Source organism: Pseudomonas sp. F007 (assembly GCF_057814275.1).
On the sequence record NZ_JBVATA010000004.1, the window covers coordinates 57,672 to 288,357 of the forward strand.

At 59.7% G+C, this 230,686-nt stretch carries 194 protein-coding genes and 7 pseudogenes (2 of these 201 only partly in view); 82 read left to right on the top strand and 119 right to left on the bottom strand.

The features are described from left to right. A protein-coding gene (gene pcaK, locus ACZYR5_RS10475; RefSeq protein ID WP_489089921.1) for a 4-hydroxybenzoate transporter PcaK crosses the window boundary here: on the top strand, positions 1-272 show its end. Its footprint begins 1,078 nt before the window's first position; 272 of the gene's 1,350 nt are visible here — the last part of the coding sequence; its start codon lies beyond the left edge, outside the window; its stop codon occupies positions 270-272. 65 nt (positions 273-337) lie between these two features. Here pcaK and pdxH read toward each other — a convergent pair whose 3' ends face one another. Then, the gene (gene pdxH / locus ACZYR5_RS10480) at positions 338-985 is read right to left on the bottom strand and encodes a pyridoxamine 5'-phosphate oxidase (protein ID WP_489089920.1); all 648 of its coding nucleotides are present in this window, start codon (positions 983-985) and stop codon (positions 338-340) included. A gap of 90 nt (positions 986-1,075) precedes the next feature. Next, positions 1,076-2,605 (bottom strand): nitric oxide reductase transcriptional regulator NorR, encoded by a 1,530-nt coding sequence (gene norR / locus ACZYR5_RS10485; protein WP_489089919.1) that lies wholly within the window; start codon positions 2,603-2,605, stop codon positions 1,076-1,078. Between the two features lie 153 nt (positions 2,606-2,758). Between norR and ytfE the strand changes: the two genes are divergently transcribed. After that, complete coding sequence (gene ytfE, locus ACZYR5_RS10490; protein ID WP_489089918.1) at positions 2,759-3,433, top strand: iron-sulfur cluster repair protein YtfE; 675 nt, start codon at positions 2,759-2,761, stop codon at positions 3,431-3,433. Between the two features lie 171 nt (positions 3,434-3,604). Here the strand turns inward: ytfE and ACZYR5_RS10495 are convergent, their stop codons facing one another. Beyond that, positions 3,605-4,042 (bottom strand): CopD family copper resistance protein, encoded by a 438-nt coding sequence (locus tag ACZYR5_RS10495; protein WP_489089917.1) that lies wholly within the window; start codon positions 4,040-4,042, stop codon positions 3,605-3,607. A gap of 28 nt (positions 4,043-4,070) precedes the next feature. Next, positions 4,071-5,261, bottom strand: coding sequence for an NnrS family protein (locus ACZYR5_RS10500; protein WP_489089916.1), 1,191 nt, complete (start codon positions 5,259-5,261; stop codon positions 4,071-4,073). A gap of 558 nt (positions 5,262-5,819) precedes the next feature. On the opposite strand from ACZYR5_RS10500, the gene ACZYR5_RS10505 reads away from it, so the two are divergent. Together ACZYR5_RS10505 and ACZYR5_RS10510 are read left to right on the top strand one after the other, a co-directional pair. Next, positions 5,820-6,503, top strand: coding sequence for a Crp/Fnr family transcriptional regulator (locus ACZYR5_RS10505; protein ID WP_489089915.1), 684 nt, complete (start codon positions 5,820-5,822; stop codon positions 6,501-6,503). After that, on the top strand, positions 6,500-6,691 hold the full coding sequence (locus tag ACZYR5_RS10510) for a protein DnrP (RefSeq protein WP_489089914.1): 192 nt from the start codon (positions 6,500-6,502) through the stop codon (positions 6,689-6,691). Before ACZYR5_RS10505 ends, ACZYR5_RS10510 begins: the two co-directional genes overlap by 4 nt. Positions 6,692-6,925: 234 nt before the next feature. Here the strand turns inward: ACZYR5_RS10510 and ACZYR5_RS10515 are convergent, their stop codons facing one another. From ACZYR5_RS10515 to ACZYR5_RS10530, 4 genes are all read right to left on the bottom strand, one after another. Beyond that, the gene (locus tag ACZYR5_RS10515) at positions 6,926-8,767 is read right to left on the bottom strand and encodes a nitric oxide reductase activation protein NorD (protein WP_489089913.1); all 1,842 of its coding nucleotides are present in this window, start codon (positions 8,765-8,767) and stop codon (positions 6,926-6,928) included. A 66-nt stretch (positions 8,768-8,833) separates the two neighbouring features. Then, positions 8,834-10,261, bottom strand: coding sequence for a cbb3-type cytochrome c oxidase subunit I (locus ACZYR5_RS10520; protein WP_489089912.1), 1,428 nt, complete (start codon positions 10,259-10,261; stop codon positions 8,834-8,836). 3 nt (positions 10,262-10,264) lie between these two features. Further along, a complete protein-coding gene (locus ACZYR5_RS10525; RefSeq protein WP_489089911.1) occupies positions 10,265-10,705 on the bottom strand; it encodes a c-type cytochrome in 441 nt (146 codons plus the stop codon). 90 nt (positions 10,706-10,795) lie between these two features. Continuing rightward, positions 10,796-11,014, bottom strand: a complete 219-nt coding sequence (locus ACZYR5_RS10530; RefSeq protein ID WP_489089975.1) for a cytochrome C oxidase subunit IV family protein — start codon at positions 11,012-11,014, stop codon at positions 10,796-10,798. Between ACZYR5_RS10530 and ACZYR5_RS10535 the strand changes: the two genes are divergently transcribed. Continuing rightward, positions 10,959-11,081 carry a hypothetical protein gene (locus tag ACZYR5_RS10535; protein WP_489089980.1) on the top strand — a complete coding sequence of 41 codons (123 nt, stop codon included), beginning with the start codon at positions 10,959-10,961 and terminating at the stop codon, positions 11,079-11,081. The genes ACZYR5_RS10530 and ACZYR5_RS10535 overlap by 56 nt on opposite strands. Here the strand turns inward: ACZYR5_RS10535 and ACZYR5_RS10540 are convergent. The 5 genes from ACZYR5_RS10540 to ACZYR5_RS10560 all read right to left on the bottom strand — a co-directional run bounded on the left by ACZYR5_RS10540 (position 11,074) and on the right by ACZYR5_RS10560 (position 15,828). Next, on the bottom strand, positions 11,074-11,661 hold the full coding sequence (locus tag ACZYR5_RS10540; protein WP_489089910.1) for a cytochrome c oxidase subunit 3: 588 nt from the start codon (positions 11,659-11,661) through the stop codon (positions 11,074-11,076). The two genes, ACZYR5_RS10535 and ACZYR5_RS10540, sit on opposite strands and share 8 nt — an antisense overlap. Next, complete coding sequence (locus ACZYR5_RS10545; RefSeq protein WP_489089909.1) at positions 11,645-12,448, bottom strand: CbbQ/NirQ/NorQ/GpvN family protein; 804 nt, start codon at positions 12,446-12,448, stop codon at positions 11,645-11,647. Before ACZYR5_RS10545 ends, ACZYR5_RS10540 begins: the two co-directional genes overlap by 17 nt. Positions 12,449-12,558: 110 nt before the next feature. Beyond that, positions 12,559-13,947, bottom strand: coding sequence for an oxygen-independent coproporphyrinogen III oxidase (gene hemN, locus ACZYR5_RS10550; RefSeq protein ID WP_489089908.1), 1,389 nt, complete (start codon positions 13,945-13,947; stop codon positions 12,559-12,561). After that, entirely contained in the window at positions 13,931-15,271 is a 1,341-nt protein-coding gene (locus ACZYR5_RS10555) for an oxygen-independent coproporphyrinogen III oxidase (protein ID WP_489089907.1), read from the bottom strand. The genes hemN and ACZYR5_RS10555 overlap by 17 nt, the downstream gene beginning before the upstream one ends. A 113-nt stretch (positions 15,272-15,384) precedes the next feature. Further along, positions 15,385-15,828 (bottom strand): CopD family copper resistance protein, encoded by a 444-nt coding sequence (locus ACZYR5_RS10560; RefSeq protein ID WP_489089906.1) that lies wholly within the window; start codon positions 15,826-15,828, stop codon positions 15,385-15,387. Between the two features lie 184 nt (positions 15,829-16,012). On the opposite strand from ACZYR5_RS10560, the gene ACZYR5_RS10565 reads away from it, so the two are divergent. Further along, positions 16,013-16,198: a hypothetical protein gene (locus tag ACZYR5_RS10565; RefSeq protein ID WP_489089905.1), complete on the top strand. Its 186-nt coding sequence runs from the start codon at positions 16,013-16,015 to the stop codon at positions 16,196-16,198. Between the two features lie 51 nt (positions 16,199-16,249). Here ACZYR5_RS10565 and ACZYR5_RS10570 read toward each other — a convergent pair whose 3' ends face one another. Beyond that, positions 16,250-16,663, bottom strand: coding sequence for a DoxX family protein (locus tag ACZYR5_RS10570; RefSeq protein ID WP_489089904.1), 414 nt, complete (start codon positions 16,661-16,663; stop codon positions 16,250-16,252). A gap of 82 nt (positions 16,664-16,745) precedes the next feature. Next, positions 16,746-17,681 carry a Ppx/GppA phosphatase family protein gene (locus tag ACZYR5_RS10575; RefSeq protein ID WP_489089903.1) on the bottom strand — a complete coding sequence of 312 codons (936 nt, stop codon included), beginning with the start codon at positions 17,679-17,681 and terminating at the stop codon, positions 16,746-16,748. Positions 17,682-17,858: 177 nt separating this feature from the next. Here ACZYR5_RS10575 and ppk2 point away from each other — a divergent pair, with 177 nt between their 5' ends. Then, the gene (ppk2, locus tag ACZYR5_RS10580) at positions 17,859-18,776 is read left to right on the top strand and encodes a polyphosphate kinase 2 (RefSeq protein WP_489089902.1); all 918 of its coding nucleotides are present in this window, start codon (positions 17,859-17,861) and stop codon (positions 18,774-18,776) included. Positions 18,777-19,557: 781 nt separating this feature from the next. On the opposite strand, the gene ACZYR5_RS10585 is transcribed toward ppk2, so the two are convergent. Next, entirely contained in the window at positions 19,558-30,255 is a 10,698-nt protein-coding gene (locus ACZYR5_RS10585) for a peroxidase family protein (RefSeq protein WP_489089901.1), read from the bottom strand. 667 nt (positions 30,256-30,922) lie between these two features. Here ACZYR5_RS10585 and ACZYR5_RS10590 point away from each other — a divergent pair. The 5 genes from ACZYR5_RS10590 (at position 30,923) to ACZYR5_RS10610 (ending at position 39,248) form a co-directional block, all read left to right on the top strand. Beyond that, positions 30,923-32,659: a type I secretion system permease/ATPase gene (locus ACZYR5_RS10590; protein ID WP_489089900.1), complete on the top strand. Its 1,737-nt coding sequence runs from the start codon at positions 30,923-30,925 to the stop codon at positions 32,657-32,659. 6 nt (positions 32,660-32,665) lie between these two features. Continuing rightward, entirely contained in the window at positions 32,666-34,006 is a 1,341-nt protein-coding gene (locus tag ACZYR5_RS10595) for an HlyD family type I secretion periplasmic adaptor subunit (protein ID WP_489089899.1), read from the top strand. A gap of 1 nt (position 34,007) precedes the next feature. Next, a complete protein-coding gene (locus tag ACZYR5_RS10600) occupies positions 34,008-35,336 on the top strand; it encodes a TolC family outer membrane protein (protein ID WP_489089898.1) in 1,329 nt (442 codons plus the stop codon). 216 nt (positions 35,337-35,552) lie between these two features. Next, positions 35,553-35,846, top strand: a complete 294-nt coding sequence (locus ACZYR5_RS10605; protein ID WP_489089897.1) for a hypothetical protein — start codon at positions 35,553-35,555, stop codon at positions 35,844-35,846. 345 nt (positions 35,847-36,191) lie between these two features. Beyond that, the gene (locus ACZYR5_RS10610) at positions 36,192-39,248 is read left to right on the top strand and encodes an Ig-like domain-containing protein (protein WP_489089974.1); all 3,057 of its coding nucleotides are present in this window, start codon (positions 36,192-36,194) and stop codon (positions 39,246-39,248) included. Between the two features lie 144 nt (positions 39,249-39,392). Here the strand turns inward: ACZYR5_RS10610 and ACZYR5_RS10615 are convergent, their stop codons facing one another. From ACZYR5_RS10615 to ACZYR5_RS10625, 3 genes are all read right to left on the bottom strand, one after another. Next, positions 39,393-40,031: a hypothetical protein gene (locus tag ACZYR5_RS10615; protein ID WP_489089896.1), complete on the bottom strand. Its 639-nt coding sequence runs from the start codon at positions 40,029-40,031 to the stop codon at positions 39,393-39,395. A 604-nt stretch (positions 40,032-40,635) separates the two neighbouring features. Continuing rightward, positions 40,636-41,415: a hypothetical protein gene (locus tag ACZYR5_RS10620; protein ID WP_489089895.1), complete on the bottom strand. Its 780-nt coding sequence runs from the start codon at positions 41,413-41,415 to the stop codon at positions 40,636-40,638. A 367-nt stretch (positions 41,416-41,782) separates the two neighbouring features. Next, positions 41,783-43,462, bottom strand: a complete 1,680-nt coding sequence (locus ACZYR5_RS10625) for an arylsulfatase (RefSeq protein ID WP_489089894.1) — start codon at positions 43,460-43,462, stop codon at positions 41,783-41,785. Positions 43,463-43,685: 223 nt separating this feature from the next. Between ACZYR5_RS10625 and ACZYR5_RS10630 the strand changes: the two genes are divergently transcribed. Continuing rightward, complete coding sequence (locus tag ACZYR5_RS10630; protein ID WP_489089893.1) at positions 43,686-44,678, top strand: helix-turn-helix domain-containing protein; 993 nt, start codon at positions 43,686-43,688, stop codon at positions 44,676-44,678. Here the strand turns inward: ACZYR5_RS10630 and ACZYR5_RS10635 are convergent, their stop codons facing one another. Beyond that, a complete protein-coding gene (locus ACZYR5_RS10635; protein WP_489089973.1) occupies positions 44,679-45,884 on the bottom strand; it encodes an OprD family porin in 1,206 nt (401 codons plus the stop codon). It abuts the gene before it with no gap. Between the two features lie 400 nt (positions 45,885-46,284). On the opposite strand from ACZYR5_RS10635, the gene ACZYR5_RS10640 reads away from it, so the two are divergent. After that, a complete protein-coding gene (locus tag ACZYR5_RS10640; protein WP_489089892.1) occupies positions 46,285-47,220 on the top strand; it encodes a SphA family protein in 936 nt (311 codons plus the stop codon). Between the two features lie 198 nt (positions 47,221-47,418). On the opposite strand, the gene ACZYR5_RS10645 is transcribed toward ACZYR5_RS10640, so the two are convergent. Next, positions 47,419-49,251 carry a sigma 54-interacting transcriptional regulator gene (locus tag ACZYR5_RS10645; protein ID WP_489089891.1) on the bottom strand — a complete coding sequence of 611 codons (1,833 nt, stop codon included), beginning with the start codon at positions 49,249-49,251 and terminating at the stop codon, positions 47,419-47,421. 333 nt (positions 49,252-49,584) lie between these two features. Here ACZYR5_RS10645 and pchA point away from each other — a divergent pair, with 333 nt between their 5' ends. The 5 genes from pchA to ACZYR5_RS10670 all read left to right on the top strand — a co-directional run bounded on the left by pchA (position 49,585) and on the right by ACZYR5_RS10670 (position 55,458). Further along, positions 49,585-51,069 (top strand): 4-hydroxybenzaldehyde dehydrogenase, encoded by a 1,485-nt coding sequence (gene pchA / locus ACZYR5_RS10650; protein WP_489089890.1) that lies wholly within the window; start codon positions 49,585-49,587, stop codon positions 51,067-51,069. A gap of 43 nt (positions 51,070-51,112) precedes the next feature. Continuing rightward, positions 51,113-51,448, top strand: a complete 336-nt coding sequence (locus ACZYR5_RS10655; RefSeq protein WP_489089889.1) for a c-type cytochrome — start codon at positions 51,113-51,115, stop codon at positions 51,446-51,448. Positions 51,449-51,458: 10 nt separating this feature from the next. Continuing rightward, a complete protein-coding gene (locus ACZYR5_RS10660; RefSeq protein WP_489089888.1) occupies positions 51,459-52,151 on the top strand; it encodes a hypothetical protein in 693 nt (230 codons plus the stop codon). 13 nt (positions 52,152-52,164) lie between these two features. Beyond that, a complete protein-coding gene (locus ACZYR5_RS10665; RefSeq protein WP_489089887.1) occupies positions 52,165-53,733 on the top strand; it encodes an FAD-binding oxidoreductase in 1,569 nt (522 codons plus the stop codon). A 159-nt stretch (positions 53,734-53,892) separates the two neighbouring features. After that, a complete protein-coding gene (locus ACZYR5_RS10670) occupies positions 53,893-55,458 on the top strand; it encodes a methyl-accepting chemotaxis protein (protein ID WP_489089886.1) in 1,566 nt (521 codons plus the stop codon). A gap of 60 nt (positions 55,459-55,518) precedes the next feature. On the opposite strand, the gene ACZYR5_RS10675 is transcribed toward ACZYR5_RS10670, so the two are convergent. The 5 genes from ACZYR5_RS10675 to ACZYR5_RS10695 form a co-directional block, all read right to left on the bottom strand. Further along, the gene (locus ACZYR5_RS10675) at positions 55,519-57,267 is read right to left on the bottom strand and encodes an acyl-CoA dehydrogenase family protein (protein ID WP_489089885.1); all 1,749 of its coding nucleotides are present in this window, start codon (positions 57,265-57,267) and stop codon (positions 55,519-55,521) included. A gap of 42 nt (positions 57,268-57,309) precedes the next feature. Beyond that, on the bottom strand, positions 57,310-58,551 hold the full coding sequence (locus ACZYR5_RS10680) for a thiolase family protein (RefSeq protein ID WP_489089884.1): 1,242 nt from the start codon (positions 58,549-58,551) through the stop codon (positions 57,310-57,312). Further along, positions 58,548-60,431 carry a feruloyl-CoA synthase gene (locus ACZYR5_RS10685; protein WP_489089883.1) on the bottom strand — a complete coding sequence of 628 codons (1,884 nt, stop codon included), beginning with the start codon at positions 60,429-60,431 and terminating at the stop codon, positions 58,548-58,550. Before ACZYR5_RS10685 ends, ACZYR5_RS10680 begins: the two co-directional genes overlap by 4 nt. 156 nt (positions 60,432-60,587) lie before the next feature. Beyond that, positions 60,588-62,036, bottom strand: a complete 1,449-nt coding sequence (locus ACZYR5_RS10690; RefSeq protein WP_489089882.1) for an aldehyde dehydrogenase — start codon at positions 62,034-62,036, stop codon at positions 60,588-60,590. Positions 62,037-62,139: 103 nt separating this feature from the next. Next, on the bottom strand, positions 62,140-62,970 hold the full coding sequence (locus ACZYR5_RS10695; protein WP_027620477.1) for a p-hydroxycinnamoyl CoA hydratase/lyase: 831 nt from the start codon (positions 62,968-62,970) through the stop codon (positions 62,140-62,142). A gap of 213 nt (positions 62,971-63,183) precedes the next feature. Here ACZYR5_RS10695 and ACZYR5_RS10700 point away from each other — a divergent pair, with 213 nt between their 5' ends. After that, entirely contained in the window at positions 63,184-63,672 is a 489-nt protein-coding gene (locus tag ACZYR5_RS10700; RefSeq protein WP_489089881.1) for a MarR family winged helix-turn-helix transcriptional regulator, read from the top strand. A gap of 310 nt (positions 63,673-63,982) precedes the next feature. Here the strand turns inward: ACZYR5_RS10700 and ACZYR5_RS10705 are convergent, their stop codons facing one another. Further along, positions 63,983-65,305, bottom strand: coding sequence for an OprD family porin (locus ACZYR5_RS10705; RefSeq protein WP_489089880.1), 1,323 nt, complete (start codon positions 65,303-65,305; stop codon positions 63,983-63,985). A 333-nt stretch (positions 65,306-65,638) separates the two neighbouring features. Between ACZYR5_RS10705 and mhpT the strand changes: the two genes are divergently transcribed. Further along, complete coding sequence (gene mhpT / locus ACZYR5_RS10710; protein ID WP_489089879.1) at positions 65,639-66,856, top strand: 3-(3-hydroxy-phenyl)propionate transporter MhpT; 1,218 nt, start codon at positions 65,639-65,641, stop codon at positions 66,854-66,856. A gap of 68 nt (positions 66,857-66,924) precedes the next feature. On the opposite strand, the gene ACZYR5_RS10715 is transcribed toward mhpT, so the two are convergent. From ACZYR5_RS10715 to ACZYR5_RS10735, 5 genes are all read right to left on the bottom strand, one after another. After that, a complete protein-coding gene (locus ACZYR5_RS10715) occupies positions 66,925-67,212 on the bottom strand; it encodes a hypothetical protein (protein WP_489089878.1) in 288 nt (95 codons plus the stop codon). A 58-nt stretch (positions 67,213-67,270) separates the two neighbouring features. Next, positions 67,271-69,439: a methyl-accepting chemotaxis protein gene (locus tag ACZYR5_RS10720; RefSeq protein WP_489089877.1), complete on the bottom strand. Its 2,169-nt coding sequence runs from the start codon at positions 69,437-69,439 to the stop codon at positions 67,271-67,273. A gap of 163 nt (positions 69,440-69,602) precedes the next feature. Further along, positions 69,603-72,674, bottom strand: a complete 3,072-nt coding sequence (locus tag ACZYR5_RS10725) for an efflux RND transporter permease subunit (RefSeq protein ID WP_489089876.1) — start codon at positions 72,672-72,674, stop codon at positions 69,603-69,605. After that, the gene (locus tag ACZYR5_RS10730; RefSeq protein WP_489089875.1) at positions 72,671-73,792 is read right to left on the bottom strand and encodes an efflux RND transporter periplasmic adaptor subunit; all 1,122 of its coding nucleotides are present in this window, start codon (positions 73,790-73,792) and stop codon (positions 72,671-72,673) included. The genes ACZYR5_RS10725 and ACZYR5_RS10730 overlap by 4 nt, the downstream gene beginning before the upstream one ends. A 178-nt stretch (positions 73,793-73,970) precedes the next feature. After that, on the bottom strand, positions 73,971-74,591 hold the full coding sequence (locus ACZYR5_RS10735) for a TetR/AcrR family transcriptional regulator (RefSeq protein ID WP_489089874.1): 621 nt from the start codon (positions 74,589-74,591) through the stop codon (positions 73,971-73,973). Positions 74,592-74,678: 87 nt separating this feature from the next. Here ACZYR5_RS10735 and ACZYR5_RS10740 point away from each other — a divergent pair, with 87 nt between their 5' ends. After that, positions 74,679-76,142, top strand: a complete 1,464-nt coding sequence (locus ACZYR5_RS10740; RefSeq protein WP_489089873.1) for an efflux transporter outer membrane subunit — start codon at positions 74,679-74,681, stop codon at positions 76,140-76,142. On the opposite strand, the gene ACZYR5_RS10745 is transcribed toward ACZYR5_RS10740, so the two are convergent. Genes ACZYR5_RS10745 through ACZYR5_RS10755 form a run of 3 tightly spaced genes read right to left on the bottom strand, consistent with a single transcriptional unit; the run spans position 76,137 to position 77,984 of the window. Next, positions 76,137-76,550 carry a MarR family winged helix-turn-helix transcriptional regulator gene (locus ACZYR5_RS10745; protein ID WP_489089872.1) on the bottom strand — a complete coding sequence of 138 codons (414 nt, stop codon included), beginning with the start codon at positions 76,548-76,550 and terminating at the stop codon, positions 76,137-76,139. The two genes, ACZYR5_RS10740 and ACZYR5_RS10745, sit on opposite strands and share 6 nt — an antisense overlap. After that, positions 76,547-77,086, bottom strand: a complete 540-nt coding sequence (locus ACZYR5_RS10750; RefSeq protein WP_489089871.1) for an SRPBCC family protein — start codon at positions 77,084-77,086, stop codon at positions 76,547-76,549. The genes ACZYR5_RS10745 and ACZYR5_RS10750 overlap by 4 nt, the downstream gene beginning before the upstream one ends. Continuing rightward, positions 77,070-77,984, bottom strand: coding sequence for a LysR substrate-binding domain-containing protein (locus ACZYR5_RS10755; protein ID WP_489089870.1), 915 nt, complete (start codon positions 77,982-77,984; stop codon positions 77,070-77,072). Before ACZYR5_RS10755 ends, ACZYR5_RS10750 begins: the two co-directional genes overlap by 17 nt. A 211-nt stretch (positions 77,985-78,195) precedes the next feature. On the opposite strand from ACZYR5_RS10755, the gene ACZYR5_RS10760 reads away from it, so the two are divergent. The 4 genes from ACZYR5_RS10760 to ACZYR5_RS10775 all read left to right on the top strand — a co-directional run bounded on the left by ACZYR5_RS10760 (position 78,196) and on the right by ACZYR5_RS10775 (position 82,223). After that, entirely contained in the window at positions 78,196-78,945 is a 750-nt protein-coding gene (locus tag ACZYR5_RS10760) for an SDR family NAD(P)-dependent oxidoreductase (protein ID WP_489089869.1), read from the top strand. 100 nt (positions 78,946-79,045) lie between these two features. Then, positions 79,046-80,344, top strand: a complete 1,299-nt coding sequence (locus ACZYR5_RS10765; RefSeq protein ID WP_489089868.1) for an MFS transporter — start codon at positions 79,046-79,048, stop codon at positions 80,342-80,344. Positions 80,345-80,361: 17 nt separating this feature from the next. After that, positions 80,362-81,210, top strand: coding sequence for a transketolase (locus ACZYR5_RS10770; protein ID WP_489089867.1), 849 nt, complete (start codon positions 80,362-80,364; stop codon positions 81,208-81,210). Further along, positions 81,207-82,223, top strand: a complete 1,017-nt coding sequence (locus ACZYR5_RS10775; protein ID WP_489089866.1) for a transketolase family protein — start codon at positions 81,207-81,209, stop codon at positions 82,221-82,223. The genes ACZYR5_RS10770 and ACZYR5_RS10775 overlap by 4 nt, the downstream gene beginning before the upstream one ends. Positions 82,224-82,451: 228 nt before the next feature. On the opposite strand, the gene ACZYR5_RS10780 is transcribed toward ACZYR5_RS10775, so the two are convergent. The 4 genes from ACZYR5_RS10780 to ACZYR5_RS10795 form a co-directional block, all read right to left on the bottom strand. After that, a complete protein-coding gene (locus tag ACZYR5_RS10780; RefSeq protein WP_489089865.1) occupies positions 82,452-82,748 on the bottom strand; it encodes a cupin domain-containing protein in 297 nt (98 codons plus the stop codon). A 193-nt stretch (positions 82,749-82,941) separates the two neighbouring features. After that, the gene (locus ACZYR5_RS10785; protein WP_489089864.1) at positions 82,942-83,979 is read right to left on the bottom strand and encodes an ABC transporter substrate-binding protein; all 1,038 of its coding nucleotides are present in this window, start codon (positions 83,977-83,979) and stop codon (positions 82,942-82,944) included. Positions 83,980-84,016: 37 nt separating this feature from the next. Further along, positions 84,017-84,817 (bottom strand): ABC transporter ATP-binding protein, encoded by an 801-nt coding sequence (locus tag ACZYR5_RS10790; RefSeq protein WP_489089863.1) that lies wholly within the window; start codon positions 84,815-84,817, stop codon positions 84,017-84,019. A gap of 1 nt (position 84,818) precedes the next feature. Then, positions 84,819-85,703 carry an ABC transporter permease gene (locus ACZYR5_RS10795; protein ID WP_489089862.1) on the bottom strand — a complete coding sequence of 295 codons (885 nt, stop codon included), beginning with the start codon at positions 85,701-85,703 and terminating at the stop codon, positions 84,819-84,821. 382 nt (positions 85,704-86,085) lie between these two features. Here ACZYR5_RS10795 and ACZYR5_RS10800 point away from each other — a divergent pair, with 382 nt between their 5' ends. Then, positions 86,086-87,174, top strand: coding sequence for an LLM class flavin-dependent oxidoreductase (locus ACZYR5_RS10800; protein ID WP_489089861.1), 1,089 nt, complete (start codon positions 86,086-86,088; stop codon positions 87,172-87,174). Positions 87,175-88,495: 1,321 nt separating this feature from the next. Here ACZYR5_RS10800 and ACZYR5_RS10805 read toward each other — a convergent pair. Both ACZYR5_RS10805 and ACZYR5_RS10810 read right to left on the bottom strand, forming a co-directional pair. Next, positions 88,496-89,290, bottom strand: coding sequence for a class II aldolase/adducin family protein (locus tag ACZYR5_RS10805; protein ID WP_489089860.1), 795 nt, complete (start codon positions 89,288-89,290; stop codon positions 88,496-88,498). A 123-nt stretch (positions 89,291-89,413) separates the two neighbouring features. Continuing rightward, the gene (locus ACZYR5_RS10810; protein ID WP_489089859.1) at positions 89,414-90,319 is read right to left on the bottom strand and encodes a LysR family transcriptional regulator; all 906 of its coding nucleotides are present in this window, start codon (positions 90,317-90,319) and stop codon (positions 89,414-89,416) included. A gap of 230 nt (positions 90,320-90,549) precedes the next feature. On the opposite strand from ACZYR5_RS10810, the gene ACZYR5_RS10815 reads away from it, so the two are divergent. The 14 genes from ACZYR5_RS10815 to ACZYR5_RS10880 all read left to right on the top strand — a co-directional run bounded on the left by ACZYR5_RS10815 (position 90,550) and on the right by ACZYR5_RS10880 (position 108,298). Further along, complete coding sequence (locus ACZYR5_RS10815) at positions 90,550-91,158, top strand: cysteine dioxygenase family protein (RefSeq protein WP_489089858.1); 609 nt, start codon at positions 90,550-90,552, stop codon at positions 91,156-91,158. After that, entirely contained in the window at positions 91,155-92,738 is a 1,584-nt protein-coding gene (locus ACZYR5_RS10820) for a rhodanese homology domain-containing protein (RefSeq protein ID WP_489089857.1), read from the top strand. Before ACZYR5_RS10815 ends, ACZYR5_RS10820 begins: the two co-directional genes overlap by 4 nt. 271 nt (positions 92,739-93,009) lie before the next feature. Next, a complete protein-coding gene (locus tag ACZYR5_RS10825; protein WP_489089856.1) occupies positions 93,010-93,972 on the top strand; it encodes an ABC transporter substrate-binding protein in 963 nt (320 codons plus the stop codon). 27 nt (positions 93,973-93,999) lie between these two features. Then, positions 94,000-95,352 (top strand): LLM class flavin-dependent oxidoreductase, encoded by a 1,353-nt coding sequence (locus tag ACZYR5_RS10830; RefSeq protein ID WP_489089855.1) that lies wholly within the window; start codon positions 94,000-94,002, stop codon positions 95,350-95,352. Then, on the top strand, positions 95,349-96,032 hold the full coding sequence (locus tag ACZYR5_RS10835; RefSeq protein ID WP_489089854.1) for a peroxiredoxin-like family protein: 684 nt from the start codon (positions 95,349-95,351) through the stop codon (positions 96,030-96,032). Before ACZYR5_RS10830 ends, ACZYR5_RS10835 begins: the two co-directional genes overlap by 4 nt. Before the next feature lie 13 nt (positions 96,033-96,045). After that, positions 96,046-97,056 carry an ABC transporter substrate-binding protein gene (locus ACZYR5_RS10840; RefSeq protein ID WP_489089853.1) on the top strand — a complete coding sequence of 337 codons (1,011 nt, stop codon included), beginning with the start codon at positions 96,046-96,048 and terminating at the stop codon, positions 97,054-97,056. 36 nt (positions 97,057-97,092) lie between these two features. Next, complete coding sequence (locus tag ACZYR5_RS10845) at positions 97,093-98,280, top strand: acyl-CoA dehydrogenase family protein (protein WP_489089852.1); 1,188 nt, start codon at positions 97,093-97,095, stop codon at positions 98,278-98,280. Continuing rightward, positions 98,277-99,236, top strand: a complete 960-nt coding sequence (locus tag ACZYR5_RS10850) for a D-isomer specific 2-hydroxyacid dehydrogenase family protein (RefSeq protein ID WP_489089851.1) — start codon at positions 98,277-98,279, stop codon at positions 99,234-99,236. Before ACZYR5_RS10845 ends, ACZYR5_RS10850 begins: the two co-directional genes overlap by 4 nt. 481 nt (positions 99,237-99,717) lie before the next feature. Further along, positions 99,718-101,850, top strand: a complete 2,133-nt coding sequence (locus ACZYR5_RS10855) for a TonB-dependent receptor (RefSeq protein ID WP_489089850.1) — start codon at positions 99,718-99,720, stop codon at positions 101,848-101,850. Positions 101,851-101,988: 138 nt separating this feature from the next. Continuing rightward, complete coding sequence (locus ACZYR5_RS10860; protein ID WP_489089849.1) at positions 101,989-103,563, top strand: flavin monoamine oxidase family protein; 1,575 nt, start codon at positions 101,989-101,991, stop codon at positions 103,561-103,563. A gap of 24 nt (positions 103,564-103,587) precedes the next feature. Beyond that, complete coding sequence (locus ACZYR5_RS10865; protein ID WP_489089848.1) at positions 103,588-104,085, top strand: RidA family protein; 498 nt, start codon at positions 103,588-103,590, stop codon at positions 104,083-104,085. A 36-nt stretch (positions 104,086-104,121) separates the two neighbouring features. Continuing rightward, the gene (locus ACZYR5_RS10870) at positions 104,122-106,617 is read left to right on the top strand and encodes a TonB-dependent receptor plug domain-containing protein (protein WP_489089847.1); all 2,496 of its coding nucleotides are present in this window, start codon (positions 104,122-104,124) and stop codon (positions 106,615-106,617) included. Between the two features lie 109 nt (positions 106,618-106,726). After that, complete coding sequence (locus ACZYR5_RS10875) at positions 106,727-107,695, top strand: aliphatic sulfonate ABC transporter substrate-binding protein (RefSeq protein WP_489089846.1); 969 nt, start codon at positions 106,727-106,729, stop codon at positions 107,693-107,695. 441 nt (positions 107,696-108,136) lie between these two features. Beyond that, a complete protein-coding gene (locus tag ACZYR5_RS10880; RefSeq protein ID WP_489089979.1) occupies positions 108,137-108,298 on the top strand; it encodes a hypothetical protein in 162 nt (53 codons plus the stop codon). Positions 108,299-108,536: 238 nt separating this feature from the next. Here ACZYR5_RS10880 and ACZYR5_RS10885 read toward each other — a convergent pair whose 3' ends face one another. The 6 genes from ACZYR5_RS10885 to ACZYR5_RS10910 all read right to left on the bottom strand — a co-directional run bounded on the left by ACZYR5_RS10885 (position 108,537) and on the right by ACZYR5_RS10910 (position 114,018). After that, a complete protein-coding gene (locus tag ACZYR5_RS10885) occupies positions 108,537-108,776 on the bottom strand; it encodes a hypothetical protein (protein ID WP_489089845.1) in 240 nt (79 codons plus the stop codon). A gap of 60 nt (positions 108,777-108,836) precedes the next feature. After that, entirely contained in the window at positions 108,837-108,998 is a 162-nt protein-coding gene (locus ACZYR5_RS10890; RefSeq protein ID WP_489089844.1) for a DUF2474 domain-containing protein, read from the bottom strand. Further along, positions 108,985-109,122, bottom strand: a complete 138-nt coding sequence (locus ACZYR5_RS10895; RefSeq protein WP_489089843.1) for a hypothetical protein — start codon at positions 109,120-109,122, stop codon at positions 108,985-108,987. The genes ACZYR5_RS10890 and ACZYR5_RS10895 overlap by 14 nt, the downstream gene beginning before the upstream one ends. Further along, positions 109,109-110,125, bottom strand: coding sequence for a cytochrome d ubiquinol oxidase subunit II (cydB, locus tag ACZYR5_RS10900; RefSeq protein ID WP_489089842.1), 1,017 nt, complete (start codon positions 110,123-110,125; stop codon positions 109,109-109,111). The genes ACZYR5_RS10895 and cydB overlap by 14 nt, the downstream gene beginning before the upstream one ends. 15 nt (positions 110,126-110,140) lie before the next feature. Continuing rightward, positions 110,141-111,562, bottom strand: coding sequence for a cytochrome ubiquinol oxidase subunit I (locus tag ACZYR5_RS10905; protein WP_048383576.1), 1,422 nt, complete (start codon positions 111,560-111,562; stop codon positions 110,141-110,143). Positions 111,563-111,693: 131 nt separating this feature from the next. After that, complete coding sequence (locus ACZYR5_RS10910; RefSeq protein WP_489089841.1) at positions 111,694-114,018, bottom strand: FdhF/YdeP family oxidoreductase; 2,325 nt, start codon at positions 114,016-114,018, stop codon at positions 111,694-111,696. A gap of 441 nt (positions 114,019-114,459) precedes the next feature. Here ACZYR5_RS10910 and moaA point away from each other — a divergent pair, with 441 nt between their 5' ends. From moaA to moaE, 5 genes are read left to right on the top strand one after another with little or no spacing between them, the layout of a single operon-like run. Next, complete coding sequence (gene moaA, locus ACZYR5_RS10915) at positions 114,460-115,458, top strand: GTP 3',8-cyclase MoaA (protein WP_048383571.1); 999 nt, start codon at positions 114,460-114,462, stop codon at positions 115,456-115,458. Positions 115,459-115,496: 38 nt separating this feature from the next. Further along, the gene (locus tag ACZYR5_RS10920; protein WP_489089840.1) at positions 115,497-116,396 is read left to right on the top strand and encodes a bestrophin family protein; all 900 of its coding nucleotides are present in this window, start codon (positions 115,497-115,499) and stop codon (positions 116,394-116,396) included. Between the two features lie 13 nt (positions 116,397-116,409). Next, complete coding sequence (gene moaC, locus ACZYR5_RS10925; protein ID WP_489089839.1) at positions 116,410-116,904, top strand: cyclic pyranopterin monophosphate synthase MoaC; 495 nt, start codon at positions 116,410-116,412, stop codon at positions 116,902-116,904. Next, positions 116,901-117,152, top strand: a complete 252-nt coding sequence (gene moaD, locus ACZYR5_RS10930) for a molybdopterin converting factor subunit 1 (protein WP_489089838.1) — start codon at positions 116,901-116,903, stop codon at positions 117,150-117,152. The genes moaC and moaD overlap by 4 nt, the downstream gene beginning before the upstream one ends. Before the next feature lie 3 nt (positions 117,153-117,155). Then, positions 117,156-117,608 carry a molybdopterin synthase catalytic subunit MoaE gene (gene moaE / locus ACZYR5_RS10935; protein ID WP_489089837.1) on the top strand — a complete coding sequence of 151 codons (453 nt, stop codon included), beginning with the start codon at positions 117,156-117,158 and terminating at the stop codon, positions 117,606-117,608. Positions 117,609-117,683: 75 nt separating this feature from the next. Here the strand turns inward: moaE and ACZYR5_RS10940 are convergent, their stop codons facing one another. Both ACZYR5_RS10940 and moaB read right to left on the bottom strand, forming a co-directional pair. Continuing rightward, positions 117,684-118,889, bottom strand: a complete 1,206-nt coding sequence (locus tag ACZYR5_RS10940) for a molybdopterin molybdotransferase MoeA (RefSeq protein WP_489089836.1) — start codon at positions 118,887-118,889, stop codon at positions 117,684-117,686. After that, entirely contained in the window at positions 118,886-119,425 is a 540-nt protein-coding gene (gene moaB, locus ACZYR5_RS10945) for a molybdenum cofactor biosynthesis protein B (RefSeq protein WP_489089835.1), read from the bottom strand. Before moaB ends, ACZYR5_RS10940 begins: the two co-directional genes overlap by 4 nt. A gap of 229 nt (positions 119,426-119,654) precedes the next feature. On the opposite strand from moaB, the pseudogene mobA reads away from it, so the two are divergent. Continuing rightward, a pseudogene (gene mobA, locus ACZYR5_RS10950) lies at positions 119,655-120,310 on the top strand (molybdenum cofactor guanylyltransferase MobA). A gap of 63 nt (positions 120,311-120,373) precedes the next feature. Beyond that, positions 120,374-121,270 (top strand): LysR family transcriptional regulator, encoded by an 897-nt coding sequence (locus tag ACZYR5_RS10955; RefSeq protein WP_489089834.1) that lies wholly within the window; start codon positions 120,374-120,376, stop codon positions 121,268-121,270. Between the two features lie 25 nt (positions 121,271-121,295). Here ACZYR5_RS10955 and ACZYR5_RS10960 read toward each other — a convergent pair whose 3' ends face one another. The 4 genes and pseudogenes from ACZYR5_RS10960 to ACZYR5_RS10975 form a co-directional block, all read right to left on the bottom strand. Beyond that, positions 121,296-122,237, bottom strand: coding sequence for a Dyp-type peroxidase (locus ACZYR5_RS10960; protein WP_489089833.1), 942 nt, complete (start codon positions 122,235-122,237; stop codon positions 121,296-121,298). 134 nt (positions 122,238-122,371) lie between these two features. Continuing rightward, the gene (locus ACZYR5_RS10965) at positions 122,372-122,953 is read right to left on the bottom strand and encodes a molybdopterin dinucleotide binding domain-containing protein (protein ID WP_489089832.1); all 582 of its coding nucleotides are present in this window, start codon (positions 122,951-122,953) and stop codon (positions 122,372-122,374) included. A gap of 27 nt (positions 122,954-122,980) precedes the next feature. Continuing rightward, positions 122,981-123,328: a DUF8051 family protein gene (locus ACZYR5_RS10970; protein ID WP_489107617.1), complete on the bottom strand. Its 348-nt coding sequence runs from the start codon at positions 123,326-123,328 to the stop codon at positions 122,981-122,983. After that, positions 123,285-123,479: pseudogene (locus tag ACZYR5_RS10975) on the bottom strand (DUF8051 family protein); the annotation flags it as partial. The gene ACZYR5_RS10970 and the pseudogene ACZYR5_RS10975, both read right to left, overlap by 44 nt. A gap of 190 nt (positions 123,480-123,669) precedes the next feature. Here ACZYR5_RS10975 and ACZYR5_RS10980 point away from each other — a divergent pair. After that, positions 123,670-124,200: an NADPH-dependent FMN reductase gene (locus tag ACZYR5_RS10980; protein ID WP_489089830.1), complete on the top strand. Its 531-nt coding sequence runs from the start codon at positions 123,670-123,672 to the stop codon at positions 124,198-124,200. Positions 124,201-124,272: 72 nt separating this feature from the next. Here the strand turns inward: ACZYR5_RS10980 and ACZYR5_RS10985 are convergent, their stop codons facing one another. Together ACZYR5_RS10985 and ACZYR5_RS10990 are read right to left on the bottom strand one after the other, a co-directional pair. Continuing rightward, entirely contained in the window at positions 124,273-125,307 is a 1,035-nt protein-coding gene (locus ACZYR5_RS10985; RefSeq protein ID WP_489089829.1) for an alpha/beta hydrolase family protein, read from the bottom strand. A gap of 130 nt (positions 125,308-125,437) precedes the next feature. After that, the gene (locus ACZYR5_RS10990) at positions 125,438-126,301 is read right to left on the bottom strand and encodes a LysR family transcriptional regulator (protein ID WP_489089828.1); all 864 of its coding nucleotides are present in this window, start codon (positions 126,299-126,301) and stop codon (positions 125,438-125,440) included. A 108-nt stretch (positions 126,302-126,409) separates the two neighbouring features. Here ACZYR5_RS10990 and ACZYR5_RS10995 point away from each other — a divergent pair, with 108 nt between their 5' ends. After that, the gene (locus ACZYR5_RS10995) at positions 126,410-126,802 is read left to right on the top strand and encodes a tautomerase family protein (protein WP_489089827.1); all 393 of its coding nucleotides are present in this window, start codon (positions 126,410-126,412) and stop codon (positions 126,800-126,802) included. 165 nt (positions 126,803-126,967) lie between these two features. Here ACZYR5_RS10995 and lpdA read toward each other — a convergent pair whose 3' ends face one another. From lpdA to ACZYR5_RS11050, 11 genes are all read right to left on the bottom strand, one after another. Then, positions 126,968-128,359, bottom strand: a complete 1,392-nt coding sequence (gene lpdA, locus ACZYR5_RS11000) for a dihydrolipoyl dehydrogenase (RefSeq protein WP_489089826.1) — start codon at positions 128,357-128,359, stop codon at positions 126,968-126,970. A gap of 10 nt (positions 128,360-128,369) precedes the next feature. After that, complete coding sequence (locus ACZYR5_RS11005; RefSeq protein ID WP_489089825.1) at positions 128,370-129,587, bottom strand: pyruvate dehydrogenase complex dihydrolipoamide acetyltransferase; 1,218 nt, start codon at positions 129,585-129,587, stop codon at positions 128,370-128,372. Then, positions 129,587-130,072: a VOC family protein gene (locus tag ACZYR5_RS11010; RefSeq protein WP_489089824.1), complete on the bottom strand. Its 486-nt coding sequence runs from the start codon at positions 130,070-130,072 to the stop codon at positions 129,587-129,589. Before ACZYR5_RS11010 ends, ACZYR5_RS11005 begins: the two co-directional genes overlap by 1 nt. Further along, positions 130,069-132,261 (bottom strand): alpha-ketoacid dehydrogenase subunit alpha/beta, encoded by a 2,193-nt coding sequence (locus ACZYR5_RS11015; RefSeq protein WP_489089823.1) that lies wholly within the window; start codon positions 132,259-132,261, stop codon positions 130,069-130,071. The genes ACZYR5_RS11010 and ACZYR5_RS11015 overlap by 4 nt, the downstream gene beginning before the upstream one ends. Before the next feature lie 62 nt (positions 132,262-132,323). Further along, positions 132,324-133,166, bottom strand: coding sequence for an SDR family NAD(P)-dependent oxidoreductase (locus tag ACZYR5_RS11020; RefSeq protein ID WP_489089822.1), 843 nt, complete (start codon positions 133,164-133,166; stop codon positions 132,324-132,326). Positions 133,167-133,291: 125 nt separating this feature from the next. Continuing rightward, positions 133,292-134,539 carry an OprD family porin gene (locus ACZYR5_RS11025; RefSeq protein ID WP_489089972.1) on the bottom strand — a complete coding sequence of 416 codons (1,248 nt, stop codon included), beginning with the start codon at positions 134,537-134,539 and terminating at the stop codon, positions 133,292-133,294. Between the two features lie 116 nt (positions 134,540-134,655). Next, on the bottom strand, positions 134,656-135,378 hold the full coding sequence (locus ACZYR5_RS11030) for an ABC transporter ATP-binding protein (protein WP_489089821.1): 723 nt from the start codon (positions 135,376-135,378) through the stop codon (positions 134,656-134,658). After that, positions 135,375-136,130, bottom strand: a complete 756-nt coding sequence (locus tag ACZYR5_RS11035; RefSeq protein WP_489089820.1) for an ABC transporter ATP-binding protein — start codon at positions 136,128-136,130, stop codon at positions 135,375-135,377. Before ACZYR5_RS11035 ends, ACZYR5_RS11030 begins: the two co-directional genes overlap by 4 nt. Next, positions 136,127-137,404, bottom strand: coding sequence for a branched-chain amino acid ABC transporter permease (locus ACZYR5_RS11040; protein WP_489089819.1), 1,278 nt, complete (start codon positions 137,402-137,404; stop codon positions 136,127-136,129). The genes ACZYR5_RS11035 and ACZYR5_RS11040 overlap by 4 nt, the downstream gene beginning before the upstream one ends. A 3-nt stretch (positions 137,405-137,407) precedes the next feature. Continuing rightward, positions 137,408-138,349: a branched-chain amino acid ABC transporter permease gene (locus ACZYR5_RS11045; RefSeq protein WP_489089818.1), complete on the bottom strand. Its 942-nt coding sequence runs from the start codon at positions 138,347-138,349 to the stop codon at positions 137,408-137,410. A 59-nt stretch (positions 138,350-138,408) separates the two neighbouring features. After that, the gene (locus tag ACZYR5_RS11050; protein ID WP_489089817.1) at positions 138,409-139,650 is read right to left on the bottom strand and encodes a branched-chain amino acid ABC transporter substrate-binding protein; all 1,242 of its coding nucleotides are present in this window, start codon (positions 139,648-139,650) and stop codon (positions 138,409-138,411) included. Between the two features lie 285 nt (positions 139,651-139,935). Here ACZYR5_RS11050 and ACZYR5_RS11055 point away from each other — a divergent pair, with 285 nt between their 5' ends. From ACZYR5_RS11055 to ACZYR5_RS11065, 3 genes are all read left to right on the top strand, one after another. Beyond that, positions 139,936-140,649: a FadR/GntR family transcriptional regulator gene (locus ACZYR5_RS11055; RefSeq protein ID WP_489089816.1), complete on the top strand. Its 714-nt coding sequence runs from the start codon at positions 139,936-139,938 to the stop codon at positions 140,647-140,649. A 284-nt stretch (positions 140,650-140,933) separates the two neighbouring features. After that, positions 140,934-141,764 (top strand): shikimate dehydrogenase family protein, encoded by an 831-nt coding sequence (locus tag ACZYR5_RS11060; protein ID WP_489089815.1) that lies wholly within the window; start codon positions 140,934-140,936, stop codon positions 141,762-141,764. A gap of 29 nt (positions 141,765-141,793) precedes the next feature. After that, positions 141,794-142,534 carry an SDR family NAD(P)-dependent oxidoreductase gene (locus tag ACZYR5_RS11065; RefSeq protein WP_489089814.1) on the top strand — a complete coding sequence of 247 codons (741 nt, stop codon included), beginning with the start codon at positions 141,794-141,796 and terminating at the stop codon, positions 142,532-142,534. Positions 142,535-142,676: 142 nt separating this feature from the next. On the opposite strand, the gene ACZYR5_RS11070 is transcribed toward ACZYR5_RS11065, so the two are convergent. The 10 genes from ACZYR5_RS11070 to ACZYR5_RS11115 all read right to left on the bottom strand — a co-directional run bounded on the left by ACZYR5_RS11070 (position 142,677) and on the right by ACZYR5_RS11115 (position 155,067). Continuing rightward, on the bottom strand, positions 142,677-143,081 hold the full coding sequence (locus ACZYR5_RS11070) for a cupin domain-containing protein (RefSeq protein ID WP_489089971.1): 405 nt from the start codon (positions 143,079-143,081) through the stop codon (positions 142,677-142,679). A gap of 859 nt (positions 143,082-143,940) precedes the next feature. Further along, a complete protein-coding gene (locus ACZYR5_RS11075) occupies positions 143,941-145,314 on the bottom strand; it encodes an aspartate aminotransferase family protein (protein ID WP_489089813.1) in 1,374 nt (457 codons plus the stop codon). Positions 145,315-145,577: 263 nt separating this feature from the next. Continuing rightward, the gene (locus ACZYR5_RS11080) at positions 145,578-146,759 is read right to left on the bottom strand and encodes a hypothetical protein (RefSeq protein WP_489089812.1); all 1,182 of its coding nucleotides are present in this window, start codon (positions 146,757-146,759) and stop codon (positions 145,578-145,580) included. A 243-nt stretch (positions 146,760-147,002) separates the two neighbouring features. Beyond that, the gene (locus ACZYR5_RS11085; RefSeq protein WP_489089811.1) at positions 147,003-148,241 is read right to left on the bottom strand and encodes a serine hydrolase domain-containing protein; all 1,239 of its coding nucleotides are present in this window, start codon (positions 148,239-148,241) and stop codon (positions 147,003-147,005) included. A gap of 5 nt (positions 148,242-148,246) precedes the next feature. Continuing rightward, entirely contained in the window at positions 148,247-149,203 is a 957-nt protein-coding gene (locus ACZYR5_RS11090) for an ABC transporter ATP-binding protein (protein ID WP_489089810.1), read from the bottom strand. Between the two features lie 24 nt (positions 149,204-149,227). After that, complete coding sequence (locus tag ACZYR5_RS11095; protein ID WP_489089809.1) at positions 149,228-150,259, bottom strand: ABC transporter ATP-binding protein; 1,032 nt, start codon at positions 150,257-150,259, stop codon at positions 149,228-149,230. Further along, positions 150,259-151,143 carry an ABC transporter permease gene (locus ACZYR5_RS11100; protein WP_489089808.1) on the bottom strand — a complete coding sequence of 295 codons (885 nt, stop codon included), beginning with the start codon at positions 151,141-151,143 and terminating at the stop codon, positions 150,259-150,261. The genes ACZYR5_RS11095 and ACZYR5_RS11100 overlap by 1 nt, the downstream gene beginning before the upstream one ends. Beyond that, a complete protein-coding gene (locus ACZYR5_RS11105) occupies positions 151,140-152,156 on the bottom strand; it encodes an ABC transporter permease (protein WP_056723400.1) in 1,017 nt (338 codons plus the stop codon). The genes ACZYR5_RS11100 and ACZYR5_RS11105 overlap by 4 nt, the downstream gene beginning before the upstream one ends. 178 nt (positions 152,157-152,334) lie before the next feature. Then, positions 152,335-153,879, bottom strand: a complete 1,545-nt coding sequence (locus tag ACZYR5_RS11110; protein ID WP_489089807.1) for an ABC transporter substrate-binding protein — start codon at positions 153,877-153,879, stop codon at positions 152,335-152,337. Positions 153,880-154,098: 219 nt separating this feature from the next. Next, positions 154,099-155,067, bottom strand: a complete 969-nt coding sequence (locus ACZYR5_RS11115; protein ID WP_489089806.1) for a helix-turn-helix domain-containing protein — start codon at positions 155,065-155,067, stop codon at positions 154,099-154,101. Between the two features lie 302 nt (positions 155,068-155,369). Between ACZYR5_RS11115 and ACZYR5_RS11120 the strand changes: the two are divergent. Then, a pseudogene (locus ACZYR5_RS11120) lies at positions 155,370-155,771 on the top strand (site-specific integrase); the annotation flags it as partial. 294 nt (positions 155,772-156,065) lie between these two features. Further along, positions 156,066-156,624: pseudogene (locus tag ACZYR5_RS11125) on the top strand (site-specific integrase); the annotation flags it as partial. A 102-nt stretch (positions 156,625-156,726) separates the two neighbouring features. On the opposite strand, the gene ACZYR5_RS11130 reads toward ACZYR5_RS11125, so the two are convergent. Then, on the bottom strand, positions 156,727-157,644 hold the full coding sequence (locus ACZYR5_RS11130) for a LysR family transcriptional regulator (protein WP_038364722.1): 918 nt from the start codon (positions 157,642-157,644) through the stop codon (positions 156,727-156,729). Positions 157,645-157,882: 238 nt separating this feature from the next. Between ACZYR5_RS11130 and ACZYR5_RS11135 the strand changes: the two genes are divergently transcribed. The 4 genes from ACZYR5_RS11135 (at position 157,883) to ACZYR5_RS11150 (ending at position 161,799) form a co-directional block, all read left to right on the top strand. After that, positions 157,883-158,722, top strand: a complete 840-nt coding sequence (locus tag ACZYR5_RS11135; protein WP_038364720.1) for a pirin family protein — start codon at positions 157,883-157,885, stop codon at positions 158,720-158,722. A gap of 72 nt (positions 158,723-158,794) precedes the next feature. Next, on the top strand, positions 158,795-159,874 hold the full coding sequence (locus ACZYR5_RS11140) for an alkene reductase (RefSeq protein ID WP_150705637.1): 1,080 nt from the start codon (positions 158,795-158,797) through the stop codon (positions 159,872-159,874). 245 nt (positions 159,875-160,119) lie between these two features. Next, positions 160,120-160,908: an SDR family oxidoreductase gene (locus ACZYR5_RS11145; RefSeq protein ID WP_038364716.1), complete on the top strand. Its 789-nt coding sequence runs from the start codon at positions 160,120-160,122 to the stop codon at positions 160,906-160,908. Positions 160,909-161,106: 198 nt separating this feature from the next. Continuing rightward, on the top strand, positions 161,107-161,799 hold the full coding sequence (locus ACZYR5_RS11150; protein WP_224789372.1) for a GntR family transcriptional regulator: 693 nt from the start codon (positions 161,107-161,109) through the stop codon (positions 161,797-161,799). A 60-nt stretch (positions 161,800-161,859) separates the two neighbouring features. On the opposite strand, the gene ACZYR5_RS11155 is transcribed toward ACZYR5_RS11150, so the two are convergent. From ACZYR5_RS11155 to ACZYR5_RS11180, 6 genes are all read right to left on the bottom strand, one after another. Continuing rightward, entirely contained in the window at positions 161,860-163,386 is a 1,527-nt protein-coding gene (locus tag ACZYR5_RS11155; protein WP_038364712.1) for a UxaA family hydrolase, read from the bottom strand. After that, a complete protein-coding gene (locus ACZYR5_RS11160; RefSeq protein ID WP_489089805.1) occupies positions 163,383-164,753 on the bottom strand; it encodes an MFS transporter in 1,371 nt (456 codons plus the stop codon). Before ACZYR5_RS11160 ends, ACZYR5_RS11155 begins: the two co-directional genes overlap by 4 nt. Before the next feature lie 111 nt (positions 164,754-164,864). Continuing rightward, the gene (gene kce / locus ACZYR5_RS11165; RefSeq protein ID WP_038364703.1) at positions 164,865-165,791 is read right to left on the bottom strand and encodes a 3,5-dioxohexanoate:acetyl-CoA acetone transferase; all 927 of its coding nucleotides are present in this window, start codon (positions 165,789-165,791) and stop codon (positions 164,865-164,867) included. Positions 165,792-165,841: 50 nt separating this feature from the next. After that, positions 165,842-166,804 carry a 3-hydroxyacyl-CoA dehydrogenase gene (locus tag ACZYR5_RS11170; protein ID WP_122695419.1) on the bottom strand — a complete coding sequence of 321 codons (963 nt, stop codon included), beginning with the start codon at positions 166,802-166,804 and terminating at the stop codon, positions 165,842-165,844. Between the two features lie 322 nt (positions 166,805-167,126). Next, positions 167,127-168,347 carry an alpha/beta fold hydrolase gene (locus ACZYR5_RS11175; RefSeq protein WP_150694411.1) on the bottom strand — a complete coding sequence of 407 codons (1,221 nt, stop codon included), beginning with the start codon at positions 168,345-168,347 and terminating at the stop codon, positions 167,127-167,129. 65 nt (positions 168,348-168,412) lie between these two features. Further along, positions 168,413-169,660, bottom strand: a complete 1,248-nt coding sequence (locus ACZYR5_RS11180; protein WP_489089804.1) for an MFS transporter — start codon at positions 169,658-169,660, stop codon at positions 168,413-168,415. Between the two features lie 511 nt (positions 169,661-170,171). On the opposite strand from ACZYR5_RS11180, the gene ACZYR5_RS11185 reads away from it, so the two are divergent. After that, entirely contained in the window at positions 170,172-170,948 is a 777-nt protein-coding gene (locus tag ACZYR5_RS11185; RefSeq protein WP_150694413.1) for a DeoR/GlpR family DNA-binding transcription regulator, read from the top strand. A gap of 61 nt (positions 170,949-171,009) precedes the next feature. On the opposite strand, the gene ACZYR5_RS11190 is transcribed toward ACZYR5_RS11185, so the two are convergent. Together ACZYR5_RS11190 and ACZYR5_RS11195 are read right to left on the bottom strand one after the other, a co-directional pair. After that, positions 171,010-171,921 carry a LysR family transcriptional regulator gene (locus tag ACZYR5_RS11190; protein ID WP_401042743.1) on the bottom strand — a complete coding sequence of 304 codons (912 nt, stop codon included), beginning with the start codon at positions 171,919-171,921 and terminating at the stop codon, positions 171,010-171,012. An 84-nt stretch (positions 171,922-172,005) separates the two neighbouring features. Continuing rightward, on the bottom strand, positions 172,006-172,542 hold the full coding sequence (locus ACZYR5_RS11195; protein ID WP_007913179.1) for a 2,4'-dihydroxyacetophenone dioxygenase family protein: 537 nt from the start codon (positions 172,540-172,542) through the stop codon (positions 172,006-172,008). A 352-nt stretch (positions 172,543-172,894) separates the two neighbouring features. On the opposite strand from ACZYR5_RS11195, the gene ACZYR5_RS11200 reads away from it, so the two are divergent. Next, positions 172,895-173,899 (top strand): LLM class oxidoreductase, encoded by a 1,005-nt coding sequence (locus tag ACZYR5_RS11200; RefSeq protein ID WP_401042744.1) that lies wholly within the window; start codon positions 172,895-172,897, stop codon positions 173,897-173,899. Continuing rightward, complete coding sequence (locus ACZYR5_RS11205; RefSeq protein ID WP_489089803.1) at positions 173,896-174,843, top strand: nuclear transport factor 2 family protein; 948 nt, start codon at positions 173,896-173,898, stop codon at positions 174,841-174,843. The genes ACZYR5_RS11200 and ACZYR5_RS11205 overlap by 4 nt, the downstream gene beginning before the upstream one ends. Positions 174,844-174,861: 18 nt before the next feature. Here the strand turns inward: ACZYR5_RS11205 and ACZYR5_RS11210 are convergent, their stop codons facing one another. From ACZYR5_RS11210 to ACZYR5_RS11230, 5 genes are all read right to left on the bottom strand, one after another. Then, positions 174,862-175,878, bottom strand: coding sequence for a LacI family DNA-binding transcriptional regulator (locus ACZYR5_RS11210; RefSeq protein ID WP_007913182.1), 1,017 nt, complete (start codon positions 175,876-175,878; stop codon positions 174,862-174,864). A 161-nt stretch (positions 175,879-176,039) separates the two neighbouring features. Beyond that, positions 176,040-177,002 (bottom strand): cyclase family protein, encoded by a 963-nt coding sequence (locus ACZYR5_RS11215; protein ID WP_027620510.1) that lies wholly within the window; start codon positions 177,000-177,002, stop codon positions 176,040-176,042. A gap of 47 nt (positions 177,003-177,049) precedes the next feature. Next, positions 177,050-178,141 carry a glycerol dehydrogenase gene (locus tag ACZYR5_RS11220; RefSeq protein ID WP_489089802.1) on the bottom strand — a complete coding sequence of 364 codons (1,092 nt, stop codon included), beginning with the start codon at positions 178,139-178,141 and terminating at the stop codon, positions 177,050-177,052. A gap of 77 nt (positions 178,142-178,218) precedes the next feature. Then, a complete protein-coding gene (locus tag ACZYR5_RS11225; RefSeq protein WP_212625036.1) occupies positions 178,219-178,989 on the bottom strand; it encodes an SDR family oxidoreductase in 771 nt (256 codons plus the stop codon). Between the two features lie 654 nt (positions 178,990-179,643). Further along, positions 179,644-180,582: a LysR family transcriptional regulator gene (locus tag ACZYR5_RS11230; RefSeq protein ID WP_122597435.1), complete on the bottom strand. Its 939-nt coding sequence runs from the start codon at positions 180,580-180,582 to the stop codon at positions 179,644-179,646. A 121-nt stretch (positions 180,583-180,703) separates the two neighbouring features. Between ACZYR5_RS11230 and ACZYR5_RS11235 the strand changes: the two genes are divergently transcribed. The 3 genes and pseudogenes from ACZYR5_RS11235 to ACZYR5_RS11245 all read left to right on the top strand — a co-directional run. Continuing rightward, positions 180,704-181,630: an alpha/beta hydrolase gene (locus ACZYR5_RS11235; RefSeq protein ID WP_212625037.1), complete on the top strand. Its 927-nt coding sequence runs from the start codon at positions 180,704-180,706 to the stop codon at positions 181,628-181,630. A gap of 595 nt (positions 181,631-182,225) precedes the next feature. Next, the gene (locus ACZYR5_RS11240) at positions 182,226-182,435 is read left to right on the top strand and encodes a hypothetical protein (protein WP_191625196.1); all 210 of its coding nucleotides are present in this window, start codon (positions 182,226-182,228) and stop codon (positions 182,433-182,435) included. Between the two features lie 823 nt (positions 182,436-183,258). Beyond that, positions 183,259-183,589, top strand: a pseudogene (locus ACZYR5_RS11245) (Arm DNA-binding domain-containing protein); the annotation flags it as partial. 2 nt (positions 183,590-183,591) lie between these two features. Here ACZYR5_RS11245 and ACZYR5_RS11250 read toward each other — a convergent pair. Both ACZYR5_RS11250 and ACZYR5_RS11255 read right to left on the bottom strand, forming a co-directional pair. Beyond that, a pseudogene (locus ACZYR5_RS11250) lies at positions 183,592-183,762 on the bottom strand (helix-turn-helix domain-containing protein); the annotation flags it as partial. A gap of 365 nt (positions 183,763-184,127) precedes the next feature. After that, a complete protein-coding gene (locus ACZYR5_RS11255; RefSeq protein WP_489089801.1) occupies positions 184,128-184,964 on the bottom strand; it encodes a helix-turn-helix domain-containing protein in 837 nt (278 codons plus the stop codon). Positions 184,965-185,071: 107 nt separating this feature from the next. Between ACZYR5_RS11255 and ACZYR5_RS11260 the strand changes: the two genes are divergently transcribed. From ACZYR5_RS11260 to ACZYR5_RS11270, 3 genes are all read left to right on the top strand, one after another. Beyond that, on the top strand, positions 185,072-186,877 hold the full coding sequence (locus tag ACZYR5_RS11260; RefSeq protein WP_489089800.1) for an acyl-CoA dehydrogenase: 1,806 nt from the start codon (positions 185,072-185,074) through the stop codon (positions 186,875-186,877). A 58-nt stretch (positions 186,878-186,935) separates the two neighbouring features. Beyond that, on the top strand, positions 186,936-187,859 hold the full coding sequence (locus ACZYR5_RS11265) for an SDR family NAD(P)-dependent oxidoreductase (RefSeq protein WP_223596786.1): 924 nt from the start codon (positions 186,936-186,938) through the stop codon (positions 187,857-187,859). 82 nt (positions 187,860-187,941) lie between these two features. Then, positions 187,942-188,715: an SDR family oxidoreductase gene (locus ACZYR5_RS11270; protein ID WP_489089799.1), complete on the top strand. Its 774-nt coding sequence runs from the start codon at positions 187,942-187,944 to the stop codon at positions 188,713-188,715. A 112-nt stretch (positions 188,716-188,827) separates the two neighbouring features. Here the strand turns inward: ACZYR5_RS11270 and ACZYR5_RS11275 are convergent, their stop codons facing one another. The 7 genes from ACZYR5_RS11275 to ACZYR5_RS11305 form a co-directional block, all read right to left on the bottom strand. Next, positions 188,828-189,451, bottom strand: a complete 624-nt coding sequence (locus ACZYR5_RS11275) for a c-type cytochrome (RefSeq protein WP_489089798.1) — start codon at positions 189,449-189,451, stop codon at positions 188,828-188,830. Beyond that, complete coding sequence (locus ACZYR5_RS11280; RefSeq protein ID WP_489089797.1) at positions 189,444-189,887, bottom strand: c-type cytochrome; 444 nt, start codon at positions 189,885-189,887, stop codon at positions 189,444-189,446. Before ACZYR5_RS11280 ends, ACZYR5_RS11275 begins: the two co-directional genes overlap by 8 nt. After that, positions 189,884-190,411, bottom strand: a complete 528-nt coding sequence (locus ACZYR5_RS11285) for a methylamine dehydrogenase light chain (protein ID WP_489089796.1) — start codon at positions 190,409-190,411, stop codon at positions 189,884-189,886. The genes ACZYR5_RS11280 and ACZYR5_RS11285 overlap by 4 nt, the downstream gene beginning before the upstream one ends. 26 nt (positions 190,412-190,437) lie before the next feature. Beyond that, complete coding sequence (mauD, locus tag ACZYR5_RS11290; RefSeq protein ID WP_223457178.1) at positions 190,438-191,034, bottom strand: methylamine dehydrogenase accessory protein MauD; 597 nt, start codon at positions 191,032-191,034, stop codon at positions 190,438-190,440. Next, positions 191,031-191,576 carry a MauE/DoxX family redox-associated membrane protein gene (locus tag ACZYR5_RS11295; protein WP_223457177.1) on the bottom strand — a complete coding sequence of 182 codons (546 nt, stop codon included), beginning with the start codon at positions 191,574-191,576 and terminating at the stop codon, positions 191,031-191,033. Before ACZYR5_RS11295 ends, mauD begins: the two co-directional genes overlap by 4 nt. After that, positions 191,570-192,784, bottom strand: coding sequence for an amine dehydrogenase large subunit (locus tag ACZYR5_RS11300; protein ID WP_489089795.1), 1,215 nt, complete (start codon positions 192,782-192,784; stop codon positions 191,570-191,572). The genes ACZYR5_RS11295 and ACZYR5_RS11300 overlap by 7 nt, the downstream gene beginning before the upstream one ends. Before the next feature lie 77 nt (positions 192,785-192,861). Beyond that, the gene (locus tag ACZYR5_RS11305; RefSeq protein WP_110660168.1) at positions 192,862-193,506 is read right to left on the bottom strand and encodes a hypothetical protein; all 645 of its coding nucleotides are present in this window, start codon (positions 193,504-193,506) and stop codon (positions 192,862-192,864) included. Positions 193,507-193,871: 365 nt separating this feature from the next. Between ACZYR5_RS11305 and ACZYR5_RS11310 the strand changes: the two genes are divergently transcribed. From ACZYR5_RS11310 to ACZYR5_RS11335, 6 genes are all read left to right on the top strand, one after another. Further along, complete coding sequence (locus tag ACZYR5_RS11310; protein WP_206606783.1) at positions 193,872-194,873, top strand: helix-turn-helix domain-containing protein; 1,002 nt, start codon at positions 193,872-193,874, stop codon at positions 194,871-194,873. Positions 194,874-195,139: 266 nt separating this feature from the next. Continuing rightward, a complete protein-coding gene (locus ACZYR5_RS11315) occupies positions 195,140-196,159 on the top strand; it encodes an NmrA family NAD(P)-binding protein (RefSeq protein ID WP_489089794.1) in 1,020 nt (339 codons plus the stop codon). A gap of 88 nt (positions 196,160-196,247) precedes the next feature. After that, on the top strand, positions 196,248-197,603 hold the full coding sequence (locus tag ACZYR5_RS11320) for a DUF1329 domain-containing protein (protein ID WP_489089793.1): 1,356 nt from the start codon (positions 196,248-196,250) through the stop codon (positions 197,601-197,603). A gap of 21 nt (positions 197,604-197,624) precedes the next feature. Further along, positions 197,625-199,487 carry a DUF1302 domain-containing protein gene (locus ACZYR5_RS11325; protein ID WP_110660165.1) on the top strand — a complete coding sequence of 621 codons (1,863 nt, stop codon included), beginning with the start codon at positions 197,625-197,627 and terminating at the stop codon, positions 199,485-199,487. Between the two features lie 67 nt (positions 199,488-199,554). Continuing rightward, positions 199,555-201,915, top strand: a complete 2,361-nt coding sequence (locus ACZYR5_RS11330) for an efflux RND transporter permease subunit (RefSeq protein WP_489089792.1) — start codon at positions 199,555-199,557, stop codon at positions 201,913-201,915. 14 nt (positions 201,916-201,929) lie between these two features. Beyond that, positions 201,930-202,907 carry a WD40/YVTN/BNR-like repeat-containing protein gene (locus tag ACZYR5_RS11335; RefSeq protein WP_489089791.1) on the top strand — a complete coding sequence of 326 codons (978 nt, stop codon included), beginning with the start codon at positions 201,930-201,932 and terminating at the stop codon, positions 202,905-202,907. 380 nt (positions 202,908-203,287) lie between these two features. Here ACZYR5_RS11335 and ACZYR5_RS11340 read toward each other — a convergent pair whose 3' ends face one another. Then, positions 203,288-204,076: an aminotransferase class III-fold pyridoxal phosphate-dependent enzyme gene (locus tag ACZYR5_RS11340; protein ID WP_489089790.1), complete on the bottom strand. Its 789-nt coding sequence runs from the start codon at positions 204,074-204,076 to the stop codon at positions 203,288-203,290. Between the two features lie 179 nt (positions 204,077-204,255). Between ACZYR5_RS11340 and ACZYR5_RS11345 the strand changes: the two are divergent. Beyond that, positions 204,256-204,756 (top strand): annotated as a pseudogene (locus ACZYR5_RS11345) (integrase arm-type DNA-binding domain-containing protein); the annotation flags it as partial. A 130-nt stretch (positions 204,757-204,886) separates the two neighbouring features. Here ACZYR5_RS11345 and ACZYR5_RS11350 read toward each other — a convergent pair. From ACZYR5_RS11350 to ACZYR5_RS11435, 18 genes are all read right to left on the bottom strand, one after another. Continuing rightward, positions 204,887-206,023, bottom strand: coding sequence for an ABC transporter substrate-binding protein (locus tag ACZYR5_RS11350; RefSeq protein WP_320402516.1), 1,137 nt, complete (start codon positions 206,021-206,023; stop codon positions 204,887-204,889). 68 nt (positions 206,024-206,091) lie between these two features. Beyond that, the gene (locus ACZYR5_RS11355; RefSeq protein ID WP_489089789.1) at positions 206,092-206,856 is read right to left on the bottom strand and encodes an ABC transporter ATP-binding protein; all 765 of its coding nucleotides are present in this window, start codon (positions 206,854-206,856) and stop codon (positions 206,092-206,094) included. Further along, complete coding sequence (locus ACZYR5_RS11360; protein WP_489089788.1) at positions 206,853-208,619, bottom strand: branched-chain amino acid ABC transporter ATP-binding protein/permease; 1,767 nt, start codon at positions 208,617-208,619, stop codon at positions 206,853-206,855. Before ACZYR5_RS11360 ends, ACZYR5_RS11355 begins: the two co-directional genes overlap by 4 nt. Further along, complete coding sequence (locus tag ACZYR5_RS11365) at positions 208,619-209,656, bottom strand: branched-chain amino acid ABC transporter permease (protein ID WP_320402513.1); 1,038 nt, start codon at positions 209,654-209,656, stop codon at positions 208,619-208,621. Before ACZYR5_RS11365 ends, ACZYR5_RS11360 begins: the two co-directional genes overlap by 1 nt. Before the next feature lie 226 nt (positions 209,657-209,882). Next, complete coding sequence (locus ACZYR5_RS11370; protein ID WP_320402512.1) at positions 209,883-211,166, bottom strand: OprD family porin; 1,284 nt, start codon at positions 211,164-211,166, stop codon at positions 209,883-209,885. Between the two features lie 142 nt (positions 211,167-211,308). Next, a complete protein-coding gene (locus tag ACZYR5_RS11375) occupies positions 211,309-212,313 on the bottom strand; it encodes a CDP-6-deoxy-delta-3,4-glucoseen reductase (RefSeq protein ID WP_320402511.1) in 1,005 nt (334 codons plus the stop codon). A 36-nt stretch (positions 212,314-212,349) separates the two neighbouring features. Further along, positions 212,350-213,378, bottom strand: a complete 1,029-nt coding sequence (dmpG, locus tag ACZYR5_RS11380; protein ID WP_489089787.1) for a 4-hydroxy-2-oxovalerate aldolase — start codon at positions 213,376-213,378, stop codon at positions 212,350-212,352. Between the two features lie 10 nt (positions 213,379-213,388). Next, positions 213,389-214,330, bottom strand: a complete 942-nt coding sequence (locus ACZYR5_RS11385) for an acetaldehyde dehydrogenase (acetylating) (protein WP_320402509.1) — start codon at positions 214,328-214,330, stop codon at positions 213,389-213,391. After that, on the bottom strand, positions 214,327-216,186 hold the full coding sequence (locus ACZYR5_RS11390; protein ID WP_489089786.1) for a feruloyl-CoA synthase: 1,860 nt from the start codon (positions 216,184-216,186) through the stop codon (positions 214,327-214,329). Before ACZYR5_RS11390 ends, ACZYR5_RS11385 begins: the two co-directional genes overlap by 4 nt. A gap of 119 nt (positions 216,187-216,305) precedes the next feature. Further along, positions 216,306-217,037 (bottom strand): 2-keto-4-pentenoate hydratase, encoded by a 732-nt coding sequence (locus tag ACZYR5_RS11395; protein ID WP_223503283.1) that lies wholly within the window; start codon positions 217,035-217,037, stop codon positions 216,306-216,308. Positions 217,038-217,120: 83 nt separating this feature from the next. Continuing rightward, a complete protein-coding gene (locus ACZYR5_RS11400) occupies positions 217,121-218,098 on the bottom strand; it encodes an NAD(P)H-dependent flavin oxidoreductase (protein ID WP_489089785.1) in 978 nt (325 codons plus the stop codon). 40 nt (positions 218,099-218,138) lie between these two features. Further along, positions 218,139-218,951 (bottom strand): 3-(cis-5,6-dihydroxycyclohexa-1,3-dien-1-yl)propanoate dehydrogenase, encoded by an 813-nt coding sequence (gene hcaB / locus ACZYR5_RS11405; protein ID WP_223503021.1) that lies wholly within the window; start codon positions 218,949-218,951, stop codon positions 218,139-218,141. Positions 218,952-218,961: 10 nt separating this feature from the next. Next, positions 218,962-219,483, bottom strand: a complete 522-nt coding sequence (locus ACZYR5_RS11410; RefSeq protein WP_489089784.1) for a 3-phenylpropionate/cinnamic acid dioxygenase subunit beta — start codon at positions 219,481-219,483, stop codon at positions 218,962-218,964. Between the two features lie 20 nt (positions 219,484-219,503). Then, entirely contained in the window at positions 219,504-220,775 is a 1,272-nt protein-coding gene (locus tag ACZYR5_RS11415) for an aromatic ring-hydroxylating oxygenase subunit alpha (protein ID WP_320402508.1), read from the bottom strand. A 131-nt stretch (positions 220,776-220,906) separates the two neighbouring features. Next, positions 220,907-221,248 (bottom strand): non-heme iron oxygenase ferredoxin subunit, encoded by a 342-nt coding sequence (locus tag ACZYR5_RS11420; RefSeq protein ID WP_223503027.1) that lies wholly within the window; start codon positions 221,246-221,248, stop codon positions 220,907-220,909. Beyond that, positions 221,245-222,099: a DODA-type extradiol aromatic ring-opening family dioxygenase gene (locus ACZYR5_RS11425; RefSeq protein ID WP_223503029.1), complete on the bottom strand. Its 855-nt coding sequence runs from the start codon at positions 222,097-222,099 to the stop codon at positions 221,245-221,247. Before ACZYR5_RS11425 ends, ACZYR5_RS11420 begins: the two co-directional genes overlap by 4 nt. A 4-nt stretch (positions 222,100-222,103) precedes the next feature. Beyond that, entirely contained in the window at positions 222,104-222,400 is a 297-nt protein-coding gene (locus ACZYR5_RS11430) for an extradiol ring-cleavage dioxygenase (RefSeq protein WP_223503030.1), read from the bottom strand. A gap of 6 nt (positions 222,401-222,406) precedes the next feature. Next, complete coding sequence (locus tag ACZYR5_RS11435) at positions 222,407-223,222, bottom strand: alpha/beta fold hydrolase (protein WP_223503032.1); 816 nt, start codon at positions 223,220-223,222, stop codon at positions 222,407-222,409. Between the two features lie 330 nt (positions 223,223-223,552). On the opposite strand from ACZYR5_RS11435, the gene ACZYR5_RS11440 reads away from it, so the two are divergent. Next, positions 223,553-224,128, top strand: a complete 576-nt coding sequence (locus ACZYR5_RS11440; RefSeq protein WP_320334187.1) for a TetR/AcrR family transcriptional regulator — start codon at positions 223,553-223,555, stop codon at positions 224,126-224,128. 264 nt (positions 224,129-224,392) lie between these two features. Here ACZYR5_RS11440 and ACZYR5_RS11445 read toward each other — a convergent pair whose 3' ends face one another. After that, complete coding sequence (locus ACZYR5_RS11445) at positions 224,393-225,169, bottom strand: DNA-binding transcriptional regulator (RefSeq protein ID WP_320334186.1); 777 nt, start codon at positions 225,167-225,169, stop codon at positions 224,393-224,395. Between the two features lie 134 nt (positions 225,170-225,303). Between ACZYR5_RS11445 and ACZYR5_RS11450 the strand changes: the two genes are divergently transcribed. The 6 genes in view from ACZYR5_RS11450 to dmpG (ACZYR5_RS11475) are tightly spaced (at most 32 nt apart) and all read left to right on the top strand, a layout consistent with a single transcriptional unit that may run on beyond the window. Beyond that, the gene (locus tag ACZYR5_RS11450) at positions 225,304-226,962 is read left to right on the top strand and encodes a bifunctional 3-(3-hydroxy-phenyl)propionate/3-hydroxycinnamic acid hydroxylase (protein ID WP_489089783.1); all 1,659 of its coding nucleotides are present in this window, start codon (positions 225,304-225,306) and stop codon (positions 226,960-226,962) included. A gap of 1 nt (position 226,963) precedes the next feature. After that, positions 226,964-227,917 carry a 3-carboxyethylcatechol 2,3-dioxygenase gene (gene mhpB, locus ACZYR5_RS11455; RefSeq protein ID WP_489089782.1) on the top strand — a complete coding sequence of 318 codons (954 nt, stop codon included), beginning with the start codon at positions 226,964-226,966 and terminating at the stop codon, positions 227,915-227,917. 17 nt (positions 227,918-227,934) lie between these two features. Then, positions 227,935-228,804, top strand: a complete 870-nt coding sequence (locus ACZYR5_RS11460; protein ID WP_223503043.1) for an alpha/beta fold hydrolase — start codon at positions 227,935-227,937, stop codon at positions 228,802-228,804. Positions 228,805-228,818: 14 nt separating this feature from the next. Continuing rightward, complete coding sequence (gene mhpD / locus ACZYR5_RS11465; protein WP_489089781.1) at positions 228,819-229,613, top strand: 2-keto-4-pentenoate hydratase; 795 nt, start codon at positions 228,819-228,821, stop codon at positions 229,611-229,613. Between the two features lie 32 nt (positions 229,614-229,645). Beyond that, complete coding sequence (locus tag ACZYR5_RS11470; protein WP_489089780.1) at positions 229,646-230,581, top strand: acetaldehyde dehydrogenase (acetylating); 936 nt, start codon at positions 229,646-229,648, stop codon at positions 230,579-230,581. Between the two features lie 10 nt (positions 230,582-230,591). Then, positions 230,592-230,686, top strand: partial view of a 4-hydroxy-2-oxovalerate aldolase gene (gene dmpG / locus ACZYR5_RS11475; RefSeq protein ID WP_320334184.1) — the beginning only. 925 nt of this gene lie beyond the right edge of the window; the window shows 95 of its 1,020 coding nt (coding positions 1-95); its start codon is at positions 230,592-230,594; the stop codon falls past the right edge of the window.

Below are 230,686 nucleotides of genomic sequence, written 5' to 3' on the forward strand. Positions count from 1 at the left end.
TGCTGTTGGCGGGCATGTGTATCAACGGTGCGCAATCGGCGATGCCGTCCCTGGCCGCGCGCTTCTACCCAACCCAAATGCGTGCCACCGGGGTCTCGTGGATGCTCGGCATCGGCCGCCTCGGCGCCATTCTGGGTGCCTGGGCCGGTGCCTCCCTGCTTGGGCTGGGCTGGAGCTTCGAGCAGGTGCTCACGACCCTGGCAGTACCGGCAGCCCTGGCCGCGAGCGCCGTGCTGATCAAGGGTCTGGTCAGCCATGCAGATGCTACCTGACTCCCACCCAGCCGTGCGGCCAGCCTGGTGAAAGGGGCCGCGCCAGGCGGACCGACGGCTACCCCTCAAGGCGCCAACCGACTCCGACACCAGCCCCCATTAAGCAGGCGATAGTCGAGCCGGTCATGCAAGCGATCCGCCCGCCCCTGCCAGAACTCCAGACGCTCCGGCTGCAAACACCAGCCACCCCAATGCTCAGGGCGCGGGATCGGTTGGTCGAGGAACCGTTGAGCCGTCTGTTCCAGCATCGACTCCAGCGAAGCACGGCTGGCGAGCATGCGGCTTTGCGGTGAGGCCCAGGCGCCGAGGCGGCTGGCCAGGGGGCGGGAGTCGAAGTAGGCGTCGGACAATGCCGGATCGAGTGGCACCACCTGGCCTTCGATGCGCACCTGGCGCTCCAAGGCGGGCCAGAAGAAGGTCATCGCGGCGTGGGGGTTGGCGGCCAGTTGCTGGCCCTTGTCGCTGTGGTAGTTGCCGAAGAAGATCGGGCCGGCATCGCTCAAGCCTTTGAGCAGCAGCACCCGGCAATGGGGGCGGCCGGCGCTGTCGACGGTGGCGAGCATCATGCTGTTGGCCTCCACCGGCGGCTGCTCGGTGTCGCGGGCCTGCTGCAGCCATTGGCCGAACATCGCCAGCGGGTCGTCCAGGGACTGTTCGTCGTGCAGGCCTTGCAGGGTGTAGTTGCGGCGCATCTCGGCGAGGGAAAGCGGCATGTCGGGGGTCTCCGAAAGGGTTTGGCCCAGTGTGCGAGGCACCGGGCCCAATCACCTTGACCGCCATCAATCCCTGTCTGGGTTGCAGGCTTATTTCATGCCCAGGCGCCTGGCCAATTTGTGCAGGTTGCTGGGATCGATCTGCAGCAGTCGCGCGGCGCTGGCCCAGTTGTCGGCGGACTGGCCCAGGGCTTGGCGAATTTTCTCGCGCTGACACTCGTCCACCGCATCACCCAGGGCCTGGAACGGCGCGTCGGCGGGCAATACTTGTGCGCGCTCGAGCGGCGCAGGCTGATGGCCCGCCGTGCTGTCGAGATCGAGCACCTGGGGTTCCAGGGTCAGGATCGCCGCACGACTGCTGCCGCGACTGAGTTGCTTGAGCGCGGCGCGGCTGATGACATGTTCCAGCTCGCGGATGTTGCCCGGCCAGGAATACCCCAGCAGCGCCCGTTCGGCTGCCGGCGACAGGCGCAAGCCGCGCAGGCCGAGGCGTGCGCGGTTGAGTTCGAGGAAGTGCCCGGCCAGCAGCAACACGTCGTTGCCGCGCTCGCGCAGGGGCGGAATCGGCACCGGGTACACCGATAGCCGGTGGTACAGGTCGGCGCGAAACAGGCCGTCGCGGATGCTGTCGGGCAGGTGGCGGTTGGTCGCGGCAATGATTCGCACATCAACGTGCAGCGGCTTGTCGGCACCCAGGCGCTGGATCTCGCCGTTCTGCAAGGTGCGCAGCAATTTGGCCTGCACACTCAGGGGCAATTCGCCGACTTCATCGAGAAACAGCGTGCCGCCATTGGCCGCATCGAAGCGTCCGGCGCGGTCGCTGCTGGCGCCGGAGAAGGCACCTTTGACGTGGCCGAACAGCTCGCTCTCGGCCAGCGATTCGGGGAGCGCCGCGCAGTTGACCTGGATCAGCGGCTTGTGACTGCGCCGCGACAAGCGATGCAGGCGCCGGGCGAACAGTTCCTTGCCGACCCCGGTTTCGCCCAGCAGCAGCACCGGCAGATCGGCGTCGGCCAGCACGTCCAGCTCGTTCAGCAAGTTGTGCAGGACCTCACTCTGGCCGAGGATCTCGCCCTCCTCCACCGGCACCCGTTGATCCTGAGGATCGCTGCGCGACATGCGCAGGCTGCGGTTTTCCTGTTCCAGCCGGGTGACCCGCACGGCGGCTTCGATCTGCAGGGTGCAGCGCTTGAGTTCCTCGCGGGCCTGGCTGTCGAAGGTGCCGGCGTGCAGCGCGTCGAGGGTGATCGCGCCCCAGATCCGGCCTTCCACATACAGGCTGACGCCCATGCAGTCGTGGACCGGCAGGGATTCGCCGACGTGATTTTCGAGCAGGCCGTCGTAAGGATCCGGCAGTCGGCTGTCAGGTTCGAACCAGGTCGGTTCGCGGGAGGCCATGATTGCCGCCAGGCGTGGATGCTGGGCGATCACGAAGCGCCGGCCGAGGGCCTCGTGGACCAGGCCGACGGTCGCCACCGGCCGCAGGCTGTCCTCATCGAGGCGCAGCAGGCCCACGGCGCCACTGTTGAAGTATTCGCGCAGGGTCTGCACCAGACGTTGCAACCGTACGGCATTGGGCAACTCGACAATCAGGTCGGCGGCCAGGCTTTCACGCAGCATGGTAGTTATCACCCTCTATGGTGGGATTCACCCTAATGCCTCAGGGTGCAGTTAACCACCGTTAAAAATTATTCCATTGATATCAATCAGTTAAATTTGGCATTCGCTATGCAATGGGCCTGGGGAACCGTTACAAACCGAGAGGAACCCCTGATGAGCCATCACCTGCTGGAACAAAGCCTCGGCCAACTGGCCTGCGACATTCCCGGCGCCACGCGGATCTTTCACACCTTCAACCTCGACTTCTGCTGCGGCGGCCACAAGAGTTTGCGTGACGCGGCCCTGAGCAAAAAACTCGACCCGCAATTGATCGCCGATGCCCTGCAGATTCTGCAAGACAGCGGCGAGACTCAGGACGACTGGCGCCAGGCACCGATGACGCAATTGATCGCCCATTTGCTCTCGCGCTACCACGCCCGCCACCGCGAGCAACTGCCGGAACTGATCCGCCTGGCGCGGCGCGTCGAGCAGGTTCACGGCGCACGCAGTACCTGCCCCAATGGCCTGGCCGAGTTGCTCTGCGAGATGCAACAGGAACTCGAAGGACACATGTGCAAGGAAGAACAGGTGCTGTTCCCGATGCTCCAACACGGCCTCGGCCCGCGCGCGGCACCGCCGATCCAGGTGCTGCGTTTCGAGCATGATCAACATGGTGAAGGCCTGGAAAAACTGCTGGCCCTGACCCACAACATCACCCCGCCGGCCGATGCCTGTAACACCTGGCGCGCGTTGTATCGCGGGCTGACAGAGTTTCGCGATGACCTGATGCAGCATATTCATCTGGAAAATAATGTGTTGTTCGTCAATGCGCTTGAGGCGCGGCATTGATCGGCTCTATCGATGAAACTGTGGGGCGTGCTGGGCCCCACTAATCCCTGTGGGAGCTAGCCTGCTGGCGATGAAGTTGATGCGGTGTTGCTGATGGCCCCATCGCCAGCAGGCTCCCACCAAGGGCACATTGACCGCCAACCTTGTGATCAACCACAAAAGCGAGCCAGCTCACCCCTGCCAATAAAACATCGCCTTGGCGAGCACCACGATCAACACCATGTGCCCGAGGATGCTGCGGCGGATCCAGGTAGCCCGAGCGGCGCTCAGGCGCCCGTGGGTCAGCCAGTAGGCGAGCAGCAGGTAGTGGCCGATGATGCTCAACGCCAACACTATTTTCAGGCCCAGCAAGGTGCCGAAACTGCTCGCCAGTGGCTGGCTCAGGGCGCCGCGGTACTGCCAGGCCAGGCCAATGCCGGCGCCATACAACAGCAGCACCACGCCATGCAGGACCTTGCGCGAACGCACGGCGATGGCCTGTTCGGCGCCTGCTTGCGAGGTGTCCGACAATTGCCGGCGGGCGTGGTGCCAGATCACTACTTCGAAGAACAGCGTGCCGATAAACGCAATCGCCGCCAGCAGATGAGTGACCAACAGATAGGGATACATCAACGACTACCTCCTTGAATTCGCGGGCTTAGCCCGGATGTCCATCGACCCGTGTGCGCAGCAGCATCGGCCCATAGCGCCAGGCGTACAGCGCAAAGGCCAACGCCCAGCACAGACCGGCCAACCACAAGGCCGGCATCGGGAACAGCAGAATCAGCCCCACCCGACTCAGGCACGCCAGGTTGAGCAGAATGAACGCCAGGCTCATCCCCGCGGGCGGCTGCAACGGCCGGCCGGTATGGCCTAGGGTGACCCGCGCAATCATCGCCAGCACCAGCCCGCCCATGGCGCCAATGGTCAGGGCATGCACCGCCAGGCTCGGGTTGATCGCCACGCCGAAGTGCCACAGCGCCATGCCCAGACAGGCCACCGCCAGCCAGGCGTAGGCCAGGTGCAGCGACCACAACAGCGGCACGCGCCACAGCGCGCGGTCCTGCCAGCGCAGCAGGCGAATCAGGTGACCGACCCCGAGCACCGCGAACAGCACGCCAACCCACAGGTTCGGGCTCAGCGCAGGCCCTGCGGCATACAGCAACGCCACCAGCGGCGAGCCAATCAACAGCAGCCAGTCCAACCATGGCCAGGGCGCAACGGCGTCGACCCGACCGAGGCCGCGCTGGGTGAAAAACGGAATCACCCGGCCACCGATCAGGCCCATCATCGCCGCCACCAACCAGATGCCGCTCAACACACCCTGACGCTGCCAGCCTTCATGGCCGGCACTCAGCCCATACAGGGACAAGCCGTCAGCCAGCGCCAGCAACAGCAGGACCACGACTATCGGGTAGTTACGCTTCTGCCGCACTTGCCACAGTCTGATGCCCATCAGTGCCGCCACCGCCAGCGGGAAAGCCAGCTCGAGCACGGCCAGCAGCGCCCAGGGCGCATTTACCAGCCAGGCCACCCGCGCCAGCAACCACACCAGTGCCAGGGCGGCCAGGGGTCGGCCGCTGAGCCCGGGGCGGCCGGTCCAGGTCTGCACCGCGGTCAGCAGGAAGCCGGCGATGATCGCCAGGCCGAAGCCGAACAGCAGCTCATGCCGATGCCAGCCCAACCAGCCACCCGCCGGCTGCCAGTCACTGATCGAACCGCTGAAAGCCGCCAGCCACAGTGGGATCGCCAGCAGCGCCAACAGGCCACCGGCGAGGAAAAACGGCCTGAAAGCCAGGCGTAACAGCGGCGGGATTGCCATCGCTTTGCTGCGTTCGAGCACTTGCATGTAGGTACTCCTCTGCATGCCCGGCACTGATGCGCAGTGCCCGGGTCCGTTCGCGCTCGATCATCGGAGAGTGGTGATCGCACGTCGTTGTTGCAGATCAACAGTGCAAGCGGCATGCCTGAGGAGTGCAAGCCGGTAGCGATGGGGTTGGAGCGGGCGTAGCGCGTATCTATTAGGGTAAAAACAACCATTCATGGTCATTACCACCCCACTGCGCGGGGTTATTTTTACCACATACATCCATAGACCTGTAGGAGCTAGCTTGCTAGCGATGGACGTCAACGATAACGCGCGCTATCTGGATGCACGTGGCGATCTCGGGTTTTTCGCGAGCAAGCTCGCTCCTACATTGCATCGCGCCGAGGCAACAGATTGCGGCTGGCCCGAGTCTTGCTGAACAGGGTAATCCCAACCCTTTTTCACTCGTCCGGAGTCGCCATGAGCAAAGTCATTCACCCCCTGGCCTGGTTCGTCGTATTGAGTTCCGTCCTCGCCGTGGCCAGTGGCCTTTCTCTGGGTCTCGTCTAAGCCGAATTTCACTTTCAAGGAAGCCTTGCCATGGTCCTCCACCGCGTCCATCACCAGATCCTGCGCAGCCACCATCTGTTCGAACCCTTGAACGACGAACAGATGGACCAACTCATGGGCAGCAGCCAGTTGCTCAGCGTCGACAAGGGCGAACCGCTGTTTCGCCAGGGTGAGCCGGCCGATTCGTTCTACTTCGTGATTGCCGGCGCGGTGAAGATTTACCGGCTGACGCCTGACGGCCAGGAGAAGGTGTTCGAGGTGCTGGGCGATCGCCAGACCTTCGCCGAAGCAATGATGCTCATGGATACCCCCAACTACGTGGCCTCGGCCGAAGCCGTGGGGCCGACCCAGCTCTACCGGTTTTCCAACAGCACCTACCTGCACCTGCTGCAAAGCAACAGCCGGCTGACCCTGGCGTTGCTGGGCAAGCTGTGCGTGCGCCTGCACCAGCGAGTCAACGAGATCGAAACCCTGTCGCTGAAAAACGCCACGCACCGGGTGGTGCGCTATCTGTTGACCCAGCTGGTGCGCGAGCAAACGGTGGACAGTCACTTCGAACTGCCGATGGCCAAGCAGTTGATTGCCGGACACCTGTCGATCCAGCCGGAAACCTTCTCGCGGATCATTCGCCGGCTGATCGACGAGCAGATCATCACCCAGGATGGCCGGCACATCAGCATCCTCGATCGCCCGCGCCTGGAACAATTCGAGTGAATGCCCTCCCCGTCTGCCTCTACTGCCAACACCCCAACCCCGCCGGCAGCCGCGACTGCCACCACTGCGGCATGCCCCTGCCGTTGCACACTGCCCATGCGGCAAAACAGCGTTTGCGCCGGTTTCAGTGGTTTTGTGTTGGGCTGAGTGTGTTTTGCGTGGTGATGTTTTTCTGGTTGCCGCGCTAACCGCCTGGGGGCCATATCAGCAACACCGCATCAACTTCATCGCTAGCAGGCTCCCACAGGGTTTTGTAAGTTCCGCAGTATTTGGGATCGACCAACCCCCCTGTAGGAGCGAGCTTGCTCGCGATGGTCGTCAACGATGACGCAGCTGTCCTGGATGCGCGCGGCGGCCTCAGGTTCTTCGCGAGCAAGCTCGCTCCTACAGGTTCAATCGGCGGCAATCGAGCGTCCCCCGGTTCAAGGCTGGATCAACTGCCGATACACCTGCGGCAAACGCAGCGGCAGTTGCTCGGGTTGCCGAATCAGGGTGTAACCGTGGGCGCCGAACATGTAGGGCAGGTACGCGCCGGCTTCGCGGTCAATGGTGATGCAGAACGGCACCAGGCCCTGGCGCCGAGCTTCGAGCACTGCCTGGCGGGTGTCTTCGACGCCATAACGTCCTTCGTAGAGATCCAGGTCATTGGGTTTGCCATCGGTCAGCAGCAGCAACAGCTTGCTGCGCCGCTTGCTATTGACCAGCAACTGGGTGGCCTGGCGGATGGCCGCGCCCATGCGCGTGTAGTAGCCGGGTTTCAGCCCTTGAATGCGCCCTCGGGTGCGGTCGTCGTAGCGCTGGCTGAAGGATTTCAGTTCTTGCATCCGCACCTGCTGGCGACGCAATGAAGAGAATCCGTACAGCGCAAAGTCATCACCCAACCCCGCCAGGGTTTCTCCGAACAGCAGCAGGCTGTCGCGGATTACTTCGATCACCCGCTGCTGATCGTTGAGGTGGGCGTCGGTGGACATCGACAGGTCCGCCAGCAACAGGCACGCCAGGTCGCGGCGGGTCTGCCGCCGCTCCATGAACAAACCGCGCTCGACGCACTGGCCCTGCTCGCGCTGGACGCGGAAATCCAGCCAGGCCTGCAAGTCCAGCTCCGCGCCCTGAGGCTGCTGGCGTAACCACTGGCGGTCGTTGCGCAGATGGGCAAACTGGCGCCGCAGTTTCTGCGCCGAGGCGTTGAGCCGTGTCGGCAGCGGCTGCGCCTCCGAGTCGCGGGGCAGCATCATTTGCAGATTGACGAAGTCCTCCTGCAGTTGCTGCTTGCGGTAGTCCCACTCCGGCAGCTTGATGCCCTGCCCCAGCGGCACATCGTCGATGTCCGCCGGCGGCAAATCAAGGTGCAGCTTGAGACCGCCGCCCTTGCGCAGACGGGTGCGGGACAGGGTCAGTTCATCGAGGTCATCGGCGACCCGCGCGGCGTCCGGGTCTTCGCCGTCGTCGGCCCAGCGATCCAGGTCGACGTGTTCGGTCCAGCTGAACAGGTTCTCCAGGCGCACCACCAACAGCCCGCCATCGCGACGGGCGTCATCGATGCGCGTGGCGCGCTTGCGACCGGCTTTTTGCTCACCGGCAGCGGTGCTCAACGATTCCTCTGAATCGTCGCCCAGTTCTGCCGCCTGCGGGCTGGCCAGACGGTTGGGCGGGTACAGCCACAGTGGCAACGGCCAGGCCAAACGTTCGCTACGGGGGAAATGCTCGACACTGCCGGGCTCGCGCAGCGCCTGGCACAGCGCCCGCTCCAGCGCCGCCTCACTTGGCTTGAGCGACGCCGGATCGGGGCGCAACAACAAGTGCGCCTCGACCAACCGCTGATAGCGCCCGCGCAAGGCCGGAAAGCGCTGCAACAGCTGCAACGTCCAGCGCTGGTTGTCACGCCCCCAGTGCTGCATCGGCCCGGCCTGCGCCGCCAGCAAGGCCAGCCAGCGATAGAGCTCCTGATTGAGGGCAACCTCGGGGAACACCGCCAGGCTCGCTGGCAAGCGCAAATGGGCCGGATCGCACCAGGCCAGCGGTACTTGCCGGCAGGTGCCGGCGATTTGCTGCAGCAGGTTGCGCCGCAGCAACAGGTCGCGCTCGCTGGCCGCTTCCAGGGCGATCCCGCCGGCCCCGCCCATGGCGCGAAACAGCAACGCCAACGAGCGTTGCTGACTGAGCAACTCGACCCGCGCCTCGGGAAAATCCACGCTGGCGCGGCGGGTGATGAAACGGTGCCAGACACTGCCGACCCATTCTTCCAACTCGACGCTGAAGGCCATTTTGGTTGCCTTATTGCAGATCCGAAAACGGCCCGCTGTACCCGCCGGGCCAATCCTTTCCAACACTCAGGACGGCACCACCGCCGCCGGTGCGCGCAATGCGGCACGTCCGCGCTGGCGGAAGCTGAGCAGGTAGCACAGCAGCCCGGCGAAGAAGCCGACACCAGACACCAACCGCGCCCAGAACAAGCCTTGCAACTGTTCCATCGTGGCCATGAACGGCAAGGCGATGCCGTCGGCCTGCCAGCGCTGCAGGTAGACCTGCACCACGCCCGCCGCCGTCAGGAACAGGGTGATCATCACCATCGACAGGGTCATCAACCAGAAGCCCCAGACTTCCAGGGTCTGCGAACGCTCGTCGGCGGCTTCACCGAGGCCGCGCAAGCGTGGCATGGCGTAGCTGATCAGGGTCATGACGATCATCGCGTAGGCGCCATAGAACGCCAGGTGACCGTGGGCCGCCGTCAGTTGCGAGCCGTGGGTGTAGAAGTTCACCGGGGCCAGGGTGTGCAGGAACCCCCAGACACCCGCGCCGAAAAACGCGGTGACCGTGGTGCCCTTGGCCCAGAGTGTCGCCGCCCGGTTCGGGTGTTGCCGGCGCCGGTTACGCACCATGCTGAAGGCGAAGACCACCATGGCCAGGAACGGCAGCGGTTCCATGGCGGAGAAGATCGAACCGACCCACAGCCAGACCTCTGGCGCGCCGATCCAGAAGAAGTGGTGACCGGTGCCGATGATCCCGGTGATCAGCGCCATGGCGATGATCACGTACAGCCATTTCTCCACCACTTCGCGGTCGACGCCGGTGATCTTGATCAGCACGAACGCCAGCATCGAACCCATGATCAGTTCCCACACGCCTTCCACCCACAGGTGCACCACCCACCACCAGTAGAACTTGTCGCGGGCCAGGTTGCCGGGGTTGTAGAAGGAGAACAGGAAGAACACCGCGAGGCCGATCAGCCCGGTCATCATTACCATGCTGACCGTGGTCTTGCGGCCCTTGAGCAGGGTCATGCCGATGTTGTAGAGAAAGCCCAGGCAGACCACCACTATGCCCATCTTGGTGATGGTCGGCTGCTCGAGAAACTCGCGGCCCATGGTCGGCAGCAGCTCGTTGTGGGTCAGCCGCGCCAGCCCCGCATAAGGCACCAGCAGGTAGCCGAGGATGGTCAGCACGCCGGCGGCAGCGAACACCCAGAACAGCACGATCGCCAGTTTCGGGCTGTGCAGCTCGCGGTCGGCCTCCTCGGGAATCAGGTAGTAGGCAGCGCCCATGAAGCCGAACAGCAGCCAGACGATCAGCAGGTTGGTGTGGACCATGCGCGCCACGTTGAACGGGATGACCGGGAACAGGAAGTCGCCGATCACGTATTGCAGGCCCATGATCAAACCGAACAGCACCTGGCCGAGAAACAGCAGCAGGGCGAACACGAAGTAGGGTTTGGCGACGGCTTGCGAAGCGAATTTCAGGTGTGGATTGACCTTGTTCATGTCTCAGCCCTCCTTGTTTGGCGGCCAGCCGTTGGTGTTGATCTTCGAGCTCCACTTGAGGAACTCGGCGATGTCATCCACCTCCTGCTCGCTCAGGTTGAACTGCGGCATGGCGCGCCGCCCCGGGACATTCAGCGGCTGCATTTTCATCCAGGCGTGGAGGAACGGCTTGAAGCCCTCCTCGCCGCCGCGACGCTGGAACACGTTGCCCAGCTCGGGCGCGAAGTAGGCGCCCTCGCCCAGCAGCGTGTGGCAGCCGATGCAATTGTTTTGCTCCCAGACCGTCTTGCCGCGAATCACCGACTCGCTGAGCTGCGCCTCGTTGCTGCGCTGGGGAAAGGTCTGTTCGGTGTGGTAGGTCAAGGCGAGGAATATCAGGAAGAAAAAGATACTTCCCCCGAAGTAGATATTCCGCGCCATGCCTTTGGTGAAGGTCTCTGACATCGTCGCTTCCTCATTGCTTGGCCCGTCCATGATAGGAAGCGCGGGGCTGGAACCTGCTTGATGGCGATCAAGAAAGGCAGATGGTTTTGCTCAGGTATTGCCAGGCAGCAGCATCAGGGTCAACGCCACCGATCCCAGCAACGCCAGCGGCCAGCCGAATAGCAAACAACGCCACAACCATGGCGCCCGACGCAGTTCCATGAAGCCGTCGCTGATCAGCCAGGCCTTGCCCAGCGCTACCAGCAGGATGGCCATGGACAGCCCTGCGCTCGCCCCGAATCGGGCCAACCACACAGTGCCGATACTCAAGACGGCCAGCGCCGCCCAACAGCACAACAACAGCCTGGAAGCCGACATGGGCCCTCACTTCAATTGAGCAGGTAGACCAACGGAAACAGCACCACCCAGACCAGATCGACCATGTGCCAATACAGCACGCCAGACTCCAGCCCGTTGCAATCACCGGCACCGTAGGCACCCCGCGCACAACGCAGCGCGAGCCAACCGAGAATCAACATGCCCAGCAGCACGTGGACGAAGTGAAAGCCGGTGAGGATCCAGTACAGGGTGAAGAAGGTGTTGTGCTCCAGGCCCAGCCCCGCCGCCAGCAAATGCCGGTACTCGCCGAGCTTGAGCAGCACATAGACACTGGCCACCAGCAGCGCCGCCCCTAACAGCCAGGCGGCACGCCGCGGTCGTGATTGCCTGGCCTGCTGCACCGCCAATGCGGCCAGGCCACCGGCGCTGAGCAGGCTCAAGGTCAGCGCCAGGCCGGTGGAGGTGTCGAGCAGCAGCCGGCTCTGCGCAAACAGTTGCGGCTTGAGGGCCTGGGTCACGGCGAACGCGAGGATCAGCAGGGCGAACACCGACAGTTCGGCGAGGATGAACAGCCACATCGCCAGATCGCCTGGCAGCTGCCGGCGGGCATGGCTGGCGGCCTCAGCCGAAGTGGACATCGACCACGTCCATCAGCGCCGCGACCGTCACCGGGTCATCGCTCAAGGGCTCGGCCAGGCAGGCCATGCAGGCCTGGCGCGGGCTCATGCCGGAGCCGATCATGCGCGCGGTGAAAATCAGCAGACGGGTCGAGGCGACTTCTTCCAGGTCATGCTGATCGAGCCGGCGCAGCGCCTGCCCGAGCTTGACCACCTGGGCCGCCAGCGCGCTGTCGACCTGGGCTTCGCGGGCGACGATGCGCACCTCTTCAACCTCGGCCGGATAGCCGAAACGCATGGCCACGAAGCGTTGGCGGGTGCTGGGTTTCATGCCCTTGAGCAGGTTCTGGTAGCCGGGGTTGTACGACACCACGAGCATGAACGTGGGCGGCGCCTTGAGCACTTCACCGGTGCGTTCGAGGAACAGTTCGCGGCGGTCGTCGGCCAATGGATGCAGGACCACCACCGTGTCCTGGCGCGCCTCGACCACTTCGTCGAGGTAGCAGATACCGCCCTCACGCACCGCCCGGGTCAGCGGCCCGTCCTGCCACCAGGTGCCCTGGGCGCCGATCAGATGGCGGCCGATCAGGTCGGCAGCGCTCAAGTCGTCGTGGCAGGCGACGGTGTACAGCGGCAGGTTCAAGCGGTGGGCCATGTGCTGGACAAACCGGGTCTTGCCACAGCCGGTGGGGCCTTTGATCAGTACCGGCATGCCGTGGCGCCAGGCTTGTTCGAACAGCGCCTGTTCGTTGTCTTGCGCTTGGTAGAAGGGTTCGGTCTTGAGGTCGCAGGTCGCGTTGGCGTTCATCGGGCACCGGGGTCAGAAGCGGGTTTGGCCACCACGCTACGGACCCTGGCGAGTCCCTGCCAGCGGAACCGCGGGCAAACTTGATCGCGGTCAAGCTTGCCTGCAAGGCCTCAAACGGTGCGCGAAAAATTGCCCTTCTGCTCGCCGCCCAGGTAGGCGTCGAAGGCCATGGCGACGCTGCGCATCATCAGGTAGCCGGCGGGCAACAACAGTAAGCGGTCCGGGTGAATCTCCAGTAATTGATCCTGTACATGCTCGCGCAACTGCACCAGCGCTTCGGCAAAATACTGGTTGAAGTCGATGCCGTAGCGCGCTTCGAATTTGCCGAAGTCGATGCGGCCATGGCACATCAGGTCGCTGATCACTTCGCGGCGCAGCTGGTCGTCCTCGCTCAGGCGATAGCCACGGTGCACCGGCAACAGGCCCTGGTCGAGCCGTGCGTAGTACTGCGAAAGCTCCTTGACGCTCTGGCTGTAGCTGTCGCCGACCTTGCCGATGGACGACACGCCGAGGCCGATCAGGTCGCAGTCGGCGTGGGTCGAATAGCCCTGGAAGTTGCGCTGCAAGGTGCCGTTGGCCCGGGCCAGCGCCAGCTCGTCGTCTGGCAGGGCGAAGTGGTCCATGCCGATGTACACGTAACCGGCCTCGGTCAGGCGGCGGATGGTCAGCTCCAGCAACTGCAGCTTGCGCTCCGGCGGTGGCATGTCGGCCGGACGGATCAGCCGTTGCGCGCGGACCATCTGCGGCAAGTGCGCGTAGCTGTAGGCAGCGATGCGGTCCGGGCGCAGGGCAATGATCTTGTCCAGGGTCACGGCGAAACTGTCCTGGGTCTGCAACGGCAGGCCGTAGATCAGGTCGACGCTGACCGACTTGAACCGGGCCGCGCGCGCCGCCGCCACCAGCGCATAAATCTGCTCCTCGCTTTGCACCCGATTGACCGCCGCCTGCACATCTGCATCGAAGTCCTGCACGCCAAAGCTCAGGCGATTGAAGCCCAGGCCGCGCAGGGCCTGGACCTGCTCCGTGTCGATGGTGCGCGGGTCGACTTCGATGGAAAACTCATGGTTGTCGCTGTCGTCCATGACGAAGGCCTGGTGCAGGCAGTCCATCAGGTCGGCCAGTTGCTCGCCGGTCAGGTAGGTCGGCGTGCCGCCGCCCAGGTGCAACTGGGTGAGGGTTCGCGAGCGGTCGAACAAGGCCGCCTGCATGGCGATTTCGCGCTTGAGGTAGCTCAGGTACTCGACCGCGCGATGGGTCTTCTGGGTGATGATCTTGTTGCAGGCGCAGTAGTAACACAGGCTCTTGCAGAACGGGATGTGGATGTACAGCGACAGCGGTTTGGGCATCGCTGCCCGGTTGCTGGCGGCAGCGGCCTGCTGATAGTCGTCTACCGCAAAGGCCTGGTGAAACTGCGGTGCGGTCGGGTAGGAGGTGTAGCGTGGCCCCGGCAGGTCGTACTTCTGCACCAGGGCGCGATTGAAATCAAATGAACGGGTCATGGTTTATCCACTCGCTGTGCGAGTCAGGTTGTGCAGCGCCCACAGGTTGTTGAAACAGGTTGCAGATGGCATCCAGTTGCGGCCGACCGGCCGGGAGAATGCTGATGAAGCGCTCGGACAATTCGATCAGGCCGTTGCGGTGCAATTGCTCCAGCATAGGCCAGGCATCGCAGAAGTATTGACGGAACACCAGGCCGTAACGCGCCTCGAGTGCCGCGATATCCAGTTCCAGGTCACAGGCCAGGCGCTCCACGACCCTGTGGCTGATCTGGCTGCCGGCCTCGCAGCGCCAGCCGCGACAGGTGGGCAACTGGTCCATGTCCAGCAGCTGTTGGTAGCGCGGCAACTGCTCGGTGTTTTGCGCATAGAGGTCCTCGATCTGGCTGATCGCGCCCAGGCCCAGGCCGATGTTGTCGCAGTAGCCGTGGCGGGTGAACCCCTCGCAATGGCGGCGCAGCCGCCCGCGTTCCTGGGCGATCGCCAGGTCGTCGTCGGGGCGCACGAACTGCCCGAGCCCCAGGTAGTGATAGCCGGCGTCGGCCAGTTGCTCGAAACAGAGGCGCCGCATCGCGGCCTTGTCCTGCTCGTTGCAGAACGCTCTTTGCACATCCGCTGCACCAGAGCGGTAGCGCTGCGGCGGCCGGGCATAATCGAACACCAGCAGGCGGTCCGGCTCCAGCTCGAGCAGGCTCGCCAGTTTCAGCGCAAAACTCTCGGGGGTTTGCCAGGCGTGACCGTAACCCAGGTCGACGTTGACCGAGCGAAAACCGAAGGTGCGCGCGGCATCGATCAGCGAATGGATCGGTGCCGGATTCTGGTGGTTGGCCAAGGTTGTTGCGCGCTCGCCACCGAGGTCGGGGACGCCAATGCTGACATGGTTGAAGCCCAGGTCACGCAGGGCGCCCATGGTCGACCAGTTGGTGTGGCGCAGGTCGACCTCGATGCTGTAGTCGCCGCAATCGTGTTCGAGGAAAGCGAAGCGCTGACGCAGGCGATTCATCAGCCGGCGCAGATCGGCCTGCGCCGGGGTGCCGCCAGCCAGCTGGAACTGTTCGACTCGGCGCCCTGCCCCGAGGTGACAGGCCACCAGGTCGATCTCGTGCAGCAGGCGCGGCAGGTACGGGTCGCCCGTCCATTGCGCCGGCAGTTGCACGTTCAACGCCAGCGGACGGCATTTTTGTCGGCTCACCCGCAGCGCCCGCAACAGATCCAGCGAGCCAATGCCCGCGTGAAACCGGGCCGTGTCGACATGGCCGCCGAGGTCGAGCACGCCGTGATCGCAACGGCTGCTGGGTTGATCAGGGAGATGAAACAGGGTGCGCATGACGGGTCTCCACGACTGGCTGCAGGTCAACAGTGTCGCGGCCTGACGCCGATCGCTCCTTGATTTGCATCAAGCGCGGTGCAAGTGCTGCTGGCCTGACTGACCACCGGCGCTCACCAGCTCAGGTAAAACATGCCCTTGGCCAACAGCACGATCGCGACCATGTGGCAGAACAGGCTGGTGTGGATGAACTGCGAGTAGCGGGCGGTCATGCGCTCGGTCCTGAACAACAGCATGGCGCCGAGAAAGTGCAGGAGCACGCTGCAGGCGAGGACGATCTTGAGCAGCAGCAAGGTGCCGAACGAGCTGGCCAGTGGCGCGCCGAGGATCGGCAGGTAACGCAGCCAGACCATCCCCAGCCCCGCCCCGAACAACACCAGCAATACCCAGGGCATCAAGGTCCGGGCGCGGCGGCCGATACCCTGTTCGACCAGCAGCATGACCTTGGCCGGCAACTGCTTGCGGATGGATTCGAGAAACAGCACCTCGAAGAACACCGTGCCGATGAACACCAGCGCGGCGAACAGATGCAGGGTCAACAACAGTGGATAGAGCATGGGATTTTCGCTCTGGTGGCGCAAAGGGTTCGCCAACTGCCCTTGCAGCGTACCCGCCAGATCCACTTATCCAGTTGATTTCGGTCAAGTTATCGGAAAAACTCGGCAAGCGGCCGAGAGCCACTTGAAATAATGGCAATATGCCTGTATTGGTGACGCTTCACCGAACTACTGGAGCTGCCCCATGCAAGCCAGATTCAAGATGGTCGATACCAACGTGCTCAACGCTCAGGGCCAGCCAACAGGGATGTGGCGTTATCGGGTGGTGGACGGTATGGATGAAACGGCGCCCAGCCAGCAGCACGTCTACGAGAATCGCGAAGAAGCGTTGAATGTGTGTACCCGATTGAATTCAGAGCAACTCAATTGAACATGAGGCGTGCCGGCTTCAATGCCGGCACGCCCAGGTTTCACCCCTCGCTCAGCGGCCATCCACCGAGAAGCGTCCGGCACCGGTGACACTCAACAGCAGCATACCGCCGACAATGCTCAGGTTCTTGAAGAATTGCGTGGTGTTGGCGGCGCGCTGGGCGTCTTCCATGGTCCAGAAGCTATGCCCGAGCAGCGCGGTGCCGAGGACGAACAAGGCCATCAGGAACGCCAGTGGCCGGGTGTAGAAACCCAGCACCAGCAGGATCGCCACGAAAAACTCCATGATCACCGCAATCGCTGCCGCCACCGGTGGCATTGGCGCGCCGAGTGACGCCATGTAGCCCACCGTCCCCTCGAAACCGGTCATTTTGCTCCAGCCGGACATGATGAACAGGATCATCAACAAAATCCGCGCGAGCAGGATGATGACGTCTCTCTGATTGTCGAACAGGGTGTAACGCATGGCGGCCATCCTTTTGATGTTTGGTCACTTTACGTTAGCAGTTTTTCCGGATTGCTCATGGGCCGGTGATTGCGGGCGTTGATCAGCGATTGCTCATCAACCCATGCAACACGCCAAAGCGCAGACCCGGCTCCGACGCGGCCATGTGCGAGACGCCGAACACCTTGAACGCGGCCAGCATCAGGGTCAGTCCGCCTGGCAGGATACTCAGGCGATGGTCCGGCAGCCCGGCAAGCCTGAGCTGACTGACATGGCCCGCCTCGAGCAGGCGCAACAACAGGCGCAGCAGGCCGACATAGGTCATGCCGCCTTTACCGCCGTCGTTCAAGCCGTTGGCCTTGAGGACCTTGGCCAGCATCCGCGCGGTGCCCGAGGAGCCTATGGCCTGGTTCCAGCCCAGTGTCCGATAGCGACCGGCAATCCGTTCGAACTCCAGGGTGGCGACACGCTCGGCTTCGAGCAAGGCTTCAGCGCTGATAGCACCGCCCTGGAAATACCGTGCTCCGAAGGTGCCGCTGCCAATGGCAATGCTCTCGGTGACCAGGGGCTGATCGCCACGGCCGAGGATCAATTCGGTGGAGCCGCCGCCGATGTCCACCACCAGCCTGCGGCACTCGGAGCCCGGCGTGCGGTGCGCCACCCCGGCATACACCAGGTACGCCTCCTCCTGCCCGGAGATGACGTCAATCGCAAACCCCAGATGACGCTCGGCGTCGGCAAGAAACAGCCGCGCATTGCTGGCTTCGCGCACGGCACTGGTAGCCACCGCGCGCACTCGCCCGGCCTCGAATCCGCGCAGCTTCTTGCCGAACCGGGCGAGCGCCTGCCAACCACGATCCAGGGCCATTTCGTCGAGGGCACCGGCCTGCAGTCCTTCTGCCAGGCGCACCGGCTCACGCAGCGTTTTGACTTCCTGGATCATCAGGCGCTGGTTGCGTTTGACCGACTGGCCAATCATCAGGCGAAACGCATTGGAGCCCAGATCGATAGCGGCGAATAGCGATGCGTCTTCTTTCACGTGGGGAACTCCTGGCAACTTCATCCGCCGAGGGCAAAAAATCGGTTTTGGCGATCCTGCACGGGGTAGATGACATCAGGATGACATTGGGAATTTTTCTGACAGACGCTTCGTCACCAGAACGTCACAGTCGCGGGGCTAGCATCGAGGCTTTCAACTGGGTCGGGAGCTTTGAACATGCTGTTAACCAACGACACCCTGATGCAACGCATTCACCGCGAGTTGCTCGATCACAGTGACGAAGAGCTGGAGCTGGAGTTGCTGGAGGACGATCACGACCTGGCTTCGCTGTTCGAAGGTCACCTCGACGATTCACCGGCCAGGGCCGAGCGCCGTCGGTATTTCAGCGAGTTGTTTCGTTTGCAGGGCGAGTTGGTGAAGTTGCAGAGCTGGGTGGTGAAGACCGGGCACAAGGTGGTGATCCTGTTCGAAGGCCGCGATGCCGCCGGTAAAGGTGGCGTGATCAAGCGCATCACCCAGCGCCTCAACCCAAGGGTCTGCCGGGTCGCCGCCCTGCCCGCGCCGAGCGACCGTGAGCGCAGCCAGTGGTACTTCCAGCGTTATGTTTCGCACCTGCCGGCCGCCGGCGAGATCGTGCTGTTTGACCGCAGCTGGTACAACCGCGCCGGTGTCGAGCAAGTGATGGGGTTCTGCAACGAGGAACAGTACGAAGAATTCTTTCGCACCGTGCCGGAATTCGAGCGGATGCTCGCGCGCTCCGGCATTCAGTTGATCAAGTACTGGTTCTCGATTTCCGATCAGGAACAGCACCTGCGCTTTCTCAGCCGGATTCACGACCCGCTCAAGCAATGGAAGCTGAGCCCGATGGACCTGGAATCGCGGCGGCGCTGGGAGGCCTATACCAAGGCCAAGGAAATCATGCTCGAGCGCACCCACATCAGCGAAGCGCCGTGGTGGGTGGTGCAGGCCGACGACAAGAAAAAGGCCCGACTCAACTGCATCAGCCACCTGCTGGCGCAGATGCCCTATGAAGAAGTTGAACAGGCCAGCATTGAATTGCCGGAGCGCCTGCGCCAGGAAGACTATTCGCGCAACCCGACCCCACCGGAAATCATCGTGCCGCAGGTTTATTGAGGCAGGATAAATCGCATCCATTTCCTGTAGGAGCTGGCTTGCCAGCGAAGAACCCAGCGCCAACGCGTTCATCCAGAATGAACCCGGTGCCTGGGCGTTTTTCGCGAGCAAGCTCGCTCCTACAGAGTCAGCGGCCGATCACAAAATCTGCGGTCACCGTGAAACCTGTAGGAGCTGGCTTGCCAGCGAAGAACTCGACGCCACCGCGCTCATCCAGAATGAACCCGGTGCCTGGGCGTTTTTCGCGAGCAGGCTCGCTCCTACAGAATCAGCGGCCGATCACAAAATTTGCGGTCACCATGAAACCTGTAGGAGCTGGCTTGCCAGCGAACGAAACAATGCGGTTCATCAGGTCCGCCGCCTTCGCCGGCAAGCCGGCTCCTACAGTGTTTGTGGTCGTTCACAAAATCTGCGGTCACCGCAAAACCTGTAGGAGCTAGCCTGCTAGCGATGAGGCCTTCAGCAACACCGCATCAACTTCATCGCCAGCAGGCTGGCCCCACAGAATCCGCGGCCGATCACCACATCTGCGGTCACCGTGAAACCTGTAGGAGCTGGCTTGCCAGCGAACGAAACAATGCGGTTCATCAGGTCCGCCGCCTTCGCCGGCAAGCCGGCTCCTACAGTGTTTGTGGTCGTTCACAAAATCTGCGGTCACCGCAAACCTGTAGGAGCTAGCCTGCTAGCGATGAGGCCTTCAGCAACACCGCATCAACTTCATCGCCAGCAACGGAACGCAGCCCGGGCGGCTCCCACAGTTAAGGCATCCCTGCCCTGTCCCTTACGTTGCCAGGATAAAGTCCGCAGCCGTCACTGTCCCTGCGTTGGCCACCCCGACCAGGCGAATCGAGTCCGTCGCTCCGATGCTGACCAGGGTGTCGGCACCGACATCGGTGACGACCACGCTGGCGGCAAAGTTCGCCGCGGTGATGTTGAGGGCGGTGATGTCGATACGGTCCTGGCCGCCTGCCGCGTTGGCGTCGAAGTTGAGAATCCGGTCAACCCCGAAGCCCGCGCCGAACAGGAAGGTATCGTTGCCGATGCCGGCATCCATCGTATCGTTGCCGGCACCGCCGGTGACGATGTCGTTGCCGGCACCCCCATCGATCGTGTCGTTGCCGATACCGCCAAGCAAAGTGTCGTTGCCGACCCCGCCCTGCATGATGTCGTTGCCATCGCCCCCCTGCAGCAGATCGTTGCCGATACCGCCATCGAGGTTGTCGTTGCCCAGCCCGCCGAGCAGGGTGTCGTTGCCGGCACCGCCGTTCAATAGGTCGATCCCGTCACCGCCGTCCAGGCTGTCATCACCAGCGCCACCATTGAGGGTATCGTTGCCGATGCCGCCCAACAGCGTGTCGTTGCCGACGTCACCGTTGAGCGTGTCGTTGCCGCCGTTGCCGGTCAGGGTGTCGTTGCCGCCGCCGCCATTGAGGGTGTCATTACCGGCTCCGGAGGTGATGACGTTGTTCAAGGCGTTGCCGGTGCCGTTGAACGCGCCGACACCGGTGTAGCTGAGGTTCTCGATATTGCCGCCGAGGGTGTAGTTGGCCAGCGAGGTCTGCACCGTATCCGTACCGCCGTTCGCCGCTTCGACCACCACGTCGCCGATGTTATCGACCACGTAGGTGTCGTTGCCGCCCAGCCCGATCAAACGGTCGGCACCGGTGCCGCCATTGAGCAGATCGTTGCCGGCACCGCCGGTGATGGTGTTGGCCAGGTTGTTGCCGGTCCCGGTGAAGTTGCCCGCACCGATGTAGGTCAGGTTTTCAACGTTGGCGCCGAGCAGGTAGGCAGTCAGGCTGGTTTGCACCAGGTCGGTCCCGCCACCCGCCGCCTCGATCACGCTGTCACCCACGTTGTCGACCACGTAGGTGTCATTGCCGGCACCACCGGTCATGACATCCACGCCGAGCCCGCCATTGAGGATGTCGTTGCCGGCATCCCCTATGAGCGTGTCGTTGTCGTCACCGCCATTGAGCACATCGTTGCCGATGCCGCCGTTGAGCACGTCGTTACCCGCCAGGCCATTGAGTATGTCGTTGCCACCCAGCCCCGACAGCACATCGTTGCCCAGGCCACCGGTGAGGGTGTTGGCCAGGGCGTTGCCCGTCAATACCAGGCCGGCCGGCACGGTGACGGCCGCGGTGGCCGCCGAGGTGACGGTTTCCAGGGTGCCGAAGGCATCGGTGTAGCGCACGATCACCCGCAACTGCAGGTTGCCCTGGTTGATGCCGGGGACGAAGGTCTGCGCGGTCGCACCATTGATGTCGGTGAAAGACGCGCCAGTGCCCTGCTGCCATTGATAGCTGAAGGTGCCCAGGCCATCGACGTCGGCGATCGCCCCGGTCAGGGCAGTCAGCACCTGGCCCTGATCCGGCGTGGTGTCGCTGATCAGCAAGGCACCGGTCGGTGCATCGTTGACGTTCTCGACCGGATCGGACGGGTCGGAGGCGATGCTTTCAGTCACGCCGAAGGCATCGACGTAACTGACCACCACCCGCACCTGATTACCGACCTGGGCCTGGCCCAGGGTGAAGGTGCTGTTGGTGGCGCCCGGGATGTTGACGAACTGCACCCCGTTGGTGGCCTGCCACTGGTAGGTGAACTGCGGATTACTGATGCCATCGGGATCGACGATGCTCGATGGGTCAGCGGTCAGCACCTGGTTCTGCACCAGCAGACCATTGACGGTCGGCCCTGCGGTCGGCGTGCTGTTGGCCGACGAGTCGACGATTTCCAGGGTGCCCTTGGCATCCTGATACACCGCCCGCACGCGGATGTTCGAGCCCGCCACATCGTCCGTCACCCGGTAGGTAGTGCCGGTTGCCCGCGAGGCCTCGCCCGCAGCGACAAAGGTGATGTCTTCATAGACCCCGGACCCGGCGATGGTTTCCACCTGCCAGTAGTAAGCCACCGGACCGTTCACCGCACCGTTGGCATTGGTCGCCGACACGTTGTCCGCGTCCAGCACCGCCTGGGCGCTGACCCGCAGCAGTTGCCCGGCCACCGGCGTATCGTCACGCAGGCCGCTGGCATCATCGAGGATCGCCAGATGCCCGGCCGGGCCGTTGTTCAGGGCCGTGCCAACACCACTGGCCTGGGCCTGATCAGCGAACTGCAGGCGCTCGATGCCGGTCAGGCGATCAACGCCATCGCGGCCGACCACCAGGTCAGTGACGATGACCGTGTTGCCCTGCACTTCGACGCTGTATTCCGCGGCGTTGCCGGAGAACAGCGCGGTGTCGTAGGCATCAGTGCCAGTGAGGATTTCGCGCACGATCACCAGCTGGCCGGGGTTGTAGGTGCCGTTCAACATGAACGGCACCATCGGCTCCATGCTGTTGAACGAGGCGATTTCCGGGCCGGTGCCGTCGTTGTTGGCGCGCACGCTGATGCGCACGTTCAGCCACTTGTCACCGTCGATGATGTCGTCACCGCCGCGCCCTTCGATCAGGTCGCTGCCGCTGCCACCGAGGATGATGTTGCCACCGTCGAACGAGGTCGCCCCCGCTGACAACAGGCCGGCCAGGCCATTGATCAGGCTGATGTTGGTCAACACGCTGCCGGTGGCCCCGGCGGTCGGCAGCGAGGTCGCATCCTCGTTGTCGCCGCGCAGGAAGTCACCGTGGGCCGAACCCGACAGGCCTTCCATGATGTCGAAGCGCACCAGCGCCGAGGCGCCTGAACCGGGGACCGGTGGTACGTCGAAGAAGCGGTCGGTGTAATCGATGCTGACGCCCTGGGCCAGGTCCTTGAAGGTTGCCCAGTCATAGCCGGAGCCGCCGATGTAGCGGTCGCCCATGCCGAGGCTGCCAACCATGATGTCGTCGCCGCCTTCACCGTTGAACTTGTCGTTCTCGTTGCCGCCGATGAACACGTCGTTGCCGATGATCGGGTCGTTGCCCAGCGGATCGAAGTTGTCGCCAGGCGCACCGTCCGAGGTGCCCTTCTCGATCCAGTCGTCGCCTTCGTTGCCCATGTCCTGTTCGTTGGCCTTGCTGCCGAGGATGAAGTCATTGCCCTGGCCGCCGATGGCTTCGGAGGCGTCTTCACCGGTGACGATGAAGTCGTTGCCGAACCCGCCAATGATCAGGTTGACCCCATTACCGCCGTGCAGCACGTCGTTGCCGTCGCCGCCCTGGATGTTATCGTCGCCGCCGGTGTCGGTGATGATGTCGTCGCCGGTGCCGCCACGCAGTTGGTCGTTGCCGTCGCCCCCCTCGATGCGATCGTTGCCGCCATCGCCCCAGACGGTGTCGTCGCCCTCACTGGCGATCAGGATATCGTTGCCGTTGCTGCCGCCGAGCACGATGTGCTCGTCACCCGAGTAACGGATGTAGTTGCTGTCCGGACCAACGGTCAGCGGGTTGTCGCGCGATACGCCATCCGGATCGGCGCTGCCCAGGCCAGCGTTGTACTGCTTGGACTGATCGACTTCGAGGTAGAACCCAGGGTCGGAGAACACCAGGCCCGGCAAGTGGGTGGCCGAGGTGTTGGCCATGATCAGCTTGGCGAACGAGTTGCTTTCCAGTTCGGCGTTCATCGACAGCCCGGAGGTGCGCTCCAGGTAGTAGAAGCGGTCGGCGTCCTGGAGTTTCTCCATCTGGTTCTCGAACACGAAGTTGAAGGTCGAGCCGAGCATGCCGCCAAACGGCGTGATCGCTTCGGCCAGGCCGCCGATCCACAGGTCGATGGCATCGACGCCGGTGATCGTCACGCCCGTCTTGCCATTGACGGTGATGTTGGCGTAGTCCCCGGTGCTGTTGAGGAAGTCCAGGCGGTCTTCCGGTGCTCCCACTCCACCGAGTACCAGTGCCATGGCGGCAGCACGTTTGCCGGCCAGGGTGGTCGCCGCGGTGATGGTGTCGTGGACGCCATAGGCCGCGATGAAGTTGATCAACGACTCTGGATGCTTGAGGTGCTGCACCAGGTCGACCCAGCTGCTGTAAGGCTTGAGTTGGGTGTCGCCGGTCTGGCTGAAGATGTCGCGGCGGATCGCGTTGAGGGACGGAATGCCCACATCGCGGCCACGGGCGATGTTGATCGCCGGCAGGTCGAGCGGCAGGCCCAGCAGGTTGTTGCGCAGCGCCTCGGTGACGAACTCGTCGATTTCGTTACCGGCCTGGCGCGTCACACCGCGCACGATGGCACTGGTTGCGTCTTCTGGCGTCACCCCGCTGGCGGCATACGCCAATGGGTTTAGGAACGCCGCGATCAGGCCCAGTTGCTGATTCGGATTGCTGCCGTCGCTGATGACGTTGTAGTTGGCGTCGAAGCGGTCGACGGTTTCGGTCAGCATCGAGTGGCCAAACCGGTACACGGTGTGGGCGAACTCGGCGACGATCGAGGGGTCGAGGTCGACGTCGTAGACCTGGGTCGGGGCGAAGAACAGGTCCACCCGTGGCTGGATGGTCCGCGCGAATTCCTCGAACACCAGGTGCTGGTACTGCATTTCCGTACCGAACTTGGCGGCCTGGAACAGCCGCTCGCCATCCCACACCAGGGCTGCAATGCCGGCGGCATCCGTCGGTACGGCGGCCACATCGACCAGCAGCCATTCGTTGAGGAAGGCCACGTCGGTCGAATCGAGCAAGGTGTCCTTGGTCTGCGCCACCAGCCGGTTGTGCTCGGCGTGGAAGATCGCATGCACCGCGGTCAGGCCGATGTTCTCGTTGACCCGGCCGTCGCCGGCGATGTAGTGGGCGTCGAGCAGTTCGTTGTCGTAGCTCTGGTTATTGCCGAGCTGATCGGTGGGCTGTGAATTGCCAACCAACTCGTCACCATCCGGCGCCAGTTGCCCGCCAATCACCACCGGTACGGCGTTATGGGCGATGTCATTGAGGAACGCATGGCCGGTGCGTACGGCGTTGACCAGGCTGATCGGTGCCTCCGGATCACCTTCCACCAGCTCGGTGACGTCATCGCTGGTGCCGGCAATGCCGTCCTCGCCGTTGTTGACGTGCATCACCACTTGCGGGAAGCCGTTCGGCCCCTTGAGGAAGTTGCCATAGGCGTCGGTCGCCAGCAGCGGACCGCTGTCGATATCGGCGTCGGTGAGGTTGATGCCAAGGATGTCACGGGCCTGGGCCTTGACCACTTTCCAGGTGGCCATGCCGCCGATTGGCGTATCGTCGCCAGTACCGAACTTGCCGTCGGCCCCCAGGTCGCGGTTGGTGATCAACTCGCCGGTGGCGATCGGGCCGCCATCGGTCATCACATAAGCGCGCAGGAACACCTGGTGCGCCGGATGGGAGCTGTAGGTCTGGTTCTGATCGACAAAAGGTGTCGTGGTGTTGGTGTGCTCGTGAATGTCATCGGCGGTGCCGACTACACCATCTGGGCCCGGCAGGTTGGTGGCGCGGGTCAGGACCATGAAGTTGGTCGGGCTGCCCGTGACGTAGAGTGGATCATCCGGCTTCAGTGGAATGAACACTGTGCCCGAGCCGCCCTTGGTGACCAGGTCCAGCCCGTGGTCGAAGAACTGCCCGAAGAAGGTCATCCAGGCATTGAACGGTGCCGACAACCCGGCGTCAGGTGCGGTGTTTTCGAACAGGTAGACGTCGCGATCGTCCGGCGTTCCGAACTTGCCGTCCAGGCCAGGGCTGGCAACGATGCGCACGCCATCCTTGAGCACGTCGTCACTTCCCGCAGCGCCGAACTCGAGCGCCCCGTTTGTACCCGGGTTGTAGGCCGCGGCATAGGCCGCCGGGTTTTTCGAGGTCTGGTCGACGATCAGGTTGCTGATGGTGCGTGGCTGCGAGTCGAGAACATCGCCACTGGAGGCATAAGTGGTGCCGGCCTCCGCCGGGTTGAACACCGGATCGCTGATCCGCGGGAACACCTGGTCGGCCGAGCCGAAATGGGTGTTGTCGTTGCCGTTGAGGTTCAACAGATTGTTGTTGGAGCCGTCGACCGCACGCAATCCGAGTGGCGCGCGGATGTTCGGGATCAGCGAGAGGATGTTCTGGCCGGAAGCCTCGGCCTCGGCAATCTTGATCTGCGCGAGGATGAAGTTGAGGTCGGAACGCACCATGTGCAGGCCTTCACCACCGGCGGTGGCGTCGGGCACGACGGGCTGTGTCACAGGTGCCACCGGTGCGCCGGGAGCAACCACGCCGGTCGGTTCGGAGAAGAGGATTTCCGTGGTGCCATGGCCATCCTGGTAGATCGCCTTGACCCGCAGCGACAACCCGGCCAGGTCTGGCGAGACCTTGAACGAGGTGCCGTCGGCACTTTGGAACGCCAGGTCACCGGCTGGCAACAGGATGATGTCCTCGAACACGCCGCTGCCGGGAGTGGCCTCGAACTGCCAGTAGTAGGACACCGACGAGTTGTTCAGGTTACCCAGCGGGTTGGTGGCGCTGACGTTGTTGCCATCGGTCACTCCGGCGACGCTGACCGTCAGCATGTCGCCGACGGTGATCGGCCCGCCGTTGTTATCGGCGATGGTCGGGCTGCCATCCGGCAGCAGATTGCCCTCGGCGAGGATTTTCTGACTGTCGGCAAACTGCAGGCGTTCGATATGCAGCAGGGTATCGGTGCCATCGCGCCCAGCGACACTGTCGACCACGGTCCACACGTCATCGGAGGTATCGGCCGTGCCGCGGGTGTTCTGCACAAAGGTGTATTCGTCCTGGACACCCGAGTAGATCGCCGTATCGTAGGCCGCCCCGCCCGTCGCCGGGCTGGACAGGATTTCCCGCACAGCCTTGAGCTGCCCCGGGTTGTAGGTGCCATTGAGCATGAACGGAATCATGTCGACCATGCTGGTGAAACTGGCGATTTCCGGACCGGTGTGCGCGGTATCACCCACGTTGTACACGGCGATCCTGACGTTGAGCCATTTGTCGCCATCGATCAGGTCATCGCCGCCACGGCCCTCGATCAGGTCGCTGCCTTCGCCACCAAGGAGGATGTTGCCAGTGGCAAACCCGGTGGTCGGCAAGCCTGCCTCAGTGAGGAACGCTCGCAGGCCCTTGATCAAATCGACATTGGTCAGCGCACTGCCGGTGGCACCGCCGTGGTTGAGGATGGTGACGGCATCGATATCATCGCCCTTGATCACGTCGGCGAATTTCGAACCGGACACACCCTCGACCTCGGCAAAGCGGTCGAGGATCGAGGCCGGCGAGGCGCCGACCGGGTTGAACACCCCGGCGTTCTGGTTTGGCGCGTTGCCATGGGGCTGCGCCAGCGCGGCCAGGCTCAGGTCGACGGTGACGCCGATCTGGTCATTTTTATAGGTGATCCAGTCGAAGCCGGACATGCCGTCCATCTTGTCCTGGGCATCGCTGCCGACAAAGATGTCGTCGCCACCCTCGCCGATCATTTCATCGAAGCCACCGCCACCGACGAAGATGTCGTTGCCCAGCACATCGTCAGTCAGCAGCGGTGCAAAGTTGTCGCCCGGCGCACCGTCCTGGGTGCCCTTCTCGATCCAGTCATCGCCTTCGTTGCCGGTGGGTGGCAGGTTGGTCTTGGCACCGAGGATGAAGTCATCACCCTGGCCGCCGAAGGTGGTGGTGATGTCTTCAGTGGTGACGATGAAGTCCTGGCCATCGCCACCGAGGATCAGGTTGCCGAGGGCGAGCATGCTGCCGGCGATGATCACGTCGTTGCCGGCGTTGCCTTCCAGGCGGTTGTCGCCGAACGAGTCGGTGATGATGTCGTCGCCCGCACCGCCGAGCACCGCGTCGTTGCCGGCGCCGCCTTCGAGCCGGTCGTTGCCGCCGTCGCCGTAGACCGTGTCGTCGCCGTCACCGGAAATGATGATGTCGTTGCCGGCTGTGCCGCCGAGCACCACGTGGTCTTCACCGGTGTAGTGCAGGTAGTTGGCATCCGCGCCCACGGTGTCGGGATTGTCGCGGATCACCAGCGGCACGATTTCCACGCCGTTGATCATGATCCCGCCAGTTGGGTCGGCATTGCCGGTCGGCCCGAGGTTGGTGAACTGGTTGGCCTGATTGACTTCGAGGGTGAAGGTCGGGGTCAGGAACACCGTGTTCGACAGGTGGGTCACGTCGCTGTTGAGCATGATCAGCTTGGCGAACGAGTTGTTCTCCAACTCTGTGCCGAAGTTCAGGCCTGCAGTGCGCGACAGGTAGTAGAAGCGGTCGCCGTTCTGCAGCGCTTCCATCTGGGTTTCGAAGACGAAGTTGAAGGTCGAGCCGAGCATGCCGCCAAACGGCATTTTCTGCTCGGCGAGGCCACCGATCCAGAAGTCGATGTCGTCGACGCCGGTGGTGGTCACGCCATTGACCATGGCATAGATACCGGTGCTGTTGAGGAATGCCAGGCGATCGGTAGGATCGGCAGTAAAGGTTCGCTCGTTGGCCGTACCGGCATTGATCAGCGCGCTGCCGCCAAACACCAGGGCCGAGGCCACCGCGCGCATTTCCACCAGGGTATCGACATCGGCCGCGAGCAACGCGGCGTGGGTGCCGAACGCGGCGATGAAGTTGACCAGCGATTCGGGATGTTTGAGGTGGTCGGCCAGGTCGACCCAACTGATGTAGGGCGTCAGTTGGCTGTCGCCGGTGGCGGCGTACATTTCCCGACGGGCTTCGTTCAAGGTCGGGATGCCGGTGTCGCGACCGCGCGCCAGGTTCAGCGCCGGCAGGTCGAGGGGCAAGCCCAGCAGGTTGTTGCGCAGGGCTTCGGTGACAAACTCGTCGATCTCGTTGCCGACCTGGCGCGTGACCCCGCGAATGATCGCCCCTGCCGCGGCATCGGCGTCCGCCCCGCTGCTGGCGAACGCCAGTGGGTTGAGGAACGCGGCGATCAGGCCCATTTGCGAGCCGGAGGTGAGCAGCGGATTGAACGCGGGGTCGAAGCGATCGACCGTCTCGGTCAGCATCGAGTGGCCGAAGCGGTACACCACGTGGGCGAACTCGGCGAGGATCGCCGGGTTGATCGAGGTGTCGTAACCGTTGGGCGCGAGAAACTCGTCGATCTGCGGCTGGATGGTCCGCGCGAATTCTTCGAACACCAGGTGCTGATACTGCATCTCGGTACCGAATTTGGCGGCCTGGAACAGCCGTTCGCCGTCCCATACCAGGGCGGCGATGTCGGCCGGTGAAGTCGGGAAGGTCACGACGTCGACCGCCAGCCACTGATTGAGGAACGCCAGGTCGCCGGCGGCCAGCAGGGTTTCCTTGGTTTGCTGGATCAGGCGGTTGTGCTCGGAGTGGAACACATGGTGCACCGCCGTCAGGCCGATGTTCTCGTTGACCCGACCGTCGCCGGCAATGTAGTGGGCGTCGAGCAGTTCGTTGTCGTAGGTGAGGTTGTTGCCCCCCGTGCCCGGCGGCTGTGCATTGCCGACATCGGTGTCAGCGTCCGCCTGCAGTACCCCGCCGACCACCACAGGCGCAGCATTGCGTGCGATGTCGTCGAGGAAACCGTGCCCGGCGCTGACCGCGTTGGCCAGGCTGATGGGCGCAGCGCGGTTGCCTTCGATCAAAATGGTTTCGTCACCGATACCGGTGCGCATCACCACCTGCGGCATGCCACTGGGGCCGCGAATGAAATTGCCATAGGCGTCAGTGGCCAGCAGCGGCACGTTGTGCACGTCGGCGTCGGTCAGGTCGATGCCGAGGATGTCCCGGGCCTGGGCCTTGACCACTTTCCAGGTGGCCATGCCACCGCTCTCGCTGCCGCTGTCATCGCCGGTGCCGAACACACCATCGCCACCCAGGTTGCGGTTGGTGAGCAGGCGCCCGGTGGCGACCGGGTCACCGTCGGCGTTGAGCGCATATTCACGCAGGAACACCTGGTGCGAGGGGTGCGAGCTGTAGGTCTGGCTTTGGTCGACGAAGGGCGAGGTGGTGTTGGGTTGGGAATCGTCGGCGGTGCCGAGGACTCCGTCCGCGCCTGCACTCTGCACGGCGCGCGGCAGGATCATGAAGTTCGGCCCGCCCGGGACAAACAAGGGATCGTCCGCCTGCAGCGGAATAAACACCACATCCGTGCTGCTCTTGGTGACCAGGTCAAGACCGTGGTCGAAGAACTGCCCGAAGAAGGTCATCCAGGCGTTGAAACTGGCGGTCAGGCCGGCGTCTGCTGAGGTGTTGGGAATGAAGTACACCGGCTTTTCATCGCCCGTGCCAAATACCCCGTCCGGTCCGGGGCTGAGCACGGGGGCGGCCCCGCCATTGGCCGCCACGGCGGCCGGGTTGTTGGCGGTCTGGTCGGAAATCAGGTTGCTGATGATCCGCGGCTGCCCGTCGGTCACATTGCCCGCCGCGGCATAGGCCGCTCGATATTGGGCATCGAGCAGGCGCAGGAACGAGTTGTCCGCCGCGCCGTATTCGCTTTGCCCGGCCACCAGGTTGTTGAAGCTGCCATCGACCGTGCGCAGGCCGAACGGCACCTGGCTGTTGGGCAGCAAATCAGCGAGGCTGCTGCCATTGGCGTGGGCCTCGGCGATGAAGATTTGCTTGAGGATGAATTCCAGGTCCGACTTGTTGAAATTGGCCATTTCGGGTTCCTCGATCAATCTGGGGACGGGCACGGGACGACCGAGGCCATCGCGCACTCAGGTGCTGGCTGACGCGATTTTTTGGGCGACATCAGACGGGGGGAAAGGCAAGGCCATTCCCCGGGCTACGCACCTGGAATTCGCGGAAAACGCGTGGCTCGCCGAGTGATCAGGCAGAGCGCATTCGGGCCCTGGGCGGGCCGTGGAAACGGGAGGTGAAGGTGAACGGGCTACACAGGCCTTTCACGCTGCGATGGATCGAAAAGATCGCCATGTCTGCTCCTCGGAAACATCAACACCGCGCCGCACGATGCCAAAGAAATGGCAGGCTCGCGGCGTACACGTCTCCCCCGTACAAGCAAGACTAAAGTCCTATACCAAACGAATGTCAATTTCGCGCCGCTCGAACTGACGACCGGCATCAGTCGTCGCAACTAACTGTTTTATATAGACATATAAAAAATTCGACTCAGCTATAGAGCAAAATGTTATTTCAGAGTATTTCGCCGCGACCTACGCTCCAGCAAGGGAAATCAACGCGGCATTTTTCCAAGAATCGCCAGCCCACCGAGCGATCCGACAGCGTGTTTTTCCACCCGCCTGCCACACGAAACCAACTGCTGACGCGCCGAAAGGGATACCGGCTTTTTGACGAGGGGAGCCGCTCATGGCCAATCAGTCGAACACCCGATCCGAGCTCGCCAGCGTGCTGATTCGCTTGCGCCGCAGTTTCTACTTGCTCGGCGGATTCAGCGGGGTGATCAACGTCATGATGTTGACGCCCGCCGTGTACATGCTGCAGGTCTACGATCGCGCCCTGGTCAGTCGCAATGTCACCACCCTGGCCATGCTGACGGTGCTGGTGATTGGCCTGTTCCTGCTGATGTCGGCACTGGAGATGATCCGTACGCGCATGCTGATCCGCGTTGGCAACTGTATGGACATGGAGCTCAACCGCCGCATCTTCACCGCCGCCTTCGAACGCAACCTGAGTCGCGCCGGCGGCAACCCGGCCCAGGCCCTGCAGGATCTGGCGCAGGTCCGTCAGTTCCTCACCGGCAACGCGCTGTTCGCCTTCTTCGATGCGCCCTGGACACCGATCTACCTGCTGGTGTCCTACCTGATCCACCCGCTGCTCGGCCTGGTGACGCTGATCGGCTCGCTGATCCTGGTGGCGCTGGCCTGGCTCACCGAAAAGGCCACGCAGAAACCGCTGGCCGAAGCCAACCAGGCCGCGCTGTCGTCCGCCACCTACGCCAACAACAACCTGCGCAACGCCGAGGTCATCGAGGCCATGGGCATGCTGCCGTCGATCAGCAAGCGCTGGTACCACAGCCATTTGCGCATCCTTGAAATGCAGACCCTGGCCTCCGACCGCGCGGCGCTGATCAGCAGCACCGGGCGTTTCGTGCGCATCACCTTGCAGTCGCTGATCCTCGGCGCCGGCGCGCTGCTGGCGATCGAAGGCAAGATCACTCCGGGGATGATGATCGCCTGCTCGATCCTCACAGGCCGCGCCCTGGGCCCGGTGGAACAGGTGATCGGCTCGTGGAAGCAACTGCTCGGCTGCCGCTCGGCCTGGGGTCGGTTGAACCAGATGCTCAGCGACTACCCATTGCGCCCACCGAGCATGTCGCTGCAACGGCCGATGGGCATGATTGCCGTGGAGAACGTCTACGCCGGCGCACCCGGCACCAACAACACCATTGTGCGCGGGGTCAGCTTCAGCCTGGTGCCCGGCGAAAGCCTGGGCATCATCGGCCCGTCGGCCTCGGGCAAATCCACCCTCGCCCGGCTGCTGGTGGGTGTGTGGCCGGCACAGGCGGGCAAGGTGCGCCTCGACGGCGCCGACATGTTCACCTGGAACAAGGCTGAACTGGGCCCCTGGCTCGGCTACCTGCCGCAGGACGTGGAACTGTTCGAAGGCACCATCGCCGACAACATCGCGCGTTTCGGTGAAGTCGACAGCGACGCGGTGATTCGTGCCGCCAAGGCCACCGGTGTACACGACATGATCCTGCGTTTCCCCCAGGGCTACGACACCCGCCTGGACACTGACGGCAGCCCGTTGTCCGGTGGCCAGAAACAGCGGATCGCCCTCGCCCGGGCACTCTACGGCGAACCCAATCTGATCGTCCTCGACGAGCCCAACGCCAACCTCGACGACGTCGGCGAGAAGGCCCTGGTCGATGCCCTGGCCGAACTCAAGGCCCGCGGCGCCACGGTGGTGATGATCTCCCACCGGCCCAACGTGCTCTGCGCGGTGGACAAGGTGCTGATGCTGCGTGACGGCGCGGTGCAGATGCTCGGCACCCGCGAAGAAGTCTTCACCGCGCTGCGCAAGGCCGCGGTGATGCCTGCCGGCGCGCCCACCCCACTGGCTTCGGTCAAGGCAAGGGAGTGATTGATCATGTCCACCAGTCAACACACCGAGATGATCCTCAACCAGCCGAAAAGCCTGGTCGACCTCGACGTCGGCAAGCCTGCCCGATGGGGCAAATGGCTGGTGCTCGCCGGCTTCGGCGGCTTCCTGCTGTGGTCATGGCTGGCGCCGCTGGACGCCGGCGTGGTGGCCACCGGCACGGTCAAGGTCACCAGCAATCGCAAGGCGGTGCAGCACCTGAGCGGCGGCACCGTCGAGGCGATCCTGGTGCGCGAAGGTGACGTGGTCAGCAAGGGCCAGGAGGTGGTGCGCCTGGACTCGGTGCGCGCGGTCGCCGAACGCGGTGCGGTCAGTGCCCAGTACATCGTCAGCAAGACCGTGGAAAATCGTCTCGAAGCAGAACGCGACGACCAGCCAGTGATTGCCTTCGATCCCGACTTGCTCGAGCGCTTCGCCGGCGACCGCCGCCTGCTGTCCGCCATGGAGTTGCAACAGCGCCTGCTGGATACCCGGCGCGCCGGCCTGGCGGGCGAAATCAGCATTCTCGAAGAAAACCTCGCGGCTTCTGCGGTGCAGCTCAAGGGCCTGCAACAGGTGTATGGCGCCCGCGCCTCGCAGATCAATTTCCTCAACCAGGAACTGCAAGGCACGCGGATTCTCGCCGCCGAAGGGTATGTGCCGCGCAACCGCCTGCTGGAACTGGAACGCAACAACGCCGAGCTGTCCGCCGGCCAGGCCGAGAACCTCAACAACATCGCCCGCACCCGCAGCCAGGCCACCGAAATCAAGCTGCGGATTCTGCAGCGCCAGCACGACTACCTGAAGGAAGTCGAGTCGATGCTCACCGATACCGCCAAGGAAAACACCACCCTCACCGATCGCTTGCGCGCACTGGACTACGAAGTGACGCACACGGTGATTCGTTCGCCCATCGACGGCATGGTCCAATCGCTGAGCATCGCCACGGTCGGCGGGATCATCCAGCCGGGCTTCAAGATCATGGAGATCGTACCGGTCAACGAACCGCTGCAGGTCGACGCGATGATTCCGGTGCAGGCCATCGACAAGATGGTCCCGGGGCTGCCGGTGGATATTTCCTTCCCGGCCTTCAACCACGCGCAGACGCCGAACATCCCCGGGCGGGTCAAGACCGTGTCCGCCGACCGCCTGCTCGACGAAGAGAGCAAGCAACCGTTCTACCTGGCCCAGGTGGAAGTCACCCCCGACGGCATGGGCCTGCTGGGCAGCAACCACATTCGCCCCGGCATGCCCGCCAGCGTCACCATCAAGACCGGTGAACGCAATCTGCTCAGCTACCTGCTCAAGCCGATGCTCGAGCGCGTCGACAGCTCATTCAAGGAGCAATGATATGGCCCCTCGCTGCCTGATCGCCTGCCTGCTGGGGTTGTCGCTGCCGGCCAGTGCCATGGACCTGAAACAAGCCTGGGACCTGCTGCAGTACCAGGGGCCGGTGTACCGCGCCGCGGTGCACGAGAAAGAGGCCGGCGCGGAGAACCGCGCGATCGGCCTGGCCGGCCTGCTGCCGCAGATCAGCGCTTCGGCCTACGACAACAAGGTCAACGGTACACAGCGCCAGAGCGGCATCGAACGCGATCTCGACTACGACTCCAAGGGCGCCAACGTGCGCCTGCGCCAGCCGCTGTTCAACAAACAGAAAATGTCCGAATACCGCCAGGGCAAGCAACGCGCCGACTACAGCGTCGCGGTGTTCGATGCGAAGAGCCAGGACGCCGCCGTACGCCTGGCCGAGAGCTATTTCGACGTGCTGCTGGCCAGCGAAACCATCGTCCTGGCCAAGGCCAAGCTGAGCGCTTTCGAAGAACAACTGGCCTCGGCCAAACGCCGCACCGAACTGGGTGCCGGGACCATCACCGACATCGACGAATCGGCGGCGCGGCGCGACCTCGCCGAAGCCGAGTTGATCGAAGCCCAGGACAACCTGATCAACGCACGGCGCAAGCTGGAGGAGTACATCGGTGAAACCCCGGAATCGCTGACCACCTTGCAACCGGGCTTCATCACCCCGCCGCTGCTGCCGGCCAATCTGCAGGATTGGCTGGTCCGGGCCCAGGCCGACAGCCCGTTGATTCATGCGCGGCGCTACAGCAGCGACCTGGCCGATGAAGAGGTCAAGCGCGCCAAATCCGGGCACTGGCCGACCCTGGACTTCGTCGCCGGCTACACCGCAGGCGACAGCCAGTCGATCTCTGAACTCAATCAACGCAACCGCTACGGCTCGATCGGCCTGGAAGTGAATTTCCCGCTGTACAGCGGCGGCGGGGTCAGTGCCCTGACGCGCCAGGCCAGCGCCAACAGTGCCAAGGCCAATGACGAACTCGACGCCACGCGCCAGGAGGTGATCTCCGGCACCACCCGCGAATACAACGGGGTGCAAAGCGGCGCCAAGCGGGTTCGCGCCTTGGAGAAGGCGGTGGAGTCCAACGAACGCTCGCTGCTGTCGACCCGCAAGGGCTTCAAGGAAGGCGGCACCACCACCAACTCCGACGTGCTGAATGCCGAGGAATTGCTGTTCGTCGCCCGCCACGACCTGTTCGAAGCCAAGTTGCGCTACCTGATGTCGCGCCTGCGCCTGGCGTCTTCGGTGGGCAGTTTGGGCGATGATGACATCGACCAGATCAACGATTACCTGGGCCCGGAATTGCTGGTGACCAATTGAGGCTTGGCTCGCCGGCTGGTTGTATCCGGTGAGGCTGCTGGACCCTTCGCTGCGATGCGGCGGCCCGACAAGCCAGCTCCTACAAGGGATCGGCGGTGGTCGCCGGTTTTGTGAACGACCACAAATCCTGTAGGAGCCAGCCTGCTGGCGATGAAGTTGATGCGGTGTGGCTGATGGCCTCTTCGCTGGCAAGCCAGCTCCTACAAGGGATCGGCGGTGGTCGCCGGTCTTGTGAACGACCACAAATCCTGTAGGAGCCAGCTTGCTGGCGAAGAAGTTTATGCGGTGTGGCTGATGGACCCTTCGCTGGCAAGCCAGCTCCTACAGGGATTTGTGTGGGCCACCGGTCTTGTGAACGACCACAAATCCTGTAGGAGCCAGCCTGCTGGCGATGAAGTTGATGCGGTGTGGCTGATGGCCTCTTCGCTGGCAAGCCAGCTCCTACAAAGCCCCCAGCTTCAGGCTGAGCGGGATTTTTCGCGCGCCTATAACTCTGTCAATTCCAACTAATTTTCAATCAAGAATCCGCTTCGGTTCGCTTTTTGCTGAGTGATCGAAAAGCGCGGAATTTAAACGTTTGACTATAAGATATGGGGAATTACACCCGTTTTTAGCGCAACAAAATCCCCATTAATGAGGATTATCCCCCACTTTGTGCTTTCAACCGTGAAACACTCGGCGAACACAATTTTCAAGCTATTGATCAATTTGAACTTTTTCCAACCCCAATAGTGGCTCATTAGTTGCTCGGTTTTCAGTACCCGCAACAGCTGGCGTCCCGAATCAGGAGACGGCGGGGCCTCACGCGAGGGGTGAACCATGAAACGCTCGACACAACCATTGCATTGCATCCAGATGCTGCGCAGGTCCAGCCTCTCTTGCGCCCTGCTCCTGACCCTGAACAGCGCCGCGGCCGCGCCGATTGACGACGTCAGCCAGCCGCCGCCGACCGACCCGTCGGCCTATACCAATCTTCCCGCCGACCCCAAGGCCGCACTGGACGCTTTGAAAACCCTGCCGCCAACCAACCAGGGCGCGATTGCCCTGCCCAACGGAGTGTTTGGAACGCGCAACACGCCGCGCGCCGAAAACGTCCTGCCGCCAAGCCAGCAGACCTCATTCAAAATCCCCACCAACGGCAAGCCCAGTCCGTTGTTCGGCGCCCAGCCCTTCACCCAGCAACTGCTGTTGTTCGAAGAATTCGGCCCGGAAAAGCTCGACCCGACCCTGCCACCGCCGCCGCTGACGTTCCCTGTGCCTTTGGCCGGCCCGGCGCCGCAACAGGACCCGGACAACATCGCCCGCAGCGGCCCATCGAAGACTGCCCTGGAGAAATTCCTCCTGCAGCCGGGGCTGTACCCGTTCCCCTCGCAGTTCTCCAATGTGCTCGACCGCAACCCGTGGAAAGCGCAGATCGAGGCCTTCCTCAATCGCCATCCGGTGGGCTCGCCGGCAGAGGGTCGGCCGCCTGGAAAAGGCTGGTCCCATCAGCGCTGGAACGAGTTCTACCCGCAGACCGCGTTCAAGACCGCGCAAGCCGGTGCACGGATCAACGGCGGTATTCGTGACCGTCGCCAGCTGCACAACTACGCGGTCGGCGAGTTCGGCCCCGGCGGGCTGTACTACCAGACCTCGGACATCCCGACCACCACCGGCACCACCAAGGGCATCGACACCCGCTTCCACCCCAACATGCCGATCCAGAACCACAAGGCGTTGTGGACCTTCGATGGCACCTTCCCGGTGAAACTGTTGATGGTGCGCTACGGTCAGCCGGTGCTGATGCGTCATTACAACGCGCTGCCGATCGATCCGTCGGCCAACATGGGCTTTGGCCTGCACACCCTCAGCACCCATGAACACAACGGCCACAACCCGGCCGAAAGCGACGGCTACACCAACGCGTTTTTCTTTCCCGGGCAGTACTACGACTATCGCTGGCCGATGCAACTGGCCGGCTACGACACCATCAACACCAAGGCCGAGGATCCGCGTGCCGCGTTCCCCTGCGCCCCGGGCGAAACCCTGTGGGTCAACGACACCAGCCCGGGCCTGAAACCCTGCGTCAACGGCAGTATCAAGATCCGTGGCGACTGGCGCGAGACCATGAGCACCCACTGGTTCCACGACCACATGCTCGATTTCACCGCGCAGAACGTCTACAAGGGCAACGCGGTGATGATGAACTACTACAGCGCTCTGGACCGTGGCAACGAAGCGCTGGAAGACGGCGTCAACCTGCGCCTGCCCAGCGGCTCGGCGCTGCCCTGGGGCAACCGCGACTACGACGTCAACCTGATGGTGGCCGACAAGGCCTGGGACAAGAACGGCCAGCTGTGGTTTAACCCGTTCAACACCGACGGCTTCCTCGGCGACCAGATCCTGGTCAACTGGCAGTACCAGCCACGCCTGAAAGTACGCGCACGCAGCTATCGCTTCCGCATTCTCAACGGCTCGGTATCGCGCTACTTCAGGATCGCCCTGGTACGGGAAATCGCTGGCAGCGGTGGCGAGTTTCCGGGGCCGGCAGGGTCCAACCTGTCCTATGCCCGCGTACCGTTCCACCTGATCGCCAACGACGGCAACATCATGGAGCACGCCGTGCCGTTCGACGGCAGCATGGACCTCGATGGCGACGGCGACCTGCAGGACCACAACGGCATCCTGCCGACCCAGGGCATCGCCGAACGCATGGACATCATCGTCAACTTTGCGAAAAACGGCATCAACGTCGGCGACAAGCTGTACTTCGTCAACCTGATGGAGCACCAGAATGGCAAGGGTCCGGAAGCCATACCGCTGAGCCTCGCCGACGTGCTGTCCGGCAAGTACAAGGCGGTACTCAAGCTGGGCAGCAAGGGCCTGGAATGGGACCAGGGCGACCCGGTGGTGGGCAAATTCCTGCAACTGGTCGTGCAGCCTTACTCCGGCCAGGACCTGAGCATGAACCCGGCTGACTACGAGCCGGCCAAACCGGGCAAGCCCGTGGGCAAGGTGATGATCCCGTTGACCCTCAACCGCGACGATCCGACGGTCCAGGCCAAGCTGCAACAGGCACGCCATCGCGAGTTCATTTTCGGCCGCTCCGACGGCACCGATGAAGCGCCCTGGACCGTCAAGACCGACGGCGGCATTGGCTACCGCATGGATTCACGACGGATCGACGCCGCGCCACAACTGGCCAACGGCCCGACCGATGCCGGCTTCAATGGCGACGGCACTCTGGAAGTGTGGAATATCCGCAACGGCGGCAACGGCTGGAACCACCCGGTACACGTGCATTTCGAGGAAGGCATCATCCTCAGCCGCGACGGCAAGGCACCGCCGGAATGGGAAAAATGGGCGCGCAAGGACGTCTATCGCATCGGCGAAGGCATCGACAGTTCGGTGGATGTGGAAATGGCGATCCACTTCCGCGAATTCGCCGGGACCTACATGGAGCACTGCCACAACACCCAGCACGAGGACAATTCGATGTTGCTGCGTTGGGATATCGAGCACCCTGGGCAGTTCCAGTTGATGCCCACTCCCCTGCCCGGCTGGGACGGCGTCACCTATGTGAACTCGGCGGCGCTGCCCACCTTCCGCACCGGCGCCAAGGAGAGCAGTCAAGGCAATAACCTGAAACCGGTGGCCAACCCGGACAACGCCGTGAGCAACAACGGCAAGGCGCTGACCATCAACGTCCTGGCCAATGACAGTGACCCTGACGGTAATGTGCCGCTGAAAGTGGTGGGTCTGGCGCAGCCGGACTCCGGCAAGGGCAAGGTCAGCACGGATGGCTTGCGAGTGGTCTACACACCACCGGCGACGATCGCCGCGCCGTTCACTGCGAGCTTTACCTACCAGGCCAGCGATACCAAGGGGGCGGTATCGGCGCAGGCCACGGTGAATGTGGCGGTGTCGCGCTGAGGGGAAGAAGAAACTGCAATGCTTGGCTTTTGTAGGAGCGAGCTTGCTCGCGAAGAACTTCAGGGCACCGCGTTCATTCAGAATGCACGCGTTATCGTTGACGCTTTTCGCGAGCAAGCTCGCTCCTACAGGGTCCTCATTCTCTTAACTGAAAGACGTTGCAGGCATAACGCTGGTGTTTTGCTGGTTGGCCCGTTGGGTCAATGCCAGCATTACGATGAAGCCGAGCACGATCAATACCGGGTAGGCCATCAACAATTCACTCAGGCTGTATTTCCAGGCCAGTGGGCGTCCGACCCCGAGCATGGCGGCGTACATCCAGGATACGGCCGACAACGAGCCGCAGAACAACGCCATCATCCGTGCACTGAACTCCAACTTGAGCAGGGAGCCGGCCTTTTGCAGCGCTGGCAGTACCTTGCTGTGCAACAACATGCCGTTATACGTCAGCAATAGAACAATAATTACCTTGGCTTGAAGTTTCGGATTCATGAAGTACTGGGTGCCTTTCTCCAGGTAATCAATACCAATAATCGCCGCCCCGGTCACCCACAAGCCGATCAATGCAAAAACGACAGACTTCTGCAGACTTTCCATGTGCGCATTGTCATGCTCGGTAAAAGTCTTTCGTTTTAACAAGTCCCTGACCATGGCTATATCGCTGGTGAGTACCAGGCCGAGTGCCACGCAACAGGCCAGCAAGTGCATATAAACAACGCCCAGCCGCGCGAACTCAATGAATTCTTTATTTTCGAGCAGGCTCATAATTGTATTTATCGCCACGGTAAAATCTCCACCTAATTCGACAGTAAACAGGGCTTTTTAATGGGGGACCCTGTGAGAACTTACTGGTACAAGACACACCAAATCATGGACTTGGCACTGTTAAGTTCATTGATTCGGTTGGCAAATCAATGGTCGTTTTATTGCTCGGCTCCTGGTTTTTGGGTAAAAAAATCCTCATTTGCATGGAATGCATATGAGGTTGGATGTCCACTTCTGGTACTACGTTTGCGAGAGCAGATCGTGAATGACGTGCTGGATTATATGACGCAAAAAACGTTCAGGTGTTCATTTTTTGAGCGAATTACTGACCAGCGGTAGTTAGGTGTATATACACTTAAAGTGCAACTTTCCTGCAATCGCCCTAGATAGACAGTTACGTCTCTGTAACAGCGATAATTGGACCCACTAGTTGGATCCATTATAACGGCGGCACATGTACCTGTACCTGTACCTGTACCTGTACCTGTAGGAGCGAGCCTGCTCGCGAAGAACCAGAGAACACCGCGTTTTTTCAGAATATTGGCGTTATCGTTGACGTCCATCGCGACGGTGCGACGATTCGACAGGCTCGCTCCTACAGGGGTCGGTGCCAGCCTACTAATCATTGCTGAACCGGCGTCGCACGACTGGCTTGTGCCTTCGCCGCATCCCGGGTGGCATTGGCTTGCGCCTTGGCCGCATCCCGCGTTGCGTCGGCCTGGTTGCGCGTGGCGTCGCGGGTGGCGTCGGCGGCGTTGCGCGCAGCATCGCGGGCCGCATCGGCATCGGCGCGGGATACGCCGGCCGCCCTGGCGGCGTTGCGATCCGCATCCGCCTGGGCACGGGCGGCGTCTCGAGTGGCATCCGCGTTCGCCCGGGTGGCATCGCGCGCGGCATCGGCATCATTGCGGGCTGCATCGCGAGCTGCATCCGCAGCGTTGTCATGGTCGTCGTTATCGGCCGCATCGTGACCACGGGCGTTGCCACGACCACTGTTGCCGGCCATGCCGCCGTGATCATCGCCCGCTGCGTCGCCGCCACGGCCACTGTGACCACCACCGTCACCGCTGTGTCCGCTGCCGCTACCACCGGAGCCGCCACCATGACCGGAGCCACCGCCGCCTGAGCCGCTGCCACCTCCGGAACCGGAACCGCCATTGCCGGAACCACCGCCACTGTGGCCGCCACCGTCACCGCCGTGGCCACTGCCGCCGGAACCACCGTTGCCGGAGCCACCGCCTCCACCGCCATGGCCACCACCGCCGTTTCCGCCACCACCACCGCTGCCGCCATCTCTGGCATACGCGCTGGAGAATCCGCTGATCTGATCCGGCACCAGCACCGTCGATGCCGAGATCACCGCACCGATGGCCAACGCCAACACACATTTTCTGAGAAGCATGATGCACCTCCGCTGGGCCTTGCGAAATTGTCGTTCTATCGAACGCAAGGTCCCTGAGTTTCCAACTACCCGTTGCGTTGCCCCATCAATGGCGGCAGCGACGCGTGGCTGCGATTTGCACGCGATCCTTCAAAATCCAGTCTTTTTCTATACGTGGGAAATTTTCCCACGCATAGCTCAGAGGGACAGAATACGCCCAAGTTCAATCAGCGGGGGAGTTTTTTTACGAGCGTGCCTGCAGGGCGCAGGCCAGAGCGATGGCACGCGAACGGCGGTCGGTAGTGCGAGGGGTATCAAGCGGGGGGTGCGTCTCGATGGACCAGGCCGATCGCGTGATCGGCCTGGGGTTTTACTGCACGGCTAGCGGTTACTTGAAGCAGTACTCATAGAGGCAGGTCTGGAATCCGTACTTGAGGTCGAACTTGCCATCCAGCACGTTGTTCTGCTTCACGTATTGGTCCCAGGCCAGCAGCATTTCCTGCAGTTTTGCCGGCTCGCCTGCGGCCAGGTCACGGCTTTCGGTGGGGTCGCGCTTGAGGTCGTAGAGCTGCCACTGGGAATTGCCATAGGGCTGGTTGACGAAAGTGATCTTCCAGTCGCCCTTGCGCAGCGCCTTGCGCCCGAACAGCTCCCAGCCAATCTGCCGTTCGGTCATGGCCTGGCCTTCCAGCAGCGGGCGCATGCTCTTGCCGCTGATGGTTTGCACCGGGCGACCCTGGAAGCTCTTGCCCAGCGCCGGGACACCGGCCAGGTCAAGCAAGGTCGGCATCAGGTCCATCACATGCACCACGTCCTGATTGAGGGTGCCTTGCAGGTGCGCCCGCTTGAGCATTTTCGCGCTGATGATTGCCGGCGCGCGAATCCCGCCCTCGTTGGTGAAGCCCTTGAACAGCGGGTACGGCGTCGAACTGACCTGGGCCCACTGCGCGCCGTAGTCGGCGTAGGAGCCTTTGTGGCCAAGGTTCTGCAGGCTGTTGTCGAAGTCGCGGGCGAGCCATTCCTTGTTGCCCGGCAGGTCGATCGGACTGTTGCCGTCGGCGCCGTTGTCGGAAATGAAGACGATAAAGGTGTTATCCAGCTTGCCGGTTTTCTCCAGGTACTGCAGCAGGCGCCCGATGTGGAAATCCATATTCGAAACCATGGCCGCGTAGATTTCCATGTTGCGCGCCTCACGCTGACGCTGCTCGGGGCTCAGCTGATTCCAGTCGGGCAGCCCCTTGGACATCGGCGTGTTGGGCACCGTATCGGCGGCGACCAGGCCCAGTTGTTTCTGACGCTGCAGGCGTGCCTGGCGGATCGGCTCATAGCCGCCGTCGTAGCGCCCCTTGTACTTGTCGAGCCAGTCATCCGGCGCATGCAGCGGCCAGTGCGGCGCGGTGTAGGACAGCACCGCCATGAACGGCTTGTTGCTGGCCTTGTCGGCTTCGATGTAGTCGATCAGCCGATCGGTGTAGAACTCGCTGGAATAGAAGCCCTTGGGCACTTCGACCTGCTTGCCGTCCTCGCGATAGATGGCCTTGGGGTCCTTGGCGATGATCGCGTGCTGGTCGTCGAAGTGACTGGCGCCGCCCTGTACCAGGATGAACGAGCGGTCGAAGCCCCGCGCCTTGGGGCTGGTTTCTTCGGTGCGACCGAGGTGCCATTTACCGGTGGTATAGGTGTTGTAGCCAGCGTCCTGGAGCACCTGGCCGACGGTGACCATGCGTTCATTCAAGTAGCCTTCATAGCCCGGCTGGCCCTGCTGGAACGGCTGCAGCAACTCGCCCATGTTACCCAGGCCCGCCACGTGACTGTCGGCACCGGAGAGCATCATCGCCCGGGTTGGCGAGCAGGTCGGCGCGGTGTGGAAATTGCTCAGGCGCACGCCCTCCTGGGCCAGTGCGTCAAGGTTGGGGGTGCTGATTTCCCCACCGAAGCTGCCGAGGTCGCTGTAACCCAGGTCGTCGGCAACAATGATCAGGAAGTTCGGCCGCTCATCGGCGGCCATCGCCACGTGGTTGCACGCGGCAACCATCAGGGCAAGTATGAGTCGGGTGATCCGGCGCATGGGGGCAGTTCCTCGGTTGTTATTATTGGCTGAGGCGCCAGTATGCAGAGCCCCCGGAACAGGCCGCTAACGTGGCTGCGCAAGTGCTTATCCGGCTGCGCGGTTATTTGCCCGACAGGCTGGGGAGCCGCGTGCTCGCGAGTCATCATGCGTTGCACAGGCACCCGCCAGAACTGCAACCCGGGCTGGCCAGGCCAGACTAAAAACAATAAAGGTCAGGGTTATGAATTTGTCGCCAGGCAACAGCCTGTCTCCTCCCGCACACAGCTTGCCGTTCGCCGCCGAACCGGTATTGCGCACGCGCAGCATCGAAGACGCCGAGGCGTTGCTCAACAACCATATTGAAGAGCGCCGAATCAGCCTCGGCGCCCGCGGCGATCTGGACATTGCCTTCACCCTGCAATCCCTGCCGCAGTTGAAACTGTTCGGCGCGCAGTGGGGACGCGAGGTGCGGGTCAACTCCAGCCCGTTGAACTGCTGGCACGGGATTCTGGCCTTGCAGGGTTCGATCAGCAGTCGCCCCGATGGCCTGCAGGCCAATCCCGGCGAGCTGCTGGTGTTCAGCCCCGGGCAACAGGTGGATGTGATCTGGCACGAAGGGGTCAGGGCGATTGTGATTGCCCTGGATGCCGGGTTGATGCTCGATCATCTGCAGCGCCAGCATCAGGCCCACGGATTGAAGTTGCCCAACGGCACACTGCTGTTCGATCGCAATCAGCAGGCGATGCACAGCCTGGGCAACCTGCTGCGCCTGGTCGACGGTGAGTCGGGCAACCCGTCGGGCCTGCTGGCCTCCCCGACCAGCCAGTCCTATGTGCAGCAGCTGTTTTGCGAGAACCTGCTGCACTTGATTCCCAGCCTGCACGTCGAGCCACAACGCCGGCTGTTGCCGGGCACCGTGAAGCGGGTGGTGGATTACATTCACGGCCATCTCGACCAGCCGCTGTGCATCGCGGAACTGGTGGCCGTCAGCGGCACCAGCCGGCGCAGCCTCGAGCAGGCGTTTCGCAACAGCCTGGGCACCAGCCCGCAGCGCTATATCCAGAACTGCCGACTGAGTGCGATCCGCCAGCAACTGCTCAGCCACCAGCCCGGCGAAGTGCAGCTGTCGGCGGTGGCCCATCGCTGGGGCTTCGCCCAACCCAGTCACTTCACCGCCGCCTACAAGCAGGCGTTCGGCGAGCTGCCCTCACAGACACTCGCCAGGCCGCTGTAGCTACCAGAACGTCCAGGTGTAGGTGGTCATCAGGCGGTTTTCATCGTAGTCGTTGCCATGCTGGAAGCGCGCGTAGATGTTGCGCCATTCCATGCCCAGGCCCTTCAGCGGACCACTCTGCACCACATACGCGAGGAACAGGTCGCGCTCGCTTTCGGCGCTGTCACTCAGCTGCGCGCCACGATCGATCCCGCTGCCGCGCAGGTAGCGGGTGGTCAGGGTCAGGCCGGGCAAATCCAGCGCGGCGAAGTCATAGTCGTAGCGCGCCTGCCAGGAGCTTTCGTTCGGTTTGATAAAGGCCACGGCCGACCAGTTCACCAGGTACGGCTGCGGCGCGAAGCCATTGAGCGTCGGGAAAGTGCTGTCACCGAGCATGCGCTGGTAGCCGACGCCGAAGCCGTGCCCGCCCTTGCGCAAGGTGGTCATTGCACCGTAGGAGCGGTTGTCGATATTGCCGTACAGGGCCTTGCCGTCCTCGGCATTGTTGAAATAGCGCAGGTCGGTCTTCCACCGGTAGCCATTGCCCAAGTCGGAATTGAGGGTCAGCCCCAGGTAGTGTTGCTGGTAGATGTCCTCCAGTTGTCCGTAGAAATAACTCGCCGACAGGTTGGGGCTGAAGGCATACGTGGCGCCGGCAAAGTTCAGTCCGTCGCTGGTATGGCGCGGGCCATTGGGCCGGGTGAAGAGGTACATTTTTTCCCGGTTGGACGATTCCCGGGTGCTGATTTCGCTGAAGCGCCCGCCCGTCAGGGTCAGCTTGTCGACTTCGTTGGAGGTCAACACTGCTCCATGGAAGGTGGTGACCAGCTGCCGCGAATCGTCGAGAAACGCCACCGGCAAGGTCGGCCGATGCTCGCCGACTTTCAGCTCGGTGCGCGACAGGCGGACTTTGCCGGTCAGCGCTGCCCGCCCGTACTCCGTGGCCTGGCGCTGATGGCTCTGGCTGTAGGGCAGGACACTGTCTGGCCCACGCCCACCGCCGCCGTCGAGGCGGAACGCATACTGCGCCGCCCCGTCGAGCCCGAACTGCAAGGTGCCGGGGGTATAGCCGGAGGTGAAACGCAGATCGAAGCCCTGGCTCCAGCTGCCATCGCGGGAGGCTCGCGGGTTGTCGCCCTTGAAGTCGCGATCGACAAAAAAGTTGCGCAGCCCCAGTTTCAACTGGCTGTCTTCGACAAAATCGGCCTGTGCGGCCAACGGCATCATCACCCCGATCAGCCCCACGGCCTTCAGGTGTTTTCCAGCAAAACCAACGGGACGCAGTACGCCTGCGGATAGATAGCTCATGCCTGCCTCTGGAGTTTTTATTGTTGTTGTAGAGCTCCAGTATCCGCAGCCCTTTCGAGGCGACGGTATCGTCTGCGCGTAACGGCTAGCGGGGCTGCGCAGCTTTGTGCCGGCGTTGCGAACTTTGTGCAGGGGGTCGAAGTTTCTTAACAAAATCCGCCGACCGTGTTTGGCCTGGTTCAAGGACGATCCACTGTAGATCGCAAGTCATTGATTTCACGAGACAAATAAAACCACTCAGGCTGGCACAATAGTTGAGTAGGGCAACCTCGCGCAGCTCATCGCTGCGCAACCTCCATAACAATAAGGTTGGCCTCTCATGCACTGCACTCTCCCTCGTTGCACCGCCCTTTCACTCGGCGCCGCGCTGTTGCTCGCCGGCAGTACGACCCAGGTCCTGGCCACCGAAGGCGGCGTTTCGTCCTGGCCGCTGGGCATTGAAATCTATGGCATGGGTATCCTGCCGCCGCCGGGCACCTACGGTCAGGTGTTCGTCGGCGACTATTTGGCCGATACCTTGCGCGATAACGCTGGCGACAAGTCGGCCAGCATCGACCTGCGGGTGACCACGGTGGTGCCGCGCTTCATCTGGGTCACCGAGCAGCAGGTGCTGGGTGGCAATCTCGGTTTGCACGCCCTGCTGCCGCTCACGGACATGCGCCTGAACATCAAGAATGGCCCGCGCGATCACAAGCGCGGGATCGGTGACGCGCACCTCGGTCCGGTGCTTGGCTTTCATCACAGTGACAAGTTCCACAGCGCCGTGGGTGTCGACTTGGTGCTGCCCACCGCCAGCGAGTACGACCGGCACGACCTGATCAACCTGGGGACAAACTATTACACCGTGCAGGCGGTGTATGCCCTGACCTACATGGACCCGAATGGCCTGAACGCCGATATGCGCCTGATGTACGACTACAACTTCGAGAACCGCGACACCCATTACCAGTCCGGGCGCGAACTGCATGCCGACTACACCCTCGGCTGGGGGCTGGGCAATGGCTGGGTCGTCGGTGTCGGCGGGCATGCCTACCAGCAGGTCAGCGACGACCAGTGCAACGCCACCCATTGCGCCGCCGCAGCCGCGGTTGATGCCGACGATGGCAACCGTGGCCGTTCGTTTTCCATCGGCCCGGCGGTGCAATACGCCAGCCAGGACGGCTGGTTGTTCAGCGCCAAATGGCAGGATGAATCGGGCGTGCGCAACCGCACGGATGGGCAGGCGTATTGGTTGAAGTTGACGTTGCCGCTTTGAGATTTGTGGGGTGCCTGGCCGACGCGTTGGCCCCCAAAATTGTGCATGACTCATAACCCCTGTTGGAGCGGGCTTGTCGGGCCGCCGCATCGCAGCGATTCGGCAGGTCCATTCAAAGAAGATGTCGAATAGGACACCGCCTTCGCCGGCAAGCCGGCTCCTACAGTCATATCCGGGTCAGCCTGAAATCAACTGATGTCAGTTGCCCTTGAGCCGATAACTGACCTGGGCGCGGCTCATGCCGAGCATTTGCGCGGCGGCGGTGATGTTGCCGCCGGTGCGTTCCATGGCCAGGCGCACCAGGTGCAGTTCGATTTCTGCCAGGGGCTGGTTGAGGGTCCGTTGGCGTCCAGAGACGAAAGCCTGCAACCCCTCCAACAGCGGATCGCCCGCTACCCGGTCGGCGACCGGCGCGGCAATGGGTGCAGCGTCTGCGCGGGGTTCGCCCGCCGACAGACGCCCCTGCGGGGTCAGGCCGATTGCCGAGTCCATCAGCGGCGCGCCGATCTCGGCCAGGTGCACGATGTCGATGACTTCGCCATCGCCAGCGCAAATCACCCCGCGCTCGATCAGGTTCTGCAATTCGCGAATATTGCCGGGAAACCGATAGGTCAGCAGCGCATTGACCAACCTTGTGCTGAATCCCGCCAATCGCCGCCCGTGGCGCTGGCTGAAGTGACGCAGGAAGTAGCTCATCAGCAACGGAATATCTTCGCGCCGCTCACGCAACGGCGGCAGGCTGATCGGGAACACGTTCAGGCGGTAGAACAGGTCTTCGCGAAACCGCCCGGCCTCGACTTCGCTGCGCAGGTCCAGGTTGGTCGCGGCGATCACCCGCACGTCGACGCGGATCGGCGCCGTGCCACCGACCCGCTCGATTTCCCCCTCCTGCAAGGCACGCAGGATCTTGCTCTGCGCGCTGAGGCTCAAGGTCGCTATTTCATCGAGGAACAGCGTGCCACCGTGGGCCCGCTCGAAACGTCCGGGACGCGCACGCTCGGCACCGGTGTAGGCGCCCCGTTCGACGCCGAACAGCTCGGCCTCCACCAGATTCTCCGGCAAGGTCGCGCAATTCAGCGCCACCAGCGGCAGCTGCTGGCGCGAGCTGGCTTGATGCAGCGAACGGGCGAACAGTTCCTTGCCGACCCCCGACTCGCCGGTCAACAACACCGTGGCCTGGGTCGGCGCCACCCGCTGCAGCAACTGCGTAGCGACCACGAACGCCGCCGAAATGCCCACCAGCGGCTGGTTGTCGCCGGGGTCCTGCAAATCGGCAACCTCGGTCTCGGTGCCCGAGGCATAGGTGCTGCGGCTGAGAAAATCACCGGGATCCAGGTAGGCCAGGTCGACATCGATGTCGTTCCATTGGTCCGCCGGCTTGCCGACGATGCGACAGGCCGGGTGCCCCATCGAGCGACACTCCTGCTCGCGAAACACCACCAGCCGGCCGAGCAGCGACGAGGCGTAGCCGCTGGCATAACCGATCTCCATCCAGCACGCCGGTTCACCCCCCAGGCCATAGGCGGCGATGTGCTCGTCGTCTTCCAGGGAGTTGTGCCAGAGAAACTCGGAATAGAAATGGCCGACGCCGGAATCGATCTCGAAACGCACCACCTCGACATTGACCATGCCTTCGAGCATGTGCAGGCGCGGCCCGGCGCTGTACAGGCTGGCGTCATCGCCGTCCGGCCACTGCGCGCTGACCTGGGCCGCGTCACGCGCGCCGGCCTGCCAGCCAATGCGGGTCAGCAGGCCACGGGCCTTGTCCAGGCCCAGCGCCTCGATCAGCTCGCGGCGGATGGCGCCGAACGCCGAGCCCTGCAGCAGCATCATGCGCTGGCCACACAACCAGACGCTGCCTTCCTGCGGCGCGAAGGCCACGGTCTGCGCCAGTTGCTCGGCCGATGGCAGGCCGCTGCTGCCGAACTGACTGGCACGGTCGACGATCAGGCGCTTCTGTCGGCCAAGCATCTGCTTGAGGAAGTCCTCATCGGCGCGGCGACCGCTGCGCTCGGGCGGGGTACGGGTCATGGGCAGGCAACCAGTCTCAGGGAGGTGACGTGGGAGTATGCCCAGCCCTGCCGCCGGGTCAATCTGCCAGCGCTCGAGTGGCGCCGCGCTTTTGCCGATCTGTCCGATAACCGCACGAATTCTGCCGCCCGCCGAGCTTTCAACGACCGGCGACTTTTCTGCATAAATTTCTGCAATCGGGGCTCGAAACCTCGGCGCCGCGCGGCGGCAAAAAACTCTAAACACACTCATAACTATTTGTTTTAAAACGACAAATACACAAACAAGACCAAATGGCACGCTAATTGCTAAGGAGCCGAGGTGCACGCTAATAACAATAGAGGTGACCTCGACATGAACTCTGCTCACTTGATTCGCCCTGCCTATCAGCAACTCGATTTGCAGCCCCTCGCCGGTAAGTGGCGAGCCGGCAGCAGCGGTCGCAGCCTGCCGGTGTACAACCCCTTCACCCAGGCACAACTGCTGCAGATCACCCTGGCCACCCGCGAAGACCTCGATGCCGCCTACCGCAAGGCTCGCGAAACCCAGGTCGATTGGGCCGCCAAAGGGCCGGCCGAACGTGCCGGTGTGCTGCTCAACGCGGTGCGGATTTTTGATCAGCGGCGCGAAGAAATCATCGACTGGATCATCCGCGAATCCGGCAGTACGCGGATCAAGGCGCAGATCGAGTGGGGCGCAGCGCGGGCCATAACCCTCGAGTCGGCGAGCCTGCCGGGGCGGGTCCATGGGCGCATTCTCGCCTCGAATATTCCGGGCAAGGAAAGCCGGGTCTACCGCGCACCGCTGGGGGTGATAGGCGTCATCAGCCCGTGGAACTTCCCGCTGCACCTGACCGCCCGCTCCCTGGCACCCGCATTGGCCTTGGGTAACGCGGTGGTGGTCAAGCCGGCCAGCGACACCCCGGTCAGCGGCGGCCTGCTGCTGGCGCGGATTTTCGAGGAAGCCGGGTTGCCCGCCGGCGTGCTCAGCGTGGTGGTCGGCGCCGGCGCGGAGATCGGCGACGCCTTTGTCGAACATCCGATCCCGGCGTTCATCTCCTTCACCGGCTCGACCCAGGTCGGGCGCAACATCGGCCGCATCGCCAGCGGCGGCGAACACCTCAAGCACGTGGCCCTGGAACTGGGTGGCAACAGCCCGTTCGTGGTCCTGGCCGATGCCGATGTCGAGCAGGCGGTCAACGCCGCGGTGGTCGGCAAGTTCCTGCACCAGGGGCAAATCTGCATGGCGATCAACCGCATCATCGTCGAGCAGCCACTGCTGGAAAGCTTCACCCAACGCTTCGTCGAGCGGGTCAAGGCCCTGCCCCATGGCGACCCGAACCGCGCCGAAACGGTGGTCGGCCCGCTGATCAACAGCAAGCAACTGGCCGGACTGCAGGAGAAGATCGCCACCGCCCAGGCTGAAGGCGCGACGCTGCTGGTTGGCGCCCCGGCCGAAGGCAACGTGCTGCCGCCCCACGTGTTCGGCAACGTCACGGCAGACATGGAGATTGCCCGCGAGGAGATCTTCGGTCCGCTGGTGGGCATCCAGTGCGCACGCGACGCCGAGCACGCCCTGGAACTGGCGAACAACAGCGAGTACGGGCTGTCCAGCGCGGTGTTCACCGCCAATCTGGAGCGCGGCGTGCAGTTCGCCCGGCGTATCCACGCCGGCATGACTCACGTCAACGACATCCCGGTCAACGACGAAGCCAACGCGCCGTTCGGCGGCGAGAAGAACTCCGGCATCGGTCGCTTCAACGGCGACTGGGCCATCGATGAGTTCACCACCGACCACTGGATCACCTTGCAACACGCGCCCAGGACGTATCCGTTCTGAGCCACCCGTTCAGCACCTGCCAATAACAACAATGGAGTACATCATGTCCTCACCCCTGCACCGCTCAGCGGTGAAGCGCAGCTGGTCTGCCTGCTGCGCCCTGCCCTTGCTCCTGCTCGCCGGCAACGCCCTGGCCGATGGCGACGGCGTCTGGAAAGGCGGCGAAAACGTCTATGCCAAGGTCTGCGGGCACTGCCACGAAAACCAGGTCGGGCCGCAACTCAAGGGCCGCCAACTGCCGCCGCAGTACATCAGTGCAATCGTGCGCAACGGCTTTCGTGCGATGCCGGCCTTTCCTGCGTCCTTCATCGACGACACCTCGCTGCAACAGGTCGGCGAATACCTCTCGAAAACGCCCGCCCCGGTGGCCAAACCTTGAGGAGCCGCCCATGAATATCGAACGTCGCAGCGTGCTCAAGGGCATGGCGCTGGGCAGCCTGGCCGGTATCGCCGCCAGCAGTTCCGGATTGAGCATGGCCCAGGGGGTGTTCGGTGCGCAGTCGCGGCCAATGCTGCCGAGCCTGGCACTGGTCAGCAGCGAAGCCGCCCAATCAGTGTTCCTCCAGGGCATCAACGCCTGCACCGTGAACACCCCACTCAGCGTGCAACGCACCGACCTCGGCCTGGACTTCATCCAGGCATTCGACCAGCGCCTGCGCAGCGGCCAGGCGCAACGCATCATCGGCCTGGTGGACGATGCCAGCGCCGCGCTGATCGTTGACCTGGCACGCAGCGCCGGCGCGCGTGTGCACTGGCTCGGCCAGCATCGCGCCACGGCCAATACTTCGCAGCACCAACTGCTCAGCGCCGAATCCGCCAGCGGTTGTGCCGCGCAACTGGGCCTGAGCCTGAATGCCTGCGGCAGCGCATTCAGCCTCAGCGAGCAGCGCCTGCATGGCCTGGAGGCACCGTTGCAGGTGTCGGCCGCGGCCCGCGAGCGCCGCAGTTCTGACCAATGGGCGGCCACCCTGGGCTACACCCTTGCCGGCCTCGGCAGCCACCACGTCGGCCAGCCCCCCGTGATCGGCCGCCAGGCATCGCCCCTGCGCGGCCATTTTGTTTCGTTCTTGATCGAGGCTTGAAGGAGCTGATTCCATGACTGCACAAAACAACAACACCCTGCTCCCCCGTGGCGTCGACAAGGCCAACTTCGAACAGGCGCTGGTCAAGTTTCGTAAACTGCTCGGTGCCGACAACGTCCTGACCCAGGACGATCAACTGATCGCCTATTCGAAGATCATGATCGCCGTCGACACCGCCGAGCACATGCCGTCGGCCGCCGTGACGGCCACCACCGTCGAGCAGGTGCAAGGCGTGGTGAAGATCTGCAACGAGCACAAGATCCCGGTCTGGACCATTTCCACCGGACGCAACTTCGGCTACGGCTCGGCCGCACCCGGCCAGCGCGGGCAGATCATTCTCGACCTGAAAAAGATGAACAAGATTCTCCACGTCGATGCCGAACTGTGCACCGCGCTGGTCGAGCCGGGCGTGACCTACCAGCAACTCTACGACTACATCCAGGAGCGCAACCTGCCGCTGATGCTGTCGTTCTCGGCGCCATCGGCCATCGCCGGGCCGCTGGGCAACACCATGGATCGCGGCGTCGGCTACACCCCTTACGGCGAGCACTTCCTGATGCAGTGCGGCATGGAAGTGGTGCTGGCCAACGGCGACCTGTACCGCACCGGCATGGGCGGCGTGAAAGGCGACAACGCCTGGCAGGTATTCAAATGGGGCTACGGGCCGACCCTGGACGGCATGTTCACCCAGGCCAACTACGGCATCTGCACCAAGATGGGCTTCTGGCTGATGCCCAAGCCGCCGGTGTTCAAGCCGTTCGAAATCAAGTTCGACAACGAGTCGGACATCGCCGAGATCGTCGAATTCATCCGCCCGTTGCGCATCGCCCAGGTGATCCCCAACTCGGTGGTGATCGCCGGGGTGCTCTGGGAAGCCTCGACCTGCAACACCCGCCGCTCCGACTACACCAGCGAGCCGGGCGCGACTTCCGAGGCGATTCTCAAGCAGATCCAGAAGGACAAGAATCTCGGCGCCTGGAACGTCTACGCCGCGCTGTACGGCACCCAGGAGCAGGTCGACGTCAACTGGCAGATCGTCAGCGGCGCCCTCAAGCAATTGGGCAAGGGCCGCCTCGTCACCCAGGAAGAAGCCGGCGACACCCAGCCATTCAAGTACCGTGCGCAGTTGATGTCCGGGGTGCCCAACCTGCAGGAGTTCGGCCTGTACAACTGGCGTGGCGGCGGCGGTTCGATGTGGTTCGCCCCGGTCAGCCAGGCCCGCGGCAGCGAGTGCGAGAAACAGCAGGCGCTGGCGAAAAAGATCCTCAACAAGCACGGCCTGGATTATGTCGGCGAGTTCATTGTCGGCTGGCGCGACATGCACCACGTCATCGACGTCTTGTATGACCGCAGCAACCCCGAGGAAACCCAGCGCGCCAACGCTTGCTTCGGCGAATTGCTGGACGTGTTCGAGGAGGCAGGCTACGCCGTGTACCGGGTGAATACCGCCTTCCAGGATCGCGTCGCGCAGAGTTACGGCCCGGTCAAACGCAAGCTCGAACACACCCTCAAGCGCGCGCTGGACCCGAACAACATCCTCGCCCCGGGCAAGTCCGGGATCGACCTCGCCAATCGGTTCTGATTGCACTTCAGGCCCCGCCAGGGTGTTGCTGGCGGGGCCGCTTCAATGCACCTCAAAACAAATGCAACTCATTGCTATATATAAGGTTTTTCCAGGCCTCATTCACTTTTTGGGTAAATCGGTCGATGGCCTGCCAAAGGGACCATGAGAGCCAACCACATGCGCAACAACCAGCCCGTTACCCAGCGTGAAATCGCCCTCGCGCCTGAGCAGAGACTTATTTCGACGACCGATGCCCGCGGCGTTATCACCTACTGCAACGATGCCTTCGTCGACATCAGTGGGTTCGACAGGGCCGACCTGATTGGCGCCCCGCAAAATATCGTGCGTCATCCCGATGTTCCTCCCGCCGTCTTTGCCCATATGTGGAGTGCGCTCAAGCAAGGCCGCCCCTGGATGGGGATCGTCAAGAACCGCGCCCGAAATGGCGATCATTACTGGGTCAACGCCTACGTCACCCCGATCTTCGACGGCAGCCAGGTGGTGGGCTTTGAGTCGGTAAGAGTCAAACCGACGGCGCAGCAGATTCGCCGTGCACAAGCGCTCTACACCCGTATCAGCCAGGGAAAACGCGCCATTGCCCGTCGCGACAGCTGGCAACCGCTGGTCCTGGAGTGCCTGCCTTGGGTGGCCACGGGCTTGGCCGGTGCCGTCAGCGGGCGGTATCTGGGCGCCCCGCTTGCCCTGGCTGTTGCGGGCACGGTGGCCGTAGCGGTCGCGCTGTTTGCCTCACGCCTGCGCCAGCAGGCAACCGAGCGTCTGTTCCAGCACGTGGAACCCTCGACGTGCGATGCACTGCTCGCGCAGCTGTACAGTGATGCGCGGGGGTCTCAAGCACGCCTGGAAACCGCATTGATCAGCCAGAACTCGCGCCTGAAAACCTGCCTCACGCGCCTGCAGGACAGCGCCGAACAGCTCAGCGAACTGGCCGGTCAATCCGATCGGCTGGCCGCTGACAGCTCAAGGGGGCTCGATCGCCAGCGCATCGAGACCGAGCAGGTCTCGGCGGCGGTCAACCAGATGGCCGCGACCACCCAGCAGGTCGCCAGCCACGTCCAGCGCACGGCCGATGCCACGCAACAGGCCAATGTGCTGACCGGTCGCGGCCGCGAGGTGGCGCGAGATACTCGGGAGGCGATCGAGCGGCTGTCGGCGGTCGTCGGGGAAACCAGCCTGACCGTCGAGCAACTGGCCCGAGACAGCGATGAAATCGGCACGGTGGTCGATGTGATCAAGGGCATCGCCGACCAGACCAACCTGCTGGCGCTCAACGCCGCCATCGAAGCGGCCCGCGCCGGCGAACAGGGCCGCGGCTTTGCAGTGGTCGCCGACGAAGTCCGTCAATTGGCGCAGAGGACCTCGCAATCCACCACCCAGATCCACAGTCTGATCACCAAGCTCCAGACCTCCTCGAGCAATGCCGTGCACACCATGCAAAACGGTCACCGCCAGGCCGAAGAAGGCGTAGCCCGCGTGCTGGAGGCAGACAATGCGCTGGTGGGCATCAGTGAGGCGGTCGCCCACATCACCGACATGACCACCCAGATTGCCGCAGCCACGGAAGAGCAAAGCGCCGTCGCCGAGGAGATCAGCCGCAACATCACCTCCATCGCCCACCTGGCCGACCAGTCGTCTGAACAGGCACAGCAGACCACCGGGCTGAGCCAGGAGCTGACGCGAACGGCATCCACGCAGTATTCATTGGTGGAGCGCTTCAACCGATAAGCGCGGATCAGGATCAGGCGCCGCCCTTGAAATGGTGGTGGGATCAATGCCCACCACAACTCACAGCACGAATGGCAACGGCGCCCGCGCCGCCCGAATGGCCGCGATGCGCTGATCGGCTTCCGGCAGCAGGTAGGCAAAGAAGAAGCGCGCGGTCTCCAGTTTGTGGGCTCGCAGTGGATCGCTGTCGGGTAACAGACGGGACACCCGTGCCGCTCTCGCCCAGGCAAACCCCAACAGCGCCACGCCACACAGGCGCAGGAAATCGCCAGTAGCTCGATAGGGGTATTCGCGCTCCGTGACGGCGAGGTCGCCTATCTCAAGTTGCACTGTTTCGAGTTTGTCGCACAGCTGCGCCAGCGCAGTGCCAAAACTGCTTTCGTCGAACGCCAGCCCGGCCTCTTCGCGCATCACCGCCAACAGTTGGCCAAAGGCCCGGCCTTCATCCCCCAGCACTTTGCGCAGCAGCAGGTCATTGGCCTGGATTTCATTGCTGCCCTCGTAAATCATCGCAATCCGGCTGTCGCGCAGGGTCTGTTCGATGGCGAATTCGCTGACGTAGCCGTAGCCACCGAACACCTGCAAGGCATTGCTGGCCAGGCGAAAACCCTGCTCGGTGAAAAACGCCTTGATCACCGGCGTCAGCAGTTCCGCCAGTTGCAAGGCGCGCTGGCGGGTGGACAGATCCTCGGCATGCTCCGACTGATCCAACAAATGCGCCGCCCAGTAACCGACCGCACGCATGCCCTCGGAATAAGCCCGCAGTTCCAGCAACACCCGGCGCATGGCCGGGTGATAGTGAATCGGATCGGCCGCTTCGGCTTCGACCCCGACCGGGCGAACGGGCGCGCGCATTTGCTTGCGCTCCAGCGCATAGGCATAGGCGTTCTGTGAGGCAGACTCGGCGTGCCCCAGGCCCTGCAGGCCGACGTGCAAGCGCGCCGAGTTCATCATCACGAACATCGCCGCCAGGCCGCGATTGGCCTCGCCGATCAACCAGCCTTGAGCACCGTCGAACACCAGCGAGCAGGTGGCGCTGCCCTTGATGCCCATCTTGTGTTCGATGCCATCGCAGCGCAGCGCGTTGCCCAGGCCATCCTCCAGACGCTTGGGCACCAGGAACAGCGACACGCCCCGGCTCCCGGCGGGTGCTCCGGGCAAGCGCGCCAGCACCAGGTGCAGGATGTCTTCGGTCAGGTCGTGTTCGCCGCCGGAAATGAACAGCTTGCTGCCGCTCAGTCGATAACTGCCGTCGTCCTGGGGTTCGGCGCGGCAGCGCAGCAGGCCGACGTCGCTGCCGGCCTGGGGTTCGGTCAGGCACATGGTCGGCAGCGCTTCGCCGCTGACAATCGACGGCAGGTAGCGTTGCTGAATCCACTCTGGGGCATGGGTCTTGAGGCACAGGTAGGCGCCATGGGCGATCCCGGTGTACATCGCCCAGGCGTGGTTGCTGGCGTAGAGCATTTCCTGCAGGGCGGCATCAAGCAGTTGCGGCAGGCCCTGGCCACCGAAGGTTTCGGCGCAGGCCAGGGCCGGCCAGCCACCGTCGACGTAGGCTTGGTAGGCCTGGGCAAAACCGTCCGGCGTGGTCACCCGGCCACTCTCGAAACGGCAGCCCTGGCGATCGCCGCTGCTGTTGAGCGGCGCCAGTACCTGCGCGCTGAAGCGTCCGGCCTCCTCCAGCACCTGGCAGGCCAATGGCAAGTCGAGGGCCGCGAAGGCCGGCATCTGCTGCCAGGCCTCTGGGGCCTGAAGCCACTGTTCAAAGACAAATTGCATGTCGCGCAACGGCGCCTGGTACTGCCACATGGCACACCTCGAATCATCAAATAGGAACAACCGCGCGAGGCTTCAGCCGCGAAAATCCGGGTTTTCGATCAGCACGGCCATGCCCTGCCCGCCACCGACACAGGCGGCAGCGATGCCGTAGCGCAGATTTCCCTCGCGCAGTTGCCGCGCCAGGGTCAACACCAGGCGCAAGCCGGTGGCGGCCAAGGGATGCCCGAGGGCAATCGAGCCACCGCGACGGTTTAGCCGCTCGCCGTCCAGTTCCAGCGCCTGAGCCACCGCCAGTACTTGGGCGCCCTGGGCCTCGTTGATTTCCAACAGGCCGATGGCGTCCAGGCTCAGTCCGCTGCGTTGCAGCAGCAACTGGATCGCCGGAACCGGGCCGATGCCCATGACCTCCGGCGCCACCCCAACCACCGCCGTCGCCAGCAAATTCGCCAGCGGCGGTCGGTCAGTCAAGGAAGCGCGACCGACCAGCGCCGCCGCTGCACCGTCGACCACCGCACAGCTGTTGCCGGCGGTCTGCACGCCCTCGGGGTGAATCGCCGTGAGCCGGGCCAGTGCCGGCAGATCGGTGGGTCGCGGGTGACTGTCCGCGGTGACTGACTCACAGCGTCGCGGCAGGGCAATGCCTCGCGGCTGATAGCCCTGCAGCTCAAACACTTCATTGCGCACCGCGACGATTTCCGCGTCGAACCAGCCGCTGCCTTGCGCCTGCAATGCCAACTGATGACTGTCGAGGGCAAAGCGGTCCACCGCCTCGCGGCTCAGCCCATGACGCTTGGCGAGGTTCTCTGCGGTGGCGATCATGTCCAGGCCCGGGGCCGGGTCGTAGAGCGCTTCCCAAAGGAAATCCTTGAACTCCACCGGCGCCCCGAGGCGAAACCCGCCGCGATGGCTGTAGGCGGCAATCGGGTTGCGCGACATCGATTCGCTGCCCACGCACAGCGCCAGTTGCGCGCCCGCGCCAATCTGCTCGGCGGCCTGGCGCAGCAGTTCGAAACCGGTGGCGCAGATGCGCTGCACCGCCAGTGCCGGCACCTGTTGCGGCACGCCGCTGTAGAGCCCGATATGCCGTGGCAGCATGTAGGCGTCGAAGCTGGCCTGGGCCATGGAGCCGGCCAGCACCGAGTCGACCGCCTGTGGCGCCAGCCCGCTACGGGCCAGTACTTCGCGACCGACCTTGATCCCCAGATCGATCGGCGAAACCTGGGCCAGCGCCCCGCCGACATCAACCCAGGGCGTGCGTACCGCGTCGAGAATCGCTACATCCCTGAATGCAGAAAACTGCCCGGCGCTACTCATGGGCGTGGCCCGGCACGCAGAATCGACGGATCTACGCCGCGATACAGCGCCTCGACCTGCTCGGCGCGCCACTGCAACACCGCCCGCTGGTTGATCGAACCTTTGTCGGTGATTTCACCGCGATCGATCGACGCCGGCTCGTCGAGCAAGGCGATCCACTCGAGACGGCTGGCATTGCCGCTGGCGTCACGATTGAGGCGCTGCAACCAGTCAGCGAACCACTGGCGCACGGGCGCGCTGGCCAACACCTGGGCGTCACTGGCATCCGCCGCGAGTCCCGCCAGACGGCGGCATTCGAACAGGCGCGGGAACACCAGGGCGCCCAGGCATTCGCGATCCGGCGCGGTGACCACCAGGTCCTGGACATAGGGCGAGCCTTCCAACACCGCGCGATTGCGCAACGGGCCAACGCTGACGAAAACCCCTGACGACAGCTTGAAGTCTTCGGCGATGCGTCCGTCGAACATCAAGCCCTGTTGCGGCGCCTGGGGGTTGGCCAGCTTGAGTGCATCGCCGGAGCAGTAATAGCCCTGCTCGTCGAACACGTCAGCGGTCTGCTGCGGCGAGCGCCAGTAGCCGGGCATGATGTGCGGCCCACGAAAGCGCCCTTCGAGTTTGCCTTCCTTGGGTACCAGCCGTACCTCGCAACCCGGCGCCGGCAAGCCGATGTAGCCGGCCATGGACAAGGGGCCGGTGGTGAAGGTGCAGGAAGGCGAGGCCTCGGTCATGCCGAGTCCGGCCATCATCCGGATGCGCTCGCCACAGTGTTGTTCGGCGACCCGGTCGAGGCGATCCCAGATGCTTTGCGACAGCCCGGCGGCGGCGAAGAAGAACAGGCTGACGCGCTTGAAAAAACTGTCGCGCAGTTCGCCGTCCTGCTCCAGCGCCGAGACCAGTTCTTCCCAACCCTTGGGCACCGTCAGGTAGGCGGTGGGCGAGATTTCCTTGAGATTGCGCAGCGTCTGGGCGAAGCCCTGGGCTGTTGGCTTGCCGTCGTCCAGGTAAAAACTGCCGCCGTTATAGAGCACGATGCCGAGGTTGTGGCTGCCGCCAAAGGTGTGGTTCCACGGCAACCAGTCCACCAGCACCGGCGGTTCTTCGCCGAACACCGGAAAGGTCTGCAACAGCATCTGCTGGTTGGCGCAGAGCATGCGTTGGGTGGTGATCACCGCCTTGGGCAGGCGAGTCGAGCCGGAGGTGAAGAGAAACTTGGCAATGGTGTCTGGCCCGGTGGCAGCAAACGCGGCTTCCGCCTCGGCGCCCCCCGGTTGTTCCAGCAGGCTGGCAAAGCTCACCTGAGAACGCCCGGCCACCTCGCCGCGCACGCTGATCAGCGGCGTATCCTGGGGCAACACGGCGTCAATGGCGCGACCATAGGCGGCCGCGTCACTGACAAACACCAGGCCCGGTTGCAGCAGTTCGCAGACGTGGCGCAGCTTGGAGTAATCCTGGGACAGCAGGGAATAGGCCGGCGACACCGGGCAGTAGGGAATACCGGCGTACATGGCGCCCAGGGCCACTTGCAAATGTTCGATGTCATTGCCCGACAGCAGCACCAGCGGCTTCTCGTCCGACAGTCCGTAGCTGAGCAGGGATTGGGCGATGGCGCGCACGCTGTCGAGCATCTGCGCGTAACTGACCCGCCGCCAGTCGCCGCCGTCCTGGCGGGCGGCGATGAAGGTCTGATCGGGACGCACTCGGGCCCAATGCAGCAAACGGTCGAGCAAGCGCGGGGGCATCTCGGCCAGCGGCTCGAGGGAGCGCATGTGCAGTTCGCCGTGGTGCTGCGTGACCTCGACCGCCGCGCCACCGATGGACACGTGGCGATAGCGCGGTGCGCTGGCTGGGGCATGGGATTGCAAACTGGATTCGGAACTCAAGTGCCTGTTCTCCGTCGAGGCACACCAGGACCGAGCCACACTCGGGTGACTCATCGCTGGCATGGCAGCCATTGGCTGCAGCCTTGTTATTGTTATTTCGGTGCTGCTGGCGGGCGACGGCCTTGCGTGGAAGACGCCGCCCGCGGTGTTGCCGGTTCAGATCGGGTAGTGCCGTGGACCATTCTGGATAGTGACCCAGCGCAACTGAGTGAAATGCTCAATCGATGCCTTGCCGCCAAAACTGCCGTAGCCGCTGGACTTGACCCCGCCAAACGGCATTTGCGCTTCGTCGTGCACGGTCGGGCCGTTGATGTGGCAGATGCCCGATTCGACCCGCTGGGCCAAAGCCAGGGCACGCCCGGTGTCACGACTGAAAATCGCCGCCGACAAACCGAACTCGGAGTCGTTGGCCAGTTGCAACAGCGCTTCATCACCCTCGCCGCGCAGCACCACCGCCACCGGGCCGAAGGACTCTTCGCGGTACAAACGCATGCTCGCGTCGACGCCGTCGATCAGGGTCGGCTGCAAGATGCTGCCCTCCAGTTGCCCGCCGATCACCAGGCGCGCGCCCTTGGCCACGGCATCATCGATCAACGCTTTGATCCGCGTGCCGGCGCTGGCGTCCACCAACGAGCCGAGCACCGACTCCGGGTCGGCAGGATCACCGGCGCGCAGGGTCTCGACCTTGGCCGCCAACTGGGCGACAAAAGCGTCGGCCACCTTGGCATCGACAATCAGTCGCTCGGTGGACATGCAGATCTGACCCTGGTTGAAGTAGGCGCCAAACGCGGCTGCCTGCACGGCGGCGTCCAGGTCGGCGTCGTCGAGCACCAGCAACGGTGCCTTGCCGCCCAACTCCAGCAACGCCGGTTTCAGGTGACGCGCCGAGAGCTCGGCGACGATCCGCCCGACATGGGTCGAACCGGTGAAATTGACCCGGCGCACGGCCGGGTTGGCGATCAGGCGCTCGACAATCTGCGGGGCATCCGCCGGCGCATTGCTGATGACGTTGACCACGCCATCACCCAGGCCCGCGTCCTGCAGCACCTGGCCGATCAGGCGATGCACCGCCGGGCTCAGCTCGGAAGCCTTGAGCACCACGGTGTTGCCACAGGCCAGCGGCATGGCGATCGCCCGGGTGGCGAGGATCACCGGGGCGTTCCACGGAGCGATGCCCAGCACCACGCCGCAAGGTTGGCGCAGGGCCATGGCAAAACTGCCGGGGACGTCCGAGGGAATCACTTCGCCGTTGATCTGCGTAGTCATCGACGCCGCTTCACGCAGCATATTGGCCGCCAGCCGTACGTTGAACCCGTACCAGTTGGCCATGGCGCCGGTCTCGCCCGCGGCCTCGATGAACTCGCTACTGCGCGCCTGCAAGTGTTCGGCGGCCTTGAGCAAACGGCTGCGCCGTTCATTGGGCGCCAGCGCGGCCCACGCGGGAAACGCCTGCTGGGCAGCGGCCACGGCGGCGTCGGCATCTTCCAGGGTGGCGGCGGCAACCCGCGACACCAACTCGCCCGTCACCGGGTTGCGGCGTTCGAAGGTTCGACCGTCGCGCGCGGGGCACGACTGGCCGCCAATCAGCAGGGGCACGTCCAGCATGGTGATTCCTCTTTATCGTCTTTATCGGAATGCTTAGCAGTGATGTAAACGCCGCTTCGGGGCGCACTCGCCTTTTCGCGCAATGCGCCCGCAGCGGCGTCCTTCAGCGTTTATACGCTTGCAGGCCAGGCTTGATGCTCTTGTCGTCGAGGAATTGCTTCATGCCCTGCTCGCGACCACCTTCGGTGTCCAGCAAACGCGACTGATCGAGCTTGGCGTACAGGTAATCCTCGTTCTGCTCCCAGGTCAGTTCGCGGCAGCGTTTGAAACCGTGCTTGGCGGCACGCAGCACCACCGGGTTTTTCTCCAGCAGGTTACGCGCCAGCTCGATGGTGACTTCGCGCAGTTGCGCCAGGGGTACGCTCTCGTTGACCAGGCCCATCTCGGCGGCTTTCTGCCCACCGAAGGTCTTGCCGGTCATGATGTAGTACAGCGACTGGCGGTGGCCCACGGTGTCGGCCATGGCCTTGCTCACCAGGTTGCCCGGCGGGATGCCCCAGTTGATTTCCGAGAGACCGAAGGTTGCTTCGTCGGCGCAGATCGCCAGGTCGCAGGCCACCAGCGGGCTGAAACCGCCGCCAAAGCACCAGCCGTTAACCATGGCGATGGTCGGTTTGGCGTACATGCGCAGCAGTTTCCATTGCCATTGCGAGGCTTCGCGACGGATTTTTTCCTGGAGGATTTCCGGACCGGCGTCCACTTCGCGGAAGTATTCCTTGAGGTCCATGCCCGCGGTCCAGGCTTCGCCCGCACCGGTCAGCACCAGCACACCGGCGGCAGGATCCTGCTCGAGGGTTTCCAGGACGTCGATCATCTCGCGGTTCAGGGTCGGGCTCATCGCATTGCGTTTTTCCGGGCGATTGAGGATGACAAACGCGATGCCGTCTTCGATTTCGACTTTGACCGTTTTCCAGCGACCTTCGTATGTGCTCATGGCGATGCTCTCTTGTTCTGGGTGTTGAAGATGACTCGAAATTAAAGCAGGAAATTAGTTATGTCAATTAACTATTAATCGATTTAATCAATTTTTCTGTTGGTGCTGGACTGGTCGGTCTTGGCGGCGAGCGATATTGGCCGTAGCAATCACCGGCCAAGGTCGGCAAACTAGATAGTCTTGTTAACCTCCACTCTTCAGGACTTCCCCGCAATGGCCAAGCCCTCCCCCCTCACCGAGTCGGTCGAGGCTGCGTCGACTCCCGCCGAGACCCAGGCGCCCATGGATTCGGCGCTGAACGACCTGATCGGCTATGCCATGCGTCGCGCGCAACTGAAACTGTTCCAGAACCTGATCAGCCGCCTCTCGGCCCACGATCTGCGTCCCGCGCAATTCTCGGCTTTGGCGATCATCAATCAGAACCCCGGCCTGATGCAGGCCGACCTGGCCCGGGCCCTGAGCATCGAGCCGCCCCAGGTGGTGCCGCTGCTGAATAAGCTGGAGAGCCGGGCGCTGGCGGTGCGCGTGCGCTGCAAGCCGGACAAGCGCTCGTACGGGATTTTCCTCAGCAAGACCGGCGAGACTCTGCTCAAGGAACTGAACCAGATCGCCGCCCAAAGCGACCTCGACGCCACCTCGGCACTGGACGACCAGGAACGGGAAGAGTTGCTGCGGCTGCTGAAGAAGATTTATCAGGATTGATAGATCTGAACGGTGGGAGCTAGCCTGCTAGCGATGAGGCCATCAGCAACACCGCATCAACTTCATCGCTGGCAAGCCAGCTCCTACAGAGGTCTCTGCAGGCTCCACGGCATCTGCGATCAACACAAAAACCACTGTGGGAGCTAGCCTGCTAGCGATGAGGCCATCAGCAACACCGCATCAACTTCATCGCTGGCAAGCCAGCTCCTACAGGGGCCTGCAGGCTCCGCAGTATCTGTGTTTTACACAAACCCACTGTGGCAGCGGGCTTGCCCGCGATGGGGCCATCAGCCCCACCGCAACCGCGCCCTCACCAGATCGGCAAGGTGTAGGTCACCAGAAACCGCGTCTGGTTTTCATCGCGGAAGGCGGCGCCAGCGGGGAAGTCATTGCGGTAGATCGCCTTGCGCGCCACCAGGCCGACGTTTTTCAGCGGACCACTCTGCACCACATACCCCAGCTCCATCTGGAACTCCCGCTCCTTGCGGTCTTCGGCGTTGAAGGCTTTCAGCTCGATGTTGTCACCGCGCAGGTAACGCAACCGGCTCCGCAGCCCGGGCACGCCGGAGGCGGCGAAGTCGTAGTCGTAGATCGCCTGCCAGGTGCGCTCCTTGGCATTGAGGAAGTCCGAGGCCATGGTCAGTTCGCTCATGCCCATCAGCTCGGTCCCGGAGATGTAAGGCGTCGCCGTGTCGCCGCTGGAATGCATGTAGCCGACGCCCAGGCGGTGGCCGCCATAGCGATAGCTGAACAGCGCCGAAAGGTTGCGGTTGTCGACGTCACCGGCCTTGGCGCTGCCATCCTCGCGACTGAAAAAACTGCGCAGGTCGCTGGTCAGGGTACCGCCGCCCAGGGGCAGGTCATGCAGCAAGGCGAAAGTGTCCTGCTGGTACAGATCCGTCGCCTCGGCGTGATAGACCCGCAGGCTCAGTTCCTTGTTGACCTGATAATCACCGCCCACGTAGGCCATGTGCGAAGTCGTGGCCGTGGCGTTGAAGCGGCGGTTGGGCGAGGCGACGGTCATCGACTCGTAGTTGGTGGAGTTGCGCTTGTTGATCCGATCGATGTAACCCGTGTTGAACGTCAGGCCGTCGATGTCCTTGGAGCTGAGGATGGTACCGCGAAAGGTTTGCGGCAGCAGGCGCGAGGGACTGGCAAAGGCGAACGGCAGGAAGATCGACACGTCCCCGCTCTTCACCGTGGTCTGGGCAAACCGCAGCTTGCCGGTCGGCGCCAGGCGTGAATATTCGTCTGCTGCACGGTTGTCACTGGCCGACACCGGCAGCAACTCGGTGCCGCTGCGATCCGGCGAGGAGTCGAGCTTGACCCCCATCAGCCCGCGCACGTCCAGGCCAAACCCCACCGGCCCTTCGGTAAAACCCGACTCCATGTTCATGATGAAACCCTGGGCCCACTCCTTCGCGGCGGACTTGGCGCCATCGTCCTTGTACTGACGGTCCATGTAGTAATTGCGCAGGGTCAGGGTGCCATGGCTGTCGTCGATAAAGCCCGCGGCGCGAAGCTGGGTGGGCAGTACGCTCAAGCCGAGAAGGGTCAGCACCAGCCCGCGACTGATGCCGGGAACACAAGAAGCTGGCGCCGTCACAACGTCGTGCGTGCGGAGATTTGGCATGTTCGATTTCCATTTTTTATTGTTGTTGGGGCCGCCGGGGAAGCGCAGTGCAGCCGGCTTCGCGGACAGAGAATGGAAACAGCCGGTAAGCCCTGTCAATGGCGAATGACCGATAATCGAACATTAATATTATTATCTATTTCACATGCCGCAGCTTATTGTTGCGTTTAGCCATTGATTTATAAGGGCAATTTAACGAGATCATGGATTTTCCGTTGCCGCTTCATTTTTTAGTTATCTTTGTTATCTTATTGATCAGCGGTCAGCCCCGGCGTACGCCATGCGTTGGGGACGGCTCGACTCCACAACAAAAACAACAATGAGGTTCCATCCATGGACAGCCCATCGCGTCGTTCGACGCTGACAATTGCTTTGTGCTTTATCGTTGCGCTGATCGAAGGTTTCGACCTGCAAGCCGCTGGCACAGCTGCCGCCGGGCTGCGTCAGAGTTTTGCCCTGGATCCGAAGATGATGGGCTGGGTGTTCAGCGTCGGGATCATCGGCCTGCTACCGGGTGCATTTTTTGGCGGCTGGATCGCCGATCGCATCGGTCGCAAGAAAATCCTCGTCAGTGCCGTGTTGCTGTTCGGCCTGTTTTCCCTGTGCACCGCCTATGTCGAGAGCTACTCCAGCCTGCTGCTGGTGCGCTTCCTCACGGGTCTGGGCCTGGGCGCTGCCCTGCCCAACCTGATCGCCCTGTGCGCCGAAGCCGTCAGTGAGCGCAACCGTGGCACCGCCATCAGCGTCATGTACTGCGGTGTGCCTTTGGGCGGTGCGCTGGCGGCGGTGGTAGCGATGTTTTCCAGCGAACACTGGCAAACCACCTTCATCATCGGCGGCCTGGCGCCCTTGCTGATCGTGCCCTTGATGGCCCTGCTGCTGCCAGAGTCGAGTGCCTTCCGTCAGCAACACTCGACCACCGACACCTCGCGCCCTTCCAGCGTCCAGGCGCTGTTTGGCGAAGGCCGTACCCGCAACACCCTGGCCTTGTGGCTGAGTTACTTCTTCACCTTGACCGTGATGTACATGCTGCTCAACTGGCTGCCGTCACTGCTCATCTCCCAGGGTTTCAGCAAACCCCAGGCGGGCATGGTGCAGATGCTGTTCAACATCGGCGGCGCACTGGGCTCACTGCTTGGCGGCCTGCTCCTGGACCGTTGCAACGGCACCAAAGTGGTCCTGGGCGTGTATGCCGGGCTGCTGGCAGCGCTGGCCGGCGTCGGCCTGGCCGTGGGCATCGTGCCGATGGCCATCGCCGGCTTTGCCGCAGGCTTGTTCGTCATGGCCGCGCAGCTGGTGCTCTATGCCCTGGCGCCACCTTCCTACCCGACCGCAGTACGCGCCACCGGCGTCGGCGCTGCGGTAGCCATCGGTCGCCTGGGTTCGGTGGCCGGGCCCTTGGCTGCGGGGCAGATTCTGGCCGCCGGTGCAGGGACGACCGGGGTGCTGTTGGCGACTTCGCCGGGATTGGTGATTGCGGCGTTGGCGATTTTGACCGTGATTGGTCGGACGGGGGCTAGGGAGGAAGGGCAACTGAAAGCCGCTAATTAAGCGGTTGAATGTGCAAACTCCCAGGCGACGGCCGGTATCGGACCGTCGCTCTGGCTGGTGATCGACCACTAGAACCGTGGAAGATCACCAATCTCCTCAAGCTCGGAAACGTGGGCTTCCAGTTCGATCACTCGCTCGCCAGAGGCGTTGATCCCGAGAAATACTCTCGATCGATTGGCAAATTGATCGCCCGCAAAAACCTCATCACCTCGAGCAATAGCGTCGCACACCTGATCAAAGCTGACGACCTGGTTATGTCCGATGGTATGCATGTGTCCATCGAGTTTTGCCCATTCGAATTCCACATAATTGCCTTGGGTATCCTTGCGAGCCGTCGAAACGATATACGTATCCATGTCGCCTGCCTCACAGCACACTTAAAAACTAAGCCTAGCCCTATTTCCTGCAAGTTTCTCAAGCCGCCACCCCCCGCCCATTACCGCTGCTACTGACCTCAAACTGCCCCACCAGCTTCTGCAGTTTGTTGGCATTGAGCCGCACGGTCTCGGCACTGCCTTGCAGCACCACCACCGTCTGGCGCATTTGCGCGGAGGACTGGTCGACCTGTTTGATGGTCTTGCCGTAATCGAGGCTGCGATTGTTGAGCTGCTGAATGATCGCAAACATGCTTTCCACCGCCTGGTGCAGCTGCACATTTTCCGAGGAGGCATCTTCGGCCAGGCGCAGGCTGTTATCGACGTCGGTGACGCCCTCTTTCATGAAGCTCACGGCGTTTTGCGTTTCGTTCTGCAAGCCTTCGACCATCTTGCGAATATCATCGGCAGCGCGAGAGGTGCGTGCGGCGAGACTGCGCACCTCATCGGCGACCACGGCAAAGCCGCGTCCATGTTCGCCGGCGCGCGCGGCCTCGATGGCGGCATTGAGGGCCAGCAGGTTGGTCTGGTTGGTGATGTCGCTGATCAGCCCGGTAATGTTGCCGATCTGCGCCATGCGGCTGTCGAGCAACTGCACGCTTGAAGACGAGCGCTCGACCACGTCGCGAATCGACTGGGTGCCCGCCTGCACGGCGAGAAACTGCTCACGGGCACGGGTCACGACTTCGTCCATGGCCTGCTTCATTTGCTCGGCGCTGGCGGAGGCTTGCTGGATTTCGCCCAATTGGTCCTCGACGATGATCATCATGTGGTGCACCGCTTCGGCCACCTCGGCGGAGGTGACACCGGCTTCCTGACTGCGGCCGAGCATCATCTGGTTGGTGCTGCCGACGTTGCTGCTGGCCTTCACCACTTGCCCGACCACCGAGTCCAGATTGTCGATGAAACTGTTGATCCAGCGCCCCATGTCGCCGGTCTCGTCGTTGGCCATCCGCGTGGTGTCGAGGCGCTGACGCAGGTTGCCTTCGCCCTCGGCGATGGTCCTGATCACCCCGGTCATCTCGCTCAAGCGTTGCGCAAGCCGCTTCGGCCCCCACAGGCTGAACAGCAGCGCGGCGCCGACCATGCTCAACACCTCGAGCGTATCGATCAGCCCCTGGGCCAGGCCGCTGTAATGCTGGACCGCGAAGTTGCAGGCGAAGAGCCCGGTCATGGTCGCCAGATAGGGTTTCATCAAGCCGTAGCTGAGTGAGCGTCGGCGATACACCTCCTCCAGATCGGCTTCGCACATCATGCCCCAGCGATCCGGCGAGCCTGGCAGCTGGAAGGTGACGCCCTTGCCCACCACCGGGATGTGCCGGTAGTCCGAGTAACCGGGATAGGTCACGAACAGATTGGCGCCCTTGCGGATGGTTTCGCGCACACCCGGGTGCAGTTCCTGGGTCGCCGGGTCGGTAAAACGCAGCTCCAGTTCGGTGTGCCGCTGGATCTGCACGGTCTTGTAGGGCGTGTGTACGCCGCTTTTCAGGTTTTCGCCGTGGGTGAAGGTGCCGTCCTCGAAACGCGAACGCGACAAGGCGGTGCCCGGGGCGATCGCCGGATCAAAACGTGATTGCGCCATGAACAAATAATTGTCGCCGGACTCGGCATAAATGTGCCCGGCTTCGCGCTGGATCAGATCGCCCAACACATCGTTCGGCACGCGCCCGCAGAGGCAGCCCAGGACTTTTCCATCGACCTTCAGCGGCTGATAAAACATCAGGGTGACCTCATCGTGAAAACGTGAAGTCGAGGGACCGATCTGCACGGTCAATGGGTCGCCGTAAGGGCCGTGCAGAAACGGCGCCTTCAACCCTTCGGCCAGGGCGCGGGATTTGCCGAGCGGATGATTGGGCCGTCCGCCCCAGGTCGAGGCAATGACGGCGCCATCGGCAGCCACGACAAACAGCTCGGAAAAGTCTTCGGCCTGAGCGAGCTTGTCCAGCAGCGACCCACTGTCGATCTGGGCAAAATCCCGAGCCAGATGTTCCGCCAGTTCCGCCAGGTGCTCCCATTGCTCGCGGGCCCAGTTGTGCAGTAACTGCACGCGGGTGTGGGCAATGGCTTCGAAGGTTTGTTCGATCACCGGGTACGCCGAGCGATTGAGTCGGCACGACCAGCCCATGGCGATTTTTCCGGTTTTGCCGAACCAGGGTAGCCAGTGCTTTTCGCTGGAAGATAACTGCATGGCCTGACTTGAAAGCGACATCTACCTCTCCAACCGCGACATGTGGATGGCAGATTGATAGCAACTATCAAGCCAAGTCGTAAGCAGCCTAAGCACTTCACCGATCCCGGGAAATACTTGGGTTGAAGGCGTTCTGTTGTCCTGGGCCATGCAGAACGCCTGCTCCAACCTGGGGCGAAGAGTCTCAGGTGCCCTGCAATGGCGCGGGTTCAGGCTTGATCCTGTACCAAAGGGCGTACATCGCCGGCAGAAACACCAGGGTCAGCACGGTGCCGGCGAACGTACCGCCAATCAGGGTGTAGGCCAGCGTCCCCCAGAACACCGAGTGGGTCAGCGGAATGAATGCCAGCATCGCTGCCAACGCGGTGAGAATCACCGGTCGCGCACGCTGCACGGTGGCTTCGACCACCGCGTTGTAGGGCGACAGACCGGCCTGCTCGTTCGAGTGAATCTGGCCGATGAGGATCAGCGTGTTGCGCATCAGAATCCCGGACAGGGCAATCAGCCCCACCAGGGCATTGATCCCGAACGGCTGCTGGAACAGCAACAGAATGGGCACCACGCCAATCAGGCCCAACGGTGCGGTGGCGAACACCATCATCATGGCCGACATCGAGCGCACCTGCAGGACGATGGTCAGCAACATCAGCGCGATCATGATCGGGAACAACGGCAGCAGGGCCTTGTTCGCCTTGCCCGACTCCTCGATCGCGCCGGCCACCTCAATGCGATAACCCGCCGGCAGCCTTTCGATGATCGGCTGCAACTGGGTGATCAAGGTGTTGGAGACATCGGGGGGCTGCAGACCTTCAGCCACGTCAGCGCGAACGGTGATGGTCGGCGTGCGGTCACGACGGCGCAGGATGGGCTCTTCCATGCGCACATCCACCGTCCCGACCTGGGACAGCGACACGCGCTGGCCTTGGGCACCGGTCAGGGTGAAGGCGGCCATTTTCGACGGATCCAGACGGGTCTCTCCCGCGGAGCGGGCCACCACTTGAACCCCACGAATGTCCTCACGGACTTCGGTGACAGGCACCCCGGTCAGCAGGAACTGCAACTGTTGCGCGACATCGTTCGAGGTCAGGCCGAACGCTTGCAGGCGATCCTGATCCAGACTGAGATGCAGTGCCGGGGTACGCTCACCGAGGTCGGTGTTGACGGTCCTCGTCAGGGGGCTGGCGGTCATGACTTCACGCACCTGCCCGGCGATATCGCGCAGCACCGCAGGATCGGCGCCCATCACCCGAAAGGCCACCGGATAGGGTGAATAAGGACCAAACACCAACTGCGTGACCCGTACCCGCGCTTCAGGTGCCAGACCATCGGCCACGGCTTGTCTGAGGCGCAGCTTGAGCGCCTCACGCTCCTGCTGATTGGCGGCCAGGATGACGATTTTTGCGAAGGACGGATCGGGCAGTTCAGGGGCCATCGCCAGGTAGAAACGCGGCGCGCCCTGGCCAATGTAAGCGGTGACGATCCTGGCTTCCGGCTGCTGGGCCAGCCATGCCTCGACCTTGGCCGCCGCCCCATCGGTCTGCTCGATTGAGGTGCCGTACGGCATCTGCACTTCGACCAGCACCTCGGGTCGGTCGGACGTCGGGAAGAACTGTTTGTTGACCACGCCCATGCCGAGGATCGCCACGACAAACAAGCCGACCACGGCGGTCGCGACCAGGCCTTTGCGGCGAATCACAGCGCCCAGCAGGCGGCGGAAACGCTGGTAGTTGGGTGTCCCGTAAATGGCCGCGTGCCCGCCTTCAGGCACCTTGATCTGCGGCAGCAGCTTGACCCCCAGGTAAGGGGTGAACGCCACGGCCACCACCCAGGAAGTGATCAGGGCAATGCCGACGATCCAGAACATGTTCGCGGTGTATTCACCGGCAGTGGACTTGGCGAAACCGTTGGGCATGAAGCCAATGGCCGTGACCAGCGTCCCCGACAACATCGGCGCCGCCGTGTGGCTCCAGGCATACGCGGAGGCCTTGATGCGGTCATAGCCCTCCTCCATCTTCACCACCATCATCTCGATGGCAATGATTGCATCGTCCACCAGCAGTCCCAGTGCCAGAATCAACGAGCCCAGGGTAATCCGGTCGAAGTCCTTGCCCGTGGCCGCCATGACAATGAACACCGCGGCCAGGGTCAGCGGGACCGCAGCGGCCACCACCACCCCGACCCGCCAGCCCATGCTGAGGAAGCACACCAGCAGCACCACGCCCAGGGCAGCAAAAAACTTCACCATGAATTCGTTGACGGAGGCGTCGATATTCACCGCCTGATCGGTGACCTTGGTCAGGCTCATGCCCAACGGCATCTGCTGGTTGATCGCGCTCGCCTCGGCCTCCAGCGATTTACCCAGATCGAGACCGTTCCAGCCATCGCGCATAACCACGCCGAGCAACAACGCCGGCTCGCCATTGTTGCGGACGAGGAACGTCGCCGGGTCCTCGTAACCGCGCTTGACCTGCGCCACATCGGACAACTTTAGGGTTCTGCCCTGCACCGTCAGCGGGGTGTTACGAATTTTCTGCAGGTCATCGAACGCGCCATCCAGGCGAATGAAAACCTGCGGCCCCTTGGCTTCAACCGAGCCCGCTGGGGTGATCATGTTCTGCGTGTTCAATGCACTGAAAATGTCCCGGGCGGAAATGCCCAGGGTCGCCAGACGCTCGTAGGACAGCTCGAGAAAAATCCGCTCAGCCTGTTCACCGATGATGTTGACCTTCTTCACCCCCGCCACATGCAGCAGGCGCTGGCGCAAGCTCTCCGCTTCACGCACCAGCAGGCGCTGCGGCTCGCCCTTGGCCTTGAGCGCGTAAAGCGCGAAGGTGACATCGGCGTATTCATCATTGACCATTGGGCCGATCACCCCGGCTGGCAACCCCCTTTGCTCATCGAGGATTTTCTTGCGCGCCTGGTAAAACTCCTCCTGGACCGCTGAAGGCGGTGTGCTGTCGAGCAGGTAAACCGTGGTGAAGGCCAGGCCCGGGCGGGTGAAGGTCTCGGTGCGGTCGTACCAGCGCAGTTCCTGCATGCGTTTTTCCAGCTTTTCCGCCACCTGGTCCTGCATCTCCTGGGCCGTCGCCCCGGGCCAGGCGGTGACCACCGTCAATTGTTTAATGGTGAATGCCGGGTCTTCCGCACGCCCCAGTTTGAAGAAGGCGAACAAGCCACCGACGGAAATCAGCAGGATCAAGAACAGGGTTATGGAACGTTCGCGTACGGCCAGTGCCGAGAGATTGAAGCCGCTCATCGACTCACCTCGACCACGGCTTTTTGCGTGGCATCGGCAGGCTCAGTCCTGACCTTGTCGCCCTCGTTCAACAGGTGTGCGCCCAAGGCGACGACACGATCCCCCACCCGCAGATCCCCCGTCACCCGCACACTGCCCTCGTCATTCAGGCTGCGCACCTGGATCGGACGCCAGACCACCTGCTGTGGCTCTCCTCCCACCACCCAGACACCCGGGCCTTTACCCGCATCGTAGAGGGCGCCCATCGGCACCTGCAGTTCCCTGGCATCCGCCCCATCGGTGTCGGCAATGGCCACGGAGATGGTGGAACCCAGGGTGGCACTGGAGAACGCACCTTCGAGCACATAACGGGCTTCGAAGGTTCGGGTCTGGCGGTCCGCGGAGTCGGCCAGTTGCCGCAGACGGGCGCTGCCTGCGCGCTGGTTCTGTCCGTAGAGTTCAACCGTCGCCACTGAGCCCAGCGCCGGACGCAGGGTCTCGGGTAACTGGATCACCGCCTCGCGCTGCCCCGAATGGGCAACGCGCACCACCACCTGCCCGGCGCCGACCACCTGCCCCGGTTCCGCCAGGGTGTCCACGACCACCCCGTCAGCATCGGCCAGCAGCGTCGAATAGCCGGTGGCGTTTTTTGCCACATCAGCCTGGGCCTGGGCCGCGTTGAGCTGAGCGTTGGCCGAGTCGGCCGCCGCTTTGATCCCTGCGTACGCCGAGGCGGAGACCGCGCCGACGGAGACCAGATCCCGGTAGCGCAGCTCGTCATCGGAGGCCTGGCGGGCCCGGGCCATCGCGGCGAGAACCGACTCCTGCTGCGCCCTGGCGGCCAACTTCAGGTCGTTGGCATCGATGCGCATGAGCGGCTGCCCACGCTTGACGCTCTGACCGGCGTCCACCAGGCGCTCGAGGACTTTGCCTGGCACCCGAAAACCCAGATCACTCTGTACGCGCGCCGCGACGATGCCGGTGAACTGCCGCGTCGCGGGCGCAGAGGGCTGGACCACGTCGATACGCACCAAGGGCACTTGCAGGCGCGGATCGGCAGGCGTGGCCTGGTTGCACGCCGTCAGGGCAAGTGGCAACAGGGCAATGAAAATGAGTGACAGGCGGTGGCGCTGGATCATGACGACCTCTCGATAGCGGATACATCATGCTTATTCAAGTGACCAAATAAGTCAACAGTCACTACCGAGACGGATGACGACCGCCTGTTTGATCAACGCCAGCCAAAGGAAGCCGTAATCGGGATTTTTTCAGGCGCGCAGACTGCTACGGATGCGCAGCGCATCCGTCAGCAGAGGTTCAAGGCATCAGGCTGCGCAGAACGAGATTGGAGATCAGAGACGGGGCTTCTTCGACAAAATCGAGGTTGTGCTGCAACAGCAGGGGATTGACGAAGGGTCGCAGCGCCAGATGGATGGCTTCGACCGTTTCGTCCAGCGGCGTCTTGCGCTCGAACTCGCCGAGCTCTCGCCCCTCACGCACGATTTGCCCAATGAAGCGCTTGATCCGAGCGTCGTAGACCTGTGAGCTGGGCCAGCTCTCGGACGCGGAAAACGCTGCGATGTCATAGAGTTTGCGGTCGTTGAAGAACAGGCTGACGCCGGTCGCGATCAGGGTTTTGACCAGGCGCCGAAAGCGCTCGGTGGCCGAGATCCCCTCGACATTGATCGCCTGCTCCACGGCCGCCACGATTTGACTCAGGCAGTTGCTGCAGATGGCTTCACCAATCGCCTGCTTGGATTCAAAGAACTTGTAGATGTAAGCCTTGGAGAAACCGATGGCCTTGGCCAGGTCGGAAACCGTGGTTTTGCCATAACCGTACTGGCTGAAATGCTCGTTGGCCGCCGCGACAATCTGGTCTCGAATGTCGTGATCGGCTGGGCCACGGGTGCTGGGCGAAGGAACTGATGGCTGATTCATGGGAGCAGCTTACTCATCCCAAAGGAGGTTGACAACTTGTGACCAAATTGTAATATCGTCACAAACCACTCCATTCGCAGGTACCCCATGCACCCTCCTCTTCGTTTAGCCGCCCTATTGAGCCTGAGCGTGGTTGCCGGCTGCACGGTGGGTCCCGACTACTCGGCACCCAGCATGGCATTGCCCGAACATTTTTCGGCGCAAACGGCACGCCGGGTGGGTGCCGCAGAAGCAGATCTCGCGGCCTGGTGGAATGCATTCAATGACCCGATGCTCAGTCAACTGGTCAATCTGGCATTGGAGCAGAACCTCGATCTGGCCCAGGCGAGCGCCAGGATCGAACAGGCTCGCGCCGGTCTGGGCGCGGCTGACGCGGCCCTGCTGCCGTCGGCCAGCGTCAACGGGCAAGCGGCCCGCGCCCGCCAGTCGCTGGAAACGCCGTTGGGCCAGGTACTGAATTCCGACCCTTCCTATAATCGCTACGGCAGTGCGTATGAGGCGAATCTGAATGCCGGCTGGGAGCTGGATGTGTTTGGCGGATTGCGCCGAGGCCAGGAAGCCGCCTTCGCCGATTACCAGGCCTCGCACGCCGGAGCGGTTGCGACACGCCTGGCGGTGGTGGCCCAGACCGCCGACCTCTACCTCAGCATTCGTGGCCTTCAGGCACGCCTGGAAATCGCCCGGCATCAAGTCGACACACGCCAGCAACTGCTCACCACCATCGAACACCTCTACGCAAAAGGCCTGGCGGCGGAACTGCAATTGAACCAGACCCAGGGTGCGCTGAATCAGGCGCAGGCGACAATTCCGGTCCTGGAGACAGGCCTCGACGCCGCCATGAATGCGCTGGATGTGATGTTGGGCAAGGCCCCGGGCACTTACCGCGCGCAACTGACCCAACCCGCACCGATCCCCAATGTGCCCGGCCTCTCGGACATGGGGGCGCCGCAAGACCTGCTGCGCCGGCGCCCGGACCTGATCGTCGCCGAGCGCCGGCTGGCGGCCTCCAACGCGCGCATCGGCGAAGCCATGTCCGAGTACTACCCCAAGCTGTCGGTGGGGGCGCTGCTCGGCAGTGCCACCTCGGTATCCAGCGCGAACCTGTTCAGCAACGGCGCCAGCCAGGCGTCGACGGTCCTGGGATTGCGTTGGAGGCTGTTCGATTTTGGCCGCATCAATGCACAGATTGACCTGGCCAAAGGCCAGGAAGCCGAGGCCCTGGCCGCTTACCGGCAATCCGTTCTGCGGGCCTGCGAAGATGTTGAAAGTGCTTTTTCGGCGCTGATCCACAGCGAGCAACAATCAGCCCAACTCGCCCTGGGCGAGTCGGCGTATGGGAAAGCCCGAGCCACCTCGTTTATCGCCTATGAAAAAGGCGTGGTCAGCCTGATCGAAGTGCTGGATGCGGATGAACATCTTCTGGCGGCTTCCGATGCCAGGGCCCAGGCGCAAACCGAGTCGGCTCGTGCGGCCGTGGCCACGTTCAAGGCATTGGGTGGTGGCTGGCAGCGGGACGGCTCGGAGGGGCGTGTCGTGTCTAAGGCTCTATGAAGTGCTTTGCAGAAAAAAACCTTTATCGAACGCTTCAACCACCGGCATGGCTATGCGCAACTGAACACGCCCTTGCTCACTCAGCGACAACAGATTCGCCCGCTGATCCTGCGGGTCGATCCGTTTCTCCAGCAGGCCGTCTTTTTCCAGGCGAGAAACGATCTGCGAGATGTGCATGCGGTCCATGCCGGTGAAGTGGGCGATGCCATTTTGAGTGATCTGCTCACCGTCGCGGGTCAACCAGCCGCACACGGCGAGGATCGCGAACTGCGGCTGGGTCAGCCCCAAGGGTTTCAACAGCGCGTTGAGCTGACGCTGCCAATCGAGGAATTGCCGCCAGAGGCGGAACCCCGGGCTGCCGCTTGGTCCTGAGTAGGCAGAACCACTCCACTTTTCGTCCGTACTCACGATCCCGTCACCTGACTTTCGCTGGCGCGCTTGAGGCCGCGCATGGTGTTGGGCAGCGAAGCCTGAATGGATCGGCCAATCAACGGTCGGAACAAGAAGCTCAGGGGACCTTTGAACTCCACCCAGTGGGTGGCAACAGTCGAACCGGACTCACTGCTCGACGCCAGGCTGTGACCGAACAACATGCGGCACAGCGGCAACCGGCTCTGCACCGAAAACGACCGGCCTGGCGTCACCTCGACGATCTCGATATTGGCCTTCGGCCCGCGCTTGGGCTTCAGCCATCCCCTCGCCCCGAGCTTGAGCCCGCCGGGCAAACGGGCGGCGGTCACCTCCGGATCCCAGTCGATCCAGCGGGCCGCGTCCTGATACAGCCGGAACACCTGCTCGGGTGTCTGTTTTATCTCAATGGAAGCTTTGATGGGCATGGCCTCGATCCTTGGGGCATCTTTTGAGCGCACATAGTAAATACATTTACTATCTTCGGCCAGTTGAAAAAGGCACCAGGATCTGTGGGCATCAATAGTTGAAATCATGTCCCAACTCCTTCTGCATCCACTCCAGAAACCGCCGCACCCGGGGAAAGTTCGAATGGGCGCGGGGGAACACCAGGTGGTGGGCGGTGATCGGTGAGCTCAATGCCGGTGCGACCTCGACCAAGGCACCGCGCTCGAGATAATCCTGGGCCAGCAAGGTGCTTTCCAGGGCAAAACCCAGGCCGTGATGGGCCGCTTCCAGTGTCATGTAGGAGCGGTCGAAGCTGAGGGTATAGGGCTTTTCCGGGCGCGACACACCGTGTTGGGCAAACAGCTGCGGCCACTTGATCAGGGTCGCTTCCGACAGGATCAATTGGCTGTCGAGCAAATCTGCGGCGGTGCGGATCGGGCGCTTTTCCAGGAGCCTGGGCGAGGCCATGACCGCGATCCTTTCGTTGCGGATGGTGCGCACTTCGTAGCTGGGCCAGTTGGGCATGCCGTGGCGGATGTCGACATCGATCTTGTCGCGGCTGAAGTGCAGCGACTCATAGGAGCAGGACAGGTTGAGCTGGATGTCCGGATGACTCTGGCGAAACTGCTCGAGGCGCGGCATCAGCCAGAGCAAGCCGAAACTGGGGGATGAGTGCAGGCGCAGGCAATCGAGGCTGACGTCACTGGTGGCGCGCTCGGTGGCCACGGCGAGGCTGTGCAGGATGCCGGAAATCTCGGTCAGGTACTGCTCACCCACGGGCGTCAGGGTCACGCCTCGGGCCGTTCGAAAGAACAACTGCCGCCCGATCAACGCCTCGAGCTTGGCCAGTTGGTGACTCACCGCCGAGGGTGTCAGGTCGAGCAATTCGGCGGCACGGGCGACGTTGCCGAAGCGCGCTGTTTGCTCAAAGGCCTGAATGGCTTTCAGGGGTGGCAGTGTGGCGGGAGCATCGTCGTCTGAGCGCATGATGAGGTTTGTTCCGCTGCAAGTAGCGTGGACTGGGCGTCGTGCCATTCAACCAGCCAACGGCACAAATGACGAGTGCTGAATTTTTTTCAGCACCCAGTGAGGTTTGCGTTATTGCTCAGGGACGGGGTGGAGCACAAGCTGGGTCATCGGTTCACTGCGGATCGACCCAATAAAAAACTCGCTAATAAAAAGAATGAGGTACTCCTCCATGCTTCTCCAAGGCAAAGTCGCAATCATTACCGGTGCTGCATCTGCCCGTGGCATTGGCCGCGCGACCGCGACCACCTTCGCGCAACAGGGCGCCCATGTGGTGATCCTCGACCTCGATGAATCCGCTGCCCGCGATGCTGCCGCCTGCCTGGGCGAGGGCCATCTGGGCCTGGCGGCCAACGTCGCTGATGAATCGCAGGTCCAGCAGGCCGTGGCGAAAATCATCGAGCATTTCGGCCGCATCGACATTCTGGTCAACAACGCCGGCATCACCCAGCCGCTGAAAACCCTGGACATTCGCCCTTCGGACTACGACAAGGTGCTGGACGTCAGCCTGCGCGGCACCCTGCTGATGTCCCAGGCGGTGATTCCGTTCATGCGTCAACAATCTTCCGGCAGCATCGTCTGCATGTCCTCGGTGTCCGCGCAACGTGGCGGCGGCATCTTTGGCGGCCCCCATTACAGTGCGGCCAAGGCCGGTGTGCTGGGCTTGGGCAAAGCCATGGCGCGCGAGCTTGGCCCCGACAACATTCGCGTCAACTCCATCGCCCCTGGCCTGATTCATACCGACATCACCGGCGGCCTGATGCAGGATGACCGCCGTCACGCGATCATCGACGGCATCCCCCTGGGCCGCCTCGGTGCCGCGCAGGACGTCGCCAACGCCGCCTTGTTCCTGGCCAGCGACCTATCCTCCTACCTGACCGGCATCACCCTGGATGTGAACGGCGGCATGCTGATTCACTGAGTACACCTGGGCGGGCCTGCCTGGCCCGTGCGGTTCTGGATCGATGATGCAGCCGGGCCTCGGGGCCTGGCGGTCAATAAAAACAAGAGATCGAACCATCATGACAACCCTGTCGCTCGAAGCGGTTTCGACCGTGCGCTCCTCCGCCTACCGTAAAACGGCCTGGCGCCTGATGCCGTTCCTGATGCTGTGCTACCTGTGCGCCTATCTGGATCGGGTCAACGTCGGCTTCGCCAAGCTGCAAATGATGAACGACCTGGCCCTCAGCGAAACGGTCTACGGCCTGGGTGCAGGCATGTTCTTCATCGGTTACTTCCTCTGCGAAGTGCCGAGCAACATCATCCTGCACAAGGTCGGCGCGCGAGTCTGGATCGCCCGCATCATGATCACCTGGGGCATCGTCTCGGCCCTGTTCGCTTTCGTCGAAACCGCCTGGCAGTTCTATGCCCTGCGCTTTCTGCTGGGCATCGCCGAAGCCGGCCTGGCGCCGGGCCTGCTGCTGTACCTGACCTACTGGTTCCCGTCCTATCGCCGCGCGCGCATGACCGTGTTGTGGTTCATCGCCATTCCGCTGTCGGGCATGGTCGGTGGCCCGCTCTCCGGCTGGATCATGAACCACTTCGCCGGCATGCATGGCTGGGCCGGCTGGCAGTGGATGTTCGTCCTCGAGGCCGTGCCGACGGTGCTGGTCGGCCTGCTGGTGCTGAGCTATCTCAAGGACGGGGTGCATCAGGCCAACTGGCTCAACGACGAAGAAAAACAGCTGATCACTCGCGAGTTGGCCGAGGACAATCAGCAGAAAGTCACCCACGCCTCGGTCGGCGAGTTCATCCGTGATCGCCGCCTGTGGTTGCTGGCCGCCATCTACTTCTGCGTGGTGATGGGTCAGTACGCAATCACCTTCTGGCTGCCGACACTGGTGCGCAACGCCGGGGTTGCCGACCCGCTGCACATCGGCTTCCTCACCAGCCTGCCCTACCTCTGCGCGATCGTGGCGATGCTGCTGGTCGGCCGCAGTGGCGACAAGCATCGCGAACGGCGCTGGCACCTGATTGTGCCGATGATCGCCGGCGCTATCGGCCTGAGCCTGGCGGCATTGATGGGGGGCAATGTGACCCTGTCGATCCTCAGTCTGTGCCTGGCGGCCTCCGGCATCCTGTCCGCGACCTCACTGTTCTGGATGCTGCCCACCACGCTGCTGGGTGGCGTTTCCGCCGCCGCCGGGATCGCGGCCGTCAACAGCTTCGCCAACCTGGCCGGCTTCTGCTCGCCCTACCTGATTGGCTGGATCACCACCCTGACCGGCTCCAGCGCCATCGGCATGTACCTGATCACCGGCGTGCTGGTGGCCGGCGCCCTGCTGGTCCTGCGCATTCCCGCCGCCCTGGTCAATCGTTGAGTTAACGGAGTTTCATCATGACTATTCATTCTTCACCTGCTTCAGCCACGACGCTGGTTGAACGCGCGCACAACATTCGTCGCCACGCACTGCGCATGGGCCAGGTCCAGGGCCAGGGCTATGTCGGCCAGGCCCTCGGTGCGGCCGACCTGTTGGCGGTCTCCTACTTTCATGCCATGAATCACCGGCCTGATGATCCTGAATGGGAACAGCGCGACCGCTTCTACCTCTCCATCGGGCACTACGCGATTGCGCTGTACGCGGCCCTGATCGAAGCCCGGATCATCCCGCTCGATGAACTGGAAACCTACGGTTCGGACGACAGCCGCCTGCCGATGTCGGGCATGGCCGCCTACACCCCGGGCATGGAAATCACCGGCGGCTCGCTGGGCCAGGGCCTGGGCATTGCGGTCGGCGCCTGCCTGGGGCTCAAGCGCAAAGGCTCGGCCTCCTTCGTCTACAACCTGCTGTCGGACGGCGAACTGAATGAAGGCTCGACCTGGGAAGCGGTGATGTCGGCGTCCCACTGGAAACTCGACAACCTGATCGCCATCGTCGACGTCAACAATCAGCAAGCCGATGGCTACTCCAGTGAAATCCTCTCGTTCGAGCCGATTGTCGATCGCTGGCAAGCCTTTGGCTGGTTCACCCAGCGCGTGGATGGCAACGACATCGATGCTCTGGTCAAGGCGTTCGACGCCGCCCGCCAGCATCCCGGCGCCCAGCCACGGGTGATCATCTGCGACACGAAAATGGGCAAAGGCGTGCCCTTCCTGGAAAACCGCGAGAAAAACCACTTCATTCGCGTGGAAGAACATGAGTGGGACCTGGCACTGAACAACCTTGAACAAGGAAATAACCAATGAGCAACGCCGCCAACACTTCGACTAGCGAACCGGTCAAGAAACGCCTGACCACCTCGGCGATGATTGCGTCCATTGCCTCCGAGGGCCAGGCCACCCGATCCGCGCCTTTCGGCCACGCCCTGGCGGCGCTGGCCGAACAACGGGCCGACATCGTCGGGCTGTCTGCCGACCTGTCCAAGTACACCGACCTGCACATCTTCGCCAAGGCCCATCCGGACCGCTTCTATCAAATGGGCATGGCCGAACAGTTGCTGATGAGCGCCGCCGCCGGCATGGCTCGCGAAGGCTTCGTGCCCTTCGCCACCACCTACGCGGTGTTCGCATCGCGCCGCGCCTATGACTTCATCTGCATGGCGATTGCCGAGGAAAACCTCAACGTCAAGATCGTCTGCGGCCTGCCCGGCCTCACCACCGGCTACGGCCCCAGCCACCAGGCCACGGACGACCTGGCGATCTTCCGCGCCATGCCCAACCTGATGATTGTCGATCCGTGCGATGCCCTGGAAATCGAGCAGGCCGTCCCCGCCATCGCCGCCCACCAGGGGCCGGTCTACATGCGCCTGCTGCGCGGCAACGTGCCGCTGGTGCTGGACGAGTACGGCTATAAATTCGAGATCGGCAAGGCCAAGACCCTGCGCACCGGCAACGATGTGCTGATCATCTCCACCGGCCTGATGACCATGCGCTCGCTGGAAGCGGCCAAGGCCCTGCAAGCCGACGGCGTGGACGTGGCCGTGCTGCACGTGCCGACCATCAAGCCGCTGGATGAGCAAACCATTCTGGCGGAGGCTCGCAAGTCCGGGCGCCTGGTCGTCACGGCAGAGAACAGCTCGATCATCGGCGGTTTGGGCGAAGCCGTTGCGGGGGTACTGCTGCGTAACGGGGTGACGCCGACGTTCCGGCAGATTGCATTGCCCGACGCGTTCCTCGACGCCGGCGCCCTGCCGACCTTGCATGACCGTTACGGGATTTCGACTCAGGCGGTGTGCGCGCAGATCAAGGCCTGGTTGTAGCCGGGCGGGTCCGGCACCTGGAAACGGGTGCCGAATCCGTGACACAGGTGCGGCCGTCGAGGGACGTTGCGACAGCCTGATCAATTTATGAACAAAACATTGCAGACCCCGTAATACGTGACGTCCGGGCAATTATCCACAGATCTACCCACGCTAATTGTGGATAGAATTTGGTGTATTCAGACGCACTTTATCCAGTAGACGACTGTGCGGGGAGATCGCAATCGCTCAGGTATCAAAGATGACCAATACCCCGTGACTTCCGCCTAGCACGGCGTGCGGCACTCCGGCTTCTGCCAAGTAGATCTGCCCCTCTCCAACACTGATGGCTTCACCGCCGACGCTCAGCATCAACCGCCCGGAAATGACCAACAAGCCTTCGGTGTAGTCGTGCACTTCTTGCGCAGAGGGCATTTCATCCATACGCAAGACTTTGATATTTGAGCCGCCCACCCGTCCCAGGACGGTCGATTTCCAGGCATGTGGTAGAGATTGCGAAATCGCAGCAAGGTCCAACAGTGACATAGAAATATCCTTATTCAGTCCCGCCTCGTTTATACCGTCAGACATCGATTGAATGCACGTCCTTGCGGGCCCAGCGGCGATAAGCCGGCGACTAGGGTCGCTAGCGGTTTCGATGGCTTGGTGAGGACTTCTGCCCGGACGAAAGCCGAAGCCGTAGTCCGAGAACCGTGGATCGGAGGCGGCCAAAACTGTTTTACTTGGCCCGCCAATTCGTCGACCCGGACTGCGTCACCGTCAACGGCGCTGCGGAAAACACTCCAGTGTCCGTGAGCGTCCCGACGTCGACACGATGGGGAAAGATGTTCTTATCCACGAACAGATCATCGACTTGCTGCAACGCCCGGACATCTCGCGGCTCGAGTGGCAACAGCGACTCATCGCCCCAACTGCGCAGGCGCTTCGAGACGTCCAGAGGAATGTCGTTGACCTTGGCGAACACCCGGGCGTACTCGTCAGGGTTCTGCCGGGCCCACTCGAACGCCTTGGCGAATCGCTGCAACACATCACTGAGCGCCTTGCGCTTGAGCGGGTCGGTAAGGGCTTCGTCCGAAGCGGTAATAAACGTCAGCCCGGTATTGATGCCCTCGCCACTGATCAACACCCGAGCGCCCTGCTGCTCGGCAAACGCCTGATAGATGCCGAAGGTTGCCCAGGCTTCGATCTTGCCGGCATTGAATGCCGCCAGCGCGTCGGTCGGCAGGACGAACCCGATGTTGACGTCTTTCTCATCGACCCCGGCATTGGCCAGCGCACGAATCAACAGGTACTGGGAAATGCTGCCTCGGGCCGAAGACACTACAACGTTTCGGCCTTTCAAATCCGCGATGTTATGAATGGCCGAATCGGCGGGCACCAGGATCGCAATCCCCCTCGATTGGCTGCGTCGCACGGCGACGATGCGCAGGGGCGCGCCGCCAGTGGCAGCGGCAAGCACTGGCGTATCACCGGCCGGCGCGAGGTCGACGGCGCCGGCACGCAAGGCTTCGAACAACGGCGCCGCACCCTGGAAGTTCGCCCACTCGACCTTGTAGTCAATGCCTTCCAAGGCATTCGCGGCCTCGACCACGGTGCGCAAGCCTTTGGCTTGATCGCCCAGCACCAGCGTCACACCGGACAAATCGGTCTGGACGGAGGATGCCGATGGGTTGTCGATCGTCTCACCGCAACCGCTGAGCAGCAGCGCGGCTCCGGAGAGCAGAACAGCTGCAGATTTCCATACGCAAAGCGACATGGCGGACCTTCCCTGATTCAAAAGACTGGAAGCGAAATCAGCCATGGGCGAAACGCCGGACCGACGTGTTGGTTGCCCGGCGCTCAGTGACGGCGGTGGTTTCCACTTCCACCCCCAGCAAACCCAACAGCCGCGCGCGGATGGCTTGAAAACCGTCCTGGCCGGTGTCTCGGGCCCGAGGCAGGTCGATGGTCAACTGGTCGGCGATCTTGCCATTGGCGAGAACGATGACCCGGTCGGCCAGCAAGATGGCTTCATCGACGTCATGGGTGACCAGCAGCACGGCCGGCGTGTGTTTACGCCACAACTCGATGATCAGCCGATGCATGCGAATCCGGGTCAAGGCATCGAGGGCGGCGAACGGTTCATCCAGCAGCAACAGCTTGGGCTCGCGCACCAAACCACGGGCCAGTGCCACGCGTTGTGCTTCACCGCCCGATAGCGTGGCCGGATAAGCTTCGAGCCGATGCGCCAATCCCACCTCGGTCAGCGCCTGCACTGCGCGCGCCTTGGCGTCCGGAATGTGCAGGCCGAGAATCACGTTCTTCCAGGCGCGCTTCCAGGGCATCAGGCGCGGTTCCTGGAACACCGCCGCCCTCGCCTTCGGCACCAGCAAGTGACCACTGTCGATGCTGTCGAGCCCGGCCAGGCTGCGCAGCAAGGTGGTCTTGCCCGAACCGCTGGCCCCCAGCAACGCGACGAATTCGCCGGGGGCGATGTCCAGATCCAGGCCATCGATGACCCGCTGCTGGCCGAACTGGCGCACCACATTGCGCAGTTGTACCGGTGCTGTCGTATGCAGTGCTTTGGACGCGTCCAGAAGATCGATGCTCGACATATCAATTCCTCACAAAAGTTGGGCGCCAGGCCAGGGCGAAACGCTCCAGGGTGCGGATCAGTCCGTCGATCAACAGACCGAGGACGCTGTAAATCAGCAGGCAGATGACGATTACGTCGGTGCGCATGAAGTCCCGCGCATCACTGGCCAGGAAGCCAATGCCAGCGGTGGTGTTGATTTGCTCGACGAACACCAGCGCCAACCAGGAAATCCCCAGGGAGTAGCGCAGGCCGACAAAGAATGAGGGCAAGGAGCCCGGCAGAATCACGTGCCAGATCAACTCGCGGCGGCTCAGGCCAAGGGTGTTGGCGGCCTCGATCAGCTTGGGGTCGATGTTGCGAATACCGGCGAAGAGATTCAGGTACACCGGGAAGGTGGTACCGGTGACGATCAGCGCAATCTTGGTGAATTCGCCAATGCCGAACCAGAGAATGAACAACGGCACCAACGCCAGCGAAGGAATGGTGCGCAGCATTTGCAGCGGTGAATCGAGTATCACCTCGCCGCGCTTGGACAGGCCGCTGATCAAGGCCGCGACCACACCAATACTGACGCCGATGCTTAAACCCACCAATGCGCGTTGCAGTGACACCAGCAAGTGCTTGCCCAGTTCGCCGGACGTGATCATCGCCCAGAGCGTGCCGCCGATCTGCGAGGGCGCGGCGATGACGCGCTGCGGGATCAGCCCCGCTTGCGACGCCAGTTCCCATAACAGCAACAGTGCGATCGGGCTGAGCAACCGCAGCAACACTTCAGGTGTCCGCCAGTTGCGCAACCAATTGGGCAGCAGCTTCGACGCGCCCTGCACCTCACCGGTGTGGCGAGCAGCCTTGGTGACGGAAAACGAGCTGTTGGCGCTCGATGTATCGAGGGTCTTTTCAGTCATCAGGCTTCCTTCCTCAAAAGAACATGGCCAGAGGGGCCGTGCATCAGCTTCGGCTTTCATGCTATTCGCATAAAAAACCTCAGTGAAATTCTTTTTAGGAATAAACTAATATGATTAAAAATCAGATATCAGGAAAGCCTGATAAATTGTTTGCATAATAAATATGCGTTTTCCTTGTCCGGCGCGGGCTGCATGGAAGTCGCCGCATAAAATGCGTAATTCTCATACAAGCTTATTGCATTCATTCCGTATTTTAATAATTAACTTAGAACCAAACGGCATTTCACAGCCACGCCCTGCTCCGCCTATTTTTGATCCCACAGACCGACCCCAATGCCAGGTGGAGGCTCGAATCACGCCTATCCAATGACAAGGAACTCCCATGACTATTGAATTCATCGGCTTCATCGGCGGTCACCACGCTTCGGAAATCCATCCTCGCAGCGGCCCTGTCCTGCAGCCCGAGTATGTGGAAACAGTGGCACGCGCCCATGACGAGGCCGGTTTTGATCGGGCCTTGATAGCCTTCCACTCCAACAGCCCGGACAGCACGCTGATCGCCTCGCACGCGGCCAGCGTGACGAAAAACCTCAAGTTCCTGATTGCCCATCGACCAGGCTTTGCCGCGCCGACTTTGGCCGCTCGACAGTTCACCACCCTCGACGTCTTCAATGGCGGGCGCACCGCCGTGCACATTATTACCGGCGGCGATGATCGCGAACTGCGTGCCGATGGCAGCTACATCGGCAAGGACGAGCGCTATGCGCGCACCGATGAATACCTCAGTGTCTTGCGCCAGGAGTGGACCAGCGAAAAGCCTTTCGACTATGACGGCAAGTATTATCAGGTCGAGGGTGCACACTCAGCCGTAAAGTCACCTCAACAGCCGCACATTCCCTTGTATTTCGGCGGTTCATCGACAGCGGCCATCGAAGTGGCGGGCAAGCATGCGGACGTGTATGCGCTGTGGGGCGAAACCTACGAACAAGTGCGCGACGTGGTGCAGCAAGTGCGCGCCGAGGCCGCCAAACATGGCCGTAGCATTCGCTTCAGTTTGTCGTTGCGCCCGATTCTGGCGGACACTGAAGACCAGGCTTGGGAACGTGCCGAGCGCATCCTGCAACAGGCAACTGCGCTGGCCGAGCAGACCGGTTTTGTGCGCCGCGAGCCACCCAACGAGGGCTCTCGCCGCCTGCTCGCCGCTGCCGCCCAGGGCGCAAGCCTGGACAAGCGACTGTGGACCGGCATCGCCGGGCTGCTGGGAGCCCAAGGCAACTCGACCTCACTGGTCGGCACGCCGGAACAAGTGGCCGAAGCCTTGCTCGACTACTACGACCTGGGCATTACCACGTTCCTTATCCGCGGCTTCGACCCGCTTGAAGACGCCATCGACTATGGCAAGCGACTCATCCCGCTGACCCGCAAGCTGGTGGCCGAGCGTGAACGGCAAGCGGCGGAAAAAGTAGCTTGAATCCATTGTAGGAGCGGACCTGCTCGCGATGACGGCAGTACATTCAACTGAGATGTTGACTGACAAACCGCTATCGCGAGCAGGCTCGCTCCTACAGGGTTATTGGGTGTTCCCAGGATTCGTGTCTGTCCGCAATTCAATGTAGGAGCGAGCTTGCTCGCGATGACGGCAGTACATTCAACAGCGATGTTGACTGACAAACCGCTATCGCGAGCAAGCTCGCTCCTACAGGGTTATTGGGTGTGCCCGGGATTCGTGTCTGGCTGCAATCCAATGTAGGAGCGAGCCTGCTCGCGATGACGGCAGTACATCCAACAGCGATGTTGACGGGCAAACCGCTATCGCGAGCAGGCTCGCTCCTACAGGGTTATTGGGTGTGCCCGGGAGTCGTGTCTGGCTGCAATCCAATGTAGGAGCGAGCTTGCTCGCGATGACGGCCGCACATTCAACAGCAATGTTGACTGACAAACCGATATCGCAAGCTCGCTCCTACAAGGTTATTGGGTGTTCCCGGGATTCGTGCCTGGCTGCAATTCAATGTAGGAGCGAGCTTGCTCGCGATGACGGCAGTACATTCAACAGCGATGTTGACTGACAAACCGCTATCGCGAGCAGGCTCGCTCCTACAGTGTTATTGGGTGTTCCCGGGATTCGTTCCTGGCTGCAATCCAATGTAGGAGCGAGCTTGCTCGCGATGACGGCAGTACATTCAATAGCGATGTTGACGGATAAACCGCTATCGCGAGCAAGCTCGCTCCTACAGGGTTGTTGGGTGTGCCCGGGAGTCGTGTCTGGCTGCAATCCAATGTAGGAGCGAGCCTGCTCGCGATGACGGCAGTACATTCAACTGAGATGTTGACGAGTGAACCGCTATCGCGAGCAAGCTCGCTCCTACAGGGTTGTTGGGTGTTCCCGGGATTCGTGTCTGGCTGCAATCCAATGTAGGAGCGAGCTTGCTCGCGATGACGGCCGCACATTCAACAGCGATGTTGACGGATAAAACGCTATCGCGAGCAAGCTCGCTCCTACAGGGTTATTGGGTGTTCCCGGGATTCGTGTCTGGCTGCAATCCAATGTAGGAGCGAGCTTGCTCGCGATGACGGCAGTACATTCAACTGAGATGTGACTGACAAACCGCTATCGCGAGCAAGCTCGCTCCTACAGGGTTGTTGGGTGTTCCCGGGATTCGTGTCTGGCTGCAATCCAATGTAGGAGCGAGCTTGCTCGCGATGACGGCAGTACATTCAACTGAGATGTTGACTGACAAACCGCCATCGCGAGCAAGCTCGCTCCTACAGGGTTATTAGGCTGTAGCAGAAACTCAGTTTTTGTAGTCGGTATCACTGCGCTCCAACTGTCGGATCAACGCATCCCAGTGCCGCGCCACGCCCGGTCCGATGCCGCTCTTGAACACCTCGGCCTGTTTCTCGACCTTGGCCACCACTTCAGCCGGCGGGAAAATCAATTCGACGTTACCCGCAGCCTGCGCCGCGATCTGAATGTTGCAGGCCCGCTCCAGGCCGTGCAGCTGTTGAAACGCATGCTCGACGCTGACGCCCGCCGTGAGCAAACCGTGATTGCGCAGGATCAACACGCTCTTATCCCCCAGATCGGCCACCAGACGCTCGCGCTCATCCAGATCCAGGGCCACGCCCTCGTATCCGTGATAGGCCACCCGCCCGGAAAAACCGATCGAATGCTGGGAAATCGGCAACAATCCGTCGCGCTGCGCGGACACCGCAATACCGTCGCGGGTGTGGGTATGCAGGACGGCTTGCAGATCGGGCCGTGCCGCGTGAATCGCGCTGTGAATCACATACCCGGCGGGGTTGATGCCGAGCCCGGTGGGGTCATCGACGATGCTGCCGTCAATGTCGACCTTGACCAGATTCGACGCGGTGATTTCGTCGAACAACAACCCGAAGGCATTGATCAGGAAATGCTCGTCCGGCCCCGGCACCCTGGCGGAAAAATGCGTGTAGATGTGGTCGGTCCACTTGAACAGGGCCGCCAGCCGGTAGGCGGCGGCCAGTTTTACACGCACTTCCCATTCTTCGGGAGTCACGCGTTGACGAACATTTTTCGAGACGCTGGACAACGGACTGACGCTACTCATGGCAACACTTCCTGGATGGCCTTAAGGTTTTCCAGCAAGCCTATGGGAAGGCAAAAAATAATAAAAAGCACATTTTAATCTAAGCTAATTATTATTTTTTTTTATTATATGCCTGGCCAATCATCACGCTGCACGCTTGATCTTCTGCAGCGATCCAGCGACCAGCTTGCCAAAGGCATCGACCGGCCCTTGCAGATTGCCAAGGAAATGCGGATAGATCAGCCACAGGTCCATCACCGGTTTGAAGTCCTTGAGTGGCATCACCGCCAACTGTTCGAAATGGCTGCTGCGTTCCAGCAACGGACGCGGCACCAACCCCAGCCCCATACCGTCGGCAACCAGGCCCAGTTGCAGTTCGGTGCCGAAGGTTTCCAGATTGACTCTCAGGGCCAACCCCTGGTCCGACAGGGTTCGTTGCAACCCGGCACGGAAACCGCAGCCATCAGGATTGAGAATCCAGCCATGCTGACAAACGTCGGCAAGCTTGCACGGACGCTTGGGCAATTGGGACTTGGCGCACACCACCACCAGTTCCATCTTGCCAATCGACTCGCCGACAATGTTGTCCGGGAAAATCTTGCCAGCCGGGAACAGCGCCGCTGCTGCGTCCAGTTCACCACGCTCGATCTTTGCGACCAATTGGCTGCCCCAGCCCGTGGCCACCTGAGCGCGCAACTCGGGATATTCGATGCGCAAATGCTTGAGTGCATCGAGCAGCACCACGTCGCCTATGGTTTGCGGAACGCCCAGGCGTAACAACCCGGTGGGCGGTGCATCGGTGGCCACCAGTTCGCGCAGCGCATCCATTTCCCGCAGGATCACCCGGCACTGTTCATACACCCGCGTACCGATCAGTGTGGGCTTGAGGGGTTTGGTGTTGCGGTCGAACAACTCCACACCCAACGCCTGCTCAAAGTTCTGCACGCGCCGCGTGATGGCCGGCTGAGTCAGTTGCAGCGACTCGGCGGCATGGCTGATGGACTGGCAACGAATCACTTCGACAAAGGCGTCGATATCATCAATTTTCATTTGGCCCGCACATAGAAAACAGTCATTAAGATGTTTGAAAAGCATAGTTCCATTGGCAAGAGAAGGATAGCCCGCCCCACGCCGGGTGATCGATCAATAGCTTCTGGCGCTATGCGATAGGGTTATAAATTCCTTTCAGCTATAACCTAATCATTAAACAATCGCATATTGATGTAAATCATTATGCTTAAATCAAAGGGTCAACTTTCACAACGAACGATGGAATCGCCATGACCCAGGCCAGACACCCGCAGAGACTCAGAGCATTCATAGGCGCCTTGGCGGAATTGATTGACAGTAACCCTCGCGAGGGCGATCTGTTGCATCGTGGCGGCAAGCTACTCAGTCAATTGGTCAGCCATGACGACTGGCTACCCGAAGACTTCGCCCGAGCAGATCCGGAGCGCTATCAGCAATACCTGTTGCATGCCGATTCACGGCAGCGGTTCAGCGTCGTCAGTTTTGTCTGGGGACCGGGGCAAAGCACACCGATCCATGACCATCGGGTATGGGGGTTGATCGGCATGTTGCGCGGCGCGGAGTATTCGCAGGGTTTCCAACGCAACGACGACGGCGCCTTGATCACCGACGGTGATCGGGTGCAGCTGCGGCCAGGCCAGGTTGAAGCGGTGTCGCCAAAAATCGGTGACATCCACCAGGTCAGCAACGCCTTTGACGATCAGGTCTCGATCAGCATCCATGTCTACGGCGCCAACATCGGCGCCGTGCGCCGCGCGGTGTATCAGGCCGACGGCAGCGAAAAGCTGTTCATCTCCGGTTATTCCAACGCCTACCTCCCCAACATCTGGGATTTGTCCAAAGAGAGCCAAGCCCTATGAGTACTGCACTCACCCGCACTTACGCCGACATACGCCAAGCCCTATTGAACCGTGAAGAACTGGCACTGGTGGATGTGCGCGAAGAAGCACCCTTTGCCGAATCGCACCCGCTGTTCGCGGCCAATATTCCTTTGTCGAAACTTGAGCTGGAGGTGTACTCGCGGATTCCACGGCGCGATACCCAGGTGACCGTCTACGACAATGGCGAAGGCTTGGCGAGCATCGCCGCGCAGCGTTTGCAAGCGTTGGGCTACCTCAATGTCAGCCTGCTCGACGGCGGGCTGGACGGTTGGCGGCGCGCCGGTGGCGAGTTGTTTATCGACGTCAATGTGCCAAGCAAAGCCTTCGGCGAACTGGTGGAAAGCCAACGCCACACGCCGTCCCTGGCGGCGGAAGAAGTCCAGGCACTGCTCGACAACGACGCCGACGTGGTGGTGCTCGATGCCCGGCGCTTCGATGAATACCAGACCATGAGCATACCCACAGGTATCAGCGTACCGGGGGCCGAGTTGGTGCTGCGCGCCCGGGAACTGGCACCGGACCCGGCCACGCGCATCATCGTCAACTGCGCCGGCCGCACCCGCAGCATCATCGGCACGCAATCGCTGATCAACTCCGGCATCGCCAACCCGGTGTCGGCCTTGCGCAACGGCACCATCGGCTGGACCCTGGCCGGTCAGAAGCTGCAGCACGGTCAGTCGCGCCAGTTCGCGCCAACCAGTGAGGAGCATCGGCAAATTGCCGCCCGCGATGCCCGTCGCGTGGCCGATAAAGCGCGGGTGGGCCGTACCACGCTGGCAGACGTGCAACGCTGGCAGCAGGAACCGAGCCGCAGCACTTACCTGTTTGACGTACGCACCCCGGAAGAATTCGAAGCTGGTCACCTGCCCGCCGCCCGTTCCACACCCGGCGGTCAACTGGTGCAGGAAACCGACCACTTCGCCAGCGTGCGCGGCGCGCGTCTGGTGCTGGTCGACGACGATGGTGTGCGGGCCAACATGTCGGCGTCCTGGCTCGCGCAACTGGGCTGGGAAGTGCATGTGCTCGATGACGTGCAGCCAGCCCACTTCAGCGAAAAAGGAGCGTGGCAGGCGCCTGTTCCCACGCCACCCCAGGTCGAGGAAATCAGCCACGAGACGCTGGCACAGTGGCTGACCGATGGCGACACCGCGGTTCTCGATTTCACCAGCAGCGCCAACTACGTCAAACGCCACATCCCCGGTGCGTGGTGGATATTGCGCGGGCAGTTGCGCGAAGCCTTGGCCAAGGTGCCGCCAGCTGAACGCTATGTGCTGACCTGCGGCAGCAGTCAGCTGGCTCGATTGGCGGTGGCTGAGGTCGAGGCGTTGACTGGCAAAACCGTGTTCCTGCTCAAGGGCGGCACGGCCAGTTGGATCGCTGCGCAACTGCCTCTGGAGGAAGGTGAAACCCGCCTGGCCTCACCGCGCATCGACCGCTATCGCCGTCCTTATGAAGGCACCGACAACCCGCGCGAAGCGATGCAAGCCTACCTGGACTGGGAGTTCGGACTGGTGGACCAACTGGCCCGCGACGGCACCCATGGCTTTTTTGTGATCTGAAGCACCCCTCGCTTCCTGTGCCTTGTGCAAGGCACAGGAAGCCCTCCTGCTCCGCACCTCCCCCTTTTTTCCTCAAGGCTCACCTACAGGGTTGCGGCCTACAAAATACACATATCGCATATTATAAACCAATATAATCATTTATTTTAATAATTAACATATAACCAAAAAGAATTTCACAGCCGGTTCTTATAGAGATAACTTCAATTACGGACCGACCCCTTCTCCAGGCGGAGGCAACACGAAGCGCAACAAACCGCCCGGAGTTCTTATGTCACCCAAATCGCTATTGTTGAGCCTCTCTTTCACCCTTGGCTTCGCTGCATCCAGTCACGCAGCCGACCTTCAGCCATTGCTGGTGGCCAATCAGAAATCCACGATCAAAGTGCTGCTGGAGGTCTCCGGCGAGCTGAAGAACGTGCCCTATGACATCCAGTTCTCCGAGTTCCCCGCCGCCGCTCCTCTGGGCGAAGCGTTGAATGCCGGAGCCGTGGACATCGGTGCCCTGGGCGATGCGCCTTACGTATTCGCCCTCGGCGCCGGGGCGCCGATCAAGGTCGTCAGCATCGTGCACGCCGAGGGCCGCTACACCACCGCCATCCTCGCGCCCAAGGATTCTCCGCTCAACACCGCCCGCGATCTCAAGGGCAAGCGAATCGTCACCACCCGCGGCTCCATCGGCCACTTCCTGGCGATCAAAGCCCTGCGCGATGCCGGCCTGAGCACCCAGGACGTGCAGTTCATCTACCTGCTGCCGAGCGAGTCGCGAATCCTGCTGGATAACGGCAGCGCGGACGCCTGGTCGACGTGGGATCCCTACACCACCATTTCCACCACCCAAAGCCAGGCCAAGGTGCTGGTCAGCGGCGAGAAACTGCTGACCAATCATTTGTATTTCGCCGCCACCCGCCAGGCCATCGCCAACAAACGCCAGCAACTGGATGACTTCGTCGCCCGGGTCGATCGCGCCTACCGCTGGACCAACGCCCACCCCGAGGAATATGCCGCCGCCCAGGCGCGCGTCACTGGCCTGCCGTTGGACGTGCACATTGCCGTGGCCAAGGCCACGCAGATGCAACCGGTGCAGATTGACGACCAGGTCATCGGCGGTCTGCAAACCACCGCCGACATCTACCAGCAAGAAGGAATTCTCGGCAAACGCATCGACGTCTCCCAAGGCTTCGACAAGAGCTTCAACGCCAAGCGCGCCCCACTCAACCAGGCCTCCCGCTAACGCTGCGACGAACAAAGGAGCAATACCATGAGCAAACAACGCCAACTGAAACTCGGTGCAATGGTCCATGGCGTCGGTCACGGATGGGGCGAATGGCGCCACCCGCAGGCCCAGCCCAACGCCAGCGTGAACTTTGGTTTCTACCAGCAGCAGGCGCATCTGGCCGAGGCCGCCAAGTTCGATTTCGTGTTCATCGCCGACAGCCTGCACATTCACGAGAAGTCCAGCCCGCACTACCTCAACCGCTTCGAACCATTGACCATTCTCTCGGCGCTGGCGGCCACCACGCACAACATCGGCCTGGTGGCGACCGTCACCGTCAGCTACACCGAGCCGTTCCAGGTCGCCCGCCAGTTCGCCTCGCTGGATCACATCAGCGGTGGCCGCGCCGGCTGGAACGTGGTGACGTCCTGGCTCAGCGGCACCGCCGATAACTTCGGCAAGACCGAACACCCGCCCCGTGCCGTGCGTTACCGCATCGCCAAAGAGCACGTGAACGTGGTCAAGGGCCTGTGGGACTCCTGGGAAGACGATGCCTTTGCCTACGACAAGCAGAGCGGCGAATTCTTTATCCCCGGCAAACTGCATGCACTGGAGCACAAGGGTGAGTTTTTCTCGGTGAAAGGCCCCCTCAACATTTCCCGTTCGCAGCAAGGTCAGCCGGTGATTTTCCAGGCCGGGACTTCTGAGGCCGGACGCAATTTTGCCGCGGAAAACTCCGATGCGATTTTTGTCAGCCCCGAGGGCTTCGATGATGCCCGCGCCTACTATCAGGACCTGAAAAAACGTGCTGCCGGTTTCGGCCGCGATCCGCAGCAGCTGTCGATCCTGCCAGGTATCCGCCCGATCGTGGGTCGCGATGCAGCCGAAGTGGAAAGCCGCTATCAGCAAGCCGTGGATCTGGTAACGATCGAAGACGCCATCGTCGCCCTCGGTCGCCCGTTCAATGACCACGATTTCAGCCAGTACCCGCTGGATGCACCGTTCCCGGAATTGGGCGACCTGGGGTCGAACAGCCAGAAAGGCGGATCGGACCGGATCAAGCAGCTTGCTCGGGACGAGGGCCTGACCTTGCGTGAAGTCGCCCTGCGGTTCTCAAGGCCGCGTCGCGATTTTGTGGGCACCCCGGAACAGGTTGCCGACGCGATCCAGAAGTGGTTCGAACAAGGGGCCGCGGATGGCTTCATCATCAACTCGTTGCTGCCCGATGGCCTGCAGTACTTCACCGAACGAGTGGTGCCGGTCCTGCAACAGCGCGGCCTGTTCCGCGACGAGTACAGCGGCAACACCCTGCGCGATAACTTCGGCCTGCAAGTGCCTGCCAATCGTCACGCGCAAACCACCCTGAAAGCACGGGAAGAAAGCGAGGCACTGGCATGAGCGAATCCCTCAATCACTTGCTGGCGGACTTGCACGCACAACGTGTGGCGACCTGGGAGCCAGCAGCCCTGCAGATCAACATTGACCAGCGTCAGCGCTTGGTGGATGAAGCCAAAACCGCCGACTTCGTCAAGGTCGGCGACGCCCTTGAGCCGTTCACATTATTGCCCGTCGAAGGCGGCAGCCTGAGCCGTGACGAGTTGCTGGCCAAGGGGCCGGCAGTGCTGATTTTCTTCCGCTTCGCCGGTTGCCCGGCCTGCAACATCGCCCTGCCCTATTACCAGCGCCAGCTCTATGCGCAGCTGCACGCGCTCGGCGTGCCGCTGGTGGCGGTCAGCCCGCAAGTGCCGGAACGCCTGATAGAGATCAAGACCCGCCACAACCTCGAACTGCAAGTGGCCAGCGACCCGGACAACCAACTGGGCCGTCGCCTGGGGATTCTCTACAGCTTCGACGAGGCCTCGCGCAAAGCCGCATTGGCCAAGGGCAACAGCATCGGTGAAACCACCGGCACCGGCACTTGGGAGCTACCGCAACCCACAGTGGTGGTTATCGCCAGGGACGGCACCGTGGCCTTCGCCGAGGTCAGTCCGGACTGGCTGGTGCGCAGCGAAGCCGCGCCGATCCTGCGCGCAGTCGAACACCTGCTCGGGCAAACACCCGTGCAAATCGCCATCTGACAAGAGCCTGACCATGACGAAAAAGATCACACAGGGACAGTTCAGTCGTCGCGGCTTTCTCACGGCCAGTTCGATCGCCGTGGGTGCCTTGGGGCTGTCCTCGCTGGGACTGCCTTCCCGTGCATTCGCCAAAGCCAACAGCCTTTCGGACCTGACCCTGGGCGTCGCCACCTATCGCGGCCAGGACTCGTACTTCACCGAAGACGCCGGCACCGCCAATACCCCTTATAAAGTTGAATACGCGGAATTCGCCGGCGGCAACCTGATTGTCGAAGCGCTGGCCTCGGGCAGTCTGGACGTGGGCGGGATGAGTGAGATCCCGCCGATCTTCTCGATCCAGAGTCACCGCCAACCGAAACTGGTCGCAGTGCTGCAAGGCGACGTCAACAATCAGGTGTTCCTGATTCCCAAGGACTCGAGCATCGAATCGGTCGGGCAATTGCGCGGCAAACGGGTCGGCTACGTGCGCTCCACCACCTCGCACTACTTCCTGATCAAGGCATTGAAAGAACAGGGCCTGACCATGAAGGACATCACCCCGATTGCACTCACGCCCCAGGACGGCTTCAGCGCTTTCCAGAGCGGGCAACTCGATGCCTGGGTGATCTACGGCGTGTTCATTCAATTGGCGAAGTTCCGCAGTGGCGCCCGCGTACTGAAAACCGCGCTGGGCTATTTGTCCGGCAACTACCTGATCGCCGCGCGCCCCGCCGCGCTGGAAGACCCGCTGCGCAAGCAGGCCATTCAAGACTACCTGCAACGCCAGGCTCGCACGCTGGAGTGGATCAACAACAACCCCGAGCCCTGGGCCGCCAAATCGGCACAGTTGTTGGGCGTCGACAAAAGCGTGTTCCTCGACATGTACAACAACCGCAGCCAAGCCTCGCGAATCATCGAAGTGAACGATCAGGCCATCGCCTCGCAGCAAGAAGTTGCGGACCTGTTTTTCGACGCGGGGGTGTTGAGCGAACGGCTCGATGTCAGCCCGTTGTGGGACCGACAGTTCAAGTTGCTGCCGCTATGAGCCGGCTCTGACCCTTTTTGATCGAGTGAAATCACCATGAGTCTTCCATCCCAACACCCGCCCATAGTGCGTTCGGTCGACGTGGCCAATTTCGAGGCGCTGCTTGAGCGCATCAGCGAACAGCTGGCCACCACGGCCCAGGTTTACGACGAAAGCGGCGCCTTTCCCCATGACAATTTCAAGCTGCTGCATCAGCACGAGCTGGTTGCGCTGACCGTGCCCAAAGCGTTGGGCGGTGGCGGCGCAAACCTGACACAGGCGCGCAAGGCCATCAGTGCAATCGCCAAGGGCGAGCCTTCGACGGCGTTGATCCTGGTGATGCAATACCTGCAGCACTCGCGCCTGCAAGACAACCGAAACTGGCCCGAAGCGTTGCGCCTGCAAGTGGCCCGGGACGCCGTCGAGCATGGCGCGCTGATCAACGCCTTGCGCGTCGAACCCGATCTCGGCACGCCCGCGCGCGGCGGTCTGCCGGCAACCGTCGCCAGACGCACTGCCGCAGGCTGGCGGATCAGCGGGCGAAAAATCTACTCCACCGGTAGCCACGGCCTGAGCTGGTTCAGCGTCTGGGCGCGCAGCAGCGATGAAGATCCACTGGTCGGTGCCTGGCTGGTGCACAAGGACACGCCGGGCATCAGCATCATCGAAGACTGGGACCATCTGGGCATGCGTGCCACGTGCAGCCATGAGGTGGTGTTCGACAACGTGCTGGTGCCGCTGGATCACGCCGTCAGCGTCAGCCGCTGGAGCGCACCGCAAGCCGAACTCGATGGCGATGGTTTTCTGTGGATGTCGGTGTTGCTGTCATCGGTCTACGACGGCGTTGCCCAGGCCGCCCGCGACTGGCTGGTGCAATGGCTGGAAACCCGCGCGCCATCCAACCTCGGTGCGGCGCTGTCGACGCTGCCGCGCTTTCAGGAAACCGTCGGTCACATCGACACCTTGCTGTTCGCCAACCGCAGCCTGCTCGATGCCGCCGCCGAGGGTCACACCCCGGCCAGCAACGCGGCGCAACTGAAATACCTGGTCACCGGCAACGCGATTCGCGCCGTCGAGTTGGCCATCGAGGCGTCCGGCAATCCGGGGCTGTCACGTCACAACCCGCTGCAAAGGCATTACCGCGACGTGCTGTGCAGTCGCGTCCATACCCCGCAAAACGACGCCATCCTGCAAGGCGTCGGCAAAGCCGTATTTGCCCAGCGCCAGATCAAGGAGCGCCCATGAGTCAGTTTGTCATCGCCAGCCAACTGGATGAAGACTTCAACGAAGTGATCCGCCAGCGCCTCAGCCAAACCCATCCCGAGTCCCGCGTCATCGGCGTGCCGCCCGGGGTGCCCAGCGACCTGCCGGCGGAAGTCAGCATCCTGCTGGCACGGCCAATCAACGTGCGTGGCTACCAGGCGCCGGACACTCCGCCACCGGGCTGGCCTTATGGGCTGCAATGGATTCAGGTGGTGTCGTCAGGCATCGACTTCTACCCGCAATGGCTGTTCAACGGGCCGCCGGTGAGCACCTCGCGGGGCAGCGCCGCGGAAAACATCGCCGAGTTCGCCCTGGCCGCGATCTTCGCCGCGGCCAAGCACCTGCCGGACATTTGGGTGCATGACTCACAATGGAGTTTCACCGCGCTGACGCCGCTCAAGGGCACCACGCTGGGGATTCTCGGCTTCGGCGCCATTGGCCGCAGCCTGGCGACCAAGGCCCGCGCCCTCGGCATCAATGTGCTGGCGCTGCGTCAGAGTCAGACACCGTTCGAGGTGGAAGGCGTCGAAGCGGCGCGGGACATCCATGAGCTGTTTGCGCGTTCCGACCATCTGGTACTGGCTGCACCGCTGACCGACGCGACCCGGCATATCGTCGACAGCGCCGTACTCGCCAGCGCCAAGCCGGGGCAGCACCTGATCAACATCGCCCGCGGTGGCCTGCTCGACCATGAAGCGTTGCTGCAAGCGCTGGACAGCGGACACATCGGCCTGGCGTCGCTGGACGTCACCGAGCCCGAACCCTTGCCGGACGGTCATCCGCTTTACACCCATCCGCGGGTGCGCTTGTCACCCCACACCTCGGCGATTTCCAGCAACAGTCGCCATGAGATCGCCGACAGTTTCCTGACCAACCTCGAACGCTTCCTCAATGGTCTGGCGCTGGAGAATCAGGCGAACCCTCAGCGCGGGTATTGACCCCGCCCCACCCACTCATCACACCCTCTGTGGGAGCTCCACAGAATCTCCGACCGACACAATACTTGTGGGAGCCAGCCTGCTGGCGATTGCGGCGGGTCAGCCAACTCAATGTTGATTGACCTACAGCTTTCGCTGGCAAGCCAGCTCCTACAGTTCAGTTATGCATGCCGGAAAAAATAACATCAGCTTTGCGCATCTTGATAACAAACTTAATGCCTACTTTTTATAATTAACTTATAACTAATCGGACTTTTACAGCCGCTATTTATATAAATATTGTTACAACCATCACCGACCCCTGACCAGGTGGAGGCCCACGGAACGCTAGATTTTTCCGGCCGACACCACCCCACGGTCAACCGCTTCACCCAAACCAGAAACCGGCCAAGTCACCGCCGCCACGGTCCTCAAACCCTGGCCCCGGCAACGCTTTGCCGAAAAAAAACCAACAACGCCAACGCCACATCCGGGGTTCACCATGCACAACACTTTCCGCTCAAACCGTCTGACGCTGGCCGTGTCGCTGGCACTGTTCGGCTTGTCGGCTCACGCCGAAGAAAACACCAGGGATGGTGCCCTCCCCGTCGTCACCGTCACCGCCGAACACCATAGCGAAGACTTGCAAAAGACCCCGCTGGCGATTTCCGCGTTCGACGAAAAGGCACTCGAAGACAAGCAGATCAAAAGCATTCGCGACCTCTCCGGGCAGGTGCCGAACCTGACCCTCAGCCGCCAGTCGATTTCCTACAGCGCGCAGACCTACGGGATTCGCGGCATCGGTGAAACCGACCCGATCCAGGAGTCGGCCGTCGCGGTCTACGCCGATGACCTGTACATCCCACGCGCCATTTCCTCGATGCTCGACTTCAATGACGTCGAGCGCGTCGAAGTGCTGCGCGGCCCACAAGGCACGCTGTATGGACGTAACAGCAGCGCCGGTGCAATCCGCGTGATCACCCGCGATCCGACCCAGGAAACCCGTGGTTTCTTCGAACTCGGTGCCGGCAACTACAACGCCCAGAACGGCCGCTTGCTGATCAGCGGCCCGCTGGTGGATAACGCGCTGTTCGGCAGCTTCTCGGCGATTCGCCTGACCCGTGACGGCACCGTCTCCAACCCGACACGCGGCACCGATGTGAACAACATCGACATCCAGTCGTACCGCGGCAAGCTGCGCTACAACCCCGACGATTCGCCCTGGGATGTGCAGCTGACCCTGGCCGGCACCTTCGACCGTGGTGATACCACCAGCTACACGCCATTCGATGCCGACGGTCACTTCGACAAATTCAAGAGCTACAGCAGCCTCAATCCGAAAAACCGTCTCGACCAGGGCAGCTCGGTGCTGCGCGCGATCTACACGATTGACGACCATCTGAGCTTCAAATCGGTGACCGCCTATTCCGCGTTCAACCAGCCGGTGGACTATGACAACTCGGGGCAGGCAGCCCTGATTCAGAACAACCTGATCACCTACAACCAGGACTACGCCACCCAGGAATTGCAGCTCAACGGCGACTACGACGATTTCAGCTTCAGCACCGGTCTGTACCTGTACCGCGAATCGTTCGACGCCGAACGCGACAACCTGACCTACTCCATCGCGCGTAACCGGGTGATCGGCCAGGGCCAGTACAGCACCACCGACACCGAGAGCTACGCGCTGTATGGCCAGGGCAGTTACAAGATCACGCCGCAGCTGTCATTGATCGCCGGCCTGCGCTTCACCCGCGAGCACAAGAACTTCGACTACACCAACTACGCCATCACCACCAACCGGCAAATCACCGGCACTAACTTCAGCGCCGATTCAAGCAAGTCGTGGCAGTCCACCAGCCCGAAACTCGGTTTCGAATACGCCTGGACCCCACACTTGAATCAGTACGCCTACGTGGCCAAGGGATTCAAGGCCGGTGGCTACGATAACCGCGCGCCGACCCAGGCCGCCGCCGAACAGGCGTTTTCACCGGAAGACGTGACCACCTGGGAAACCGGCTTCAAGGGTGACTTCTTCGACCGGCGCCTGCGCGCCAACCTCGCGCTGTTCTACAACGACTACGACGACCTGCAGACCAACGCCTACGACCCGGCGCTGGGTGTCAGCCTGCGGACCAACGTCGGCAAGGCGCACACCTATGGCGTCGAGCTGGAAACCCTGACCGCATTGACCCGCGACCTGCAACTGACCGCCAATCTCGGATACCTGGAGAGCCAGTACGACGACTTCCAGAACGCCGGTGGCGCGGGTGTCGACGCCAACGGCAAGCAACTGGTGTATTCGCCGCGCTGGAACGCCAGCGTCGGCCTCAACTACACCATCCCGGCTGGACTGCCTGGCACCTGGCTGGTCGGCACCGATGCCCAATTCCAGACCAAGTCCTACGCCAACGCGTTGAACGACGACATCCAGGAAATCCCCCAGCAGACCTTCTGGAACGCCAACACCCGCTATCTCTCCGGCGACGGCCACTGGACGACCACGCTGTCGGTGAAAAACCTGCTGGATCGCGCGTACCCGCAAGCGGTCGGCTTCGTGCCGTCCAGCGGCGCCCGCTACTACTCGATCAACGACCCGCGAACCCTGTTGTTGTCCGTGCGTTACGACCTTTAACCCTGACTACTGGCAGGAGCTGGCTTGCCAGCAAAGTCGCGGGGCAGTTCGACAATTTTGTTGAATGACCCACCGCTTTCGCTGGCAAGCCAGCTCCTACAGAGCCCTCCCAAAGCAAGTACTCCAAGGAGCATCATTATGGCTTTCACCCGCAGAGAGCTGATTTCCCGCATCGCCGCCGTCGGTGGCTATTCCGCCGCTGTCAGCGCCCTCGGTGCGTTGGGGCTGACGCCTCAGGCCGTGGCGTCGACGTTCAATCCGCTGCAGTTGGGCAGCAGTGGCAAAGGCAAGCATGTGGTGGTGGTCGGTGCCGGTATTTCCGGGCTGGTCAGCGCCTATGAACTGCGCAAGGCTGGTTTCAGCGTGACCATTCTCGAAGCCCGGGAACGGGTGGGTGGACGCAACTGGACCTTGCGTCGTGGCACGAAAGTCGATTTCGACGACGGCGTCAGCCAGACCGTCGATTTCGATGACGGGCAGTTTTTCAATGCCGGCCCCGCACGCATTCCCAGCCATCACCAGACCATACTCGGCTACTGCCGCGAACTGGGCGTCGAGCTGCAAGTGCTGGTCAACAGCAGCCGCAACGCATTGGCCCTGCCGGACCCGAAACAACCGGCGTTCCAGTTGCGCCAGGCGGTCAACGATACCCGTGGCCAACTGTCCGAACTGCTGGCGCGGACCGTCAGCCGCAAGGCGCTGGACCAGGATTTGACCGTCGACGACCGTCAGGCGCTGTTGAATTTCCTCAAGGTCTATGGCGATCTCAACGCCGATTTCAAATACAAGGGCTCGGTGCGTTCGGGCTACACACGAGTGCCCGGTGCCGGCGATCAGACCGGCATCACGCGCGCGCCGCTGGAACTGCAAACCCTGCTCAACCCGAAACTCTGGGGCGCGCTGGTGTTCGATGAAATTCCGGAGTTTTCCTCGACCATGTTCCAACCGGTCGGCGGCATGGACCGAATTCCCTATGCGTTCCATGACAAGGTCAAGGACGCCGTGCGCTTCAATGCCGAGGTCAGTGATATCCAGACCTCTGACCAGGGCAGCCGCATTACCTACCGTGATCGCAAGAGCGGTGCGACGCAAACCCTGAACGCCGATTACGCCATCGTCACGGTGCCGCTGCCGTTGCTGGCCAGGCTGCCGAGCAACTTCAGCCAGCCGTTCAAGCAAGCGATCCTCAGCGCGCAAAGCGATCAGGCGAACAAGGTGGCGTGGCAGTCACCGCGGTTCTGGGAAACCGACTTCAACATCTACGGCGGCCTGTCCTATCTCGACCATGAAGCCAAAGGCCTGTGGTACCCCAGCGATCGCCTCAACAGCGCCCAGGGCATTCTGGTCGCCGCCTACAACACCAGCGAATCGGCCCAGGCCTTCAGCAAGAAATCCCTCGCCGAACAGTTCGCCGCCTCCCGGCAAGCGGTGGAACTGCTGCACCCCGGACACAGCACCAAGCTGCAAAAACCGGTGGCCATCAACTGGGCCAAGGTGCCGTTCAGCAAAGGCCCATGGATCGTCAACGACGAAGTCGGCGAAAGCGCCTACCAGTTGCTCAATGAACCACAGGGTCGCACCTATCTGGCCAGCGATGCCCTGGCCCATGGCGGCGTCGGCATCTGGCAGAACAGCGCCGCCGACTCGGCGCGGCGCATCGTCTCGCTGATCGGCCGGCACGCCGAACGCAACCAACCGGGCGTTGCCGCCTGACTCACTCGATAAAAGGACTGAACGATGAAAACCATCACTGTGCTGACAGGACTGCTCATGACCGCCACCGCCCTCGCAAGCCATGCCGACGAGATCAAACGCATCGCCCTGCCGAACTCGAACTTTCCGATTTCGCTGGCGGTATCCGTACCCGCACAAACCGACCTTCTGTTCGTCAGCGGTCTGCTGGCCGACCTGCACGACCCGCAAGCGCCGAAGGATTCCTTTGCCGCCTATGGCGACACCGCGACCCAGACCACGTCGATCCTCAACAAGCTCAAGGGCGTATTGGAAGCCCAGGGCCTGGGGCTCGGCGATGTGGTGCAACTGCGGGTGTTCCTGGTAGGCGACCCGGCCAAGGGCGGCAAGCTGGACTTTGCCGGACTGCAAGAAGGCTATACGCCGTTCTTCGGCAGCGCCGCGCAACCGAACAAACCGGCACGTACCGCCATTCAAGTGGTGGCCCTGCCGCTGCCCGGCGGCCTGGTCGAAATCGAAGCCGTCGCCGCTCGCAAGAAGTGACACGGAACTCACCCGCCATTCAGGAGCTTCACCTTCATGTTCAACTGCCCTGCGCGCCGAACGGCGCCTTCCTATCGTCCCTTGTTAGTCCCGTTGTCCATTGCCTGCGGCCTCGCCTCGTTCAGCCTCGAGGCGGCAGAAACCAGTTCGCCGACCCTCAATACGGTAGTCGTCACCGGCAACCGTGGCGCTGAACAACGTACCGTCACCACCAGCCCGACACCGATCGACGTGGTGACCGGCGAACAACTGCGCTCGGTCGGTAAACCGAGCCTGCTGGAGGCGCTGAGTAAATTCATTCCGTCGTTCAACCTGCCCGACCGGGCGGGTTGGGATGCCAGCGGCGTGGTGCGTTCGGCCACCCTGCGTGGCCTGACTGCGTCCCACGTGCTGGTACTGGTCAACGGCAAACGCCGGCATACCAGTGCGACGCTGAACATCAACGGCATCAACAGCGGCGCGGCGCCCAGCGATCTCGACCTGATTCCGGTGGCCTCCATCGATCATATCGAAGTGCTGCGCGATGGCGCGGCGGCCCAATATGGATCGGATGCGATTTCCGGGGTGATCAACATCATCCTCAAGCAGACCACTGGCGGCAGTTCCGACACCACCCTGGGGCAGAACTACGACGGCAAGCGCGGCACCGGTACGGAAGCGCTCAACTATGGTTTTGAAGTTGGCGAGGCCGGCGTGCTCAACGTCTCGCTCGATACCCGCTACCAGGAACGTGACAACAAGGCCGGCAGCAACGGTTACAGCTCACATTACTATCCATTGGCAGACGGTTCGCCCGATCCACGTGAAGCCACCGCCAGCCATCACACCTACAAAGGCTACGGCTTGCCCCGCAGCCAATTGGCGGATGTCGCCTACAACCTCGACCTGCCGCTCAACGATGCCGTCACGCTGTATTCCTTCTCGACCCTGGCCACCCGCGAAAACAACGACGGCCAGAATTTCCGCCTGCCCAGCGGCCGCAACACCATCACCACTGGTCCCAACGGTTATCCCGACGGCTACAGCCCTTACTGGCTGATCAACGAGACCGACTTCCAGTCAGCCTTCGGCGCCAGGGGTGACGATATCGGCATCGGCGGTTGGGCCTGGGACCTGAGCAGCACCTATGGACGCAACTACGCCAAGCAACGCACCTATGACAACCAGAACCCGTCACTGGGGGAAAGCACCCCGAACAAATTTACCTCCGGCGTCTACATCGCCGATCAATGGACCAGCAACTTCGACCTGAAGAACAGCTACGAGATCGGCCTGGCCAAGCCACTGGATGTCGCCTTCGGTTTCGAGCATCGACGCGATGGCTACGAGACCCGGGCGGGCTCCGAAGCCTCTTACATTGACGGCGGTTACGTGTTCCCGGCTGGCCATCCGCGCGCCGGACAACGCCCGGACCCTGGCGCGCAGGTCACTAACGGCATCACCCCTGACGATGAACAAGAAGTCAGTCGCAACAACGTCGCCAGCTACATCGACCTGGGCTTCTACCCCGTCGAGCAGTGGTACCTCGGCGTCGCCGCGCGTTACGAACACTACAACGAAGGCGTGGGCAGCACGCGCAGCGGCAAGCTCAGTACCCGCTACGAATTCAACCCGATGTTTTCGGTGCGCGGCACCATCAGCAATGGCTTTCGCGCGCCATCGCTGGCCAACGAGGTATTCACCGCGCGCTCGACCGGGTTCGACACCATCAACGGCGTCTACCAGTCGTACAACTACGTGATTCTGCCGGTGGATTCGGCAGGCGCCCAGGCGCTCGGGGCCGAGTCCCTGAAGCCCGAGCGATCCACCAACTTCAGCCTCGGCTTTGCCCTGACCCCGAGCGAAGACCTGAGCCTGACCGTGGACGGCTACGTGATCAACCTGCGCGATCGCCTGGTACTCAGCGAACGCTTCCAGGGGCCGGGCGTCGCCGCCCTGCTCGACAGCATCGGCGTGCCGGCCACCGCCGGGGCGCAATTCTTCACCAATGGCGCCAGCACTCGCACGTCCGGGGTCGATGTGGTGGGTAATTACCGGCAGAACCTGAACAGCTTCGGCTCGGTGAGATGGACCGCGGCGCTGAACTACAACCACACGCAAATCCTCAGCGTCAACGACACCCCGGCGCAACTCACGGCCCTGAACAGCAGCTATCAACTGCTCGGTCGCCAGGCCCGTGCGCTGATCACCAAGACCTCCCCCAGTAGCAAGGCGATTTTCTCTGCCGACTGGGCGATCCACGACTTCGACGTCAACCTGCGCCTGACCCGTTATGGCACTTACACCGAGGTCAACAGCTCCGCCGATTCGAGCCTGGACCGCGAGTACTCCGCCAAGTGGATCACTGACCTCGATGTGGCGTACGCACTGACCAAACAACTGACCGTCGCTGTTGGCGCACAGAACCTGTTCGATAAATACCCCGATCACATCGGCGTGCCCAACTCTTCGTTCGGCGATAACTGGGGCAGCTATTCACCGTTCGGCTTCACCGGTGGGTATTACTACACCCGCTTGCAGTACGCGTTTTGACCGAAAAAAACGCCACTAAGCTAAGTCCTAAAAAGTATTTATAAAGTATTTTTTATAACCATATTATTGAAATCAGTTGGCTCCTTCATTTCCTGATATCGAGCGTTCCATGTCGAAACCCATCACTGAAGCAAAACTCCGTCGTCCCGTACTGGCCGGTCTGGTCGTTGCGCTGGCCTTGACGTTCGCCTTGCCGTCCCAGGCTCGGGAAACGCTGCGGATCGGCTACCAGAAGTCATCGACCCTCATCACCTTGTTGAAGACTCAAGGCACCCTGGATAAAACCCTCGCACAGCAGAACATCGACGTGAGCTGGCATGAGTTTCCAAGCGGCCTGCCTCTGCTGGAGGCGCTGAATGTCGGCAATGTCGACATCAGCGCCGACGTGGCCGACACCGTGCCGATCTTCGCCCAGGCTGCCGAGGCCAAGCTGACCTACTTTGCCCAGGAAGCGCCCTCACCCTCGGCCCAGGCAATCGTCGTGCACAAGGATTCGTCCCTGCAGCAGTTGGCGGATTTGAAAGGCAAGAAAGTGGCCGTGACCAAAGCCGCCGGCAGCCACTATTTGCTGATCGCCGCCCTGACAAAAGCCGGCCTGGCGTTTTCCGACATCCAGCCGGCCTACCTGTCTCCGGCCGATGGCCGTGCCGCCTTCGAGAACAACAAGGTCGACGCCTGGGTCACCTGGGAACCCTTCCTCACCAGCGCCCAACAGCAACTGCCGACCCGCACGCTGGCCGACGGCGCAGGCCTGGCCAGCTACAAACGCTACTACCTGACCAGCACCCGCTATGCCGAGAAACACCCGCAAGTACTCAAGGTGGTCTACGAGCAACTGGAAAAAACCGGAAACTGGGTAAAAACCAATCCCCGCGAAGCCGCTGAGGTATTGGGTCCGCTATGGGGTAACCTCGGTCTGGAAACGGTCGAGGCTGCCAATAGCCATCGCAGTTACCAGGTCCAGCCGGTCAAACGCGATGAGTTGGGTGAACAACAAAAAATAGCCGATGCTTTTTTTGCAGCCGGCTTGCTGCCCAAGGCGGTGGATGCGAAGGATGTCGGAATCTGGCGGCCGTGAGGCGTGAATGAAAACGATGTTTTGCATGTAAAAGAGCCCGGCCAAAATGCCGGGCTCTTTTGTAACTGCGACGTTTTTCAGCATTGCTTCGAGTTGAAATCGGCTGGGATAAGCGCTGCCGCGCTGACGATTCTGAAAAGGAGGCAAGTATGATGCAAAAACGCCAAGGCGACTCGAAAAGTCACTGCGGCAGAAACAACAAAGCCGCTCGAAAGCGGCTAAGTTATTGAATTATATGGTCGGGACGGAGTGATTCGAACACTCGACCCCTAGCACCCCATCTCCTTTTTCATACTTCTTGAAAGACTCCAAAATTTTACTCTGGATTGTTCCAAGCGAGTATTTACTTGAGCTCCAGCGATGTTCTGCTCTACGACAGTCCAATAACGTCCATTAAGAGCCGATGGTTTTGTAGGGGGAAAAGTAGGTGGAACCGATTTTATGAGCAAAATCACCGTCAAAGAACTCGAGTCGCTAACCGCCAACGATGATGGCGTCGCGCGCAAAGACGGCAATGCCGAGTTGCAACGACGCTTCAACAAGGACCTTTTGCCAGCACTCGGTAAGACCTCAGTGAGCAGCGTCTCCGTGTTAGGGCACTGAACTGTTCGAAAAAGTATGGCAAACATCCATAGCCAAACTGAAGCGACCGCAAGTCATAGAGCGGCTGACAACCAATGAGTTCGAAGCGGGGGTACAACTTGATTATTAACAGGCACGCCTATGAGCCTACTTCTCGCTGATAGGTGGCGCACTCACATCACCCGACACTGCCTTTAAGCAAGCCTGGCGCAGTTCAACTGCGCCAGCCCCATCACCATAATCCTGGCAATCACCTCCCTCATCTAAGCGGAGATTTCACCCAGCGCTCGGCCGCTTCTTGCGCCCCTTCAACCGCTTGCTCATAACTCTCCCAATGATCGCCCTCGACATAGGCCGGCCGGGCACCCGCTCCTGGCATGGTTAATCTGGCCCCAACAGGGATATCAAGCGGTGGGCTCCAACTGAACCCGATCATCACAGTGACACCACTTTTCGTCACGTACTTGACGGGATGATGTTTATCAATACGTTCTGACATATGCCGCTCCTCGTTCCGGCGCTACGTTCAACGCCGGACGTTGATTAGGTGAAGGCCCCGTCAATGACTGCTCATACCGGCCATGTGCATCAGTCCACGAATGCAGCTGGCCACGATGCCGAGTGTAGCTACGCTGGCAAGCCAGATAGCGATCAGCCAGAACACTCGCTTGTACCAAGGGCCTGTCTGATTTTGAGTCTGTGACACTTCAGAGCGTTCCATGGGCAAACTCCATTGTCAGGGCCGTCGCGGCGGCCAGCATGATCAGGGCTGCGCAAAACAGCAGGCTTAGCTGCGTCACCTGTTTGTAAATCGGCATTGTTTTTTCAACGTTAATGGTAGCCATCACCAACCCTCACTTTGCCGCGGAAAACGTAGTAGCTCCAGCAGGTGTACATCAGGATGATCGGCAGGATGAATAAGGTGCCTATCAGGATGAACAACTGGCTGGAAGCGGGTGAGGCGGCTTCCCACAGGCTGATGGACGGCGGGACGATGTTCGGCCAGATGCTGAATGCCAGGCCGATGTAGCCGAGGAATACCAGCACCAGGGTGAAGACGAAGGGCCAGTGGGAGTGGTGCTGGCGCAAGGTCTTCAGTAAGCCGATCAGCGCCAGTACGCCGAGCAGCATCAGGATGCCGAAGACCACGATATGGGCATGGGCGAACCAGCGCAGGGCGATTTCCGGGTGCAGCCAGGGTGTCCAGACGCAGAGCACGGCCACTACTGCCATCAGGGCGAACGCCAGGTAATGGGTGAACAGACGCATCCGCGATTCGAGCATGCCTTCGGTCTTGACCAGCAACCAGGTGCTGCCCAGCAATGCATAGGCGACGATCAAGCCCACGCCGCAGAACAACGGGAATGGCGCCAGCCAGTCGAGGGTGCCGCCGGCGAACTGGCGGTCGACCACTGGAATACCCGAGATGTATGTGCCGATCACCACGCCCTGGCTAAACGTTGCCAGGAATGATCCCCCGATAAAGGCCATGTCCCAGATGTGGCGCTTTTGCGGACTGGCCTTGAACCGGAACTCAAAGGCGACACCGCGAAAGATCAACCCCGCCAGCATGAAAATCAGCGGCAGGTACAACGCCTCCAGAATCACCGAGTAAGCCAGCGGAAAGGCGCCGTACAGCGCCGCTCCGCCGAGGATCAGCCAGGTTTCGTTGCCGTCCCAGACCGGTGCGACGGTGTTCATCATCACGTCGCGTTCCTGCTCCTGCGGGATCAGCGGAAACAGGATGCCCAACCCCAGGTCGAAGCCATCCATGATCACGTACATCATCACTCCGAAGGCGATGATCACGCCCCAGATCAACGACAGATCTATACCTTGAATACCCATGCTCATTCCCCTTGATCAGTTGGTGTGGTCGCCGGACGCCAGCGTCTCGGTGACGGCGGACAGGGGACGGCGTGGCGTACGCTCCTGGCCAGGGCCGCCCTGGGGCGGATGGTCGTGATGAGGCTGCGGGCCTTTGCGGACCAGTTTCATCATGTAGCCGATGCCTACGGCAAACACCGAGAAGTAGATCACCACAAACAACGCCAGGGAGATGCTGAGCTGCGCGACGGTGTGATTGGATACCGCATCTGCGGTACGCATCAGCCCGTAGACCACCCAGGGCTGGCGGCCAACCTCGGTGGTGATCCAGCCCGCCAGCATCGCGATCAGGCCGGTAGGGCCCATGAACAACACCAGTCGCAGGAACAGTCGATTGCGATACAGCGCGCCATTACGACGCAACGCCAAGCCCAGCAACCCGGTGAGGATCATCAACATGCCCAGCCCGGCCATGATCCGAAAGCTGAAGAAAATGATCGTCGCGTTGGGGCGGTCTTCCTTCGGAAAACTTTTCAGCGCGGGGATCTGCTTATCCAGGCTGTGGGTCAGGATCAGGCTGCCCAGGTACGGAACTTCGATCGCAAAGTGTGTCTTCTCGGCCTCCATGTCCGGGATGCCGAACAGCACCAGCGGCGAAGGTTCGTTACCGACGTTTTCCCAGTGCCCTTCCATGGCGGCAATTTTTGCCGGTTGATGCTCCAGGGTATTGAGGCCATGGGCGTCACCGACCACTGCCTGAATCGGCGCTACGATCAGCGCCATCCACATCGCCATCGACAGCATTTTGCGAACCGCCGGCGTGTCGTTTTTGCGCAGCAGATGCCAGGCCGCAGAGGAGCCGACAAAGAACGCCGTGGCGACGAACGCCGCAATGGCCATGTGCGCCAGGCGGAACGGGAACGACGGGTTGAAGACGATGGCCAGCCAGTCCAGCGGCATCACCCGGCCGTCAACGATGGAGAAGCCCTGCGGGGTCTGCATCCAGCTGTTGGAGGCCAGGATCCAGAACGTCGAGATCAACGTGCCGATGGCAACCATCACCGTGGAGAAGAAGTGCAAGCCGCGTCCGACCCGGTTCCAGCCGAACAGCATGACTCCGAGAAAGCCTGCTTCCAGGAAGAAGGCAGTCAGTACTTCATAGGTGAGCAAGGGCCCGGTAATGCTCCCGGCAAAGTCCGAGAAACGGCTCCAGTTGGTGCCGAACTCGTAAGCCATGACCAGGCCCGAGACCACGCCCATGCCGAAGTTGACGGCGAATATTTTCGACCAGAAGTGGTACAGGTCCTTGTAGACCGGGTTGTTGGTTTTCAGCCACATGCCTTCAAGCACGGCCAGGAAACTGGCCAGGCCGATGGTGATGGCCGGGAAGATGATGTGAAACGAGACCGTGAACGCGAATTGAATGCGTGCCAGGTCGAGCGCCTCAAGATTTAACATGACGATACCCTCATAGTGACTCGGTGCGCGTGCACACCAAGCCCGGCCGCCTTGAGCCTTCTGGCCCGCGACGAACAGATGTGCAGTGATCAGGAAACACCGGGGCGACGCTCAGGCCGCCCCGATCCGGCTCAAGCGCCGAGGGACTGAATCAGGTTGCTGGCCGGAGCCGGTTCAAGGCGAATAGCGATGAACTTCGACGTGGGTGTGTAGGTACGGTCGCCGTAGCTTTCCAGTGGCACCAGCGGGTTGGTTTCCGGGTAATAGGCAGCGGCCTGGCCCGGTGGAATGTCGTAAGCGATCAAGGTAAAACCGCTGACCCGACGCTCACGCCCATCGCCCCACAACGACACCATGTCAACCTTTTGCCCCGGCTCGTAACCCAGCTTGCGGATGTCCTGTTCGTTGACGAACACCACATCGCGCATGCCGTAGACCCCGCGATAACGGTCATCAAGGCCGTACAACGTGGTGTTGTACTGGTCGTGGGAGCGCATGGTCTGCAGGATCAGGTCCGGTTGGCCGTCGAGATTGCGCACGCCTTCGCTGACCAGGTGAGCGGGCAGGACACTCGAGACAAACTGGGCTTTACCGCTGGCGGTTTCCCAGATGCGCTGCGCGGCAGCGTTGCCCAAATGAAAGCCGCCCGGGTGCAGCAGTTTGTTGTTGAAGTCCTCGAAGCCCGGAATGGTGTCGGCAATCAAGTCACGGATTCGGCTGTAGTCGGCGACGGTCCACAGCCAGTCAATCGGGTGTTTACCCAGGGTGGCGTTGGCAATCCCGGCAATGATCGCCGGCTCCGAGCGCATCAGCGGTGATTTGGGTTTCAGTTGGCCGTGGGAAATGTGCACCATGCTGAAGGTGTCTTCCACGGTCACGCCTTGTGGCCCTTCCTCCTGGATGTCGATATCGGTACGGCCCAGGCATGGCAGGATCAGTGCTTCACGGCCCATCACCAAATGGCTGCGATTGAGCTTGGTGGCGATGTGCACGGTCAGGTCGCACTTGCGCAATGCATCATGGGTGCGCGGGGTGTCTGGCGTGGCTTGGGCGAAGTTGCCGCCGAGGCCGATGAAGACCTTTGAGCGCCCTTCTTCCATGGCGGCAATGGCCATCACGGTATTGTGGCCATGATGACGCGGCACCTTGAAATCAAAGCGTGCTTCCAGCGCATGGATCAACTCCGGCGGCGCCAGTTCGTTGATGCCCATGGTGCGGTCGCCCTGCACGTTACTGTGCCCGCGCACCGGCGACAGCCCTGCCCCGGGCCGCCCGATATTGCCGCGCAACAACTGCACGTTGATGATTTCCTGCACGGTCACCACCGAGTGTGCGTGCTGGGTCACACCCATCGCCCAGCACATAATCACCCGCTTGGCACGGCGGTACATCCGCGCAGCAAGTTCGATGTCCTCAAGGCTCAGGCCGGACTGCTCGACGATGTGCTCCCACGACGTGGCATCCACCTCCGCCAGGTAGCTGTCGAGGCCCGCGGTGTGTTCGGCAATGAATGCACGGTCGAATACCGCCTCGCCGTTGTTTTCCAGGGCATCACGCTCCCATTCCAGCAGGAACTTGGCGATGCCGCGAAAAGCCGCCATGTCGCCCCCCAGGGCCGGACGAAAGTACGCCGACGAGGTGGGTTCAGATCCGTTGGTGAGCATTTCCAGTGGATGCTGCGGGTGCTGGAAACGTTCCAGCCCGCGCTCTTTCAGCGGGTTGAAACAAATCACCTGGGCGCCGCGTTTCACCGCCTCGCGCAGCGGCTCAAGCATGCGCGGGTGGTTGGTTCCGGGATTCTGCCCGATGACGAAAATCGCATCGGACTCTTCCAGGTCATCAAAGGTCACCGTCCCCTTGCCGACACCGACGCTGTCGCTCATGCCCAGACCGCTCGCTTCATGGCACATGTTCGAGCAATCGGGAAAGTTGTTGGTGCCGTAGGCACGAACAAACAACTGATACAGATAGGCCGCTTCGTTACTGGCCCGGCCCGAGGTATAGAACTCGGCCTGATCCGGCGATTCCAGTTCTTTGAGGTGCTTGGCGATCAGGGCAAAGGCATCGTCCCAACTGGTTTCGACATAACGATCCAGCGAAGCGTCGTAACGCATCGGATGCGTCAAACGCCCCTGGTATTCAAGCCAGTAGTCACTTTGCGCCGCCAGCGACGACACGGTGTACTTATTGAAAAACGCCGGGTTGACCAGGCGCCCGGTGGCTTCCCAGTTGACCGCTTTGGCACCGTTCTCGCAAAACTTGACCAGGCCGCTTTCGTGCGACTCGCCCCATGCACAACCCGGGCAGTCGAAACCGCCATTCTGGTTGGTCTTGAGCATCGCGCGGATGTTCTTGAACGCGTTTTCACTGCCCAGCCAGTTTTTCGTCACCGCAATCAGCGCGCCCCAACCTGCGGCCGCCCCCTTGTACGGTTTATAACGTTCAATTTCGCTCATGGCACTTCCCTAAGACTTCACGCGTAGGCGGCGGCCTAACTTAAAGCCCTTATTGATGGTTGTTTTTCAGGCACCGACAAACGCAAACACATTTAAAACCACTAAACATGATTCGCGCCGCCCCGTTAAAACGGGTTCGTATCGGGTTACGTTTTCAGCCTATTGCGGGCATAAGTACGCTGTCCAATCACAAATAATGACCAACTCATCGAGATCCTCTATCACGAAAAATACAGATCAAATTCAATGATATAGGCGCGAAAATTTTAACCGGGCCAACAGGATAAAACCTCATAGATTTCATCGATCACCCGGTTGTTAATAGTGATTAGACGGCACCTGAAAACAACTCTAGTCTTGACTCAACTACATCCCCTTATATAAATCCCCCCCTAAAAACCAGCGCCATGGCCACGATATTTAGTTGAGCCGGAGGTTGTAATGACCGATCAAATCCTGATGGATAGTTTTTCTCGCCGGGTCGACTACCTCAGACTGTCCGTGACCGACCGCTGCGACTTTCGCTGTGTGTATTGCATGGCAGAAGACATGGAGTTCCTGCCGCGACAGCAGATCCTGACGCTGGAAGAAATTTACCAACTGGCTGAAAGCTTTGTGACGCTGGGCACTCGGAAAATCCGCCTGACTGGCGGTGAGCCGCTGGTTCGTCCTGGCGTGGTTGAGCTGTGCAAGCGCATCGCGATGCTGCCAGGGCTACGTGAGTTGTGCATGACCACCAATGGTTCACAGCTGGGCAAGCTGGCCGCACCGTTATTCGATGCCGGGCTCAAGCGCCTGAACATCAGCCTCGACAGCCTTGATCCCGTTCGCTTTCGCGAACTGACGCGCACCGGTGACCTGGCCAAGGTCATTGCCGGTATCGATGCCGCGAATGCCGCGGGCTTCCAGCGCACCAAGCTCAACTGCGTGGTGATGAAAGACCGCAACGATCACGAGATCAACGACCTTGTGGCGTTCGCCATCGACCGGGGACTGGATATTTCCTTCATCGAAGAAATGCCATTGGGTGTCATCAGCGAACACAGTCGCGCCGGGGCGTTCTACTCCAGCGCGCAAGTGCGCGAGCGTATCGCCGAACGCTACACGTTGATCGACTCTGCGGAGTCGACCCAGGGGCCTTCGCGTTACTGGCGCCTGGCCGAGGCGCCACATATTCGCCTGGGCTTTATTTCACCTCACAGCCACAACTTCTGCGGCACCTGCAACCGGGTGCGCCTGACCGTTGAAGGCCGGTTGTTACTGTGCCTGGGCAACGAGCATTCCGTCGACCTCAAGGCCGTTCTGCGCCGTTATCCGGGTGATGCGAAACGGCTGGAAAGCGCCATCATCGAGTCGATGAAGCTCAAGCCGTATCGGCACAACTTCGAGCTCAACGATGACGTGCAGGTGGTCCGTTTCATGAACATGACGGGCGGCTGACCGCCCCGGCTTTATCCCTTTGCAGAAGGCTGTTTCCCATGATTGTCAGAGCCAAACCCAACCTGATCGGTGTATTGACGTCGCTCAAGGGCTCCGTTGCCCGGCGCATCGCGCTGCGTAGCCTGCTGGTGACACTGCTGGCCTCGGTGATTGTGCTGGTGGAAACCCTTCATCCGGCGTACTTCTCCAAGGTCAACGCCACGCCGTTCACGCTGTTGGGCCTGTCACTTTCAATCTTCATGAGTTTTCGTAATAACGCCTGTTACGACCGCTGGTATGAAGGTCGCAAAGCGCTCGGGGCGATGGTGATGGATGTGCGGGCGATGATACGGGAAACCCAGGTCATCAAGGACGCCAGCCAACGCAGCCATATCCTTCGCAACCTGTGCGGATTTGCCCATGCGCTGAACGCCGGGCTTCGTCATGAAGACGAGTTAAGCGTGGCCGAGCCCTGGCTGGACAAGCTGCCGTCAGCCAACACCCCGAACATTCCGCAAAGCATCTTGAGCCACGTCACCCAGCAGTGCTCGACGCTCGCCGAATCAGGGGAGCTCAATGAATGGCGCTACCAGTTGATGTCCCGCCATTTGAGCAACCTGACCACGACCCAGACAATTTGCGAGCGCATCAAAAGCACCCCGCTGCCCTTCCCCTACACGCTCTTGTTGCACCGCACCAGTTACATGTTCTGCATCCTGCTGCCCTTCGCAATGGCCGAGCCATTGGGCTGGCTGACACCGATTTTCACGGCGATTGTGAGCTACACGTTTTTTGGCCTGGACGCGATTGGCGATGAACTGGAAGACCCGTTCGGCTACGACGAAAACGACCTGCCGACCAATGCCATCGTGCGCACGATCGAACGTGAAGTTCTCCACGCCAATGGCGCGACAGAGCTGCCTCCCGTGCTTCAACCCATCGACTTTGTACTGAACTGATCCGAGGACCTCCATGAACGACCTCCAACACACACTGACGCATCTGGATGCCGCAGGCCGGGCCAACATGGTCGATGTTACGGACAAAGCCGCCACCACCCGAGAAGCACAGGCACAGGCCTGGGTACGCATGCAGCCGTCCACGTTGAAGTTGATCCAGGACAATGGGCACCCCAAGGGCGACGTATTTGCGCTCGCCCGTATCGCCGGGATCATGGCCGCAAAGAAAACACATGAACTGATCCCGCTCTGCCACCCGCTGATGCTCAGCTCGATCCACCTCGAACTGAGCGTTGTCGAGCCCGACAGCGTGCGGATTGTCAGCACCTGCCGGCTCAACGGCCAGACCGGTGTCGAACTGGAATCCCTGACCGCCGCGAGCGTGGCCGCCTTAACGATCTATGACATGTGCAAGGCCGTGGATCGGGGGATGGTCATCGACCGGATCCAGGTGCTGAAAAAACAGGGTGGTAAATCGGGGACCTTCATAGCCGGTGACGCCGAATGATCCTTATCAACTACTTTGCGCGCTACCGGGAACAACTTGGCATCGGTGATGAAAAGCTCGCGCTGGACGGCTCGTTGCGCACCCTGGATGACGTCAGGCAACGGCTGAGGGCCAGAGGCGGGATGTGGCAGCAAGTGCTCGGAGAATCCAGCCTCATGTGCGCCCTGAATCAGGAGTTGTGTACGCCCGACGCTCCGATAGAAGACTTCGACGAGATCGCCTTCTTCCCTCAAGTGACCGGAGGTTGAGCGATGACTGTTCAGGTTCAGACCGAGCTGTTTGATCTGGGTGAGCTGACCCGCAGCCTGCACGCCGAAGACCTGGGCGTCGGCGCCGTCGCCACCTTTGTCGGCTATGTGCGCGATCTCAATCAGGGGGATCAGGTCAGTGAATTGTTCCTTGAACATTACCCGGGAATGACCGAGCGCTCACTGCAGCAGATCATCGATCAAGCCCATCAACGCTGGCCGTTGCAACGAGTGACCATCGTCCACCGCGTGGGGGCATTGAAGGTCGGTGAGCCCATCGTGTTTGTCGGCGTTGCCAGCGAACATCGCCAGGAAGCCTTCGATGCCTGCAACTTTTTGATGGACTACCTGAAGACTCGCGCACCGTTCTGGAAGCGTGAACACACGCCGTCCGAAGAGCGCTGGGTAGAGGGAAGAGAAAGTGACCAACTGGCGGTAAACCGCTGGACTGCATGACGCCCCCATCGGCAGGAGTACGCTGGCTCGCGCCTACAGGGGCGGTGGCGGTAGTCGAGAACGGTGCATGCCGCGTCAGAACAAGTCGCAGAAAGGAATGAACCGCGCCGCGTCACCGCGCTGCAGGGTGCAGCCCTCGGGAATTTCCAGCAGCCCGTCCGCCCACGAAGCCCCCAGCAGCACGCCTGAGCTCTGGTTCGGATACAGAATCGCCCGTCCCCCCTCCAGCCTGGCCCGCAGGTATTCGCGACGGCTGCCTGCTTTCGGCCAGTCAAACCCGACGTTAACCGGGAAGCTCAAGGGCGTAACGTCATCGACACCCTGGATGCGTAACAGGTAGGCCCTTGCCAGCAGGCCAAACGTCACCAGCGCCGAGGCCGGATTGCCTGGCAAGCCGATGACCGGCACGTTGCCGAAGTAGCCCACGGTCAAAGGCTTTCCCGGTTTGATCGCGAGTTTCCAGAATAACGGCTTGCCGCTATCGCGCAGCACCTGGCCAAGGCAGTCGGCGTCTCCGGCAGACACGCCACCGGTGGTCAGGATCAAGTCGGCGGCATGTTGCAACTGTTCCAGCTTGAGCCGCGTAGGCTGCGGCTGGTCGGGAAGAATACCGCCATCGATCACCTCACAACCCAATGCACTCAGCCAATGGCTGAGCAAGATGCGATTGCTGTTGTAGATACAGCCGGGTTTCAACGGCGTCCCCGGTTCAGCCAGTTCGTCCCCCGTGGACAGCAATGCCACCCGTGGACGCCGCACCACCGATACATGGGTACAGCCTTGCGCCGCCGCGATGGCCAGCGCGAAAGGCCCGAGCCGCTTGCCGGCAGCGAGCAGCACCTGCCCGGCACGGTTTTCCTGGCCTTGCGGGCGGATATTCTGACCCGCGCTCAGGGCCTGCTTGAAGCGCACCCGACCGTCCTCCAACTGCTCGACGTTCTCCTGCATCTCGACGCAGTTGGCCCCATCGGGTACCGGTGCGCCGGTGAAGATTCGAGCGCAGGTGCCCGGCAGCAATGCCTCAGGCGTCTGCCCGGCGAAAATCTGTTGCGAGACGGTCAGCGGCTGGCCCTTCCAGTCGTCGACGTTCAAGGCGTACCCGTCCATGGCACTGTTCGGCCACGGCGGCAGATCCAGGGTCGCGATCAAGTCATTGGCCAGCACCCGTTGCCGTGCGTCGCTCAGTGCTACCGACTCACTGTCTTGCAGGCGTTGCGCCTGCGCCATGGTCAACAGTGAAGCGATGGCCTCCTCCACTGACATGAGTGGTGACGGGCTCATCCCCGGGACTCGCACAAGGTCACCGACTTCAGGTGCGGCACAAAATTGCACGGCCTGTGGCGCGCATCCAACTGCTCGGCAAGGATACCCTCCCACGCCGTGCGGCAAGCCCCCGTCGAGCCCGGCAGGCAGCACACCAGCGTTCCGTTGGCCAGACCGGCCAAGGCACGGCTCTGTACCGTGGAGGTGCCGATATCGAGGATGGATATCGCACGGAACAACTCACCAAAACCGTCAATCTGCTTGTCCAGCAAGCAGCTGACCGCTTCAGGCGTGCTGTCGCGCCCGGTGAAGCCTGTGCCCCCGGTAATCAGTACCACCTGAATCTGCTCGTCGGCGATCCAGGTCGCCACCTGCGCGCGGATTTTATACAGGTCATCCTTTAGCAAGTTGCGCTCGCTCAAACGGTGACCCGCCTCCAGCAGCCGGGTGACCAGCAGTTGCCCGGAGGTATCGCTGGCATATTCACGGGTATCACTGACGGTCAGCACGGCCATATTCAGCGGTACAAACAATGCATCCGACTTCACGCTCATGTCACTCTCCTGCAGCCATTATCGAAGCGATTGGCAGAGGCTAAAGCGCCCAAACAACCACTGTCTAATCGTTACGATTGACCGGATTATCGAGCGCTTCTATTACTGATCTTTCCGGGCGCAATTGGCCGGTGATCGAGTGAATCGATCATCCCTTCAATAGCCATGATTGGACGTACAGGCGCGCGAGTGAGATCGTCTGCCTCTCTCTCTTCGCGGTGCTCCCGTCATGCTATCGAACTGCTCTGCTGAAGCTGCATCCAGCCCCTGCTCGGTCCTCCTGCTGGCGGGCGGGCGCGGGGCTCGTATGGGCGGGCGGGACAAAGGATTGCTGGTGTGGAAAGACAAGCCGCTGATTGCCCATGTACAGGCCATCGTGCGTCCGTTCACCGACGACTTGATCATTTCCTGCAACCGCAATGCAGCGCGTTATCGCGCATATGCCGATCAATTGGTCGAAGCTCCACAGAAGGACTTCCCGGGCCCCCTGGCCGGTGTTCTGGCCGGACTTGCCGTTGCACACCATCCTTGGATGCTGGTGCTTGCCTGTGATGCTCCGAATATCGATGCCGCACTGATCAAGGCCATGCTCGAGGCGCGACCGGCGCCGCGCTGATGATCCAGCAGGCCGGGCAATGGCAGCCCATGTTCAGCCTGATCCCCACGGCGTTGTTGCCGCAGTTGAAACAGGCCTGGAATGACGGCGAACGCAGCCTGCTGCGGGGGCTGCTCAAGCATGAGCTGATGGCATTGGCCTGTGCTGGCGATGACCTGCGCCTGAGCAATTTCAATACGCCTGAATGGCTGGCCGGGCATTCATTGGCGTGCACCGAAGACCTCGACGCCGCATTGGTTAAGGGAGCCCGAACAGATTCACTAAAATAATCCACGGCTTCTTGCCACTAGCGTTAATAATTACCTTTCATTTATTCCGTAGCAGGTGCCTTAGTGGATATCAAGCAGCTTAAATTCCTCATCGCGCTGGAACAGACCCGACACTTCGGCCAAGCGGCTGCGCGCTGCCACATCACCCAGCCGACCTTGTCGATGCGTTTGCGTAATCTGGAGGATGAGCTGGGCCTGGAGCTGGTGACCCGGGGCCAGCGCTTCGAAGGGTTCACAGAGGCCGGTGAACGCGTGCTCGCCTGGGCCAGGACCTTGCTCGCCGCCCATGATGGGTTGTTCGCCGAAGCTGCCGCCTGTCGCGGCCAACTGGTCGGTAGTTTGCGCCTGGGCCTGGTGCCGCTCAGCGGCTTCAATCCGATCAGCTACATTCAGGGCCTGTCCCATACCTTTCCGGAACTCAAGTTCAGCCTGACGTCCATGAGCTCGGACAAGATCATCGAAGCCTTGGGCACCAACCAGCTTGATCTGGGGGTGTGTTATCTGGACCACGTAAACCCTAATTACCTGGAGTTTTTCGAACTGGGCGAGACCCGTGTCGGCCTGCTGTACGACACACGCCACTTCCATTTCGAAGGCACGGAAATGAGCTGGGAAGACGCCGCCGAACTGCCTTTGGGCATGATCAGCAATGGCATGCACTATCGAAAATCCATTGACCTGAGCTTCCGCAGTCGCGGTCTCGACCCACAGCCCATCCTCGAAAGCGATTCGACGTACCAGTTGTTCCAGGCGATCCATGAAGGCTTTTGCTGCTCGATCATGCCGCTGGACAGCGACCTGGAGAGCCCGATCGAGAATCTGGGGTTTATCAATCTACCGGACGCCAGCGTGCTCGCGCCTCTGGGGATGGTGATGCGCAAAACCGAGCCCCGTTCGGCCATCGCCGAAAAGTGTTTTGGAGAAGCCAAAAAGTTATTCACCCCCCAGAGCATGAGCTAACCGGTGGCCGGATAGCTCATGAACGCTACCGGTCAGCCAGCGCCTCGAGAAGATCCGCAGAAGGCACGAAAAACAATCCGCCGGTCACCGCCGTGCTGAAATCCAGCAAACGGTCATAGTTACCCGCCGGCTTGCCCACGAACATGTTTTCCAGCATCTGTTCAATCGGCTCGGGCGAGCGGGCATAGCCGATAAAGTAGGTGCCGAACTCGCCTGCTCCCGGTCGCCCAAACGGCATGTTGTCGCGCAGGATCTTCACCTCTTCGCCGTCCTTGGTGATGGTGGTCAGGCTGCTGTGCGAACAACTGGGTTTGACCGCTTCACCCAGTTCGATATCGGTCAGTTTGGTACGGCCAATGACCCGTTCCTGGGCTTCAACAGGCAACGCGTTCCACTCGGTCATTTTGTGTATGTACTTCTGTACCAGCACATAGCTGCCCTGGCTGAATGCGGAGTCTTCATCACCGATGAGGGTGAAATGCTCCAGCTTGCGACCTGCCGGGTTTTCTGTGCCATCGACAAAACCGATGATGCTGCGCATGTCGAAATAGCGGAAACCCTGGACTTCATCGACCACCGTGACAGCATCGCCCAAGGCTGAAAGCAGCTGTGTTGCCAGTTCAAAGCACAGATCCATCTGATCGGCTCGAATGTGCAGCAGGATATCGCCTGGCGTGGCTACCGCTCGACGTCCATCCACACCAAACTCTCGAAACGGATGCAGCGAAGCCGGGCGTGGTGCACCAAACAACGTGTCCCAGGCGCTGGAACCAAAGCCGCACACACATGACAGATTACCGGCTGGCACACGCTTGCCAACAGAGCGTGTAAGCGCTGCGATATCGCCACACCAGGCACGAACCGTCTCGACTGCTTCGATGCCCGGGTTGAGCATTGCAACGATGAAAATCGCGCTACTGGTTACAGGGCTGCAAACGGATTGAGGCTCGAAAGTTTCATTGGTCATGGATTCACGCTTTGTGATTGGTGGCGCCATAGGGTGCCGGGGTGAGCCGTTGAGATTAGCAGAGCGGCCTGAGTCGAAATACGACATCCACTAAAAAGGGGCTTTACGCCCCTTGTTTGATCATGATCAGCCGCTCAGTTAACTTCCGAGCGCATGACCCTTACGGGGACCGATTTGTATGACGGCGTGCCGCTATCGACGTCGATATAGTCCAGCGGCACCAGTTGGTTAGCCTCCGGGTAATACGCGCCCACCGAACCCGCCGATATCTTGTACTCGATGGCCGTTATTTTCTCGTAGCGCATCTTGCGCCCCTGGGTGACCGTTTCGATATCGACCAAATCCCCGTGAGCCAGCCCCCGTGACTGAAGATCAGCCGGGTTCATGAACAACACGTCTCGCCGACCAAATACACCGCGATACCGATCATCCAGGGCATAGATCGTCGTGTTGTATTGGTCATGGCTGCGCAGCGTGATCAGCCGCAAGACGTCCTCACCGTCAACTTCCTTGTCTTCATGCAGACCGGGGAATACAAAGAACTCAGCCTTGCCCGAGGGCGTCATCCAGATACGCTCCGTCGCGGGAAGCGGCATCCGAAAGCCTCCGGGAACCCGGATGCGCTCATTGAACGCCTCGAAGCCCGGGACGGTTTTCTCGATCAGATCGCGGATTTTGTCGTAATCAGCCGCCAGTTCCAGCCAGGGCAGATGCATAGTTCATGGCCGATGTGGCGTCATGACCTATAGACCCATCGCAGACCGGGTCGCGTAGGCGACAATGATCACCGCCACGATGACAAGACCGATCAGCACTGGCCCAGGAATCGATGGTCGGCTCGACATTACCGCGTTCGATGCGTCGTACCGGGAAAGCATGATCACCGCCAGCACCAGCGCCCCGCCGAGGACGGTGCCGAGCCATTCGAGTGTGGTCAGCAGAGGCGACATAGGGCTCGGCGTTACCGGAAAAATACGGCCGAGACCGAGTAGATAGACGCAGACAAAAGCGAGACCGGCACGCTCCGACAGGCCATACCCCCCGCCCCTTGCGCGCGACGATAACGGCAAGCACCAGACTTCCCAGACCAAGCACTGTCAGGAGCACGTTGAATGCGCCAAGCACAATCGCAGGATAGGCGCTGAAATCACGGGTCTCGACAAACCCTCCCGGCGCCATAAGGCTCAAGTTGACAGCGGAGGCGATCAAGAGGGTGACAACGGCGAAACGGAAAACGGTCATGAGTGCGATCCTTCACAGTGATGTGGTCGAACTTGCCAGTTCGATGGTGCTTTTCATCGGCAGGCGTGTAAGAACATCCTCCAACTAAGCATCCATCGCCGCTTTTCTATGCAGCAATGGCGCAATGGTGAATGAGGTCCGGCGTGTGCGAAACTTCACCGACTTACGAATCACGAACGGAGTTGAAATAGTGCGTCTGCTTGCTGTTTCTGGAAGTCTGCGTCAGGCCTCCTCCAACTCAGTTCTGCTACGAGCAACTGAGCGTCTATGCCCCGAAGGGGTATTGGTCGTGCATTACGAAGGCCTAGCTGAATTGCCTCATTTCAACCCGGACCTGCTCGAGGATCCCCCCGAGTCAGTCTTGGCGTTGCGCGCAATTATCGGGCAGGCGGATGGGCTGTTGGTTTCGTGCCCCGAGTACGCTCGAGGTATTCCCGGCGCATTCAAGAACATGCTCGATTGGCTGGTGAGCAGTGAAGAGTTTCCGGGCAAGCCTGTCGCGCTGTTCAACGCATCGCCCAGAGCCAGCCACGCGCAAGCGGCATTGCGGCTGGTCCTGGAAACGATGTCGGCGAGCATCATCGAGCAAGCGTCAATCACGGTTAACCTCCTGTCCAGCCAGTCGAGCGCCGAGGGCATTGCCGCCGACCCGGTGATGGGCCCGTTGATCAGTACTGCGCTCGGCGCGTTTAAACGGCACCTCGACAATCAAAATGCTTGATGCTTCGACATGGGTTGTTGAGTAGTCGCCGCATGCCGTGATTGCCGGCTAGAACACTGGCCGCCAGTGCCTCTACTGGCGGGCTCTGGCATGAACCCACGCGTTTATCGTTTCAAGGGCGCCTGGTGCGTAGGCATGGCGACTTTCCATGAGGAACCTGATCGTGGTGAACCAGGACCACTCACTGGTGAGTTGCGTGTTGTAAGCCGCCGTCTTGAGCAGCCCATGGGTTGCATCCGGTATGACTTCAATCCGGTTGGCGGGATGGTTGCCGCCGAGCGCCTTTTGGTAGAGGGCTGCGCTGGCTTCGGGATCGACATTCAGATCGTCCGCGCCCCACAGCGCAAGCAGTGGAATGTCGAGTTTTTTCAAGGCACCGGTTGCATCTTCGTGAAGATTGCGCCGCACAAACGCCCATCGCTCTGCACTCATACCGTCCAGAAGGGCAGCCGGCGGCACCTGCGCAGAGGCGAACAAACGCTCATCGGCGGCGGCGATCCGAGCCATCGTTGCGTCGATGTCGGGCTCGGACATCCCCGCGCGTTGCAACCGCGTCCGCGTGTAATAGTCACCTTGTCGTTGCCAGGAAACCGCGCCGCCGACAAGCACCAGAAAGTCCGCATCCCCCGACGCCAGGCGGGGCAGTACCCAACCGGCTTGTGAAAACCCAAGCGCACCGACAGGGATTGCTGGCAACTTACTGCGCAGGGCAGACAACGCGCTGCGCACGTCCACGTAGCGGTCCGTCATCGACTGGCGGAGCCAATTCCCCGGCGAATCCCCAATGCCCGGTTTATCCCACGAAACAACCGCAATGCCTGCATCGAGAAGCGCGTTGATGAGTGGATCGTAACCCTGCTGCGACGTCCGATCCTGGGGGCCATCCCCGTGAACCAGAACCACTGCCGCTGTTGCTGCGTGGTCAGGCAGCCAGAGCGTGCCAGCCAGGCGCAACCCATTTGCGTCGAATGCAAACGGTTCGCTGACTCTGCGATCCAGACCATAAGTGTCTAGCCGTGCGAGAACAAGCAACGCGATAGCCACGATGAAACAAACGACGGCAATCAACTTTACGCGGTAACGTTTCATCCAGATTTCTCTACGCATAGTCACTCCTTCTTTTCCCTTCAAGAGTTCCGGCTGACAGGCCCGAATCTCAGTGCCAATCCCTGACGCAGTGCATGCATTTCGCAACGCCCCCATAGCGCCCTAGCTACGCTGCTGGCTCTTCGGACAATTAACTGAACTGGCTCGCAAGCATTTCCCTGACGGCCCCGACCAAGGGCGACTCGCCAGGCCGAGGGGGCAACAGGCTGAACTCAACATCCGGCAATCCCGGTAAATGTTGCGCCGACTGGCAGACCTGCGCGCCCATCGGTACAGCGGAGGCATTCAGACAAGCGACGCCCAAACCCGCCAATAACGCTGATTGCAGCCCCGCGACTCCGGACGCCGAATGCGCAACCACATAAGGCACCTCGTGAGCCTCCAAGGTCTCACTGGCGAGGCGCTGCAGGCTGCACCCCTGCGGCAGTACCAAAAGTGGCAACGGGGTGTTTTCCTCCCGCTCAACCTCGAACCCCGCGACCGACACCCAACGCAACGCCTCCCGTCGCACCGGCAAGCCCTCAGGCAGGCTGCGCCCGTCGAGAATTCGCATGGAAAGTCCGATATCGAAGTCGCCTGAATCTGCCCCGCTCTCGATTTGCATGCTCTTGCGTACCGACACATGCAGGCGAAGGTGCGGATAGCGCACTCGCAGTTTCTTCAACAGGTCGGCGATCGAGCTGGGCAGAAAGTAGTCGGTGATGGCCAGCCGCAACTCGCCGACAAAGGTCACGCCACGCACGCTTTCAAGGGCACGCTCACTCAAGGCGAGCATGTCGCGTGTATGGACCAGTAAGCGTTCGCCAGCCGGTGTCGGCCTGACGCCTTTTTTACCCCGTTCCAGCAACGTAACCCCGGTGAAGGCCTCGAGCTTGCGCAATTGCTCGCTTAACGCCGACTGCGACCGACACAACTTGGGCGCCGCCTGCGCGAGGCTGCCTGACTCCATCGCAACCGCGAAGGCTCGCAAAAGTTCGAGATCAAAGGGACGCATGCTCATCCTGCCGATTTTCCGAAGGATAGGATCATATCTTCCGGCTTTTCAGCGCTCAACCCACTCCTTACTCTGAGCCGGACATTAACGTCCTGCGAGAACTCCAACATGCCTGGCATCACACTCAAAATCTCTGGCCAACCTGACCTAACGCGAGTCCAGGGGATCGTTTCCCAGCTCACCACGCTAACCTGCGACGTGCTGGAGAAACGCCCGGAGCAGACACTTGTGATGGTGCATTTCGTGCCTCATGAGCAATGGTTCATCAACAGTTGCTCGCTGGCCGAGCTGGGTTACAACTCGTTCCGGCTGGAGGTCACCATCACCGATGAGACAAACACCAAAGTGCAGAAGGCGCGCTTTCAGCGTGAGGCTTTCGCGCTATTGGCCGAGGAAATCGGCAACCTACATCCACACTCCAACATCCACCTCATCGATTGCAGGGCCAGTGCGTATGGGTATGGCGGCGTGAGCCAGGAATATAAACATCACCATCCCTGATACCAAAACCAGCGACACAGGGAATGACGCGTGACCAAAGGCGAGTCTTGCGATCGTTCGATGCATTTGATCCTCGCTCTTCAAGGCATCCCGAACGCTCTCGGCGCCTGCCGAACCGACGCGCCCCAGGCTCGTACAGTTCGGCAATCGGTCGCAGATCAATGCTCAGCAATGGAGGGCGCGCTCGTACGCGGCCAACACGGCTTCATGCATGGCTTCGGACATCGTCGGGTGCGGCAGGATGCTTTCGATCAGTTCGGCCTCGGTGGTCTCCAGGCCCCGTGCGATGGTGTAGCCCTGAATCATTTCGGTGACCTCTTCGCCGACCATATGCGCGCCCAGCAACTCGCCGCTGTCCGCGTCGAACACCACTTTGACGAAGCCCTCCGTGGCGCCCATGGCAATCGCCTTGCCGTTGGCGACGAAGGGGAACTTGCCGACCTTGAGGGACTTGCCGGCATTGCGCGCCTGGGCTTCGGTGTAGCCGACGCTGGCGACTTGCGGGTGGCTGTAGGTACAGGCCGGCACGCTGCGGGGGTCCAGTGGATGGGGGTTCTGACCGACGATCTTCTCGACACAGATCACGGCTTCGTGGCTGGCCTTGTGCGCCAGCCACGGCGCCCCGGCCAGATCGCCAATCGCGTAGACACCCGGCTCGCCCGTGCGGCAGAACTCATCCACCAATACATGGGTATGCTGCACCTTGACCCCAGTGCCTTCCAGCCCCAGCTCCTCGACATTGCCGACAATGCCCGCGGCCACCAGCACCACGTCGGCCTGCAGCGTCTCGTTGCTGTTGCCTTCAAGGCGCAACTGCACGGCGCCCTGCTCCACCTTGCTACCTTGCAGCGCACAGCCGGTGTACAGGCGGATACCGTCGCGAACCAGGGCCTGCGCCACATGGGCGCTGACCTCGTGGTCTTCTACCGGGAGGATCCGCTCAGCCATTTCCACCACGCTGACCCGGGCACCCAGCGCATGATAGAAACTGGCGAACTCGATACCGATCGCACCGCCGCCAATGATCACCAGCCGCTTGGGTACGCGGTCCGGCACCAACGCCTGGCGGTAGCTCCAGAAATGCTTGCCATCCGGCTCCATGCCCGGCAGCACCCGGGCCCGGGCCCCGCTGGCGAGAATAATATGCGGTGCATTCAGGCTCAGCTCGCCTTGCTCCCCACTGACTTTCAGGCGCTGCGGCCCATCCAGCCGCGCATGCCCATTGAACACCTGGACGCGGTGCTTTTTCATCAACCCGCTGACCCCACGGTGCAACTGGGCGGCGACATCGCGGGAGCGTTTAACGATGGCCTTCAGGTCCGGCCTGGCCGGCCCGACCTCAATACCAAAACTGCCCGCGCGGCCAATCAGGCGCAACACGTCGGCACTGCGCAACAGGGCCTTTGTCGGAATGCAGCCCCAGTTCAGGCAGACCCCACCCAGTTGCGCCTTTTCCACCAACGCCGTGCGCAGCCCCAACTGGCTGGCGCGGATGGCCGCCACGTAACCGCCGGGGCCGCCACCGACGACGATCAGATCAAATTTCATTTCGCTCATGGGTACTCTCTCAAATCAGCATGCCCAGCGGGTTTTCCATCAGGCCCTTGAACACCGCCAACCATTGCGCAGCGAGTGCGCCATCCACGGCCCGATGATCCACAGACAAAGTGCAACGCAGTACCGAACCGATCTTCAGCTCACCGTTTTCAACCACCGGTTTTTGCTGCGTCGCACCCACCGCCAGTATCGCGGCGTGGGGTGGATTGATGATGGCGCTGAACTGCTCGACGCCGAACATCCCCAGGTTGCTGATGGTGAAACTGCCGCCCTGGTATTCCTCGGGGCGCAGACGTCCGTCGCGGGCGCGCCCGGCCAACTCCGCCACATCCGCGCTGATCTGCGAAAGGGCCTTGCTGTCGGCATTGCGCACCACGGGGGTGATCAGGCCGCTATCGGTGGACACCGCCACGCAGACATCCGCCTGGTGGTAGCGGCGCAACGCCGTCTCGGTCCAGGTCACATTCATCGCCGGTACTTGCTGGAGGGCGCCCGCCACCGCCTTGACGATGAAGTCGTTGATCGAAATCTTCCTCGCTGCGGTCTGGTTGACCTGCTCGCGCAGGGCCAGCAAAGGTTCCATGCGGCATTCCACATCAAGATAGAAATGCGGGACCGTGGCCTTGCTCTCCACCAGGCGTCGGGCAATGGTCTTGCGCATGCTGCTGTGGGGGATTTCATCAAAGTCGGTGGTCGACACGGGTGTCGGAGCGGCCACTGCAGCGGCAACGGGGGCCACCTCAACGTCGCGTTTGACGATGCGCCCGTTCGGCCCGCAGCCCTTGAGGCTCGCCAGGTCAAGCCCCTTGGCCGCTGCCAGACGGCGGGCCAGCGGGCTGGCGAAGATCCGCCCGCGGTGGTGCACATCAATCGCAGGCGTCACCTCGGTTCGAGGCTGGAGCACCGGTGCATCATCCACCGCCGGCTCATTGGCCAAGGCCAGCGCACCGGCCTTGGCCAACAGCGCGGCAATATCAACATCGGTTTCGCCTCTGGCAAACAGCACCCCGATCGGCGCGCCCACTTCCACTTCGCGCCCCGGTTCGACCAGGATCTTGCCCAGCACCGCATCTTCCTCGGCTGCCAGTTCGACCAAGGCCTTTTCGGTCTCGATCTCGGCAATGCAATCACCGGCGCTGATGCTGTCGCCTTCCTTGAGGGTCCAGTTCTGGATCGCTGCGTGGGTGGCGTTGGCCGACACTTCCGGCATATGTAAGAGCTTGGCCATCAGGCGCTCCTGTCGCTGAACAGGTCGGGACGGTAGGCGGCGATATCGGCGTACTCCACCAGTTCCAGCACGTTGCCCTCCGGGTCGCGGCAGAACAGCGCCTTCACGTCAGGGCGCAGTTGGATCGGGGCAGCATCGGCGCAGAAGCTCGCACCGGCATTTTTCAGGTCGTCCACCAGGCTGGCGATGTCCTCGACAATGAACGTCAGGTAACTCGCATTCTGCTGGTCGAGAATCAGCCCGGGTTCAGGCTGGATCGGCGCCCGCTCAGGTGCCAGCAACTTGATACGTTCACCGTAAGGCGTCTGCAGACGTACCACGCTGTAGCCGCCTTCGCTCAGGCCCACCAACTGCGCGGCGGCGGCCGGCATTTGCACCTGTGCGACAAAGGTAAAACCCAGTACGCCCTGATAGAAACGGCTGAGGGCCGGGAGATCGACGCAGCAAATCCCCACTTCCATTGGAACCAGCATCTTCACGCTCATTGGTGTGCCCCTTTTTCACGGATGACCTGTTGCAGGCCTTCGATCACTTCCTCGGTGCGGGCACAGGCGGCGCGCTCCAGGACTTTGGAAATACTCGGTGAGCCTTCGCCACCGGTCACGCGCTGGATCGGCTGGTCGAGCCAGTCGAAGCAACGGCGCTGCAGTTCGTCGGCCAGCCAACCGCCGTAGGAAGTCCCTCGGGCGCCCTGTTCGACAATCAGCACATTGTTGGTCTTGCGAATGCTCGCCTCGACCGTGGCCCAGTCGAAGCTGGCGCGGTCGAGGAAACGCAGGTCAATGACCTCGGCATCGATGCCGGTCTGCTCCACGGCTTCCAAGGAGTGTCCGACCATGCTCAGGTACGTGAGGATGGTCAGGTCACGGCCTTCTCGGCGCACGGCGGCGGTCCCGAATGGAATCTGATAGTCCAGGTCGTCCACCGGTACTTCGCCGCTGTGGCTGTACAGGTCGACGTGCTCGATCACCAGTACCGGGTCCTTGCAGGCCAACGCAGTGTTCATCAGGCCGATGTAGTCGAACGGCGTGGAAGCGGCAACGATGCGCCAGCCCGGGTTCGTCACATAGATGCCGGCCGGGTCCATGGAGTGCTGCGAGCCGTAGCCGGTGCCCATGGCGATCTTGGTGCGCAGCACCAGCGGCACGTCACTCTGCCCGCCGAACATGTGCCGGGCCTTGCCGATCTGGTTGAACACCTGGTCGGCGGCAACCCACATGAAGTCGGGGTACATGAACTCCACCACCGGTTTGAAGCGCCCGTCCAGCGCCATGCCGCCACCCAGCCCGCAGAAGGCGTTCTCGCTGATCGGGGTGCCGAGGATGCGCTCCGGAAAACGTTCTTTCAGGCCGCGGGTGGCGCCGTTGGTACCGCCCTTGAGACGGTGTACGTCCTCACCCATGACGACGATGCTGTCATCGGTTTCCATGCGCCGGTTCATCACATCGGCGATGGCGTCGATGAACTTGCATTGCTGCAGGCCGCCGCGATAGGTCGCCAGTTCACAGGTCCGGGCAGCGGCCAGTTCGCTGAGGTCGCCACGAATCCCGACATCGCGAAAGTCCGGCGAAGGCCACAACTGGGGACGGATCCGTCGCTTGCCCGGTTTGCCAGCCGGGTCGGCTTCAAGCAATGCGGCAGCCGCCTGGGCCATGGCCAGCTTGATGGTTTCGCGCAGATCGGCCAGGCCGGCGTCGTCGATCAGCTCGCGCTTCTTCATTTCGCGGGCCAGGCGTTCCAGCGGATCACGGGCGCGCCAGCTCTGCTCTTCTTCCTTGCTGCGGTAACCGAATGCGCTGCCGGGAAACGGACCGTTCTGATGGAAGAACCGGTACACATCGGCCTCGATGACGGTCGGTCCGTTGCCGGCGCGCATGTGCGCCAGGGCTTGCTGCATGGCCAGGTAAACCGCCAGCGGGTCCATGCCGTCGACCTTCCAGCTTGGAATATTGAAACCCAGCCCGCGTGCCGACAGGCGCGGCTCGGCAGTGGCCTCCTCAACCGTGGTGGACACCGCGTACAGGTTGTTTTCGATGAAGAAACACAGCGGCAGTTTCCAGGCCGCCGCCAGGTTCATGGTCTCCAGCACCGAACCGATGTTCACCGCGCCGTCACCGAAATAGGTGACCGCCACGGTGTCGGTCCCGGCATGCCGATGTGCCCAGGCAGCACCGGCCGCCAGCGGCACACCGCCGCCGACGATGGCGTTGGTCCCCAGGGCGCCGGCCTCGGCCCACTGCAGGTGCATCGAACCGCCCCGGCCTTTGCAGAACCCTTGGGCCAGGCCGAGAATTTCCGCCAGGGTACGTTGCAGCAGATCCTGGATGGGTGCAGTGACCGGCGCTTTCGGGTCGATACCCTCGGGCATCAGGTAGACCAACGCCTTGGCCAGGAACTGGTGATGACCACGGTGCGAGCCGTTGACTTCATCCGCCGCGCCCAATGCAACGATCGAACCTACCGCGCCCCCTTCCTGACCGATGCTCGAATGCGCCGGACCATGCACCAGGCCTTCTCCGGCCAGTTCCAGCACGGTCTCCTCGAAGGCGCGGATCAGGTGCAACTGGCTGAGCATCGCGCCCAGCAACGCAGGGTCGGCCTGCTTCCAGTCGGCATCGGTGGAACTGAGCTCGACCCACGGCGAGGCCGGCGACAAGGCAACACTTTTCGGCATTTCACTTCTCCACAAAGAACTCGAATCGACGGGCCACGGCGGGCCGCCACAACGAAGGCGAACTAGAAACCGTTGGCGGTCCAGCCGCCGTCCGACACGTAGATCTGCCCGGTGATGAACGTCGCGCTGCTGGACGCCAGGAACAGCGCCAACTCGGCCATCTCGCCCGGCTCACCGAGGCGTTGCAACGGCGTGCGCTTGCGCAGGGCCTCGACGTCCAGGCGTCCGGCCCGTTGCAGTTCTTCCACCAGCGGTGTGCGGGTATAGCCAGGGCCGATGGCGTTCATGCGGATGCCATGGTGGGCCCATTCCACTGCCAGGCACTTGGTCATGGAGACCACGGCGGCCTTGGTCGCGCAGTACGCCGTGCGATCGGCGGAGTGGGACACGCCCCACATCGACGAGGTGTTGATGATCACGCCCGCCTGCTGCTCGATCATGTGCCGGGCCGCCGCCTGGGCGCAGAAGAACACGCTATTGAAGTTGATCTCGACGGCCCGACGCCATTCGGCCGGGCTGATGTCGAGCGACGGTTTGTTGATCGATACGCCTGCGTTGTTAAGCAGCACGTCGATACGCCCGAAACAGGCCTTGGCGTGGGCAAAGGCCGCTTCAACCGCGTCTTCGTCAGCAACCGAAGCCTGGAAGCATTCGACGCGACTGTGGGGGAACGCTTCCTGCAACTCGCCCTTGGCGTCAGCCATGGCTTGAGCGTTGATGTCGATCAGCAGCAAGTGCGCGCCGTTGCGAGCAAAACCTTTGGCGAGTGCCAAGCCGATACCGCTGCCACCACCGGTGACAACCACCACCTGGTCGTGGATGCCGGCATAGGCGCTGTGCTGGAAAACAGCCGTTTCAGGCTGTGGTTGTGCGGACGCAGGTGTGGAGCTATCTGAGTAGGACATGGGGTTCTCACTTATTTTTTAGCTGGTCTTACAATTATAACAACTTGTCTGACCAGCTCAGAAAAACTAACCCGCACTGCGGGGTCTGTCAAAGGAAATTGTTACCGCAATAGTCGGCATATCGATCAGAACAGCGCCAGGCTGTAGCTGACGATGAGTCGGTTATCGTCGACTGACGGACCGAAACTGGAACGCACCATGGCGTTTCTCCAGCGCAGGCCCAGGTTCTTCAGCGCGCCGCTCTGGATCACATAGGACACGTCAAAATCGCGCTCCCATTCCTTGCCGTCGTTGCTGCCCGCCACCAGTACGTTGTCGCCACTGACGTAACGCACGAAGGTCGTCAGCCCTGGCACCCCCATGGCGGCAAAGTTGTAGTCGTATCGCAGCTGCCAGGCTTTCTCTTGGGCCGAGGCGAAATTGCGCACCTGGATATCACTGGGCAGCACGGTGGTGGTCGGGCTTAGCCAGATGGTCCCGTCTTCGCCGTACATGCGCTGCCAGGCGGCCATCAGCGTGTGCCCGCCATGTGCCGCGCTGAGGGTGCTGTAGAACGAGCGGTTGTCGATTTTGCCGGCCTTGGCCTGGCCTTGCTCCTCGGAGTCGAGCAGGCCGACAGTGGTCCCAAGCGTCCAGGCACCGACCGGTTGCTTGTGGGCGAACTGGACCAAGCGTTGGCGATAGATATCCTCCAGTTCTGCGCCCCAGAGGCCGAGCATGGTCCGCTCCTGGTTGAAGCGGTACTCGCCACCCAGGTAGTTGTAGCGGTCGGACGTGGCGAACGAGCGGCCATCAATAAACAGGTCTTCGCGGTTACTGGAGTTGCGCTGAGTGAATGAGCGCATCTGCCCGGCATTGAGGGTCAGCCCGGTGATTTCTTTCGAAGTCAGCATCGCCCCCTGAAAGGTTTGCAGCAGCAACCGCGCATCGTTGTACTGGAGGATGGGCAGGCTCGGCAGCAGCTCCCCGACCTTCAGCTCGGTCTTCGACAGTTTCAGTTTGAGCGCAGCCCCCAGGCTGGAAAAATCATCCGCCGAGCCTTTGCCGTCCGCCGGCAACAACAGGCTGCCAGCACGCCCACTGCCGCTATCGAGTTTGACCCCGAGACGGCCGATCAGATCGACGCCGACACCCACGGTGCCTTGGGTGTAGCCGGACTGTGCGTTAAGCAGAAAGCCCTGCGCCCACTCCTCGCTCTTGGCCTGGGCGGCACCGCTGTCCCGAAAGTCGCGGTTGAAGTAGAAGTTGCGCATCAGCACATTGGCCGTTGCGCCTTCGATAAAGCCCTGCTCCTGGGCCAGGACCAGGCCCGGCAAGACGCTGAGCAACAGCAGGGGTTGTACGGTGATGCAGTTAGGCAGGCTCATTTTTATTGTTTTTCCCGGTGGATTTAAAACGCAGCCCCCCCTGGCAAGCACACGTGCTGCCACACAATCGGGGGGGGGAATTGGCAGGCGAACCTGCCGGGTTGAACACGCTGGCGGTCGGTCTAGACCGCCAACCATTCCTTCATCAAGTTCGCATCGTCGGTCAGCGCCTGTGGCGTGCCCTCGAAGACAATCCGCCCGTGCCCCATCACGCATACTCGCGACGAGACCTTAAGAGCGATGGTCAGCTTCTGTTCCACCAGCAGGATCGAAACCCCACGTCGGTGGATCTCGCGAATAGCCTCGGCGACCACGGCCACAATCTTCGGCGCCAGGCCTTCGGTGGGTTCATCGATCAGCAGCACTTTGGGGCAGCCCAACAGCGAACGGCACAGGGTGAGCATCTGTTGTTCGCCCCCCGAAAGATTGCCCGCGCCAGTGTTACGGCGCTCGCGCAGCCGCGGGAAGAACTCGAACATCTGCTCGACGGTCCATGCCGTGGCGCCTTCAGTAGGCACTTGCTGGCCCATGCGCAGGTTTTCCTCGACGCTGAGGTTGGCGAATACCTCACGCTCCTCCGGGACGAATCCGATACCGGCACGGCTGATGCGATAGGGGCGCAGCCCCGTCAGTTCGCGCCCAACCAACTGCACGCTGCCGGCACTGGGTGGCACCAGGCCCATAACTGCTTTCATGGTGGTCGAGCGCCCGGCGCCATTGCGCCCGAGCAGGCTCACCACCTCGTGGTGACCGATGTGCAAATCGACCCCGTGCAATACATGGCTCTTGCCGTAATGCACATGCAGGTTGCTGATCGACAGCAGGTTTTGCGAAGTCGGGTTCATGCGCATTGCTCCTCACCCAGATAGGCTTCCTGCACCCGGCGATTTGCACGGATCTGGTCCGGTGTACCGGTGGCGATGACTTCGCCGTAGACCAGCACACTGATGCGGTCGCACAGGGAAAACACCACGTCCATGTCATGTTCGACGATCAGCAGCGAGCGCCCTTGGGTCACCTCGCGGATCAGGTTCAGGGCGTAGTCGGTTTCTTCATGGGACATGCCCGCCATCGGCTCGTCGAGCAAGATCACCCGAGGGTCACAGGCCAGGGTCATGCCGATCTCCAGGGCGCGCTGTTCGGAGTAAGAGAGTTCGGCCGCGCACACCGTTTGCTTGTCCTGTAGCCGCACCTGTTCGAGCAGTTGCTCAGTCTGTTCGCGCACCTCAGGGTAACGCTGGACGGAGCGCCAGAAGTGGTATTGCATCCGGTGCTTGCGCATCACCGCGATGCGCAGGTTTTCGAACACCGAGAGCCCGGGAAAAATGTTGGTGATCTGGAACGAGCGCGACAACCCCAGGTGATTGATGTGCTGTGGCGAGTAGCCCTGGATGGCTTCCGCGCCCAGGAGGATCTGCCCGCTGCTGGGCTGCAACTGCCCGGAGATCAGATGGAACAAGGTCGATTTGCCGGCCCCGTTGGGACCGATCACCGCATGACGTTCACCGGCACGCAATTCAAGCTGCGCACCCCGAATGATGTGAGCCTCGCCAAACGACTTATGCACATCGCGTAACTGCAGGATCGCATCGCTCATGGTTGTTCTCCTTCGACCCGAGGGCTGAGTGCGGCGGCGTTGACCACCGGTTCGTCATCCAGCAGGCGCAGCCATTGGTGGCGGGCCAGTTTCAAGACCAACAGCCCGGCCACCCCCAAGAGCAACGGCGTGGCCCAGGTCAGCAGCGCGCCCGGCAGCCATTCGCGGCCGAACAGGCTGATCGCCGGCCAGGCTTGGTCCGTCATCAACAGAGCCTGATAGTCCTGACTGAATACCCGTTGCAACGTCTCGATCGCAAACACCACCGCCAGGCTCAACAACCCCGCGCTCAGCAGCGCCGAGAACGCCGCCGGGACCATCGCCAGCCAGCCGCGCCGACGAACCTGTGCACTCCAGCACAGCACCAACCCGGCCAGGCCGCTGGGCATGAACATCATCACCAGCACGAACAACAGGCCCTGATACAGCAACCAGGATTGCGTGAGGTCAGAGGCGGCGTTGCCAAAGAATGTCATCAGGGCAGCGCCGAGCACCGGTCCGAGGAACACGTTGACGCCGCCGATGTAGGTATTGAGTACCACTTCGGCGGAAAAACGCATGTCGAACAGCACGTAGTTGGCCGACTCCAGGTTCAGTGCTTGCAAGCCACCGGCAATACCGGCAAACATCGCCGACAAGGCAAACACCAGCACTCGCAAGCGGTGAACGTTGTAGCCCAGAAACTGCAGGCGGTGGCCGTTCTCGCGCAAGGCGAACGTCAGGCGCCCCATGGGGGTCAGCGTGAAGGCGTAGAGCAAGGTAATCGACAGCACCACCCAACCCAGCGTCAGGTAATACACCTGGGTCGCGTCAGCGAAATCCAGGCCCCAGGCAGGGGCGCGCATGGACGAAATACCCGCCTCGCCGCCAAACAGCGTATTCAGGTGCGGGGCCAGGGAATGCAGCAACTCGGCCAGCGCCAGGGTGATCATGGAGAAGTAGACGCCCGCCCGTTTAGTGGCGAACCAACCGGCGCAGAGGCCGCAGATAAAGCCGCCCATGGCACCGATCAGCGGCAGCAACGGTGTCGGCAGCAGGCCTTGGCCATTGAGCGCACTCATCGCATGCAATGTAGCGAACGACCCCACGCCGAAGTACGCCGCGTGGCCGAACGAAAGCATGCCGCCCTGCCCGCACAACAGATTGAAGGCACAGGCAAACAAGGCTGCGATAAGCATCTGGATGGCCGCGTTGACCATCGCCGCAGGCAGGATGGCGGGCAGCACCAGCAGTGCCAGCAACAGCACCGCCAGGAGGATTTTCGTCAGTTTCATGGTTTACCCCTTCTCGCCCATCAATCCGGACGGCCGGATCAGCAAAATCAGCAGCATCAGCGCAAACGGAATGGTTGCCGCCACACTGGATACCTTGAGGGTCATCAACCCGCCCATCTGCTGCGCCCAGTCACCCGCCCCCACCAAACCCAGGAGTGAAGCCAGGCTGAGGTCCACACCCACCGCGAACGAAGAAATCAACCCGATCAACAGCGAAGCGATCATGGCCCCGGCCATCGAACCCAGGCCGCCAACCACCACCACGACAAACACGATGACCCCCAGCTCCAGGGCCATGTTCGGGTTGGTGGTGTAGAACGCCCCAGCCAAAGCCCCTGCCAGGCCGGCCAGTGCCGCGCCGATACCGAACACCGCCATGAACACCAGCGGGACGTTGTGCCCCAAGGCCTCGGCCATTTGTGGACGATGAATGGCCGCCCGCACGACGATGCCGACCCGAGTGCGGGTCAACAACAGGTAGATCAGGCCGAACACCAGCAGCGAGACCACGCCCATCAACAGGCGATAGAACGGATAGTCGGTGCTGAACACCTGGAAGGCGGCAAAATTGAGGAACTCCGGGACCCGGTATTCGACGGAAAAGTTTCCGTAAAACAACTTGATCAGTTCGGCAATGATGAACGTCAGGCCGAAGGTGAGCAGCAGTTCGTGAGCATGACCATGCTTGTGTACCCGACGCAGGAAGAAACGCTCGACGATCACCCCGAGCAGCCCCACCAGCACGGTCGAGAGCAATACCGCAGTCGTGAATCCGACAAACTGCTGCAGGGTGTAGGCCAGGTAGGCGCCCACCATATAGAAGGAGGCATGGGCGAAGTTGAGCACGCCCATCATGCCGAAAATCAGCGTCAGGCCGGCGGAGACCATGAACAGCAGCAGGCCATAGATCACGCCGTTAAGCAGTGAAACTGTGAGAAATTCCATAGGCGACTCCAGCGTTCGCGATGGATAGGAAGGCGTGCCGCTCGGCACGCCACGCGGCGTCACTCGGGTCGTTGCATCCGGCAGGCATCCTGGACAGGCGCTGCGGCTTCATCGGCACTGAACGACTTGATCGGCACAAAGCCCATATCGGTGCCGTCGACTTTGTAGCGCGCCTCCTTCGACACCACCGACACCACGAACGGCATCAGCAGCTGGTGATCCTCGGCACGCATGCGCACGTCACCCAATGGGTTGCGGTCGCTGGCCTTTTCCAGGGCCAGGGCGAAACTGCGGGTGTTGAGACGACCATCTTCGGCCGGCAGCTTCTTCAGCACATTACCGACCATCTGCAAGGCAAATACCGTCTGCGGCTCGATGTAGGCTGGCAGGTGCCCGGTCTTGGCTTGATACTCGCTGGCAAATTTTTCGCCCTGCTCGCCCGCCGCCTCAATGTTGAACGGGTGGGAAACGTAGTGCCCCAGCGCGACATCGCCGGCGTTGGCCAGGTTGCCCGGCTGATCGAGAAAGGCCGTGCCGAAGCGCAGCTTCAGGCCGGCGGCGCGGCTGGCTTTCATCAGCAGCAACAGGTCGTTGCCCCAGTTGCCGGTCAGGACGGTTTCTGCGCCGGAGGCCTGGATGCGAGCGATATAGGGCGAAAAATCCTGCACCTTCTGGGTGTCGTGCAGGCTTTTACCCACCAACTGATAACCGCCAGCCGCGGCGTTTTCAGTGATGGATTTTTCCATGTCCAGGCCCCAGCTGTAGTTCTGGTTCATGGAATAGACTTTGCTGCCCAGGGTACCCGCCTCTTTCATTGCCGCGACCAGGGTCTTGACCCGGATCGGCGCGTTACCGTTAAAGCGGAAGTGATAGAAGTGGCATTTGCTGCCGGTCAGTTCAAGCGCTTCACCGCCGACGTTGAGGAACACCACCTCCTTGCCCTTATTGCGCAGGTTGTACTTGCGCACGTCTTCGGTAATCTGCCCGGCAGCCACTGACGAAGCCCCCTGGACAATCATTTGCGCCCCGCTGCCAATGGCGGCCTTGAGTTTCTCGGAAGCGCCCGCGGGGGTCCCCTGGCTGTCGAACTCGAGGAGTTGGATCGGTTCGCCGTTCCAACCGCCCTCGGCATTCAGCCGTTCGATCTGAAAACGCGTGGCGGCGCGGAACATTTGCCCGGTGGCGGCCGAAGGCCCCGACAGGGTCTCGACCAACGCCACTTTCAAAGGATCAGCGCAGGCGATACCGGCGAACAGGGTCGTGCCGAGGGTGAGCAGACGCAGCGTGGTCTTGGTGTGCATGAAAACCTCGATTTTTATTGTTATCTGCAATCTGGTAGTACATCAGGAATTACATGTCTGACCAGTTGGCGAAAATTACGTCAACCCTGCCGCGAAGTCAAAGCACTCGCGCCACGATTTATGATTTTATTTTTCACAAATCCACTTGCAGGCCTTTAAAACAGAAAGCTTCGTCCTGGATTATTTTTTTCAAACACTTGTAAGACCACAGCTCAATCCTTCACTATCAACGGCTCATCACTTCGATACCCGTACCCGTGCTGCCCGCAGGCAGAGGACCGAACAATGAAAAGCGACAACGCGCACACCAACCAGCCCCTGCCCATGGAAATCGTTCACTGGCTCAGTGGCGAGATCCAATCCGGGCGGCTGGCCACCGGCGATCAACTGCCCAGCGAACGGCAACTGTGCGAACAGTTTTCGGTCAGCCGGGCAGTGGTGCGCGAAGCCTTGTCGCAGCTCAAGTTCGAGGAACTGATCACCACCCAGCAAGGCAAGGGCGCCTTCGTCGCCAAGCGCGGCGAGCGCCATGCGTTTCGCTTGAAAGAAGTCTCGCTGGGGGAAGAGGACGCATTGCTGCATATCCTCGAATTCCTGATCACCATTGAAGTGGGCGCCACACGCCTGGCAGCCTTGCGCCACACCCCCGAAGACCTGAAGAAGATTCGCCAGGCACTGGTGGGTATGGAATACGCCATGGTCAATGATCAACTGGGGGACGAAGAAGACTATGCCTTCCACCAAGCGATTGTCGCGGCCACGCACAACCCGCATTTCAAATCGCTCAACGAGTACCTCGACCACAGCGTCCGGCGCCTGATTCGCGAAGCTCGCAGCAACACCGCCGAAATCTACAACGAGCTGATCCAGGACGTGCAGGACGAGCACCAGGCCATCTTCCAGGCCATCCAGGCCCGTGATCCGGTGCTGGCCGGCGAAGCCGCCGAGCGCCATCTGCGCAATGCCGCCAAGCGGATGAACATGTACCTGCAGGCCTGATTCCCGGCAGCACTCTTGACACCGAAAAGTGAAGCCTTCTACCATCTTGTCAGACAATAACTACACATGTCAGACAGGTTCATCCTCATGAGATCTATCAGCGCACTGTTACAAGCATTGGCTACACTGATGCGCGCCTCCTGCATCCACCCCACCCTCGTTACGCCAGCCTACCCCTCTGAATTCCAGCTTCCGATCGATTCCTTTTTCGGTCCTGCTCTTTATGAGGAGGGCCTTGGTACCACCGCCCGAATCCGCTCCCGCTCTTACCTTTGAGGTTTCCCATGCACATCAGTGGCCAGACGCAACTGATCGGCATCGTTGCCGATCCGATCGCCCATGTAAAAACCCCGCAAGTGATCAACCACAGTGCTGCCAACCAGGGCCTGGACCTGGTCTGCGTGCCGCTGCACGTGCAAGGGGCGAACCTGCACAAGGTGCTGCTCGGCGCATCCGGCATCGCCAATCTGCACGGTCTGGTGGTGACCATCCCGTACAAGGAAAGCATCGTTGAATACTGCGACGAACTGACCGAGATCGCACGTCAGGTCGGCTCGGTCAATGCGGTGCGGATTGACCCCGAGAGTGGCCGCTTGATCGGTGGCAACTTCGACGGCGAAGGCATGCTCGCCGGGCTGCATCAGCAAGGTCACAGGCTGGAAGGCAAGCACGTGCTCCTGGTGGGCGCCGGTGGCGCCGGCAAGTCGATCGCCGCAGCGATTGCCCGGCAGGAACCGGCACGGCTAGCGATCTACAATCGCTCCCCAGCCCGCGCCGAAGCCCTGCTGGAACGCCTGAAAACGCAGTTCCCCGAGGTCGAGCTGAGCATCAGTAACGGCAATGCGCAGGACTTCGACGTGATCATCAACGCCACCTCCCTGGGCCTCAAGGACGACGATGCCCTGCCGCTGGACCCCAGCACTCTGCGGGCTGACGCCCTGGTCTGCGAAGCCGTGATGCGCGCCGGCGACACGCCCCTGTTGGCCGTGGCTCGGCTGCGCGGCTGCCGCGTTCACCATGGACAACACATGATCTATGGCCAGATCGTGCAGATCTGTCGTTTTCTCGGCGTTGACCTGCAACACGAACATCTGGCGCGCATTCTCGGCCCATGAACCCAGGCACTCTATCGGAGACAACGACCATGTACGATTTCAACAATCGCGTCCTGCTGCTGACGGGTGCCAACGGTGGCATCGGCCGCGAAGTGGCAAGGCTGTTCTATCAGTACGGCGCCTCGATGGTGCTCGCCGACCTGGACGGCGACGGCCTGGCGGATTTCGCCCGGGAACTGGACGCCAGTGGCGAGCGCGTCGCCACCCTGCGGATGAATGCGGCCGACCCTGCCGATTCGGCCAAGGCTGTGCAACTGGCCGTCGAACGCTTCGGCGGCATCGACTTCCTGGTGCCATCGGCCGGTTTGTACCAGTCTCAGCCGATTCGCCAAATGACCGATGAGCAATGGCGCCAAACGCTGGGCATCAACCTCGACGGCGTGTTCTACCTGTGCCGGCAGGCAATCCCGGTACTGCGTGCCAATAGCGCAATCGTCAACCTGACCTCGGTGGCCGCACATCGGGGGGCGTTCTCTAACGCGCACTATGGCGCCTCCAAGGGCGGCCTACTGAGCCTGACCCGCGCCCTGGCGCGGGAGTTAGGGCCGCAGACCCGGGTGAACGCAGTGTCCCCCGGGATCATCGAAACCCCGATGACCCAGCACCTGATCGCGAGCCGCGGTAGCGATTCGGTGGAGCAGACCCCGCTCAAACGCCTAGGTCAACCGAGCGAAATCGCCTCGGTGATCGCCTTTCTATGCAGCAACGGCTCAAGTTTCATGACCGGCGAAGTACTGCACGTGAACGGCGGGCTGTACATCGCCGGATGAGCCTTGAGCGCCTCGTTTTTTTGCCCGTTGAGCGGTCAAGCGAGAAATGAGCGCGCGCCCTTCAGGGGCGCGAGTTCATGGGGCCAGCGGCCGCACTTACGCGTTGGCAACCTGCAAAGAGCTACGCACCTTGCCTGGGCTGCTACCGGTGATGCGCCGAAATCAATGACCAAAGGAATCCCCCAACGCAAATCCCAGGTGCTGTGCCAGGGTCTCCTTGGAGTGTTCGCCTGCCAGGCCTCGGTATGCCTCCACGAGGAGCAGGCGGTTGTGCCGGCAAGGGCAGGACCATATTGCCGGGCTCCCGTTCTTCGATTTCCTCGAACAGCAATTGCAGCATGCAGGCGCGTCGTTGTTCGCCAAGCGGCCGAGTGCCCTCCTCGGCCAATCGCTCGCACAGGGCGATGATCAGCGGGCATGCATCGATCAGATTGACGCTCGGGGAGAGGCGTTTGCACAGGTCGGGATCAAGGTACAAGACGGTGAGATCTACCGGGTTATACGCCTCGCCCAAGTGCAAGGTCTGTGGCGGAATCCAGACTGCCATTCCCGGTTTGAGCAACCAGCGTTGCTCATTGCGTCGCCATGAAGCACACCGTTTTTGACTAACACAAATTGCCCGAAAGCATGCTGATGAGCATGGTGCTCCGCCTCGGGCGTCCTGGTTAACTGCCGTTCAACAACCAGTGCTATGTGATCCAGGTCGGCGAAACTCATTGCGACTCTGTTTACACTTTCTGCGGTCCGCCGCGCGCAGGCAGCTTGAAGGCAAAGAGTAAACTGAGGGCCATCTAAAGACCAAGCAACAGGAACGTGTCCTGGTAGCACTGGTCTGGCGGTAGGTACAACGCAACAGCCCCCCGTACATCGCACTTGTCACTTCAGAGCATTGCCTTGGCACGGGGAGCCTCCGGACACGAGATCAGAACACAATTGCGCCTTCCGGATGGCAACGCTACCCAGATCCAAAATATCCGCGGGAGTATTTGTTCAGACATGAAAAAGCCCAATCTTTTCAGATTGGGCTAAGTCATTGAAAAATATGGTCGGGACGGAGTGATTCGAACACTCGACCCCTAGCACCCCATCTCCTTTTTCATACTTCTTGAAAGATTCCAAAATTTTACTCTGGATTTTTCAAAGCTAGCATTTAATTGAGTTGCAGCGGTGCTCTGCTCTACGAGCGTCCAATAACGGCCATCAAGAGCTGACGTTTTTGTGGGGGGAAAAGTAGGGGGAATCAATTTCATGGCCAAAGTCACCATGATCACTCGACGCTCCCTTCTCGCCACCGTGCCAGCCTATGGCACCTTGACACTGATCGCTCCACGCGTGATAGCAGCGGGTATGAAGCTGCTGGACAGAGAACTCCGCATTCCGGCTCTGGCTGTAGTGAGCGGCGTTAACTACTGTGCAGTGTGTTTGAGGTACCAGTGTTGTGTCGCATCCAGAGAAGCCTCAAAAACCCCCAGGATTTCATTGACATCCTTCTCCGTTGAGATCAATGGCGGACAGAAAGCCAACGCATCTCCAATGACTCGGTTGATCATGCCTCGCTCCTGGGTCTGAGAGGACAGATGCCGCCCGAGCCTGCCAACTGCTTCAAAAGGTTCTTTTGTGTGCCGGTCGGCTACCAACTCAACGGCAGCAATCAACCCCACACCACGAACCTCGCCAACCAAAGGATGATCAGCAAACTGCTGAAGCCCCTTCCGAAGGATAATCCCCATTTCAGCAGCATGCTGAACCAGGCCTTCCTCTTCGATAATTTTAAGATTCTCTAGCGCGACTGCAGTAGCTACCGGGTGCCCGCTACCCGTGAAGCCATGGCCTAAGGTGCCAATAGAATGGCTCTGATCGGCAATACATTGGTAAACGGCATCGTTGATCAGTATGGCTGCAATGGGCTGATAGGAGGACGACAGCTGTTTGGATACCACCATGACGTCAGGTTTGATATCAAAGGTCTCGCAACCGAACATATTGCCGGTTCGACCGAAACCACAGATGACCTCGTCCGCGACAATCAAGACGTCATGCTTGCGGCACACCTTCTGGATCTTTTCCCAGTAGGTCTTCGGCGGAATGATCACCCCCCCCGCGCCCATCAGCGGTTCGCCATAAAACGCTGCGACCGTCTCAGGTCCTTCCTTGATGATCAGATCATCCAGTTCCCGGGCGAGGCGATCAGCGAATTGTTCTTCTGTTTCACCTGCCCGACCGTATCGGTAAAAGTGGGGGCAACTGACATGCAGGAAGCCTGGCAGCGGAACGTCAAAACCGCGTTGATTTGCCGGCAACCCAGTGAGGCTCGCACTTACGGTAGTGACGCCGTGATAGGCGTTCTGCCGACTGATGAACTTTTTCTTGGCGGGCTTCCCCAGAGCATTGTTCCGGTACCATAAAAGCTTAACTACTGTGTCGTTTGCCTCAGAGCCGGAGTTGGTGAAAAACACCTTGCTCATCGGCACCGGAGCCATCTCCACCAATTTTTCGGCGAGCTCGATGCTGGGGCGGTGTGCCTTGCTGGAAAACACATGATAGAACGGCAATGTACGAAGCTGCTTTTCGGCAGCCCCGATCAGCCGCTGGTTGCTGAAACCAAGCGCTACACTCCATAGCCCTGACATAGCCTCAATGTATCGCTTACCTTGATTGTCATAAACATGAACACCTTCTCCACGTTCGATAATGAGGGGGCCCTCCGCCTCATGAAGTCGAGCATCCGTATAAGGATGGAGGTGGTTTTTAACATCTTTTTGTGCAAGCAAATCCGTCATGATTTTGCCTCGAAGTGAGAGAGGATTCGTTAAACCCAGGGCCGTGTTGAAACCCAAATTAGATACGCAGGCAAGCGCACCAGGCTCCACAGCTACAACTAACCTGTCGCCAATAGCCATGGAGCAAAAAGTGGCATAAGCACCGTAATCGGTGTCCTGACTTACTTGACCAGTTCAGGCTCGCTCCCAAGGTTATGCGCTAAACCTGTGGGAGCAAACCCGCTCGCGAAGAGGACTTTAGGGCTGTTGCCAAAAAATCCGGATCAGAAGTAATAACCGATGTTCATGTACAACTGGTTTTCCCACTGATTACTACCACCAGCCCCCAGACTCTGAGTAAGGCTCCCGCCACCAATGACCGGATCGTTCTTTCCGTACAACCACTCCGTAGCTATCCACAGTTTGCTGAGGGAGAACGAAGTGCCGAAAATCATCCGTTGCGAGGTCTTGAAATCGTCCGCGGACTTATCGAAGGCACTGTAGTTGGCGTACACCTTCACACCGCTGATCTGATCGAACAGGTACTTGCCGCTGACGTCGTAGCTTAAATCCGCCACGTACAAGTTGCCGCGACTGGCGACGTTGTAGGTGGCGTCGTAACCGCCGAAAGACACCAGTTCATCAGTGCCGGGGTTGCGCGGTGACATCTGTTGTCGCGCGGCTTGCAGTTGCACCCCCCACGGGCCGTTTTTGCCGATGTAGTGCACCGCCATGGCATTACGCCGGCCATCGTTGTTGGTGTCGCGGTTCTCCAGGGACGAGGTCAGGCCGGAGATCCCGACTTCGGACTTCCACGGCCCCAGGTCCAGCGCCTTGGCCACCCGTAGGACCACGGTGTTGCGTTCCTGGTTGTTGCTGCCGTCGATAACATAGCTGTCCGCTTCGGAGACCACGCTCGAGTAGGTTTCACCGTTGCTGGTGCCTTTACCCTGCCACGCCGGGCGCAGGTAGTAACCGGCCTGGATATTCCAGTCGCCGCTTTGCTGGATGTATTTGGCACCGACTTGTTCGATGTCTTCCAGCCCCATGACGCTGCCCAGGGTTTGATAGAACGTGCTGCCGAAGTACGGTTGCAAACCGAACGGTAACTGGTTCAGGCCGACCTGGAGTTGCTGGTCGGGGTTGAACTTGTAGCCAATCCACGCCAATTCGGCAAACTGCACGTCACCGACATTATTGGTGTACTTGTAAGGGTAGGCTCGACCGTAGAAACGGTACCTGGCCTCGCCGATCCAAGTGTCGGAGTTGTACTTGGCGCTGAGAATCGCGGTGTCGAAGTTGAACGTCTGGATGTCGCGATCCGGGTCATAGTCCCAACGCGCCCGGACAGCACCGCCGAGATCGAGGTTGTCGGTAACCTGGACCGCCATCGCAGGGCTGGAAACGGCGCCCAATAGCGCCAGTGGGATCAATGAGCGCAAGGCCCGGGTGGTATTCAAGTTCATGGTCGCTCCTTCTGTAGGTCTTATTTTTGGCAACAGCTATCCCGGCCACGGCAAAAGCGCGGTCTGGATAATTGGGGTATGGCCCGCCAGGACGAAGGCTATTGACAGCGTCCAGGTGCGAGCCGGGTGGGTTAACTTCCGGCGGCCAGCAAAGTTTGGGGACAACTATGCCGAGTCTGTATATGTCACCTCTTAATTAAGGCTGAGAGGTGTCTGACAAACCGCGGTCATTACGCTCACGCGTCAGCTGCGTTGCAGCTCTTCAACTACTGCCGCACAAGCACGGAAGGTATTCAACGTCCACTCTGAATTAATAAAGTCCGGCCAACTGGAAAGTTTTACGATTGCTACTTCAGAAGCCGGATCCCAAAAGATACTCTGCCCAAATACTCCGCGCGCCGAGTAGGTACCTAGTTCACTGTCCAATACCCAGCACTGATTACTGTAGGCCGCGCCAGGAAAGCTCTTGACGTAAAAGCCATAGAGGACTTCAAAAGCCGGTGTGGAACCACGGCCGCATTCACGCACAAACTCCTCTGGAACAATCTGCTGGCCGTTGAAACGCCCCCCCTGCAGATACATCTGGGCAAAGCGCCCCAGATCACGCAGCGTGACGCTCATCCCGCCATCGGCCAATGCAGTTCCAACGCTATCGAGGGTGATATTCGCGTCTTGCTCTGCCCCCAGTCTTGACCAGATTTCCCGACTCAGTAAAACGGGCAGCCGCTCACCGCAAGCCCGCTCACAAACCCAGGCCAACATGTCGGTATCCACTGAGCGGTACTCAAAGTACTGGCCATGCTCACGGTCTTTACTCAGCGACTTCAACAAACCGTAAATGCTGTCAGGTGACGCTCGGTCTCCCCGTTCACGCCAGCCCGAGGCGATATCCAACTGGATGAATTCGGCATCAGGATCGGTGTAGTCCTCCCTGAATCTCACTCCCGTGCGCATATCCAGAAGATCCTGTACCCGAGCGTCGCCATAACCGCTTGCCGAAACCTCGGGTACGTAGTCGCTGACACGCGCTTGAGGATCGATTCTGCCCTGGCCGATCAACCTGCCGACCAGGCTACCGACAACGGTCTTGGAGACCGATTGCAACAGATGCAACGTGTGCGGCTGCATGCCATTGAAATACTGCTCCGAAACCACCTTGCCTTGATGAAGCACCAGAAAACCATCGGTGTAGCTGTCGGTCAGGAAGGTCGCCAGATCGGTTTGTCCGCCGTCGACCCGCTGGAAACGTACGTCGTCCAGTGAGCGTTCGTTGCGCTCGAATTCGGTGACTGGCCCAGGACTGCGATGAATAGCGGCGACTGGAAACAACTGGCTCATGTGTTGGAACGACCAACGGTTATAGGGCGGGCTGTCCCAGTTATGCAGGCCAACTTGCTTTTCCCGGGGCGGCGGATAGCCCTGCATCAGACTCAAGTCCTGATAACCAATGCCGGGAGCGGTCATGTCATTTTTGTTGTACATAGGGGTCAGCTCTCATCGTTCAGGGGGTGATGGCAAGAAAAGCGGTGGCCGTTATCCTGGGTTTCTGCTGGCACCTCTCGGCGACAACGCTCACTGGCCCGCGGGCAACGGGGCGCGAAGTGGCACCCGGCAGGCCGGTTCAAGGGGCTGGGGATCTCGCCGCTGAGGATTTGCAACTGGTCACGGCGCTCCGGGTCGATGGAGGGCACTGAATTGAGCAGCGCACGCGTGTAGGGATGACGCGGCCGGCCAAACACCTGCTCCACAGGCCCGGCCTCGACGATGCGCCCCAAGTACATCACCAGCACCTGCTGCGCCAGATACTCGACCGTCGCAAGGTCGTGGCTGATAAACAGATAGCTCAGGCCGTTGTCGGCCTGCAGCGTCTTGAGCAATTGCAACACTTGGGCCTGGACCGACACGTCAAGCGCCGCCGTAGGCTCATCGAGGATCAGCAGTTTTGACTCCAGCGCCAGGGCCCGGGCGATAGCGATACGCTGCAACTGGCCACCGGAGAATTCATGGGGATAGCGCTCCATGTGCTCCTCGCCCATCCCCACATTTCCCAGCAGCGTGAGAATGCGCGCGTGCAAGGCTTTACCGCGCAAACCAAAGGCAACCTTCAGCGGCTCGGCAACAATCGCCTTGATCGTCATTTTCGGGTTCAGCGAGGCGTAGGGATTCTGGAACACCATGCTCAAGCTCCTGCCCCTCTCCCTGGCATCAGTGGGCAGTGGTCGACCTTCGACCTGAATTTGCCCACTGTCGGCTGGCAGCAGACCGAGCAGGGTCGCGGCAACCGTACTTTTGCCACAACCGGATTCCCCCACCAGCGCGACCGTCTCACCGACCTGCACCTCCAGGCTGATATGGTCGATGGCAGTCACCAGGCCGTCGCGGCTGGCGTAGGTTTTGTGCAGCTGATTGACACTCAGCAGTGCGGGCTGGTTGTTGTTGTTCATAGCCGTTTACCTTTCAAAGAAGCCTCACACCTTGACCAATAGGTTGTGGCAAGCTGCCCAATGCTCATTGCCGATGACAACCCTCGGCGCAGCGTGGTTGCAGCGTCCGGTGGCGCGTTCACAACGTGGATTGAAGGCACAGCCAGCCGGGGGAGCCGCCATGTTCGGCACCTGCCCCGGGATGAAGCCCAGGGCTTGGGGCCCCTGCCCCAACTTGGGCACGGTGCCCATCAACTTCAGGGTGTAGGGATGTGCAGGTCGCTTGAACACCTCGTCCACCGGACCGCTCTCCACCACTTCGCCGGCATACATCACTGCCACCCGGTCACAGAGTGAAGCCACTACCCCCAGGTTGTGAGTGATAAACAGAATCGCCAGGTCCTGCTCCCGCGCCAGCTTGCGCAGCAGAGCGATGATCTGCGCCTGCACCGTGACGTCCAGCGCCGTGGTCGGCTCATCGGCGATCAGCAGTTTCGGCCGACAGGCCAGCGCCATGGCAATCACCACTCGCTGCAACTGACCGCCAGACATCTGGTGCGGATACTTGGCTAACGCCATTGGGGGGTCGGGCATGCTCACCGCTTCCAGCGAACTCAGCGCCTCGGCGCGAATTTGTGCCTTACTCAGTTGCCGGTGGCAGCCGATGACATCGAACATCTGCCGCCCGACAGTGAAGAACGGGTTGAGCGCTTTCATCGGATTCTGGAAGATCATCGCCGCGCCACCGCCACGTAACCCCGCCAGCTGCGACGCCGACGCGCCGTTGACCTGCTGTCCGGCGACCCTGACACTACCTCCCAGCCGAGCGGCCTCAGGCATCAATCCAAGGCAGGACATGGCTGTCATCGACTTGCCCGAGCCCGACTCCCCCACCAACCCGAGGATTTCGCCGCGTCTGACATTCAGGTCAATGCCGCGTACGGCCTTAACGGTCTTGAAAAGACCAGGGAAGGACACCGTCAGCCCTTCCAATTCAAGAACCAGATCATGAGCCGCATCGTCTTTTGAGGCAGGGAGAAGCTCGACACTTGAATAGTGCAAAGACTTGTCGATCATCAGCGCATCCCCTTCTTTGGATCGAGCACATCACGCAGCCCGTCACCCACCAGGTTGACGGCCAGCACCAGGACAAAAATCGCCACGCCGGGAAACAGTACCGTCCAGGGATTCTCGAGCAACTGCGAGCGCGACGCGGCAGCCATCAGCCCCCATTCGACCATGGGCGGCTTGGCCCCCAGGCCGATAAAGCTCAGCGAGGCAGCGGCGAGAATGGTGTAACCAAAGTCCATCGAGCCCTGCACGATCACAGGGGTGGTGGCATTGGGCAGTACATGGCGAAGCAAGATGCGCCAGTGACTGACGCCCATTGACCGAGCGGCATGGATGTAGGTTTCTGAACGAACCCGTACTACCGCACCGCGCATGATCCTTGCGTACCAGGGAAACCAGGAGACAGCGAGCGCTAACATGGCATTGGCCAATCCCGATCCCAGCGCAGCGGTGATAGCGATCGGCAACAACAGCGGCGGAAAAGCCAGGAACACATCCGAGAAACGCATGAGCAGCGTATCAACTCGACCACCGAAGTAACCTGAAACAAGCCCAATCGGAATCCCGATCAGCATCGCGATCAGAGTCACGCTCACTCCGATGATCAGCGAGGTGCGTGCGCCATACAGCACCCGTGAAAGAATATCGCGACCAAACTCGTCGGTGCCCATCCAGTGTGCCCAGTTGGGTGCCAGCAATTTCTGGGAAAAGACGATTTTGTTCGGTTCATAAGGTGCGAGCCAAGGCGCAAAGACTGCCGCCAGGATGATCAGCAGCAATAACAGAGCGCCGAATACAAACAACTTGTTATCGCTGGCAAACGCCAAGGCCTTGATACGCCATGATGGGGCTCGAGAGGACATGGACAGGGATACGTCTTGGATACTCATTGGACTCGCAACCTCGGATCAACAAGGTGATACAAGAGATCAACGATCAGGTTGATCGACAGATACGTCGTGGCCAGCACCAGGGTGGCTCCCATCACGGCGGGGAAATCATTCTGGGCAATCGAAAACACCACGAAGCCGCCCAGGCCGGGCCAGTCGAAAACGAACTCAACCACTACCGCACCACCGAGCAGGTAACCGAAGGTCAGGCCCACCACTGTCAGGAGCGGAATCATTGTCGCCTTCAGGGCATAGGCGTAATGGATACGCCACTTGGGCACACCGTAAGAAACGGCCGTACGGATGTACTCCTCGGATAGCACCTCGACCATCATGTTGCGGGTGATCCGGGTGACAGTGGCCAAGGTCACGATGACCAGGGTTAGCACGGGTAGCGTCAGGTGTTTGATAGCGCTCCACAGTGCTACGAAATTACCGGCCAGCAGGGTGTCGATCAGGTAAAAGCCTGTCACTCGCTCAAACGGGCTATCGAGAAGAATGGAAGCATCGATACGCCCTTGCAGGGGCAGCCAGTTGAGCTTGCCGTAGAACAGTAACTGCAAGCCCATGGCCAGGATGAAAACTGGAAACGCCGTCCCGGCGATGGACCCCGCTCGTGCCGCATTGTCGACCACTGAGTTCTGCCGCGCAGCCGAGATGACACCGATCGGCACCCCTAGCACCACCACCCAGAACATCGCCAGGAATGTCAGTTCAAAAGTCGCACCAACCCGCCTGACCACTTCCTCCACCACCGGCCGCCCGGTACGCAGACTTGTGCCAAAATCACCTCGCAGAAGATCACCAATGTAATTGAAGTATTGGATCGGCAGAGGCTTATCCAATCCCAGTTTTTCCCGTGCGACGGCAATCTGCTCCACCGTGGGGTGGTTCCCTAGCATCATTTCCACCGGGGAACCCGGAAGAGCTCGGCTCAGAACGAAGGTGATGGTCAACACTCCCAAAAGAATGAAGAACATCACTATCAATCGCTGAGCTATGTACTTCGCCATTTGGAATACCCCTTGTGGCTAATAAACTTGACCCTGACTTCTTATACCCAACATAAAAGTCCCAAAAGCGGATTAACCCTTGAGGGAATGACCAGGCAGGTCAACTACCTGCCCGGCTATCGATTTACATGGAAAATCAGGTGTTACCTGTACAACCTCATCAAGAACGACTAGGCAATCAGCGATTCAGGTTGTAGTAGAGAATCGCCTCGTAAGCAGGATTCAGGCTCTTTTCCATACCCTTGATGTCTTTGCGAGAGACACGTATCTGCTGCACGTCGGCGTACCAGATCGCAGGAGCGTCCCTGGCCAGTAGCTGCTGGGCCTGCACGTACTTTTCAGTGGACTTGGCCCGATCACCGCCTTCTAACGCCGCTGCCTCTTCAATCAACTGATCAAAGCTTGGGTTGCTGTAGTGAGACAGATTGAATAACGTGGTTTTCTCTGTATGGAACTGACTGAAAAGCCAATCGCCGGGTGTCGGATATGTCGGCCACCAGGCCATGGATTGCATATTGGGAGCGGTATTCAGCTTCTTTGCCCTATCCCAGATCACACCCCACTCACCGGGGAGTAACTCCACCTCAACGCCAACCTGGGACGCCGTCGCCTGGAATAGTTCAGCAGCGTTTGCATAGATGCCACTGATGTACTGCATCGAGACCTTCCAGTCCTGCTTGGGTACACCGGAGGCTTCCAACAATTGTCGGGCTTTATCCAGATCGTAAGAGGCCATAGGCACGCTGGCATGCCCCCAGATACTGGTGGGCAAAGGCCCCTTGGGAACGCTGCCGTAGCCATGCAAAATATCTTTGGTGACACTCTCATAGTCCCAGAGGTACTGCAGCGCCTGACGAAATGCCAGGTTGTTCGTAGGGTACTTCTGGGTATTGATCAAAAATTGAAAGTTCTTCCACGAAGGCGCGGTGCTCACCTTGATGGAGGGGTTCTCTCCCAACACCTTGAGCTGATCAAGAGGGATATCCCAAGCGACACCGGCCTCGCCATTTTTGATCATCTGAGTACGAGTGGCGGCTTCGGACACGACCTTCACGATGACCCGATCAAATTGCCCTTCTTTCCAACCTCCCCAGTAGCCATCGAATCGCTCAAGCACTACTTGCTGGCCCTGTTCGACCTGCCCAAGCTTATAAGGCCCCGTACCGATGGCGTTGGGAGCCATCATCCAGTCATGCCCTTTCTCCACCGCCGCCGGGGCAATGATGTAGGCGGCATACTGACCTGCCGCGATCAGATTGGCCGGAGTGGGACTCTTGAACTTGAGCACTACCGTATCGTCAGCGGGGGTCTCGACGGTATCCAGACCTTTCCATACAAACGCAGCGCCCTGCTTCAGCTCCTTGACGTAATCAATGGACTTTTTGACCGCTGCGGCATTAAAGGCCGAACCGTCATGAAATTTAACGCCGTGCCGCAGCTTGAAGGTCCAGGTCTTGCCGTTGTCGCTGCTTTCCCAGGACGTGGCGAGCCCGGGGGAGAACTCCTCAGTACTGCCTGGCGCGTTATATACAACGAGTGTCTCGTAGATATTGCCCAGCACCCGAACTTCCTCGGAAAAAGCCGAGGCTGGATCCCAATCTTTGAAAGAGGCTCGATCAGCGACAACCAAGGTATTGTTTGCCGCGTACACCCAACCACTGGTCAATGGCGCAGCAATGGACAAAGCCATCAACCCCGCCATCAATGTTCTTTTGAATTTCATAGGTGTTCCTCTTATTTTTATGGTGGCGCAGCGGATCACTTGTAGAACAGCTACTCATTCAACTGGAATGAATAATGTGATTGGCCGTTAACGAAACTGACTTCTGAGTGGTGTATGGCATTATCGATCTGCCGCACGGCCACCTCAATTTCGCGAGCGCGAAGAAAAAAACGCCAGGTGACGCCCAAAAGCGTCACCTGGCGTCTATTTTGAAAAAGACTAAAACAGCGGAGGGACGAGGTTGAACTCACCTTCTGGTGGATGCACCAACAGCCGAGCCCTCACCTCTACGGGAATCTCGGGGGCATCAATTGGAAAACAGCTGCAACTGTTAAGAGCGTTACGCAGGTCGATCGACTCTCCGAGGTGCTCAAATACAATATGGGCACCAAAAGGACGGCGGAAATTGTCACCCGAAACGCCGATTACCAAGCCATTGAGAAACCGGAAACGGCCGCGGTAGGAGGGATAAATCGCTGACCAGATATAGCCCCGGGACGAGAGGTACTCGCGCTCGACGATGTAAATCAGATCCGACGAGGCAAAGCAGAACCCGCGATATTTATTAACGCCAAAGCTCGCCAACTGGTCATCGCCCAACCTCATCCGCTCGTAGGTTTTACTGAGCATTTTTTCCCCCGAGCGGGTCAAGCGGGTAATCGACTTGATCACCTCACCCGGCGCGGCAGGCGACATCAAATAGACAAAGTAGTACCCCTGGTACTTGGATAACGCCTGCGCGGAGCTCGGAAAAAAATCGGCTGGCACCGCACTGTCCGACTCACGCGCCGTACGTTGTCTATTGAGCAGAGCACGGAAGGATTCATGCTCGGAAAATATTTCCTCCTCATCCACCCCAAAAAAAGTGCAGATCTTGCGCAGGGTAAAGGAGGAGGGAGTCGCTTGCGCCCCCAAGTATTTGTTGAACTGCTGGCGGTTGATATCAAGGGAGCGGCACACCTTAGCCACCGACTTATAATATCCGCAGAGAAGGCGCAAGTTTTGACTGAAATCTTGCATCGACTGGGATGAACTGGAACTGACCATAAAGAGTATTCCTAACGCCAGAATTGACAACATGCTGAACTGATCGTCGCTTGGGGTTACGGCTTCAAAAGCTCCGTGCAAGACAATGCCTGAAAGTGGCGCAGAAGCTCGGTATTGCCAACCCGTGATCGACGCGAGCATCGAGCCCGACCATAGCGTCTCAACAAATACACAAACTTATCCAGCGATTCCTGACGCCTCGGTAGAATTAGCATCGGCTGCATATTTGTAATTCGCACCTTCCCAAGATGTCACCGCTGTGGATTTCATTAGTACCACCGGTGCGGACGCGGCGGAGTTGGCATGTTGCGCTAGGCGCCTGCATTGATGCGGCAGCCGCGCATCATTGGCTACGCATGCGCCGCTATCGAGCACACGCCAGGAAGCGGCCGCGAAGCCTGGAGGAGCGATGAGTCAGCCTGCATCACGTAACGTCCGACCGGGTACGGTTCAAAGTCACTGAAGAGCTCCAGGCTGTAATCAGCCGGTGCCGGGATGACATCGTCTCTCCGTACCTGGTACACCGCCGGCCTGACCGCAAGAAGCAGAAGCAGGCGCAGACGAAGGACCACTGGACGCAGGTTGAAGAGCGGTATTTGACAAGGGCCTTCAAAGAGGCTAGGGAAGCGGCTGGTTGTTACAAAGGATGGAAGGAGGAGGAAATGCCGGGCTTCCACGAAGTGCGAGCATTGTCGCTGCCCCTGTATCAGAAAGCCGGAAAAGACGGGCAGAAGATCGCGGGCCACGCGAGCGAGACCATGACCAAAAACTACCAGCGGGACCACGCGGAAGTGGTCTGGACCGAAGCGATTCCAGACCTGAATATCAGCGAAATCACCGGGTAGTTTTGCGCCAGTTTTGCGCGGGTTTTGCGCAGGCACAAAAAAGCCGATCTAGCTGATCGGCTTAAGTGTCTGATTTTACTCAGGAATAATGGTCGGGACGGAGTGATTCGAACACTCGACCCCTAGCACCCCATCTCCTTTTTCATACTTCTTGAAAGACTCCAGAATTTTATTGTGGATTTTTCAAGGCGAGTATTTACGTGAGCTCCAGCGGTGTTCTGCTCTACGAGAGTCCAGTAACGTCCATCAAGAGCCGACGTTTTTGTGGGGGTAAAAGTAGGGGGAGTCCGTTTCATGGCCAAAATCACCATCAAAGAACTTGAAGCACTAACTGCCAACGATGCCGGCCGAATCCTCCGGGAAGATGGCGATCTAGCCAGTCGAATTGCAGTGCACAAGGACGGCGCGTCGGTCAGCTTTTTCTATCGCAATCGGTGGGGCGGGCAAAACAAAGAGTACGCCTGCGGGTCTTGGCCGCGCAAATTACTGACGGACATCCGCAAGGTACGCAACCAAGACCGAGCGCTCACCGATGAGCAGATCAATCCCAACGAGCATAAGAAAACCGCCAAGGCATAGACATACGCCGCTGCTAACGTAGAGGCCGAACAAGTAAAAACGACGAAGGTGCAAACGCTGACCGTCCAGGACCTGATCAAGGCCTGGCTGTTGGATGGCGTCGCGCGTAAAGATGGCAACTCAGTTGGGCCAGAAAGCGCCAACTTGGCGGGCCTTGTTGGTCGAGGGCAATCCGACGGAACTGGTCGACATCACCCCACTGACCCCTGTCGACTACGAAGCCGAAAGAAACCGCTTCCTTTCACCGGCGGAGCTGTTGGAACTGCACAAAAAAAGGTGTTGAGGACGGGCGCAGGCACTTCCTGACTTTTCACTGCATCCCTGCCCCCCTTCTTTCGAAGACAACTGCTTGAACGATACTTGGGCAATGTGTTGATCAGGAACGAGCCGTCACGGGGAATTCTTGACCCTCTAGCTTCTCCATAACCAACTCAATGAATGCAGACACAGCTAGCGGCAAATGTTGCCGACTGGGGTAAAGCACGTGCAGGCCGTATCCGGTTCTATGGTACTGCGGAAGCACAGACACAAGGCGCCCTGTCTGAAGATCAGACTTTGTCATGGCGGGCGGCAGCAAGGCAATTCCTAGCCCGGCCAACGTCGCCTTGCGCAAAGCTTGGGCGGTGTTTCCATTGAAACGGCTAGTGACCCGCACTTCTTCCGCTGCACCATTTGGCCCATGGAGAGTCCAGGTAGTGACGCCACTAGGATGACCAAAAGTTACACAATCATGATTGACCAAATCTCCAAGCGAATCAGGTACGCCTCTTTTTCTGAGGTAATTCGGGCTGGCCACCAGACCTTCGTTACCAGCTCCAAGGAGTTGGCGACCCACATATCCTGAGTCTTGTAACGCTCCGCCTCGAAACGCAATGTCGATACGATCAGCGATCAAATCGGCGCGTGCATCACTCAGCACAAAGTCGACGTGTACCCGTGGATGCGCCTCGAGAAAATCGGCTACCCACTCCATAGGAAAGAAGTCGAAAAAATCAGCCATTGCCGCAATGCGGACGGTGCCACTCGGCTCTTGGTTTCCTGTCATCAGCTGCTCACCAGCGTCAATCAGTCCATCCACGGCTCCACAGCATCGCTCGTGAAAAGCCTCGCCAGACTGGGTGAGTGTGAGCTTGCGCGTGGAGCGCTGCAGCAGCCTTGTACCGAGTTGAGCCTCAAGCTGTTGAACCCGCCGGCTTAAGGTGTTTGAGGGCATTCCAAGCTGCCGTGCTGCCTCAGCGAAACTACCGCTGCGCACCACTTTTACAAACAATGCGACGTCATTCAGATCGATCATCTTGCTGCCACCCACTCCAAAAATGGATCAGTTCAATCCAATTATGCCATCTAATAAAGCAATCAATAGACGCATATCCTTCAGTCATTGCTGCAGCTGACCTTCACTTGCCGGAATCTCCTGCGGGCTGACCGTCAAGGCTTTTCGGCATCACTGAGTTCATCCACATCCAGTCCAGGCAGCCGGAACTCCGCTCGACGACATCGTCTGTCGGCAAGGGAGAACAAAGAGAAAACATATGACCGCCACCGTAGTAGTTCGACCACGCGCCATTGTCCATCGTACTGAAGGAACCACACATGGCCCCATAACGAGGCTTATGAGTCCAGGTGATCTAGGAGAGCTGTTGAAACCGTTTATTTTCCTGGACATTTTCAGTCTGAACGCCAGTGGTAGTAAGTCGAGTTTTGGCATGCATCCGCACTCAGGAATCGCAACGGTTACCTTCATGACAAAAGGGGATGTCTCTTATGAGGACACCACTGGGGCGACCGGTCTACTGCTCGCGGGTGGTGTTGAATGGATGCAGGCCGGCAATGGGGTGTGGCACGACGCTACGCTAGCAAGCGAGTCCGCAATACAGGGATTCCAGCTCTGGGTGGCATTGCCGCCGCCGCTTGAAAACGCTCCCGCGATGAGTACCTACCTTGATCCGTCGCAAGTTCCACAAGTGGGCCCAGCACGGGTACTACTGGGACGTTACGGGGCAGCCAAAAGCCTGATCGAAGTACCGAGTGAAATGAACTATCTCGCCGTGAGCTTAAAAGACGGTGAGCACTGGCGTTACACCCCACCGTCCGGTCACAACATTGCCTGGCTCGCGGTTAGTTCAGGAAGTCTGGATGCAGGAGGGTTGGTCAATGTCGGCGAATTAGCTGTGTTCGAAGAGTCAGAGCACCACATCAACTTCATCGCGAAAGGCGATTGCTCTTTCGTGATGGGCTCGGCGGTAAAGCATCCGTACGACCTGGTAACAGGTAACTACTCGGTTCACACGAGCAAGGCAGCTCTGGCGCAGGGCGAAACGGAAATACAGCGGATTGGCACACGGCTGCGGCAGCAAGGACGGCTCAACTAGCGCCGCTCAACCCGGCGTGAAAATCATCTCGACGATAACTATCCAACACCCCAAATCATACTGAGGCACGTCATGACAGTGAGCAATCTCAACCTTCTTTTGTCCCCCACCCGAATCGCCAACCTCCCCCTGAAAAATCACATGGTGATGGCGCCGCTGACGCGAAGCCGGGCTGGCCAAGGCGATGTTCCAACTTCCACAGTAGTCGAGTATTACCGTCAACGTGCAAGCGCCGGCCTGATCATTACTGAGGGTTCCCAGGTCTCGGCTCAAGGCAAAGGCTACATGAGAACACCGGGCATTTTCACCAACGAGCAAATCGCCGGCTGGAAACACGTGACCGACGCCGTGCATGCAGAAGGCGGACGGATATTTCTCCAGCTCTGGCACGTTGGGCGCCTGTCACACTCCCTGGTACAGATCGATAATCAGCTGCCGGTAGCCCCCTCAGCGATCAAGGCTGATGGCGAGATCTACACGCCTGAAGGATTGAAGCCTTACGAGTCGCCACGGGCTCTGAGTCTGCATGAAATTCCTGGCGTGATCGCGGATTTTCGCCAAGGTGCTGAAAACGCGAAGCGTGCAGGTTTTGACGGTGTGGAAATACATGGCGCGAACGGTTACTTGATCGATCAGTTCCTGCGCGATGGCACCAACACCCGAACCGATTCATACGGCGGCTCTGCAGAAAATCGCGCTCGGTTTCTTAAGGAGGTTGTGGAGTCGGTCATCGAAGTATTCGGGGCTAGCCGCGTGGGCGTTCGCCTGTCGCCGATTTTTAATTACTTCTCCATGAGCGACAGCGATCCCCAAGCGACTTTCAACTATGCAGCGAAAATGCTCAGTCGCTACGGGCTAGCCTACATTCACGTAGTAGAAGTCGGTGCGGGTTCATTCGACTTCAGAGAACTGAAGCGTCGTTTCGCAGGCACCTACATCGCCAATGGGGGCTATGACGCGGAACGCGCAGAAACGTCCCTCAGAGAAGGAAATGCTGATCTGGTGTCCTTTGGCACTGCGTTCCTGGCCAACCCGGATCTGGTAGAGCGATTCGAACAGGGTGTCGCATTGAATGACGCAGACCCGACCACCTTCTATCAGGGTGAGGAGCGAGGTTATACGGATTACCCGACCATGGCCCAGATCCGATAACGATGTAGTGCTGAGGTAAGCGCAGTCGCCGCCGGCTGCCACTCGCAGAGTAATCGGGCCGTAGATTGCAATGCTGAACCGGGGTAGGAGTCTGCGCCCTCCCCGGTAATTCACCTGCAAACCTGCGGCAAGCCTGTCTTGACAAATAAACTGTGATCACATATCACTTAATGAGGTTTTCTTGTCTACGCACGCCGTAGCCACGAAAGAACTCATGAACAAAAATAAGACAGGACGCATTAGCTATGAACGTGATGAAGCGGCTGACACCCTATACCGGATTGAGAGTTTTGATTTCCGGTGGGGCAGCAGGCATTGGCGAATCGATCGCGGCTGCATATCTCGAAATTGGGGCAAGAGTCCATGTATGCGATGTAAGTGAGCAGGCGATCGCACAATTTCGTGAGCGCTATCCAGAGGCTTTGGCCACATTGGCTGACGTCTCCGACTCTGCTCAAATTAAGCGAGTCTTCGAGATACAACAGGATTGGGTGGATGGGCTCGATGTACTTATCAACAATGCAGGCATAGCAGGGCCGACCGGTGGAATCGACAAAATTAGCGATGCAGAATGGGAACAGACAATAGACATCAATCTCAATGCGCAGTATCGCTTCGCTCATCATGCTGTCCCCCTCCTAACGAAGTCAGAACACGCACACATCATTCATATTTCATCGGTCGCGGGTCGCTTAGGCTATGCTTGGCGGACTCCATACGCCGCGACCAAGTGGGCCATCGTTGGTCTTATGAAGTCATTGGCAGCCGAGTTGGGCGAAAAAGACATTCGAGTCAACGCACTGCTGCCAGGCATCGTCGAGGGCCCGCGCCAGGATCGCGTCATCAGTGATCGCGCCAAACAGTTAGGCATTTCAGAGCCGGAGATGCGCCAACAAACATTGAAGAAAATATCATTGCGCCGGATGACTCCACCCGAAGACGTGGCAGCAATGGCCCTATTTCTATGCTCTCCTGCTGCTAACAATGTGACAGGACAAGCGATCAGCATCGACGGCAATGTCGAGTATCTTTGATTAGTCAGACCTACACGTCTCGCCACCGACCTTGGTAGCGAGACGCTTATTGTGCGTGTTCTAGAGAGCTCGTTTCTCCCGGATTCCGTCACTTTCTTTACCGGCACATCCGTGATCACAGTTGTCTCATTTTCCTATGCTGGCTGATCGAACCTGCCTATAATTCTCACCATGAACCTATCCACACTCGTAACGCCCATGATCCGCCAGACTCTCAGTGCGGACGTTTATGCCCAGCTGCGTGATCTGCTGATAAGTGGACGCGTTATGCCTGGGGAAAAGCTCTCGCTCAGATCTATAGCGGACGCTCTTGGTGTTAGCGTCATGCCAGTGCGAGAGGCTGTTCACAGGTTGGTCGCTGAGCAAGCGCTTGAAATGGCGGCTAATCGATATATTCGCGTTCCTGTACTGACAGTCAGCCAGTTCCGGGAAATCACCAGTATCCGGTTGAATCTGGAGGGGCAAGCTGCAGCTCGTGCTGCGGAGCTTGTTGATTCGCAGGCGCTGGCTGAGATTGAAAAGATACACGAGGCATTTTGCGCAGAGTTCGCAAAAGGCGCTCCCGATGAGTCACGGCTGATTACGCTGAACAAAGAATTGCATTTCGCAATTTATAATCAGGCGGACATGCCTATCCTGCTCCAGATAGTTGAGTCCCTGTGGCTGAGAATAGGGCCTATCATCAACTATGACCTACGATCTGGCACTGAGCGTGTGGTTCAGCGAGTGCAAGCCAGTCATCACGCAGCGATGGTTGATGCTTTAAAGAAGGGTGACTCCGTTGCCGCCTGTGAATCACTGCAAGATGACATCAAAAGTGCTGCCGAGTTTATCCTGAATACAGGGGCGCTGATCGTTGCCGATGCGCACAAGCCTGTCGAAGCTGATTAACCTCATCAACAAGGTTTAAAAAAGGCGCCCTGATATCAGGACGCCTTTTTTGTTCGCTCATTACATCTGAGCGCCGATCATCCAAGGAACTGTTTCTTCATTGCCGACGCCCAACGCCTCGCTTTTAGATTTTTCCCCAGAAGCCACTCGTATGAGCATGTCGAAAATCTCTTTACCCTTCGATTCAAGGGTGGCATCGCCATCCATGACATCCCCGCAGTTGATGTCCATATCATCCTTCATGCGAGTGTACATTTTGGTATTCGTCGCAAGCTTGATCGAAGGAGCAGGTTTGGCGCCAAAGCACGAGCCGCGTCCGGTGGTGAACGCAACGAGGTTTGCGCCGCTGGCGATTTGGCCAGTGGCTCCCATCGGGTCGTAGCCAGGTGCATCCATAAACACCAAGCCTCGGGCCGTGATTGGCTCGGCGTAACGGTACACCCCCATGAGTGCGGAGGAGCCGCTTTTGGCAACTGCGCCTAAAGACTTTTCAAGAATGGTCGTCAGGCCGCCAGCCTTGTTGCCAGGTGTGGGGTTGTTATCGATGCTGCCTTTTTCGCGGTCTGCGTAGCTTTCCCACCATTTGATAAGGTCGACGATACCTTGGCCAACCTCACGGGTTGCCGCGCGACGAGTCAGCAGGTGTTCAGCGCCGTAGATCTCCGGCGTTTCGCTAAGGATGGCCGTTCCACCTTGCGCTACGAGCATATCGACAGCCACACCGAGGGCGGGGTTGGCCGTGATGCCCGAGTATCCGTCTGAACCGCCGCACTGGAGCGCCACGGTCAGGTGCCGCGCCGAGACCGGCTCGCGTCTGCACTCGTTGGCAACCGGCAGCATCGATTCCACGGCGGCAATGGCGGCATCCGCTGCGTTGCGGGTTCCGCCAACGTCTTGGATGACCACGGGAGCGATAAGCTTGCCGGTCTCGATGCCCTGGGCCATGAATAGCGCGCCCATCTGATTGGCTTCACAGCCAAGGCCGATGACCACCACGCCAGCGAAGTTGGCGTGTTTGATGAACCCGCCTAGCGTGCGCCGCAGTTGGTTCACCCCCTCGCCATTGTGCTCTATGCAGCAACCGAAGCTGTGGGTGATCGGCACCACACCGTCCACGTTTGGGTAAGCATCCAGCACACCGTTTCGCGAGAAGTGTTCAACCACCATTTTGGTAACAGTGGAGGAGCAGTTCACAGTGCTCACTACACCAATGTAGTTTCGAGTTGCTACTCGCCCGTCAGCGCGGACGAAACCTTGGAATGTCACAGGAGAGGCTGCAGGCGACGCGACTTTGGCATCCTCGCCGAACGCGTAGTCTCGCTCGAACGCCGCCATCTCCAGATTGTGCGTATGCACGTAATCGCCTGGCTCGATGGATTTAGTAGCAAAGCCAATGATCTGGCCATAACGCAGAACAGGATCACCTGGGTTTACGTGTGCAAGGGCGATTTTGTGCGCTGCGGGCACATCGGCGAGCACCACGATATTACCGAACTCCGTGACCACGGTTCCTTGAGGTATCGAAGCGCGTGCGATTGCAACATTATCGTCGGGATGTAGTTTAAGTGCCAGGGATGTACTCTTCATTTTGTCCTCGCATTATCAGTAATACACGGCGCAGCCTGGGGCAATACAATGTTGTCCCGCGTTTTTGTAGTAATCGTTTCTTGTGCCTGACGTAGTTTCAAACTCAGGAATGCCGCGAGCGTTAAAAGAGCCGCTACAATAATGAGTCCATTCTTCGTACTCCCAGTAGTTTGTTCAACGAATCCCAGAAGTGAAGGGCCGAAGAAACCACCAGTAATACCAAAGGTATTCACTAACGCCAGACCCGCCGCCATACCTGCTCCCGCCAGTCTTGAACTGGCAAAGAGGAATATCACAGGCTGAACAACGAAAAACATCGATGCCGTAAGAGTGAATCCTATTAGAGCTATCAGTGGAGTGGTAAAGGCCGCGATGGTCAATCCAGCCGACATCAGGAGCAGCCCACCGAACATTATTTTGCGTGAAACCTTCGGAGTAGTTGCATACTTTGGAAGAAACGCTGCCCCGAGTGCTGCTGCGATCCATGGGATTGAGTTTAACAATCCTATTTGTAACGATGACAAGCCTCCATACGTGCCAATGATGCCCGGCAAGAAGAAAATTACCGAATACACACTAACTTGGTGGAGGAAGTACACCGCGATCGCAAGCCAAATCTGAGGAATTTTAAGAACGCCCTTAAAAGAATTACCTACATTGCCGGAGGCGATTTCTTCATCATGTTCTTTCTTCAGAACTTGCTCTACTTCAGTGACTTGTTCCTTTGATAGCCAACTTGCCGTAGATGGGCCGTCCGGAAGCTTTCGCCAAATCACGACGGAGAATAGAACAGCTGGAATTCCCTCCAAGAAGAACAGCCACTGCCAGCCGTGCCAACCCCAGATTCCATCCATCTCTAACAGCAGCCCGCCAACCGGCCCGCTGATGATGTTCGCGAGACAGACCCCGATTAGAAAATAGCCACTGGCTCGTGCCCTTTGCTCACGACCAAACCAATAGGTTAAATAGAGCATTACACCTGGGAACAATCCGGCTTCAGCTGCGCCCAGTAGCGCGCGGGCAATGTAAAACGTAGTCTCATCGGTAATGAAGGCCATACCGGCAGACAACAACCCCCAGGTGATCATGATCCTGGTGATCCAGAGTCGAGCACCTACCCGGTGCATGATCAGGTTACTGGGTACCTCCATGAGTGCATAGGTAAGGAAGAAGAGCCCTGCACCAAAACCGTAGGCGGCAGCGGAAATACCCAAGTCTACTGCCATGTGTGTTTTGGCAAGTGAAATGTTAGTTCTGTCTAGAAAGCTTATAACGTAAGCAAAGATTAACATCGGCATTAGTTTGCGAAACATTAAAGCGTTCAGCGACTGTCCCTTTTGTGTTTTTGTATGGGTCGTAGCTAACATGGTTCATTTTCTCCTCATGAGGATAAGTTGCTAAGGCGCGGGTGTTGTGCCGCGACCTTTAATTATCAAAATATCCTCTAGATAGACTTTACGGGGGGTGAGTGCCCGCGCTTAGAAATTGACGTTATCGCCACCTTTGAGCTTCAGGATTCCCCTGGCGTCAGCAGGTGTCGCCACTTCAAGTGAAAGCCCTTCGAGAATTTTGCGCATGCGCAATACTTGATCGGCGTTGCTTTTTGCCAATTGGCCCGGCCCGTCCCAAAGCGAGTCTTCAAGACCTACACGCACATGTCCTCCAAGCGTGGCTGATTGAGCACCAATGCTCATCTGCTGCTTTCCTGCAGGAAGAACCGACCACTGATAGTCATCTCCGAAGAGACGATCAGCTGTGCGCCGCATATGCAGGACGTCCTCGGGGTGCCCGCCGATACCACCCAAAATGCCGAAAACCGATTGGATCAAAAACGGGGGTTTGATGAGGCCACGATCAATGAAATGTGCTGCGGTGTAGAGATGCCCAATGTCATAGCATTCGATTTCAAAACGGGTACCGTTCTCACTGCATGACTCGAGGATGTGGGCTATGTCGGTAAATGTGTTTTTGAAAATGCGGTCATGGCTGCCGGCGAGATATGGTTCCTCCCAAGCGTGTTTGAACTCCTTAAACCGATTGAGCATTGGGTAAAGACCCATGTTCATCGTGCCCATGTTCAGCGAGGCCACTTCCGGTTTGAACTGATGTGCTGGACGAAGTCGATCTTCAAGCGACATTGTCGGTGCACCACCTGTAGTCAGGTTGATCACCACATCGCTAGCCTCTTTGATAGCCGGCAGAAACTGCTTAAACAGTTCCGGATCCTGAGAGGGGCTGCCATCAATTGGGTTACGAGCATGTAGGTGAACAATTGAGGCGCCAGCCTCAGCGGCACCAATCGCCGCTTCGGCAATTTGACCTGGTGTTACCGGCAGGTAACGAGACATGGAAGGTGTATGAATTGCGCCGGTGACCGCGCAAGTGATGATGACTTTACGAGCCATAGTGACCTCCTGGTTACTTTTATTTTGGTGTTCAGGATGAAGTGATGCCGTCAGGAATTTGGTGCTTGACGCTTGTGCGCAGCGAGAGCCATAAGGCGGCGGTCACGCCAAGCGGATCGCAATGCAATGCCTTCAAGTTCAAGTTTTTGGCGGCGCTCGTCATGTACTTTGGCGACTGCTGATTCCGACCAGTCAAAAGCATTTTCGGAATTGATCGTTTCGCGATTTTGCTGACCGTAGCGTTTGGCATAGTCAGATACGCCGGCAGGGGCGTTGAGATCGATGGTTTCGAAGGGGCCCATAAATGACCAGCGGAGGGCGAGTCCATCTTTGAGTACCCGATCAATATCCTCAGAGCTAGCAAAGCCTTCCTCATGCAATTTGAAGCATTCGTTGAGGACTGCGGCTTGGACTCGGTTCAACAAGAAGCCGTGGATCTCTCGGGATAGAACGACAGGGCTCTGCCCTGCTGCGGTGTAGATCTCATGCGCTCGAATCATCACTTCAGATTCTGTCCACGGCGCAGGGCAAAGCTCCACAAGAGGAACTAAGTAAGGTGGGTTGGTAGGGTGTGCAACTACGCAGCGCCCCCGACCTGGTAGATCTTTAGTGAACTCGGAGGCCGGTAACCATGAAGTTGAACTGGCAAGAATCGCGTCCTTGGGTGCCAACACATCCATTCGACTGAAAATGTCGATTTTCGCCTCCACCGTTTCCCGAACGTTTTCCTGTACGAGCACCACATCACGTAGCGCATCAGCCAAATCGGGAACACACGTAATACGTGCAAGTACGGTGAGGGGCGCGTCATTGAGGAGATCAAATTCTGCGAGCTCGTTAAGTCTCGCTTCGATGTAGGCATGGCTGTTCTGCATTGTCTGCAGATCCATGTCGTGTAGGCGTACCGGATGTCCTGCTCGAGCAAAAACAATCGCCCAAGCTCTCCCAATCAGGCCTGCGCCAACGATTGCAATGGGGCCACGCTCGGTCGCAGATGGAGTTGTACTTCGCATGATGTTCTCCAAATTTTGTATTTATGTTTAGGAGTAATCGTTTGAGCGGTTGGTGAACAATGCTGACGCTCAGATGTTCGCTCTGAGACAGATGCTATCCACTGTGATCACAGATCACAAGAAAATAATTCTGATTGTCTGACGATCGGCTATAGAAGGGATTCGAGGGTCGAGATAGCTCCCGCAACGGCCTGAGCCTCAGTGGGTCGGCGCGCATTAGGTTTTTGTGCGGGAATAGAAAAGGCTTTTTTCGGGATTGAACCTTCGCGTTAAATAAACGCAGAAAAGCCCGCCTGACGAGCGGGCTCCTCAATCAGATCTTTCAGCCTGCGTGGCCGTGACCCGCTTCACGAAGGAAAGCGCGTACCGTGTCACAGAACTCCAATGGGTTCTCAGTCATTGGATAGTGGCCAGTACCTGCGAGCACGGCGATCTTACTGCCGGGAATGCGAGATGCTGTCTCCTCAACCTTCTCTTGGTACACCAACCAATCCGCGTCACCGCGCAGAAGTAAAACAGGCGCTTTGATCTTTCCAACTTGTTGCCGCTGATCAAAGTTCGCATAGCCTGTGAGGTCACCTTTCATCACCTGCGGCGTGGTGCGCGAGATCTGCCACACCACCTCCCTCGCACGATCTGGTGGAGTGCGATTGCCCGTCATCGAACGAGACCAGGCACCGATGATCTCTGGCCCATTCATGAGCAACATATCGAGGAAGAACTCGGAAACCGTCGGGGTAAAATCTGCCCCTTCAGCTGAAATGATCGCGCTGTACGCATCGGGCCGACGTGCCCCCAATTCCAAGACCAGATTGCCACCCATCGAGCATCCCATGATGGCGGGTTTCTCAAGTCCCAAAGCCTCCATAAGGTGCTCATTGAACTCCGCATGGCGAGTGAGGCTGTGGAATGGGCCTGATTCGGGTAGCTCTGATTTGCTATGCCCGGGGGCGTCAATTGCAATGACGCGGAACTCATCTGAGAGGCCGTCCAGTACGTGCCTGTACATCAGAGAATCTTGTGATGCTGCGTGGAAGCAAACGAGTGGACGCCCCTCCCCTGATTCTTCGTAATAAACGCGAATTCCATCAACGGTAATGTACCGTCCTACCGTCTCTTTCCCCGACGGCTTAGGCCCGGGAGAGTACGAGACTGGTGGGTTATTATTAGCTTTCCCTACACGCTTCATTGCGTCGAACGCGCGGGCCATCACATCTACGTACTGCCATGCAGCGACCACGTTGCCCTCAAGCTCAAGTTTTCCCAATCCAGGGGACAACGCTTCAAACCAGTCGATCTTTCCGTCAAGAACGCGCTGCCACTCATCATCAGCACCAGACACGATGATGTCAGCGCCCAACGGGCTTCCTTCCGGGTAAACCGCAACGACTTTACCGGCGAGAACCGCAAGCGTTGAGAAACCTGTGCTGTGCTTGAATTGAATGCGCCCATCAAAATAGCGAGCAGCGGCAGTCCAATCAGCATCACCGTTTAACTCGTCGGCGAATTGGCTCAACCATTTGGCATCATTAATAAGGGTCATGACTTTCTCCTAGCTTTAGCTATCCCCAAGGGGATTTTCTTGTAAGTGCAGGTACGATCGGTTCGTTACAAACCCATGTTGCAAGAGGACTTCGATACCAGCGCCTTGTCGTACTTAAGGAACCAGCCGGTAGTTTCTCGGGTGAAGAAAATGGTGATGATGGCCGCCAGTACCATGAGACCGGAGATAAAGTAGAGCGCGTAGTTGTAGCCCGCAGCCTGCTCAAAGCCACCACCTGCGCCGATGAACATCCCGATCACGAATGGCCCAAAGCCACCGGCGTAAATACCGACGTTGACGATTGAGCCCGCCAGGCCAGTCGTGCCTTGCTTCGCAGAGTCAAACGCAATGGCATACAGCAACGTGTAGGGCGCGTTCATCGCGAACCCAGCAAACAACTGAATCGCGATAAGCCAAGTCAGGCTGACGGATGAGTATTTGAAGAGGTACATGCCCACCGCAAGCCACGCGAAAACAAGGACTAGGCAAAGTTTTCGGCCTGCACGGTCTGAAATCCATCCCCAAACGATCTGGCCGATACCACCGGTGATCGTGAAGAGCACCGAGTAAGCAGCTGCCTCTGCGAAGTTGTAATGGGCAACAAAGGCCAGGTACTGAGGTAGCCAGAAGCTGATGCCGAAGTAGCCAACGATTGCAAACATCGAGATTAGAGCGATAGCGGAGATGTTCGGATTTTTCATTGCCGACTTGAACGCGCCTTTGGGCACCTCCACCACACCTTGTACCGCTTCCATTGATGGAGGGGTCTCACCCACGGCTTGAGCGTGTTCAACAAAAGACTCGTAACGCTTCTTCGTACTGAACCACCAGTAGACCGAAAAGATGATGATCATCGGTACAGGGAAAAGCAGGAATGCCAAGCGCCAATTTTCCGGGCCGTAAGCGTGGAGTAGAGCACTGATCGCTAAGCCGCCGATCAATGTGCCCCAAGGGTATCCGGTGTGATGAAGTCCTAGGGCGAAACCACGGCGTTCCTTCGACCACCACTCAGACAAGGAGGTGACTTCGATGGCTTCGCCAGCACCGCCAAATGCGTGAGACATCACTTGCAGCGCGACAAGCACTCCAAGCGAGCCAGTCAAGAAATTGAGGCCGGTCAGAAAGGTGAATAGCGTGTAAGCAATCACGATTGGCAGGTGGCGGTATTTTCGCATCCATCCCTGACCGCCTTTATCAGCCCAAATCATGCAAGGCACGGCTATCAAAGATGTAGCGATCGTGATGAAAGCGGCAAGCAGTCCAGTCAGCTCAGCGCTTGTCTTGAACTCGCTGGTGATGGAGGGCAATACCATAAAGAACATCTAGCGGGAGTTGGCATCCATGGCATATACGAGCCACAAAAGAGCCATCGCGCCCCACGAGGCTGCACCTGCTCCTTTCGGCACACGATTGACCGCAGGTAATGCTTCGATTTTGTCTTGAGCAAATCCCATGGGGATATCTCCGGGTGTTTATTTTTATTCTCCGGCTGAGGATCGGTGTTTTGCACACATACGCCTCAACATCCGAGATGATTCAGCACTTGTCGTACTGCTCACCATGGACAGAGGTTATGGCTCAAATTCAGGGCTGAATATAGCTGGCAAAGCACACCTGCTGTGACCGCCAGGAACAGGTCAGTGGCACAGACCTAAGGGATTACCAGTTGCAGCACCATCGCCCTTGAGCATGCAGGCGACGAAGTAAATGCATTAGGGAAAAGACACCTACGTCCGACATAGCTCCGTTTGACGGCACAACCAAAAACCACCATATTAATGCTCGGTTTAGCTCGATCATGATCGTTTTAGCAGGATTTTAAGCATGACCTCGACACTTGAAACGTTTCCTGGAGAACGCCAGCAACTTATTCAAGACCGCCTGGGAAGGTATGGGCGTGTGATTGCAACCGATCTGGCGAGTGAGTTCGGTGTATCCGAGCACTCTATACGACGCGATCTAAGTGCCTTAGCGGCTGCTGGGCTTTGTAAGCGCGTCTACGGCGGGGCAATCCTGATGCGTGAATCGGAGGATCCTATGGATATCCGGGTACTTCAGGACTCGTCGCGCAAGAATAGACTTGGTAAGACCGCCGCCTCATTTTTGACCTCAGGACAACATGTGTTCATTGATGCGGGCTCAACAAATATGGCGATCGCCAGTGCGATTGATCCACAGTTGCAACTGACCGTTACCACCAACTCGCCATTAATTGCAGTGCAATTGATGAGACTGCCAGGCGCCGAGGTCATTCTGTTGGGGGGCCGTCTGAATCCGATGACGGGAGGCGTGACGGGGTTAAGATCAGTCCAGCAATTACAGCATTTTAACTTTGACTGTTGCTTTATCGGAGCCTGCGCTATCGACCCTGACAATGGCGTGACGGCATTCGAATTGGAGGACGCCGACTTCAAACGCGCGGTCATCGCGGCGAGCGGCCAGCTGGTTATCGCTGCGACCAATGAGAAGCTCTCTAGCGTCGCGCATTATCAAGTGGCGGAGTGTGGTGAGGTCGCAGCCCTAGTGGTTGAACATGATGCTCCACGAGAAAGGCTGGAGCCTTTCTTTACACAGATTTCCAATGTCGTCATGGCACGCTGAAATTGCCAGCTACCAGCACAATGAAGCGTCGGTGCCGAACTGACTGTAAAAGCTTAAAGGCTCAAGGCCTTACTACCTTCCATGGATGCTTAATCCATTTTTCCTGAAAAAACTCGATGAAAACTCGGATGCGAGGACTCAGATGCTTACGGTCTGAATAAAGGAGGTAAATAGGCTCCAAGATCTCTGCTTTATACTCGTCAAGCAGAAGCACCAGAGAACCATCTTGAATGTCTTTTCCAATGTGGAAATCTGCAAGGCGGACTATACCCGCGCCTGATTTGGCCATGTCCCTCAGCAGTTCGCCTTGGGTAAACGATCCTCGGGGCTTCACAGGGGTCGTCACACCCAGACCGTCCTGGATAAAGGCCCATTTGTTCCAAGGGCTGGCAAAACTGAAATTAAAGCATCGATGATTCATCAGGTCTTTTGGCTGCTGCGGTGTTCCATACTTTTCCAAGTAGTCAGGTGAGGCACACAGCAACCATTCACACTCGCCGATTTTCTTCGCGATTCTGGAAGAGCTCGGAAGAATCCCGCTATGGATGGCTATGTCCAATCCCTGCTCGAACTGGTCAACGAACTGAGCGCCTAACTGAATCTCGACATCAAGACCGGGATATGTGTCGAGGAATTCCGGCAACCAAGGCACGATCTGATGCTTCGCAAAAGAGGTCATCGTGTGGATGCGAAGCGTGCCACTGACCCTTGAAGGAAGCCCTTCTGCCAGAGAGTCAGCTTCACTCATCGCCTCAACCACAGCTTTCGCACTGCGCAGATAAGCAGCCCCCTCCTCCGTCAGAGTGAGGACTCGGGAACCCCTCTGGAACAGTCGAACCCGAAGCCGATCCTCTAGCCGCGCTATCAATTTACTGATGGCCGACGGAGTCATCTCATGCGCCCTGGCGGCAGCAGAAAAACTTCCGCACTCTGTTGACCAGATGAAGGCTAGCATTTGGGAGTATTGATCCATTTCGGTACGCTCCTTACGCGACTGAATCTACCTGTTTATCTACACAAAAAAACGCGCCGTAGCGCGTTCTTTTTTGAACCAAAATCAGCGAATGAACTGCTCGATATAATCGTCCGGCAAGCCCAAATTTTTGTAATGGCTGCGGGCAGCTTCCAGCTTGGTGAAAACGTCTTCATAGCCAACCGCGACACCCTGTGGGTCGACGTAAGTGTAGCCACCCTGAACGTGGAACCAAGTAATCATTTCTTCGACATCTTCAGGGACGAACAGAGTGTGAGTCTCCCCTGGCGGCTCGAATGCAAAGGAGCCTTCATCAGCAACCCAATCGTGTTCGAGGTAGTACCAACGCCCCTTCAACACGATCGCATGCACTGCACCTGAGTGGCGGTGACGAGACAAAACCCCGCTCTGCCGCACTCGGAGCAAGTTGATGTAGTACCCACCGCTAACGCTCAGCAGCAGTGGTTTGAAAGATACTGACTTGGTGACAGGCACCCAGAGATTATCGTCTTCGAGCCAAGTGGTCATAACGCCTGGATGCACCATGTCTGGAGACATGAAAGGCACCTGCGGCAAAGCATAAGGAATGGCAAGTTCATCAGGTTTAACGGGCGTATTCATTATAATTTCTCTCAACGTGTGACTGGCGAGCGAGCCAGGATTTCAATCGCTGAGTGAGAGTAGGTGATGCTCTCGCACAGGAGAATACTCAGAAATTCACACCATCTGTGACCACTCGTCACAGCGCGTAAGACTCATCCCGTTGAAGGCCGCGTCTCATCTAAGACGCCTACTGCGGACGAGTTCAAGCGATTGACCCAGCAGATTTTTCATTGAGTGAATAGCGGCCACCAGTGGATCGCGCCCCATCAGAGGGGACACATTTTCCCCAATACCTTCACTACCATGCAGACCTGTTCATCTGAAAGCCGCTTACACAGTAGTAATCGGCTTTAAATAATGAGGTTTAGCAATGACTTCTATCAGCCCTTCCCTTGAGCTCAGTCCCGAACTTGCAGCTCACCCGGCTTATTCGCGAGTGTTCCAGCCCGAAGGCCTCACCTTCGGATACATCATGCCCTTGGAGGGCTATCCGAATTCACCGTTTCCCACGCTGCAGGATCATCAACGCCTTGCTCGCATCGCGGACGAGGCTGGATTCGCAAGTCTGTGGATGAGAGATGTGCCCTTCTATGACCCGAGCTTTGGTGATACTGGTCAAATGATCGACCCGTTTGTATATCTGGGATATCTGGCTGCTGTTACCAAAAACATTGCCTTGGGCACAACGGGCATCGTTCTTCCGTTACGTGAACCACTGATCGTCGCTAAGCAGTCCGTTTCGGTCGACCAGCTAACCGGCGGTCGTTTCTTGCTAGGACTATCCAGCGGAGATCGCCCGATTGAATATCCCGCATTCGGGATTGATTTCGAAGCGAGAGAAGAACGATACCGGGAAGGCTTCGAGCTGATTAAGACAGTCACTGAAAACAGCTTCCCAAGCGTCTCAACCAAACTTTTCGGCCAGCTGGAAGGCTTGCTAGACATGGTACCCAAGCCAGTTGGCCCTCGACTCCCCATGATTGTCGTGGGCCGGGCCCGTCAGACGCTTGAGTGGATAGCCAATAATGCCGATGCATGGATTTGGCATCTGAGCGACTTCAATCGTTTGCCCGGCCTCATCCGCGAGTTCCGTTCTGCCAGCCAGACCGGCAATGCAAAACCATACGGCTACGCGACATTTTTCGATCTGGCGAAGGATCCGAACACACCGCTGGAACGCGGCTACAACGGAATAAGGATCGGGCGTAATGCTCTCGTGGAGCTCTGGAAACGGCAACAGGATGAAGGTGTTTCACACGTCGCACTGAATATCAAACCTCTGCAGCGACCAGCCGCTGATGTCCTGGAGGAGATGGCTGAGTATGTCCTGCCACACTTTCCCATAGGCCAACCTGCCTCGCAGGTGACCCAGTGACCGGCTCAAGTGATCGCACCGACATTAAGGGCGTTATAGCCACCTTTCTGGAAGCCTGGGAGAGCGGTAATTGGGAGTCTGCTGGGGATATATTCACTGACAATTGCCAGTTGGTGACAAGCCACATGTCCGCTCATGAGGGTGGACGCAAGATTGTCAGAGCTTTCCAGCAAGACCGTGCCAAGGCTGATGGCTTTTCAGTGAAGGCAACCAATCACTATGTGGGAGGTGGAGAAACCGACGCCACTTTCAGTTTCTACGCCTATGGCCATATCAGCAAAGCCACAAAGTCGGCCAAGCTCGGATTTGGAATGACTGTCACGGGCTCTCTGAAAAAGACAGCAGGCACCTGGCACCTCGACAGCGTGCTTATTGCCTTGAATTGGGTAACCGGGGACTACTCGCTTGCAACTCACTGGCAGCTTCCACCAGGTGACGACGGATGGAGGATTGGCGATCCCGCTCCGACCATCGTGAGCGAACTGAACGCGCCATGGCTTGCGTTCCCAAGCTCAACGCCTTCGGTACCCAGCGAGGAGTGTATTGCTGAAACCTACGCTCGTTACTCATGGGCGCTGGATCAGGCTGACATGCAGCTACTTGCCCATTGCTTTGCCAACGACGCCGCTGGTGATTTCCAACCGATGGGCCTTATCGAAGGGCGCCACGCGATCATCGGCTCCTTCAAAGAGTTTCGCAGGCCCTGGCCGTGGATGCAGCATTTCGCGGACGTGCTGGAGATCAAGTCCGACGAGGAAAAGGGTGTAGCGGAAATGATTGTCGGCAGAGTCATTCCTGGAAACTCACACACGCAAGATGGCACGCCTCTCTATGGCGCGCATTACCGGATGCGGCTTCGTCGCAAACATGAGGGCTTCTGGCAGCTGACCTGGAGCGAGTACCGCCCAGGCTGGTTCAATGCCAATGCAGCACCAAGAGTTTAGTCCCTTCTTGGAAACGCTCTAGGGCCGTGGCGCCGTACTATCTCGGACGACGAGTTCGATTTGTATGCGCTCGCGGCGTGCAAGTGGGCGCCCCTCGATCAGCGCAACGATGTTGTTGGCGCTGCTGATACCAATTTTCGAAGTCGGCACCCTGACGGTCGTCAGGGCTGGCACGTAGGCAGCCGCGAACTCGATATCATCGAACCCGCTGACTGATAGTTCTTTGGGGACGTCGATCCCATTGGAGCGCGCTTCCGCCAACGCTCCGATACAGGTGAGGTCAGTGCTGCAGACAATGGCTGTAGGCTTGGGGTTAAGCTCCATAGCAATCCGCAGCCCGGCGCGCCCTCCCTCAATCGTGAATGGCTGCTCAATTATCCGTTCACTTGAAAGCTCTATCCCTGACTCGAGTAGCTGAGCGGTGATTCCTTTCAGACGGTATTTTGCCCGTTCGTTGTTAGAAACAACTCCACTGATCATGGCGATACTTTGATGACCAAGGCTAAGCAAGTGCTTGGCTATCAATCGACCACCCTCCTCATTGCTGAACCCCACGCAGTGATGGTCGTGAGCACCATCTAGCGACCACATGAGAATGAATGGGCATTGGGCGGCAGTTAGTGCTTCATAAATTTCAGGACTATGTTCAGTACCCACTAACAGTAGGCCTTCGACGCCCCGCTCAATCATGTTCCTTACGTTTACCAGTTCTTGCGCCTGGTCGTATTCATGGGAAGAAATGATTAGGTGATACCCAAGCTCCGTTAGCCTTAACTGGAGGGCCTGGACAGCTTCAGCGAACGCAGGGTTGTTAAAAGTAGGAAAAACGGCTCCGATGCTGTGCGTGCGCCTAGATGCCAAAGCACGCGCGGCCCCGTCTCGCACGTACCCGAGCTCTTGAACAGCTGCTTGTACTTTGGCCAGCGTTGCAGGTTTCACTAAGTGCGGGACAGCCAATGCTCTTGAAGCACTCCCCATCGAGACGCCCGCCAATTCAGCCACATCCTTGAGCTTCGGTTTCTCGATTTTTTTCATTGGAGATTCAGCATCCTCGATCGTAGCGCGGAGACAGGACGATCAGAAGAACGCCCTCGATTTGCGCAGAGGATGATAAGCCAACAGCCCGCCGTTCGGGAGCCGTTAATTGGAGGGAAAAACCTGAGAGCGGCGTTTCTGCTGCCCCCAGGCAAAAACACTTATTTAATGACGATCGGATTCACAGGAGCTCCGGTTCCGCCAACGACCTTTAGAGGGGCTGCGGTATAGAGAAACGTCCACTGACCGTCCTCAGCGCAGTCCTCAGCGAGAGGATCAAGCTGAGCGATCTCAGTGAGAGTGATGCCCAAGTTCCTCATGAGTGCATTGTGCAACGGCAACGCAACCCCTGACACGGGATCGACGGTGACTTCGTTAGCAATGGTGTCGGTAACGATGTTCGGAATTTCCATCTCCTGAAACCACTTCACCAGCTCAGGGCTGTAGGTCAGGCCTGGCTCGATAAAGTCTTTGTAGAACTCTTCCGGGTCGCGTTTATAAAACGAGCCGATCCATCCAGTGCGGATGATGAGAATGTCGCGCTTGTTGATAGAGACGCCTTGAGCCCGGGCCGCAGCCATTAAATCCTCATGGTTGAACGTTTCACCTGCATCCAGCACGTCTTTACCACGGTGGCGCGCTATGTCGATCAGAATGCCTCGGCCAACGATGCCTTTTTCACCCAATGGAGCAACGCTCGCCTTGGCCAGGGAACCGATAGTGGTATCGGCGCTGTAGCCATTCCAAATCTGATCGTCGTACCAGACATGCCCAAGGGCGTCGTACTGAGTTGACCCTTGAAGATGAAAAAACATCACGTCGTCGGCGAACTCGTAAGAGCCCGGAAAATGTGGGCCTTTGCCACAGTTGTAGTGACCACGATCCATGATATTCATGCGTTTTGACTGGGAGCGACCAGGCCAGACCGGGTCACCAGCAGGATCTGCCATGCGTACCTGCAAAGTAAATGTCTTGCCTTGCTTGACCTCTTTGACCCCTTGGAGAACTTCGATACCTGTAAGGTAGTTGAGTGAGCCTACCTCATCATCCGGGCCCCACTTACCCCAGTTCTTAGGGGAGTCTTTGAGCAAGTCATGAATATGCGGAACGGTCTTGTCTGTCATTTTCTGAGCCTCTTTTATTCTTGGATTAGCTGTGCTGCATTTAGCGGTTAGTTGAAACGTTCAAATCGTTGTCCCAGCTCGTCGGCACGAGCGAGTCCTCGGATGAGTCGTTCAGCCGTAAGGGCTGGCGCCATATTTTTCGCGTACACCGCACCCAGGGTTGCCTGGACGACAATGTCCAATTCCTCAGAGGTAAACGCAGAGGTCTGGCCAAGGCCGTCAAGGGTGGCGGGAAGATTCACATCATTCAGAAGCTGAGCGACCTCTAGGATCTCTGAGTCTGGGCGCTCTTCGACGGACATCTGCACCAGCGTCCCGAATGCGACAAGCTCACCATGCAGCATGGAAGTAATCGCAGGAATTGACGTAAGACCTCGCACAAGCGCATGGGCTAACGACAAGCCGCCACTCTCGAACCCAACGCCACTGATAAGGACGGTTCCTTCAACAACCCGCTCGACATCATCATTAACCTCGTGCCGGCCTACTGCTTGGTAAGCGCTGTACCCGTAGGTCATAAGCGTCTTAAACACTGCCTCTGTTAGCAGCAATGCAGTGTTCAACGCTGGAGTACCAAATGAGTTATTGCCTCCGGCAGACTGACATTGTTGCGCCTCAAACTTTTTACTGATGGCGTCGCCGATGCCTGCGGCGAAAAACCTTGCAGGCGCACGGACAATCACTTCGGTGTCCACGACTACTGCAGAGGGGTTCATGTTCAGGTACTCGACACCAACGACCTTGTGCGCTTCGTCGTAAAGCACAATCAAACGGCTGGTTGGGGCGTCGCTGGAAGCAATGGTCGGGCATACGACAATGGGGACGTTAAGCTGAGCTGCCATCCCTTTAGCCGTGTCAATTGTCTTACCCCCGCCCAAAGCGATGATGGTGTCTGGCCTGTAATCTGCTGATCGCTCACAGAGAGACGCAATTGCAGCTTTAGTGCATTCACCAGGAAAAACGATACTGTTCGCCTCGAAGCCATGCTCTGACAATGCGTTCCCTACCTCAGGCCACAGATGCTTCGAGACGAACTCGTCGCACAAGACCAAAGGGCGCGATTGCCCCATATCGGAAAGGATTCTGCCAAGCTGTTTTAGCGCGCCAGGCCCTTGCTCGTATCGGCCAGGAAAACCCATTGTTCGAACCATGCCACCACCCGCTGCTTAAAAAAACCGTGAGATAAATCGTTACGTTGAATACGAGCCCGGATGGATCAGCGCATCAACCAGCCACCCGCCACATCCAAAACTTGGCCCGTGATGAAGTCGCTGTCGTTTGAAGTCAAAAAGCATGCTGCTTTAGCTACCTCAAGTGGCGTTCCAAGACGGCCCAACGGAGTCTCATCAACGACTGCCTGGTTCGCCTGCGCAGAAACGGTTTTAAGAAGCGGCGTTTCGATTCGTCCCGGAGCCAGTGCGTTTGCAGTAATGCCATAGGGCCCGAGCTCGCCTGCCAGGTGACGGGTAAAACCGATAATCGCGGCTTTAGTAGCGCTGTAATGCGCCGCGACAATAGGCAAATAGGCGCTACCGGCGACGGAAGACATGTTCACGATTCTTCCAAAGCCGCGCTCAACCATTCCCGGCGCGATTGCCCTAACCAGGTTGAACGAGCCAGTGAGGTTGATGCCGACGACCCTTTCCCATTCCAGAGGATCCATTTCCCAAATCGGTGCGGGTGCGCCCTGATGTTTGGGTGACACGCCTGCATTGTTGATCAAGGTGTCGATCGGGCCGAGCTGCTCACTAAGCTCAAGACAGGCTCGACTGCATTGAGCGAAATCTGATACGTCAGCTTTAGCCCAAGCCACCAAATGTCCGGCAGCACTGAGTTGCCGGGAAAGCTCGGAAACTGACTGTTCGTCGAAATCTACCAAGGCAACCCGCGCGCCCTCCTCGCAGTACAGCCGTGCAATTGAGGCACCGATGCCCCCTCCTGCCCCGGTAATGAGAACTGTGCGTCCTGAATGTCGAAGATTCGTCATGCCAAATTCCCCGCGCTGAAAAAACAGAAACAAGAGGCGGTGATGCTCAAACGCGTCCGATGCCGCACTGGCTGACCGAAAATTTTGGACTCATTTAGGCGGGTGGTTTTAGGAGATTTGCGTGGCGAAGCCAGTGCCCCCGTGCCGGAGCGGTCTGTGACTTTAGGTAAGAGAGTGGCGAGGGCAGCCTGCGTCGTTGACCGAGCGAAGGCTAATGATGCAGTGATCATTATGATCTCCAGACTTGCCTAGGAAAACGGCAAATATGAATCGTTTCATTCTCACAGCCTGCGGACCTAAGCCAACAAAATCTGTGGTTTTTTCACGACTCTATTTTTGTATTTATTCTCGAAAGAGATATTTATGAAGCGCTTCATTTTTATTCGGATATTTGACCGCTGTCAAGCGGTCTGCATGGTCACTTCCCCAGCAAGGAGCGCCAGTAGTTCCGACGAAACGCAGTCATGAGCATCTGCGCCAATCATATTGAGGATGTGGAAAACACCGGCGCACTAAGCCTATGAGGCACCAGCTCCTTTGGCAGATGCACGGAATACGGGCGCAGTGCCCACGCCTGGAAGTCGGTGCTCAAGTGAAATGAATACGCGATGCATATGTTGGGTATCGACTAGTCGTGCGGGCTTCACTCACGGGTCAGGCAGAATGAATGCCTTCCGCAGAATGCTGATCCCATGGTGGGCATGGTGACCAAGCCTCCACGAGCTTATCGATGAAGAGTCGAATTTTTGGAGAGAGGTGCCGCTTGCTAGGGTAGATCACCCGAATAGGCTCTGCGGCCTCTGCATACCCAGCGAGCAATTGAACAAGCTTGCCGCTCCTCAAATCGTCGTTCACCACGTAGGAAGGAAGAGTCGCGATGCCCAGGCCAGCTACAGCTGACTGGTGTAATGACTCAGCACTGTCCATCTGTAGCCTTCCACCATGAGTAACGGACACAGAGCTACCATTCACGCGAAAATTCCAAGGAAGCAATCTCCCACCGCTCACGAAATGCAGGCACTGGTGCTCGGATAAATCCTCCGGCGTTTTAGGCTCGGCATGCTCAGCCAAATATTTGGGGGAAGCGCAGGTAATCATTTGTTGGTAGGCCACAGTGCGCGTTAACAACCGAGAATCTTCCTTCGGTGGCCCGATGCGCATGGCCAAATCAAATCCCTCATCGATCAGATCGACCAGCCTGTCAGAAAAGGTGATATCCACACTCAGGGAGGGCCAATCCTTAAGGCAGCACTCAATGTGCTGAAGGACATGAAGTCTGCCCAGCGCAACCGGCAGACTCATCCGCAGTCGCCCACTGGGTGTCGAACGACGAAACGCAAGGGCATCCTCCACGTCGTCCAGATCCTGAAGAACGCCCACACAGCGCTCATACAGAACCTGGCCGTCATCCGTCATGCTTAAACTGCGCGTAGTGCGATTCAGTAAACGTACCTGTAAACGAGCCTCGAGCCTGACTATCGACTTCCCCACTGCAGAGCGCGTAAGGCCAAGCTGTTTTGCCGCCGCAGTGAAGCTTCCAGCGTTTACCGAGCTCACAAACGCGGCAATATCATTCAGGTTATGGAGTTCCATAGGGCCTCGGTGGTCTCAACGTTCGGGCGGCTTAGCACCTGTTATGGGGAACCCTATTCCCCAATACTAAGCATAGTATCTCAATTAGCTAATCCACTCCCAACGATCAATTGAGGTCATTATGAACACTAAAGTCCAAGCAGCCGTCCAAACCTGGGCCAATAGCCTTAGCGATCTGGTACCCGTTCTTAAGGGAATCGATACCACCACAAAAATGAGCGACATCCGCGACTCTTACGCAAAAATGCTCGCGCAAAATCCAGCGCCAGCTGGCGTTAAATTCGAAGCAGTCGACATGGGTGGCGTACCAGGCACACTGGTTACTCCGGACGAGATCAAAACCGACGCGGTCGTGATGTACATCCACGGCGGCGCCTACATTGTAGGACGTCCAGACGGCTACCACGGTATCGGCGGCAACTACGCGAAAATGCTCGGTGCTCGTGTGTACATGCCGGACTACCGCCTCGCTCCTGAGCACAAGTTCCCAGCATCAATTGACGACACATTGCGCGCTTACGAATGGTTGCTTGAGCAGAAAATCCCGGCTAACAAAATTGCGTTCTCTGGCGAGTCGGCTGGCGGCGCAATGGTCGTCAGCGTCATGGTCGCGGCTAAATCGAAAGGGCTTCCATTGCCTGCGGTTGGCTCCTCCATCTCACCATGGGCGAACCTTGAACACACCGGTGCTTCCATGAGCAACCGTGAAGGTCTGGATCCTCTGAACTCCAAGCCTGTCTTGGACATCCTCGCCAGAGCATTCCTAGGCGACACATTGGCCAATCATCCTCTGGCCTCACCTGTGTTCGCGGACGTCACCGGTCTTCCACCAATCTTGGTGCAGATCGGCGAGAACGAGCTGATGTTGAGTGATGCAATGCGCCTTGCAACTCACCTGGCTGATAACCGGGTTCGCGTGAACCTGGAAGTATGGCCTGCGATGTTCCACGCCTGGCACTTCTACGCCACCATGCTGCCAGAAGGTCAGCAGGCTATGGAAAGTTCCGTTCGCTTCATCGAGGCTGGCTTGGCCAACGCTAACCGCTAAAACGCAGAACAACCGCGATGGCTTTTCCTGCTGTCGCGGTTTTACTAATGCTGTTCCACAAAAGCTTCATCAGGCTAATAAAAAACCTGAGCAAGCGCCCTGCCCAACTCTTGTCACTTACCCCCCCTTCTTGGCAGGTCATGTCCACTGAACTCAGAACATGGTTTTTCCGGTGACACGAGACCGCAGCACGATCAATCCCCGAGTCTACCCCGTCGTGCGCCACCTTAGAGCATCATCCGCATCACGGCGCGACCAGGCACCATGGAATGAATCGCAAGCAGTTTCTCGAGCAACCGGACATGCTCGGCCTCATCGAGTGGCTAATCGAAAACCTTCCCACTCTTCCAGTACATCTGAAGGTCGCGCGCAGTAGGCTCGTGCGCAACGCGATCGACTGCAAGGTTCAACCTATCGAAGCGGCGAATACCAGTGGGGCGGGAATTGGGAGACGGTCAAGGCGGAGCTGCGCCGGCTGCGCATTCGCTTGCGTTTGGCGGTTCGCGCCCGCGATGAGTTCGCCACGCATGGAGCCTGCGAAGCGATCCTAGCGTGGGGAAAAGTCGATGGCGCCGTCGGATTCCTCAAGAATCAAATGCACGACAAGAACTTGATGAATTACCTAAAGCAGTGCCAGGCGCTTCTCGCGCTGGACCGCAAGCAGCAGCTCAACCACCTCACCAAGCAGAACATCCTAAGATTCGACTCGGGCATGACTAAGATCCATGCCCTGCTCGACACCACTGGCTCTCCAATCTATGACGGCCGGGTCGGTGCCGCCATCGCGCTGCTCTACTGCCTGTAACGCCAAGGCACCGGCACCACTGCGCCGCAGGTAGTGGACTTCGCCTGGGGGCCAGGGATCGGCGACCAGATTCGAAACCCAAAACACTTAATGCTTGGCTACAACGGTACACCGCAACTCTCCACCACCAGTCACCACCTTTGGGCACGGCGCCAGCTCCAATTAGGTTGGATCATCCGCGCGGTACTAGAAGGGTCCGAACTATTCGCCAAGCAGCCTCAGCTGGTAGACCGCTGCCACGCCTTTGAAGCTGGATTATTCATGATGGGCTATGACCTACGCAGTCTAGTCCCCGACGGCTATACGATCCCAGTGCCGCCCAAGCCTAACTACCGGGTACGCAGGATGACCCGAGCGACCTGAGATAAACAAGCTGATGGTTGACCCGTATGTAGTTCTCAATAAGCAGGAAAATAGTCTTAAACACTCAAAAACGTCAGGACCGAAGAGAAAGACCAAACAACATTGGTAAAGAGACCACGCGTGAGCGCCAAAGCCTGCGTCCGCCCACGCGGAAGCCGTGAGGATTCCACCCAGAGCCGGTGGTTTTGTGGGGGTAAAAACGACCAAACATAAAAAAGGGTCGCGAGATAAAATCTCGCAACCCCTTGAATTATATGGTCGGGACGGAGTGATTCGAACACTCGCCCCCTAGCACCCCATCTCCTTTTTCATACTTCTTGAAAGCTTCCAAAATTTTACTCTGGATTTTTTAAAGCGAGTATTTACTTGAACTCCAGCGGTGTTCTGCTCTACGAGAGTCCAGTAACGTCCATCAAGAGCCGACGTTTTTGTGGGGGTAAAAGTAGGGGGAGTCCATTTCATGGCCAAAATCACCATCAAGGAACTCAAGTCGCTGACCGCCAACGATGCCGGCCGCATCCTCCGGGAGGACGGCAATCTGGCCGGTCGAATCTCTGTGCGCAAGGACGGCGTGTCGGTCAGCTTTTTCTATCGTTTTCGCTGGGGCGACCAGAACAAAGAGTACGCCTGCGGCGTCCTGGCCACGCAAATCCCTGACGGACATCCGCAAGGCCCGCAACCAGGCTCGAGCGCTCATTGATGAGCAGATCAATCCCAACGAGCAAACGAAAACAGCCAAGGCACAGGCATACGCCACTACTAAGGTAGAGGCCGGACAAGTAAAGACGTCAATGGATACGTCCTGGTGTTCATTGTGCATCAACCGCCTTGCTTCATTCAGTCGCAGCCATTTTTGGTACTGCAGAGGGCTCATTCCGGCGAGTTGACGGAAGTGGTGGTGAAAGGTCGGAGTGCTCATCTGCACACAGGCCGCAAGTTCATCGACGCGAAGCGCCGAAGCATGTCTTGCGGTTTCGGTGGAAGTTACGCTCTGAAATTGGACGTAGCCATGCATTGAGCGGTGAAAACACCTTTTTTGCGCGCTGCCACATCAAATCTGAGCCCTGAACCTTCTGCGCAAAACACGAATTTCAATCTCAGACGCGCACTTTTTTGCAGTGGAAACCGAAGCCAACTTTTTCCACAGAATCGACCAAGAGCAGTCATCCAGCGATGGCAATGTTGATTAGTGGGGGCTATGGAGTTTGTGGCACCAACCTCGACATAGCCCATCGGCTACATGGTTCAAAAACCGTAGCCGTTCTCTAGTATCAGGACGCTGAATTGATTGTGCCAATGGCGTTAACCATGCGGTTGAGCGGCTGCCACTCAGTAGAACAGCAGGGGATGTTCTAGGGGGGTAAGCAGCAGCTTTTCAAGGCTCAGTGCGGCATCTTCGGGATAGAGGGTGTTGATGCTGAGCCTAGGTTCGGTCATGTAGGCCGCCGGGCCAAGTGCGCCAACCATCTGGCTGACACTATAGAAGCCCCTGACCATTCCCTGATGCTGAATTTTGACTTTGAAGCTGGCTCTGGGCTCGAGTCTGGAGGCGCGTATTTTCCAGTCAGTTGGAACGTTGGGGTAGTCAAGAATGCGCTTCAGGGTCTGATTTTCCTGATCGCTGCCGTTGAGCATGACATGCTGCTTGAACGCCATGATCACCAACGACAATGCGTCTTGCCATTCCTCGCTCAGCGCGCCATCGCTGCCGTCGTTGAACAGAAAGTCATACAAGTTGACAGTTTGCCTGAGCCGCTCGGTATCGACTTTGTCCTGATAGAAGCCTACCCAGGCCTTGTTGACCATCAGGATATTGCCCGCGCCATCAGTCAGGGTGGATGGATACGGATCCAGTGTCTGCAATGTTCTGAGCATTGCAGACCTTAACCACTTGAGATCCGGGCTGTGAAAGTCCTGCGCTATTTCATTGGTCGCGTAGCCCGCAGCAATGCGCAGATGGCTGCGATCCCTGCGGCCAAGCTTTAGCGCGTCCGCGATTTGGTCGGTCAGCACCTCACTTGGCTTGCTTATCCCGTTTTCCAGGCGACTGACATGTCGAGTCGAGGTGCCGACCATTTCGGCCAGTTGCTCCTGGCTCAGCCCGAAGACTCCGCGCCAGAACCTGAGAAAGTCAGCAAAGCGCTGTAAGTGTTGTGTCTCGGCCATGTCCATTGTTGCGAGAAATCTCTTCTATCAGACATCCCATGTCGTGGTGACTGGGGCCGGCCTCGGCAAAATGGGCGGGTCTCGTCCATTCTTCGCGGAGTAATACCATGGCGGCCTCCATACTAAACGTCAGAGATCTGCATTTCTATCTGTTCGAGTTGTTCCATGCGCAAGCCCTGACCGCCCGCCCGCGTTATGCCGAGCACAGCAGGGAAACTTATCTGGCGGCAATCGAAACCGGGCGCAAGATCGCGGAACGCTATTTCCTGCCAATCCGGCAGAAGGTGGATGTGCAACAGCCTACGTTCGACGGCAAGCAGGTGCACATGCTTCCCGAGATCAAACCTGCAATCGATGCAGTTATCGAATCTGGGCTCGCTTGCCCGGAAGCCGATTATGAATGGGGTGGCATGCAATTGCCGGCCATTGTTGCAAGTGTGGCCACTTCTTTCCTGTCAGCTGCTGGCAGCACCACACTGGGTTACACCAGTCTGACCAATGCCAACTGCAATCTTATCGAGGCCCACGGCACGCCCGAACAGATCGAGAAGTGGGTCGTGCCGATGCGTCAGGGCCGGTTCGCCGGAACCATGGCCATGACCGAGCCGTCGGCGGGCTCGGGGTTGGCAGACCTGACGACCAGCGCGACCAGGACTGAAGAGGGTCGTTACCTGATTACTGGCAACAAGATCTTCATTTCTGGCGGTGATCACAACCTTAGCGAAAATATTGTTCACCTCGTCCTGGCAAGGATCAAAGGCGCGCCCAAGGGCATTAAGGGCGTATCCCTGTTCATTGTTCCCAAGTATCTGGTCGATGAAACAGGTGCGGTCGGCAGCCGCAATGATGTGAGCCTGGCTGGCTTGTTCCACAAGATGGGTGGGCGCGGGCAAACCTCCTGTGCGATCAACTTCGGTGAACAGGGCGGCTCGATCGGCTACCTGGTAGGTGAGGAGAATCAGGGTATTCGCTACATGTTCCACATGATGAATGAGGCACGCATCATGGTCGGAACCAGCGCCGCACTCACAGCTTTGAGCGGTTATCAGTACTCCCTCGACTACGCGAAGGAGCGGCGACAGGGGCGTTTACCTTCGTCCAGGGATCCGCTCTCTGCGCCCGTGCGGATCATTGAGCATGCGGATGTGCGACGCATGCTGTTGGCACAGAAGGCCTATGCCGAAGGTGCCTACAGCCTGTGTCTGTTCGGTGCACAACTGGCTGACGACGTGCGCACTGCTCCTGACGAGGCCGAGCGCAGAAGCGCAAAGGTACTGCTGGATTTCCTGACGCCGATCATCAAGTCCTGGCCATCCGAATATGGTCCGCGCGCCAATAGCCTTGCGATTCAGGTGTTGGGTGGACATGGCTATACCAATGAGCATCCGGTCGAGATGTTCTACCGCGATAACCGCCTCAACTCGATCCATGAGGGCACCTATGGCGTGCAGTCGCTTGACCTGCTCGCACGCAAGGTGCCCGCCGACAATATGGCCGGATACACGAACTGTATCAGCAGGATGCGTGACGACATTGAGACGGCCACCCAGCACCCGGCATTGCAGGAGCCTGCGGCTGCGCTTCTGGTCGCCATTCAAGTGCTTGAGGAAACCACCGGTGCTGTTCTTGGCGGCATGCAGAAACTGCACATCGACTTGGCGCTGGCCAATTCGGTCAAGTACCTGGAGCTGTTTGGCAACGTGGTTGTGGCCTGGATGTGGCTCAAGCAAGGCATAGCCGCGAGCGCTGGCCTGGCCAGGGATCCGCATGAGGATGACCGAAACTTCTACCTGGGCAAGTTGCAAGCCCTCAAATACTTCTACGCCTACGAACTGCCAGAGATACAGGTCTGGAAACAGATTCTGTGCGACTTCGAAGATGCCTTCTACATGGCCCGAGAAGAGTGGTTTTGATGGCTGCGGCGTACCTGGTTTGTCCGTTGAATAACCGTATCAATCGCAGAGGTTTCATATGAGTCAGCAAAGTATCGATTTCACTGGGCGTGTCGCCATCGTCACCGGAGCCGGAAACGGACTCGGACGCTCCCATGCGCTGGCATTGGCCAGGCGCGGTGCCAAGGTGGTGGTGAATGATCTGGGAGGCGCCCGTGACGGCGCGGGTAACTCGTTGCAGGCTGCAGACGAGGTGGTTGCGCAAATCCAGGCCATGGGCGGCGAAGCCATTGCCAACGGCGCCAATGTTGCCAACTTTTCTGAAGTCGAGGCGATGGTCGCGCAGGTCATGGAGCGTTGGGGGCGGGTCGATATTCTGCTCAACAACGCCGGAATACTTCGCGATAAAAGCTTCTCCAGGATGGACCTGGCCGACTTCAGGCTGGTGATGGACGTGCACCTGATGGGCTCGGTCAACTGCACCAAGGCCGTCTGGGAAATCATGCGGGCGCAGAACTATGGGCGAATTGTCATGACCACCTCCTCTTCCGGTCTCTACGGCAATTTCGGTCAGTCGAATTACGGTGCGGCCAAGATGGCGGTTGTAGGGCTCATGAATACCTTGGCGCTGGAGGGACAGAAACACGATATCCGGGTCAATGCGCTGGCCCCCACTGCCGCCACCCGCATGACCGAAGATCTATTGGACAAGACGGTACTTGAACTCTTGACCCCTGAGTCGGTTACCGCAGGCGCGCTAATGCTGTGCCACGAGGGTGCACCGCAGCGCACGATCCTCTGTGCCGGTGCAGGTGGCTATGCCACTACGCGGATTTTCGAGACCAATGGCGTGTTCCTCCCACCTGCCTTGCAGACCCCTGAGAGTGTGCTGGCGACCTGGGACGTTATCTGTGACACCACAGATCAATGCGCCCTGGAGGCGGGCTTCAAGCAGACAGAAAAGTTCCTGTCCAAGGCTGCCGCCAGCTTCGGCAATCAATGAGATCGCACGCCTGAGCGGCGCATCCAATTCAATTTCTGCGCTTGTCTGGTTGACGGACGAGCGCGTTTTTCTCGGAGGCAGTATGCAGGATTTATTCAGTTTGCAAGGTCGGGTGGCGCTGGTCACCGGTGGGGCGCGAGGGATTGGCGCGATGATCGCGCGGGCGTACCTCCAATGCGGGGTCAAGGTGTACATTTCATCGCGAAATCAGGATGAGCTGGCGAATTTTACCAACGCTGTTGCAAGCCTTGGCGAGTGCGTTGCGATCCGTGCTGACCTCTCCAGCCTGGAGGGCATCGAGTTTTTGGTCGATGAGATTGGCAAGCGTGAGTCCGGCCTGGACATCCTGGTTAACAATGCCGGCGCTACCTGGGGCGCGGAGTTTTCCGTGTATCCAGAGGCGGGTTGGGACAAGGTTGTGGATCTGAATCTGAAGTCACCGTTCTTTTTGACGCAGCGTCTACTTGGCCTGCTCAAGACTGCTGCCAAAGCAGATAGTCCGTCACGGGTGATCAATATTGCCTCGGTCAACGGCCTGGTAAATCCCGGCGTCGATAACTATGCGTACTCCGCCAGCAAGGCTGGCCTGATCCACCTGACCCGGCATCTCGCGGTTGATCTGGCTCCCGCTCATATCAATGTCAACGCAATCGCGCCCGGCTTTTTTCACACGAAAATGACGGCTTACGCGGTTGAGCAAGATATAGGCTCAATCATGGCCACGGTCCCGAGGGGGCGTCTTGGCAATCAGGACGATATGGCTGGCGCTGCCATCTTCCTGGCATCCAGGGCCTCTTCCTGGATCACCGGACATACGCTGGCTCTGGACGGTGGTCTGGTCGCAGCCGCCGGTTGATCAAATAGATTTCAGCGATACTCATGAGACTCTGTGACAAGCCGCAATAGAAAGCCCCCTCCGCTGGCAGCGGAGGGCTCACGGATAACAGCGTCAGCTTTGGCGGGTTGACTTACTTTGGATCAACGCCCAGTGTTCCTATGAAGTCGACCACGGCTTGCCGTTCTTTGTTATTGATCTGGGTAGCAATGGCTTGCATCCACTTGCCCTGGATATCGGAATACTCATCTGCCCCCCGCCAACCCTGAGCGTAATTGTTCAGCTGCTGATCGATATACCAGCCGTCAAGGATTCGCAAATCAGGTGCCTGCAGGTGTGCATAACCTTGGGCAAATTGGCCGTGGCAAGCCGCACAGGTATCCTGATAGCGTGCTGCGCCAACTTTGGCAGTGGCACTGTCAGACTGTGGCGCCTTGGCCAGTTGCAGACCGGCGTAGTACGCGGCCAGACTGGCAAGCTGCTCTTCACTGAGGCTCAGGGTAATCGCACGCATGCTCTGCCCCGCCTGATCCTGTTGAGCGTAACCGCGCCGGCCGGCTTTGAAATTCAGCAGCTGACGAGCCAGATATTGTACGTTCTGCCCCGCCAGGCGCGGTGCGCCCAACGCCTGATTACCCTGGCCTTCTGCGCCGTGGCACACCGCACAGGTTGCACTCAGTGCTGCAGTGGGCGCCTCCGTCGCCTGGGTGGCGAGCGGAGCCAGAAACAGTAAGGCCAGGCTGGTCATCTTATTCATCTGCGAATGCTCCACTGTGCTGCTGTTGCTCACGCTGAACGATCTGTTCAAGCAGATGCGCTTGAATGACTGATGGGCTGGCCAGGGGATACTGACGCAAGGTGCCTACTTCAGCAGCGGTATAGGGTTGAAAATCCGCCGGTATCTGTGCCGCACTGAAGCTGCCGAGCATCCAGTTCAGCAAGCGTGCCAGATCAGAATCGGGCAGCGCCGTCTGGGCGGTCCCCGGCACCTGCACCAGATACTCGCGACCGCCCGGCACACTGAGAAAGCTGCCCATCCGATTACGCAAATCTGGCACCTGTCGTGCGGGAAAGCCGCTGCCATCTGGTAAATGGCAACCCTGACAATTGAGCATGTAATCGACCTGAGCCGGCTCCGTCGCCCAAATGCAGCTGCTGGACAGGAGAAGCCCCAGAGCAACTGCGCGAATCATTGTTCCTTCACTCCTATCACGACCGACAGCGAGCAGTGATAAGGCACATTCGCCTGGCTGCCGGTACACCAATTGAGATCGTTCGAGCTCTGCGGCCGATAGATCGGCGTGTCGCCCTGATCTCGCTGGCAGATGCAGCGCCCACAATTACTTTTGCCACAACAGTCGTTGTAGGAAATGACGTAGTCCTTGCCGTCCGCGGGGTTTCGGCAGGTGCCGATCCAGGTGATGTCCGACTTCACGGTGCCAGGCGGACAACTGCTAGCCGTGCCACCGCAACATCCACAGAGAAAACCGTCGATCGCACAATGTCTCCAGTAGTCGCAGCTATTGGGATTGCCTTCTTCAGCAATGCCCGTGGAGGCAAAGGCACTGTTGCGATAAACCGGCAGCAGCGTAAAGGCGCCCGCACCGATCAACAGGGTGCCCAGGCCGCCGAGAAAACCTCGACGCGACGTGCTGCGAGCGGTCTGTCGGGTGAGTTTTTCGGTCACTTGATCAAGCCAATTGTTTTCCATCGTCATTGCCCTCGATGCGTGTGCCTGGCAACTCAGCCATGTGCCGCATGAAATTGTTGAACCGTGGCGTAGCCGAGGCTTTTCGCCTCGAACAGGCTGTCCAGATGTTCGCGGGTATTGATCAGGCCGTGTGCGGTCACCTTGCCCGAGGCATCAATCAACACCCCATAGGGCAGCTTGGCGATCTGGTAAGCCATGCCAACCTCGGGAGAGAGCAAATACGGAAACTCATTCAGCCCTTCACGCCGAATGAAGGACAACTGTTCGGCTTCGTCACCATCACTGGCCAGGATCACGCGTAGCCAGGCTCGCTCCTTTGCCTGGGCCGACTTGAGCACCGGCAGCAAGGTCTTGCACACCGGGCACGTCGGCGAAAGGAAGAACAGCAGTGTGGAGAGTCCGCCAGCATCGAAGCCAGCCAGACTCAATGCACCGCCGGTCAGGCTCGGCAGATTGAAGACTGGCGCCTCATCCCCGACCTTGATCACCTTGCCCAGCGACAGCGCCCCTACCGGGCGGATGCGTTCGTGCAGCAGACCAATTTGCCGGGTCAGGGCCAGCACCGTCACCAACAAACCGATGATGGCCAACCAGGAAAGACTAATGGCAACAACCAGTGCTTCAATCATAGAGAGAGTTCTCTGGCAGAGTTTTGGTTAGCAATCAGGGTATTGGCCAGAAGGTAGAAGGCGCTGCCGGTAAGCACCACGCAGCCAATCACCAGCCAATCGTAGAAAACCAGGATGCGGCCGCTCGGCGGCAGCAGCAGATTCAGGGTGAGGAGCATGAGAATCAGGTTGCGCCATACCAATGGCCAACTGACTGCCTGGCGGCGGGCGCCTGCCTGGCAACCGCAGTCGGCAATGCGCCGGCCCTGCAACAGGCTCAGCGCCATTGCAAGCGCATAGGTCAGCAACAACGCCGCCGCGAGCCACACAACGAAGGGCTGCCGGAAAGCCAACAACCCGCCGGCGGTGACTATCTCAAGCCAAGGCAACAGCAAGGCGACAGGACGAACCAACCCTTGCGCAAGCACGTCATAGCTCTGCAACACCGCCGTGAACCCAAGCGTGTCGCGTAATTTGTGCCAGCCTGCAACCCCCAGCAGCAGGGCCATGCCGGCACTTATGGCGGTCAACCAGACCGGTTCGCCGAGCAGGCCGATCACCATGGCAGCACCATGTTCAGATATCCATAAGGCAGCCCGGTGATGGTGCGCAGGTGCGCACCGCTCTCGACATCGTAAAGATTGATGTCCTGCTGCAGACGACGCAGCACACCATCCTGGCCCTCGGTTAAATAAATCCAGGCACTGGCCAGCCAGGGCATCTGCAGCACCCAGTCCACGCTGTAAAGTCGTGGCTGGACGCCGGGACTGACGCCGATAGAGATGCTCTGCTCAGCCAGTTTGATGGTCAGGATTTTTTTGCCCTGGTTCGCATCGAAGACCCAGACTTCGGTGCCCGGCTCCTGGAAGGTGTCTGGCCCGCCTTGGTGCATCAACACGAACAATCGGCCGCTCGCTGCATGTACGGCGGTGTGCTGAATGCCGCTCATGCGCCAGTCGTCCTTTCGCTCATCCCCGCTAAGCAACGACCACTGCCGGGACACGCGCAACTGATCCGGGCCCATCTGAATGGCATACACCTGGCTTTCGCGAGAAACGAAATACCAGGTGTCACCTATCCGCGAAGCCGAAGTCGACAGCAGGTCCTTGAGCGGATCGAATAACGGTTTGCTGCGCTGCTGGATCAGTACCTGACCTTGTTCTCCCAGGCGCAGGTGAAGAAATCCGCCGTCGCCGCAGATGGCATAGAAGTCACGCTTGCCGGCCGGATAGATCGAGGCGCAGCCGGGTGTCTCCACCTCGCTGACAAAACGATTGGCATCCAGATCGACGATACTGATGGACTGCGCCGGGGTGAAATTGAGCACCAGGAGAAAACGCTCGTCGTCCGACAACACACTCAAACCCGTATTGCCCAAGGCGTTGATGCGCTTGGACGGAATCGGGATCTCCCGTTTGGGCGCGAGGGTCAACGGGTCATAGACCGTCACCATATCGCTGCGGGCTCCACGGGTGCCGCGACTGAAATAGGTTTCGACGGAAAACAACTCATTACGCGACTGCGCAGGCAACAGGCTGTTGAACCAGAAGCCGGTATCGAGCTGGCCCAGCATCTTGCCGCTGTCATCGAACAAAAAGGCCCGACCATCGATCTGCGTCGGCGCTCGATTGCCCCATACCCAGAACCAATGCTGACCGTCATGGGCTGCCAGGGTTTCGACCCTGGCCTGCTCCACCGCAATATCAGCCAGTGCCAAGGGCAGTTGCAGTGAAGTGCCCAGCATGAAATAGCACGCTAAACGTTTGAACATATCGACATTACCTACCTACCCAGAAGCTATTGAAGTTGGCTGCGATCGGGGTTTTCTCGCTGTGTATGACGGTGGGCCTATGCCATTCCCTTCTTGCGCGCCAGGGCGCGATACACATAGAAAATCTCTGTAAAAATCAACGACCAGGCCAGGGTTTCAATCACCCACTTATTGAAAAACACCGCAGTGTCTTCATTGGGCAGAACCATGAAGTCCTGGATAGCGGCGACAAACAGATTCAGGACGATAAGCACGATCATCAACCAGCCGTGCAAGATCAGCTTGTATTTGAATGCTTGCTGCACGATACAACCGCAGAAGATTAAAAAGAGTACGGCTGCCAACATTGAAGCGACCGGCAATGCCGCCCGCATGAAGTCCAGCGTTTCAAAGCCGTAACTGAGAACAAGCGCGACGACAAAAACCAGAATCTCCTTACCTTTGGACAATTCAAAGTTATGCGTCACTTTCATTAATCCGATGGCACCAATAACGGTGACACCAAATAATTTTGAAAACGTATCCAGGTAATGCCAGACATAGGCGGAAAATTCAAAGACACCGGCCTTATCTAAAATCACGTTGGTTGCAGACACGGCCAGAAAGAACCACTCGTAGCCCAACATATCGTTTTTCAACTTTAGAAAGCGGTATCCGTAATAAAACCCGACCCACACAAGGGACGAAACAGCCGCGTAAATCATCATATCTCTGCTAGACATTGCCGCTGTCCTTTTTGTTTTGACCGGGAGGATTTGATTACCCACCGGCACTGCAGCCTATGGGCTGGCTTAAACAGCGCCAGCGCAGGTCATCGGCCTCCTCGGCAAACGGGAATAACCTGATGGCCGTAGTGTCAGATCAACGCCCAGCCAGGTGTTACCCAATATCCGCATAGAGTAAATTGCGTTTATTGGCTAACGCTGGCACTGCCAATCGCTTAGGCTGCGCGAGACCGATCGTCAGTGCACTTTCAGCACGATGGGCGATTACAGGAGTAGTGGTGATACGCGCCGCATGGGATAAAGGCGCCTAGTGCTCGGCGGAGTAACCGCCAGGAATCGTATGTTGTCCAAGGAGATTGCCAGTGAACACCAGCGGCGGCCTTTGCTCCCCTACTCCATTGATCGCGACTGATCCCGTCGTCGTCAGCGTTGCAGAACTGCATGACGTTGATGACTATGGCGCGACCCTGCCTGGCTGGTCCAGCGAGGTCCAGCAGTTGAGCAACGGATTCTTTGCCGGACGCTGCAGCCTGGTGAGCTTTGCCGGCATGCAACTGTTTCGCGAAATCACCTCCCAGCGCATGTGCGTTAAATTCGCCACCAAAGCCAATTCGCGCTCTATTGCCCTGCCGCTGGCGTTATCCCAACCTGCCCTGTTCAGCGGCACCGAAGTCAATCACCGGGAAATCGTCTGCTTTGCCGAGGATGAAACCTTCACCTACTACACAGCACACTCAAGCGACTTGCTGACCCTAAGCTTCGACACTGATGTCTTTACTGCCTATGCCGATCAAATCAAAGATGCCGATGTCGCTCGCAGCCTTGATAAAACCGCCTTTCTAAAGGTCATGCCAGATCAGGCTGCGCAGCTGCAAACATTTCTGCAAACCGTACTGACCGTTCTGCTCAACAACCCAGGCGCCTTGCAGCACCAGCATGCACAGGACTCACTGACCGAATCCATTTACACACAAGTGCTCAAGTTGCTTGGCAACGGCGACAAACTGTGCGCATTCGCCATGCCCAAACATCGCTATGCCCTGGTTGCACGGGCGCGTGAATACCTGTTTCACGACCCCCAGGGTGAGAGCTTCACCATTGCCAGGCTTTGTCACTATCTGGGAGTTGGCTCACGCACCCTTGAATATGCATTCCAGGACGTCCTGGGCATGACCGCAGTGGCCTACCTACGCGCGTTGCGACTCAACTATGTGCGGCAGGACATCAAGTCTGGCGGGCCACAGACTTCCGTGCTGGATATTGCTGCGCGCTGGGGATTTTGGCATCCGTCGCATTTCAGCGCAGATTACAAGCGCCTGTTCGGCGATCTGCCATCCGAGACGCGCCGACGTTATGCCAGTTAACGTGATGTTGCTCCTGACTAACCAGCCCGCTATTCCAATGCACTAACCTTTCGCCCAGTAATGCCCCTTTCGAATACATAGCTATTTATCAAATGAAGATGAGCGCTGGAGCACTCACTGGCCGGCGCTAATTCTGCACGCGCGCAACACGTGTCGCCGAAGCATCGGTTAAGTGCGCCCGGCAATAATTCAAACATCGTAAACACTGCGATTTTTGGCTAACGCCTGCGCCACAACCACACAAATAATCGAACCAACGCGTTGCAATGCGCATTGAGATTTTATGCACCACTACAACTTGCGCGGGCGTCAGTGGTCATTCCATCGTTACCGGCAAGGCTGAATATTTAATAAATCATCAGGACTTATTGACTGTGAACAAAACAAGCAGAGTGCTCATTCTGGGTGCCACGGGAAATATTGGTGGACTGACCGCTCAAGCACTGGCGGTAAAATACCCAGCTATAAACTTACGTCTGACCAGCAGCCGCGACGCCGGGTGCGACTTACTGCGTGCCCTGCATCCACAGGCTGAAGTACTTAAGGCCGACTGGTACGACCCCGGTAGTCTGCCCACCGCTTTTACCGACGTAGACAAGGTATTTATTGTCTCGCCGGATTTTTACACCGACGAAAATATTGTCACCCCCAACCTGATTAACGCCATTCAGGAAGCCGGCTGTGTTGCCCAGGTACTGCGTTTGATCTCCCTCCCGCCAGGGCTGACGGCTGATCAATTGGAGCCGGACATTCTGGCCACCCGCTGTGGGGCCAACCTCTCGGTTGTCGCGAAGCCACTATTTGATGCCAGTGGCTTACCCATGACCTACCTCAATGTTGCCAGTTGGCTGATGTTCAATGTGCCCTGGTTCCTGGCTGCCGAGGTGAAACAACACCGGCGCCTGGCCATGCCGCAGGCCACCCATGCATCACGCCTGTGGTTGTCTGAGTGCGACGTTGCCGCAGCAGCCGCCAGGATCCTGGCAAGCGATGCCGCACTCCATGTGGGTCACGAGTATCTGCTTACCGGCACTGAGCGCATCGACTTTACCCAACTCGCCGAGCTACTGGGCGAAGTGATCGGTGAGCCGGTCACGATGGTGGACGATGACCAGCCCCTGCGCACCGCCACCGGAGAGGCCTTTGATTTGCTCATGACCTACTTCCGGCATGAAACCCGCGATTACCTCGACATTCCTGTCACCGACAGCTTTGCGCAGTTGACCGGTCGACCTCCCATGGCCTTGCGCGACTATCTGATAGCCAATCGAACCCTGTTTATCTGATTCACTGGCGCCGCTGGAAAGCTGTGCGAACTCCGCCCAGCCCTGCGCTCCGACCTCTAACAATAATAGGAGACACCTCGTGAATAGCATGTTCAAACGGACTTTGCTGTTTAGCGCCCTGCTTGCATGCTGGGGCCTGAGCACGGCACAGGCGGCCACTTCAGCTGAACTGGAGCAACTCGGCAAAAAACTCACCCCCTTCGGTGCGGAGCGGGCTGGCACCGTGGATGGCAGCATCCCGGCCTGGGAGGGAGGCCTGGCCCGTGCCCCGGCTGGCTGGGAGCCCGGCCATGGTGACCCCTATGGGGCTGACAAGGTGCTTTTCAGCGTCAATGCACAGAATCTCGCTCAACATCAGGCAAAGTTGCCCGCCGGACAGATTGAACTGATCAAGGCCTATCCCGGCTACCGCGTGGACGTTTATCCGACACATCGCAGCTGCACCTTCCCGGACGCCGTGGCGCAGCGCACCAAACAATTCGCCGCACAGAGCAAGGTTGGCGCTGACGGTTGGCAGTTGGAAGCCGCGGCCGGCGAGGCGATTCCGTTTCCGCTACCAGTCAGCGGTGTGGAGGCGATGTGGAACTACAAATTGCGCTACATCGCCAAGGGTCGGCAATTCGATGCCGCGTTTCTGATGCGGGACAAAGGGGGGACGCTGACGCAAGTCGAGCAGAAATCCTACGAGTTCTACCCCTATAACGACCCGGCCGTAAAAGCCCCGGCAGATACCGGCAATATCGAAGCCAAGCTGATGTATGACCTGCTTTCACCCTCGTCCCGGGCAGGCGAGATGTACCTGGTGCATGCGCAGTTGGATAAGCCGCAGGATGCCTGGATCTACTTCCCTGGCCAACGCCGCGTGCGGCGTGCCCCCTCCTTTGCCTACGACAACCCGATTGCTGGCTCCGACAACCTCTACTACGTTGACCAGATCAATATGTACACCGGTGCGCTCGATCGTTACGACTACAAGCTGGCCGGCAAAAAGGAAATGATTGTTGCGTACAACTCTTACAAGTTGGTCGATAAGTCGAACAACTATGAGCAGTTGATCGGTCAGGACTACCTCAATCGTGATGTGCAGCGTTACGAGCAGCACCGGGTCTGGGTGGTGGAGGCAACGGTGAAAGCTGACAAGCGTCACTCCCTGGCCAAGCGGGTGTTCTACTTCGACGAGGACAGCTGGGCATTGCTGCATGTCGATATGTTCGACGCCAAGGGCAATCTTTGGCGTGCCCAGGAAGGCAGCGTCTGGGCCAATCCACAGATCCAGGCATGCACCTCCATCGAGTACGTCAGCTATGACCTGATCGCCCGTCGCTACATCGCCGACGGCTTTACCCAGGAAGGCAAGGTGCTCGACCTGACCGCAGGCCTCGAAGGCCGGGTCAACGACAAGATGTTCAACTCCGACGAACTGCGTCGCCGCGGCGAACGTTAAGTCCGACCTGAGGAAAAGCTCATGCATAACAAAAATAAAGGCGCGGCCCTTGCCGCGCCGGGCTTCCCGCGTGTCAAAAACAACCTGCCCCTGGTGATGATGGCGGCCTGCGGCCTGGTCTGGAGCGCGCCGGGCCACGCGTTTCGATTCGGCTCGGACGCGGGGATATCCGGCAGCCTGGATTCGAGTCTGTCCTATGGCTTCGCTCAGCGCCTGGAGCCGCAGGACTGCCATATCCTCGGCGGCGACAGCGGTGGCTGTAACAACGGCACCCAGACTCAGACCGGGCGCTTCTACAATCTGAGCAAAGGTAATGGCTACGCCAACGCCGATATCAGCTATAGCAATGCTGACGATGGCAACCTCAACTACAACAAGCACGATGTCTTCTCCCAGGTGATCAAGGGCAACCATGAGCTGAGCTTGAAACTCGGTGAGGGTTGGAGCGCACTCGGCCGGGTCGCCTGGGCGAAAGACTTCAAGATGGATGACACCCGAAACACCGACCTGGACAACGACGCCAGGCGCGAAGCCACCGAGCGCTTGGAGTTGCTCGACCTCTGGGTGGCGAAGAGCTTCGACCTGGGTGAGATGCCAGCCAAGGTCAAGGTCGGCAACCAGGTGATCAGCTGGGGCGAGGAAATCTTCGTGACCGGTGGCATCAACCAGATCAACGCCATCAACCTTGCGAACTACCACACCCCCGGCACCCAATTGAAGGAGGTGTTCATCCCGGCACCTATGGCTTCGTTCAACCTCGGGCTGAGCGAGACCCTCAGCGTTGAGGCCTACTACCAGTTCAAGTGGAACGCCTATGGCATCGACCCGGTGGGCACCTACTACTCGGGGAGCGATGTGGTGGGTGAAGGCAATCTGCCGATCTACCTCTCGACCAGCTTCGTCAACAATGTCTTCAGCCCCTTGCTCGGCCTGACTTGCGCCGACCTGACGCCCACGGGACGCTGCGGCGCGCCAGGCATCAGCGGCCTGAGCGACGAACAGATGTTCGCCACGGGGCTGGCGATTCCCTACGCCGGCAGGCGTGAAGCGAAAAACAGTGGGCAGTACGGCATCGCCCTACGCTGGACGGCGGAGGAGATCGAGACCGAGTTCGGCGTGTTCTACCAGCGTTACCATGACAAGTTGCCCTTCGTCGGCTACACGGCCACCCGCTCCCCCGATACCCTGCTGGTCGATAACTACTTCATCAACTATGGCGAAGACAAGAATCTGTTCGGCCTGTCGATGAACACCATGGTGGGACCGGTGGCTGTCGGCGCGGAGCTGTCCTACCGGCCCAACGACAGCGTGAGCATTGATCCCCTGGTGCCCTTTGGCGCCGCCTTCACCGGCCAGTTCAATGAATTCAGCGTGTACGACAACGGCGTCAGCAAGGGCTATGTCGAAGAGAAGAAATGGCAGGCGCATGTAAATGCCGTCTACAGCTTCTCCGCCAGCGACCCGCTGGGCTTCATTCCCAGGAGCCTGGGCGCCTCCGATGGCTTCCTGCTAGCCGAGGCGGTCGTCACACACTATCCGGATCTGGACACCTCGGGCGAGACGCCATACCTGCTCCCGGACTATTCACTGCCGGACAAAACCTCCTGGGGATACGTCGCCGAGATGGGCATCAACTACCCGAATGCGTTCGGTAGCGGTATCACCCTCACGCCGCAGCTGGACTTTTACCACGACGTCAACGGCACCACGCCGAACGCATCGCCGTTCGTCGAGGGCCGCAAGTCGCTGACCAGCGCCTTGCTGTTCAACTACCGCGACCGTTGGAAGGGTGGCCTGCAGTGGGTGCAGTACTGGGGCGGCGGCGACAACAACCTGATGACTGACCGCGATTTCATCAGCGGCAACATCTCCTACTCGTTCTGACCGCCGGCGTAAGGCGGGCCAGTCCCGCCCTGCTCCGTTCGCTTGGTAATTTCAGGAAGGCATAACCATGCTGACTTCCCTGGTGCTCGGCCTCGAGCGCTTCTTCTTCCGTAATCGTCTTGCCACCCTCGGCGTGCTGGCCTTGATTACCCTGGTGATGGGCGGCTTCGCCGCGCAGCTACGCATGTCTGCCGGCTTCGACAAGCAGCTGCCGCAGCAGCACGAGTTCATCAAGACCTTCAACCAGTACCGCGACGTGCTGTTCGGCGCCAATCGCATCATCGTGGTGCTGCACGCCAAGGACGGCGATATCTGGAACAAGGAGGCGCTGACCAAGCTCAACGACCTGACCCAGACCCTGTTCTTCATGCCCGGCATCGACCGCCGCACGGTGACCTCGCTGTGGACCCCGAACACCCGCGCGGTACAGATTACCGAAGAGGGTATGAAGGCCGAGGATGTGGTGGGGGGCGACGTCACCGTGGCCACTCTGAACGACCAGGCCATCGCCGGCATTCGTGAGCGCACCCTGGTCGGCGGCTTCGTCGGCAGCCTGGTGGCCAACGACTACTCCGGGGCCATGGTGCTGGCCGAGCTGGCCGATCCTGACCCGCAGACCGGCCAACGCCTGAACTACCTGGAGTTCAGCCAGCGCCTGGAGGACGAAGTGCGGGCCAAGTACGGCGACGACCAATACGAGGTGCAAATCATCGGTTTCGCCAAGCAGATGGGCGACATCGGCGCTGGCGCCACGTCGGTGATGGGTTTCTTCGCCCTGGCGTTCCTGCTCACCGTGCTGGCGGTCTATTGGTACACCCGCTCCTGGGCGTTGACCTTCCTGCCGCTGTGCTGTTCGCTGGTGTCGGTGGTCTGGCAATTCGGCACCATCACGCTGCTCGGCTTCGGCCTCGACCCGCTGGCGATCCTGGTGCCTTTCCTGGTGTTCGCCATCGGCGTATCCCATGGCGTGCAGCAGATCAACTTCATCTCCAAGGAGGTCTGCGCCGGCGTCGATGGCATGACCGCCGCGCGCCGCAGCTTCTCCGGCTTGCTGATTCCCGGCACGTTGGCGCTGATCACCGCGTTCGTCGGCTTCGCTACGCTGGTGCTGGTGCCAATCCCAATGATTCGCGAACTGGCGATCACCGCCTCGGTTGGGGTGGCCTACAAGATAGTCACCAACCTGATCATGCTGCCGGTGCTGGCCAGCTATTTCCGCTTCGATCAGGCCTATGTGACACGCGTCGATCGACTTCGCCGCGGGCGTGACGGCGCCATGCTCAAGCTCGGGCGCATCGCCGAGACGCGTAATGCGGCAATCGGGGCGGTGCTGTGTCTGGTGCTGCTGGTCGCCGCCGTGTGGCAGAGCCAGGGTCGGCATGTCGGCCATGTCCTGCCGGGCGCGCCGGAGCTGCATATCGACTCGCGCTATAACAAAGACGTGGAAAGCGTGGTCAGCCATTTCGGTCTCGGCCTGGATCTCTTCACAGTCGCGGTGGAAACGCCGAAGAACAGCTGCTACCAGCACGAGGTGATGGCCTACATCGACCGGCTGACCTGGTACCTGGCCAATGTGCCGGGTGTTCTCTCGGCGCAGTCGTTGCCTGTACTGACCAAGCTCTCGGCCTCCGGAGTCAACGAGGGCAATCCGAAATGGGTGGCGCTACCGGCGGATGAGCTGTCACTCGGTGAAGCGGTGCGCCAGGTACCCGAGGGGCTGCGGCTGTACAACGCAGATTGCAGCTTGCTGCCGGTCAACCTGTACCTGGCCGACCACAAGGCCAGCACCCTGAAAACCGTGGTGGAGGCCGTTCAGCAATACCGCGCCGAGCACCCAATGGCGGGGGTGAACGTGCGCCTCGCCAGTGGCAATGCCGGGGTGCAGGCGGCCACCAACGAGATCGTCGAAAGCTCCGAGCTACCGATGATGCTCTACGTCTACCTGACCATCGTGCTGCTGGTCTTTGTGGTTTACCGCGACTGGCGAGCGATGGTCGCCTGCTGCCTGCCGCTGACCTTGGCCACCTTTCTCGGTTACTGCTTCATGAAGGCGCTGGATATTGGCCTGACTGTCGCCACTTTGCCGGTGATGGTGCTCGCGGTCGGCATCGGCGTGGATTACGCCTTCTACATCTATAACCGTCTGCAGTTGCACCTGGCTGAGGGGCTGGACATCGCCAACGCCTTCAAGCTGGCGCTGCGCGAGGTCGGCGTGGCGACCATCTTCACGGCCATCACCCTGTCCATCGGTGTGGCCACCTGGTCGTTCTCGGCGCTGAAGTTCCAGGCTGACATGGGGCTACTGCTGACTTTCATGTTCATGGTCAACATGCTGATGGCGATCACCCTGTTACCGGCCATCGCAGTGATGCTGGATGTGCTGATTCCGCGTCGGGGGCCGGTTTGCGCGCCTCTGGTTGCGCACTGATTGGAGGACACGAAATGCCCAAGAGAGACTTCACTCCCGTGCGTTTGCTGCTGGTTTGCGCATTGCTGGCAGGCGCCAACATGGTCCTCTACAGCCGTGCTGCTGAACGGGCTCCCGCCATGCGCCAAACCCAAACCCAAGCACAACACGCCCCGCTGGTGGCGGTGAGCCAGGCCGGTGGGCGCCTGGTCGCGGTGGGCGATTATGGCGTCGTGGCGCTCTCCGACGGGGGACAGGACTGGCGGCAAGCAAGCGCGGTTCCTGTCGATACGCTGCTGACCGCGGTTAGTTTCGCCGACGCGAAAAATGGTTGGGCGGTCGGTCATGGCGGCGTGCTGTTGCACACCAGCGATGCGGGCGAGAACTGGACTCTGCAGCAGCACCTGGAAGACAAACCCGTACTGCTTTCCGTCTGGTTCGAGAACACCCGCCACGGCATAGTCACCGGTGCCTATGGCTACGCCAGCGAGACCCAGGATGGTGGTCAGAGCTGGCAACGCCTGAGCCTGGGTGCGAACGATGATGACTATCACCTCAATCACATCTTCTGCGCACCGGATGGCAGCCTGTTCATCGCCGCGGAGGGCGGCAACGCGTACCGCTCGCGCGACAACGGTGTGACATGGGAGACGTTGCATACCGGCGTCAGTGGCTCGTTATGGAGCGGCATCACATTGCGCGACGGCCGCGTGCTACTGGCTGGCATGAGCGGGCGGGTGCTGCTCAGCGAAGACCGCGGCGATTCCTGGCGCGAGTTGGACAGCGGCAGCCAGGAGGCGATCACCGCCGTGATCCAGTTGGCCGATGGCCGCGTGGTGGTGGTTGGTAATGGTGGGCTGGTGAGCGTCGCGGATGCTGACCTAAAGCATTTCAGTACCGCGATTCGTGAAGACCGCTTGAACCTTTCTGCGCTGCTGGCTGTGGATGACGATCAATTGACATTGTTCAGTCCACAGGGTGTGTTGCATCAGCGGCTGTCATCGCGGCAATGAGTGGCTCAGGCCGACCCAGTGCCTGTACAGAACGCGGCCATTTGCCTTGCGGTGATCCTCCTTTTTCATACATCTTGAAAGCCTCCAAAATTTTACTCTGGATTTTTCCAAGCTAGTATTTACTTGAGTTCCAGCGATGTTCTGCTCTACGAGAGTCCAGTAACGTCCACCAAGAGCTGACGTTTTTTTTTGGGGGGGGAACAGTAGGGGGAATCCATTTCATGGCCAAAATCACCATGATCACTCGACGCTCCCTTCTCGCCACCGTGCCAGTCTATTGCACCTTGACACTAATCGCTCCACGCCTGATAGCAGCGGGTATGAAGCTGCTGGACAGAGGACTCCGGCATTCCGGCTCTGCCTGTAGTGAGTGGCGTTAACTACTGTGCAGTGTATTCGAGGTACCAGTGCTGTGTCGCATCCAAAGAAGCCGCAAAAACTCCAAGGATTTCATTGATATCCTTCTCCGTTGAGATCAACGGAGGACAGAATGCCAATGCATCTCCCATGACTCGGTTGATCATTCCACGTTCCTGGGTCTGAGAGGACAGATACCGCCCGAGTCTGCCAACAGCCTGAAAAGGCTCTTTTGTGTGCCGGTCGGCTACCAACTCAACGGCAGCAATCAACCCCACACCACGAACCTCACCAACCATTGGATGATCAGCAAACTGCTGAAGCCCCTTGCGAAGGATAATCCCCATTTCAGCAGCATGCTGAACCAGGCCCTCCTCTTCGATAATTGTAAGATTCTCCAGGGCGACTGCAGTAGCTAGCGGGTGCCCGCTACCAGTGAAGCCATACCCTAAGGTGCCAATCGAATGGCTCTGGTCGGCAATGTCTTGGTAAACAGCGTCGTTAATCAATATGGCTGCAATGGGCTGATAGGAGGACGACAGCTGTTTGGATAGCCATTCTTTCTGAAGGGCAGCAATCGGCCAATAGCGCCGGTAACGCGTGACAGAAATGAACCCAAAAACCGTCCTCAACTCACTTATCAAGCCGGGACTAAAGCCCACGGGGAAAATTCCGACCTTGGTATCAGCTGAAGATTCCACCCAGAGCCAGTCGTTTTGTAGGGGTAAAAACGACCAAAAATAAAAAGGGGTCGCGAGATAAAATCTCGCAACCCCTTGAATTATATGGTCGGGACGGAGTGATTCGAACACTCGACCCCTAGCACCCCATCTCCTTTTTCATACTTCTTGAAAGATTCCAAAATTTTACTCTGGATTTTTCTAAGCTAGTATTTACTTGAGCTCCAGCGGTGTTCTGCTCTACAAGAGTCCAGTAACGTCCATCAAGAGCCGACGTTTTTGTGGGGGGAAAAGTAGGGGGAGTCTGTTTTATGGCCAAAACTACCATCAAAGAACTCGAGTCGCTGACCGCCAACGATGCCGGCCGCATCCTCCGGGAAGATGGCAATCTCGCAGGTCGAATTTCCCTGCGTAAGGACGGCGTGTCGGTCAGCTTTTTCTATTGCTATCGGTGGGGCGACCAGAATAAAGAATACGCCTGCGGGTCCTGGCCACGCAAATCCCTGACGGACATCCGCAAGGCCCGCAACCAGGCACGGGCACTCATTGATGAGCAGATCAATCCCAACGAGCACAAGAAAACCGCCAAGGCACAGGCATACGCCGCGGCTAACGTAGAGGCCGAACAAGTAAAAACGACGAAGATGCAAACACTGACGGTCCAAGATTTGGCGAAGGCCTGGCTGTTGGATGGCGTGGCGCGTAAAGATGGCAATGCTGAATTGCAACGACGCTTTAACAAGGACCTATTCCCGGCACTGGGCAGGACAGCAGTGAACAGTGTGTCCGAACACGATGTTCGAGCGCTGATCGGAGGCAACTGCGTGAGACGCTTGCCAAACATGGCGCTACAAACTGGCGCCCAGACACAATGCCCGATGGAGTGCATCAGGCATTGTGGTGGAACAGGTGCATACCTGTTTTAGGACTAGATAAATGTCTTTATTGAGGACCGTCCAGTAGAACCCATTGCTGGTTTTGCACGCTGACAAGCGCACGGGCGCGTTCATCGTGCCCGAAGTGGTCAGTTGGGCTTAAGTTGTAAACTCCATGGGTGCCGGCAACGTTGTCGGTTTTTTCAAGCTGATCACGCAAGCTTTGACGGAACTCGGGGCTTCCGGGCTGGGCGGCTTGCAGTGCACCCGGAACCGCGGCTTCCAGCAGGCGCATGGCGTCATACAAGTAGGCGCCAAAAGGAGAAAGGCTATTGGGACCAAACTGTGCTTCATAGCTTTGGGCGTATTGGCTCGCGATAGCCTTGGAGGGATGATTGGCCGGTAACTTGTCCCACACCACTACCGGACCGACGGGCAGGATGGCCCCATCGAGGGTTTTGCCCCCGATCCGCAGGAAGGCGCTATTGGCAGCGCCATGAGTGTGGTAAATCGCGCCCTTGTAGCCGAGCCTGCGCAGTTCGGTATGGGGCAGCGCAGCAGGAGCGCCGGCAGCACCGATCAGCACTGCGTCAGGTCGTATGCCGATCACTTTCAACGCCTGGCCACTGACAGAGGAGTCAGTACGGTTGAAACGCTCATCGCGCACCAGTGTGATACCGGCTGCGGGAGCCAGTTCGCCGAGGGCCTTGAACCAGTCCTCACCCCAGACGTCGTTGAAGCCGATGTAGCCCAGTGTTTTTACGCCGTTGTGCTGCATGTGCTCGATGAGCGCCTTGGCCATGAGGGTATTGGTTTGAGCGATCGTGAAGATCCAGCGATTTTCGTTGTTTGGCGGGACGTAAGGAGCAAGGGCGATCTGCGCTGTGCTGCTTTCCTTGGCGACTTGGGCGACCGCCGAGGAGGTTGGCACCGTGGTGGAACCGATCAGCAGGTCAACCGCATTTTCGCTCACCAGTTTGCGAGCGTTTTTGGTGGCCGCGGTACTGTCGCTACCGTCGTCAAGGACGATGTAATTAACGGTTTGACCGGCGATCTGTTTGGGCAGTAGTTGCACGGTGTTACGTTCTGGAATGCCCAGAGAGGCACCGGGCCCGGTTGTCGAAAGGATGATGCCGATCGAGAGGTCGGCATGAGCGGCTGTTGTCATCGATGCAGCTAAAAACAAGGCGATGTGGCGTTTCATGGAAGCTCCAGGTAGTTTTGTTGTTGTTCTATGTGCGGGGGACTTTGATCAGCAGGTTTTTGCTTTTATCAAGCATCGACCACCTCGGTTTTTGGGGGGCCGAATGTAGTGGGTTTACGGCCGAGGTAGGTCTCAACGACTTTTGGATTCTGCGCCAGGTCTTCAGCTCGACCTTCCAGAACCAATTCGCCTAGTTCCATGACATACCCGTAGTCCGAAATCTTGAGCGCAGCTCTTGCGTTTTGCTCCACCAAGAGAATCGAAACGCCGCTGCGCCGCAGGTTCTCGATAATCGAGAACGTCTCGTTGATCACCCTCGGAGCAAGACCCAGGCTGGGTTCGTCGAGCATCAGCAATCGGGGTTTGCCCATCAATGCGCGCCCAATGGCAAGCATCTGACGCTCACCGCCGGAGAGCGTGCAGGCGGCCTGGTGCCGACGTTCATGCAGTCGCGCAAACAAACCGAACACTTCATCGAGGCTTTGGTCGTGATCCCGCAGACCGCGACGATGCCGACTGAATGCGCCCAGTCGCAGGTTGTCTTCCACGCTCATCGGGCCGAACAATTCACGGCTTTCCGGCACCAGCGCCATGCCCAGGCCAACGCGTTGCGCAACGCCCTTATGGGCCAACAGGGGTTGGCCCAAGTAGCGCACTTCGCCGCTAGCGGGCAGCAAGCCCATGAGGGCTGCCATCAAGGTGGTTTTACCCGCTCCATTCGGGCCGATCAGGCTGACGATCTGGCCTTCCTCGACATGCAGGTCGAGCTTGCGCACGGCTTCGACCTTGCCATGACTGACCGACAGATTACGAACTTGCAGTAGATGGCTCATTCCACCCCTCCGAGATAAGCGGCCAGCACTGCCGGGTTGTCCTGTATTTCATCGGGGGGCCCGGCAGCAAGGCGCTGGCCGAACTCCATCACTACGACGTGGTCAGCCAGACGCATGACGAAGTCCATGTCGTGCTCCACCAACAGCACGCCCAGCCCTTCGCGGCGCAGTTGTTCGAGCAGACCGGCCAACGCTTGTTTTTCGCCATAGCGGAGACCCGCCGCGGGTTCGTCGAGGAGCAACAGCAAGGGATCGCTGCACAGGGCACGAGCAATCTCGACAATGCGCTGCTGTCCCAGAGCGAGGCTGCCAGCAGGGGCATGAATGAATTGCTCCAATCCGACGCGTTCGATTTGTCGCGCAGCTTCAGCCAGGATCCGTTTTTCCTCCTCGCGTTCTGTGTGCAGCAGTGAACGCAGCAGCCCTGCGTTTGCCCGGCTATGGGCGCCCAGCGCGACATTTTCCAGAACACTCATTTCCGGTAGCAGGCGCACGTGTTGGAAGGTACGGCTCACACCTAGCCTGGCGATTTTGCGTGGTGGGAGGCCGTCAATGCGTTGACCCAGAAACAGGATCTCTCCGGCAGTGGGAGGCAGTACCCCGGACAACAGATTGAACAATGTGGACTTGCCTGCGCCGTTCGGGCCGATCAGCGCTGTGATTTCGCCTGATTTGACCGATAGGCTCATATCCTTATTTGCGACAAGCCCGCCGAAACGCTTCACCAGGCCTTCAGCTATCAGCAGCGGGGAGCCAGCCGTGGGCGGCTGGCGCCGGGGCAATGCGGGTGCATCGGCGACGGGCAGGATGGACGGGCGAAGTGTCGGCAGGCTATTGCGCAAAAGTGGCATCAGACCGCCTCGGGCATACTGCAGTACAACAATCACCAACAGGCCGAAAAAAATCATTTCGAAGTTGTCGGCGTGCCCGAACAACAGCGGCAAAACGTCCTGCAGCGCCTGCTTGATCAAAGTCAGAAGCGCTGCGCCAACCAGCGCGCCCCATAGGCTTGCAGTGCCGCCCAGGACAATCATGAACAGGTATTCGATACCCATGTTCACCGAAAACGGTGTCGGGTTGACCACTCGTTGCATGTGCGCGTAGAGCCAGCCGGATAGCGACGCGAGCAGCGCTGCCAGCACGAATGCGATCAATTTGCTGCGTGCCGTGTCCACACCCATGGCCTCGGCCATGCCGCCCGCTTCCTTGAGGCTCCGGATGGCGCGCCCCTGACGACTGTGAAGGAGGTTGTCGAGCAGCCAGATGCTGGCGATCAGCAAGACTCCGATCAGAAGGCTGAAATCCGCTGCGCTGTCGATCCGCCAGCCAAATAAAGCGATGGTTGGCAGATCTTGAATGCCACCAAAACCTCCCAGCCCGGGCAAATTGCCAAACAGGTAATAGATTGCCAATCCCCAAGCCAGGGTGCCGATGGGCAAGTAGTGACCCGCCAGGCGCAGGGTCAACAGGCCGAGTACCAAGGCGACGACAAAGGTCGTACTCAAACCGACCAGAAGCCCTAGCCAGGGTGATAACCCCAGCGTAGTACTGAGCACAGCGGTGGCATAAGCCCCGATGCCGACGAATGCTGCCTGGCCGAACGACGTCAGGCCGCAGACCCCCGTCAACAACACCAGGCCCAATGCAACCAGACTGTACAAGCCGATGTAGTTAAACAGGCTGACATAAAAAGCCGGCAATACCTGAGGCGCGATACAGGCAACCAACAGCAGAAGAAACAGCGGTATGAGACGACGGGCCATTAGTGTTGCTCCTCAATGTTGGGGTGTTTCAGCGAGAGCCAGAGCAACACGGGTATGACCAGCGTAAAAACGATGACCTCCTTGTAAGCCGATGCCCCGAAGGTCGCGAAACTCTCCAGCAGGCCTACCAGGAAGGCACCTGCGGCGGCCAATGGATAGCTGATCAGACCGCCAATGATTGCGGCAACGAAGCCCTTGAGGCTGATGAGAAAACCGGAGTCGTAATACAACGTTGTCAGTGGGCCGATGAGGATTCCGGAAATTGCCCCAATGAAGGCTGCCAGCGCAAAAGCGCTTTGGCCGGCGAGTTGAGTGGGAATGCCCACCAGTTGCGCGCCAGTGCGATTGAATGCAGTGGCTCGCAGGGCTTTGCCATACAAACTGTGGCCAAAGAAAACGTAAAGCAGGCCGATCAACAGCAACGCACAACCAACCACCAGCAAACTTTGCAGGCTGATCGAGAGTTCACCGAGCATCAGACCGGCATCACTGTAGGCCTCAGTTCGTACCCCTTCAGCACCGAACATCCACAGGGCGGCCCCGATCAGCACGATGTGCACAGCGACCGAAATGATCAGCAGCACTAATACCGAACTTTGGGCAACGCGCTGATAGACCAGCCGGTATAGCAATGGTCCCAACGGTGTAACGATCGCCAGTGCAACAATGATTTTTATCAGTCCTGGAAGGCTTTGCAGGTCAAAAGTGCTGAGTATTACAAGCAATGCAAGTGGCAGTGCCAGGTAGCTGAGCGCGATTCGTGGCAATTGCCATGGTTGCCGCTGTTTCAATGCGATTGCACTGTCGAGCAGGCATGCCGCGATTGAGCAACCGATCAACAACCACAACGTGCCGGGCAAAAGTCCGGACTGGAGCGTGGCTAGTGTCAGGGCGCTGAAGGTCACGAACTCGCCCTGGAAAACCAGGATCGTGCGAGTAACCGAAAACACCAGAACCAGTGCCAGAGCCACCAATGCATAAATAGCGCCTGTGGTCAGCCCGTCCTGGGTAAGAAATGCCAGAATTGAAAAGTCCATGAGTGACCCTCAGTGGAATGCGAGCAGGACGGATGTGGCTTCGGAGTGCGGAGCGCTGTAGGTGCAATAACCGGAAGGACGGTTAGGGAGAGGCGCCGCGGCCATTCGTTTTCGATGTGTCGGAACGTCGCATCCACGCTGCTGCATGATCAGTAATCCAATGTTGTTGTTCTTGTTGGGGTGGGCGGGCGCGGCCAGGCGCCCGTTCGGCCAGGCGCTGCCTGGACTACCAGAGCGCCAAGGTGTAATCGATGTTCACCCGCGTCTCGTTGTCATCGCGGAAGGAAGCCGCCGGGGCGAAATCATTGCGATACCAGGCATGACGCAGACGTAAGCTGACCCCTTTGAATGTGCCCGACTGCACGACGTAGGACAGTTCGACATCTTTTTCGCTTTCACTCAGGCCATCGCCACCCAAAGCCGTCGGCAGTTGGATATTGCTGCCTTCCAGGTAGCGCACCATGCCTTTGAGGCCCGGCACTGCGACGCCCGCAAAATCGTAGTCGTAGCGCACTTGCCAACTGCGCTCCTTGGGGTTGAGGAACTCGGAACTGAGCGACCCTTCGGACACTACCAGGGGTTCGGTCCCGGTCAGATAAGGCATGGCGGTAGCGCCGTTGAGCTGCATATAACCGGCCCCCAGGCTGTGGGCGCCTACCGAATAAGTGAACATCATCCCCAGGTTGCGATTGTCGACGTGCCCAGCCTTGGCCGCTCCGTCTTCCCCTGTGATGAAATAGCGCACATCCGTCTTCAGCTTCCCGGGACCGATAGGCTGTATCTGCTCGAAGCCGAAGTAGTCCTTGCGATACATTTCGTCCAGCACCGCGTGGTAGTACTTCAACGTCAGGCTATCGGACCATTTGTAATCACCGCCCAAAAAGACGAACCGGTCCGATTCGGCGGCAGGGTTGAAACGACCGTTGGGCGATGCGACGGTCATTTTTTGGTAACTGGTGGAATCGCGCAGATTAATGCGGTCCAACCAGCCTGCATTCAAGGTCAGGTTGTCCAGATCCTGCGAGCGCAAATAGGCACCACGAAAGGTTTGCGGCAACAAACGCGTGGGGCTGGCGAAGGCGATTGGCAGGAACGTACTGATGGTCCCGGCTTGCAGTTCCGTCTTCGAGATTTTCATTTTGCCAGTCAGGCCAAGCTCCGAGTAATCGTCGCGAGGTTCTCGGCTGGGCACGTCGTATGGCAGCAAACCTGTGCCCGTACGATCCGGCGATGAATCGAGCTTGACGCCCAATAGCCCCACGGCATCTATTCCGAAACCCACAGGTCCCTGGGTGAACCCCGAACTGTATTTGAGAATGAAGCCTTGGGCCCACTCGCGGGCTGCCGATTGCGCGGACGTGCCTTTGTAGTCGCGGTCGAAGTAGTAATTGCGCATCGTCAGACTGGCTTTACTGTCTTCAACGAAACCGGCTGCCCTTACATGCCCAGCAAGAACGGAGAGAACAAAACAAACAGCGATACTCGAGGGAACGCGAACTTGAGCTTTCATGGTTTTCTCTGTTTTTATTAGTATTGAACGGGTCCTTACTGCTGGCGTGTACCTGCCCCCGAACCTGTTGAGCGACCACGCAGGCGTGCCCAATAAAGTTCGGGTGTAGCTCGTTCTAATCCGTTAGTTAACGTTGTTGCGGTTATACGAATGCATCAGCGTAGAAATTGGTTTCCAGCAACTCTCGCTGCGCTATAAAGTCTCGACGGGCGCAATCCACGACGATCGGTGCTCCACAGGCATACACTTCAAAACGCTTCAACGAAGCAAAGTCGGACAGGACCTGCTGGTGTACAAATCCGCAAGCGCCTTGCCACTGACAGGCATCATTCGGTTCCGAGAGCACCGGGATGTAGTTCAACCAGGGTAATTCGGCCTCCCACTCGAGCAACTGCTCATGATGGTAGAGATCCTTGCGCTGCCGGCCACCCCAATAGAGATAAACTGGACGTGTGTTATTACCCTGTTCACGCAGTTGCTCCAGCAACGCCTTGATCGGCGCAAAACCGGTGCCACTGGCGAGAAAGATCATCGGTTGATCATTCTCACGCAGATAGAAAGAACCATAAGGGCCTTCCAGACGAAGCAGTTCGCGCGGTTTCAATGTATTGAATACATGGCCACTGAAACTGCCACCTGGCATATGACGGATATGCCACTCTAGTTGATTGTCCACTGTCGAACGAGTAGCCATCGAATAACTTCGACGACTACCGTCCTTGAGCAAAACTTGCGCATATTGGCCAGGGTAATAGTTGAAAGTTACCGTGGGCGGCAACATCAGTCGCACGACCATTACATCGTCGGCGACCTTTTCGATGCTGGCCACGCGGGCGGCCGTCTGCTGAATGGAAATACCGCGCAGCTCAGTCACTTCCGGGGCATCGATGGTCAGGTCCGAGGTCGCTTTGGCGCAGCAGAACAATGCCAATCCGGCGGCGCGCTCCTCTTCGCTCAGAACCTCCAGCGGACTGTTGGCATGATCGACACTGCCGCTCACCACCCTGCCCTTGCAGCTGCCACACGTTCCTTCACGGCAACTGTGCTTGAGCATCAGCCCGTCAGCCAAAGCACCGTCCAGGATGGTCTTGCTCGCATCCAGATCGAATTGTTGCCCCGATGGTTGAATATCTACGTGATAGGTCATGGCATTTCTCTTGCTCATTCACTCAGAGATGAAAGATCAACGGCTCTGTGCCGCCAGCAGATCCAGCGCAACATCAATAATCATGTCTTCTTGACCGCCCACCATCCGCCGCTTGCCCAGCTCGACGAGGATGTCGAGGGTCTTCAGGCCGTACTTGGCGGCGGCGATTTCAGCGTGACGCAGGAAGCTGGAGTAGACGCCGGCATAACCCAGCGCGAGCGTCTCGCGATCAACGCGTACCGGACGATCCTGCAGCGGACGAACGATGTCATCGGCGGCATCCATCAGGGTGTACAGATCGGTGCCATGGTTCCAACCCAGGCGCTCGGCCGCGGCGATGAACACTTCCAGCGGCGCATTACCGGCGCCAGCTCCCATGCCCGCAAGGCTGGCGTCGATGCGGTCGCAGCCTTCTTCGACGGCGGTGATCGAGTTGGCCACGCCGAGGCTCAGGTTGTGGTGCGCATGCATGCCGGTTTCGGTTTCAGGCTTGAGCTGCGCCTTAAAGGCGCGGAAGCGGTCACGGATGTCCTGCATGTTCATCGCGCCACCGGAGTCGGCCATGTACACGCAAGTCGCGCCGTAGCTCTCCATCAATTTGGCCTGGGCGGCCAACTGCTCGGCCGGGATCATGTGGCTCATCATCAGGAAACCAACGGTGTCCATGCCCAGCTCACGGGCGTATTCGATGTGCTGTTTCGACACATCCGCTTCGGTGCAGTGAGTGGCGATGCGCACCACTCGTGCTCCGGCGTTGTACGCCGCTTTCAGGTCATGCATCGTGCCGATACCCGGCAACAACAGGGTGGTGATTTTCGCGTGGCTGATGACGTCGGCGGCCGCTTCGATCCACTCCAGGTCGGTGTGCGCGGCGAAGCCATAGTTGAAGCTCGAACCTTGCAGGCCGTCACCGTGGGCGACCTCGATCGAGTCGACCTTGGCCTTGTCCAGCGCGCGGGCAATGTCCTGCACGTTCTGCAGAGAATACTGATGGCGAACGGCATGGCTGCCGTCGCGTAGGGTCACGTCGGAGATGTAGAGTTTTTTGCCGGGATTAAAAGTCATGTCGGTCTCCTCAGGCGTTCAGCATCGACTGCGCCATGCGCTCGGCGGTGGCCAAGGCAGCGGAGGTCATGATGTCGAGATTACCGGCGTAGGCCGGCAGGTAATGGGCGGCACCTTCGACTTCGAGGAACACCGAAGTCTTCAGTCCGGAGAATATGCCGAGGCCCGGAATATTCAGCGGCGCATCTTCTGGAATCACGTCGAACTGGACTTTTTGCTTCAGGCGATAGCCCGGCACATAAGCCTGCACGGCGGCCGCCATCTCGACGATGGAGGCCTCGACCAGCGCCTGGTCAGCCGCTTCGGACAGCACAAACACCGTGTCGCGCATCATCAGTGGTGGCTCGGCCGGGTTCATCACGATGATCGCCTTGCCCTTCGCGGCGCCGCCGATCACTTCGATGGCCTTGGAGGTGGTTTCGGTGAATTCGTCGATGTTGGCACGGGTGCCGGGACCGGCGGATTTACTGGCAATCGAAGCGACGATTTCGGCGTAATGCACCTTGGCCACGCGGGACACGGCCGCGACCATAGGAATCGTCGCCTGGCCGCCGCAGGTGACCATGTTGACGTTGAGCTGATTCAGGTTCTGTTCCAGATTCACCACCGGCACGCAGTACGGGCCGATGGCAGCCGGGGTCAGGTCGATCAGGCGAATGTCGGGTTTGATCGAGCGCAGGAACGCATCGTTCTTGACGTGGGCACCGGCCGAGGTGGCATCGAAAACGAAGTCGATGTCCTTGAACACGTCCATACGGGTCAAGCCTTCAACGCCTTCGTGGGTGGTGGCCACCCCCATGCGCTGAGCGCGGGCCAAGCCGTCGGAGGCCGGGTCGATGCCAACCATGGCGGCGATTTCCAGGTGCTCGGCGTTACGCAGGACCTTGATCATCAGGTCGGTGCCGATGTTGCCGGAGCCGATGATGGCGACTTTCAGTTTTCTGGAACTCATTTTCTTTCTCCATAAGCTTCGTCGAGAAGGATCACGGCCGGGTCCAGCGTTTCGGCATACAGACGCTTGACCGCATCAGCACGCAGACCAAGTGCTGCACGTTGATTGATGTAACCTTTGTCAGTAATTTCCCCATCATCGAGGCTCGGCGGTGAGTCGAGGATGACCAGGCGCACCGCGTGCTGCGAGGACGCAGGAAACTGTTGGGCCAGTGCTTGCAAGCCCGTACTCAGGGCTTGGCGAACAGCAGGTTGCATAGCCAGTTGCTCAACGGTCATTCGCTTGCCAGCGGCATCGGCCAAGGCGCGCAACGACGGCGTTGGATAGATCAAAGCGCCAATAAAGTCTTGATCGTGACCGCAAATCACACAGTCAGAAGCGTAAGGCGCCAAGGCACTCACCAGCCGTGGGCGCAGCGTGCCGACGGAGACCCACGTGCCGGTGGTCAATTTGAAGTCTTCGGTGACCCGCCCATCAAATACGATGCCCCTCTGCGGGCACTCGGGATCGAGTAGTCGACCAGCATCACCAATCTGATAGAAGCCATCTTCATCGAACGCCTGACGGCTGCCTTGTGGGTCATTGAGGTACTGCTGAAACACCGAGGGTCCGCGTACGCGCATCTCCAGCTTGTCGCCGCTGGGCACGAACTTGATTTCGACGCCTGGTACCGGGAGGCCGATGTTGCCTGGTTTGTCCAAGCGGTAATGAACACTGGTGAGCACTGGAGAGGTTTCGGTCGCGCCCCATTCGCTGGTAAAGAACAGGGGATTGTCACGCACCGTTCCCGCACGGGCCATCAACCGATCCCAGGTGTTCTGTGGCAAAGCCGCAGCGGCATAGAACAACATGTCAAGGCGGCCGAAAAGTGCTTGCGCCAACTCCTCGTCGCGTTCCAGATAAGGTAATAGCGCTTCATACCCACGAGGGACGTTGAAGAACACAGTCGGCTGAACGGATTTGATATTTTCCACCGTCCGCTCGATACGCCCGGGAACTGGCAAACCATCATCGATATAAAGCGTGCCGCCATTGCGCAGCACCATGTTGAAGTTATGGTTAGCGGCGAAGGTATGACTCCATGGCAGCCAATCCACCACGACCATTTCACTGCCTTCGAGGAATCGCCAGCATTGGGCGATTGCTTGCTGGTTGGCGCACAACATGCGATGGGTATTGATGACCACCTTGGGTGTGCCAGTGGAGCCGGAGGTCAGCATGTAACGGGCCGGGACATCGCCATCGAGGCGCAGAAAGGCCTCCATGACTTGCGCACTTTCGACCCGGTAAAGCAAGGGTAGCGGTAGCGCACCAGGAATGGCCTGGGCGTTGCGTGCAACCACCACGGGACAGTCCGGTTGAATCAGTTCGATTGTGCGGCGATAAGTGTCGCCATCATTGACAAAGATCAATGCGGGTTGCAGCTGCGCTACGATAGACTTCAGCTTGCTGCAGCCGCTCTGTGTATTGCGCGAATAAGCGACCGACACGGTGGCCACCGCAATCCCGACATGCATGGCCGCCAGCGTAATCAAGGCCTGGTCGATGTCATTTTCCGATAACACCAGTACCGGACGACCGGGCGTCGTATCGAGCTCTAGCAAACCCTGGGCCAGGGCGCCGACGCGTTGGCGAACCTCGCTGTAGTTGAGAGTGAACCAGACGCCGTTGCGGCGCTCGGCCAGATAAGGACGTTGCGGGGCTTCACTCGCCCAACGCTCCAACCACTGGCCGATGCAACGGGCATAGGGTTGCAGAGGTTCCGGGGATCGCAATATAAAACTGCCCGCCTCACCTGGCTCGACAGTCACTCGAGCAGGTGCCAGCTTGGCAGGATCGTCGAAAAAGTCGTACACGGCACGCCCTCACGAGATCAACAGACATGTCTGTTGTTCATCATTATTATTTTTGTTGTTACAGGTGCAGGTTCAAAAAACCGGCGCCCTTTCCAATGACACGGGTCATTGACCAGCACTCATACGAATCGGCAGTTCACTTCACCCAGACGGGTCAGTTTCAAGCGCAGGCTGTCACCGGGTGTCACCGGCACCATGGGGCCCAGAGCACCGGACAAGAGCACGTCGCCGGCCCTCAATGGACGACCAAATTCGGCCATGGTCCGCGCCAGCCACAGGCAGGCGTCCAGCGGGTTGCCGAGGCAGGCAGCGCCCACACCGATCGAGGCCTGAGCACCATTTTTCTCCAACAGCATGCCTTCCAGCGCGAGGTCCAGATTGGCCAGGCGCACGGGAGTCTTGCCAAGCACGTAGAGCCCCGATGAAGCATTGTCAGCGACCGTATCGACCAGCGTGATTTTCCAGTTCTCGATCGCCGAATCGACAATTTCCAGCGCCGGAACCAGGTACTCCACCGCGCTCATCAGCTCGCCCAGCGTGGTGTCAGGGTTGGGCAAGTCACGCCCCAACACGAAAGCGATCTCCCCCTCGGCCTTGGGCTGGATCAGGCGGGAACTGTCAATGGCATCGCCATCGCCGTACTCCATGTCGGCAAACAACATGCCGAAGTCTGGCTGATCGACGCCCAGCTGCGCTTGCACCGCCAGAGAGGTCAAGCCGATTTTACGCCCGCTGAGACGGCGCCCCGCGGCTAGCGCAGCCTGGGTATTGAGCTCCTGTACGGCATAAGCATCAGCCAGGGTGGAAATTTCAAAGCGTTCGGAAATGCGGCCGCATGGGGTTCGCATCATGCGCGCTTGTGCCAGAAGCGAAGCGGCGGCCTGGATGGAATCTTGCTTCACGGAATAACTCCTCAACAGGTGATGGTGGGCGCTCAATGTGCGCGTTGCAGGCTGGCCCGATAACCCAAATGCAGCTCTTCAATTAAATCGGCGACGCTGTAGCGGCGCTTGATCTGCCCTACGCCCTGCCCCGCTGACCAAACGTGTTTCCAAGCCTTGTTGGCGGAGGCAATGTCACCGGAAAAATCGATGGCGGTGCGATTGTCGGCGGCAGGGTCGATACCGGCCTTTTCCAGCGAGGGTTTCATCCAGGTGGCCAATACGCCACTGACCGCTGTGGTTGTAGCCACGTCATCCATGGAACAGTCCACCAGCATGTCGCGGTAGGCGTTTTCGACCAGGCTCTCGTGCGCCGCAACCAAACGGGTGCCCACCAGGGCGAAATCGCAGCCCAGGACTTTCGCCGCATGGATGTCGCGCCCGTTCGAAACTGCACCGGCCAAACCGAGCGGCCCGTCCCAAAACTCACGGACTTCCGCTACGAAGGCAAAAGGGTTGTAGCTCCCCGTATGGCCGCCGGCACCGTTACAGACCAATACCAGACCATCGACACCCGCATCGACAGCCTTGCGTGCCAAGGCTGGGGTGATGACGTCGGCGATCACTACGCCGCCGTAACCATGAACAGTTTCCAGCACGCGCTTAGGGCTACCCAAGGCCGTGGAAACGATCGGCGGCTGGTAGCGTTTGACCAGCTCCAACTCAGACTCGAATCGATCGTAGGTGCTGTGCACGATCATGTTCAGCATCCAGGGTGCCCAGACCTGGCCTAGTGTTTTAGCCGCCTCACGCTCGACAACAATCTGCGCCAGCCACTTGTCCAGTTGCTCGACGGTACGTGCATTGGGCGCTGGCATGCTGCCGACTACACCAGCCTGACAACAAGCATTGAGCAGCTGCGGCCCGGAAACCAGGAACATCGGGGCAGCCAGAACCGGCAGGGGTAAACCGGCAAACAGATCCAGCAACTTCTGCTGGGGGGCACTCAAGGAACGGCTGTTGACGCTCATGGTCATTTCTCTTGTTATGGGTGCACGTGCAGGTCTGGCTTCAGACCTTTCTGTGGCTGGCTGCGCCTGGGCTGCGGACTTCCCAGCCACCGTCGCTATGGATGATGTTGGCGGTGGTCAACCCGGCGTTTTCACGCGAGGCCAACAGCACGTAGTGGCCCGTGTGATCCTCCGGTTCAGCGATACGCTGAAGCGGCACGGCCTGCGCGGCACCTTGCTCGAAACCCGGAATCTGGTTGAGCGGAACACTTCGCGTATTGAGCCCGTCCAGGCTCTTCATAGGCGTATTGGTCGCTCCGGGGGCCACGCCGTTCACGCGGATATCCGGCGCCAACTCGTAGGCCAACTGACGGATCATCCCGACCAATGCATGCTTGGCGGAGACATAGAGAATGCCGCCACCGCCGGCATAGAATGCGCTATTGGACAGGGTGAAGATCATGCTTCCGCGACTGGCGCGCAAAGCATCGGTGCTGCATCGCGCGCCAAGCATGTAGCCTTGGACATTGATGGCGAACAGACGCTGAAATGCACTTTCAAAATCTTCCGGAGCGATGCGGTCCAGACGCGTGAAGTAATCAAAGACCGCCGCGTTACCGACAAATGTATCGAGCTTGCCGAACACGTCCAGCGTGGCGGCCACTGCACGCTGATTATCCTGGTAACTGGAAACATCGCCCTGCACCGTGATGATGGCGTCGCCCAGTTCATCACGCAGCGCACTCAACTGTTCGCCGTCACGAGCCATCACGCAAACACGCGCGCCTTCGTTCACATAGCGCCGAACGATGGCGCTACCGATACCGCCAGTTCCGCCAGTGACCAGTGCTGCTTGTCCTTCGAGCCAACCCATGTGCGTATCCTCAGAGGAAAGTGTTGATGTTCTTGCACAACAACATCGCGTTAGGAATGAGGATCTTTCGCTTGAGCAGCTTCAACCCGTCGGCCTCACGGCGCAGCACGTCCTCACGACGACCGACCAGTTGGTGAGATTCGTCCAGGCCGCGGCTGCGGATGTTCATGAAGCAGGAGAACGCAATGAGCTCGCCTTCCTGCTCACCGGCAAACACCTCGATGTTGCTGATCAGGTGAACGTTGCGCGTAGGCGGGTTCTCGGCCCAGGCAGAGGGCTGTTTAAACCGCGCCACACGGCGCTGAAGATCGCGCATGCCGTCATCGAAGAACGCCATGTGTTCCAGCCTGTAGGGGCCAGATTTGTCTTCGCGCCGACGGTTTTCGATACCGGGCATCCAGTAATGGATGGTCTCGCTCAGCGACTGCAGCCACTCATCCCAGCATTCGTTGTCGAGCAGGCGAGCCTCACGCAACAAGAAGGCCTCGACGGCGCGCGTGTCTTCAAATGCAGCGGGTTGTTCGATTGGCAAAGCATTCATTTTCGATCCCCTCAACGCATCTTGCCGTTACGATCCGGTACATCCGCCCAGGTGGGCGATTGCAACAGGTCTTTCCAGCGCTGATAGAACGCACGGGAGTTGCATTCGTTGAGTTGCCCCTTGAACACATTACCGGGCAGTTCACTGTTTTCGATGCGTGTATTCATGCCAAGGCCGACGTACAAATCCTGATATCGCGTGACCATGCCGCGGCTGGTCTTGGTGCAGTACTCCCAGTTCTCGCCATCGTCCATTTCGAATACGCCGGTCGGAGAGAAGGTCATCATCGCGCCACGGCGCCATTTATCCTTGATGTCCTGCGGTGCATTTTTGTTGACGATGACCCAGGTAAACAGCTCGATCTTGTGTGGCCCACGCGGTTGCCAAATGCGCACCGTGTTCTGCCCCGGCAAGAAGGAAAAATTGGGGAACACGGTGAACGATGAGATCGAACCGATCAGCTTGGAGCGGAACTCGCCCAGGCGCTCTGCCACTTGCGGGCGCAACACGTGCAAGTACTTGTTGATGTCTTTCTCGCCAAGTGTCGCGGCATTACCAACAACATCAGTGGCGAACTCATAGCCGTGGCCATTCCAGTTCACCGAGTAGGACTCGGGAAGATCGCCAACATTGGCCACCGGCCCACCCAGCATGGCCTTGGCGGCGGAGTCGTGCGTCCAGCCACCATGGAGGATGTCACCGACGAAGTTTTCCGCCGCGACTTTCCAGTTGCATTCGATGGTGGAGCGGATGCAACCACCCAGGAACTCACTGCCGCCCTCGTCCATGTCGAGCATGACATCCAGGTACCAGGTCATCGGACCCAGGTACTCTTCAAGTGTCGGTGCATCGGCGGCAAAAGTGGCAAACACCAGGCCCTTGTAAGTCGCAACACGCGCTTCGCGCAGTCCGTGCTTGGACTTGTCGAAATTGCTTTCCTCGTAGCACTTGGACTCGTGCATACCCAGCAAGCGACCGCCATCGGCGCCAAACGACCAACCGTGGTAATTGCAGATAAAACCCCGTGCATTACCTGCTTCGGCGAAACAGATCTTGTTGCCGCGGTGCGGGCAGGCATTGAGGAACACCTTGAGCGATGCGTCCTTCTGACGTACCACCAGCACCTCGTCCTCGCCCATGCTGGTGGCCAGATAATCACCTGACTTGGGCAATTGCGATTCATGGGCTACGAACAACCAGCAACGCGCGAAAATCTTCTCGAGTTCTTGCTCGTAAATGGCCTGATCCCAGAACACCTTGCCAGACAAACGGCCTTCTTCCATGTCGCAAACGCGATCAAGGTTCGGCAGGCTGGGTGTGGACTCAATGGTTCTGAGTGGTATGTGTTTACAGTTATCCATTGCTCTAGACTCACAAGGAATACGGGTAGAAAGACGCGCCTTCATGTCGGACGTCAGGCGTCGGCCAAGGCTGCATCGCTGGCATGTTCGATGTCGGCGTAGACCTCTTTGTCGGTGACGATGATCCGGTACGTGCGAAGATGCTTTTCACAGGGAAAAGTCACTGCCTCGCCAGTCCGGATATCAAACTGCCCCCAATGCACCGGACAGGTGATCAGGTGGTCTTCCAGATCGCCTTCTGCCAGAGAAGCCGTGGCGTGTGTGCACATGTCCGAAGTGGCATAGAACGTGCCGCCCAGGTTGTACACGCAGATATCTTCGGCAGCGCCATGGCTGACTTTTTTCAACTCGCCCGACGACAGCTCATCGCGCTGGCACAGCAATACACGGCTCATGACTTTTCCTCTCCAGCAAACAGTTGCAAGAAACCCAACCCGGTAACCCAGGCCGGCACCGCCTCATAGGCGACTACTTCACCTGTCGGATTGGCGACGGCTGCCATGGCACAGGCGAAATTGCGAATCTCCATGGCGCCATTGCCGGCACGGCGCAAAATCTCTTCATCCGAATAGGCGCACAACGCTTGCAGATCGCCATTGACGCCATGGGTGAGGATCTCCTGGTCGAAGTCCTCGGCAACCCGGCCCATTTCCGCCGTTCCTACCCAGTGGCTGATGCCGCCGCTGCCGATGATGACCACCCGCTCGTCGGCATCGAACGACTCCACCGCCGCACGGATCTGGCGACCGAGGTCGGCCGCTCGTTGAAGCGAGATGTAAGGATCGACACCACAAGACAGATACACAGGGATACTCGGCAGTTCGCAACCGAGAATGCTTTGTGCCGGCTTGACCACCAGTTGATGGGGTATCGAGAAGGAATGATCGACGGTGAAGCTGCGTGCCACCGTCCAGTCGATACCCATCGTCTCGCCATGCTCGTCGATGTGACCGGCCAGCTTCTCCTGATTGAGCACTGTTCCCCGCTCCAACCCTGGCAGACGATCGATGGGGCCATCGACATCGCCGATACCAATCACGTAGCGTGGCAGGCACTGGGTACCGAACAGGATGTAGTGATCGCAGCCGACGATAATCACCGAGGTTGGCGCCAGCTGCGCCAGACGCTGGGCGCACTGTTCGAAAGCACCCCAAACCGCATTCCGCTGAGACTGCGGCGGCGCATTAGGGGCGACAAACATGACCGGGTCGTGCGGCATCCAGAAGCCGCCTACTATCTTGCCCATCGGTTCACCCCTTGAGCGCGGCGGAAAAGCCTGCGCATTGTTCGTCGGTAGCGCCCAGGCGCTGCTTGTACAGCAACATACTGCGTTCCGGCGCCAGCTCCTGCCAGAAACCCATGGTCAGCATCGGATTGACCCCTAACGCTTGCAGCGCCGCGACGTCGAAACTCACGACCATTTCAACTTCTTCACTGCTCAATGCGAAACGATCGAGAAAGCCTTTGGGGTCTTCGCGAAAACGCTCTTTAGCGGCGCGATCAACCGAGAGTTGCCACAGCGCTCGCTCCAGTAGATTTCGGCTCATGTCGGATCACTCGCTCAGGAAGTCGCGAACCAGCGCCACGAAGCGCCGCGGTTGTTCGCTCTGAACCCAGTGACCGCAACGGCCGAACAGATGCAGATCCGCATTCGGTACGCTGTTGGCGATGAGCAGCCCGCACGCCGGCGGCACCACACGATCTTCACGACCATGCACGACCAGTGTCGGCGCGACGATCTTGGCCAGCGCTGCTGCAGGGAAACCCTTGACCAGTGTTTCGCCTTCGGCGGCCGGCCTAGGGATGAGCTTGCGCAAAGCTTCCTGCGAACCAGCACGGGCACTAGCTTCGTACCGGCCCTTGACCAACTCGGGAGTGATCAATGTCTTGTCGTAGGGAAACAGCTCCATCAGTTGCTGCATGCTCTCCAGCGATGGCTCGTATTCCCAGGCACCACGCAGGCCTGGGGTCTGGACGAACTCACCGGCAGGTGTGCCGAGCAACACCAACTTGTCGACCCGCTCAGGGGCGAACACCGCCAGGCCAATGGCGACCGCACCACCAAAGGAATTGCCGACGAAAGAGGCCTTGGCAATATCCAGCGCATCCATGATGCCGACCAGGTGGTTGACCCACAATTTGATGTCGTACTTGGCCTCTTCCTGGAACTCGGTGAAACCGAAACCGGCAATGTCCGGCACGATGACCCGCCATTTGTCAGAGAAGGCCGACATGCTCCGGGACCAGTTGGTCCAGCCCGAAACGCCAGGACCGGAGCCATGGAGCAGAAACAGAGCATCGCCCTGACCTGCTTCGTGATAGTTGGTCTTGTGTCCTGCTGCCAGCAGGGTTTTTCCAATACCGTCCATAAGGCCTCCGGTTGTTTTTATTTATTAAGATACAGATGTGTATCTGTATGCTAGAGAGGAAACCCGGACACGTCAACACGCAAAATACAGACATGTATGTCAGTACTGGGCGCAGAATCAGGTGCTAGAGCGGAAAAATGGTTTTCCTGATAGGATACATTTCTGTATCTTTATGATGGACGGTCAGCCGGATACAAAAAAGATCTGTTCAATACACCTGTGAATTGCGGCTGCCTGGGCAGCCGCCAGGCGTTAGAATGTGTTTCCTTGCCCGAGGCGCCTTACCCGCCCCCGGCACTCATCCAGTTGGTTGGACAAGGCCCTAGCACAATGTCAACACGCACCAGTCTCACTCGAGAAGATTGGATTCATGCCGCACAGCATGTCCTGGTTACCAGCGGCGTAGACGCCGTTCGGGTCGACACTTTAGCCAAGGAGTTGAAGATCACCCGTGGCAGCTTCTATTACCACTTCAAAAGCCGTGGTGAATTACTCGAAGGCATTCTGGGCAACTGGCGGTCCCGTGCGACCGAGGATGTAATTCTTCAACTGCGTACCGCGCATACTTCACCGCTGCAGCAATTGCAACGCCTGTTGGAGCTGCCATCCCACGGCCAGACGGCTCGCGACGCCGCCGCCATTGAATTGGGGATTCGCGCCTGGGCACGCCGGGACGACAAAGCCCGACAAGCCATCGACGAAGTCGACCGCTATCGCCTGAACTATATCGAGGGCCTGTTGATACAAGCGGGCGTGACGCAGAGCGAAGCCTGCGATCGCGCTTATCTGATCTATGCCTATCAAATTAGCTTGTCATTGCTGTACTGCGACGACACTGTGCAGGATCGCAAGGATCGCAGCGCTCGCATGGCAAACATTCTGATTCCTGAATTACTACCTGCGTGACATGGACAGCGGTGGCCCCCCACACATTCAGGCACTCATAGGCGCTCCCCCCTAAAACCCAGGGAAGAATGAACCCTGCAAATACCTCTCGCGCGCCGGGCAGAAACGACGTTGCGGCCGGACCAGCAAGTCAGCACCGGCAAACATGTGATGAGGAATTATCGACAGGCAGGCAAGGCCCCGGATAGGCGCTGGTGGCGAACGGGCTTTTCAGCAAAACCGCAAAACAGAACCCTGTGAGTTGACTGTCAGACGCAGGCGACATCAACCCAATTGAACCTGGATCTGTTTCACTACGCCCTGCATCGCGGGCAGATAACGGCGCGCAGCTTCCTCAATGGGCATCGCCTTGGCGATGTAGACCAGATTCAGGCAGCCCATCACCCGTTCCTCGTGCATGACCGGGATCGCAATGGCGGCGATCTTGCGCTCCTGGCCCCAGTGTGAATTGTTTTCGCCATACCCCTTGGCCAAGGTGTGTTCCACCAGTCGCTCGACAAAACGACGGTCGGCGGCCAGCGGTGATTGTTCATCTTCGCGGCCGATCATCAATTCGATCAGCTCTTCCCGCTCGGCGGGTGGGCAGAACGCAAAGTATGCACGTCCGGTCGCGGTCATCAGCAACGGCAGGCGCCGGCCAACCATGGATCGGTGAAACGACAGGCGGCTGAAGCGATGGGTGGTCTCGCGAATGACCATGGCATCGCCGTCCAGCGTGCACAGGTCGGTGGGCCAGATGACTTCCTGCAACAACTCGCCGAGCAAGGGGGCGGCGATGGAGGAAATCCATTGCTCATCGCGAAAACCTTCACTGAGTTCGCGAACTTTCAACGTCAATCGATAGCTGTCATCCGACTCGCTACGCCGTACATAACCTTCAGCCTGCAAGGTCTCCAACAGCCTGCGCACGGTGGTGCGGTGCAGCCCGCTCTGCTCCGCCAGTTGCGCGGTGCTGGCGCCGCCGTCGAAGCGGTTCAAGCCGTTGATCAGTGCCAGACCTCGCATCAGACCACGCACGGCTTTGTATTCGGTCTCGCTCATGGCTGGATCCTTTGTTGTTGTAAATCAATCATGTGCACTCAGTGCACACTAACAAGGGTTGTCGTTGTCGACCAGCCTTGTGATTTCCATACTGCGCCCAACAAGAAATCCAAAAGCGCTGTACGGAGATGACCATGAGTTCTGCACCCACTCCTTCCACATTGGACCTGACCACCGACGTCGCCATCGTTGGTGCCGGACCTGTCGGCTTGATGATCGCCAATTACCTGGGCCAATGTGGTGTGAACGTCACCTTGGTGGAAAAGCTCGACAGCCTGATCGACTACCCCCGCGCCATCGGTCTGGACGACGAAAGCCTGCGTACTTTCCAGGCCGTCGGTCTGGCCGACAACGTGCTCCCGCACACCACTCCCTGGCACGCCATGCGTTTCCTGACCCCAAGGGGTCGCTGCTTTGCCGATATACAGCCCAAGACCGATGAGTTCGGCTGGTCGCGCCGCAACGCCTTCATCCAGCCCTTGGCCGACCGCGTACTGTTCGAAGGCCTGCAGCGTTTTGACAACGTCAAGGTGCTGTTCGGCCGTGAGCTCGAAGGCTTCGAACACAGTGACAGCGGCGTAGTGCTGAACCTCAAGGATCACAACGGTCGCGGCGAGCGCCTTCAGGCCCGTTATCTGATTGGTTGCGACGGTGGCAACAGTCTGGTGCGACGCAGTCTGAACATCAGTTTCGAGGGTAAGACCGCGCCTAATCAGTGGATCGTTGTCGACATCGCCAACGACCCGCTGAGCACGCCCCATGTTTACCTGTGCTGCGACCCGGTGCGCCCTTACGTTTCAGCCGCCCTGCCCCACGCTGTTCGCCGTTTCGAATTCATGGTCATGCCTGGCGAGACTGAAGCCGAACTGAGCAAACCCGAGAACATGCGCAAGCTGCTGGCCAAGGTGCTGCCAAATCCGGATCGCATCGAATTGATCCGCAGCCGCGTCTATACCCACAACGCTCGCCTGGCCGGGCGGTTCCGTGAGGGCCGGGTGCTGCTGGCCGGCGATGCCGCGCACATCATGCCGGTATGGCAGGGACAGGGTTACAACAGCGGCATGCGCGACGCCTCCAACTTGGCCTGGAAACTGTCACTGGTGATCAAAGGCCTGGCCGCCGACAGCCTGCTCGACAGCTATGAACAGGAACGCCGTGACCACGCCAAGGCGATGATCGACCTTTCGGTGCTGGCCGGCCACGTGCTGGCACCGCCAAAACGCTGGCAAGGCACCTTGCGTGATGGTGTGTCGTGGCTGCTCAACTATGTGCCGCCCGTCAAACGCTACTTCGTGGAAATGCGCTTCAAGCCGATGCCGCAATACACCGAGGGCGCCTTGATCGTACCCGGCGAAAAAGGCTCACCCGTGGGCAAGATGTTCATTCAGCCCCGGGTACTGACCGAAGCTGGCGAAACCGTGTTGCTGGATGAGGTGATCGGCGAGAACTTCGCGATTATCGCCTGGGGCTGCGACCCGACCTGGGGCCTGACGCCTGCACAGATCGATCAATGGCAAGCACTGGGCACGCGTTTTATCCAGGTACTACCGGACGTCCAACTCAAAGCCGCCAGTGACGTCAGCCAAGGGGTGATCCGCATCGGTGACAGCACCGGCCGCCTCAAGGAATGGTTCGCCCGCGGCTCGGCCTCGATTGCCCTGGTGCGTCCGGATCGCTTCCTTGCCGGCCTGGCCATACCGCAAACCGTCGGCCAGGCCTGTGATGAATTGGCCCTGGCAATCAAGGCCCTGCTGCAACCCGAAGTGGCGATCCCCGCCAGCAAGGTGGCCTGACATGAGCGCTTATCTGCATTGCCTATCCCATACGCCGTTGGTGGGCTACGTCGATCCGACGCCCGACGTGCTGGCCGAGGTCGATGGCATGATGGCTGATGCCCGTGAGCGCATCGCCCGCTTCGAGCCGGAGCTGATCGTGCTCTTCGGCCCCGACCACTACAACGGCTTTTTCTACGACGTGATGCCGGCCTTCTGCATCGGCATGGCCGCCCACGCCATCGGTGATTTCGACACCGCCGCCGGCCCCTTGGATGTGCCCAAAGCGCTGGCCGAATCCTGTGCCCAGGCGGTCCTGGATGCCGGTGTCGACGCTGCCGTTTCCTATCGCATGCAGGTCGACCACGCGTTCGCCCAACCGCTGGAGCTGTTGCTGGGCGGTTTAAGGGAATGCCCGGTGATTCCGGTGTTCATCAATTCGGTCGCCGTGCCGTTGCCCGGCTTCAAGCGTGCTCGCCTGCTCGGTGAAGCGATCGGCCAGTGGGCGCAGTCGCTGAACAAGCGCGTGCTGTTCCTGGCTTCCGGGGGACTGTCCCATCAACCTCCGGTGCCGGAACTGGCCAAGGTCGATGCGCGTATGGCCGATCGACTGATGGGCAGCGGTCGCCAATTGCCGGCTGATGAGCGACAGGCGCGCCAGGAGCGCGTGATCCAGGCCGCCCGGGATTTCGTTGAAGACCAACGCAGTCTGCATCCGCTTAATCCCACGTGGGATCAGCAGTTTCTCGACACCCTGGAACAGGGTCGCCTGAGCGACCTCGATGCCCTGGGCAATGACGAACTGTCGTCACTGGCCGGCAAGTCCACTCACGAAGTGAAAACCTGGGTCGCCGCCTTCGCGGCCCTTTGCGCCTTTGGCCCTTATCAGACCGAAGGGCGCTACTACCGTCCGATTCCCGAATGGATCGCAGGCTTCGCCGCCCTTGGCGCCCAGCCGCTGAACAACAACCACTGAATCCGAGGAACACTGCCATGACTGCCACTGCGCCAGCTTTCACCGAAGCCTCTACCAGCCGTTTTGTCGACATCAGCGAAGGCGAGTTGAAGCTGCGACTGCATTACAACGACGTGGGTCAGGGAGCCGAAACCGTGGTCATGCTCCACGGTTCCGGACCCGGTGCCAGCGGTTGGGCCAATTTCCATCGCAACATCGAACCGTTGGTTACCGCCGGTTACCGCGTGATCCTGATGGATTGCCCGGGCTGGAGCAAAAGTGACCCGATTGTTTGCGACAGCTCGCGCTCAGACCTCAACGCCCGTGCCCTCAAGGGGCTGGTTGATGCACTGGATCTGGACCGTGTGCACATCATCGGCAACTCCATGGGCGGCCACAGCACCGTAGCCTTCGCCCTCGCCTACCCTGAGCGCATCGGCAAACTGATACTGATGGGCGGCGGCACCGGCGGCCCAAGCGCCTTAGTGCCGCAACCTACCGAAGGCATCAAGCTGATCGGCGCGCTGTACCGCGAACCGACCATTGAAAACCTGAAGAAGATGATGAACGTCTTCGTCTTCGACGCCAGCAGTCTGACCGAAGAGTTATTCCAGACCCGCCTGGACAACATCCTGGCGCGCCGCGATCACCTGGAAAATTTCGTCAAGAGCAGCACCCTCAATCCCAAGCAATTCCCGGACTTCAGCCACCGCCTGCACGAAATCACCGCCCAGACGCTGCTCGTCTGGGGCCGCGAAGATCGCTTCGTGCCCATGGACACCGGCCTGCGCCTGCTGGCCGGCCTGCCCCAGGCACAACTGCACGTGTTCAATCGCTGCGGCCACTGGGCCCAGTGGGAACACGCCGAGACCTTCAACCGCATGGTCCTGGACTTCCTGACCCACTGATCACCGAGGCTGACATGAACCCTATTCAAGACACCCTGGAACAGCTCGCCGCCGACCTGCGTCAGGCCGAAGCCCGCCACGAAGCCATTGCGCCCCTGCGCGAGCAGATCGGCGAAGACAACGCCGAGGCCGCTTACACCATCCAGCGGCTCAACGTCACCCACGGCGTGGCCAACGGCCGTCGTGTAGTCGGGCGCAAGATCGGCCTGACCAACCCCAAGGTTCAACAGCAACTGGGCGTCGACCAGCCGGACTTCGGCACCCTGTTCGCCGACATGTGCTACGGCGACAACGAAAGCGTGAAAGTAGGTCGCGTGCTGCAGCCGAAGATCGAGGCGGAAATAGCCTTGATCCTCGAACACGATCTGCCCCGCGCCGACACCACGTTTGCCGACGTGATGGCGGCCACCGGCTGGGTTGTCCCGGCACTGGAAATCGTTGGCAGCCGGGTCCAGGACTGGAACATCCGCTTCGTCGATACCGTGGCTGACAACGCCTCCAGTGGCTGCTTTGTATTGGGTGGCCCGGCTCGACGTATCGATGGGCTCGACCTGCGCCAGGCCAGCATGCGCATGACACGCAATGGTGAAGAAGTGTCCAGCGGCAGTGGCGCCGAATGCCTCGGTCATCCACTCAATGCGGCCGTCTGGCTGGCTTGCACCATGGCTCGCCTGGGCGATCCGCTGCGTGCGGGCGACATCATTCTCACCGGGGCACTAGGGCCGATGGTGCCGGTCGCCGCCGGTGATCGTTTCGAGGCCGAGATCGAAGGCATTGGTCGGGTTGGTATTGGGTTCACCGCCGAGTGATCGGTGACTTGCGTGCAAATGAGGCAACAACAATGAACAAACTCAAAGTCGCCATCATCGGCTCCGGCAACATCGGCACCGACCTGATGATCAAGGTCCTGCGTAACGCCGAGCACCTGGAAATCGCCGCCATGGTTGGCATCGACCCGGCCTCCGACGGCCTGGCCCGCGCTCTGCGCATGGGCGTGGCCACCACCCACGAAGGCGTTGAAGGCTTGACCCGTATGGACGTGTTCAAGGACATCGACTTCGTTTTCGATGCCACCTCGGCCGGTGCCCACGTTAAGAACGATGCGTTCCTGCGCTCGATCAAACCCGACATTCGCCTGATCGACCTGACCCCGGCTGCCATCGGCCCGTACTGCGTGCCGGTGGTGAATCTGGAACAGAACCTGAATCAGCTCAACGTCAACATGGTCACCTGCGGCGGCCAGGCGACCATTCCGATGGTCGCGGCGGTGTCCCGCGTGGCCAAGGTGCATTACGCCGAAATCGTCGCTTCGATTGCCAGTAAATCCGCCGGTCCCGGCACCCGTGCCAACATCGACGAATTCACCGAAACCACCTCCAAGGCCATCGAAGTGATCGGCGGCGCCGCGAAGGGCAAGGCGATCATCGTGATGAACCCGGCCGAGCCACCACTGATGATGCGCGACACGGTATTTGTGTTATCCGAAGCGGCGGATCAGGCGCTGGTCGAGGCCTCCATCGTCGAGATGGCGGCGGCCGTGCAGGCTTATGTGCCGGGTTATCGCCTGAAGCAAAAAGTGCAATTCGATGTCATCCCCGAGGACGCGCCGCTGCACATCCCCGGCCTGGGCACATTCTCCGGGCTGAAGACATCGGTGTTCCTCGAAGTCGAAGGCGCCGCCCATTACCTGCCAGCGTATGCCGGCAACCTTGACATCATGACCTCCGCTGCCTTGGCCACCGCCGAGCGCATGGCGCAGTCGATGCTGAACGCCTGAGGAGACCGACATGACTATTAATCCCGGCAAAAAACTCTACATCTCTGACGTGACCCTGCGCGACGGCAGCCACGCGGTGCGTCACCAGTATTCGCTGCAGAATGT

Excerpts from the sequence above, each read along its gene's own strand:
- pdxH (WP_489089920.1), bottom strand. The coding sequence starts at position 985 with ATGCCGCTTTCCCTCGCCGAGATGCGCCGCAACTACACCCTGCAAGGC.
- norR (WP_489089919.1), bottom strand. The coding sequence starts at position 2,605 with ATGCTGCGTGAAAGCCTGGCCGCCGACCTGATTGTCGAGTTGCCCAAT.
- ytfE (WP_489089918.1), top strand. The coding sequence starts at position 2,759 with ATGAGCCATCACCTGCTGGAACAAAGCCTCGGCCAACTGGCCTGCGAC.
- ACZYR5_RS10495 (WP_489089917.1), bottom strand. The coding sequence starts at position 4,042 with ATGTATCCCTATCTGTTGGTCACTCATCTGCTGGCGGCGATTGCGTTT.
- ACZYR5_RS10500 (WP_489089916.1), bottom strand. The coding sequence starts at position 5,261 with ATGCAAGTGCTCGAACGCAGCAAAGCGATGGCAATCCCGCCGCTGTTA.
- ACZYR5_RS10505 (WP_489089915.1), top strand. The coding sequence starts at position 5,820 with ATGGTCCTCCACCGCGTCCATCACCAGATCCTGCGCAGCCACCATCTG.
- ACZYR5_RS10515 (WP_489089913.1), bottom strand. The coding sequence starts at position 8,767 with ATGGCCTTCAGCGTCGAGTTGGAAGAATGGGTCGGCAGTGTCTGGCAC.
- ACZYR5_RS10520 (WP_489089912.1), bottom strand. The coding sequence starts at position 10,261 with ATGAACAAGGTCAATCCACACCTGAAATTCGCTTCGCAAGCCGTCGCC.
- ACZYR5_RS10525 (WP_489089911.1), bottom strand. The coding sequence starts at position 10,705 with ATGTCAGAGACCTTCACCAAAGGCATGGCGCGGAATATCTACTTCGGG.
- ACZYR5_RS10535 (WP_489089980.1), top strand. The coding sequence starts at position 10,959 with ATGGACAGCCCTGCGCTCGCCCCGAATCGGGCCAACCACACAGTGCCG.
- ACZYR5_RS10540 (WP_489089910.1), bottom strand. The coding sequence starts at position 11,661 with ATGTCCACTTCGGCTGAGGCCGCCAGCCATGCCCGCCGGCAGCTGCCA.
- ACZYR5_RS10545 (WP_489089909.1), bottom strand. The coding sequence starts at position 12,448 with ATGAACGCCAACGCGACCTGCGACCTCAAGACCGAACCCTTCTACCAA.
- hemN (WP_489089908.1), bottom strand. The coding sequence starts at position 13,947 with ATGACCCGTTCATTTGATTTCAATCGCGCCCTGGTGCAGAAGTACGAC.
- ACZYR5_RS10555 (WP_489089907.1), bottom strand. The coding sequence starts at position 15,271 with ATGCGCACCCTGTTTCATCTCCCTGATCAACCCAGCAGCCGTTGCGAT.
- ACZYR5_RS10560 (WP_489089906.1), bottom strand. The coding sequence starts at position 15,828 with ATGCTCTATCCACTGTTGTTGACCCTGCATCTGTTCGCCGCGCTGGTG.
- ACZYR5_RS10565 (WP_489089905.1), top strand. The coding sequence starts at position 16,013 with ATGCAAGCCAGATTCAAGATGGTCGATACCAACGTGCTCAACGCTCAG.
- ACZYR5_RS10570 (WP_489089904.1), bottom strand. The coding sequence starts at position 16,663 with ATGCGTTACACCCTGTTCGACAATCAGAGAGACGTCATCATCCTGCTC.
- ppk2 (WP_489089902.1), top strand. The coding sequence starts at position 17,859 with ATGCTGTTAACCAACGACACCCTGATGCAACGCATTCACCGCGAGTTG.
- ACZYR5_RS10585 (WP_489089901.1), bottom strand. The coding sequence starts at position 30,255 with ATGGCCAATTTCAACAAGTCGGACCTGGAATTCATCCTCAAGCAAATC.
- ACZYR5_RS10590 (WP_489089900.1), top strand. The coding sequence starts at position 30,923 with ATGGCCAATCAGTCGAACACCCGATCCGAGCTCGCCAGCGTGCTGATT.
- ACZYR5_RS10595 (WP_489089899.1), top strand. The coding sequence starts at position 32,666 with ATGTCCACCAGTCAACACACCGAGATGATCCTCAACCAGCCGAAAAGC.
- ACZYR5_RS10600 (WP_489089898.1), top strand. The coding sequence starts at position 34,008 with ATGGCCCCTCGCTGCCTGATCGCCTGCCTGCTGGGGTTGTCGCTGCCG.
- ACZYR5_RS10610 (WP_489089974.1), top strand. The coding sequence starts at position 36,192 with ATGCTGCGCAGGTCCAGCCTCTCTTGCGCCCTGCTCCTGACCCTGAAC.
- ACZYR5_RS10620 (WP_489089895.1), bottom strand. The coding sequence starts at position 41,415 with ATGCTTCTCAGAAAATGTGTGTTGGCGTTGGCCATCGGTGCGGTGATC.
- ACZYR5_RS10625 (WP_489089894.1), bottom strand. The coding sequence starts at position 43,462 with ATGCGCCGGATCACCCGACTCATACTTGCCCTGATGGTTGCCGCGTGC.
- ACZYR5_RS10630 (WP_489089893.1), top strand. The coding sequence starts at position 43,686 with ATGAATTTGTCGCCAGGCAACAGCCTGTCTCCTCCCGCACACAGCTTG.
- ACZYR5_RS10635 (WP_489089973.1), bottom strand. The coding sequence starts at position 45,884 with ATGATGCCGTTGGCCGCACAGGCCGATTTTGTCGAAGACAGCCAGTTG.
- ACZYR5_RS10640 (WP_489089892.1), top strand. The coding sequence starts at position 46,285 with ATGCACTGCACTCTCCCTCGTTGCACCGCCCTTTCACTCGGCGCCGCG.
- ACZYR5_RS10645 (WP_489089891.1), bottom strand. The coding sequence starts at position 49,251 with ATGACCCGTACCCCGCCCGAGCGCAGCGGTCGCCGCGCCGATGAGGAC.
- pchA (WP_489089890.1), top strand. The coding sequence starts at position 49,585 with ATGAACTCTGCTCACTTGATTCGCCCTGCCTATCAGCAACTCGATTTG.
- ACZYR5_RS10655 (WP_489089889.1), top strand. The coding sequence starts at position 51,113 with ATGTCCTCACCCCTGCACCGCTCAGCGGTGAAGCGCAGCTGGTCTGCC.
- ACZYR5_RS10660 (WP_489089888.1), top strand. The coding sequence starts at position 51,459 with ATGAATATCGAACGTCGCAGCGTGCTCAAGGGCATGGCGCTGGGCAGC.
- ACZYR5_RS10665 (WP_489089887.1), top strand. The coding sequence starts at position 52,165 with ATGACTGCACAAAACAACAACACCCTGCTCCCCCGTGGCGTCGACAAG.
- ACZYR5_RS10670 (WP_489089886.1), top strand. The coding sequence starts at position 53,893 with ATGCGCAACAACCAGCCCGTTACCCAGCGTGAAATCGCCCTCGCGCCT.
- ACZYR5_RS10675 (WP_489089885.1), bottom strand. The coding sequence starts at position 57,267 with ATGTGGCAGTACCAGGCGCCGTTGCGCGACATGCAATTTGTCTTTGAA.
- ACZYR5_RS10680 (WP_489089884.1), bottom strand. The coding sequence starts at position 58,551 with ATGAGTAGCGCCGGGCAGTTTTCTGCATTCAGGGATGTAGCGATTCTC.
- ACZYR5_RS10690 (WP_489089882.1), bottom strand. The coding sequence starts at position 62,036 with ATGCTGGACGTGCCCCTGCTGATTGGCGGCCAGTCGTGCCCCGCGCGC.
- ACZYR5_RS10695 (WP_027620477.1), bottom strand. The coding sequence starts at position 62,970 with ATGAGCACATACGAAGGTCGCTGGAAAACGGTCAAAGTCGAAATCGAA.
- ACZYR5_RS10700 (WP_489089881.1), top strand. The coding sequence starts at position 63,184 with ATGGCCAAGCCCTCCCCCCTCACCGAGTCGGTCGAGGCTGCGTCGACT.
- ACZYR5_RS10705 (WP_489089880.1), bottom strand. The coding sequence starts at position 65,305 with ATGCCAAATCTCCGCACGCACGACGTTGTGACGGCGCCAGCTTCTTGT.
- mhpT (WP_489089879.1), top strand. The coding sequence starts at position 65,639 with ATGGACAGCCCATCGCGTCGTTCGACGCTGACAATTGCTTTGTGCTTT.
- ACZYR5_RS10715 (WP_489089878.1), bottom strand. The coding sequence starts at position 67,212 with ATGGATACGTATATCGTTTCGACGGCTCGCAAGGATACCCAAGGCAAT.
- ACZYR5_RS10720 (WP_489089877.1), bottom strand. The coding sequence starts at position 69,439 with ATGTCGCTTTCAAGTCAGGCCATGCAGTTATCTTCCAGCGAAAAGCAC.
- ACZYR5_RS10725 (WP_489089876.1), bottom strand. The coding sequence starts at position 72,674 with ATGAGCGGCTTCAATCTCTCGGCACTGGCCGTACGCGAACGTTCCATA.
- ACZYR5_RS10730 (WP_489089875.1), bottom strand. The coding sequence starts at position 73,792 with ATGATCCAGCGCCACCGCCTGTCACTCATTTTCATTGCCCTGTTGCCA.
- ACZYR5_RS10735 (WP_489089874.1), bottom strand. The coding sequence starts at position 74,591 with ATGAATCAGCCATCAGTTCCTTCGCCCAGCACCCGTGGCCCAGCCGAT.
- ACZYR5_RS10740 (WP_489089873.1), top strand. The coding sequence starts at position 74,679 with ATGCACCCTCCTCTTCGTTTAGCCGCCCTATTGAGCCTGAGCGTGGTT.
- ACZYR5_RS10750 (WP_489089871.1), bottom strand. The coding sequence starts at position 77,086 with ATGATTTCAACTATTGATGCCCACAGATCCTGGTGCCTTTTTCAACTG.
- ACZYR5_RS10755 (WP_489089870.1), bottom strand. The coding sequence starts at position 77,984 with ATGCGCTCAGACGACGATGCTCCCGCCACACTGCCACCCCTGAAAGCC.
- ACZYR5_RS10760 (WP_489089869.1), top strand. The coding sequence starts at position 78,196 with ATGCTTCTCCAAGGCAAAGTCGCAATCATTACCGGTGCTGCATCTGCC.
- ACZYR5_RS10765 (WP_489089868.1), top strand. The coding sequence starts at position 79,046 with ATGACAACCCTGTCGCTCGAAGCGGTTTCGACCGTGCGCTCCTCCGCC.
- ACZYR5_RS10770 (WP_489089867.1), top strand. The coding sequence starts at position 80,362 with ATGACTATTCATTCTTCACCTGCTTCAGCCACGACGCTGGTTGAACGC.
- ACZYR5_RS10775 (WP_489089866.1), top strand. The coding sequence starts at position 81,207 with ATGAGCAACGCCGCCAACACTTCGACTAGCGAACCGGTCAAGAAACGC.
- ACZYR5_RS10780 (WP_489089865.1), bottom strand. The coding sequence starts at position 82,748 with ATGTCACTGTTGGACCTTGCTGCGATTTCGCAATCTCTACCACATGCC.
- ACZYR5_RS10785 (WP_489089864.1), bottom strand. The coding sequence starts at position 83,979 with ATGTCGCTTTGCGTATGGAAATCTGCAGCTGTTCTGCTCTCCGGAGCC.
- ACZYR5_RS10790 (WP_489089863.1), bottom strand. The coding sequence starts at position 84,817 with ATGTCGAGCATCGATCTTCTGGACGCGTCCAAAGCACTGCATACGACA.
- ACZYR5_RS10795 (WP_489089862.1), bottom strand. The coding sequence starts at position 85,703 with ATGACTGAAAAGACCCTCGATACATCGAGCGCCAACAGCTCGTTTTCC.
- ACZYR5_RS10800 (WP_489089861.1), top strand. The coding sequence starts at position 86,086 with ATGACTATTGAATTCATCGGCTTCATCGGCGGTCACCACGCTTCGGAA.
- ACZYR5_RS10805 (WP_489089860.1), bottom strand. The coding sequence starts at position 89,290 with ATGAGTAGCGTCAGTCCGTTGTCCAGCGTCTCGAAAAATGTTCGTCAA.
- ACZYR5_RS10810 (WP_489089859.1), bottom strand. The coding sequence starts at position 90,319 with ATGAAAATTGATGATATCGACGCCTTTGTCGAAGTGATTCGTTGCCAG.
- ACZYR5_RS10815 (WP_489089858.1), top strand. The coding sequence starts at position 90,550 with ATGACCCAGGCCAGACACCCGCAGAGACTCAGAGCATTCATAGGCGCC.
- ACZYR5_RS10820 (WP_489089857.1), top strand. The coding sequence starts at position 91,155 with ATGAGTACTGCACTCACCCGCACTTACGCCGACATACGCCAAGCCCTA.
- ACZYR5_RS10825 (WP_489089856.1), top strand. The coding sequence starts at position 93,010 with ATGTCACCCAAATCGCTATTGTTGAGCCTCTCTTTCACCCTTGGCTTC.
- ACZYR5_RS10830 (WP_489089855.1), top strand. The coding sequence starts at position 94,000 with ATGAGCAAACAACGCCAACTGAAACTCGGTGCAATGGTCCATGGCGTC.
- ACZYR5_RS10835 (WP_489089854.1), top strand. The coding sequence starts at position 95,349 with ATGAGCGAATCCCTCAATCACTTGCTGGCGGACTTGCACGCACAACGT.
- ACZYR5_RS10840 (WP_489089853.1), top strand. The coding sequence starts at position 96,046 with ATGACGAAAAAGATCACACAGGGACAGTTCAGTCGTCGCGGCTTTCTC.
- ACZYR5_RS10845 (WP_489089852.1), top strand. The coding sequence starts at position 97,093 with ATGAGTCTTCCATCCCAACACCCGCCCATAGTGCGTTCGGTCGACGTG.
- ACZYR5_RS10850 (WP_489089851.1), top strand. The coding sequence starts at position 98,277 with ATGAGTCAGTTTGTCATCGCCAGCCAACTGGATGAAGACTTCAACGAA.
- ACZYR5_RS10855 (WP_489089850.1), top strand. The coding sequence starts at position 99,718 with ATGCACAACACTTTCCGCTCAAACCGTCTGACGCTGGCCGTGTCGCTG.
- ACZYR5_RS10860 (WP_489089849.1), top strand. The coding sequence starts at position 101,989 with ATGGCTTTCACCCGCAGAGAGCTGATTTCCCGCATCGCCGCCGTCGGT.
- ACZYR5_RS10865 (WP_489089848.1), top strand. The coding sequence starts at position 103,588 with ATGAAAACCATCACTGTGCTGACAGGACTGCTCATGACCGCCACCGCC.
- ACZYR5_RS10870 (WP_489089847.1), top strand. The coding sequence starts at position 104,122 with ATGTTCAACTGCCCTGCGCGCCGAACGGCGCCTTCCTATCGTCCCTTG.
- ACZYR5_RS10875 (WP_489089846.1), top strand. The coding sequence starts at position 106,727 with ATGTCGAAACCCATCACTGAAGCAAAACTCCGTCGTCCCGTACTGGCC.
- ACZYR5_RS10880 (WP_489089979.1), top strand. The coding sequence starts at position 108,137 with ATGAGCAAAATCACCGTCAAAGAACTCGAGTCGCTAACCGCCAACGAT.
- ACZYR5_RS10885 (WP_489089845.1), bottom strand. The coding sequence starts at position 108,776 with ATGTCAGAACGTATTGATAAACATCATCCCGTCAAGTACGTGACGAAA.
- ACZYR5_RS10890 (WP_489089844.1), bottom strand. The coding sequence starts at position 108,998 with ATGGAACGCTCTGAAGTGTCACAGACTCAAAATCAGACAGGCCCTTGG.
- ACZYR5_RS10895 (WP_489089843.1), bottom strand. The coding sequence starts at position 109,122 with ATGGCTACCATTAACGTTGAAAAAACAATGCCGATTTACAAACAGGTG.
- cydB (WP_489089842.1), bottom strand. The coding sequence starts at position 110,125 with ATGGGTATTCAAGGTATAGATCTGTCGTTGATCTGGGGCGTGATCATC.
- ACZYR5_RS10905 (WP_048383576.1), bottom strand. The coding sequence starts at position 111,562 with ATGTTAAATCTTGAGGCGCTCGACCTGGCACGCATTCAATTCGCGTTC.
- ACZYR5_RS10910 (WP_489089841.1), bottom strand. The coding sequence starts at position 114,018 with ATGAGCGAAATTGAACGTTATAAACCGTACAAGGGGGCGGCCGCAGGT.
- moaA (WP_048383571.1), top strand. The coding sequence starts at position 114,460 with ATGACCGATCAAATCCTGATGGATAGTTTTTCTCGCCGGGTCGACTAC.
- ACZYR5_RS10920 (WP_489089840.1), top strand. The coding sequence starts at position 115,497 with ATGATTGTCAGAGCCAAACCCAACCTGATCGGTGTATTGACGTCGCTC.
- moaC (WP_489089839.1), top strand. The coding sequence starts at position 116,410 with ATGAACGACCTCCAACACACACTGACGCATCTGGATGCCGCAGGCCGG.
- moaD (WP_489089838.1), top strand. The coding sequence starts at position 116,901 with ATGATCCTTATCAACTACTTTGCGCGCTACCGGGAACAACTTGGCATC.
- moaE (WP_489089837.1), top strand. The coding sequence starts at position 117,156 with ATGACTGTTCAGGTTCAGACCGAGCTGTTTGATCTGGGTGAGCTGACC.
- ACZYR5_RS10940 (WP_489089836.1), bottom strand. The coding sequence starts at position 118,889 with ATGAGCCCGTCACCACTCATGTCAGTGGAGGAGGCCATCGCTTCACTG.
- moaB (WP_489089835.1), bottom strand. The coding sequence starts at position 119,425 with ATGAGCGTGAAGTCGGATGCATTGTTTGTACCGCTGAATATGGCCGTG.
- ACZYR5_RS10960 (WP_489089833.1), bottom strand. The coding sequence starts at position 122,237 with ATGACCAATGAAACTTTCGAGCCTCAATCCGTTTGCAGCCCTGTAACC.
- ACZYR5_RS10965 (WP_489089832.1), bottom strand. The coding sequence starts at position 122,953 with ATGCATCTGCCCTGGCTGGAACTGGCGGCTGATTACGACAAAATCCGC.
- ACZYR5_RS10985 (WP_489089829.1), bottom strand. The coding sequence starts at position 125,307 with ATGCGTAGAGAAATCTGGATGAAACGTTACCGCGTAAAGTTGATTGCC.
- ACZYR5_RS10990 (WP_489089828.1), bottom strand. The coding sequence starts at position 126,301 with ATGCGTCCCTTTGATCTCGAACTTTTGCGAGCCTTCGCGGTTGCGATG.
- ACZYR5_RS10995 (WP_489089827.1), top strand. The coding sequence starts at position 126,410 with ATGCCTGGCATCACACTCAAAATCTCTGGCCAACCTGACCTAACGCGA.
- lpdA (WP_489089826.1), bottom strand. The coding sequence starts at position 128,359 with ATGAGCGAAATGAAATTTGATCTGATCGTCGTCGGTGGCGGCCCCGGC.
- ACZYR5_RS11005 (WP_489089825.1), bottom strand. The coding sequence starts at position 129,587 with ATGGCCAAGCTCTTACATATGCCGGAAGTGTCGGCCAACGCCACCCAC.
- ACZYR5_RS11010 (WP_489089824.1), bottom strand. The coding sequence starts at position 130,072 with ATGAGCGTGAAGATGCTGGTTCCAATGGAAGTGGGGATTTGCTGCGTC.
- ACZYR5_RS11015 (WP_489089823.1), bottom strand. The coding sequence starts at position 132,261 with ATGCCGAAAAGTGTTGCCTTGTCGCCGGCCTCGCCGTGGGTCGAGCTC.
- ACZYR5_RS11020 (WP_489089822.1), bottom strand. The coding sequence starts at position 133,166 with ATGTCCTACTCAGATAGCTCCACACCTGCGTCCGCACAACCACAGCCT.
- ACZYR5_RS11030 (WP_489089821.1), bottom strand. The coding sequence starts at position 135,378 with ATGAACCCGACTTCGCAAAACCTGCTGTCGATCAGCAACCTGCATGTG.
- ACZYR5_RS11035 (WP_489089820.1), bottom strand. The coding sequence starts at position 136,130 with ATGAGCGATGCGATCCTGCAGTTACGCGATGTGCATAAGTCGTTTGGC.
- ACZYR5_RS11040 (WP_489089819.1), bottom strand. The coding sequence starts at position 137,404 with ATGAAACTGACGAAAATCCTCCTGGCGGTGCTGTTGCTGGCACTGCTG.
- ACZYR5_RS11045 (WP_489089818.1), bottom strand. The coding sequence starts at position 138,349 with ATGGAATTTCTCACAGTTTCACTGCTTAACGGCGTGATCTATGGCCTG.
- ACZYR5_RS11050 (WP_489089817.1), bottom strand. The coding sequence starts at position 139,650 with ATGCACACCAAGACCACGCTGCGTCTGCTCACCCTCGGCACGACCCTG.
- ACZYR5_RS11055 (WP_489089816.1), top strand. The coding sequence starts at position 139,936 with ATGAAAAGCGACAACGCGCACACCAACCAGCCCCTGCCCATGGAAATC.
- ACZYR5_RS11060 (WP_489089815.1), top strand. The coding sequence starts at position 140,934 with ATGCACATCAGTGGCCAGACGCAACTGATCGGCATCGTTGCCGATCCG.
- ACZYR5_RS11065 (WP_489089814.1), top strand. The coding sequence starts at position 141,794 with ATGTACGATTTCAACAATCGCGTCCTGCTGCTGACGGGTGCCAACGGT.
- ACZYR5_RS11070 (WP_489089971.1), bottom strand. The coding sequence starts at position 143,081 with ATGGCAGTCTGGATTCCGCCACAGACCTTGCACTTGGGCGAGGCGTAT.
- ACZYR5_RS11075 (WP_489089813.1), bottom strand. The coding sequence starts at position 145,314 with ATGACGGATTTGCTTGCACAAAAAGATGTTAAAAACCACCTCCATCCT.
- ACZYR5_RS11080 (WP_489089812.1), bottom strand. The coding sequence starts at position 146,759 with ATGAACTTGAATACCACCCGGGCCTTGCGCTCATTGATCCCACTGGCG.
- ACZYR5_RS11085 (WP_489089811.1), bottom strand. The coding sequence starts at position 148,241 with ATGTACAACAAAAATGACATGACCGCTCCCGGCATTGGTTATCAGGAC.
- ACZYR5_RS11090 (WP_489089810.1), bottom strand. The coding sequence starts at position 149,203 with ATGAACAACAACAACCAGCCCGCACTGCTGAGTGTCAATCAGCTGCAC.
- ACZYR5_RS11095 (WP_489089809.1), bottom strand. The coding sequence starts at position 150,259 with ATGATCGACAAGTCTTTGCACTATTCAAGTGTCGAGCTTCTCCCTGCC.
- ACZYR5_RS11100 (WP_489089808.1), bottom strand. The coding sequence starts at position 151,143 with ATGAGTATCCAAGACGTATCCCTGTCCATGTCCTCTCGAGCCCCATCA.
- ACZYR5_RS11105 (WP_056723400.1), bottom strand. The coding sequence starts at position 152,156 with ATGGCGAAGTACATAGCTCAGCGATTGATAGTGATGTTCTTCATTCTT.
- ACZYR5_RS11110 (WP_489089807.1), bottom strand. The coding sequence starts at position 153,879 with ATGAAATTCAAAAGAACATTGATGGCGGGGTTGATGGCTTTGTCCATT.
- ACZYR5_RS11115 (WP_489089806.1), bottom strand. The coding sequence starts at position 155,067 with ATGCTCGCGTCGATCACGGGTTGGCAATACCGAGCTTCTGCGCCACTT.
- ACZYR5_RS11130 (WP_038364722.1), bottom strand. The coding sequence starts at position 157,644 with ATGATCGATCTGAATGACGTCGCATTGTTTGTAAAAGTGGTGCGCAGC.
- ACZYR5_RS11135 (WP_038364720.1), top strand. The coding sequence starts at position 157,883 with ATGACCGCCACCGTAGTAGTTCGACCACGCGCCATTGTCCATCGTACT.
- ACZYR5_RS11140 (WP_150705637.1), top strand. The coding sequence starts at position 158,795 with ATGACAGTGAGCAATCTCAACCTTCTTTTGTCCCCCACCCGAATCGCC.
- ACZYR5_RS11145 (WP_038364716.1), top strand. The coding sequence starts at position 160,120 with ATGAACGTGATGAAGCGGCTGACACCCTATACCGGATTGAGAGTTTTG.
- ACZYR5_RS11150 (WP_224789372.1), top strand. The coding sequence starts at position 161,107 with ATGATCCGCCAGACTCTCAGTGCGGACGTTTATGCCCAGCTGCGTGAT.
- ACZYR5_RS11155 (WP_038364712.1), bottom strand. The coding sequence starts at position 163,386 with ATGAAGAGTACATCCCTGGCACTTAAACTACATCCCGACGATAATGTT.
- ACZYR5_RS11160 (WP_489089805.1), bottom strand. The coding sequence starts at position 164,753 with ATGTTAGCTACGACCCATACAAAAACACAAAAGGGACAGTCGCTGAAC.
- kce (WP_038364703.1), bottom strand. The coding sequence starts at position 165,791 with ATGGCTCGTAAAGTCATCATCACTTGCGCGGTCACCGGCGCAATTCAT.
- ACZYR5_RS11170 (WP_122695419.1), bottom strand. The coding sequence starts at position 166,804 with ATGCGAAGTACAACTCCATCTGCGACCGAGCGTGGCCCCATTGCAATC.
- ACZYR5_RS11175 (WP_150694411.1), bottom strand. The coding sequence starts at position 168,347 with ATGACCCTTATTAATGATGCCAAATGGTTGAGCCAATTCGCCGACGAG.
- ACZYR5_RS11180 (WP_489089804.1), bottom strand. The coding sequence starts at position 169,660 with ATGGTATTGCCCTCCATCACCAGCGAGTTCAAGACAAGCGCTGAGCTG.
- ACZYR5_RS11185 (WP_150694413.1), top strand. The coding sequence starts at position 170,172 with ATGACCTCGACACTTGAAACGTTTCCTGGAGAACGCCAGCAACTTATT.
- ACZYR5_RS11190 (WP_401042743.1), bottom strand. The coding sequence starts at position 171,921 with ATGGATCAATACTCCCAAATGCTAGCCTTCATCTGGTCAACAGAGTGC.
- ACZYR5_RS11195 (WP_007913179.1), bottom strand. The coding sequence starts at position 172,542 with ATGAATACGCCCGTTAAACCTGATGAACTTGCCATTCCTTATGCTTTG.
- ACZYR5_RS11200 (WP_401042744.1), top strand. The coding sequence starts at position 172,895 with ATGACTTCTATCAGCCCTTCCCTTGAGCTCAGTCCCGAACTTGCAGCT.
- ACZYR5_RS11210 (WP_007913182.1), bottom strand. The coding sequence starts at position 175,878 with ATGAAAAAAATCGAGAAACCGAAGCTCAAGGATGTGGCTGAATTGGCG.
- ACZYR5_RS11215 (WP_027620510.1), bottom strand. The coding sequence starts at position 177,002 with ATGACAGACAAGACCGTTCCGCATATTCATGACTTGCTCAAAGACTCC.
- ACZYR5_RS11220 (WP_489089802.1), bottom strand. The coding sequence starts at position 178,141 with ATGGGTTTTCCTGGCCGATACGAGCAAGGGCCTGGCGCGCTAAAACAG.
- ACZYR5_RS11225 (WP_212625036.1), bottom strand. The coding sequence starts at position 178,989 with ATGACGAATCTTCGACATTCAGGACGCACAGTTCTCATTACCGGGGCA.
- ACZYR5_RS11230 (WP_122597435.1), bottom strand. The coding sequence starts at position 180,582 with ATGGAACTCCATAACCTGAATGATATTGCCGCGTTTGTGAGCTCGGTA.
- ACZYR5_RS11235 (WP_212625037.1), top strand. The coding sequence starts at position 180,704 with ATGAACACTAAAGTCCAAGCAGCCGTCCAAACCTGGGCCAATAGCCTT.
- ACZYR5_RS11240 (WP_191625196.1), top strand. The coding sequence starts at position 182,226 with ATGCACGACAAGAACTTGATGAATTACCTAAAGCAGTGCCAGGCGCTT.
- ACZYR5_RS11255 (WP_489089801.1), bottom strand. The coding sequence starts at position 184,964 with ATGGCCGAGACACAACACTTACAGCGCTTTGCTGACTTTCTCAGGTTC.
- ACZYR5_RS11260 (WP_489089800.1), top strand. The coding sequence starts at position 185,072 with ATGGCGGCCTCCATACTAAACGTCAGAGATCTGCATTTCTATCTGTTC.
- ACZYR5_RS11265 (WP_223596786.1), top strand. The coding sequence starts at position 186,936 with ATGAGTCAGCAAAGTATCGATTTCACTGGGCGTGTCGCCATCGTCACC.
- ACZYR5_RS11270 (WP_489089799.1), top strand. The coding sequence starts at position 187,942 with ATGCAGGATTTATTCAGTTTGCAAGGTCGGGTGGCGCTGGTCACCGGT.
- ACZYR5_RS11275 (WP_489089798.1), bottom strand. The coding sequence starts at position 189,451 with ATGAATAAGATGACCAGCCTGGCCTTACTGTTTCTGGCTCCGCTCGCC.
- ACZYR5_RS11280 (WP_489089797.1), bottom strand. The coding sequence starts at position 189,887 with ATGATTCGCGCAGTTGCTCTGGGGCTTCTCCTGTCCAGCAGCTGCATT.
- ACZYR5_RS11285 (WP_489089796.1), bottom strand. The coding sequence starts at position 190,411 with ATGACGATGGAAAACAATTGGCTTGATCAAGTGACCGAAAAACTCACC.
- mauD (WP_223457178.1), bottom strand. The coding sequence starts at position 191,034 with ATGATTGAAGCACTGGTTGTTGCCATTAGTCTTTCCTGGTTGGCCATC.
- ACZYR5_RS11295 (WP_223457177.1), bottom strand. The coding sequence starts at position 191,576 with ATGGTGATCGGCCTGCTCGGCGAACCGGTCTGGTTGACCGCCATAAGT.
- ACZYR5_RS11300 (WP_489089795.1), bottom strand. The coding sequence starts at position 192,784 with ATGTTCAAACGTTTAGCGTGCTATTTCATGCTGGGCACTTCACTGCAA.
- ACZYR5_RS11305 (WP_110660168.1), bottom strand. The coding sequence starts at position 193,506 with ATGTCTAGCAGAGATATGATGATTTACGCGGCTGTTTCGTCCCTTGTG.
- ACZYR5_RS11315 (WP_489089794.1), top strand. The coding sequence starts at position 195,140 with ATGCGCATTGAGATTTTATGCACCACTACAACTTGCGCGGGCGTCAGT.
- ACZYR5_RS11320 (WP_489089793.1), top strand. The coding sequence starts at position 196,248 with ATGTTCAAACGGACTTTGCTGTTTAGCGCCCTGCTTGCATGCTGGGGC.
- ACZYR5_RS11325 (WP_110660165.1), top strand. The coding sequence starts at position 197,625 with ATGCATAACAAAAATAAAGGCGCGGCCCTTGCCGCGCCGGGCTTCCCG.
- ACZYR5_RS11330 (WP_489089792.1), top strand. The coding sequence starts at position 199,555 with ATGCTGACTTCCCTGGTGCTCGGCCTCGAGCGCTTCTTCTTCCGTAAT.
- ACZYR5_RS11335 (WP_489089791.1), top strand. The coding sequence starts at position 201,930 with ATGCCCAAGAGAGACTTCACTCCCGTGCGTTTGCTGCTGGTTTGCGCA.
- ACZYR5_RS11350 (WP_320402516.1), bottom strand. The coding sequence starts at position 206,023 with ATGAAACGCCACATCGCCTTGTTTTTAGCTGCATCGATGACAACAGCC.
- ACZYR5_RS11355 (WP_489089789.1), bottom strand. The coding sequence starts at position 206,856 with ATGAGCCATCTACTGCAAGTTCGTAATCTGTCGGTCAGTCATGGCAAG.
- ACZYR5_RS11360 (WP_489089788.1), bottom strand. The coding sequence starts at position 208,619 with ATGGCCCGTCGTCTCATACCGCTGTTTCTTCTGCTGTTGGTTGCCTGT.
- ACZYR5_RS11365 (WP_320402513.1), bottom strand. The coding sequence starts at position 209,656 with ATGGACTTTTCAATTCTGGCATTTCTTACCCAGGACGGGCTGACCACA.
- ACZYR5_RS11370 (WP_320402512.1), bottom strand. The coding sequence starts at position 211,166 with ATGAAAGCTCAAGTTCGCGTTCCCTCGAGTATCGCTGTTTGTTTTGTT.
- ACZYR5_RS11375 (WP_320402511.1), bottom strand. The coding sequence starts at position 212,313 with ATGACCTATCACGTAGATATTCAACCATCGGGGCAACAATTCGATCTG.
- dmpG (WP_489089787.1), bottom strand. The coding sequence starts at position 213,378 with ATGACTTTTAATCCCGGCAAAAAACTCTACATCTCCGACGTGACCCTA.
- ACZYR5_RS11385 (WP_320402509.1), bottom strand. The coding sequence starts at position 214,330 with ATGAGTTCCAGAAAACTGAAAGTCGCCATCATCGGCTCCGGCAACATC.
- ACZYR5_RS11395 (WP_223503283.1), bottom strand. The coding sequence starts at position 217,037 with ATGATGCGAACCCCATGCGGCCGCATTTCCGAACGCTTTGAAATTTCC.
- ACZYR5_RS11400 (WP_489089785.1), bottom strand. The coding sequence starts at position 218,098 with ATGAGCGTCAACAGCCGTTCCTTGAGTGCCCCCCAGCAGAAGTTGCTG.
- hcaB (WP_223503021.1), bottom strand. The coding sequence starts at position 218,951 with ATGGGTTGGCTCGAAGGACAAGCAGCACTGGTCACTGGCGGAACTGGC.
- ACZYR5_RS11415 (WP_320402508.1), bottom strand. The coding sequence starts at position 220,775 with ATGGAAGAAGGCCGTTTGTCTGGCAAGGTGTTCTGGGATCAGGCCATT.
- ACZYR5_RS11420 (WP_223503027.1), bottom strand. The coding sequence starts at position 221,248 with ATGAGCCGTGTATTGCTGTGCCAGCGCGATGAGCTGTCGTCGGGCGAG.
- ACZYR5_RS11425 (WP_223503029.1), bottom strand. The coding sequence starts at position 222,099 with ATGGGCAAGATAGTAGGCGGCTTCTGGATGCCGCACGACCCGGTCATG.
- ACZYR5_RS11430 (WP_223503030.1), bottom strand. The coding sequence starts at position 222,400 with ATGAGCCGAAATCTACTGGAGCGAGCGCTGTGGCAACTCTCGGTTGAT.
- ACZYR5_RS11435 (WP_223503032.1), bottom strand. The coding sequence starts at position 223,222 with ATGGACGGTATTGGAAAAACCCTGCTGGCAGCAGGACACAAGACCAAC.
- ACZYR5_RS11440 (WP_320334187.1), top strand. The coding sequence starts at position 223,553 with ATGTCAACACGCACCAGTCTCACTCGAGAAGATTGGATTCATGCCGCA.
- ACZYR5_RS11445 (WP_320334186.1), bottom strand. The coding sequence starts at position 225,169 with ATGAGCGAGACCGAATACAAAGCCGTGCGTGGTCTGATGCGAGGTCTG.
- ACZYR5_RS11450 (WP_489089783.1), top strand. The coding sequence starts at position 225,304 with ATGAGTTCTGCACCCACTCCTTCCACATTGGACCTGACCACCGACGTC.
- mhpB (WP_489089782.1), top strand. The coding sequence starts at position 226,964 with ATGAGCGCTTATCTGCATTGCCTATCCCATACGCCGTTGGTGGGCTAC.
- ACZYR5_RS11460 (WP_223503043.1), top strand. The coding sequence starts at position 227,935 with ATGACTGCCACTGCGCCAGCTTTCACCGAAGCCTCTACCAGCCGTTTT.
- mhpD (WP_489089781.1), top strand. The coding sequence starts at position 228,819 with ATGAACCCTATTCAAGACACCCTGGAACAGCTCGCCGCCGACCTGCGT.
- ACZYR5_RS11470 (WP_489089780.1), top strand. The coding sequence starts at position 229,646 with ATGAACAAACTCAAAGTCGCCATCATCGGCTCCGGCAACATCGGCACC.